The 170,694-nt window shown below is 61.2% G+C and carries 182 protein-coding genes and 2 tRNA genes (1 of these 184 cut by a window edge); 97 read left to right on the forward strand and 87 right to left on the reverse strand.

Annotated elements, in window-relative coordinates:
• From ASD83_RS18490 to ASD83_RS18500, 3 genes are all read left to right on the forward strand, one after another.
• Positions 1 to 588, forward strand: the 3' end of a protein-coding gene (locus ASD83_RS18490) for a lipopolysaccharide biosynthesis protein (RefSeq protein WP_082561341.1). Its footprint begins 768 nt before the window's first position; 588 of the gene's 1,356 nt are visible here — the last part of the coding sequence; its start codon lies beyond the left edge, outside the window; its stop codon occupies positions 586 to 588.
• A 97-nt stretch (positions 589 to 685) separates the two neighbouring features.
• Positions 686 to 2,092, forward strand: coding sequence for a 3-isopropylmalate dehydratase large subunit (leuC, locus tag ASD83_RS18495; protein WP_056313731.1), 1,407 nt, complete (start codon positions 686 to 688; stop codon positions 2,090 to 2,092).
• Positions 2,083 to 2,514: a metallopeptidase family protein gene (locus ASD83_RS18500; RefSeq protein WP_056313733.1), complete on the forward strand. Its 432-nt coding sequence runs from the start codon at positions 2,083 to 2,085 to the stop codon at positions 2,512 to 2,514. The genes leuC and ASD83_RS18500 overlap by 10 nt, the downstream gene beginning before the upstream one ends.
• Before the next feature lie 38 nt (positions 2,515 to 2,552).
• Here the strand turns inward: ASD83_RS18500 and ASD83_RS18505 are convergent, their stop codons facing one another.
• The 4 genes from ASD83_RS18505 to dapF form a co-directional block, all read right to left on the reverse strand.
• Positions 2,553 to 3,182, reverse strand: a complete 630-nt coding sequence (locus ASD83_RS18505) for a septation protein A (RefSeq protein WP_056313735.1) — start codon at positions 3,180 to 3,182, stop codon at positions 2,553 to 2,555.
• 84 nt (positions 3,183 to 3,266) lie between these two features.
• Positions 3,267 to 4,460, reverse strand: a complete 1,194-nt coding sequence (ftsY, locus tag ASD83_RS18510) for a signal recognition particle-docking protein FtsY (RefSeq protein ID WP_056313737.1) — start codon at positions 4,458 to 4,460, stop codon at positions 3,267 to 3,269.
• A 152-nt stretch (positions 4,461 to 4,612) separates the two neighbouring features.
• Entirely contained in the window at positions 4,613 to 5,875 is a 1,263-nt protein-coding gene (gene mtaB, locus ASD83_RS18515) for a tRNA (N(6)-L-threonylcarbamoyladenosine(37)-C(2))-methylthiotransferase MtaB (RefSeq protein ID WP_056313739.1), read from the reverse strand.
• Complete coding sequence (gene dapF / locus ASD83_RS18520; RefSeq protein WP_056313741.1) at positions 5,875 to 6,753, reverse strand: diaminopimelate epimerase; 879 nt, start codon at positions 6,751 to 6,753, stop codon at positions 5,875 to 5,877. The genes mtaB and dapF overlap by 1 nt, the downstream gene beginning before the upstream one ends.
• A 282-nt stretch (positions 6,754 to 7,035) precedes the next feature.
• Here dapF and ffh point away from each other — a divergent pair, with 282 nt between their 5' ends.
• From ffh to ASD83_RS18535, 3 genes are all read left to right on the forward strand, one after another.
• Positions 7,036 to 8,619: a signal recognition particle protein gene (gene ffh / locus ASD83_RS18525; RefSeq protein WP_056313742.1), complete on the forward strand. Its 1,584-nt coding sequence runs from the start codon at positions 7,036 to 7,038 to the stop codon at positions 8,617 to 8,619.
• Between the two features lie 34 nt (positions 8,620 to 8,653).
• Positions 8,654 to 9,016, forward strand: coding sequence for a 30S ribosomal protein S16 (gene rpsP, locus ASD83_RS18530; protein ID WP_056313743.1), 363 nt, complete (start codon positions 8,654 to 8,656; stop codon positions 9,014 to 9,016).
• Positions 9,017 to 9,142: 126 nt separating this feature from the next.
• Positions 9,143 to 9,520: a VOC family protein gene (locus ASD83_RS18535; protein WP_056313746.1), complete on the forward strand. Its 378-nt coding sequence runs from the start codon at positions 9,143 to 9,145 to the stop codon at positions 9,518 to 9,520.
• Between the two features lie 4 nt (positions 9,521 to 9,524).
• Here the strand turns inward: ASD83_RS18535 and leuB are convergent, their stop codons facing one another.
• From leuB to leuD, 3 genes are all read right to left on the reverse strand, one after another.
• On the reverse strand, positions 9,525 to 10,625 hold the full coding sequence (gene leuB / locus ASD83_RS18540) for a 3-isopropylmalate dehydrogenase (RefSeq protein ID WP_056313747.1): 1,101 nt from the start codon (positions 10,623 to 10,625) through the stop codon (positions 9,525 to 9,527).
• A gap of 140 nt (positions 10,626 to 10,765) precedes the next feature.
• Positions 10,766 to 11,161: a RidA family protein gene (locus ASD83_RS18545; RefSeq protein ID WP_056313749.1), complete on the reverse strand. Its 396-nt coding sequence runs from the start codon at positions 11,159 to 11,161 to the stop codon at positions 10,766 to 10,768.
• 72 nt (positions 11,162 to 11,233) lie between these two features.
• Positions 11,234 to 11,839 (reverse strand): 3-isopropylmalate dehydratase small subunit, encoded by a 606-nt coding sequence (leuD, locus tag ASD83_RS18550; protein WP_056313751.1) that lies wholly within the window; start codon positions 11,837 to 11,839, stop codon positions 11,234 to 11,236.
• Between the two features lie 179 nt (positions 11,840 to 12,018).
• Here leuD and ASD83_RS18555 point away from each other — a divergent pair, with 179 nt between their 5' ends.
• Positions 12,019 to 13,059, forward strand: coding sequence for a PAS domain-containing protein (locus ASD83_RS18555; protein ID WP_056313753.1), 1,041 nt, complete (start codon positions 12,019 to 12,021; stop codon positions 13,057 to 13,059).
• Here the strand turns inward: ASD83_RS18555 and ASD83_RS18560 are convergent.
• On the reverse strand, positions 13,056 to 13,832 hold the full coding sequence (locus ASD83_RS18560) for a FadR/GntR family transcriptional regulator (protein WP_082561343.1): 777 nt from the start codon (positions 13,830 to 13,832) through the stop codon (positions 13,056 to 13,058). The genes ASD83_RS18555 and ASD83_RS18560 overlap by 4 nt on opposite strands.
• A 150-nt stretch (positions 13,833 to 13,982) precedes the next feature.
• On the opposite strand from ASD83_RS18560, the gene ASD83_RS18565 reads away from it, so the two are divergent.
• A complete protein-coding gene (locus ASD83_RS18565) occupies positions 13,983 to 15,374 on the forward strand; it encodes a M20/M25/M40 family metallo-hydrolase (protein ID WP_056314063.1) in 1,392 nt (463 codons plus the stop codon).
• Between the two features lie 41 nt (positions 15,375 to 15,415).
• On the opposite strand, the gene ASD83_RS18570 is transcribed toward ASD83_RS18565, so the two are convergent.
• Genes ASD83_RS18570 through deoD form a run of 3 tightly spaced genes read right to left on the reverse strand, consistent with a single transcriptional unit; the run spans position 15,416 to position 17,135 of the window.
• Positions 15,416 to 15,778, reverse strand: a complete 363-nt coding sequence (locus ASD83_RS18570; RefSeq protein ID WP_056313755.1) for a DUF1304 domain-containing protein — start codon at positions 15,776 to 15,778, stop codon at positions 15,416 to 15,418.
• 26 nt (positions 15,779 to 15,804) lie between these two features.
• Positions 15,805 to 16,428, reverse strand: a complete 624-nt coding sequence (locus ASD83_RS18575) for a hypothetical protein (protein WP_056313757.1) — start codon at positions 16,426 to 16,428, stop codon at positions 15,805 to 15,807.
• Complete coding sequence (gene deoD, locus ASD83_RS18580) at positions 16,425 to 17,135, reverse strand: purine-nucleoside phosphorylase (protein ID WP_056313759.1); 711 nt, start codon at positions 17,133 to 17,135, stop codon at positions 16,425 to 16,427. Before deoD ends, ASD83_RS18575 begins: the two co-directional genes overlap by 4 nt.
• Before the next feature lie 128 nt (positions 17,136 to 17,263).
• On the opposite strand from deoD, the gene ASD83_RS18585 reads away from it, so the two are divergent.
• Genes ASD83_RS18585 through ASD83_RS18595 form a run of 3 tightly spaced genes read left to right on the forward strand, consistent with a single transcriptional unit; the run spans position 17,264 to position 19,050 of the window.
• A complete protein-coding gene (locus ASD83_RS18585) occupies positions 17,264 to 17,749 on the forward strand; it encodes an SRPBCC family protein (RefSeq protein WP_056313760.1) in 486 nt (161 codons plus the stop codon).
• Positions 17,750 to 17,806: 57 nt separating this feature from the next.
• Positions 17,807 to 18,760, forward strand: a complete 954-nt coding sequence (gene argC / locus ASD83_RS18590; protein ID WP_056313762.1) for an N-acetyl-gamma-glutamyl-phosphate reductase — start codon at positions 17,807 to 17,809, stop codon at positions 18,758 to 18,760.
• A gap of 2 nt (positions 18,761 to 18,762) precedes the next feature.
• Complete coding sequence (locus ASD83_RS18595; protein ID WP_056313763.1) at positions 18,763 to 19,050, forward strand: GNAT family N-acetyltransferase; 288 nt, start codon at positions 18,763 to 18,765, stop codon at positions 19,048 to 19,050.
• On the opposite strand, the gene ASD83_RS18600 is transcribed toward ASD83_RS18595, so the two are convergent.
• The 3 genes from ASD83_RS18600 to ASD83_RS18610 form a co-directional block, all read right to left on the reverse strand.
• Positions 19,047 to 19,724, reverse strand: coding sequence for a YoaK family protein (locus tag ASD83_RS18600; protein WP_056313766.1), 678 nt, complete (start codon positions 19,722 to 19,724; stop codon positions 19,047 to 19,049). The genes ASD83_RS18595 and ASD83_RS18600 overlap by 4 nt on opposite strands.
• 64 nt (positions 19,725 to 19,788) lie before the next feature.
• A tRNA-Ala gene (locus ASD83_RS18605) sits at positions 19,789 to 19,864 on the reverse strand.
• 75 nt (positions 19,865 to 19,939) lie between these two features.
• Positions 19,940 to 20,953, reverse strand: a complete 1,014-nt coding sequence (locus ASD83_RS18610) for an SDR family oxidoreductase (protein WP_056313768.1) — start codon at positions 20,951 to 20,953, stop codon at positions 19,940 to 19,942.
• 65 nt (positions 20,954 to 21,018) lie between these two features.
• Between ASD83_RS18610 and ASD83_RS18615 the strand changes: the two genes are divergently transcribed.
• A complete protein-coding gene (locus ASD83_RS18615; protein WP_056313770.1) occupies positions 21,019 to 21,588 on the forward strand; it encodes a TetR/AcrR family transcriptional regulator in 570 nt (189 codons plus the stop codon).
• Here the strand turns inward: ASD83_RS18615 and ASD83_RS18620 are convergent.
• Complete coding sequence (locus tag ASD83_RS18620; RefSeq protein ID WP_056313771.1) at positions 21,585 to 22,586, reverse strand: Gfo/Idh/MocA family protein; 1,002 nt, start codon at positions 22,584 to 22,586, stop codon at positions 21,585 to 21,587. The genes ASD83_RS18615 and ASD83_RS18620 overlap by 4 nt on opposite strands.
• 184 nt (positions 22,587 to 22,770) lie before the next feature.
• On the opposite strand from ASD83_RS18620, the gene ASD83_RS18625 reads away from it, so the two are divergent.
• The 3 genes from ASD83_RS18625 to ASD83_RS18635 all read left to right on the forward strand — a co-directional run bounded on the left by ASD83_RS18625 (position 22,771) and on the right by ASD83_RS18635 (position 25,283).
• Positions 22,771 to 24,111, forward strand: coding sequence for a hypothetical protein (locus ASD83_RS18625; RefSeq protein WP_056313773.1), 1,341 nt, complete (start codon positions 22,771 to 22,773; stop codon positions 24,109 to 24,111).
• Positions 24,108 to 24,917 (forward strand): hypothetical protein, encoded by an 810-nt coding sequence (locus tag ASD83_RS18630; protein WP_244489236.1) that lies wholly within the window; start codon positions 24,108 to 24,110, stop codon positions 24,915 to 24,917. The genes ASD83_RS18625 and ASD83_RS18630 overlap by 4 nt, the downstream gene beginning before the upstream one ends.
• An 87-nt stretch (positions 24,918 to 25,004) precedes the next feature.
• Entirely contained in the window at positions 25,005 to 25,283 is a 279-nt protein-coding gene (locus ASD83_RS18635) for a hypothetical protein (protein ID WP_156386047.1), read from the forward strand.
• Positions 25,284 to 25,303: 20 nt separating this feature from the next.
• Here the strand turns inward: ASD83_RS18635 and ASD83_RS18640 are convergent, their stop codons facing one another.
• Both ASD83_RS18640 and ASD83_RS18645 read right to left on the reverse strand, forming a co-directional pair.
• Positions 25,304 to 26,506 carry a sensor domain-containing diguanylate cyclase gene (locus tag ASD83_RS18640; RefSeq protein WP_056313776.1) on the reverse strand — a complete coding sequence of 401 codons (1,203 nt, stop codon included), beginning with the start codon at positions 26,504 to 26,506 and terminating at the stop codon, positions 25,304 to 25,306.
• Positions 26,507 to 26,590: 84 nt separating this feature from the next.
• On the reverse strand, positions 26,591 to 27,604 hold the full coding sequence (locus tag ASD83_RS18645; protein WP_056313778.1) for an LLM class flavin-dependent oxidoreductase: 1,014 nt from the start codon (positions 27,602 to 27,604) through the stop codon (positions 26,591 to 26,593).
• A gap of 109 nt (positions 27,605 to 27,713) precedes the next feature.
• On the opposite strand from ASD83_RS18645, the gene ASD83_RS18650 reads away from it, so the two are divergent.
• Positions 27,714 to 28,301: an acyloxyacyl hydrolase gene (locus ASD83_RS18650; protein ID WP_156386048.1), complete on the forward strand. Its 588-nt coding sequence runs from the start codon at positions 27,714 to 27,716 to the stop codon at positions 28,299 to 28,301.
• 47 nt (positions 28,302 to 28,348) lie between these two features.
• Positions 28,349 to 28,915 carry an acyloxyacyl hydrolase gene (locus tag ASD83_RS18655; protein WP_056313781.1) on the forward strand — a complete coding sequence of 189 codons (567 nt, stop codon included), beginning with the start codon at positions 28,349 to 28,351 and terminating at the stop codon, positions 28,913 to 28,915.
• 140 nt (positions 28,916 to 29,055) lie between these two features.
• Here the strand turns inward: ASD83_RS18655 and ASD83_RS18660 are convergent, their stop codons facing one another.
• Positions 29,056 to 30,246, reverse strand: coding sequence for an NAD(P)/FAD-dependent oxidoreductase (locus ASD83_RS18660; RefSeq protein ID WP_056313783.1), 1,191 nt, complete (start codon positions 30,244 to 30,246; stop codon positions 29,056 to 29,058).
• Positions 30,247 to 30,573: 327 nt separating this feature from the next.
• On the opposite strand from ASD83_RS18660, the gene ASD83_RS18665 reads away from it, so the two are divergent.
• Together ASD83_RS18665 and ASD83_RS18670 are read left to right on the forward strand one after the other, a co-directional pair.
• Positions 30,574 to 31,614: an aspartate-semialdehyde dehydrogenase gene (locus ASD83_RS18665; RefSeq protein ID WP_056313785.1), complete on the forward strand. Its 1,041-nt coding sequence runs from the start codon at positions 30,574 to 30,576 to the stop codon at positions 31,612 to 31,614.
• A gap of 182 nt (positions 31,615 to 31,796) precedes the next feature.
• The gene (locus ASD83_RS18670) at positions 31,797 to 32,678 is read left to right on the forward strand and encodes an EamA family transporter (RefSeq protein WP_056313787.1); all 882 of its coding nucleotides are present in this window, start codon (positions 31,797 to 31,799) and stop codon (positions 32,676 to 32,678) included.
• A 6-nt stretch (positions 32,679 to 32,684) separates the two neighbouring features.
• On the opposite strand, the gene ASD83_RS18675 is transcribed toward ASD83_RS18670, so the two are convergent.
• The 3 genes from ASD83_RS18675 to ASD83_RS18685 form a co-directional block, all read right to left on the reverse strand.
• Positions 32,685 to 33,005 carry a hypothetical protein gene (locus ASD83_RS18675; RefSeq protein ID WP_056313789.1) on the reverse strand — a complete coding sequence of 107 codons (321 nt, stop codon included), beginning with the start codon at positions 33,003 to 33,005 and terminating at the stop codon, positions 32,685 to 32,687.
• Between the two features lie 104 nt (positions 33,006 to 33,109).
• Positions 33,110 to 33,358, reverse strand: a complete 249-nt coding sequence (locus tag ASD83_RS18680; RefSeq protein ID WP_056313791.1) for a hypothetical protein — start codon at positions 33,356 to 33,358, stop codon at positions 33,110 to 33,112.
• 388 nt (positions 33,359 to 33,746) lie between these two features.
• A complete protein-coding gene (locus tag ASD83_RS18685) occupies positions 33,747 to 34,385 on the reverse strand; it encodes a carbonic anhydrase (RefSeq protein ID WP_056313793.1) in 639 nt (212 codons plus the stop codon).
• Positions 34,386 to 34,457: 72 nt separating this feature from the next.
• On the opposite strand from ASD83_RS18685, the gene ASD83_RS18690 reads away from it, so the two are divergent.
• The gene (locus tag ASD83_RS18690) at positions 34,458 to 34,664 is read left to right on the forward strand and encodes a DUF1737 domain-containing protein (protein ID WP_056313795.1); all 207 of its coding nucleotides are present in this window, start codon (positions 34,458 to 34,460) and stop codon (positions 34,662 to 34,664) included.
• A gap of 36 nt (positions 34,665 to 34,700) precedes the next feature.
• Here the strand turns inward: ASD83_RS18690 and ASD83_RS18695 are convergent, their stop codons facing one another.
• From ASD83_RS18695 to ccmA, 9 genes are all read right to left on the reverse strand, one after another.
• Complete coding sequence (locus ASD83_RS18695; protein WP_056313797.1) at positions 34,701 to 35,207, reverse strand: hypothetical protein; 507 nt, start codon at positions 35,205 to 35,207, stop codon at positions 34,701 to 34,703.
• Between the two features lie 39 nt (positions 35,208 to 35,246).
• On the reverse strand, positions 35,247 to 35,837 hold the full coding sequence (locus tag ASD83_RS18700) for an NUDIX domain-containing protein (RefSeq protein WP_056313799.1): 591 nt from the start codon (positions 35,835 to 35,837) through the stop codon (positions 35,247 to 35,249).
• 70 nt (positions 35,838 to 35,907) lie between these two features.
• Positions 35,908 to 36,519 carry a LysE/ArgO family amino acid transporter gene (locus tag ASD83_RS18705; RefSeq protein ID WP_056313801.1) on the reverse strand — a complete coding sequence of 204 codons (612 nt, stop codon included), beginning with the start codon at positions 36,517 to 36,519 and terminating at the stop codon, positions 35,908 to 35,910.
• An 82-nt stretch (positions 36,520 to 36,601) separates the two neighbouring features.
• Entirely contained in the window at positions 36,602 to 37,060 is a 459-nt protein-coding gene (locus ASD83_RS18710) for an SRPBCC domain-containing protein (RefSeq protein ID WP_056313803.1), read from the reverse strand.
• A gap of 30 nt (positions 37,061 to 37,090) precedes the next feature.
• A complete protein-coding gene (locus tag ASD83_RS18715; RefSeq protein ID WP_056313805.1) occupies positions 37,091 to 37,624 on the reverse strand; it encodes a DsbE family thiol:disulfide interchange protein in 534 nt (177 codons plus the stop codon).
• The gene (ccmD, locus tag ASD83_RS20800; protein WP_082561344.1) at positions 37,621 to 37,785 is read right to left on the reverse strand and encodes a heme exporter protein CcmD; all 165 of its coding nucleotides are present in this window, start codon (positions 37,783 to 37,785) and stop codon (positions 37,621 to 37,623) included. The genes ASD83_RS18715 and ccmD overlap by 4 nt, the downstream gene beginning before the upstream one ends.
• Complete coding sequence (locus ASD83_RS18720; protein ID WP_056313807.1) at positions 37,785 to 38,543, reverse strand: heme ABC transporter permease; 759 nt, start codon at positions 38,541 to 38,543, stop codon at positions 37,785 to 37,787. The genes ccmD and ASD83_RS18720 overlap by 1 nt, the downstream gene beginning before the upstream one ends.
• A gap of 77 nt (positions 38,544 to 38,620) precedes the next feature.
• Positions 38,621 to 39,286, reverse strand: coding sequence for a heme exporter protein CcmB (gene ccmB / locus ASD83_RS18725; protein ID WP_056313809.1), 666 nt, complete (start codon positions 39,284 to 39,286; stop codon positions 38,621 to 38,623).
• Positions 39,283 to 39,909 (reverse strand): heme ABC exporter ATP-binding protein CcmA, encoded by a 627-nt coding sequence (gene ccmA, locus ASD83_RS18730; RefSeq protein WP_056313811.1) that lies wholly within the window; start codon positions 39,907 to 39,909, stop codon positions 39,283 to 39,285. The genes ccmB and ccmA overlap by 4 nt, the downstream gene beginning before the upstream one ends.
• A 157-nt stretch (positions 39,910 to 40,066) precedes the next feature.
• On the opposite strand from ccmA, the gene acnA reads away from it, so the two are divergent.
• From acnA to ASD83_RS18750, 4 genes are all read left to right on the forward strand, one after another.
• The gene (gene acnA / locus ASD83_RS18735; protein WP_056313813.1) at positions 40,067 to 42,820 is read left to right on the forward strand and encodes an aconitate hydratase AcnA; all 2,754 of its coding nucleotides are present in this window, start codon (positions 40,067 to 40,069) and stop codon (positions 42,818 to 42,820) included.
• 135 nt (positions 42,821 to 42,955) lie between these two features.
• Complete coding sequence (locus tag ASD83_RS18740) at positions 42,956 to 43,690, forward strand: DUF1223 domain-containing protein (protein ID WP_056313815.1); 735 nt, start codon at positions 42,956 to 42,958, stop codon at positions 43,688 to 43,690.
• Positions 43,691 to 43,955: 265 nt separating this feature from the next.
• On the forward strand, positions 43,956 to 44,342 hold the full coding sequence (locus ASD83_RS18745) for a DUF2794 domain-containing protein (protein ID WP_156386049.1): 387 nt from the start codon (positions 43,956 to 43,958) through the stop codon (positions 44,340 to 44,342).
• On the forward strand, positions 44,339 to 44,812 hold the full coding sequence (locus ASD83_RS18750) for a GNAT family N-acetyltransferase (protein ID WP_056313819.1): 474 nt from the start codon (positions 44,339 to 44,341) through the stop codon (positions 44,810 to 44,812). Before ASD83_RS18745 ends, ASD83_RS18750 begins: the two co-directional genes overlap by 4 nt.
• A 10-nt stretch (positions 44,813 to 44,822) precedes the next feature.
• Here ASD83_RS18750 and ASD83_RS18755 read toward each other — a convergent pair whose 3' ends face one another.
• Together ASD83_RS18755 and ASD83_RS18760 are read right to left on the reverse strand one after the other, a co-directional pair.
• Positions 44,823 to 45,320, reverse strand: coding sequence for a GNAT family N-acetyltransferase (locus ASD83_RS18755; RefSeq protein WP_056313821.1), 498 nt, complete (start codon positions 45,318 to 45,320; stop codon positions 44,823 to 44,825).
• Between the two features lie 98 nt (positions 45,321 to 45,418).
• Positions 45,419 to 46,144, reverse strand: a complete 726-nt coding sequence (locus ASD83_RS18760; protein WP_056313822.1) for a Bax inhibitor-1/YccA family protein — start codon at positions 46,142 to 46,144, stop codon at positions 45,419 to 45,421.
• A gap of 203 nt (positions 46,145 to 46,347) precedes the next feature.
• Between ASD83_RS18760 and thpR the strand changes: the two genes are divergently transcribed.
• The 5 genes from thpR (at position 46,348) to ASD83_RS18785 (ending at position 50,338) form a co-directional block, all read left to right on the forward strand.
• Positions 46,348 to 46,887: an RNA 2',3'-cyclic phosphodiesterase gene (gene thpR / locus ASD83_RS18765; RefSeq protein ID WP_056313825.1), complete on the forward strand. Its 540-nt coding sequence runs from the start codon at positions 46,348 to 46,350 to the stop codon at positions 46,885 to 46,887.
• 217 nt (positions 46,888 to 47,104) lie between these two features.
• Entirely contained in the window at positions 47,105 to 47,626 is a 522-nt protein-coding gene (locus ASD83_RS18770; RefSeq protein WP_056313826.1) for an invasion associated locus B family protein, read from the forward strand.
• Between the two features lie 88 nt (positions 47,627 to 47,714).
• Positions 47,715 to 48,215 carry an invasion associated locus B family protein gene (locus tag ASD83_RS18775; protein ID WP_056313828.1) on the forward strand — a complete coding sequence of 167 codons (501 nt, stop codon included), beginning with the start codon at positions 47,715 to 47,717 and terminating at the stop codon, positions 48,213 to 48,215.
• A gap of 516 nt (positions 48,216 to 48,731) precedes the next feature.
• Positions 48,732 to 49,940: a 23S rRNA (adenine(2503)-C(2))-methyltransferase RlmN gene (gene rlmN / locus ASD83_RS18780; protein WP_156386050.1), complete on the forward strand. Its 1,209-nt coding sequence runs from the start codon at positions 48,732 to 48,734 to the stop codon at positions 49,938 to 49,940.
• Positions 49,940 to 50,338 (forward strand): bleomycin resistance protein, encoded by a 399-nt coding sequence (locus tag ASD83_RS18785; RefSeq protein WP_056313830.1) that lies wholly within the window; start codon positions 49,940 to 49,942, stop codon positions 50,336 to 50,338. Before rlmN ends, ASD83_RS18785 begins: the two co-directional genes overlap by 1 nt.
• Before the next feature lie 12 nt (positions 50,339 to 50,350).
• On the opposite strand, the gene ASD83_RS18790 is transcribed toward ASD83_RS18785, so the two are convergent.
• The 3 genes from ASD83_RS18790 to ASD83_RS18800 form a co-directional block, all read right to left on the reverse strand.
• Entirely contained in the window at positions 50,351 to 51,199 is an 849-nt protein-coding gene (locus tag ASD83_RS18790; protein WP_056313833.1) for a 23S rRNA (adenine(2030)-N(6))-methyltransferase RlmJ, read from the reverse strand.
• Positions 51,199 to 51,846 (reverse strand): LysE family translocator, encoded by a 648-nt coding sequence (locus tag ASD83_RS18795; RefSeq protein ID WP_056313835.1) that lies wholly within the window; start codon positions 51,844 to 51,846, stop codon positions 51,199 to 51,201. The genes ASD83_RS18790 and ASD83_RS18795 overlap by 1 nt, the downstream gene beginning before the upstream one ends.
• A 69-nt stretch (positions 51,847 to 51,915) precedes the next feature.
• Positions 51,916 to 52,383 (reverse strand): Lrp/AsnC family transcriptional regulator, encoded by a 468-nt coding sequence (locus ASD83_RS18800; protein WP_056313837.1) that lies wholly within the window; start codon positions 52,381 to 52,383, stop codon positions 51,916 to 51,918.
• Between the two features lie 125 nt (positions 52,384 to 52,508).
• Between ASD83_RS18800 and ASD83_RS18805 the strand changes: the two genes are divergently transcribed.
• From ASD83_RS18805 to ASD83_RS18815, 3 genes are all read left to right on the forward strand, one after another.
• Positions 52,509 to 53,732, forward strand: coding sequence for an argininosuccinate synthase (locus tag ASD83_RS18805; RefSeq protein ID WP_056314066.1), 1,224 nt, complete (start codon positions 52,509 to 52,511; stop codon positions 53,730 to 53,732).
• Positions 53,732 to 54,376 (forward strand): chloramphenicol phosphotransferase CPT family protein, encoded by a 645-nt coding sequence (locus ASD83_RS18810; RefSeq protein WP_082561347.1) that lies wholly within the window; start codon positions 53,732 to 53,734, stop codon positions 54,374 to 54,376. The genes ASD83_RS18805 and ASD83_RS18810 overlap by 1 nt, the downstream gene beginning before the upstream one ends.
• 66 nt (positions 54,377 to 54,442) lie before the next feature.
• Positions 54,443 to 56,554, forward strand: a complete 2,112-nt coding sequence (locus ASD83_RS18815; RefSeq protein ID WP_162249195.1) for an EAL domain-containing protein — start codon at positions 54,443 to 54,445, stop codon at positions 56,552 to 56,554.
• A 359-nt stretch (positions 56,555 to 56,913) separates the two neighbouring features.
• Here ASD83_RS18815 and ASD83_RS18820 read toward each other — a convergent pair whose 3' ends face one another.
• From ASD83_RS18820 to typA, 6 genes are all read right to left on the reverse strand, one after another.
• On the reverse strand, positions 56,914 to 57,186 hold the full coding sequence (locus ASD83_RS18820; RefSeq protein WP_056313841.1) for a DUF3892 domain-containing protein: 273 nt from the start codon (positions 57,184 to 57,186) through the stop codon (positions 56,914 to 56,916).
• Positions 57,187 to 57,674: 488 nt separating this feature from the next.
• Positions 57,675 to 59,816, reverse strand: coding sequence for a sodium-translocating pyrophosphatase (locus tag ASD83_RS18825; RefSeq protein ID WP_056313843.1), 2,142 nt, complete (start codon positions 59,814 to 59,816; stop codon positions 57,675 to 57,677).
• Positions 59,817 to 59,996: 180 nt separating this feature from the next.
• Positions 59,997 to 60,311, reverse strand: coding sequence for a DUF167 family protein (locus tag ASD83_RS18830; protein ID WP_274532590.1), 315 nt, complete (start codon positions 60,309 to 60,311; stop codon positions 59,997 to 59,999).
• Positions 60,298 to 60,600 carry a YggT family protein gene (locus tag ASD83_RS18835; RefSeq protein WP_056313846.1) on the reverse strand — a complete coding sequence of 101 codons (303 nt, stop codon included), beginning with the start codon at positions 60,598 to 60,600 and terminating at the stop codon, positions 60,298 to 60,300. Before ASD83_RS18835 ends, ASD83_RS18830 begins: the two co-directional genes overlap by 14 nt.
• Positions 60,601 to 60,893: 293 nt before the next feature.
• Positions 60,894 to 61,502: a DedA family protein gene (locus ASD83_RS18840; protein WP_056313848.1), complete on the reverse strand. Its 609-nt coding sequence runs from the start codon at positions 61,500 to 61,502 to the stop codon at positions 60,894 to 60,896.
• 86 nt (positions 61,503 to 61,588) lie between these two features.
• On the reverse strand, positions 61,589 to 63,403 hold the full coding sequence (gene typA, locus ASD83_RS18845) for a translational GTPase TypA (RefSeq protein WP_056314067.1): 1,815 nt from the start codon (positions 63,401 to 63,403) through the stop codon (positions 61,589 to 61,591).
• Positions 63,404 to 63,711: 308 nt separating this feature from the next.
• On the opposite strand from typA, the gene ASD83_RS21075 reads away from it, so the two are divergent.
• Complete coding sequence (locus tag ASD83_RS21075; protein ID WP_156386051.1) at positions 63,712 to 64,680, forward strand: hypothetical protein; 969 nt, start codon at positions 63,712 to 63,714, stop codon at positions 64,678 to 64,680.
• Between the two features lie 95 nt (positions 64,681 to 64,775).
• On the opposite strand, the gene ASD83_RS18850 is transcribed toward ASD83_RS21075, so the two are convergent.
• The 4 genes from ASD83_RS18850 to ASD83_RS18865 all read right to left on the reverse strand — a co-directional run bounded on the left by ASD83_RS18850 (position 64,776) and on the right by ASD83_RS18865 (position 67,410).
• Entirely contained in the window at positions 64,776 to 65,213 is a 438-nt protein-coding gene (locus ASD83_RS18850; RefSeq protein ID WP_056313850.1) for a MarR family winged helix-turn-helix transcriptional regulator, read from the reverse strand.
• Between the two features lie 61 nt (positions 65,214 to 65,274).
• Positions 65,275 to 66,147: a heme-dependent oxidative N-demethylase family protein gene (locus ASD83_RS18855; RefSeq protein WP_056313852.1), complete on the reverse strand. Its 873-nt coding sequence runs from the start codon at positions 66,145 to 66,147 to the stop codon at positions 65,275 to 65,277.
• Positions 66,148 to 66,287: 140 nt separating this feature from the next.
• The gene (ppa, locus tag ASD83_RS18860) at positions 66,288 to 66,821 is read right to left on the reverse strand and encodes an inorganic diphosphatase (protein WP_056313854.1); all 534 of its coding nucleotides are present in this window, start codon (positions 66,819 to 66,821) and stop codon (positions 66,288 to 66,290) included.
• 139 nt (positions 66,822 to 66,960) lie between these two features.
• A complete protein-coding gene (locus tag ASD83_RS18865) occupies positions 66,961 to 67,410 on the reverse strand; it encodes a universal stress protein (RefSeq protein ID WP_056313856.1) in 450 nt (149 codons plus the stop codon).
• A gap of 108 nt (positions 67,411 to 67,518) precedes the next feature.
• On the opposite strand from ASD83_RS18865, the gene ASD83_RS18870 reads away from it, so the two are divergent.
• On the forward strand, positions 67,519 to 68,070 hold the full coding sequence (locus tag ASD83_RS18870; protein WP_056313858.1) for a hypothetical protein: 552 nt from the start codon (positions 67,519 to 67,521) through the stop codon (positions 68,068 to 68,070).
• Positions 68,071 to 68,095: 25 nt separating this feature from the next.
• On the opposite strand, the gene ASD83_RS18875 is transcribed toward ASD83_RS18870, so the two are convergent.
• The gene (locus ASD83_RS18875) at positions 68,096 to 68,545 is read right to left on the reverse strand and encodes a TerB family tellurite resistance protein (RefSeq protein ID WP_056313861.1); all 450 of its coding nucleotides are present in this window, start codon (positions 68,543 to 68,545) and stop codon (positions 68,096 to 68,098) included.
• A gap of 240 nt (positions 68,546 to 68,785) precedes the next feature.
• Here ASD83_RS18875 and ASD83_RS18880 point away from each other — a divergent pair, with 240 nt between their 5' ends.
• From ASD83_RS18880 to ASD83_RS18890, 3 genes are read left to right on the forward strand one after another with little or no spacing between them, the layout of a single operon-like run.
• Positions 68,786 to 69,589 carry an ImuA family protein gene (locus ASD83_RS18880; protein ID WP_056313863.1) on the forward strand — a complete coding sequence of 268 codons (804 nt, stop codon included), beginning with the start codon at positions 68,786 to 68,788 and terminating at the stop codon, positions 69,587 to 69,589.
• Positions 69,477 to 71,120: a Y-family DNA polymerase gene (locus ASD83_RS18885; RefSeq protein WP_082561349.1), complete on the forward strand. Its 1,644-nt coding sequence runs from the start codon at positions 69,477 to 69,479 to the stop codon at positions 71,118 to 71,120. Before ASD83_RS18880 ends, ASD83_RS18885 begins: the two co-directional genes overlap by 113 nt.
• Positions 71,117 to 74,578 carry an error-prone DNA polymerase gene (locus ASD83_RS18890; RefSeq protein WP_056313867.1) on the forward strand — a complete coding sequence of 1,154 codons (3,462 nt, stop codon included), beginning with the start codon at positions 71,117 to 71,119 and terminating at the stop codon, positions 74,576 to 74,578. Before ASD83_RS18885 ends, ASD83_RS18890 begins: the two co-directional genes overlap by 4 nt.
• Positions 74,579 to 74,608: 30 nt before the next feature.
• Here ASD83_RS18890 and ASD83_RS18895 read toward each other — a convergent pair whose 3' ends face one another.
• The gene (locus tag ASD83_RS18895) at positions 74,609 to 74,896 is read right to left on the reverse strand and encodes a 4a-hydroxytetrahydrobiopterin dehydratase (protein ID WP_056314068.1); all 288 of its coding nucleotides are present in this window, start codon (positions 74,894 to 74,896) and stop codon (positions 74,609 to 74,611) included.
• 260 nt (positions 74,897 to 75,156) lie between these two features.
• Here ASD83_RS18895 and ASD83_RS18900 point away from each other — a divergent pair, with 260 nt between their 5' ends.
• Together ASD83_RS18900 and ASD83_RS18905 are read left to right on the forward strand one after the other, a co-directional pair.
• Complete coding sequence (locus ASD83_RS18900) at positions 75,157 to 77,463, forward strand: putative bifunctional diguanylate cyclase/phosphodiesterase (RefSeq protein ID WP_056313869.1); 2,307 nt, start codon at positions 75,157 to 75,159, stop codon at positions 77,461 to 77,463.
• A 124-nt stretch (positions 77,464 to 77,587) separates the two neighbouring features.
• On the forward strand, positions 77,588 to 78,367 hold the full coding sequence (locus ASD83_RS18905; protein WP_056313871.1) for an N-acyl amino acid synthase FeeM domain-containing protein: 780 nt from the start codon (positions 77,588 to 77,590) through the stop codon (positions 78,365 to 78,367).
• 13 nt (positions 78,368 to 78,380) lie between these two features.
• Here ASD83_RS18905 and ASD83_RS18910 read toward each other — a convergent pair.
• From ASD83_RS18910 to hemC, 5 genes are all read right to left on the reverse strand, one after another.
• Positions 78,381 to 78,456: transfer RNA gene (locus tag ASD83_RS18910), tRNA-Thr, on the reverse strand.
• A 36-nt stretch (positions 78,457 to 78,492) separates the two neighbouring features.
• Positions 78,493 to 79,878 carry a heme biosynthesis protein HemY gene (locus tag ASD83_RS18915; RefSeq protein WP_056313872.1) on the reverse strand — a complete coding sequence of 462 codons (1,386 nt, stop codon included), beginning with the start codon at positions 79,876 to 79,878 and terminating at the stop codon, positions 78,493 to 78,495.
• On the reverse strand, positions 79,875 to 81,128 hold the full coding sequence (locus ASD83_RS18920; protein ID WP_056313875.1) for a COG4223 family protein: 1,254 nt from the start codon (positions 81,126 to 81,128) through the stop codon (positions 79,875 to 79,877). Before ASD83_RS18920 ends, ASD83_RS18915 begins: the two co-directional genes overlap by 4 nt.
• 24 nt (positions 81,129 to 81,152) lie before the next feature.
• Positions 81,153 to 81,884 carry a uroporphyrinogen-III synthase gene (locus tag ASD83_RS18925; RefSeq protein ID WP_156386052.1) on the reverse strand — a complete coding sequence of 244 codons (732 nt, stop codon included), beginning with the start codon at positions 81,882 to 81,884 and terminating at the stop codon, positions 81,153 to 81,155.
• Between the two features lie 5 nt (positions 81,885 to 81,889).
• A complete protein-coding gene (gene hemC, locus ASD83_RS18930) occupies positions 81,890 to 82,828 on the reverse strand; it encodes a hydroxymethylbilane synthase (RefSeq protein WP_056313879.1) in 939 nt (312 codons plus the stop codon).
• Positions 82,829 to 82,927: 99 nt separating this feature from the next.
• Between hemC and tsaD the strand changes: the two genes are divergently transcribed.
• The 4 genes from tsaD to ASD83_RS18950 are packed head-to-tail and all read left to right on the forward strand — an operon-like array spanning position 82,928 to position 85,698.
• Positions 82,928 to 83,986 (forward strand): tRNA (adenosine(37)-N6)-threonylcarbamoyltransferase complex transferase subunit TsaD, encoded by a 1,059-nt coding sequence (gene tsaD / locus ASD83_RS18935; RefSeq protein ID WP_056314069.1) that lies wholly within the window; start codon positions 82,928 to 82,930, stop codon positions 83,984 to 83,986.
• Complete coding sequence (locus tag ASD83_RS18940) at positions 83,976 to 84,962, forward strand: NAD(P)H-dependent glycerol-3-phosphate dehydrogenase (RefSeq protein WP_056313881.1); 987 nt, start codon at positions 83,976 to 83,978, stop codon at positions 84,960 to 84,962. Before tsaD ends, ASD83_RS18940 begins: the two co-directional genes overlap by 11 nt.
• A gap of 2 nt (positions 84,963 to 84,964) precedes the next feature.
• Positions 84,965 to 85,258 (forward strand): YciI family protein, encoded by a 294-nt coding sequence (locus ASD83_RS18945; protein ID WP_056313884.1) that lies wholly within the window; start codon positions 84,965 to 84,967, stop codon positions 85,256 to 85,258.
• Positions 85,259 to 85,263: 5 nt separating this feature from the next.
• Entirely contained in the window at positions 85,264 to 85,698 is a 435-nt protein-coding gene (locus ASD83_RS18950; RefSeq protein ID WP_056313886.1) for an EVE domain-containing protein, read from the forward strand.
• 130 nt (positions 85,699 to 85,828) lie between these two features.
• On the opposite strand, the gene ASD83_RS18955 is transcribed toward ASD83_RS18950, so the two are convergent.
• Positions 85,829 to 86,128 (reverse strand): hypothetical protein, encoded by a 300-nt coding sequence (locus ASD83_RS18955; RefSeq protein WP_056313888.1) that lies wholly within the window; start codon positions 86,126 to 86,128, stop codon positions 85,829 to 85,831.
• Between the two features lie 119 nt (positions 86,129 to 86,247).
• Here ASD83_RS18955 and rimM point away from each other — a divergent pair, with 119 nt between their 5' ends.
• The 4 genes from rimM to ASD83_RS18975 all read left to right on the forward strand — a co-directional run bounded on the left by rimM (position 86,248) and on the right by ASD83_RS18975 (position 89,399).
• On the forward strand, positions 86,248 to 86,784 hold the full coding sequence (gene rimM / locus ASD83_RS18960) for a ribosome maturation factor RimM (RefSeq protein WP_056313890.1): 537 nt from the start codon (positions 86,248 to 86,250) through the stop codon (positions 86,782 to 86,784).
• Positions 86,784 to 87,470, forward strand: coding sequence for a tRNA (guanosine(37)-N1)-methyltransferase TrmD (gene trmD, locus ASD83_RS18965; RefSeq protein WP_200946536.1), 687 nt, complete (start codon positions 86,784 to 86,786; stop codon positions 87,468 to 87,470). Before rimM ends, trmD begins: the two co-directional genes overlap by 1 nt.
• Positions 87,471 to 87,757: 287 nt before the next feature.
• Positions 87,758 to 88,309, forward strand: a complete 552-nt coding sequence (rplS, locus tag ASD83_RS18970) for a 50S ribosomal protein L19 (protein ID WP_056313894.1) — start codon at positions 87,758 to 87,760, stop codon at positions 88,307 to 88,309.
• A gap of 277 nt (positions 88,310 to 88,586) precedes the next feature.
• Complete coding sequence (locus ASD83_RS18975; RefSeq protein ID WP_056313896.1) at positions 88,587 to 89,399, forward strand: exodeoxyribonuclease III; 813 nt, start codon at positions 88,587 to 88,589, stop codon at positions 89,397 to 89,399.
• Between the two features lie 117 nt (positions 89,400 to 89,516).
• On the opposite strand, the gene ASD83_RS18980 is transcribed toward ASD83_RS18975, so the two are convergent.
• From ASD83_RS18980 to ASD83_RS18990, 3 genes are all read right to left on the reverse strand, one after another.
• A complete protein-coding gene (locus tag ASD83_RS18980) occupies positions 89,517 to 89,969 on the reverse strand; it encodes a Crp/Fnr family transcriptional regulator (RefSeq protein WP_056313898.1) in 453 nt (150 codons plus the stop codon).
• 113 nt (positions 89,970 to 90,082) lie between these two features.
• A complete protein-coding gene (locus ASD83_RS18985; protein WP_056313901.1) occupies positions 90,083 to 90,766 on the reverse strand; it encodes a response regulator transcription factor in 684 nt (227 codons plus the stop codon).
• A gap of 134 nt (positions 90,767 to 90,900) precedes the next feature.
• On the reverse strand, positions 90,901 to 91,578 hold the full coding sequence (locus ASD83_RS18990) for a YggS family pyridoxal phosphate-dependent enzyme (RefSeq protein WP_056313903.1): 678 nt from the start codon (positions 91,576 to 91,578) through the stop codon (positions 90,901 to 90,903).
• A gap of 140 nt (positions 91,579 to 91,718) precedes the next feature.
• Between ASD83_RS18990 and leuS the strand changes: the two genes are divergently transcribed.
• The 3 genes from leuS to holA are packed head-to-tail and all read left to right on the forward strand — an operon-like array spanning position 91,719 to position 95,843.
• Positions 91,719 to 94,331 carry a leucine--tRNA ligase gene (gene leuS / locus ASD83_RS18995; RefSeq protein WP_056313905.1) on the forward strand — a complete coding sequence of 871 codons (2,613 nt, stop codon included), beginning with the start codon at positions 91,719 to 91,721 and terminating at the stop codon, positions 94,329 to 94,331.
• On the forward strand, positions 94,318 to 94,824 hold the full coding sequence (gene lptE / locus ASD83_RS19000; protein WP_082561351.1) for an LPS assembly lipoprotein LptE: 507 nt from the start codon (positions 94,318 to 94,320) through the stop codon (positions 94,822 to 94,824). Before leuS ends, lptE begins: the two co-directional genes overlap by 14 nt.
• Positions 94,821 to 95,843, forward strand: coding sequence for a DNA polymerase III subunit delta (gene holA, locus ASD83_RS19005; RefSeq protein WP_056313908.1), 1,023 nt, complete (start codon positions 94,821 to 94,823; stop codon positions 95,841 to 95,843). The genes lptE and holA overlap by 4 nt, the downstream gene beginning before the upstream one ends.
• A gap of 164 nt (positions 95,844 to 96,007) precedes the next feature.
• Here the strand turns inward: holA and ASD83_RS19010 are convergent, their stop codons facing one another.
• The 8 genes from ASD83_RS19010 to hemE form a co-directional block, all read right to left on the reverse strand.
• The gene (locus tag ASD83_RS19010; RefSeq protein ID WP_056313910.1) at positions 96,008 to 96,883 is read right to left on the reverse strand and encodes a ParB/RepB/Spo0J family partition protein; all 876 of its coding nucleotides are present in this window, start codon (positions 96,881 to 96,883) and stop codon (positions 96,008 to 96,010) included.
• Positions 96,884 to 96,893: 10 nt separating this feature from the next.
• The gene (locus ASD83_RS19015; protein ID WP_082561352.1) at positions 96,894 to 97,694 is read right to left on the reverse strand and encodes a ParA family protein; all 801 of its coding nucleotides are present in this window, start codon (positions 97,692 to 97,694) and stop codon (positions 96,894 to 96,896) included.
• Between the two features lie 22 nt (positions 97,695 to 97,716).
• Positions 97,717 to 98,364: a 16S rRNA (guanine(527)-N(7))-methyltransferase RsmG gene (rsmG, locus tag ASD83_RS19020; RefSeq protein ID WP_056313914.1), complete on the reverse strand. Its 648-nt coding sequence runs from the start codon at positions 98,362 to 98,364 to the stop codon at positions 97,717 to 97,719.
• Complete coding sequence (gene mnmG, locus ASD83_RS19025; protein ID WP_056313915.1) at positions 98,364 to 100,226, reverse strand: tRNA uridine-5-carboxymethylaminomethyl(34) synthesis enzyme MnmG; 1,863 nt, start codon at positions 100,224 to 100,226, stop codon at positions 98,364 to 98,366. Before mnmG ends, rsmG begins: the two co-directional genes overlap by 1 nt.
• Positions 100,227 to 100,404: 178 nt before the next feature.
• On the reverse strand, positions 100,405 to 101,697 hold the full coding sequence (mnmE, locus tag ASD83_RS19030; protein WP_056313917.1) for a tRNA uridine-5-carboxymethylaminomethyl(34) synthesis GTPase MnmE: 1,293 nt from the start codon (positions 101,695 to 101,697) through the stop codon (positions 100,405 to 100,407).
• An 11-nt stretch (positions 101,698 to 101,708) separates the two neighbouring features.
• Positions 101,709 to 102,974: a transcription termination factor Rho gene (gene rho / locus ASD83_RS19035; protein ID WP_056313918.1), complete on the reverse strand. Its 1,266-nt coding sequence runs from the start codon at positions 102,972 to 102,974 to the stop codon at positions 101,709 to 101,711.
• Between the two features lie 288 nt (positions 102,975 to 103,262).
• Entirely contained in the window at positions 103,263 to 103,688 is a 426-nt protein-coding gene (gene hemJ, locus ASD83_RS19040; RefSeq protein WP_056313920.1) for a protoporphyrinogen oxidase HemJ, read from the reverse strand.
• Positions 103,689 to 103,696: 8 nt separating this feature from the next.
• Positions 103,697 to 104,722 carry a uroporphyrinogen decarboxylase gene (gene hemE / locus ASD83_RS19045; protein ID WP_056313922.1) on the reverse strand — a complete coding sequence of 342 codons (1,026 nt, stop codon included), beginning with the start codon at positions 104,720 to 104,722 and terminating at the stop codon, positions 103,697 to 103,699.
• A 447-nt stretch (positions 104,723 to 105,169) separates the two neighbouring features.
• On the opposite strand from hemE, the gene ASD83_RS19050 reads away from it, so the two are divergent.
• Genes ASD83_RS19050 through dnaQ form a run of 4 tightly spaced genes read left to right on the forward strand, consistent with a single transcriptional unit; the run spans position 105,170 to position 107,914 of the window.
• Positions 105,170 to 105,772: a Maf family protein gene (locus tag ASD83_RS19050; protein ID WP_056313923.1), complete on the forward strand. Its 603-nt coding sequence runs from the start codon at positions 105,170 to 105,172 to the stop codon at positions 105,770 to 105,772.
• Entirely contained in the window at positions 105,769 to 106,608 is an 840-nt protein-coding gene (locus ASD83_RS19055) for a shikimate dehydrogenase (RefSeq protein ID WP_056313925.1), read from the forward strand. Before ASD83_RS19050 ends, ASD83_RS19055 begins: the two co-directional genes overlap by 4 nt.
• Before the next feature lie 2 nt (positions 106,609 to 106,610).
• Positions 106,611 to 107,207, forward strand: coding sequence for a dephospho-CoA kinase (gene coaE / locus ASD83_RS19060; RefSeq protein WP_056313926.1), 597 nt, complete (start codon positions 106,611 to 106,613; stop codon positions 107,205 to 107,207).
• Positions 107,207 to 107,914 (forward strand): DNA polymerase III subunit epsilon, encoded by a 708-nt coding sequence (dnaQ, locus tag ASD83_RS19065; RefSeq protein ID WP_056314070.1) that lies wholly within the window; start codon positions 107,207 to 107,209, stop codon positions 107,912 to 107,914. Before coaE ends, dnaQ begins: the two co-directional genes overlap by 1 nt.
• Before the next feature lie 211 nt (positions 107,915 to 108,125).
• On the opposite strand, the gene secB is transcribed toward dnaQ, so the two are convergent.
• Positions 108,126 to 108,644, reverse strand: coding sequence for a protein-export chaperone SecB (gene secB, locus ASD83_RS19070; protein ID WP_056313928.1), 519 nt, complete (start codon positions 108,642 to 108,644; stop codon positions 108,126 to 108,128).
• Between the two features lie 90 nt (positions 108,645 to 108,734).
• Positions 108,735 to 109,202, reverse strand: a complete 468-nt coding sequence (locus ASD83_RS19075; protein WP_056313931.1) for an FxsA family protein — start codon at positions 109,200 to 109,202, stop codon at positions 108,735 to 108,737.
• A 128-nt stretch (positions 109,203 to 109,330) separates the two neighbouring features.
• Between ASD83_RS19075 and ASD83_RS19080 the strand changes: the two genes are divergently transcribed.
• The 3 genes from ASD83_RS19080 to ASD83_RS19090 are packed head-to-tail and all read left to right on the forward strand — an operon-like array spanning position 109,331 to position 111,023.
• Positions 109,331 to 110,056: a Tim44/TimA family putative adaptor protein gene (locus ASD83_RS19080; protein WP_056313933.1), complete on the forward strand. Its 726-nt coding sequence runs from the start codon at positions 109,331 to 109,333 to the stop codon at positions 110,054 to 110,056.
• A 20-nt stretch (positions 110,057 to 110,076) separates the two neighbouring features.
• Positions 110,077 to 110,658, forward strand: a complete 582-nt coding sequence (locus tag ASD83_RS19085; RefSeq protein WP_056313935.1) for a Smr/MutS family protein — start codon at positions 110,077 to 110,079, stop codon at positions 110,656 to 110,658.
• Complete coding sequence (locus tag ASD83_RS19090) at positions 110,655 to 111,023, forward strand: helix-turn-helix domain-containing protein (protein ID WP_056313937.1); 369 nt, start codon at positions 110,655 to 110,657, stop codon at positions 111,021 to 111,023. Before ASD83_RS19085 ends, ASD83_RS19090 begins: the two co-directional genes overlap by 4 nt.
• A gap of 429 nt (positions 111,024 to 111,452) precedes the next feature.
• Here the strand turns inward: ASD83_RS19090 and hslU are convergent, their stop codons facing one another.
• From hslU to hslV, 3 genes are read right to left on the reverse strand one after another with little or no spacing between them, the layout of a single operon-like run.
• Positions 111,453 to 112,763: an ATP-dependent protease ATPase subunit HslU gene (hslU, locus tag ASD83_RS19095; RefSeq protein WP_056313939.1), complete on the reverse strand. Its 1,311-nt coding sequence runs from the start codon at positions 112,761 to 112,763 to the stop codon at positions 111,453 to 111,455.
• The gene (locus ASD83_RS19100; protein WP_056313941.1) at positions 112,756 to 113,280 is read right to left on the reverse strand and encodes a GNAT family N-acetyltransferase; all 525 of its coding nucleotides are present in this window, start codon (positions 113,278 to 113,280) and stop codon (positions 112,756 to 112,758) included. The genes hslU and ASD83_RS19100 overlap by 8 nt, the downstream gene beginning before the upstream one ends.
• Positions 113,281 to 113,282: 2 nt before the next feature.
• Positions 113,283 to 113,837, reverse strand: a complete 555-nt coding sequence (gene hslV / locus ASD83_RS19105) for an ATP-dependent protease subunit HslV (RefSeq protein WP_056313943.1) — start codon at positions 113,835 to 113,837, stop codon at positions 113,283 to 113,285.
• Between the two features lie 143 nt (positions 113,838 to 113,980).
• On the opposite strand from hslV, the gene hisB reads away from it, so the two are divergent.
• From hisB to coaA, 8 genes are all read left to right on the forward strand, one after another.
• The gene (hisB, locus tag ASD83_RS19110; RefSeq protein ID WP_056313945.1) at positions 113,981 to 114,568 is read left to right on the forward strand and encodes an imidazoleglycerol-phosphate dehydratase HisB; all 588 of its coding nucleotides are present in this window, start codon (positions 113,981 to 113,983) and stop codon (positions 114,566 to 114,568) included.
• A gap of 190 nt (positions 114,569 to 114,758) precedes the next feature.
• Entirely contained in the window at positions 114,759 to 115,115 is a 357-nt protein-coding gene (locus ASD83_RS19115; RefSeq protein ID WP_156386053.1) for a hypothetical protein, read from the forward strand.
• The gene (gene hisH, locus ASD83_RS19120) at positions 115,112 to 115,765 is read left to right on the forward strand and encodes an imidazole glycerol phosphate synthase subunit HisH (protein WP_056313949.1); all 654 of its coding nucleotides are present in this window, start codon (positions 115,112 to 115,114) and stop codon (positions 115,763 to 115,765) included. Before ASD83_RS19115 ends, hisH begins: the two co-directional genes overlap by 4 nt.
• A gap of 145 nt (positions 115,766 to 115,910) precedes the next feature.
• Complete coding sequence (gene hisA, locus ASD83_RS19125) at positions 115,911 to 116,642, forward strand: 1-(5-phosphoribosyl)-5-[(5-phosphoribosylamino)methylideneamino]imidazole-4-carboxamide isomerase (RefSeq protein ID WP_056313951.1); 732 nt, start codon at positions 115,911 to 115,913, stop codon at positions 116,640 to 116,642.
• Positions 116,639 to 116,968 (forward strand): hypothetical protein, encoded by a 330-nt coding sequence (locus tag ASD83_RS19130; RefSeq protein WP_056313952.1) that lies wholly within the window; start codon positions 116,639 to 116,641, stop codon positions 116,966 to 116,968. The genes hisA and ASD83_RS19130 overlap by 4 nt, the downstream gene beginning before the upstream one ends.
• A complete protein-coding gene (hisF, locus tag ASD83_RS19135) occupies positions 116,965 to 117,765 on the forward strand; it encodes an imidazole glycerol phosphate synthase subunit HisF (protein ID WP_056313955.1) in 801 nt (266 codons plus the stop codon). Before ASD83_RS19130 ends, hisF begins: the two co-directional genes overlap by 4 nt.
• A gap of 120 nt (positions 117,766 to 117,885) precedes the next feature.
• Entirely contained in the window at positions 117,886 to 118,203 is a 318-nt protein-coding gene (locus tag ASD83_RS19140) for a phosphoribosyl-ATP diphosphatase (RefSeq protein WP_056313956.1), read from the forward strand.
• Complete coding sequence (gene coaA / locus ASD83_RS19145; protein WP_056313957.1) at positions 118,203 to 119,156, forward strand: type I pantothenate kinase; 954 nt, start codon at positions 118,203 to 118,205, stop codon at positions 119,154 to 119,156. Before ASD83_RS19140 ends, coaA begins: the two co-directional genes overlap by 1 nt.
• Before the next feature lie 167 nt (positions 119,157 to 119,323).
• Here the strand turns inward: coaA and ASD83_RS19150 are convergent, their stop codons facing one another.
• The gene (locus ASD83_RS19150; protein ID WP_056313959.1) at positions 119,324 to 119,674 is read right to left on the reverse strand and encodes a VOC family protein; all 351 of its coding nucleotides are present in this window, start codon (positions 119,672 to 119,674) and stop codon (positions 119,324 to 119,326) included.
• Between the two features lie 146 nt (positions 119,675 to 119,820).
• On the opposite strand from ASD83_RS19150, the gene dapB reads away from it, so the two are divergent.
• Both dapB and ASD83_RS19160 read left to right on the forward strand, forming a co-directional pair.
• Complete coding sequence (dapB, locus tag ASD83_RS19155) at positions 119,821 to 120,633, forward strand: 4-hydroxy-tetrahydrodipicolinate reductase (protein WP_056313962.1); 813 nt, start codon at positions 119,821 to 119,823, stop codon at positions 120,631 to 120,633.
• A gap of 16 nt (positions 120,634 to 120,649) precedes the next feature.
• Positions 120,650 to 121,264: a 2,3-bisphosphoglycerate-dependent phosphoglycerate mutase gene (locus ASD83_RS19160; RefSeq protein WP_056313964.1), complete on the forward strand. Its 615-nt coding sequence runs from the start codon at positions 120,650 to 120,652 to the stop codon at positions 121,262 to 121,264.
• Between the two features lie 51 nt (positions 121,265 to 121,315).
• Here ASD83_RS19160 and ASD83_RS19165 read toward each other — a convergent pair whose 3' ends face one another.
• Complete coding sequence (locus ASD83_RS19165; protein WP_056313966.1) at positions 121,316 to 122,185, reverse strand: methylated-DNA--[protein]-cysteine S-methyltransferase; 870 nt, start codon at positions 122,183 to 122,185, stop codon at positions 121,316 to 121,318.
• Between the two features lie 122 nt (positions 122,186 to 122,307).
• Positions 122,308 to 122,787 (reverse strand): DUF2244 domain-containing protein, encoded by a 480-nt coding sequence (locus ASD83_RS21400; protein WP_056313968.1) that lies wholly within the window; start codon positions 122,785 to 122,787, stop codon positions 122,308 to 122,310.
• 51 nt (positions 122,788 to 122,838) lie between these two features.
• Here ASD83_RS21400 and nth point away from each other — a divergent pair, with 51 nt between their 5' ends.
• Positions 122,839 to 123,513 (forward strand): endonuclease III, encoded by a 675-nt coding sequence (gene nth, locus ASD83_RS21405; protein ID WP_056313970.1) that lies wholly within the window; start codon positions 122,839 to 122,841, stop codon positions 123,511 to 123,513.
• Here nth and ASD83_RS19180 read toward each other — a convergent pair.
• Positions 123,510 to 123,962, reverse strand: coding sequence for a DUF2214 family protein (locus tag ASD83_RS19180; protein WP_056313972.1), 453 nt, complete (start codon positions 123,960 to 123,962; stop codon positions 123,510 to 123,512). The genes nth and ASD83_RS19180 overlap by 4 nt on opposite strands.
• Positions 123,963 to 124,019: 57 nt before the next feature.
• Here ASD83_RS19180 and ASD83_RS19185 point away from each other — a divergent pair, with 57 nt between their 5' ends.
• Both ASD83_RS19185 and ASD83_RS19190 read left to right on the forward strand, forming a co-directional pair.
• The gene (locus tag ASD83_RS19185) at positions 124,020 to 124,580 is read left to right on the forward strand and encodes a TetR/AcrR family transcriptional regulator (RefSeq protein ID WP_056313974.1); all 561 of its coding nucleotides are present in this window, start codon (positions 124,020 to 124,022) and stop codon (positions 124,578 to 124,580) included.
• Positions 124,581 to 124,780: 200 nt separating this feature from the next.
• The gene (locus ASD83_RS19190) at positions 124,781 to 125,782 is read left to right on the forward strand and encodes an adenosine kinase (RefSeq protein ID WP_056313976.1); all 1,002 of its coding nucleotides are present in this window, start codon (positions 124,781 to 124,783) and stop codon (positions 125,780 to 125,782) included.
• A gap of 150 nt (positions 125,783 to 125,932) precedes the next feature.
• Here ASD83_RS19190 and ASD83_RS19195 read toward each other — a convergent pair whose 3' ends face one another.
• Positions 125,933 to 126,700 carry a TIM barrel protein gene (locus ASD83_RS19195; RefSeq protein ID WP_056313978.1) on the reverse strand — a complete coding sequence of 256 codons (768 nt, stop codon included), beginning with the start codon at positions 126,698 to 126,700 and terminating at the stop codon, positions 125,933 to 125,935.
• Positions 126,700 to 127,401, reverse strand: a complete 702-nt coding sequence (pyrF, locus tag ASD83_RS19200) for an orotidine-5'-phosphate decarboxylase (protein WP_056313980.1) — start codon at positions 127,399 to 127,401, stop codon at positions 126,700 to 126,702. The genes ASD83_RS19195 and pyrF overlap by 1 nt, the downstream gene beginning before the upstream one ends.
• A 154-nt stretch (positions 127,402 to 127,555) precedes the next feature.
• Between pyrF and ASD83_RS19205 the strand changes: the two genes are divergently transcribed.
• Positions 127,556 to 127,990, forward strand: a complete 435-nt coding sequence (locus ASD83_RS19205) for a MarR family winged helix-turn-helix transcriptional regulator (RefSeq protein ID WP_056313983.1) — start codon at positions 127,556 to 127,558, stop codon at positions 127,988 to 127,990.
• On the opposite strand, the gene ASD83_RS19210 is transcribed toward ASD83_RS19205, so the two are convergent.
• Together ASD83_RS19210 and ASD83_RS19215 are read right to left on the reverse strand one after the other, a co-directional pair.
• On the reverse strand, positions 127,987 to 128,592 hold the full coding sequence (locus tag ASD83_RS19210) for a histidine phosphatase family protein (protein ID WP_056313984.1): 606 nt from the start codon (positions 128,590 to 128,592) through the stop codon (positions 127,987 to 127,989). The two genes, ASD83_RS19205 and ASD83_RS19210, sit on opposite strands and share 4 nt — an antisense overlap.
• Positions 128,593 to 128,594: 2 nt before the next feature.
• Complete coding sequence (locus ASD83_RS19215; RefSeq protein ID WP_056313986.1) at positions 128,595 to 129,140, reverse strand: NADPH-dependent FMN reductase; 546 nt, start codon at positions 129,138 to 129,140, stop codon at positions 128,595 to 128,597.
• 123 nt (positions 129,141 to 129,263) lie between these two features.
• On the opposite strand from ASD83_RS19215, the gene ASD83_RS19220 reads away from it, so the two are divergent.
• Entirely contained in the window at positions 129,264 to 129,668 is a 405-nt protein-coding gene (locus ASD83_RS19220; protein WP_056313988.1) for a VOC family protein, read from the forward strand.
• Positions 129,669 to 129,906: 238 nt separating this feature from the next.
• Here ASD83_RS19220 and dnaJ read toward each other — a convergent pair whose 3' ends face one another.
• The 3 genes from dnaJ to ASD83_RS19235 all read right to left on the reverse strand — a co-directional run bounded on the left by dnaJ (position 129,907) and on the right by ASD83_RS19235 (position 133,913).
• Positions 129,907 to 131,043, reverse strand: coding sequence for a molecular chaperone DnaJ (dnaJ, locus tag ASD83_RS19225; RefSeq protein WP_056313989.1), 1,137 nt, complete (start codon positions 131,041 to 131,043; stop codon positions 129,907 to 129,909).
• A gap of 394 nt (positions 131,044 to 131,437) precedes the next feature.
• On the reverse strand, positions 131,438 to 133,345 hold the full coding sequence (dnaK, locus tag ASD83_RS19230; protein ID WP_056313991.1) for a molecular chaperone DnaK: 1,908 nt from the start codon (positions 133,343 to 133,345) through the stop codon (positions 131,438 to 131,440).
• 235 nt (positions 133,346 to 133,580) lie between these two features.
• The gene (locus tag ASD83_RS19235) at positions 133,581 to 133,913 is read right to left on the reverse strand and encodes a hypothetical protein (RefSeq protein ID WP_056313992.1); all 333 of its coding nucleotides are present in this window, start codon (positions 133,911 to 133,913) and stop codon (positions 133,581 to 133,583) included.
• A 178-nt stretch (positions 133,914 to 134,091) separates the two neighbouring features.
• Here ASD83_RS19235 and pabB point away from each other — a divergent pair, with 178 nt between their 5' ends.
• Together pabB and pncA are read left to right on the forward strand one after the other, a co-directional pair.
• Positions 134,092 to 135,855 (forward strand): aminodeoxychorismate synthase component I, encoded by a 1,764-nt coding sequence (gene pabB / locus ASD83_RS19240; RefSeq protein ID WP_056313995.1) that lies wholly within the window; start codon positions 134,092 to 134,094, stop codon positions 135,853 to 135,855.
• Positions 135,855 to 136,490, forward strand: a complete 636-nt coding sequence (gene pncA / locus ASD83_RS19245; RefSeq protein ID WP_056313996.1) for a bifunctional nicotinamidase/pyrazinamidase — start codon at positions 135,855 to 135,857, stop codon at positions 136,488 to 136,490. The genes pabB and pncA overlap by 1 nt, the downstream gene beginning before the upstream one ends.
• Positions 136,491 to 136,719: 229 nt before the next feature.
• Here pncA and grpE read toward each other — a convergent pair whose 3' ends face one another.
• Positions 136,720 to 137,304: a nucleotide exchange factor GrpE gene (grpE, locus tag ASD83_RS19250; protein ID WP_200946538.1), complete on the reverse strand. Its 585-nt coding sequence runs from the start codon at positions 137,302 to 137,304 to the stop codon at positions 136,720 to 136,722.
• A gap of 77 nt (positions 137,305 to 137,381) precedes the next feature.
• Positions 137,382 to 138,461 (reverse strand): heat-inducible transcriptional repressor HrcA, encoded by a 1,080-nt coding sequence (hrcA, locus tag ASD83_RS19255; RefSeq protein ID WP_056313998.1) that lies wholly within the window; start codon positions 138,459 to 138,461, stop codon positions 137,382 to 137,384.
• A gap of 140 nt (positions 138,462 to 138,601) precedes the next feature.
• On the opposite strand from hrcA, the gene rph reads away from it, so the two are divergent.
• The 3 genes from rph (at position 138,602) to hemW (ending at position 141,485) form a co-directional block, all read left to right on the forward strand.
• Positions 138,602 to 139,318 carry a ribonuclease PH gene (rph, locus tag ASD83_RS19260; RefSeq protein ID WP_056314000.1) on the forward strand — a complete coding sequence of 239 codons (717 nt, stop codon included), beginning with the start codon at positions 138,602 to 138,604 and terminating at the stop codon, positions 139,316 to 139,318.
• A gap of 202 nt (positions 139,319 to 139,520) precedes the next feature.
• Positions 139,521 to 140,165, forward strand: a complete 645-nt coding sequence (gene rdgB / locus ASD83_RS19270; protein ID WP_056314003.1) for an RdgB/HAM1 family non-canonical purine NTP pyrophosphatase — start codon at positions 139,521 to 139,523, stop codon at positions 140,163 to 140,165.
• 165 nt (positions 140,166 to 140,330) lie between these two features.
• Positions 140,331 to 141,485: a radical SAM family heme chaperone HemW gene (hemW, locus tag ASD83_RS19275; protein WP_056314005.1), complete on the forward strand. Its 1,155-nt coding sequence runs from the start codon at positions 140,331 to 140,333 to the stop codon at positions 141,483 to 141,485.
• Positions 141,486 to 141,792: 307 nt separating this feature from the next.
• On the opposite strand, the gene ASD83_RS19280 is transcribed toward hemW, so the two are convergent.
• Positions 141,793 to 143,031 carry a penicillin-binding protein activator gene (locus tag ASD83_RS19280; RefSeq protein ID WP_156386054.1) on the reverse strand — a complete coding sequence of 413 codons (1,239 nt, stop codon included), beginning with the start codon at positions 143,029 to 143,031 and terminating at the stop codon, positions 141,793 to 141,795.
• Between the two features lie 86 nt (positions 143,032 to 143,117).
• Between ASD83_RS19280 and rsmI the strand changes: the two genes are divergently transcribed.
• From rsmI to ASD83_RS19300, 4 genes are all read left to right on the forward strand, one after another.
• Positions 143,118 to 144,002, forward strand: coding sequence for a 16S rRNA (cytidine(1402)-2'-O)-methyltransferase (rsmI, locus tag ASD83_RS19285; RefSeq protein WP_056314009.1), 885 nt, complete (start codon positions 143,118 to 143,120; stop codon positions 144,000 to 144,002).
• Entirely contained in the window at positions 143,971 to 144,357 is a 387-nt protein-coding gene (locus ASD83_RS19290) for a YraN family protein (protein ID WP_056314011.1), read from the forward strand. The genes rsmI and ASD83_RS19290 overlap by 32 nt, the downstream gene beginning before the upstream one ends.
• A 42-nt stretch (positions 144,358 to 144,399) precedes the next feature.
• Positions 144,400 to 145,344 carry a glutathione synthase gene (gene gshB, locus ASD83_RS19295; RefSeq protein WP_056314013.1) on the forward strand — a complete coding sequence of 315 codons (945 nt, stop codon included), beginning with the start codon at positions 144,400 to 144,402 and terminating at the stop codon, positions 145,342 to 145,344.
• A gap of 63 nt (positions 145,345 to 145,407) precedes the next feature.
• Entirely contained in the window at positions 145,408 to 146,040 is a 633-nt protein-coding gene (locus ASD83_RS19300; RefSeq protein WP_056314072.1) for a MarC family protein, read from the forward strand.
• Position 146,041: 1 nt separating this feature from the next.
• On the opposite strand, the gene ASD83_RS19305 is transcribed toward ASD83_RS19300, so the two are convergent.
• Complete coding sequence (locus ASD83_RS19305) at positions 146,042 to 146,884, reverse strand: GH25 family lysozyme (RefSeq protein ID WP_056314014.1); 843 nt, start codon at positions 146,882 to 146,884, stop codon at positions 146,042 to 146,044.
• A 179-nt stretch (positions 146,885 to 147,063) separates the two neighbouring features.
• Between ASD83_RS19305 and ASD83_RS19310 the strand changes: the two genes are divergently transcribed.
• From ASD83_RS19310 to ASD83_RS19320, 3 genes are read left to right on the forward strand one after another with little or no spacing between them, the layout of a single operon-like run.
• Positions 147,064 to 148,590: a YifB family Mg chelatase-like AAA ATPase gene (locus tag ASD83_RS19310; protein WP_056314016.1), complete on the forward strand. Its 1,527-nt coding sequence runs from the start codon at positions 147,064 to 147,066 to the stop codon at positions 148,588 to 148,590.
• A gap of 21 nt (positions 148,591 to 148,611) precedes the next feature.
• Positions 148,612 to 149,064 (forward strand): NUDIX domain-containing protein, encoded by a 453-nt coding sequence (locus tag ASD83_RS19315; protein WP_056314018.1) that lies wholly within the window; start codon positions 148,612 to 148,614, stop codon positions 149,062 to 149,064.
• 8 nt (positions 149,065 to 149,072) lie between these two features.
• Positions 149,073 to 149,726 carry a DUF1294 domain-containing protein gene (locus tag ASD83_RS19320; RefSeq protein WP_056314020.1) on the forward strand — a complete coding sequence of 218 codons (654 nt, stop codon included), beginning with the start codon at positions 149,073 to 149,075 and terminating at the stop codon, positions 149,724 to 149,726.
• A 33-nt stretch (positions 149,727 to 149,759) separates the two neighbouring features.
• Here ASD83_RS19320 and ASD83_RS19325 read toward each other — a convergent pair whose 3' ends face one another.
• Together ASD83_RS19325 and ASD83_RS19330 are read right to left on the reverse strand one after the other, a co-directional pair.
• Positions 149,760 to 150,467 (reverse strand): helix-turn-helix transcriptional regulator, encoded by a 708-nt coding sequence (locus tag ASD83_RS19325; protein WP_056314022.1) that lies wholly within the window; start codon positions 150,465 to 150,467, stop codon positions 149,760 to 149,762.
• Positions 150,468 to 150,633: 166 nt separating this feature from the next.
• Entirely contained in the window at positions 150,634 to 151,644 is a 1,011-nt protein-coding gene (locus tag ASD83_RS19330) for an aldose epimerase family protein (RefSeq protein ID WP_056314024.1), read from the reverse strand.
• 133 nt (positions 151,645 to 151,777) lie between these two features.
• Here ASD83_RS19330 and ASD83_RS19335 point away from each other — a divergent pair, with 133 nt between their 5' ends.
• The 12 genes from ASD83_RS19335 (at position 151,778) to ASD83_RS19390 (ending at position 169,305) form a co-directional block, all read left to right on the forward strand.
• A complete protein-coding gene (locus ASD83_RS19335; RefSeq protein ID WP_162249196.1) occupies positions 151,778 to 152,821 on the forward strand; it encodes a LacI family DNA-binding transcriptional regulator in 1,044 nt (347 codons plus the stop codon).
• Positions 152,822 to 152,986: 165 nt separating this feature from the next.
• Entirely contained in the window at positions 152,987 to 154,450 is a 1,464-nt protein-coding gene (gene xylB / locus ASD83_RS19340; RefSeq protein ID WP_056314028.1) for a xylulokinase, read from the forward strand.
• Positions 154,447 to 155,754 (forward strand): xylose isomerase, encoded by a 1,308-nt coding sequence (xylA, locus tag ASD83_RS19345; protein WP_056314030.1) that lies wholly within the window; start codon positions 154,447 to 154,449, stop codon positions 155,752 to 155,754. Before xylB ends, xylA begins: the two co-directional genes overlap by 4 nt.
• Positions 155,754 to 156,197: a GNAT family N-acetyltransferase gene (locus ASD83_RS19350; protein ID WP_056314033.1), complete on the forward strand. Its 444-nt coding sequence runs from the start codon at positions 155,754 to 155,756 to the stop codon at positions 156,195 to 156,197. Before xylA ends, ASD83_RS19350 begins: the two co-directional genes overlap by 1 nt.
• 9 nt (positions 156,198 to 156,206) lie before the next feature.
• Entirely contained in the window at positions 156,207 to 157,838 is a 1,632-nt protein-coding gene (locus ASD83_RS19355; RefSeq protein ID WP_056314034.1) for a glycoside hydrolase family 43 protein, read from the forward strand.
• Between the two features lie 497 nt (positions 157,839 to 158,335).
• Positions 158,336 to 159,607 (forward strand): O-acetylhomoserine aminocarboxypropyltransferase/cysteine synthase family protein, encoded by a 1,272-nt coding sequence (locus tag ASD83_RS19360; protein WP_056314035.1) that lies wholly within the window; start codon positions 158,336 to 158,338, stop codon positions 159,605 to 159,607.
• 138 nt (positions 159,608 to 159,745) lie between these two features.
• Positions 159,746 to 160,570 (forward strand): DUF2189 domain-containing protein, encoded by an 825-nt coding sequence (locus tag ASD83_RS19365; protein ID WP_056314036.1) that lies wholly within the window; start codon positions 159,746 to 159,748, stop codon positions 160,568 to 160,570.
• Positions 160,571 to 160,660: 90 nt separating this feature from the next.
• Complete coding sequence (mutS, locus tag ASD83_RS19370; protein ID WP_056314037.1) at positions 160,661 to 163,375, forward strand: DNA mismatch repair protein MutS; 2,715 nt, start codon at positions 160,661 to 160,663, stop codon at positions 163,373 to 163,375.
• A complete protein-coding gene (locus ASD83_RS19375) occupies positions 163,356 to 166,151 on the forward strand; it encodes a [protein-PII] uridylyltransferase (RefSeq protein WP_056314038.1) in 2,796 nt (931 codons plus the stop codon). Before mutS ends, ASD83_RS19375 begins: the two co-directional genes overlap by 20 nt.
• A 9-nt stretch (positions 166,152 to 166,160) precedes the next feature.
• Positions 166,161 to 167,723 (forward strand): murein biosynthesis integral membrane protein MurJ, encoded by a 1,563-nt coding sequence (murJ, locus tag ASD83_RS19380; RefSeq protein ID WP_056314039.1) that lies wholly within the window; start codon positions 166,161 to 166,163, stop codon positions 167,721 to 167,723.
• A 66-nt stretch (positions 167,724 to 167,789) separates the two neighbouring features.
• Positions 167,790 to 168,821, forward strand: coding sequence for a tryptophan--tRNA ligase (gene trpS / locus ASD83_RS19385; protein ID WP_056314040.1), 1,032 nt, complete (start codon positions 167,790 to 167,792; stop codon positions 168,819 to 168,821).
• 13 nt (positions 168,822 to 168,834) lie between these two features.
• A complete protein-coding gene (locus ASD83_RS19390; RefSeq protein WP_056314041.1) occupies positions 168,835 to 169,305 on the forward strand; it encodes a universal stress protein in 471 nt (156 codons plus the stop codon).
• Between the two features lie 135 nt (positions 169,306 to 169,440).
• Here ASD83_RS19390 and ASD83_RS19395 read toward each other — a convergent pair whose 3' ends face one another.
• Positions 169,441 to 169,737: a DUF3817 domain-containing protein gene (locus tag ASD83_RS19395; RefSeq protein ID WP_056314042.1), complete on the reverse strand. Its 297-nt coding sequence runs from the start codon at positions 169,735 to 169,737 to the stop codon at positions 169,441 to 169,443.
• Positions 169,738 to 169,857: 120 nt separating this feature from the next.
• Here ASD83_RS19395 and ASD83_RS19400 point away from each other — a divergent pair, with 120 nt between their 5' ends.
• Positions 169,858 to 170,424 carry a NifU family protein gene (locus ASD83_RS19400; protein ID WP_056314043.1) on the forward strand — a complete coding sequence of 189 codons (567 nt, stop codon included), beginning with the start codon at positions 169,858 to 169,860 and terminating at the stop codon, positions 170,422 to 170,424.
• Positions 170,425 to 170,694: the final 270 nt, after the last annotated feature.

Genomic DNA, 170,694 nt, shown 5'->3' on the forward strand with positions numbered 1-170,694 from the left:
CTTGTCGGCCTCATGCTCGATCTCGAAAGCTCCGGTCTCTATTTCAACGCCTTCCGGACCGCCGGCCTGATGACGCTCTTCACCTTCGCCATCGAATTGGTGATCGCCCCGATGGTGGCCGAACACTATCATTCCGGCGCGATGCGAAAAGCGCAGGCCATTACCGCTCTTTGCGCCTGGGCCGGCTTTGTCTTTTCTCTCGTGATCTTCGCCCTCTTCCTGTTCTTTGGCGAATTCATCCTTTCTCTCTTTGGTCCGGCCTATGCCGAGGGCACGCTGGTCCTGCTGCTGCTCGCCTTTGGCCTCCTGTTCGATGCTGTCACCGGCCCATCAAAGATCGTCATGATGATGACGGGCCACGAACGCGCCTATGTCGGCATTTTTGGCACCATCATGGGTGCCGGCTTTCTGGTGCAAATTGCCGTGATCCCGATCTGGGGCATAGTAGGCGCTGCAGCGGTCAACATGGGCTCGCGCATTCTGGCGCAAATCGCCATCGCGCTTTGGTGCCGCTATCGCATCGGGCTCGACACGAGCCTTCTCGGCGCGCTCGCCGTGCAGCGCCTGAAAGATGCCCCGGCCAGCTAAACCGTACCCATGAGTACGGTTCTTCTTGACCCAAAACCCTCTCTGGGCTTAGAACCAATCCAAACTTCCATTCTTGCCCCTCGGAACGACACGAAGAATGACCAAGGCCCGCACGCTTTACGACAAGATCTGGGACGACCATCTGGTTCAGAACAATCCGGACGGCACGAGCCTGCTCTATATCGACCGTCACCTCGTCCACGAAGTGACGAGCCCCCAGGCATTCGAAGGCCTGCGCCTCAACGGCCGCAAGGTGCGCCACCCCGAGCGCACGCTGGCCGTGGTCGATCACAACGTGCCCACGACCGATCGTTCCCTGCCGAACCCGGATCCGGAAAGCGCCATCCAGATCGAGACGCTTGCCGAAAATACCCGTGATTTCGGCATCGAATATTATGACCCCTTCGACAAGCGGCAGGGTGTCGTCCACATCGTCGGTCCCGAACAGGGTTTTACCCTGCCGGGCATGACCATCGTTTGCGGCGATTCTCATACGTCTACCCACGGCGCTTTCGGCGCGCTTGCGCACGGCATCGGCACGTCTGAAGTCGAACACGTGCTGGCGACCCAGACGCTGATCCAGCAAAAAGCCAAAAACATGCTGGTGCGTGTCGATGGCCAGTTGCCGCCCGGCGTCACCGCCAAGGACATCATTCTCGCCATCATCGGCGAAATCGGTACCGCCGGTGGCAATGGCCACGTGATCGAGTTTGCCGGCGAAGCCATCCGCGCGCTCTCGATGGAAGGCCGCATGACGGTCTGCAACATGACCATCGAAGGCGGCGCCCGCGCTGGCCTGATCGCCCCCGATGAAACGACCTTCGCCTATGTGAAGGACCGTCCCCGCGCGCCAAAGGGCGAAGCCTTCGATATGGCCGTCGATTATTGGAAGACGCTCTATACCGACGAAGGCGCGCACTACGACAAGATCGTCGTGCTCGACGCCGCAAAGCTGCCGCCCATCGTCTCCTGGGGCTCTTCGCCCGAAGACGTCATCTCGGTTCAGGGCGCTGTGCCCAACCCCGATGACATCACCGACGAGAACAAGCGCGCCTCAAAGTGGCGAGCCCTCGACTATATGGGCCTGAAGCCCGGCACCCCGATCACCGAGATCAAGCTCGATCGCGTCTTTGTCGGCTCGTGCACCAATGGCCGCATCGAGGATTTGCGCGCCGCAGCTGCCGTTATCGGTGGCCGCAAGGTCGCCAGCCACGTCTCGGCCATGATCGTGCCGGGCTCGGGTCTCGTCAAGGAACAGGCCGAGGCCGAAGGCCTCGACGTGATCTTCAAGGATGCCGGCTTTGAATGGCGCGAGCCGGGCTGCTCCATGTGCCTTGCCATGAACCCGGACAAGCTAAAACCCGAAGAACGCTGCGCGTCGACCTCGAACCGCAATTTTGAAGGTCGCCAGGGCTTTAAGGGCCGCACCCACCTCGTTTCCCCCGCCATGGCTGCCGCGGCTGCCATTGCCGGCCACTTCGTCGATATCCGCGAGTGGAAGTAAAAAGCACCGATTGGTCGGGGCTTTATGCCCCGACCCTCGATGATTTCGAGGCCTTGGCCAGCAACGCGCTCGCCAACCTCCCCGAGCCCTTCAAGTCGCTCGCCGCTGACGTCACCTGTTCGGTGGCCGAGTTCGCCGAAGACGACATTCTCGAACACTTCAAGATGGAAAGCCCGTTCGAGCTGATGGGCCTTTTCACCGGCATCGGCCTCACCGAAGACGGCGCCGTGCCCCAGACCGGGCAGATGCCGAACACGGTTTTTCTCTACCGCCGCGCCATTCTCGATTATTGGGCCGAGAACGACGACAACACGCTCGGCGAGGTCGTCACCCACGTGCTGATCCACGAGCTGGGCCACCACTTTGGCTTTTCCGACGACGACATGGAAGAGATCGAAGCCCGCGCCGACGCCGAAGACTGACCATACAAAAATCCCCGCTTTCGCGGGGATTGGCGTTCTCAGCTCTCGACCACGATATTGGGCGGAGAAGGCGGTTCATTGGGCGGCGCATATTTGCTGAGCAGCGGAAGCTGGCTCAACGAGAACAGCACCGTCAGCGGCATCACGCCCCAGACCTTGAAGGAAATCCACACCTCGGTGGAGAAATTGCGCCACAAGATTTCGTTGATGACGGCGAGGACGAAGAAGAAAAGGCCCCAGTTCAGCGTCAGGCGCCACCAGCCTTCCGGCCGCAGCTTATAGACTTCGCCGAAGACATATTTGAGCAGCGACTGTCCGAACAGCAGTCCGCCGAGCAGCACCGAGCCGAACAGCACATTGGTGATGGTCGGTTTGATCTTGATGAATGTGTCGTCCTGCAGCCAGAGAGTGAGACCGCCAAAGACCACCACCACGGCGCCAGTGACCAGCGGCATGATGGCAACCTTTTTCAGGACCAGCCAGGACACCAACAGCGACACCACCATGGCGCCCATGAACCAGGCGGTAGCGACGAAAATATCGGCGCGCGCATTGGCGATGAAAAACACCACCAGCGGCCCCAGTTCCAGGGCCATTTTGGTAATTTGCGGGCGCAGTTCGTCCCAGCTGACGTCTGCTTCGGCTTTGTCGGTCATTGAACGTTCCATGGCGTATCCTGCCAATGTGATGGCATGAGCCACCTGATGCAAGCCGAATAGCCGGTAAGAGTGGTTAGATTTTGTCCGGGACCACTACTCCTCGCCGGCAATCACCCGCGCAAAGTCCCTGGCTTCAAACGGTTCGAGATCGTCGACACCCTCGCCGACGCCGATGAAATGCACCGGCAGCCCGAATTTCTTGGCGATGGCGACCAGAATACCGCCGCGCGCCGTGCCGTCGAGCTTGGTCATGACAAGACCCGTCACCCCGGCGCGCTGGCCGAAGATTTCGACCTGTTTCAGCGCATTCTGACCGGTCGTCGCGTCGAGAGTGAGGAGCGTCGCATGCGGGGCATCGGGCTCCACCTTCTTGATGACGCGAATGACTTTTTCGAGCTCGTTCATCAGCTCGTCGCGGTTCTGCAACCGCCCCGCAGTGTCGATAATAAGGACATCGCGGCCCTCTGCCTTGGCTTGGGTAACCGCATCAAAGGCAAGACCCGATGCGTCGGCGCCGGCGGGTTTGGTGATCACCGGCGCGCCGGTGCGCTGCCCCCAGATCTGCAACTGCTCGATTGCGGCAGCGCGGAATGTATCGCCAGCGGCCAGCATCACGGACTTGCCTTCGGCTGCGAACTTTTGGGCTAGCTTGCCGATAGTGGTGGTCTTGCCCGAGCCATTGACGCCGATCATCAGGATCACGAACGGTTTTTTTGTCGTATCGACGCTCAGCGGCCGGGCCACGGGACCGAGTACCTTTTCGACTTCCGAGGCGAGCACGGACCGCACGTCGCTATCCGAAATCTCGCGATCGAAACGATCGCGGCGCAGGGTTTCGGTGATGGCCATGGCCGTCTCGAGCCCGAGATCGGCCTGGATAAGCACATCTTCGAGTTCATCGAGCGTCGTTGCGTCGAGCTTGCGCTTAGTGAAGACCGAGGTGATCGAGGTCGTGAGATTGTCCGAAGAGCGTTTTAGCCCCGTCGTCAGGCGCGAAAACCAGCTCTGGCGCTGCGCCGGAACAGGGGTGGCGACGGGCGGCGCAACAAACTGGTCTTCCACCGCCTCGATATAGTCCGGTGTCGTCTCCGGCGGCCCGGGAAGGGGCGGCACATCGACGGGCTCGGGCTGCGGCACTGGCTCCGGAACAGGTTCAGGCGTCGGCGCAACGGGTTCGGGCACACCAACCGGGGTTTCCGGCTGCGTCTCGGGCGGGGCCGGTTGTATTGGCGCGGGCTGATCGCCGCCAAAGAGGCGCTGGAAAAAGCCGGGTTTCTTTTCGGTCATTGTCTGCCCTCAACGTCGTGGCACGCCCTCGTGGTTCGAGGCTCGCAAAATGCTCGCACCTCACCATGAGGGCTACTTAAACTCGTTGCCCCAATAGCCCTCATGGAGAGGCAGGAGCGTAGCGACCCTCGAACCACGAGGGCGAGTCACGATCAAGCGGCAATACGCAGCTTTTCACCCACGAGCCCATCGGGCCCGCGACTGGTGATCTCTACCGCAATCAGCTCCCCCGGCTCCACACCGGCAACGCTGACCGGCACGAATTGTTCGGTGCGCCCGAGCCCGCCGCGTTCCATCAGCACATTTTCGATGCGACCAAGGCGCGTGTCGCAGAGCGCCGCAAACTGCTTCTCGCCCTCGACGCGCAAGAGGCTTGCGCGCGCTCGTGCAACGCCCTTGCTCACCTGTGGCATGCGCGCGGCGGGTGTGCCGGGACGAGGCGAATAAGGGAAGGCGTGAATATAAGTAATCCCCGCTTCGCCAATAAAGCGCAGCGTGTTTTCGAACATGGCATCGGTTTCGGTCGGAAAACCGGCAATGATATCGGCGCCAAAAACCATATTTGGCCTGATGCTGCGCAGCTTTTCGATCACGCCCAGCGCATCGTCGCGCAGATGTCGGCGTTTCATGCGCTTGAGGATGAGATCGTCGCCCGATTGCAGCGACAGATGCAGATGCGGCATCAGCCGCGGATCGGAGACGGCATCATAAAGCGCCGCGTCAGCCTCGATCGAGTCGATCGAAGAAATGCGCAGGCGCGGCAGATCCGGCACGTGTTTCAGGATCGTCTGGGTAAGAAGGCCCAGCGTCGGAGCGCCGGGCAGGTCGGGACCATAGGAGGTGATATCCACCCCGGTGAGAACAACCTCGCGATAGCCATTGGCCACGAGCTTCTTGATCTGCTCGACCACGAGGCCCATCGGCACCGAGCGCGACGGCCCCCGGCCAAACGGAATGATGCAAAAAGTGCAGCGATGGTCGCAGCCATTTTGCACCTGCACGAAGGCCCGCGTATGGGCGTCCATGCCTTCGATCAGATGCCCCGCGGTTTCCCGCACGCTCATGATATCGTTGACCTGCACCTTGTCATTGAGCGGCACGCCAAAGGTCATCGGAAGATAACTTTCGGCCTTCAGCTTGTCGGCATTGCCAATGACGAGATCGACTTCTTCCATATCGCCAAAGCTGCGCGCTTCCGTCTGCGCGGCGCAGCCGGTGACGATGATGCGGCTTTGCGGATTGTCGCGCCGGGCCTTGCGCACGGCTTTTCGCGCTTGGGTGACAGCTTCTTGCGTCACCGCGCAGGTATTGATGATGATGGCATCCTCGAGCCCGGCCTTTTCGGCCTCGGCCTTCATTACTTCGCCTTCATAGGCGTTGAGACGGCAGCCGAAAGTGAGGGTACGAACCGCCATCAGGCCGCCTCGCTGCGCGTCCAGGCGCCACTTGCCGGGTCAAACTCGCCGCGCCATTCAAATTCAGCCGGGCCGGTCAGGGTGACATGATCATCCGGCAGCCATTCGACCACGAGATCACCACCGGGGACAGTAATGGTCGCCTTGCGCGCCGAGCGGCGGGTGCGGGCGGCATTGACGAGCGCCGCACAGGCCGCAGTGCCACAGGCCTTGGTGAGGCCGGCACCACGTTCCCAGGTCCGCAAGATGATGTGATCCGGCGCCATAACATTGGCGATGGAAATATTGGCGCGCTCGGGAAACAAGGGATGGTTCTCGAGCAGCGGCCCAAAGCGATCGAGCGCATAGGACCACACATCGTCCTTCACCCAGAATGTCGCATGCGGATTGCCCATCGAGGCAACCGATGGCGAATGCAGCACCGGCGCGTCGATGGGCCCGATCTGCAATTCCACGGCGCGCGTATCGGCAAATTCCTCATTGAGCGGAATTTCGTACCAGGCGAACTTCGGCGTCCCCATATCGACGGTGATCAAGCCGTCTTCGGCCTCTTCGCCAAACAAAATCCCGGCGACGGTTTCAAAGGTAAACCGCTGGCGGCCCTGCTCGACGCTGAGCGCCTGCACCACGCAACGCATGCCATTGCCGCAGGCCTGGGCGCGCGAACCGTCGGAATTGATGATTTCGATATAGTTGACCGTCCCCGGCGTGCGGGAATCATGGATAGCCATGATCTGGTCGAACTTGGTTTCGGCCCGCGCATTGATGGCAATCGCCGCCTCAGGCGTGACGCGATCAGTGCGGCCGCGCATGTCGGCCACGATGATCTGGTTGCCCAGCCCGTTCATCTTGAGAAAGGGTGCGTTGCTCAAAGCCATTCGCCTGTTCCAAAGTCTGTGCCCTATATGGCGGATCGGCCGGCAAATTGCCAGTGGCGGGGCTCTCAGGGTCCCTCTTCCTTGACTCCCACCTAAAATCTGCTTAAACGCGACCCGTTCATCAGGCTTTTGCTCCTGACCAGCCGACCGGGACCCCAATAGGGTGTCACGATCCCGGAGGCCAACATCCGCCAGCGCGTTGCGCCCGCGGGTGGGTTTTGCGTTTGGCCTTTTGGTACTTATCTCTCCGGGGATCGTCTCCGCGAGCGAAAAGGAAATAGTATGTTCGAGAGCCTCTCAGACCGGCTTGGCAAAATTTTCGATGGTCTTCGTGGACGCGGCGCGCTGAACGCAGCCGATGTCGATGCGGCCATGCGCGAAATCCGCCGGGCACTGATCGAGGCCGACGTTTCGCTCGAAGTCGTCCGCGCCTTTGTCGAACAGGTCCGCGAGCGTGCCGTCGGCGCCGAAGTGACCCGTTCGATCACGCCGGGCCAGCAGGTCGTCAAGATCGTCAATGACGAGCTTGTTTCGGTCCTGGGCTCCGATGCCGTCACCATCGATCTCAATGCACCTTCGCCCGTCACCCTCCTCATGGTCGGCCTCCAGGGTTCTGGTAAGACGACGACCACGGCAAAGATCGCCAAGCGCCTCAAGGACAAACAGAAGAAGAAGGTTCTTCTCGCATCCCTCGATACCCGCCGCCCCGCTGCCATGGAGCAGTTGCGCGTTCTCGGCGAACAGGTCGGCGTTGATACATTGCCGATCGTTGCAACCGAAACGCCGGTCGAGATCGCCCGCCGCGCCGAGCGCGAAGGCCGTCTCGGTGGCTATGACGTTCTTATTCTCGATACCGCCGGCCGCACCCATATCGATGAAGAGCTGATGGTCGAAACGGTCTCCATCAAGGAGATCGCCACACCCCACGAAATTCTGCTCGTCGTCGATGCGCTGACCGGCCAGGACGCGATCAACGTCGCGCGTTCGTTCGACGCCCGCCTTGATATCACCGGCATCGTGATGACCCGCGTCGATGGCGATGGCCGCGGTGGCGCGGCGCTCTCGATGCGCGCGGCCACCGGCAAGCCGATCAAACTGATCGGCGTCGGCGAAAAGATGGATGCGCTCGAGGACTTCCATCCCTCGCGCATTGCCGACCGCATTCTGGGCATGGGCGACATCGTTTCGCTGGTCGAAAAGGCCGCCGAGCACGTCACCGCCGAAGACGCCCAGAAAATGGCGGCCAAGCTCAAGAAGGGCTCCTTCGACCTCGACGACCTGCGCGCTCAGCTCCAGCAGATGAAGAAGATGGGCGGCATGGGTGGCCTGATGGGCATGTTGCCCGGCGCAGGCCAGATGAAAAAAGCCATGGCCGGCGCCAATATCGACGAGAAGGTTTTTGACCGCCAGATCGCCATCATCAATTCGATGACGAAAAAAGAGCGGGCCAATCCTGACCTGCTCAATGCCTCGCGCCGCAAGCGCATCGCGACCGGTGCCGGCGTCGAAGTCTCGGAAATCAACAAGCTGTCCAAGCAGCACCGCCAGATGGCGGACATGATGAAGAAGGTGTCTAAGGGCGGCATGGGATCGCTGGCCGGCATGTTCGGCGGCAAGATGGGCGGCATGCTTGGTGGCATGCCCGATCTTTCCAAGATGGACCCAAAACAGCTCGAGCAGATGGCCCGCCAGGCCGGCATCAATCCCGATCAGCTCAAGGGCCTGCCCTCGGCTGACCTGCCGATGACGGACAAGCTGCCCACCGACGTTAACAAGCTTCTCAAATCCGCTGGCGGTCCGGGTCTTCCCGGCCTTGGCGGCGCTCCCCGTTTCCCTGGCCTTCCGGGCCTGGGCAAAAAGAAATAACCCGCAATTTTAACGACAGCCTAGGAACTCAAAAATGGCACTGAAAATCCGTCTCGCCCGTGGTGGCACCAAGAAGCGTCCTTTCTACCAGATCGTCGTTGCCGACGCCCGCTCGCCGCGCGATGGCCGCTTCATCGAAAAGCTGGGGACCTTCAACCCGCTGCTCGACAAGACGGCTGAAAACCGCGTCGTCCTCAACACCGAGCGCGCCCAGCATTGGCTGTCGCACGGCGCACAGCCGACCGACCGCGTGCTGCGTTTCCTCGACGCCGCCGGCCTTGTGAAGCGCGAAGCCCGCAACAACCCCAACAAGGGCGTCCCCGGCGAAAAGGCCAAGGAACGCGCTGAAGAAAAGGCCGCCAAGGCCGCAGCATCGGCCGAAGGCGCCGCAGAATAATTTTTGGGATCTTTGGTCCAGCGAATGCGAAAGCCCCGGTGGAGACACCGGGGCTTTTTTATCCTGTCAGGTTCTGGCAGCACGGGCGCCTATCGCTTGGGCTCTTCAACTCCCAAGGAAAGTGCCATGAGATTTGCTTCCGTCCGGGTCGTCACCAATGACGTCGAAACCCTGAAGGCGTTCTATTCAAAGCTGACCGGTATTGCGCCGACCGACCTGGCTCCCGGCTTTTCCGAGATTCGGCTGGAAGGCTGTACGCTGGCAATTTCGAGCACGCAGATCATCGACAAGGTCAATGGCGGCGCAATCGTACCCGGCTCGAACCGTTCTTCAATGATCGAGCTTGAAGTTGACGACGTTGAGGCGGTCAAGGTTCGGATGGAAGCGGCCGAACTTGGCGCAATCATACAGCAGCCGACGACGATGCCGTGGGGCAACGTCTCGATGCTGCTGCGCGATCCCGATGGGGCCGTGGTGAATATCTTCTCCCGGCCCAAGCGCTGATTGGTTACGCCTTGAGCTTCGCCAAAATCGCCGCGCCCATTTCTTCAGTGCCAACCGTCTTGCGGTTGTCCTGAGCAATGTCGGCGCAGCGCAGGCCATCGGCGAGCACCGCGGCGATCGCGCCCTCGACCTTGTCGGCCAATTCGATCATGCCAAACGAGTAACGCAACGCCATGGCGTGCGAGGCAATCATGGCGATGGGGTTGGCAATGCCTTTACCGGCAATGTCGGGGGCCGAGCCATGGACGGGCTCATACATGGCCTTGCGCTTGCCGGTAACGGCATCTGGGGCGCCGAGCGCAGCCGATGGCAGCATGCCGAGCGAGCCGGTCAACATGGCGGCCACATCAGACAGGATATCGCCAAAAAGGTTGTCGGTGACGATCACGTCGAACTGTTTTGGATTGCGCACCAGCTGCATGGCGCAGTTGTCCGCCAGGATATGGTTGAAGGCGACGTCGGCATAATCTTTGGCGACAGTGCGGACCACTTCGTCCCAGAGCACGCCGGATTTCATGACGTTCTTCTTGTCGGCCGAGTGAATCTTGTTTCCGCGCGTACGCGCAAGATCGAAGGCGACGCGGGCAATGCGGTCGATTTCATAGGTCTCATAAACCTGAGTATCGACGCCGCGCTTCTGACCATTGCCAAGATCGGTGATTTCCTTGGGCTCGCCGAAATAGACGCCGCCGGTCAGTTCACGCACGATCAGGATATCGAGGCCCTCGACCAGTTCGCGCTTGAGTGCGGACGCATCGGCGAGGGCAGGATAGCAGATGGCGGGACGTAGGTTCGCGAAAAGCCCGAGATCCTTGCGGAGGCGCAGAAGCGCCGCTTCCGGGCGCTTGTCATAGGGAACATTGTCCCACTTGGGACCGCCCACGGCGCCGAAGATCACCGCATCGGCCTTGAGCGCTTTGGCCATGTCGTCTTCGGAAATGGCTTCGCCATGCGCGTCATAGGCACAGCCACCGGCAAGACCGGTATCGGTCGAGAAGTCCGTCAGGCCCTCGGCATTGGACCAGGCGATGATCTTTTCGACCTCGACCATGATCTCGGTGCCGATGCCGTCGCCGGGCAGAAGAAAGAGGGAATGGGTGGCCATGTGGGGAAAACTCCTCGCCGTACTGGTGGGTACACCTTGGTCCGGCACATAGCTTTATTTTGGCTTTTGGTGCAAGGCCGCCCCAAACAAAAACAGCGCTTCCGGGCGGAAGCGCTGCCAAATGATAACAGTGTGCTAGCTTAAGCGTGACTTGTTGCAGCGCCGATGCGGGCGGTCACTTCGATCTCGATCTTCATGCCCTCTTCGATCATCGCGACGATCAGCATGGAAGCGGCCGGGCGGATATCCTTGAACACCGGGCCGACGGCAGCAACGACCTCGTCGACATAAGAACGATCGCCCAGATAATAAACGACGCGAACCGTGTCCTCGATGGACGAGCCAGCTTCCTTGAGCGCTTTGTCGATAGTGGCCAGCGCGTTCTTGGCCTGATCGCCCACGCTCTCGGGCATTTTCATGACCGAATAATCATAGCCCGTCGTGCCCGAGACATAGACCGTGTCCTCGTGGCGCACGGCGCGGGAATAGCCAAAGGTCGCTTCAAAGGGCGAACCGGTAGAGACGCGTTGAACCATTTTTATTCCTTAGAGTGTTTTCAGGAAAGCGGGTGCCACTTTTCCGGTTCGAAAACACGGCCAAACCAGGATCTAGAGCCAGGGGCGCTCATTGGCCATCTTGCCCTCGAAGGACGAAATGGCCGGATCGGATTTCAGCGTGCCGGCGATATCGTCGAGGCCTTCTAGCAGGATGTGCTTGCGGGCCGGGTCGATATCGAAATGCAGTGTGCCGCCGTCGGGACCCTTGATGGTCTGGGCTTCGAGATCGACGGTCAGCGTAGCGTTCGAGCCGCGATCGGCGTCATCGAGCAGGAGTTTCAGCTGTTCGGCCGAAACGACGAGCGGCAGGATGCCGTTCTTGAAGCAATTATTGTAGAAAATATCGGCAAAGCTGGTCGAGATCACGCAGCGAATGCCGAAATCGGCCAGCGCCCAGGGGGCGTGTTCGCGCGATGAACCGCAACCAAAATTATCGCCGGCGATGACGATCTTGGCCTGGCGGTAGGCCGGCTTATTGAGGACGAATTCGGGATTTTCCGAGCCGTCTTCATTGTAGCGCATTTCCGAAAACAGCGCGCTGCCGAGGCCGGTCCGCTTGATAGTCTTCAGATATTGCTTGGGGATGATCATGTCGGTGTCGATATTGATGATCGGCAACGGCGCCGCGACACCCGTCAATGTGGTGAATTTTTCCATCGGAAAACCTCGCTTTGCCACGGGTCTTGGGCCAAACCGGGGTCCGGGTCAAGTCGGCTCATGGCGAAAGCGTTCGGCGCTTGACCTTGGGGGCTTCGTTTGTCTACTCCTGACGCCCTGAACGGTCTTACCTTCAACTTGCGCTCGGGGGGCGGGTGATGCAGGGACCAGTGCCTCCAGTGCCTGAACTTGGCCAGACGACATCCTATCAGCCGACCTCGCGCCAGCTTTTGCGGGCCCTCGAAACCATAACTGGCGTCGGCTTTTTCACGCTGTCTTTCGCGGACGGCAAGGTGCGGCCATCCGATGGGATGCATGTGCTGGCGGGAACGCTTGAGCAAGTCGGCCAGCCGATCGGCATCGAATTCATCGAGGCGCGCACCCATCCCGACGATCGCGCCAGCCTCGTCGAGAGTTTTCACATGCTGATGCGCGATACCCTGCCGACCCAGCGTGACCTGCGTATCCTGCGCGAGGACGGCACGGTGCGGCGTCTCGAAATGCGCTTCGAGCGCATGGTGGACGATAATCGGCGCCCGGTGGGTTGGATCATCTGCGTTCTTGATCGCAGCGAAGAAGAAAGCCTCAGGAAGAATCTCGAATTGATGCACCGGCGGCTGCGTGCGGTGCTGGATCAGCTCGACGTCGATATCGCCTGGTTCAGCTCTCTCGACGGCATCCGGATCGAGCGGGTCAAACAGTCCGCAAGCCTTGGCACGCCCGCGACACCGCTCTTCACGATCGAAAGCTGGTTCGACGCCGTTCATCCCGATGATCGGGCCCAGGTGCTGGAAAACCTGGAACGCGGCGAAGCCAATGTCACCGAGGTGCGCGTGCGGTTGGCGACCGGCCAATATATGCCACTGCGCTCGGTGCGCCAGCCGGTGCGCGACGAACGAGGCGAACCGGTCGAATGGCTGGGCCTGACAACGGTGGTGCAACCCGGTCGTGGCGGGCTCGAAGCCGACGACGCCGCCAGCGAGGAATTGCTCAACGGCCCGCTGCTGCGCGCCGCGCGCAATCTGTTGGGCTGGACCATTCCCGTGCTTGCCGATCAATCAGGCGTTTCCGCTTCGACCATCATGCGGATCGAGGAGGCGACGGCCGCGGTGATCGAAGTCGCCCGACGGCGCACTGCTGAACGGCTGACCCGGGCCCTCACCCAGGGTGGCGTGATCTTTCACCGCACGCTGACGGGAAAACTCGCCATTTCGCTCTAGGGATTTGATTCGAGGTTTTCCATGCGGCCGGCGGCGCGGGCAAAGCCTTCGGCAATGGCAATGCGCATCGCCTCGCGCGCGCGCTGCGAACTCTTGTCGAGGATGGCCTGGGCGATGGCGCGATGTACGGCAACGGTCTGCTCGAGGGCCTCGGGCTCGTTGACCGGCGAAGAGATGGTGAAGGCCGCCGTCAGCGCCATTTCCACCAGCGCACTGATGGAGGCCATGAAGGGATTGCCGGAAGCATCGGCGACCGCCTTGTGGAATTCGAGATCATGCCGGGCAAACTCTTCCGGCGTGCGCGCCGCTGCCATGCGGTCCACCGCCGCCAGGAGCAGCCCCGCCTGATCGTCCGTGCGCCGCTCGGCGGCAAGTGCGGCCGCTTCGATTTCGATGCCGATCCGCACTTCCGCGAGGCTCTGCAGGAAGCTAACCTCCGGCCCCAGCTCGAAATGCCAGGCCAAGACGTCGGCATCGAAGAGATTCCAGCGATTGCGCGGCAGAACGCGGGTGCCGATGCGGGCCCGCGCTTCGATCAACCCCTTGGCCGCCAACGTTTTCAATGCCTCTCGCAGCACCGTGCGCGACACGCGGAACCGATCGAGCAGTTCGGTATCGGGCGGCAGTATGGAGCCCTGAGCGTATTGGCCCGAGACGATGGCAAAGCCGAGATCCCAGAGCACGTCGGAATGGAGATTATGCGCCAGATTGCGACCTGACAGGGCGGCGATGAGGTCGCCGGAATGGCGCACTCGTCCGCCTGATCGATCCATGCTGGTTGGCTCCTTGCCCAATAGTCCGGGCGACCTAAGCACAGGTGAATAAGTATGACAATATTGGTGACCGGCCAAGGCTGGACAGAGCGGCCAACGCTCGCCATGTTGCGCCCAGCAATTTTCTTGAATTCGCCGCAGGATTTTACCATGACCGACCAAGCCCAGCTCGATGCCGTTCTCGCCCATGTGGATGCAGGCCTCGACCAAAGCCTTGATCGGCTGTTTCATCTCCTGCGTATCAAATCGATCTCGACTGACCCCGCTTTCGCCGCCGAATGCCAGAAGGCGGCCGATTGGCTGTCGGCGGAATTGAATGGCCTCGGCTTTGCCGCCAGCGCCCGCCCAACGCCGGGCCATCCGGTCGTCGTTGGCCACGGTCCCGATCAGGCTGGCCCCCATGTGCTGTTTTACGCGCACTATGACGTACAACCGGTCGATCCGCTGAACCTGTGGAATTCCGATCCCTTCGATCCGCAGATCAAGGAAGACGCTTCTGGCCGCAAGATCATCGTTGCGCGCGGCGCTTCGGACGACAAAGGCCAGATGCTGACCTTCATCGAAGCCTGTCGCGCCTATAAGGCGGTAACTGGCGGCCTGCCGGTGCGCGTGTCGCTGATGCTCGAAGGCGAGGAAGAATCCGGCGGCAAGAACCTGCCGCCCTTCATGCGCGACAATGCCGAAGAACTGAAAGCCGACATTGCGCTGGTCTGCGACACCGACATGTGGGACCGCCAGACACCCTCGATCACCACCATGTTGCGCGGCCTCGTTGCCGACGAAATCGTCGTCACCGCCGCCGACAAGGACCTGCATTCGGGCATGTTCGGCAATGCCGCGCGCAATCCCAACCAGGTGGTTGCCGAAATCATCGCCAGCCTCCGCGCCCCCGATGGCTCGGTGACGCTGCCCGGCTTTTATGACGACGTGGCGGAAATCTCCCCTGCGCTCAAGGCGCAGTGGCAGGGTCTGGGCTTTGATGAAAAGGCCTTCCTCGGCAGTGTCGATCTGTCGGTGCCAGCCGGCGAGCAGAGCCGTTCTGTCCTCGAAATGCTCTGGTCGCGCCCGACCTGCGAAATCAACGGCATGAGCGGCGGCTATACCGGCGACGGTTTTAAAACCGTCATTCCGGCCAAGGCGTCAGCAAAGATCTCGTTCCGCCTGGTCTCGGGCATGGACCCCAAAAAGATCCGCGCCGCCTTCCGCGCCCATGTCGAAAAAATGATCCCCGCCGACTGTTCGGTCGAATTCATCCCGCATGGCGGCTCGCCGGCCATCACGGTCCCGGCCGACGGCGAATTCTTGCACAAGGCCCTCTCAGGCCTCTCGGCCGAATGGGGCAAGCAGGCCGTCATTACCGGCTCGGGCGGCTCGATTCCGGTGGCTGGCGACTTCAAGACCATCCTCGGCCTCGACACGCTTCTCATCGGCTTTGCCCACGTGGACGACCAAATCCACAGCCCCAACGAGAAATACGACCTCGACAGTTTTCACCGCGGCATCCGCTCCTGGGTGCATGTACTGGCGGCTCTGGCGAAATAGCGTCGCCGCTCCAGTAGCCCTCACCCCTGAGGGCTACTGGCTCAGGACAAGACCAGCGCCAAAATCGCCAGCACCGCCGGCACGGTCTGAACTAACAAGATCTTCCGGCTGGCCGTCGCGGCACCATAAATCCCCGCCACGGCGACACAGGCGAGGAAGAACAGTTTTATCTGCCAGGCGAGTGCCGGATCGGGATGCACCAGGCCCCAGATCAGGCCCGCGGCGAGAAAGCCGTTATAGAGCCCCTGATTGCCGGCCAGCGTCTTGGTCTGCTCGGCAAATTCCGGCGTCAGCCCAAAAGCCTTCCGGCCGCGCGGACTGGTCCACCAGACCATTTCCAGCAGCACGATATAGATATGAATGAGGGCAACGAGCCCAGTCAGAATATTGGCAACGAGGAGCATGCTCGGCCCATCCCTTCAATGTCAGTTCAGCCGTTGAGCTTGGCCAGCAGCTTTTCCATCCGGTCGCGCTTCGACTTCTGCATCATACCGTCGAGCCGGCCGCGGACAATGGCAAGAAAACCCGGCTTCTGTTCGGGCGTAAGCACGCTGGCGGTTTCTTCGGCATAGGTCGGGAACTGGTTTGGCGCCGCATCCTTGAGCCGCTCGACCAGGATCGGCACGGCCTTTTCCGCATAGCCAGAGCGCGCAAGCTTGACGAGCAGCGAAGTGCAGCGGTCCTTGGCGATGACCGAGCCGCGGTCCGCCGCCTCGATCACCTTGGGCAATTCGGCCGCGATTTCATCGGCGCGAATTTCGGCCACAGCGTCGAGCGCCGTCATGGCGCCCCAAACCTGCCGATTGGTGCCGCTCCCTAGCGCATCGATAAAAGCAGGGCAATAAAGCCCGATCAGATCAGGGCTGCGCGCCCCGATCTCGTAAAGCACCTTCATCGCGTCATTACGCTGCCGCGCCGTGCCCGAACGCACCAGCTCGACCAGTTCGGCAATTTGCTGTTTGTCGCCGGAGGCAGTCAGTTCCTCGGCCAAAGCCACATTGGGCTCCTCGTCGCGCCGATCCAGCGCTCCGGCCAGCCGGTCGGCGACACTCACGCGTCCACCGCCACGTCGAGCGCCAGTTCGACCATGTCCTTGAGCGAGGTCTGGCGGGCATCGGCGTCGATTTCCTCATGGGTGATGAGGCAATCGGTCATGGTGCAGATGGTCAGCGCCCTGACGCCAAAGCGCGCCGCCAAAGTGTAGAGCGCCGCCGCTTCCATCTCGACGCCGATGACGCCATGGTCGGGCAGCTTGTCGTAACCGGCAAAGCCGTCGGCATGATAGAAAATGTCCGAGGACAGCATATTGCCGGCGTGGAATTTCAGGCCCTTGGCGTCGGCCTTGTCGGCCGCCGAGCGCAAAAGACCGAAATCGGCGATCGGCGCGAAATTGAAGGCCCCGAAGCGGCCCTTGACGATGGCGCTGTCGGTCGAGGCGCCTTGCGCCAGGATAACGTCACGTACCTTCACCTTGGCATTAAGTCCGCCACAGGTGCCGACGCGGATCAGCGTCTTGGCGCCATAAGTGTTGATCAACTCGTGCACATAGATCGAAAGCGAAGGCTGGCCCATGCCCGAAGCCTGCACGGAAATCAGCTTGCCCTTCCAGGTACCGGTATAGCCGAGGCAATTGCGCACCGAATTGACCAGTTTTGGATTGTCGAAAAACGTTTCGGCAATCCATTTGGCGCGCAGCGGGTCGCCCGGCAGCAGCACGGCCTCGGCATAGTCGCCTTCTTTTGCGTGATTATGCGGGGTCATGCCGGTCTCCTCTTTGCTCCGATAGAGCGAGCATTGCCACCCGCCGCCCGCCTTGACAATCCTTGCGCCACGGAACGGCCTTCCCCGCCCGCGCATTCTCTCCTGAAAGGAAAACAAGGAGGCTTCTCATGTCCGATAGAATCGAAGCCAAGGTCACGCATCGTTTTCGCGCCAGCCCCGAGCGGGTTTTTGACGCCTTCGTCGATCCCCAACTCGCCCGCCGCTGGCAGGCAGCCTGGCTGAAACGCTCCGGCCAGGCAGGCCGGCTGACCCGTTCGGAAATCGATCCCCGCGTCGGTGGCAGGTTCATCCTGGCCGATGAGCGCGAGGACGGCGAGGCGCGCCACTGGGGCACCTTTCTCGCGCTTGATCGCCCCACAAAGATTTCCTTTTCCTGGATCGTCGACGAGAGCGAAGAGGACGATCCCGGCCTCGTCAGCATGATCATCGAGCCCGAACCCAATGGGCCGGGCAGCGTCGTCACGCTCTACAACACCATGGACGCACAGTGGGAAGACTGGTTGGCCCAGACCGAAAAGGGCTGGATCGCCCTCCTTGGCGGCATAGAAGATGTCATAGAACGGCGCGATATTCCCCCGATGCTAAACGCTTGACGGCGCGGGGCATCAGCCCCATCTAGTCACCAGCAATTTTGCGCGGGAGCCAGGAACATGGTCGCGAAGATCTTTATCGACGGGGAAGCCGGAACCACGGGGCTGCAAATCCGCGAGCGCCTGGCCGGCCGTCGCGATCTCGAGGTCATTTCCATTGCGCAGGAAAAGCGCAAGGACCAGGACGAACGCAAGCGCCTGCTCAATGCCGCCGATATTGCTGTCCTTTGCTTGCCCGACGAGGCGGCCAAGGAAAGCGTGCGGCTGGTCGACAATGGCACGACCCGCATCATCGACGCGTCGACTGCGTTCCGGGTCGATCCAGATTGGGCCTACGGCTTTGCCGAGATGGACAGGGATCAGAGCGAAAAAATCGCCAATGCGCGCTTTGTCGCCAATCCCGGCTGCTGGCCGCAGGGCCTGATCGCGGGCCTGCGCCCGCTGATCGCCGCCGGCCTTATTCCGGCCGATCATCCGATCATCTATCACGGCATTTCCGGTTATTCCGGCGGCGGCCGCCAGATGATCGAGGACTATGTGGCCGAGGGCGCTGGGGCGAGCGAGTTCATGCCCTATGGCCTGACCTTCCAACACAAGCATGTGCCGGAAATGACCTTTTACACCGGCCTCAAGCGCGAGCCCCTGTTCGAGCCCGTCGTCGGCAATTTTGCGCAGGGGATGACCACGTCCCTGCCCCTCCAGCTTGAGACACTCGCCAAAGTCCCGACCGGCGCCGAAATTCATGCCGCCATCGCCGACCACTTTGCCGGCATCAAGGATAGCTTTGTGAAGGTGGCTCCATACGATCCAGCGCTGGGCAAGAGCCCGGCCCTCGATCCGCAGGTTCACAACGGCACAAATACGCTGACGCTCCATGTCTTTGCCAACGACGCTCGCGCCCAGGCCGCTATCGTCGCCGTCTATGACAATCTCGGTAAGGGCGCTTCGGGCGCCGCGGTGCAGAACCTCAACCTCATGCTCGGCGTCGCCGCGGCCGAGAGCCTGGCGGCCTGATCATGGCAGATTACAAGATCCAGCGGGAAGAAGGCCCCACCCGCGGCCGCTATGTCATTGACCTGGCGTCAGGCGCCGAAGCGGAAATGACCTATCGCCGCGAAGACGGCCGCATCATCATCGATCATACCGGTGTGCCCAAAGAATACGAAGGCCGCGGCATTGCCCTCGAACTGGTCAAGGCTTCCATCGCCGACGCGCGCGCCGAAGGGTTCAAAATCACCCCGGTCTGTCCCTATGTGGTGGTCCAGTTCCGCCGCCATCCGGAATGGACTGACCTGCTCGCCTAGTGAAAGGCCCGCATAAGGGCAATGGTGAGCAGCGCTAGCCCCATACCAACAAACATCCATCCGCCTATCGCGAGATAGGCGGCAACACCCAGAATGCCGCCAAAGATGAAGGCGGCCATTGTCATGCTGTAAAGCCTCAGCCGCGCCGTGGCCTCCGGGTCCTTTGACTGCGCCCCGATAAGGCCCGCCAGACCCAGACCGATATCCGTCGCCATCCCCGAAACATGAGTGGTGCGCACCCGTGCGTTGGAAATTCGCGTCGTCGCGGCATTCTGAATGCCCATGGCAAAACTCAGGCCGAGGACCAGCCCATGAGCGGGGAGAACCTGCAACAGATCGGCGCCACCCAGCACGAAGACGACGAGACCCTCGAGCACGATGCCGTAGGCATATTTGGCCCGGCTCTGCCGCGTTCCACCCCACTGAATGAGCAGACCCGAAACCATGGCGCCGAGGATAAAGGCCGAAAGAAACAGTGCGAAAATCCCGGCCAGCGACCAATCGCCAAGCGCCAGATGGTCGGAAAAGGACGAGGCATTGCCCGTCATATTGGCCGAGAAGAACCCCGCGGCCTGAAACCCGGCCGCATTGAGCGCGCCGGCCATCGCCGCAAACAACACGGCCATTTGCCCGTCGAGCCTGAACGTGCGCTTGTGGCCTTCGCTGATCAGCACCCCTGCCTCCGCCGGGCAAATCCCGCACTCGCCAAAGCTCTGATAGCATCGATTTGGAAAGAATTGGTGGAGCTGAGCGGGATCGAACCGCTGACCTCGTCATTGCGAACGACGCGCTCTCCCAACTGAGCTACAGCCCCGCACCAATGGTTGAGATATGGACATAAATCCGAGTTGGAGCAAGGGGGATATATGTGTCCCTGCTCCGCCGAGTGCTAGACCAGTTTGTGTTCAATAAGGCTCCGGCCCGTGGCGACCGCGGCCTCGGCGGAGGAGATGAGCGGGCGTCCCAGGCGCTCACTGCCGCGACGGCCATCGACGCGTTTGCGCGCCCCAAGTTCATGCATATTGTCCCGCACCTCACGATCGAAAAGTGCAACGGCACGCAACAGCCAATTGGGTAATTCCCGCGTCGGCACGCGACGGCTGGGAAAGGCCGGACGCAACATCACGCCCATTTCGGCCATGGAATAGGTGCCTTCCGAAGCAATGCAGCGCTGCCCGCCGGCCGTGGGATTGGTCATGGCATCGACCTGGAGCGCAGCGACGTCGCGCACATCGACCACCGACATGGCAAGTTTCGGCACGGCAGGCAGCCGGCCATCGAGCAGCCGCCGCACCAGCGTGGAGGACGTACCAGGGTCCTCATCGAGCAAAGGCCCAAAAATGCCGGCAGGATTGATGACGGCTAGGTCGTTGTGGCGGTCGGCGGCATCCATCAATGCCCAGGCTTCGCGTTCAGCAAGGGTTTTGGATTTGGGATAGGCGCCGGTCGTGGCGCTTTCGACATTGGTCCAGTCCGCCTCGGTCAGGACCCGCGAATAGTCCTCATGCCCATATTGGATAGCCGCGATGGAGGAGGTCAGCACGACGCGCTCGACCCCGGCGGCCAGCGCCGCCCTGATGGCGCGCCGCGTGCCTTCCACCGCCGGCCGGATCAGCTCATCGGGATCCTTGGGCGTTTCGAGCACGAAGGGCGAGGCGGTATGTTGCAGATAGCGTACGCCGGCCATCGCCTCGTCCCACCCGTTGTCGGCCAGGAGATCAAGCGCCACGAATTCGAGCCGGGTGACATCGGCACCGGCCATGGCGAGCGTCTCGCGGACCTTGGCCGCTTTGTCGAGGTTGCGTACGCTGCCGCGGACGGTGTAGCCAGAGTTGAGCAATTGCAGGGCGACATGGCCGCCGAGAAAACCGGAAATACCGGTGACGAGAACGAGATCGGTCATATCTGTCTCCAAGATCAGAATTGAACGATATGTACTAATATCGTTCAATAAGTTCAAGTGCGAGTATGAAATTGAGTGAAGTGGCAGCAGACCGGGCAGGAGAAAAGCGGCGACGTGTCGTCGAAGCGGCGCGCTACCTGATCCTGCGCCATGGGCTGCGCGGCACGACCATGGAGGCCATTGCCCGCGAAGCCGGCATGGCCAAGCCGACACTTTATGCGCAGTTTCCCGACAAGGATGCGGTCTTCGCCGCCATTGTCGATGGCCTCACCGAGGAGCTGGTCGAGGCCTTTCGACAGGGCATGACCGGGAAGGGCGACCTGGCTGACCGGGTAGGTTCGGCGCTGGCCCTGCAGTTCGCAGCACTCAACCGCGCGCTCGACGGCTCGCCCCATGCGACCGAACTGATGAGCGAGCATCGCCGCGCCGGCGAAAAATTCCGCGAAAAAGATCGCCTGGCGCATGACGAGTTGGCAGAGGCGCTCAAGACGGCCGGCATCGCCGAGGCCAGTATGCTGGCCGACCTCGTGATGGCGGCGTCCTATGGCATTGCACTCAAGGCCACCGACGAAAAGCAGATGATCGCGGCGATCAGGCTTTTGTGCCGCCGCGTCATCGCGCCGGAGCTGGGTTAGACCTTTTCCCAGGCGCCGGATTTTTCGCTGGCAAAGATCGCGTCGAGCACCTTCATTGAGGCGATCGCGTCTTCGACATCATAGGGCAGCGGCGCTTCGCCCAGCACGGCCCTGGCGAAAGCCTCGGCCTGCTCGGTATATTGATCGCATTCGCGCACGATTTCCCGCCGCGCCAGCGAGCCATCGAGCGGCGAGCCGGTATCGATCGTAATGGCGCTGCGCTCACCGGTCAGAGCATTGTAGGGAATGATGATCTCGAGCTTGCCCTTGGTCCCGAAAACCTGGACGCGCTGGTGGCGCACCAATTGGGTGGAGCAGGTAAAGGTCAGCCGCTTGCCCATGCCAAAATCCATCATCACGCTGGCGAGGCGATCGGTGCCGAAAGTGGGGTCGCGCTCGACCAGCGAAACGACGCGCTGCGGCTCGCTTTCGAACAGGAACCGGCCGCTGGTGATCGGATAGCAGCCGATATCCAGAATGCCGCCACCCCCGATATCGGCCTTGTTGCGCACATTGTCCGGATTGGCATTGAAATAGGAAAAGACCGCATCGATGGCCCGGACCTCGCCGAGTTCGCCCGAGCGGATGATGTCGCGGGCCCGCTGCCATTGGGGATGAAAGCGGATCATGAAGGCTTCCATGACGAGGCGCCCCGCCGGCACCTGACGCAGCTCTTCGGCTTCCTTTGCCGTGATGGCGATGGGTTTTTCGCACAGCACATGCTTTCCCGCCCGCGTCGCGGCAAGCGTCATCGGCACGTGCAGGTGGTTTGGCAAGGGATTGTAGATGACGTCGATCTCGGGATCGGCGAAGAGTTCTTCATAAGAGCCATAGGCTTTGGCGATGCCCAGTTCGTCGGCCGCCTGCCGCGCCTTGGAAAGATCGCGCGAGGCAATGGCCACCACTTCGCAATTTTCCGCCTGCTGGATGGCCGGCGTCACCTTGGACATGCCGATATTGGCGGTGGACAATATCCCCCAGCGCACTTTCTTCGTCATCTTTGCCTCCCTTGTCATACCGCGATTGGCCTAGCGCCCTCCCCCATCGTGCTGCAAGCGGAAAGCGCGGTCACGGCACTGTCATCGCCCGGCCATTAACCCCATAAAATACTGCCTCCTTCTTGCCGGGATCGCCGTGTTAACGTCCGCTTAATCGGCCTATCGGGCCACAGGGGGATCAGAGATGCAGCTCAAGCCCAACGCCTTCCGTCTCAACGAAACGGTCCGTGGGGTGGAAACCATGACCCGCTTCGCTCTCGCGGTGCTGGCGCTGGCCTCGGGCGTCTACACCTATCTCGGCGTGCGCGGCATTTTGGATGGCTCGGCCACCTTCGTTTTCTTTGCCGCCATCATCTATTCGGCGGCCGTTTCCGTCGCCATCTACGCCTTCTGGAGCTACATGCTCCGCTTCGTGCCGCTGGTCACCTCCGGGGTTCAGCGCATTGGCCTTTTCGTCACCATGGCCATTGGCTGCGCCATGATCATCGCCATGAGTTCCTGGCTCAACGCCGCGGCCCTCGCCGGGTCGGCCGCCACCGAACAACACATGGCCGTCACGCTTCAGGGCTATGCCGAAGACCTCGACCAGGCTCATGCCAATGCGCTGGCGGCACAGAGCCTCCTCCCCGACGTGCAGCGCGCCGCCGAACGTTTTTCCGGCCTTGCTGCCGACGAACGTGAATCAGGCGCCCTCACCGGCACTACCGGCTCGGGCAGCGTCGTCCAATTGCTCACCCAGATGGGTTCGCAGATGAACCAGCTGGCCTCAACCATTACCGGCAGCCGCGAAGAGGTGGCAGCCCTTTTCGAACAGGGTTCGGCGCGCCTTGCCACCATGCGCGAACTGGTCTCGACGCCCGGCCAGATCGAGCCCCGCGCCGATGCCTTCCAGAGCGAGGCCGTGCAGCTTTCGGCCGTCATCGCCTCGCTGCAGCAGACCGGCGTTGCCGCCTCGGTCAAGCGCGCCGCGGCCGATCTTTCCGCCGGCTTCATCGCCCCGGTGGCCGATGGCCGCTCGGCCGATCTCGCCAATCGGCAGGACCAGGTTATGGAAACCGTCCGCACGTCCGTTGCGGCGCAGTCGACCGCGCTCAGCGCCGCCGCCGACGAGATTCTGGCGACCCCGCCGGTCGAACAACGCCGCTATGTCCCCCTGTCGAGCGCCGAAGCCGTCATCCGCTACTGGCAGGATTTCATTCCATCCTGGGCCGGCGCCATTTCCATCGACCTTCTGCCCGTCGTACTCGTTCTGGTGCTGATGATCGTCAACGACGCCATGCGAAAAGATTCATCCTCCCTCGAAGAAGCGGAGAATATTACCGCCGCAGAAATGCTGCGGGCCCTGGCGCTTTATCGCCGCATGGAGGCTGCGGGCGTTGATGTTGCAACCGGCCAGCCGCGACCAGAGCCGCAAGCGCCGGCCGAAGACCTGCCCGCCGCCGCCGAATTGCCAGCCGACGATGGCACGGTAACCCCGATCGAAGCCGCCCAGCGCAAACGCACCGACGGACCCCGGCCGGCATGAAGACAGAGGCGAACGACCGCGCACCTTCGGTAAGCCCCGGCATCATCGCCCGGCTCGCAGCCGTGGACGATGGCAATATCATCCGCGCCGCCTTCTTTGCCCTGCTGATCGGCACGGCGAGCGTGCTCTATGTCGATTTTCGCGAACTGGCCCTCAGTGAACCGGCAGCGCTGGCGCCAACTTTGATGCCGATCCTGCCCCCGGCAGACCCGGCAAACGGGGTTGAAGGGCGGCCCATGCCGCACATCACCTCATCGCCGGAAACCCTCGATAACCCACTTTCCATCGCGCTCGAAAGCGGGGGCGATCTCAGGCTGACCGGCACTATCGATCCCGGCGCCGCCCTACGGTTCAGGACGGAGATTGAACAACGCGGCGAATACGTGAAGACTGTAGTTCTTGATTCGCCCGGAGGATCAGTGATGGACGCGCTGGAGATCGGCGCCCTCATCCAGGAAAAAGGCCTCGCGACCAAAGTCGCCGCCGGAAACCTCTGTGCCTCATCCTGCCCTATTATTTTCGCCTCTGGTACCGAGCGCATCGCCAGCGCTGATGCGGCCATTGGCGCGCATCAGATCTATGCGGCTTCGCTTGGCGAAGCCGCACGTGATGCTTTTGCCGTTGCCGGGGTCGCTATGGCCGATGCGCAATCGACCACGGCAGAGATCACGCGGCATCTGACGAAAAGCGGCGTCGATCCGGCCCTTTGGCTGCATGCGCTCGATACGCCGCCCGACCGGCTCTATTATTTTTCGAGAGAGGAGATGCAGCGTCTAAAGCTTGTCACGCAATTCATCGAGAATTGAACGCCTGCCAGGAACCGGTGGAGGACCGGTGCCGTTAGGCGGGTAAGGGCCAAAAGTGCCCAAAAAACCTCGTGGAGGAGGCTAAAAATGTACGCAACGCATACTTTGACGCGACACAGCGACATTCAGAGCTGGGTCACCGATCGCAAGGGCATTCCTGCCGTTGCCCGTATTCGCAATCGCTTCGGTGAGGAAAAATCGAAACTCCTGCTGCGTTTCGTCCGCAGCCAGGGCGGCGCAATCGATGACGGCATGAGCCCATGTTCCTGGACTGCCTGGTTTGCCGAACTCGACCGCCAGCAATTGGCGCTGAAGGTAACGCAAGCCGGAGAGTGCGAACTCGTGCCCCGCGCCACTCTTAACTAGGCTGGCGCGACATCGACGCATTAGGCCCGGGCCTGTTGCTCGGGCCCATCCCGTAAAATTCCGACGGTCGTGACCGGCGCCACGCAAACCCGGTCGCGCCCCTTGGATTTCGCGTCATAAAGAGCCGTGTCGGCGCGCCGCAACAGGTCGGCAAGGCTTTCGCCGGGCTCCAAAACGGCGATCCCGAACGACGATGTCATCTGTCGCTCCATGCCCCGCTCTTCGCCCGAGAGCTCGCGAAGCCGCCGCCTTGCTGTTTCTGCGGCGCCCCGGGCGACGCCAAGATCGGCACCAGGCAAAAGCACGGCGAATTCTTCTCCGCCCAGCCGCCCGATAACGGCGCGAAGATCAAAGCTTTCCCTCAGCACCCGGCCGAAAGCGGCGATGGCGCGATCCCCCGCTGCATGACCAAAACTGTCATTGATGGCTTTGAAATGGTCGAGATCGGCGACGATCATCGCCGCCGGCGCCCCGGCACGCACGGCCAGCAACCGGGCCTTTTCGGCTCGATCTTCAAAACCTCGGCGATTGAGCAGGCCCGATAGCGGGTCGGTTTCCGAGCGCGCCGTCATATCGGCCATCATGTCGCGCACGATGATCAGCAGAATAAGAAGCCCATTGGAGATCAGCAGCACCGCCGCGGTACTCTGGGAAATCGCCGCATAATTGCTGGAAAGATAGCCCTGCGGCGATCCTCCCGAACCGATCAGCAAAGCGATGAAGGGCTTGGACAGGTAGTTTAGCGTCACAAGCACCATCAGGCCGACCAGCGCCATATCGAGCGCACGATTGGACTTTCGCGACAGGACCAGAACGGCGCCGAGGAACTGCAGCACCGCATAGGGCGCCTGATAGAGCATGGCGCGAACAAAGGAATCGCGCGGCATGTCGAGAATGGCGACATTGACGGCCAGCGAGGCGACGACAATCAGCCCAAGAATGCGCCAGGGCGGCCTGATGCCATAGTGCCGGGCGATACCCACATTGGAAAGAGCGAGCGCAAAGAGAAAGGCGGCGAAGATGGAAACGCTGACCGGCCGTGCATCGACCTGATGGGGCAGCATGAATTCGAAGACGCCGTTCAGAATGCCGGTCGCATAGGCCAGCGCCAGCCAGCGCGCGCCGATGGCGTCACGATAGTAAGCGGCAACAATGCCGAAGGCGGTGGCGAACAACCCCGCGATAAAGAGGTTGATGGCCAGCACGAAGCCTGCTGCGCTCATAAGGAATTCCGGCACGATGGGACTTATCCAATCGTGCCGTTGTTTTCGGTAAAAGATCGTTAAGTTTGCCCCGAAAATCCAGCCTTAGCGAGGCGTAACCCCAAGCGCCCCGGCCAGCAGCGCGAAGGAGCGCCGGCGCAGCGCATAGGAATGGATGGTCGTGGTGATCATCACCTCGTCGGCCCCCGCCTCGCGCGCTTTCTGCGTGATTTCTTCGGCCATCCGCTCGGCGCTGCCCACCATCCAGAGCGCGCCCTGGTGCGAAATCACCTGTTGCTGCTGCGGTGTCAGGGTTTTGGCGCGCTCCAGCGCTTCCTCCGGCGGCGTCAGCCGGCGTTGCTCGCCGGTCACGAACAGGGCCCAGTTCACCGCTTGTGACGTGGCAAGGAATTCTGCTTCTTCCTCGGTTGGCGCAGCGATCACCGAAAGACAGAGAATGGTCCGCGGCTCGGGAAAATCCGCCGAGGGCACAAAGGCAGCGCGATAGGCCGCAAAGGCCGGCGCTGCGGGCGTATGGGAGAAATGAGCCGCAAAGGCATAGCCAAAGCCGATCTGTCCCGCCGCCTCGGCGCTGGCGCCCGAGGAACCGAGCAACCATTTGGGCGGCAGATGAACGCCGCCCGGCGAAACCGGCACGCGCGAAAAGGGATGGTCCGCGGGGAAATTTTCCTCATCGAACGCCATCAGTTCGGCGAGATAGTTGGAAAATTCCTCCCCGCCACCCGAGCGCAGCGCGCGCATGGCATAGCCATCGCCCCCCGGCGCCCGGCCAAGGCCGAGATCGATGCGGCCCGGATAGAGCGCTTCGAGCGTTCGATAGGCCTCGGCAATCCGGAGCGGGGCATGATTGAGCAACATGACGCCGCCGGAGCCGACGCGAATGCCCTTTGTCGCCGCCGCGGCACTGCCGATAAGGATTTCCGGCACCGAGGAGGCGATGGAGGGCATGCCGTGGTGTTCGGCATACCAGAGCCTTTCATAGCCCAAATCGTCGGCCGCCTGTGCCAGTTTTACCGTCTCCGCCATGGCCTCTTCAGTCGAACTGCCTTGAGCGATCGGGGCAAGATCCTGTAGGGAAAGCTTGAAACTGGCGGTCATGGAAAACTCCAAAATGTTGCCCCGCTTATATCGGTACTTGCCGATGGATTTCCAGAGGCTTACGCAAAGCGCCCCTTTGTGCTAGCTTGGAGTGAATGGGGGACCTGCTGTGCGGCGTGCTATTCTACTGACTATCCTATTGGGTGCCTGTGGCACCGGGACTGCGAACGCGCAGAATCTGCTCGATCCGCATCCGCTGGCAGGCGTCGTTGATGAATTGCGTTTTGGTCTCCACGCCTACAATGTGCACGGCGCCATGCTGCCGTTTCTCGTCAATGAGTGGCAGATCACGGAAGTCAGAAGTGTTAGCTTCGACGTGCTTTTCGTCTCCCCCGACATCGATGCGTTCCGCTGGATCGGGTCGCCCCGGCCCGAGATCGGCACCACCATCAATCTCGGCGGCAAGGAAAATCTCCTTCATGCCGGCCTTACCTGGCAATTGCCCGTTTTCGATACGCCGATCTACCTCGAAGGCACGTTTGGCGCTGCCATTCACGACGGCGCGCTGACAGGCGCACCCGCTCCGACGAAGAACTTTGGCTGCCGCATCAATTTCTACGAGCGTTTTGGCATCGGTGCCCATCTCTCGGACAATGTGACGGCCACCGTTACTTATGAGCACACATCCAATAACAACTATTGCGAGGCCAATGATGGCCTCTCGAACTTCGGCGTTCGGCTGGGCTGGAAGTTCTAACACTTTCGTGCACATAGTATCCCCGGACCTTGGGGAATACTTTCTCTATGAAGATCTACAAGCACACGAGTGTCGCAATAGCGGCGTTTCTGATGATGTCGATCCCTGCCTTCGCGCAGACTTTTGGCATTTCAGAAATTCGTGGCGGAATTTTTTCCCATAGCGTCGATGAGCCTGAGACCTTTTTGGGCATGTTCGGCGTAGAGCGCGTCCACGACGTCAATGTTGAGCTGCTGTTCGACGCGCCCGGTTTGAGCGAATGGGTCACGCTTGGTGACCTGCGCCCCCATATTGGCGCCACGCTCAATATGGGCGGGCTGGAACACATGGTCTATGCCGGTGTGAGCTGGACCGTTCCCGTCTTCGATAGCCCTGTCTTTGCTGAAGCAAGCTTCGGCGGCGCCGTTCACAATGGCAATACGACGGGCGGCGTTGCAATGCCCGCCCGTAGCCTCGGCTGCTCTGTTCTCTTCCGGGAATCCGCCAGTGTCGGCCTTCAGCTCACGCCCAATGCCTCGATCATGGCCACGGTCGAGCACGCCTCCAATGCCAATCTCTGCCACGACAACCGCGGCCTCACCAATATGGGCATCCGCGTCGGCTGGACGTTCTAGGGTGTGTGCGGATTCATGTCAGGGCGAGGCGAAAATGGTGATTTTCGAGAGCCGGAGCGGAGCGTACGTTTGGGTACGTGAGCACCGGAAGCGCAGAAGATTGCCGTTTGCAGCCCGGCATCACTGAATCCCCACACGCCCTAGGCAGACTGCCCGGCCGACCAGCCCGAGGCCCAGGCCCATTGGAAATTATAGCCGCCGAGCCAGCCGGTCACGTCAACCGCTTCGCCCACGAAGTATAGGCCTGGCACCGTCCGCGCCATCATTGTCTTTGCGTCGAGCCCGGTCGTATCGATACCGCCGAGCGTCACTTCCGCCGTACGATAGCCTTCCGACCCCACCGGCTTTAACGTCCAGCGGCTGACCTGATCGGCCACCGGCTGTAGCTTCTTGTCGGAAAAATCGCCGATCATGCCGGGCTGGTTGATCAGATCGCCGACCAGCTGCGCCAGGCGCTTAGGCAGGTGCCCCGCCAGCACCGTCTGAATATGGTTGCGCGGCTGCTCTTTTCGGGCCTGCTGCAAAAGGGACAGCGCATCCTCGCCTGGGAGCAGATCGATGGAAATGCTGTCGCCTTCGCGCCAATAGGACGAGATTTGCAGGATCGCCGGACCCGACAGACCGCGATGGGTAAAAAGCAGCGCCTCGCGAAATTTCGTCTTGCCATGACTGACAATGGCATCGGTCGAAACCCCCGCCAGCGGCTTCAACACTTCCAGCGCGCCTTCCTCGAACGTCAGGGGCACAAGGGCCGGGCGCGTATCGGTCACCGCGAGCCCGAATTGCTTGGCGAGAGAATAGGCAAAGCCGGTCGCCCCCATTTTGGGGATCGACTTGCCGCCCGTCGCAACGATCAGGCTTTCGGTCGTGACATAGCCGTCGCCGACCAAAACCTTGAAACCGTCATCGATCTTTTCAACCGAGCCCACCGAGCGACCCGTCCAGATAGCAGCGCCGGCCTGCCGCAACTCGTCGATCAACATGGCAACGATCTGCGTCGCCGGCCCATCGCAAAACAGCTGCCCCAGCGTTTTTTCGTGGAAGGCAATGCCGCGCTTCTTCACCCGTTCGATGAACATGTCGGGGGTGAAGCGCGACAGCGCCGAAAGCGCAAAGCGCGGATTGCTGCTCAAAAACCGCTCGCGCCCCAGCACATGCGTCGCATTGATATTGGTAAAGTTGCAGCGTCCACCGCCGGAAATGCGGATTTTTTCGCCCGGGTCTCTGGCATGGTCCACGACCAATACCCGACGCCCCCGGCGCCCGGCTTCAATGCCCGCCATGAGCCCGGCTGCGCCGGCACCCAGAATGATGATGTCAAAGTCGGTCATTTTGGCCTCGCGCCGTTCGTTGCCTTCCCGTATCGCCCCCGCTCCTCCGGCGCCACTCCAAATTCATTGACTCTTTCCTATTTGAGAGTATGAGAAGTCCTGCTTTTCCTCTGAGAGCATCGATTTTCATGCGCAGCTTCGGCCACATTGCCGTTCTCATGCCCACCCGGCTACCGGCCGGGGGCATCGCTGCCATGGCCAAAACCACCAAAACCGCCTGACGCTTTTCCCCGGGTCCCCTCCCGCCGGGGAGAGGCTCAAAGCACTGACCGCGATGGCAAGATCATCGCGCGGGGGCGGAAAAGGTAAAGGGACCGGAGTTCCAAAATGGGTTATCGCGTCGCTGTCGTCGGGGCTACAGGCAATGTGGGCCGCGAAGTTCTCAATATTCTCGCCGAGCGTAATTTTCCGGCCGACGAGGTTTTTGCCCTCGCCTCGTCCCGCTCGATCGGCAGGGAAATTTCCTACGGCGACAAGGTCCTCAAGGCCAAGGACCTGCAGCATTTCGATTTTTCCACTGTCGACTTCGCCATCATGTCGGCCGGCGGCGCTATTTCCAAGGACTGGGCCCAGCGCATTGCCGCGGCCGGCGCCATCGTCATCGATAACTCGTCCTATTGGCGCTACCATTCTGACGTCCCGCTGATCGTGCCCGAAGTGAACGGCCACGTGCTCGACCGCTGGCTTAACGATGCCAAGCGCAACAACATCATCGCCAACCCCAATTGCTCGACGGCCCAGCTCGTTGTGGCGTTAAAGCCCCTCCACGATGCGGCAACCATCAAGCGCGTCGTCGTTTCGACCTATCAGTCGGTCTCGGGCGCGGGCAAGGAAGGCGTCGACGAGCTCTGGAACCAGACCAAGGGCATTTTCGTCAACGATTCTCCTACCCCCAGCAAGTTCCCCAAGCAGATCGCCTTCAACGTCATCCCGCACATCGATGTGTTCATGGAAGACGGCTACACCAAGGAAGAGTGGAAGGTTTTGGCCGAAACCAAGAAGATCCTCGATCCCAAGATCAAGGTCACCTGCACCGCCGTGCGCGTGCCGGTCTTCGTAGGCCATTCGGAAGCCGTCAACCTCGAATTCGAAAAGCCCATCACGGCTGACGAAGCCCGCGATATTCTGCGCGAAGCCCCAGGCATTTCCGTCCTCGACAAGCGCGAAGCCGGTGGCTACGCGACCCCGATCGAATCCGTCGGCGAATACGACACCTTTGTCAGCCGCATCCGCGAAGATGTCACCGTCGAGAATGGCCTCGCCATGTGGGTGGTCTCGGACAATCTGCGCAAGGGGGCCGCGCTCAACACCATCCAGATCGCCGAAACGCTGATCGAAAAGGGCCTGAAGCCCCGCGCTCTGGCTTGAGGGATTAACCCCCACCCATCCTCCCCCTGAGAGGGGGAGGAGCCGTTCAGGGGCTCACTGCCTCACAACAAACTCGATATGTCCCTCCCCCTACCAGGGGGAGGCCAGGTGGGTTCGGCAAGCAACCCGCTTGAGCCAGTTGCGCAAGACGCGTACAACACTACCGTACCGGTAGTTACTCCATGCCCATCCGCCACATTCTTCTCGCCCTTCTGGTCGTTGCCATCTGGGGCTTTAATTTCGTCGTCATCAAATTGAGCGTCGAGGCCCTGCCGCCCATTCTGGCGGCTGCCTTGCGCTTTTCCGCGGCGGCTTTCCCGGCGATTCTCTTTGTTCGACCGCCCAAAGCGCCGGCCTGGATCGTCATCGCCTTCGGCCTCTCTTTCGGCTTTGCGCTCTATGCCTTCCTCAATCTCTCGATTGCCTGGGGCATGCCGGCAGGCCTCTCCTCACTGGTGCTGCAGACCCAGGCCTTCTTTACCATGGCCATGGCCTTCGTGCTGCTCGGCGAGCGGCCGAGCAGGTTTCAGGTTATCGGTGCGGGGATTGCCTTTGTCGGCATCGGCGTCATCGCTCTGGAGCGCATCGAAGGCGCCGGCTTCGTGCCGCTGCTGCTGGTTCTCTTGGCAGCGCTCTCCTGGGGCCTTGCCAATGTGCTCACGAAAAAAGCCGGCAAGGTCAATGCCATTGCCTTCACGGTCTGGGGTTCGTTCGCCGCGCCACTGCCGCTTTTCGCCCTCTCCTTCATGACCGAAGGCGGGGACGCGATCCTTGCAGCTCTCGGGGGCTTTGGCTGGTCCGACGCGGCGCTGATCGCTTTCCTCGCCTATCCCGCAACCTTGCTGGGCGGCGGCATCTGGAGTTGGCTGCTGGGGCGCCATCCGGCCTCGGTCGTTGCCCCATTCACCCTCTTGGTCCCGATCACCGGGCTCTTGTCGGGCTATCTGGTGCTGGGCGAGACCATCACCGGAATGGAAATTCTGGGCGGCCTGCTGGTGATCGCCGGTCTCGTCGTCACCTTGCGAAAATCGAAATCAGTCGAGCCGGCGATTCGGCTCGACTGATCTGGCTTATTGCACCAGCGCTTCGGGCGCCGTAGGCGCAGGCACATCTGCCGGCACGTCGAGCGGGGCGGGAACAGCCTCCGCCGGAGCCGGTACGCTGGCCGGCTGCAGCGCATTAAGCTGTTCCGGCGTCAGTCCACCGGCGCCCTCGACATCGGCGGCGGCAAACTCCTCTGGCGTCAGATCGGGCCAGACGACCTGCAATTCCTCATAGCTGAGGCGGCCGTCGGCGTTTACGTCGACATCGGCAAAAGTCAGGGGCGTCTGTGCCATGGCGGGGGCGGCGAAAAGGCTGGCGGCCACAAGGCCGAGGGCGAGCTTGCGCATGGAGAAAATCCTAAGGTCAGGAAAGGGGCGACACTGTCGCAAAATGAGGACGCCACCCCGTAAGGGCCGGGATGGCGTGCTGCCCGAAAACGGGCGAAAGGTTTTTAGCTGGCCGGGACGGCGGCCGCCGCAACCAGAGCATCATATTCTTCGGCGCTAAGTTCGCCATTGCCGTCGGTATCAGCGGCGGTGAAGGCTTCCTGGGTCAGGTCGGGCCAGGCGACCTGCGCTTCGACCAGGGAAACGCCGCCATTGGCATCGGTATCGACCGAGGCGAAGTCGGTGGCAGCCTGCGCCATGGCAGCGCCGGAAAGGCCAAGAAGGATAAGGGAGGACAGAACGATCTTCTTCATGGTGTTGCTCCATGTTTTCGGGAACGTGCGATGGAAGATCTGTCTTCCATCGACGGGCAGCTCTCCTGCGGCCCATGACCAAAGACTGGCGGCGCAATGTGTCTGTCGACCGACCACACAAAGGCGTGAACGGACAGATGTCGGGGCTATTTGCAGGCAGCCCAAATTAGCCCGCAAATTGGGAATTTCAGGACAAGGCCCGAAAAATTCAAAGATGACTTAAGGTCTTCACGCGTTGCCGGGCAAAACAACTGATCACGATTTCAGCACGACAAGATCAACTTGAGGGCAGAAAAGCGGCCATTGCTCACGCCCAAGTGATCGGGCACCCGGCAACAATGCCGGCCACCCGCTTTCCGGGTGGCTCAAAGATCAGGAAAGGACCGGCTCAAAGCTCTGGCCGGATAAAATCCCCGCTCTCGTCCATGATCCACAATTCGCCGGTCGAAATATCGAACCATGCGCCGTGCACCGCGATTTTCCCTTCGGCTTCAAGATCGGCCACATAGGGAAAGGTCCGCAGGTTGCGGATGGAGTTGCGGATCGAGATCCGCTCCATCGCCGTCTGCCGTTCGGTGGAGGTGAGGAGGCTGTTCGGGCCAAGCTGGCTGGGCAAGTCGCCGAGCATGGCCATCCACTTGCCGATAAAGTCGCCATCATCGAGCGGCTTCAGGTCGGGGTCGAGCACCGCCTTGATCCCCCCGCAGCGGCCATGGCCCATCACCACGATATTGGCAATGTTGAGCGCCTTGACGGCAAATTCGATAGCGGCCGAAGTACCGTGCTGGCCACCATCGGGCTGATAGGTCGGCACCAGATTGGCGACGTTTCGCAGCACGAACATTTCGCCGGGCCCGGAATCGAAGATCATCTCGGGCGCCGCGCGGCTATCGCAACAGGCAATGATCATGGTGGTCGGCTTTTGGCCGGCCGAAGCGAGATCGCGAATGCGTTCCTTCTCGCGGGCGTAGCGTCCGGCCAGGAAATTGGCGTGGCCGTCGAGCAGGTCTTTCGGAAAGCTGTGCATGCCATCTCGATTAGCGCTAAGAGGCAAGAGAATCAATCTCGGCGCTCGGCTCGCGCCGCAATGGGGGTATGCATGCTCATCTACCGGTTTCTTACAGGCGAAGATGACTCGCTGTTCTGCCACAAGGTCACCAAGGCGCTTTCCGAAGGCTGGCAGTTGCATGGCAGCCCCACCTATGTCTTCGATGCGGTCAGTAAGAAGATGCGCTGCGGCCAGGCCGTGACCCGCGTCGCGAGGGACCAGCCCTACGATCCGGAAAAAAAGCTCGTCGATTTTTGATGGTCGCGGGGCCGGTCGCTGCCGGCCCCGGACGTTTCAGAGGCGCCGCGCCACGAAGGTCGCATTGGGTGCGCCCGGCACGGTCGGGCGATAGGTGCAGCGGAGCGAACCGACCTGCGGATGGTCCGGCACCAGCACGCGTCCATTGTTCTGCGTCTGGTTCTTGAAGATTTCCGAGAGGATCAGATCGATCAGCCCCCGCGGTCGGCAGGTGATGGTGGCTGCCGCCCAGGCCATCCCGCCCGAGCAGCTCTGGCGCCTGAGATCGATCGTCACGTCCCGCCCCGAAGCCCGCCAGTCGAGCCGGCCCTCGCAGCGAACGCCCTGTCCGCGCACCGAATAATTGCCGCGCCGTTCAAGGCAAAAGGTCAGCCGGTTGGCCCCATAGAGATTGCGATCGGCCTGATAGCATCCGGCGACCACCGCGCTCCCGCCCGGCGCATCGGGCACCAGCACCCGCGTCGAGGCGTCCTGTGCGAGGGCGCCGCCCGTCAGGAGCAGAAACAGCCCCACGATCCATCCCGCCAAAGACTTCGACATCATAGTCGTCTCCTCCTGCGTCCCGCATGAGGATAGAGCGTTTCAGGCTTTGCGGTCTATCGTCATTTCTCCCAAGCGCAGATGCTGGAGCAGAATGACGGTTTTGCCATCAACGATCCCACCATCGCGGCAGGCCACAATGGCATCGTCAAGCCCCATTTCCACCACTTCAAGCTCCTCGCCCTCTTCGAGGAGACCACCGCCAACATGACGATAGGTGCTCTCGTCATAGTGGCCGGCAAACAGACTAACCTTTTCCTGCACGGAACCGGGCGACATATAGACGTCGCCGACATGAACCACCTCGCGCGGTTCGTGCCCGGTTTCCTCCAAGGCCTCGCGGCGCGCACAGGTTTCGGGATCGTCGCCATCGAGCAGGCCCGCGCAGACTTCGAGCAGAAAGGCCGCATCGCCATTGGCCATCGCCGGATAGCGAAACTGACGCACCAGCAGGACGGTACGCTTCGCGGGGTTGAACAAGACCATGGCCGCAGCATTGCCATGGTCGTAATTCTCGCGGGAAAGCCGCTGCACCGTGCCATCGTCGCGACGGTAGTCCAGCGCGACCCGCGTCAGCGTGCCCCAGTCATCGGAGAGAATTTCCGTGCCGATAACAGTAACTTTCTCGTCCATGATGCTTCCCGTTGGCGTTCGGCCGGACGCTCGCGCATTTTCCCCGATTCTGGAACCTCGTGCATGAACGTCAGCCACCCAGCACCAGCTTGAGCGCAATGGCCCACATGACCATGGCGATGATCGCTTCGAGGATGCGCCAGGCAAAGGGCTTGGCAAAGATGGGCCGCAAAAAAGCGGCGCCATAGCCAAGGGCAAAGAAAAACGCAAAGGACCCCATAATAGCGCCCGCGGCGAAATGCACCTCACGGCCGGCAAACTGGGTCGAGATCGTCCCGAGCAGCACGACCGTATCGAGATAGACATGCGGATTGAGCCAGGTGATGGCAAGACACGCCAAGAGGGTCGGCATCAGGGGTTTTGCCAACCCCGCCTCTTCAGCCGCAAGAGCGCTTCGGGATTTCAGAGCGGAATAAAGGCTCCGCGCCCCATACCAGAAAAGAAAAGCCGCGCCCCCAAACCGCATCACCGGATCGAGCCAGGGCAGCAGAGCGGCAATCCGCCCAAAGCTCGTCACGCCCAAAACGATCAGCGCTGCGTCAGACGCCGCGCAGACCAAACAGACGGCAAGAACGTGCTCGCCCTTGAGCACCTGGCGCAGCACAAAGGCATTTTGCGCACCGATCGCGACAATGAGGCTGAGGCCAATAGAAAGGCCCGCGATGAAAACCGGAATATCCATGCCCCTCGCGCTAACCGACCCGGCCCGATTAGGCAATCCGTCCAATATTGCAACCGCTCAATCCTATGGCGCCATAGAACCGCTAACCCTCAACGAATTTTGCCAGATTTTCCAGTGAGGACGCCAATCCCTCGGCGTGATCCCTAGCATCGATACCGCTCGGCACATTCTCGGCGCGAATCATCACCTCGGTACCTTCCGGGACCGACCGCAGGATCCAGTTCATCACCATAGTCCCGGCAAAGGCGGGATCGTCGGAGACGAAATCCACCGCCTGCGAGATCAGCGCGCCCGGAACCAGATCGAGAAACCGGGCCACCACGTCATCGGAATTTCCGCCGGTCTTGCCGGCAATGGCGGGATCATCGTAGCGCAACACCATGCGATAGTGTCCACCGGGACGCAGATCGAATTCCCGCATCTCCCCTGTCATACCTGCGGGCGGCAGCCAGACGACCATGGCTTCGGGCCACGTCATGGCGGCATAAACCGCCTCAGGCGTTGCATCCACAATGCGGCTGGCGCTGTCAGTTCGGCTCATGGTCGTCCCTCCTCGCGGAAACAGTGTGCGCTAGAGCCGTGCCTTTTCCAAGGCGGGGAGCAATTCCCTTTCGATCGTCTCCGCCGTCAGCGGGCCGACATGCTTGAAGGTGATCGTCCCCTTGCCATCGACGACAAAAGTTTCCGGCACGCCATAGACGCCCCAATCGATCGAAACCCGCCGGTCGCGATCGGCTCCTATGGCGTCATAGGGATTGCCCAGTTCGGCCAGAAAAGCGCGGGCATTCTCCGGCGCATCGGAATGGTTGATGCCAAAGAGGCGAACCCTGGTTTCCGCCTTGAGCGCTTCGAGCAGCGGATGTTCGTCCCGGCACGGAATGCACCAGGAGGCAAAGACATTGACCACGGTCGGCTCGCCCTTGAGCGAGGCCGTATCGAAGCCGGGCACATCCATGCCCTCGACCGGCGGCAGCGAGAACTCCGGTGCCGGCTTATCGATAAGAACCGAGCGCACCAGGTTTGGATCGCGATTGATAGAGCTGGCAAAAACCGCAATCAGCCCAACGAGCAGCAGCAAGGGCGCAGCAAAGAGCAGTTTCTTCATTGAGCAGAACCGTTCGAGCGCTGGTTGTCCCCCAGCTCTTCGAGCCGGCGCTTCGTCTGGCGTGCGGCCAAGACCGTCCAGCCGATCAGCGCGGCAAGGCCGAGAAAGACGCCGGCATAAGCGGAAATGATGAACTCGGCATGCGCACCCAGGGCGATCATTATGCCTCTCCCCGAGCGGCGCGACGCTCAAGCGTCGTGATGCGGCGGCGGCGCACTTCGGTATGCATGGCGGCCAGCTGCAGCGTGATGAACAAAAAGGTGAAGGCAAAAAACATGACAAAGAGCGGCGTCAGGATTTCGCCGGGCATGGTCGGACCGTCAGCGCGAAAGACGCTAGCGGGCTGGTGTAGCGTCGACCACCAATCGACCGAAAACTTGATGATCGGAATGTTGACCGCACCAACGAGCGTGAAGATGGCGACGACGCGGGCCGCGCGTAACTGATCGTCAAAAGCGCGCCAGAGCGCGACGATCCCGAGATAGATGAAAAGGAGAACCAGGGTGGACGTCATCCGCCCGTCCCATTCCCAAAAAGTGCCCCAGGTGGGACGGCCCCAGAGCGAGCCGGTGAAAAGCGCCATGGCGGTAAAGGCAGCCCCCAGCGGCGCCGCAGCCTTCATTGACACATCGGCCATCGGGTGGCGCCAGACCAGCGTGCCGAGCGCAGAAACCGCCATGGTGGCGTAGACGAACTGGCTGAGCCAGGCCGTCGGCACATGCACATACATGATGCGCACCGTGTCACCCATGTACTTTTCCGGCGGCGAGGAAAAGAAACCGTACCAGAGGCCCGCCGCGAACAGCACGCCCGTGAGCAATGCCAGGGGCAGGATGAGCGGTCGCGTCAGGGCGACGAACTGGCCAGGGTGGGACAGCCGGTTCCACCAGGTCATTTTTGGCGTGGTGTCGATGGTCATGCTTCGACGGGGCTTTCGGAACGCATGGTGTCTCAGCGCTTTCTGGCAAAAATGGCAATCATTTTTGCCAGAAACGCTTAGTCTTCCCCCCAGTCTACCGCAAGCGCCGCCGCGAAGGGAGACAGCACCACGACCATGAGACTGAGTGCCGCAAGGAGCAGCGCCGCGGCCTGTGCCTGATCGGGTCCACCGCTGGCGGAAATGGCGCCAACCCCGAAGATCAGGACTGGCACGGAGAGCGGCGCAATCAGGATGGGCGCCAAAAGCCCGCCGCGCCGCGTCGCCACGGTTATCGCCGCGCCAATCGCCCCAAACCCGGCAAGGGCCGGCGTGCCGAGCAATAGAGACAGCACCATGCGCCAAAAGGTTTCGCCATCCATGGCAAGCAGCAAAGCCAGCACGGGTGACGCAAGGATCAGCGGCAGAGCCGAGGTCAGCCAATGGGCAATCACTTTTGCGCCAACCACGGCCGAAAGCGGCAGATCGGCCAGACGATAGAGCGCCAGCGTGCCGTCGGCCCGGTCCGGACCAAAAAGCTTTTCAAGGCCCAGCAACATGGCGAGGAAAGCCGCGATCCAGACAATGCCGGGCGCGATGCGGGCCAGCAGCACCTTGTCCGGCCCCACCGCAAACGGCACGATCGCGCCGACGATGACAAAGAACAGAACAAGGGTGAGAACCTCGCCACCACCGCGCAGGCTCAGGCGAATTTCGCGGGTGAGCACGGAGATAAAGCCGCTCATGCGCGGCGCTCCAGCGCAAAGACGGCAAGGCCTTCAAGCGCAATGGCATCGTGGCTGGCGATAACGGCAATACCCCCTTGGGCAAGATGGTCGCCGATCAGGCCGGCGAGGAGCTGTTGACCATCCGCATCGAGCGCGGATGTCGGTTCATCAAGCAGCCAGACCGGCCTGGCCGAAACAAGAAGGCGCGCCAGCGCCAATCGCCGCTGCTGACCGGCCGATAGATAGGCGGCATCGAGTTTTGCCTGACGGGCAAGCCCAACCCGCTCAAGTGCTTCTGTGGCTGACAATGCGGGATTCCCATTGATCCCGCGCCAGAAGTCGAGCGTTTCGACCGCCGTCAGCCGGGGCCGGATGGCGTTGCGATGCCCACAATAATGATAGGCCGGCCCAAAATCCGCGTCATGCCCCTCAAGCGCAACCGAGCCCTGAAGCGGGGTGAGAAGCCCCGCAAGGGTGAGAAGGAGAGTCGATTTGCCGACGCCATTGGGGCCGCGCAGCATCAGTCCGCCACCCGCGGGGACACAAAGGGCAATATCGCTGGCCAGCACGGTCTCGCCCCGACCGACGCCCAGCGCGAAAGTCTTGAGGCAGAGCGAAGAATGGACGTGCCGTTCAGTCATGGCCCCATCTCGTATTGAAGCAACCACAAGACTGGCAAGCGCTTTTCTGATTGACTATATCCCATTGAGATTAGAGTCATTCCAGGAAACGCGGCTAAAACCGGCGGCCCCCATTGCACTCCGGTATGCAGCGTGTAGCAGCAAAGGGCGGAGCAAAGTGGCCTCACGAGATAGCTTCAAATCCAAGTCGACCCTGACGGTCGGCGGCAAGACCTACACCTATTATTCCATCGCCGAAGCGGAAAAGAACGGCCTGGCGGGTGTGTCGAAACTGCCCGGCTCGATGAAGGTCGTGCTCGAAAACCTGCTGCGCTTCGAAGATGATCGCACGGTCACCAAAGCCGATATTCTGGCGGTCGCCGAATGGCTCACGACGCGCACCTCGGAACACGAAATCTCTTATCGCCCGGCCCGCGTCCTGATGCAGGATTTCACCGGCGTTCCCGCCGTCGTCGATCTCGCCGCCATGCGCGATGCCACCGCCAAACTCGGCGCCAATCCACAAAAGATCAACCCGCTGGTGCCCGTCGATCTCGTTATCGATCACTCGGTGATGGTGGACTCCTTCGGCACCCCCCTCGCCTTCGCACAGAATGTCGAGCTTGAATATGAGCGCAATGGCGAGCGCTACGAATTCCTGCGCTGGGGCCAGTCCGCCTTCGACAACTTTCGCGTTGTGCCGCCCGGTACGGGTATCTGTCACCAGGTGAACCTTGAATATCTGGCCCAGACCGTCTGGACCAAGACCGAGGATGGCGAAACCATCGCCTATCCCGATACGCTGGTCGGTACCGACTCGCACACCACCATGGTCAACGGCCTCGCCGTGCTCGGCTGGGGCGTCGGCGGCATCGAAGCAGAAGCGGCCATGCTCGGCCAGCCGATCACCATGCTGATCCCCGAAGTCGTCGGCTTCAAGCTGGTTGGGAAAATCAACGAAGGCATTACCGCCACCGATCTCGTGCTGACGGTCACCGAAATGCTGCGGAGACAGGGCGTGGTCGGAAAGTTCGTCGAATTTTTTGGGCCCGGCCTCGACTATCTCAGCCTCGAAGATCAGGCGACCATCGCCAATATGGCACCCGAATATGGCGCCACCTGCGGCTATTTCCCGGTCGACGCCGATACCCTCAAATTCCTCTCGACCACCGGCCGCGACCCCGATCGCGTGGCGCTGGTCGAAGCCTATTCCAAGGCCCAGGGCATGTTCCGCACCACGGACACGCCGGACCCCACTTTTACGTCCACGCTCGAACTCGACCTCTCGACGGTGGTTCCCTCTTTGTCGGGTCCAAAACGCCCGCAGGATCGCGTTGCGCTCAAGGACGTCACCCGCTCCTTTGACGCTGCGCTGCCCGAACTCTCCGGCGGACGCATCGAGCGCACGCGCCTTCCCGAGGACAAGCAGGAAAGCCGCTATGTCGATGAAGGCGCCAATGGCGTTCATGACATCCCCGAAGAAGCCGCCTTCCCGGTCAAGGGTGCGGATTATCGCATCACCGACGGCTCGGTGGTGATTGCCGCCATTACTTCGTGCACCAATACCTCCAATCCCTCGGTTCTGGTGGCCGCCGGTCTCGTTGCCCGCAAGGCGCGCGCACTTGGCCTCAACTCAAAGCCCTGGGTCAAAACCTCGCTGGCCCCCGGCTCGCAGGTGGTCACCGATTATCTCACCGCCGCTGGCCTCCAGGCCGATCTCGACGCCATCGGCTTTAACCTTGTCGGCTATGGCTGCACCACCTGCATCGGCAATTCCGGTCCCCTGCCCCAGGCGATTTCCGACACCATCAACGAGAACAAACTCGTTGCCGCCTCAGTCCTCTCGGGCAATCGCAACTTTGAAGGCCGCGTGAACCCCGACGTGCGGGCAAACTACCTCGCCTCCCCGCCGCTGGTCGTCGCCTATGCGCTTCTCGGGACGCTCAACGTGGACATCACCACCGAGCCACTCGGCACCAGCACGGACGGAAAACCGGTCTATTTGAAGGACATCTGGCCGACCAATCACGAGATCGCCGAGATCGTGCGCCAGCACGTCAATGCCGACATGTTCCGCAAGCGCTATTCCGACGTGTTCAAGGGCGACGACCACTGGCAGGCGATATCGGTCGAAGGCGGCGAGACTTATGGCTGGAACGGCACGTCCACCTATGTGCAAAACCCGCCCTATTTCGAAGACCTCACAATCGAACCCAAGCCGGTCACCGACGTCGTTTCGGCCCGCGTCCTGGCGCTTTTCCTTGACTCCATCACCACCGACCACATTTCTCCGGCCGGTTCGTTCAAGTCCGGCACGCCCGCCGGCAAATATCTGATGGATCATCAAGTCGCCCCGAAGGACTTCAACTCCTACGGCGCCCGCCGCGGCAATCATGAAGTGATGATGCGCGGCACCTTCGCCAATATCCGCATCAAGAACATGATGCTCGACGGCGTCGAAGGCGGTTTTACCAAGGGTCCCGACGGCTCGCAGATGGCGATCTACGATGCCGCCATGGCCTATCAGGCGCAAAACACCCCGCTGGTGATCTTTGCCGGCAAGGAATATGGCACCGGCTCCTCACGCGACTGGGCCGCCAAGGGCACGAACTTGCTCGGCGTGAAAGCCGTCATCGCCCAGAGTTTTGAGCGTATTCACCGCTCCAACCTCGTCGGCATGGGCGTCATTCCGCTGCAGTTCAAGGACGACGAAAGCTGGCAGACCCTCGGCCTTGATGGCACCGAAACCGTCGATATATCAGGCGTTGAACAGATCGAACCGCGCGCCACGGTCACCGTAAAAATCACCCGCGCCGATGGCTCGGTGCTCAATATCGAAACCCGCTGCCGCATCGATACCGCCAACGAACTCGACTATTTTAAAAACGGCGGCATCCTGCACTACGTGCTGCGCAGCCTCGTCGCCGCATAGGCGCGCTAGGGATGAATCTAGAGACGGCGGCGACTGGCCGCCGTTTTCGTTTCTGCTGAACGAAGGGCCCAAAGGCGAATTCTCACCCTCTTTTGACTAGGCAGGGGGTATAAGGCCAGCCTACAACCTTGCTCCATGATCAGACTTCTCCCCGGCCTGCTCCTCGGCCTTGCAGCCAATTTCGTCATTGCCGGCCCCTCTTGGGCGCAAGACCTGCACATAAAACCCAAGGCCGTGGTGGAATTGTTCACGAGCCAGGGCTGTGCGTCCTGCCCGCCGGCCGATGCGCTGCTGACCGCGCTTGCCGAACGTGACGATGTGGTCGCCCTCGCCTTTCACGTCGATTATTGGGACTATGTGGGTTGGAAGGATACCTTCGCGCAGGAGGCCTATTCCGACCGGCAGCGCGCCTATGCCAAGGGCTGGGGGTCCTCGCGCATCTATACCCCGCAAATCGTCATCAATGGCGCCAAGGCGGTGGTCGGTTCGCGCCGCAATGAGGTGCAACAGGCCCTCGACCGCGCCAGTCTGCCGCTCGCCATGGACCTGACGCTCAATGGCGACATGCTGAAAATTTCCCTGCCCCCCAAGCCCGATCTTTCCGACGCCGTGGTCTGGCTCGTGACCTATATGGAGCGCGCCGACGTCAAGATCGACAGCGGCGAGAATGCCGGAAAGTCCATGGTCTATACCCAGGTGGTGACCGGACGGCAGGTATTGGGCATGTGGGAGAGCAAGACCGGCGCCGAGCTTAAATTACCGCTCGGCGAAGTGCTGGGCGCGGCCAATACGGGCATCGCCATCGTCGTGCAACAGGAGCGCGGCGGCCTGCCGGGCGCCATTCTTGCTGCCGGCGCCTACGAGCCCTGACAAAGAAAAACGCCTGCTCCGGGGGCTTGGAGCAGGCGTGACTGACTTTGGAGGTCAGAAAAGGAGACTGGCAACCGGACGTCATGGTTGGGGGCTCGGTCGGTCCGATTGCCAGCCGCTGGAGGCAATGGTCAGAAGATGCCGGTCCAATGGGGCGTCTTAAGGGACGAATCGTGGCCGAATTGGGATTTTTTCTTTTCTTGCCAAGCCATCGGAATATGCCGATCATGACTGTCCGATGACATGAATCTCCCTGGAGAAACGCGTGCAGGGTCGTCAGCCAAATGAGTCTCTGGCCAATCTTTCGCTGGTGCATGTGGGCGAACCGCAAAACCAGCCGGCCCGCCCCGTTCAGCCCATCGTTGCTTTCGACCGCCGCGAACTGATGCTGATTCTCTCCGTCTATGGCCGCAAGGTCGGGCAGGGCGAATGGCGCGACTACGCCATGGATTTTCTGAAAGACCGGGCGCTGTTTTCAATCTATGCCCGGGTTTCCGAACGCCCGCTTTTCGTCGTCGAGAAAAATCCAAAACTACGCGCCAGGCAGGGCCAATACCTGATCACCAACCAGCAGGGCCGCATTTTGAAGCGCGGCCACGACCTCTCCCAGGTCCTGCGCGTGCTCGATCCCGATCTTGCCGTAGTGGGATGAGCATCTCGGTTCGGCGGGCGGAGCCGGGCGACATTCCCGCCATGAGCCGCATACTCATCGCCTCCATCATCGAACTCTGCGCTGCCGACCATGGCGATGATCCCGCCACGATCGCTGCATGGACGCGCAACAAATCACCCGATGGCCTGGCCGTCATGCTGGCCAATCCCGGTCTGCTGATGTTCGTCGCCGAAGATGCGGGCGCGATCGGCGCCGTGGGCGCGCTGACGCGAACCGGCGAAATCGCGCTCAACTATGTAGCGCCGGACATGCGGTTTCTTGGGCTCAGCAAGGCGCTGCTGGCCCGGCTTGAGGCCGAACTGGCCGCTCTTGGCTTTGCCGAAGGACGGCTCGAAGCGACCGCGACGGCCCGCCGGTTCTACGAACGTACCGGCTGGCTTGCCGATGGCCCGCAAGCGGCCGGGCGTAAGGTCAACGGCTATCCGATGAGAAAGGTGCTGGCAGGCTGAAACCGCCGCCTCACAGCGCCTTCTGCAAATGCACGATATCGTGCCAGCGGTCGAATTTGAGGCCCACGGACTTATAATAGCCCACGTGCTCGAAACCGAACTTTTCATGGATGGCGATGGAATTGGCCGTGTCCGCCGTGATCACCGCCAGCATCTGTTTAAAGCCGTGCGCCTTGGCCTCCGCCAGCAATTCGGTCAGCAGCGCCTTCCCGAGCCCCTTCCCGGTCTCGGTGGGGTCGAGATAGATGGAATCTTCGCAGGTGAAGCGATAGGCCGCGCGGGGGCGGTAAAAGCTCGCATAGGCATAGCCCAGCACTTTGCCCTCTCGTTCGGCAATGATCACCGGGTGGCCGAGTTTTAAAAGCCCCGCATATTTCTCCGCGATGCCCTCTTCGCCCGGCGCTTCGGTATCGAAGGTGATGGCGGTGTGCTCGACATAATGGCGATAGATTCTGGTGATCGCTGGAATATCGGACCAGGCAAACGGGCGAAGGGAAAAATCGGACATGGCGGCTTACAAAACAAAAGGACCGCAGCCTTTGTAAGCTGCGGTCCAAATATCAGTCCAACCAAATTCCTTGATTCTGCGATCAAGGAAGCTGCTGATTACTCGCGATTGCCGAAGAGGCGGAGGAGCATCATGAAGAGGTTGATGAAGTCGAGGTAGAGCGAGAGGGCACCCATGATGGCGTTCTTGGCCATCACGTCGGCGCCATAGGCGTCCGAATAGCTTTCCTTGATCTTCTGCGTGTCATAGGCGGTCAGGCCCGTAAAGATCAGCACGCCGACGACCGAGATGATGAAATCCATCATCGAGGACTGCATGAAGATATTCACGATCGAGGCGATGATGATGCCGATCAGGCCCATCATCAGGAAGTTGCCCATGCCGGTCAGGTCACGCTTGGTGGTGTAGCCATAAAGGCTCATCGCGCCAAAGGTAGCGGCGGTGATGAAGAACACTTTTGCGATCGAAGCGCCGGTATAGACGAGGAAGATCGAGGACAGCGACAGGCCCATGACGGCCGCGAAGGCCCAGAAGACGCCCTGCGCCGCGGTCACCGACAGCTTGTTGATGCCAAAGCTGAGCACCAGCACGAAAGCCAGCGGAGAGAGCATGATCACCCAGGCGAGCGGGCTGCCATAGAGCAGCTCGGCATTGGCCTGGCTCGACATGGCCCATTGGCTGGTGAAGTAAGCCACGACGCCGGTGACGACGAGGCCGAGGCCCATATAATTGTAGACGCGCAGCATATAGCTGCGAAGGCCCTCATCGATGGCCGCGGCCGAGCCGGCCCGCGCACCGAGGGTCTGACGGTCATATTCAGCCATTCTAATTCCCTTTCCCTTGGAAAATCGCGGTCGATATCACCGCCGGGGGCAATTGGCTTTTGCCACTTGAGTGCAAATATGGATTCGCAACCGTTGATTTACAAGGCGAAACGGCACGCTGCGACATCTGTGACTGGCCAGATGACTCGATTGTGCTACTCTTCCGTTCAGAGATTGCGTCGCTCCTGCCTGGGAGAACTGCCATGCCCCGGCTTTTTACCGGCCTCGAAATCCCTTCGGACGTGGGTTTTGCCCTGTCCTTGAAGCGCGGTGGCCTCAGTGGTGCGCGCTGGATCGATCCCGAAAATTATCACATTACCCTCAGATTCATTGGCGATGTCGATAATCCGACCGCCAATGACGTCGTGGACAATCTCGACTACCTCAGCCAAAGCCTGCGCTTTCCGATCCGGCTGACCCATCTCGGCACCTTTGGTGGCGACAAGCCCCGCGCCCTTTATGCCGGCGTCGAGCCGAGCGAAGCGCTCAATCGCCTACAATCGGCCCATGAGCGCATGCTGCAACGCGCCGGGCTGCCGCCCGATGGGCGCAAATTCGTGCCCCATGTCAGCCTCGCCCGCTTGCGCGGCACCGCCCCCGAAGATGTGGCCCGCTTTATCGCCGAAGCCGGGCGCTTTGAACCCCTGAGCTTCTCCGTGCCGCGCTTCGCGCTCTTTTCGAGCCGGGATTCGGTGGGGGGCGGTCCCTATGTGGTGGAAGAAACGTATCCGCTCGCCGCGTGATATGTGTCTCCTCACGCAAGCGTTAGCCTCAATTTAACCGTTCGGGTTCAAAGCGGGTCGTGTGCCGCACACCTGCCAAATTGCCGCCGCCTTTGCCGAGCATTTGAGGCAAAAGCGGTGCATGAATGCCCCGCTTGACAGCTTGGTAACCATGTTTGCGGCATGCTGGGCGGACGCATCCCCCGCGAACTGGCAGCGAAAAGAGGAAAAATTGGCAATGAAGACAAAGACCGGTGGGCTCGTTTTTGGACTCGCGGTAACTGCCCTGGTGACTTTTGCAGCGGCCGCCCAGGCGCAGCAAGCCACGGAACTGGGCTCGTTCAACGCCTGGAGCGCCTGGCAGGCAACCGATGCCAGCGGCCAGATCTGCTACATTTCGGCCACCCCGACGAAGTCGGAGCCCGCGGGCGCCAATCGCGACCCGATCCACTTCATGATCATCCATCGCAAGGGCCTCGGCACCAAGAACGAGGTGCAGACCCTGATCGGCTATCCGTTCAACGCCACCGCCGCCAATGCCAGCGCCTCGGTCGATGGAAAGTCCTATCCCATGGTTACCGAAGGCTCGGCCGCCTGGCTCGCCTCGACCGGCGATGAAGCGGGCTTTGTTTCCGCCTTCAAGGCCGGCAGCCAATTGCTGATCCAGGGGACGTCGCAGCGCGGCACCGTGACCACCGATACCTATTCGCTCTCGGGCGCCACCGCCGCGATGAACGCCATCGACGCCGCCTGCAAGTGATTTGGGCTTTGCCCGCTCTTTCCTTTAGACCATAAAGGGCGCCGGGCTTCGGCCCGCTGCCCGTTTCAATGCTGTGAGCCTCCCGTCCATGACCCTTGGAAACAAGTCCGCTCTCGCCCTGGCCATTGTTCTTGCCACCGCGTTGCCGGCGCTGGCGCAGTCGGCGCGCGTGCTGGGGGATTTCAGGGACTGGTCGAGCTATGCCGCCGACGATGGCTCAGGCACCATCTGCTTTGCCATGACCAAGCCCAAGAGCTCTGACCCCGCCGCCGAGAGCCAAGCCTATCTCTACATCACCAATCGCCCCGGCGAGGACGTGGTGGGTGAGATCAATATCGTGGCCGGCTACACGTTCCAGACCGGTTCGGTCGCCACCGTCAGCGTCGGCGGCCAGAATTTTGCGCTCTTTACCCAGGGCGACGCGGCCTGGCTTGACGATTCCGGACAGTCCGCCGCCCTCGCGGCCGCCATCCGCGCCGGCTCTGCGCTGACCGTCCAGGGCACCAATGCCGCCGGCACCCAGGTGATCCAGAACTATTCGCTTTCAGGCGCCACCGCCGCGCAGCAGGCCATCGGCGCCGAGTGCTGATCGGCTAGCGACCCGCAGACGCACTTATCCAACTTATCCCCGCCCCCTCCACCCCGTTATAGAATTCAAAAACTCCCCGCACGGGACGGAGTCGAGACGGACGGCTGCGGGGATGCTGAGCGCACGGGACCGTTCCCGTGTGGGTTCGGGGGCTGGTCCCACGCGACGAGCGATCAAGTGGCGCTATAAGTCCTGTCCAAAAAACTTCGAACTGTGCCGCAGGCAAAATCGCTCCAGTGGAGCGATTTTAAGAGAGAAGGCCATGTGAGCTATGCTCACATGGCGGGCCCCGAGGCGGTTTCGTCTCACTTAACTAAAATCTCAGGGGCGAAAGCGCCTCGGGGTCCGTTCCACTTGCAAAAAACCTGACGCGGCGACGCGGGTAGGGCAAAGTGCTGGGCACCGCGTCCTGCGCCAATCGCAGACCCGCCTCCCGCGGGCGTGACTTTGTGTTTTCAGTGCCCATATGCTATTGGCCGCGGACTTCCCGCATTACCGTTCCGTTTTAGAGCCGCCATGAGCATTGCGCTGAACCTCGACCATTCGACCGCCATCCGCCCGCAAGCGGCGGCAAGGCCGTCGCTGATCGGCCTCTCCAAGGCGCAACTCGCCGAAGCGCTCGTCACCCATGACGTGGTGGGCGAAAAGGAAGGCCGCATGCGCTCGAGCCAGCTCTGGAACTGGCTCTATGTGAACGGGGTCACCGATTTCGACCGCATGACCAATGTGGCAAAGCCAGTGCGCCAAAAACTGGCCGATACATTTATTCTCGATCGCCCGGAAATCGTCACCGAGCAGGTTTCGGTCGATGGCACGCGAAAGTGGCTGTTCCGCTTCCGCGATCCGCAAAACCCGAACTTTCCGGCCGTCGAGGTCGAAACCGTCTACATCCCCGAATCCGATCGCGGAACACTTTGTGTCTCTTCCCAAGTGGGCTGCACGCTGACGTGCTCGTTCTGCCATACGGGCACGCAAAAGCTGGTGCGCAACCTGACGGCGGGTGAAATTCTGGGCCAGATCCTCATGGCCCGCGAACGCCTCGGCGATTTTCCCGGCGGTTCGCGCCCCGACGATGGCGGCCTCGTGCCCGGTGGCGAAAGCCGCGCCATCACCAATATCGTGATGATGGGTATGGGCGAGCCGCTCTACAATTACGACAATGTCAAAAGCGCCCTGCTGATTGCCTCGGCCGGCGACGGCATGTCGATCTCCAAGCGCCGCATCACGCTCTCAACCTCCGGCGTCGTGCCCTATATCGAGCCGACCGGCCGCGAGATCGACGTTATGCTGGCCATTTCCCTCCACGCCGTGCGCGACGATCTGCGCGACGTGCTGGTGCCGATCAACAAGAAGTGGCCGCTGAAAGACCTGCTCGAAGCCTGCCGCAATTATCCCGGCCTCTCCAACTCGCGCCGCATCACCTTCGAATACGTGATGCTCGACGGCATTAACGACAGCGACGCCGAAGCCAAGGAACTGGTGCGCCTCCTCGCCGGCATTCCGGCCAAGATCAACCTGATCCCCTTCAACCCCTGGCCGGGCTCAAACTACGGCACTTCGCCCTCAAGCCGCATCGAGCGCTTCGCCGACATCGTCAACCGCGCCGGCTACGCCAGCCCCGTCCGCACCCCCCGCGGCCGCGACATTTTTGCAGCGTGCGGCCAGCTCAAGAGCGAAAGCGAACGGCTAAGCAAGAAGGACCGCGACGCGCTGGCGGGTGTGTGATGCAGCCGCTGGTTCCCGAACTTGCCGTTTCCAATATTGCCGCAAGTCGCCGCTTCTATTGCGACATCATCGGGTTTTCCGTCCTTTATGACCGCCCCGAAGAGGGCTTTGCCTATCTTCACCTCGGGCAAGCCGAACTGATGCTGGACCAGATCGGGATGGGGCGGGACTGGGTGACGGCTCCGCTCGTTGCGCCACTTGGACGTGGTGTGAATTTCCAGATTGCGGTTGAAGGTTTGGACGCGGTCCTCGATCGCCTTGCGACCGTGTCTCTTCCTCTGTTCGTTCCGGTCGAGACGAAAACCTACGGCACTGCTTCTGACGCGATCACCCAACGCCAATTTTGCGTTCAGGACCCGGACGGCTATCTGTTACGGCTTTTCGAACAACAAGCGTGACCGAAGGGACGGCTACTCCCCCGCCACCCAATCAATCGTCCAACGCCCCCTACCCTCGTCGCCTAACACCTCGGCGAGCACGGGCATCAGGACCCGCATCTCCTCTTCGAGGACGAAGGGCGGATTGATGACGATCATGCCGGTGCCATGCAGACGCGGCGGCTCCGAAGGCTGACGGATGGTCAGCTCAAGCTTCAGGATTTTGGGAATACCTGATGCCTGCAGCATGGCGACGAACTTATCCACGTCCTCCGCATCCTTGATAGGATACCACAGGGCATAGAGCCCAGTAGGCCAACGCTTATGAGCTTTGATCAGGTTCTGCGCCATGCGCTCGAATTCGTTCCGCTCTTCGAAGGGCGGATCGATAAGCACGAGGCCGCGCTTTTCCTTAGGCGGCAAATGCGTGCCGAGAGCTTGCCAACCATCGACATGAGTAACGCGGACCTGAAAATCGCCGGCAAAGTTTTCGCGCAGGGCCTCAACGTCGACCGGGTGCAGTTCGAGCGCCATCAGGCGATCCTGCTGCCGCAGCATTTGGCGCGTGATCAGCGGCGAGCCGGGATAGAAACGCAGCTCGCCATCGGGATTCTGCGCCCAGACAGCGTCGAGGTACGGCGCGAGGAGAGCCTGTGCGGACTTGGGCAAATCGCGCTCGACCAGACGGCCGATGCCCTCCACCCACTCGCCGGTCTTTTCCGCCGCGGCGCCCTTGAGATCATAAAGCCCGACGCCGGCATGCGTGTCGATGACCCGAAACGGCGCATCCTTTCGCATCAGGTAAGCCAGAAGGCGCATAAGAATGGTGTGCTTGACCACATCGGCAAAATTGCCGGCGTGAAAGACGTGACGATAGTTCATCAGTGCCGCGCCTGTGCCGTGAGGATGGTGGCAGCGAAGGCGGTGAAGATCGCTGCAAAGCTCCAATTGAGGATGCGCTCGACCCATTTGCTGCGCTTGAATGCGGCGGCCAGCCAATCGGCCGCGAGCACGGTGACGAGCCCGAGGGGAATCGACAGCAGCACGAATTCGAAGCCCAGAAAGAAGAGTTTTGAGGTCGCGCCCGGATCGTGCGCATCGACGAATTGGGGAAGGAAGGTCACGAAGAACAAAACAACCTTGGGATTGAGCAGGTTGATGCCGAGCCCGGTCATAAAACTCTGTCGCACGGTCGGTGGCTTCTTCGCCGCCTCGGCGATCCGAAGGCCGCCACCATGCACGATGGCCTGATAGGCGAGCCACAGGAGATAAAGCGCCCCGACGATCTTGAGGGCCCAAAAGAGCGGCGGAGCCGCAATGATCAGCACCGAAATCCCAAAAGCCACGAGCGTCGTATGCACCAGAATGCCCGCCATTGCTCCGAACATGGCCGCGACGCCATGAGCGCGGCCATAGTTGATGGCGCGGCTCAGTTGCAGCGCCATATCGGGTCCCGGCGTGATGGCCAGGATAATGGTCGCCAGCGCGAAGGCCAGGATGATGGGCAGATCAGGGATGAAGGCGGACATTGAGTGTTTGGCCTTGAAACGGCGGAGCGTTGAACCGGTATGGCACTATGCGCGTGCACTGAACAGACTTCAGCCCAGTGGCAACTCAAAACTGCGCTTGATCGTCTCCATCGGCACATCGGTCTTGACGCTCTGCACGCTGGGAATACGCATGAGATGGTCCGATTGAAAGCGCCAATAGGCGTGGAGGTCGGTGGTCACGATGCGCATGATCGCATCGCATTCGCCCGTGGTCAGATAGCACTCCGCCACTTCGGGGTATTTTTGCACTGTTTCGGCGAACTGGTTCGTTGTCTCAGCATCTTGGGTCTTGAACCATATACGGGCAAAAACCGTCAATCCCAGGCCCAGTTTCTGGCCGTTGAGCACCGCGACATATTGATCGATGACGCCATTTTCTTCGAGCAGTTTCACCCGGCGCAAACATGGCGACGGAGAGAGCCCAACTTCATTGGCCAATTCCACATTGGACATGCGGCCATTGCGCTGCAATGCTCTCAAAATGCGGCGGTCGATAGCGTCGAACATTTCTGGCATTTTTGGCGACCCTGCGCAGAGAAATTGGCACAATCTGCCATAAAATGACAAATATGTGCGATGATCGCAAGATCATTGCGCTCATTCCAGCCTATCCTGTCAGCATAAAATCTTGGGACGACATCATGGCGAATGAAATCAAGAAGGTCGTGCTGGCCTATTCGGGCGGGCTCGACACCTCCATCATCCTCAAATGGCTGCAAGAGACCTATAATTGCGAGGTGGTGACCTTCACCGCCGACCTCGGTCAGGGCGAAGAGCTTGAGCCGGCGCGCAAAAAGGCCGAGATGTTCGGCATCAAAGACATCCGCATCGAGGACCTGCGCGAAGAATTCGTGCGTGACTTCGTCTTCCCCATGTTCCGCGCCAATACCGTCTATGAAGGCCAGTACCTGCTCGGCACCTCGATCGCCCGCCCGCTGATCGCCAAGCGCCTCGTCGAAATCGCCCAGGAAACCGGCGCCGACGCCATTTCCCATGGCGCCACCGGCAAGGGCAATGACCAGGTCCGCTTCGAATTGACCGCCAATGCGCTCGACCCTTCCATCAAGGTCATCGCCCCCTGGCGCGAGTGGGATCTCCGCAGCCGCACCCAGCTCCTCGAATATGCCGAGCGTAACCAGATTCCGATCGCCAAGGACAAGCGGGGTGAAGCGCCGTTTTCGGTTGACGCCAACCTCCTCCACACCTCGTCCGAAGGCATGGTCCTGGAAGATCCCGCCGTGCCGGCTCCCGACTATGTCGCCCAGCGCACCGTGGACCCCGAAAAGGCCCCAAACGAGCCCGAAATCATCACCATCGGCTACGAAAAGGGCGACCCGGTTTCGATCAACGGGGTCAAGCTTAGCCCAGCAGCGCTTCTCACCAAGCTCAACGAGCTCGGCGGCAAGCACGGCGTCGGCCGTCTCGATCTCGTTGAAAACCGCTTCGTCGGCATGAAATCGCGCGGCCTCTACGAAACGCCCGGCGGCTCTATCCTCCTCGTCGCCCACCGGGGCATCGAATCGATCACCCTTGACCGCGGCGAAGCTCACCTCAAGGATGAGCTGATGCCAAAGTATGCCGAGCTGATCTACAACGGCTTCTGGTTCTCGCCCGAACGCGAAATGCTGCAGGCGCTGATCGACAAGAGCCAGGAATATGTCTCCGGCGAAGTCACCGTCAAACTCTACAAGGGCTCGGCATCAGTCATCGCCCGGTCTTCGGCCAATTCGCTCTATTCGATGGACCTCGTCACTTTCGAAGAAGGCGCCGTGGCCTATGACCACAAGGACGCCGAGGGCTTTATCCGCCTCAACGGCCTACGCCTCAAAACCTGGGCTGCTCGCAACAAGAAGGCGAACGGCTGATGGCTCCTGACGACGCACCGCGCATTGGGCGCGTCGTCATTCTCAATGGCGCGCCGCGCTCGGGCAAATCCAGTCTTGCCCGAGCCATTCAGGAAAGCGTGCCCGGCACCTGGCTCAATACCGGTGTCGATAGTTTTATGGCGACCTTGCCACCCAAGCTTATGCCAGGCATCGGCCTTCGCCCCGGCGGCGAGCGGCCCGATCTGGAACCGGCCGTTGCAGCGCTCTATGATCTCCTATTCGCAACCATCCGCCTTCAGGCCGAAGCCGGTTTCGACGTCGTGGCCGATCTCGGCCTGCACGCGGACTATTCTGTTCCTCTGGGCGTTCTCGAACGGGCGGCGGCCATTCTTGGCCCATTGAAGCCCTTGTTCGTCGGCGTGGACTGCGACCTCGATGAGATCATGCACCGCCGCAATGCCGACCCACAGGGCGGCTTTTACGCCACCGGAGAGACGGCACCACCGCCGGTGCTGCGCTGGCAGGACGCGGTGCATCGCGGCAAGACCTATGATCTGCGCCTCGACATGGGGCGGCTTAGCCCCGAAGCCGGCGCGCGGCAGGTTGCCGACCTCCTTGCCAATCCCCCGCTCCAGCCCATTCTGGCGATCCTGGGCCCGAATTCATTCGCGTCATCGATTTAAGCCTGCGTTAAGCCCATGCCTTTAGCTTCACCAAAGCGTCATGAAGGCAATGACACTGAGGGGATGATGGGGGATTTGGACGCTGGCACGACCGACGTCGCTGATGCGCTGCTGCTCGATGCGGCGCTGGAAAACATCCCCTATGGTTTTTGTGTCTGGTCGCCGCAATTCCGGCTGGTCATGTGGAACAAGAACTATCGCGAGTTCTATGGCTTTTCCGAAGACGCAATAAAGAAGGGCATGACGCTCGAGGAGGTGGTTCACCTCTCCCACAAGCTTGGCAATCACCCCGGCCAGAGCCCCGATGCCTTCTACGAGGCCTATACGAGCGACCTGCTTTCCAATCGCGGCGGCATGCGCACCAAGAGCCAGGAAGTGGTCTATGGCGGCCGCATCGTCGAAACCGCCCATGTCTACTCGGAAAAACTCGGCTGGGTGGTGACGCATGAAGACGTCACCGACGAAATCCAGATGTCCGAGACGGTGCAGAAGCGCAAGCTCGAGCTGGAGCGCCAGAATATCCGGCTTGATGCGGCCGTGAATAACATTTCCATCGGCCTTTGCATGATGGACGCCAAGGGGCGTCTCGTCATCTGCAACGAGCCCTATGCGCGCATCTATAATCTGCCCGAAAATTTCGTACGGCCCGGCGCGCAGCTCGAAGACATTCTGGGGCATCTGTTCGACGAGGGCATGAGCGCCGGCGGCGCGCGCGAAGACTATATTCTCTGGCGCCGCGACGTCATTGCCAAGCGCGAATATGGCAAGAACATCCACGAGCTCAATGGCCGCATCATCCTGATGCAGCACCATCCGATGAAGGATGGCGGCTGGGTATCGACGCATGAGGACATTACCGAGCAGCGGCAGAACGAGGCGCGTATCCACCATCTTGCCCGCCACGATGCGCTGACCGACCTGCCCAACCGCGCCGAATTCCTCGAGGAAATGGCGCGCACCGAGGCCGGTTTGAAGCGCGGTGAAATGGCCGCCGTACTCTATATCGACCTCGACCATTTCAAGGCCGTCAACGACACGCTCGGCCATGCCGTGGGCGACGAGGTTATCAAACAGGCCGCCGTGCGCCTTTGGGGCACGACGCGGGAAAGCGATCTGCTCGCCCGGCTTGGCGGCGACGAATTCGCGCTGCTGCTGCGCCCGATCGAGAGCGCCGATGCCGCCGCCCGCATTGCCGACCGCATCATCAAGGCCATGGGCGCACCCATGAACATTAGAGGTCAGCAGATCGAAATCGGCGCCAGCGTCGGCATCGCTGTCGGACCCGGCGATGGCCTGACCACCGATACACTGGTCAAGAATGCCGACCTGGCGCTCTATAAGGCCAAAAGCGAAGGCCGCTCGACCTACCATTTTTTCGAAACCGGCATGGATGCCGAACTGCAGCACCGGCGCCTGATCGAGGCGGGCCTGCGCCTGGCGCTGAACCGCAACGAATTCCGCCTGATGTACCAGCCCCTGCTTGGCCTGGCGGAAAACCGGGTGACCTGCGTCGAAGCCCTGCTGCGCTGGGATTTTGAGGGCCGCACCGTATCACCGGCCGAATTCGTGCCCGTGGCCGAGGATACCGGGCTGATCTCTGCCATCGGCCAATGGGTGCTCAACGAGGCCTGCGCCACGGCGGCGAACTGGCCCAAAACCGTGCGCATCGCCGTCAATCTTTCGCCGGTGCAATTCCGCCAGCGCGACCTTGTCGCCCAGGTGCGCCGGGCACTCAGCAATGCGCGGCTCGATCCGAGCCGGCTCGAACTCGAAATCACCGAAAGCCTGCTGCTGGCCGAAAGCGAATCGACCCTCAAGGCGCTCCACGAACTGCGCGCCATGGGCGTGCGCATTTCCATGGACGATTTCGGTACCGGCTATTCCTCGCTTTCCTATCTGCGCAGTTTTCCCTTCGACAAGATCAAGATCGACCGCTCCTTCATTCGCGATCTGGCGAGCCGGGCCGATAGCCAGGCGATTATCCGCGCCGTGATTGGGCTCGGACAGTCGCTCGGCATGTCCACCACCGTGGAGGGGGTCGAAACCGAAGAGCAGCTCTCGCTGGTGCGCGCCCAGGGCGTTTCCGAGGTCCAGGGCTTTTTGTTCTCTCCTCCCATTTCAGACACGGCGCTGGCCGATCTGCTCGACGCCGAGATTGCCCTCGCCAAAGCCTCCTGAGCCGTATGCGCGGCACTGCGGGCCAGCGTAGCCGCCAATAGCAAACACCCCTGCCCTGCCCGCGTTACCGCGTCAGGTTTTTGCAGGTGGAACGGACCCCGAGGCGCTTTCGCCCCTGAGTATTTTAATTAGTGAGACGAAACCGCCTCGGGCGCTGATTTTTTGGACAGGACTTTTAGCGGCACTGGATCGCTCGTCGCATGCGGCCAGCCCCCGAACCCACACGGGAACGGTCCCGTGCGCTCAGCATCCCCGCAGCCGTCCGTCTCGACTCCGTCCCGTGCGGGGAATTTTTGGATCTTACAACGGGATGGAGGGGGCGGGGATAAGTAGCTGGGCCGAGGCCCAGCTAGAATGGTCTAGGTGCAGCTTGGAAGAGCCAGAAGATTGTTAGGCTCCAATCCATCCGCAGTAGTTTTCAGGTATTTCTTACCGTTACGGACGGCCACGATAATCCAAACTGACTCGCTTTTGGCGACAGTCCAGAATTGGTGGGTGCCACTCTCGATGTGATGAATCGCATCGTCCAGCTTCAATTTCCAGCCGCCCCCGGCGGTTCCACCAATGCTATCGATCCGACGATCACGATCCTGACCATCGGGGATTATGCACGTCACTTGGAAGTCAGACATAATAGCTCCAATATAAGAGCCAGACGGTTGACGACTGAACGCAAAAGGGAGACGTTCAGGTGTACTCGAACTCCCGTTCTGGCGGGTTTCGTACTAGGGCGACGGACGGCAATCCGTCGCCCTTTTCATTCGTCCCCTGATTCTCCTCGCAGCACAAGAACCGGCAAATTTTAGCGGGGATATCCACTGTGAACTTTGTGAATAGTGGGAATAATAGGGACATCAGAATAGACAAACTGACTTGTACGAATGGCAAAGGCCCGAGATATCTCCCGGGCCTTCTTCATTTCTGTTTTCATTAGCGTCTTCTCACCATCGATTGTCACCCCAGACTTGATCCGGGGCCCATCTCCAAAACCTCGAGATGGGTCCCGGCCTTCGCCGGGATGACAGTTGGTGGGTGGGCGAGCGACTTTGGTTAAATCCGATATACAAAAGGCCCGGGATTACTCCCGGGCCTTCTTAAATTCAGTCCAGACTATGTCTGGTTAGCCCATATGCGCCAGCACCGCCAACAGCAGCAGTGCTACGATATTGGTGATCTTGATCATTGGATTGACGGCCGGGCCGGCCGTGTCCTTGTAGGGGTCGCCGACGGTGTCGCCGGTGACGGAGGCTTTGTGGGCGTCTGAACCCTTAAAATGTTTGACGCCGTGGGAGTCGGTAAAACCGTCCTCAAAACTCTTTTTCGCGTTGTCCCAGGCACCGCCGCCGGCGGTCATGGAGATGGCGACGAAGAGGCCCGTCACGATCACACCCATCAGCATGGCGCCGAGGGCGGAGAAACCGGCGGCGGGGCCGGCGATCCAGTTGATGAGGACGAAGACGAGGATCGGGCTGAGGACTGGCAGCAAGGAAGGAACAATCATTTCCTTGATCGCGGCTTTGGTCAGCATGTCGACGGCGCGGCCATAGTCGGGCTTGTCGGTGCCGGCCATGATGCCCGGCTTTTCCTTGAACTGGCGGCGCACTTCCACGACGACCGACTGGGCGGCGCGGCCCACCGCAGTCATGGACATGCCGCCGAAGAGGAACGGAAGCAGACCACCAAAGAGGAGGCCAACGACGACATAGGGATCGGCCAGCGAGAAGGTGAGCGCGCCCATGCCGGCAAAGATGGCGGGCGCATCAGGCAGGGCCGAAAAATAGATCAGGTCCTGCGTATAGGCGGCAAAGAGCACGAGCGCTCCGAGGCCGGCCGAACCGATGGCATAGCCCTTGGTGACGGCCTTGGTGGTATTGCCCACCGCGTCGAGCGCGTCCGTATTGTGGCGCACTTCCTTGTCGAGACCGGCCATTTCCGCAATGCCGCCGGCATTGTCGGTGACCGGGCCAAAGGCGTCGAGCGCCACGATGATACCGGCCAGCGCCAGCATGGTTGCCACCGCAAAAGCGATGCCGAAAAGGCCGGCCAGCGAATAGGTGACGATGATGCCGGCAACGATGACCAGAGCCGGCAAGGCGGTCGATTCGAGCGACACCGCAAGGCCCTGGATGACATTGGTGCCGTGGCCGGTGACCGAGGCTTCGGCGATGGAATTGACCGGGCGGCGATTGGTGCCGGTATAATATTCGGTGATGACGATGATCAGACCCGTAATGACGAGGCCGACGACGCCGCACCAGAAGAGGCTCCAGGGCGTAAACACCTTGTCTGATGTTTCGATCGCAAGGTTCATGTCGCCAAAAAGCAGCCAGAGGACTGGCAGGAGAGCGACCAGGGACAAAAGGCCCGAGGCGATGACGCCTTTGTAGAGCGCGCCCATGATGTTGTTGTCGGACCCGAGCTTTACGAAATAGGTGCCGATGATGGAGGTGATGACGCAGGCCCCGCCTATGGCGAGGGGCAGCACCATGCCAGTCAGTTTGAGCGCTTCGGGCAGGATGATCGCCGCCAGCACCATGGTGGCGACAATGGTGACCACATAGGTTTCAAAAAGGTCCGCAGCCATGCCGGCGCAATCGCCGACATTGTCGCCCACATTGTCGGCGATAGTCGCGGGATTGCGCGGATCGTCTTCGGGAATGCCGGCTTCGACCTTGCCCACCATATCGCCGCCGACGTCAGCACCCTTGGTAAAGATGCCGCCGCCGAGACGGGCGAAGATGGAAATCAGCGAGGCGCCGAAGCTGAGAGCCACGAGCGAATCTATGACGACGCGGCTCGTCGGCGCATTGCCCATGCCGGTAAGGATGATGAAATAAAGGGTGACGCCAAGGAGGCCGAGGCCGGCGACCAGCATGCCTGTGACGGCGCCGGATTTGAAGGCGAGGTCGAGCCCTTTGGCGAGCGAGGAAATGGCCGCCTGGGCAACGCGCACATTGGCGCGGACCGAGACGTTCATGCCGATAAAGCCGGCTGCGCCCGAGAGCACGGCGCCGATCAGGAAGCCGATTGCTGCATGTGGCCCGAGCAACAACCAGGCGGCAATGAGGATGACCACGCCGACAATGGCAATGGTGGTATATTGGCGTTTGAGATAGGCCGAAGCGCCTTCGCGTACGGCGGCGGAAATTTCCTGCATACGGGCAGAACCAGCGTCAGCCTTTAAGAGGCCCTGCGTGGTGACGATGCCATAAACAACAGCCAAACCGCCGCAGGCGACGATCAGCCAAAGTGCCAGATCCATAAACACGTTCCTCGAATGAAAAGATTCGAGATCCGCCCCGGCCGTGGCCAGCTCTTTTAGGGTGCAAAGCCCCCTCTGTCCGGTCCGCAACCGCCCTCCGGCGGACCTCCTCCCAACGCAGAGATTACCGGGATTGTTTCGTTAAGCAATTGGAAAGTGTGACGGTTTGTCGCGGACGATTTAAGCCAGGGCCTTGAGGCGCGCCTCTACGTCCGCAGAGGCCGCCGAGATGAGCACGGTTTTCATTCGAGCGGTGTCGCCGCTGACGAGACTTATCGAGGATTTGGGAACGCCGAGGGGTTTGGCGAGGAGCGCGATAACCGCGGCGTTGGCCTTGCCCTTGTCGGGCACGGCGCTGACGCGAATGCGGAGGACGGTGGAGCCATCGTCGCGGCTTTCGGCACCATCGATAGCGTCGCGCCCCGCATTTGGAGTGACGCGGAGGAACATAAGCAGTCCCTCCGGCGTCGGGCGGAAGAAGCTAGACGCCGGCACGTATGACGGCGGGATAGATATAGTAGCCGATGATCGACTGGATGAAGAAGATGATCAGAAAGGCAACGAGCGGGGACAGGTCGAGGCCCGAGAAATTGGGCAGCACGCGCCTCAAGGGACGCAGCACCGGTTCGGTCAGCTGATTGAGCACGCGCCAGACCGCTTCGACGAACTGATTGCGGGTATTGATCACGTTGAACGAGATCAGCCAGCTCATGATGATCATGATGAGCAGCACCCACCAGTAGAGCTGGAGCAGGATGAGAATGATGTCGAGAACGGCGCGCATGGGCGTCTCCGCGAGAAAAGGTGTCATTTATCTAGTGGGTTAGGACTAGAGCGGCAAGACCGGGCACCAGAAAAGCCGGAGCCCCGCACCGGGCAAGCGATACGGGGCCCAAATGACTGACATCCGGTATGCAGTACAAGGGTCCGGACAGGTTTTCTATTGCACGAAGCGTGCCAAGTGTGCGGTCCCCGCAAAACCGGGGGCAAAGATTAAGCACTTGTTACGATTGATCTTTTTGAAGGATCTGCGCCTCGCAAAATGCGAAGCGCGTTGCAAAATGCGAGGCAAATAGATCAGGCCTTGACGCTGCTCGGCTTCCAGGTGGCGACCTTGAGGAGGTAAAGCACGACGACGAGGCCGAGGACGACGTAGCTCAAGGGATCGAGCACCACTTCGATCATCTCGTAATGCTCATGGAGGAGATAGCCGGCCATGGTGAGAAAGGTATTCCAGATCAGCGCGCCCGAGGTCGAGGCGAGAAGGAATACCGGCAGGCTCATGCGCGACAGGCCCGCAGGAATGGAAATCAGCGTGCGGATCAAGGGGATCAACCGGCCGAAGAGCACGATGACCGGGCCGAAGCGGGTAAACCATTTCACTGCAATGTCGATCTCGTCGGCATTGAAGGCCATCACCCGGCCGAACCTGTCAGCCAGGTAGCGCACGCGGGAAAGGCCAAAAATCCGGCCGGCATAATACCAGGGCAGCATGCCGACGACGGCGCCCACAGTGGCGGCCGCGAGCACGCCAAAAAGGTTGAGATCGCCATTGGCGGCGGCAAAGCCGGCAAAGGGAATAATCAGTTCCGAGGGTATGGGCGGAAAGATCGATTCAGCCAGCATGACGAGGAAAATCCCCAGATATCCGAGTTCGGAAATGGTCTGGATAATCCAATCGGTCATGCGGCAATCTCCTTGTTGGTGGTCGGGTAGCCGACGTGCAGGGCAAAAAAAGGGCCCCGACGTTTCCGTGGGGCCCTTTTGTTTTATCAGGCCGACTTGGCGGCGCGGCTCATGCGCTTGCGATCGTTGGGATCGAGCCAGATCTTCCTGAGGCGGATCGATTTGGGGGTCACTTCGACATATTCGTCTTCGGCGATATAGCCGAGGCTCTGTTCGAGGGTCAGCTTCTTCGGGGTCGTCAGGCGCACCGCTTCGTCCTTGGAGGTCGTGCGGATATTGGTGAGCTGCTTGCCCTTGAGCGCGTTCACTTCAAGGTCGTTCTCGCGGGAGTGCTCGCCTACGATCATGCCTTCATAGATGTCGACGCCGGCGTCGATCATGATCGGGCCGCGGTCTTCGAGGTTCCAGAGCGCGAAGGCGACCGACTGGCCGGTGCCGTTCGAGATCAGGACGCCGGTGCGACGGCCGGGCAGTTCGCCCTTATAGGGCACGAAGGAGTGGAACAGGCGGTTGAAGATAGCCGTGCCACGGGTGTCCGAGAGCAGCTCGGGCTGGTAGCCGATCAGCGAACGGGTGGGGACCAGCAGCTGAATGCGGGTACGGCCGACGCCGGACGGACGCATGTCGGTCAGTTCGCCCTTCCGCTCGGTGAGCTTCTGCACCACGGTGCCGGTGAACTCGTCATCGACGTCGATGATGACTTCTTCGATCGGCTCGTGACGGACACCATCCACGTCCTGCATCAGGACTTTTGGGCGACCGATGGTCAGCTCAAAGCCTTCGCGACGCATGTTTTCGATGAGAACGGCGAGCTGAAGTTCGCCGCGGCCGGCAACGTCATAGGAATCGTTGTCGTCGCCGGGGGTGACGCGGATCGCGACATTGCCTTCAGCTTCGCGCATCAGGCGTTCGCGGATGACGCGGGACTGCACCTTGTCGCCTTCGCGGCCGGCCAGCGGGCCGTCATTGATGCGGAAGGTCACCGACAGGGTCGGGGGATCGATCGGCTTGGCAGAGATGGGCTTGGTCACCGAAGTGGCGCAAAGCGTGTCGGCGACCGTGGACGTGACGAGACCGGCAATGGCGACGATGTCGCCGGCTTCACCGATATCGACCGGCGTACGTTCAAGGCCGCGGAACGCCAGAACCTTGGAAACACGGCCCTTTTCGACTTCCTTGCCTTCACGGTTGAGCGTGTGGATGGGGTCGTTGGCCTTGACGGTGCCTGAGGTGATGCGGCCGGTCAGGATGCGGCCGAGGAACGGGTTGCGTTCGATGGTCGTGACCAGCATGCGGAACGCGCCTTCTTCAACGCTTGGCTGCGGCACATGTTCGATGACCTTGTCGAGCAGCGGTCCCAAGCTTTCCTTTGGACCTTCCGGCTCCAATGCCATCCAGCCCTGCTTGGCCGAACCATAAAGCACCGGGAAGTCGAGCTGCTCGGGCGTTGCGTCGAGGGCGATGAACAGGTCAAAGATTTCTTCGAGCACTTCGAGGTGGCGCTCGTCGGATTTGTCGATCTTGTTAATGGCAACGATCGGGCGCAGGCCCTGGGCCAGCGCCTTGCCGAGGACGAACTTGGTCTGCGGCATCGGGCCTTCAGCGGCGTCGACGAGGATGACCACGCCATCGACCATGGAGAGGATGCGCTCGACTTCGCCACCAAAATCGGCGTGGCCGGGGGTGTCGACGATATTGATGCGGGTGTCCTTCCAGAGGAGGGAGGTCACCTTGGCCAGAATGGTGATACCGCGCTCGCGCTCGATATCATTGCTGTCCATGGCGCGTTCTTCAACGCGCTCGTTTTCGCGAAATGAGCCCGACTGCTTGAGCAGGACGTCGATCAGGGTGGTTTTACCGTGGTCAACGTGGGCGATGATGGCAATATTGCGCAGGGACATGGGCACCGGGGCGTTGGGCATGGTCCAGCGGCGCGAAAAGCAAACGGCCAAATCATGCGGAAAACAGGAAACGCCAGCTGCATTGACGGCAAACTGGCGCTTTTCGGTGCGGCTATTATAGAAAAACAGCGCTCTTAACAAGCGCCGCCAATGCAGGGCGGGTTTGCGCGGTCAAGAATGGTGTCGCGAAGGGAGTTGATTGGGGCTGACTGCTTTCAAGTCAGTTGGGCTAAATGCCAGAGATCGCATGTCCAAAAAATGTGCTGCTAAGATAAACACTAACAGTGATTCAGTCGCAGCGGGCCCAAATGGCAAAGAAGCAGAATTCAAGAGAGCATCATTGGTGGCCAGTGGGCTTGCAGAAGCACTGGACCGATCGAACCGGCAATATCTCTTGGGTTAATCCAAGTGGCATGGTGACCAAAAAGAAATCCGAAAATCGCAAGGTTGCCAAGAAGGCGCACGGTCACACCGTGTTACTCAATGGCCCTTGGACAACAAACTTCGAAGATGATTTCGAATCCGCCGACAACAGTGTGCATCAAGTGATTACCAGTCTTGATCTGATGCCGGCGCGAGGGAGTAGGAGCATTAAAGAATTCATCTCGCTTATGGGCTTGCTACGAAAACGAGATCGCACGCTTAGTGACATGTGCAGCTTCTACGAAATAAAGCGGGATGATCTGTTGTCACTAGCACGGCTTATTATGTCGCTGCTCATTCGTCTCCCGGCGCGCCGACACAAATATGAGCATGTACCAGAATGGTTCGATCTGCCTCCTGATGAAAATATCGGAAAAATGAATATACGGCAATTCTATAGGATTGCGCGTGACTCCTTGGAACGCGATAGTAATTCGAACCTATTTTTTATTCTAATTCGTTCCCCGTGGAAGGAATTTCTTCATGGCGATGGCGTTCTTGACTGGATGACCGATAATTTGGTTGGGTTAAGAATACGGGGGCGAGCTCTAGTCCCACTTACTCCGAAACTTTGTGTGTATATGTGTACCCCATCTAGACGCTCTGGCCTTCACAACTGCGCCTCTTTCTTAGCGGCTCCTTGGATTGTAGAAGCGATCAATGAGATCACGCAGGTTTATTCCAAAGATCATCTGTTCTTTAGATCAAAGAAGCCACCTCGCCTTACCGAAAATTTCAGTCGCGGAGAGTTTCTTTCCCATGAAAAGCAACGAGACAGCCTCATAGCGCTTCTGGACGAAATTGCGGAAGGTGGAAAACGGAGTTCTTCAACGGCATTGTTTCAGCCACATTAGGCCTAAGACTTGCACCAGATGGTAGCGTGGACCAGCGAGCCAAGTAGCCCAATGCGGTGTGTGATTGTAGCGTCGAAATTGAGATAGAAACCCGCCTACCCCACTCTACCAGTCTGTACCTCCAGCACCGATACCACGCGCCCCAAGAGCTCCAGAAACTGGCCGCGCTCGGAAGTCGTAAATTGTTCGAGCAGCAATTCATTGAGCGCGTCGAGGGCGCGCTCGACATCGGCAATGCGATCATAACCCGCCGGTGTCAGCACGATCAGCGCGCTGCGGCCGTCGTCGGGATTGCGTTTTCGCGTGACAAGACCATCGCGCTCCATGCGCTGGATGGTGGCCGTCATGGTCGGTTGTTCGACGGAAGCTGCCTCGGCAAGACCTTTTGGGGTATGCGCACCGCCGGACGAAAGGGCAAGTAGCACCGGCACATAGGCAGGATTGAGCCCGATGGGCCCCAGCATGGTTTCCGTCTCGCGCGCCAGAAGACGGGCGGCCCAGTTCAGTTGATCGGCAACGGTGATTTCGCGCATATACTGAGCCTACTCAGGATTTTTCCCATTTAGGCGCGGCAGACTGATTTGGGCAAGCGTTTCACATTATGCCGGCGAGACGGGAGAGAACGCGGTCGCGATCGCGGGTGAGCCCCTTATAGCCGAGTTGTTCCGGGGTCAGGGCCAGAAGCTGGGCATGCAGGCTTGCGGCCAAAATTCTGGCATCGGAAAAACCGGCAAAAGTATCGAGATCGACCAGCGAAATGCGGATGGTGAAGGCAACCGCCCCGGTTTGCGGCAGTTTTCTGAGGGTTTGCCGCTCGATGCGCAGGTTTACCGGATCGGCCCTGTCGCCTGTGCCAAAACGCGGCGTGTCTGGCCCCGAAACATCGGGGTGAAAGAGGCGCTGGTCGCCATAGAGCGACCAGTTCCAGCGGATGAGCGGGGTTTCGGGCCGCATTGCATCGAACATGCGGGCCATGAGCTGGGCCGGGCGGGTTGTAGGGCCAAAGCCGGGCACCGGTTCATGAATGGCGTCGAGCACTTTTCCAATTTTTTCGGACAGTACCCAGGAGGACGGAAAGCTGAGGCTCGCCGCCGTGAGGCGCCAGCCAGCTTCCGCGCGGGAAAGGATAAGAAGATCGTCCTGCACGAATTTTGCGGCCTGCAGGAGCGGAATGCCGGCCAGCGGCACGAGATCACCCGTGGGAACGACCAGCAGGCTCTCGTCCCGCCTTTGCCAAAGGTGCGGAAAACGGGACGGCAGATAATCGGCAAGCAGGGCCAGCAACTCCGTCTGGGCGGGTCGGCTATCCGGCAGTTCGGCAAAAATCTCGGGGAGATGGGATTGGCGGAGCCGCGCCTTTTCTGCCAGCTGCGCTGCCATACCCGCATCCGGATCGAGCCAATCAGCCGGATCGAGCGGCTTTGTGGCAATCTGGAAGAGTCTGACATCGAAGGCGGGAAGCGGCATCCCGCCATGAAAGCCATGACCTCAAGAGTTAGCAAGCACTATCACATCCACCGGCTGTCATCGAGAATGGGGTGGCGTCAGCGAAACCAAAAGCCCAAAAGAAAAAGGGCGGAGTAGAACCCCGCCCAATCTTCAAAAACTTACTTCTCGTTCTTGGCGCGCTCGATCGATTCGAGGATCACCCGACGGGCATCGGCCAGATTGCCGACCCGGTCGATCTTGGCCCATTTGCCGGGCTCGAGATCCTTGTAGTGCGTGAAAAAGTGCTTCACGCGCTCAAGCTGGATTGCCGGAAAATCCTCGATGTCTTTGATGTTGTCATACATCGGGGTCAGCTTGCTGACCGGCACGGCGATGATCTTTTCATCCTGGCCGCCATCGTCTTCCATGAACAGCACGCCGACGGGACGCGAGCGCACCACGGCGCCGGGCACCAGCGGGCGGGAATTCATCACGATCACGTCGAGCGGATCGCCATCGCCGCACAGGGTATGCGGCACAAAGCCGTAATTTCCGGGATAGCGCATCGGCGTATAAAGGAAGCGATCGACGAAGAGCGCGCCGCTATCCTTGTCGATTTCATACTTGATCGGCTCGCCACCAAGGGGGACTTCGATGATGACATTGAGGTCGTCTGGCGGGTTCTTGCCGGTCGGAATGGCGTCGATGTTCATTTGGGCGGGTCCGTTGCGTCAGGGAGGGGCGGAACGGAGGGGTTCTGCCGCAGAACCCCGGCCAAAGGCAAGCCGTAAATCGGCGAGGCGCCGAAGCCATTCGCCGCAGGACGAAGAGCTTCGGCCAGAATGCAAAAGCCTATTTGACGATAAGAACCGGCACGCTGGAGCGCGCCAGCACTTCGGACGCCTGGCTGCCGAGCAACAGCCGGCCAAGGCCGCGGCGGCCGTGGGAGCCCATGATGATCGTATCGACGCCACGCTCTTTCGCAGCCTCGAGAATGGCATCGGCCGGGCGATGGCGCGGCACATGCAGGGTTTCGGCAGCAATGCCGGCCCCTTCGAGTTTCTGCCGGGCAGCATCGAGCAGTTTTTTTGCCTGGGCCGCATAATCGTCTTCGAGCTGGGCAATGATCGGACCCGCATCGAAAGTACCGAAACCGCCGGCGCCGATGCCGGTTGCCACCGGATCGGTCGAGGTCAGCACGAGGATTTTCGAGCCATGGACCCTGGCGAGTTCGACGCCGGCGGCCACGGCCTTGTCGCCCAGTTCCGATCCATCGGTGGCAATAAGCAGGGATTTGAACATGCTCTTCTCCTTGTTATCAGCACAATAACCCGATCATTGTGTCCGGCAATTGATCTCGATCATTGCGGCAGCAATGGTCTCGATCATCTCGCGGCGAGGAGGCCGATCATGTTGCAGCGTGTTTTTCTGGTTCTGGCCGTGACGTGCGCCACTCCGGCCATGGCTCTGGCGGGCTTTACCAGCGCCTATACCGACCTCGATATCGACCAGTGCCTGGTGCTCGAAGCCGACGATTTTGGCGCCAGTTGGGCCTGCCCGGGCTATAAGGGGTTTCCGGTGATGGTGCAGGAGGGCGACCTGAGGTTTTCCGTCAGCTACGGGTTTGAGCCAAAGAAGAATTCGGCCGGTTTCCAGACCCTGCCACCCTTCAATAATCTCGGCTCAAAACTCGAATGGCGCCTCTCGAACGCAAAGGGCTACTTTTTCCCGGTGGCCACCATCGTGCGCTATCACACCGCCGACCCTGAAACCGGCGAGAACAACGGCCAGGTGCTGGTGGTGAGCCAGATCAAGGACGGCAATTCCTGCCACATCGCCTATGTCGATGCGCTGGCCAACAAGGACGCCAACGACCTCGCCCGCGCAGCTGCCGACAAGGCAGGCAATTTCGATTGCGCCACGGACGAGCCCGAAGTGATCGGAAAATTTACCGCCTACTGAGCCTGATCATTTTCCGGGAAATGATCTAGGCCTCGGCTTCGTCGCTTTTGCCGCGGATCTGGTTGCGCAAGACGGTGCGGTCGCGGCTCGAGACGCCGATCAGTTCGGCAATGCGCCAGACCATATTGTCTTCAAGCTCGTGATTCTGCCGGTCGGCATAGACCACCGTCCACATCATGCGGATGATTTCGATGCGATCTTCCATCGGCAGCTGGGTGATGCCGGTGGTGAACCGGTAAAAATCCACCGCCTCGGCATCGCGCTCGGCGGCCTGCTTGATCAGGCGATCAACGCTTTGCTCATCGAGATCGTAGTGATCCATCAGCGCGCCACGAATGGTTTTGCGCTCCTCGTCCTTCATCGTGCCATCGACCGCGGCCAGGTGCACGAGAAGCGCTGCCACCGACAGCTTTGGATCATTGCTGTTCGTCGCCGTCTCGGTTTTTTGAAACAGACGGGTCAGGGCCTCGAACATGGCTTTCAGCCTCGTGGACGGGGTGAAGGAACGGGTTTTGCAAGTGAGCCGGGAGGCCGCAGGCAAAGACTGGGGCAGAAGGGCTTTTTGCTCAATGGGTGCCGGTTGATCTCACGCGGTCTTGACCGCGCCTGATGCAGCCCGGCCACACCCTCTTTTGGGAGGACACGAAAAGAGACTCGACTCCCGGCGGATTCGGAGTCAACATGTTCTCGTTATGTTCTAATAGGCAGTTTCATCATGTCAGCCCCGGATCGCCAACAGCGCCTCGCCGCGCTGCGGGACACCATTGCCGATATCGAGCGCAAGCCGGCACTGGCGGAGGCGGCCAATCGCCCGCGGAGTGAACCCGGCGCCTTTCCCGCGCTGCCTTCGGGTCTGGTGCAGGAAGTCTATGCCAACGGAGCCCGCGACAGCGGCGCAAGCCTTGCCTTTGCCCTGACCCAGGCGAAAAGCCTGCTCACGACGCGGCGCTCGACGATCTATTACGTGCAACTTGCCCATGAGGGAAAACACCTTGGCCTGCCCTATGGACCGGGCCTGAGCTGGTTTGGAATCAATCCTGAAAAACTGGTGATCGTGCGGGTCGCCGACATGACCGAATTTTTATGGGCGACCGAAGAAGCAACGGCCTGCCGGGCGGTCGCGGCCATCATCGCCGAGGTGCGGGGCGCTTCGAAACTGCTCAATTTCACCGCCAGCCGGCGGCTGAGCCTGCGCGCCAGCGCCAATCGCGTTTCGCTCTTCATGCTGCGCTACGGGACCCGCCGGGAAAGCAGCGCCGGGCACCTGCGCTGGCAGATCATGCCGCAGCGAAGCGGCCGCCATGCCTTTGACGACCGCGCCCCGGGCAAGGCGCGCTGGCGCCTGAAACTCGAACGCGGCCGGATCGCCGGCAATCAAATGGACTGGATGTTGGAGGCGCGGAAAAATGGCTTTGCAATCTTCTCCCAGCCAGCTGGCCTTGGCCAATCCCAGGCACAAACGCCGGTTCTTGGCGCTCCACCTGCCCTATTGGCCCACCGACTATCTCAAGCGAGCTGAGCCGGCGCTAAAAAACCAGCCGCTGGCGCTTTATGAGCGCATCAAGGGCGGGTTGCGCCTGGCAGCGCTCGACCCCGAAGGCCTGCAGAATGGGTTGCGCCTGGGCCAGAACCTCGCCGATGCGCGCGCCATTTGGCCCCAGCTAACGGTACGGGAAATCGACCGGCCGAGACTGGAAGCCGCCTTTGGCGATTTTGCCGATTGGCACTCCAATGCCAGCCCCCTCGTCTCGGTGATGACCGATGTGAGCCGCTTTGGCGATCTCGTGCTCGACATTACCGGGGTTTCACACCTTTTCGAGGGCGAAGCGAGGATGTTGAGCAAGCTCATCATCCGCCTGCGTGCGCTGGGCTACAGGGTTTCAGGCGCCATTGCCCCGACCATCGGCGCCGCCTGGGCGATCAGCCATTTTGCCCGGAGTCAGGTGGTCGGGGACGATAATCTTGTAACCCTCCTCGATGCCCTGCCCGTCGCAGCACTGCGGCTCGAAGAAGCACAGCTTCTTACCCTCACCCAGATGGGCCTCAAAACCGTGGGGCAGTTAAGACAATACCCGCGAAAACCGCTGCAGGCCCGTTTCGGCGCCAGCCTGCTCATTCGGCTCGACCAGGCCTTTGGCGAGATCGAGGAGCGGATGACGCCGCGCCTGCCGCTGGTGGAGTATTTTGCCGAGCGGCGGTTTGCCGATCCCATCAGCCTCATGGATGACGTGCTGCGCACAGTGCATGACCTGGCGGTCAAATTGAAAGAGACCCTCGAAGCCCAAGGTCTTGGCGCACAGGCCTTTCACCTCTTTCTCTATCGGGTCGATCACAAGGTGATGACCCTTTCGCTCAATGCTGGACGGGTAACGCGCGACCCCGATCATATCGCCGACCTCTTCCATCACCGCTCCCAGCGCCTGGAGGCGGAATATGATCCTGGTTTCGGCATCGACATGGTGCGGCTGGCGGCCAGCAGCACCGATCGGCTCGATGCGGTGCAGACCGGCGCCTTTTCCATCGAAGAGGGGACTGAAGACATCGACCGCCTCAATGACCGGCTAACGAGCCGGCTCGGCCCGCTCGCCGTTTTGCGCACGGAACTGGTCGCGAGCCGCCTGCCGGAGCGGGCGGCGCGACTGGTCCCGGTCCAATCAGGCGCGGCAGTGCCTGCCATCGCAGCCCCGGTCCTGCAACGCCCGCTAAAACTGCTCCCCGCGCCCGAGGCCGTCGCCATCATGGCCGAAGTGCCCCATGGCCTGCCCGCCTCCATGGTCTGGCGCGGCGAAACCTATCGCCTGGTGCGTGGCCAGGGGCCGGAACGCTTGGGCGGGGAATGGTGGCGAAAAGGGGAGCGGCTGAAACTGGTCGAACCCGATCCTAAAAAACCGAAACCCTATGAACCCGCCCTGCCCCAGTTCAATCCCGACGCCGGCACACGGGATTACTATGTCGTCGAAGATCAGCACGGCAGCCGCTTTTGGGTGTTTCGGCAGGGGCTTTATGGGTCGAAAAATCCCACCTGGTACCTGCATGGGTTTTTCCCATGAACGCCCTCGCCGCCCCGCCCAAAACGGTTATTACGCCCGAGCAGCCGTTTTACAGCGAGCTCATCACCACCAGCAATTTTTCCTTCCTGCGCTCGGGTTCGCATCCGGAAGAAATGGTCGCAGGCGCCATGCATCTGGGCATGACCGCACTCGGGCTTTGCGACCGCAACACATTTGCCGGCGTGGTGCGCGGCTATGTGACGGCGCGGGACAATAAGGCACTCAGTCCCCACTTTCGCTATCTCGTCGGCGTGCGGCTGGCCTTTGCCGATGGCACACCCGATATCGTCGCCTATCCCAGTGACCGGGTGTCCTATGGACGGCTCTGCAAGCTTCTGACTATCGGCAATCATCGCGGTGAAAAGGGTAATCCAACGCTCTTTTTTGACGACCTTTTTGGCCCCCCCAATGCCACTTCAGAGGGGGAGCAAGGGCCCAGCGAAGATTTTTCCCAAGGCCAACTTTTCATCCTCCTTCCCGATGAGGGCGATTGGGCGCTTACCGAAAAGACGCTCGATTGCCTGAGCCGGCAGGCGCCGGGCCGCGTCTGGGTCGCCGGCACGCCGCGCTTTGATGGACAGGATCGCGCCCGGCTCAACCGGGTGGAGGCCACAGCCAAGCGGCACCAGGCTTTCATGATCGCCAGCAATGACGCTCAATATCACGAGCCCGACCGCAGCATGCTGCTTGATGTCGTCACCTGCATCCGCGAGCATGTTACCCTCGAAGAAGCCGGCTTTCGCCTCACCGCCAATGCCGAGCGCCACCTCAAAAGTCCGCGCGAAATGGCCGAGCTTTTTTCAGAGCATCCGGACGCAATCGCCCAAACGCAAAAATTCATCGCCCGGATCCACTTTGCACTCAGCCAGCTCGAATACAATTATCCCGAGGAAACCGTCGGCAATGGCGAGACCGCTCAGCAGACCCTGGAGCGACTAACTTGGGCTGGAGCCGAAAAGCGTTTTCCTAAAGGCCTTAGCAACGAACTCAAGAAGACGCTTTGGGGCGAGCTCTGCCTTATCGCCTACAAGGGCTATGCGGCTTACTTTCTGACTGTGCACGACATCGTTCAGTTCGCCCGTTACGAAAAAGGCATTCTTTGCCAGGGGCGGGGCTCTGCTGCCAATTCGACTGTCTGCTATTGCCTCGAAATCACCGAGGTTGACCCCCGAAAGGCCACGCTGGTCTTTGGCCGTTTCATCTCCACCGAGCGCGACGAGCCGCCCGATATCGACGTCGATTTCGAGCACGAGCGGCGCGAGGAGGTGATGCAATATGTCTATAAAAAATACGGTGGCCAGCGGACCGGCCTGACGGCCAATGTCATCTCCTACCGCTCGAAAAGTGCCATTCGCGAAACCGCAAAGGTGTTTGGCATTTCCGACGACACCATTGCCGCCTTCAACCAGCTCCATTGGGGCTGGGGTTCGTCGCTGGATCTAAAGAACGTGAGCAATATCGGGCTCAATCCCGATGATCCCACGCTGGCGCAAATGTTCGAGGTCGTAAAAGTGCTGCGCGGCTTTCCGCGGCATCTTTCCCAGCATGTCGGCGGCTTCGTCATCACCCGCGACAGCCTTGAAAGCCTGGTGCCGATCAGCAAATCGGCCATGGAGAGCCGCACCATCATCGAATGGAACAAGGACGATATCGACGCCCTCAAAATCCTGAAGGTCGATATTTTGGCACTGGGCATGCTGACCTGCCTGCAGCGCGCTTTTGGTCTGATGAAGGAGCATTACCAGCATGCGGTGACGCTGAACGAGTTGCAGAATGAAGGGTTCAGTGACGAGGAAAACGGAACAGAGATCGCCAAGCCGGTCTATGAGATGACCCACCGCGCAGACACGATCGGGGTTTTTCAGATCGAAAGCCGGGCGCAAATGTCCATGCTGCCGCGACTGAAACCGTCTCGTTTTTATGATCTCGTGATCGAAGTCGCCATCGTTCGGCCAGGCCCCATCCAAGGAGGCATGGTGCATCCCTATCTAAAACGGCGCGAAGGCATCGAGCCATGGACGGCCGATCCCAACGATCCACTGGATCAGGTTTTGAAAGAAACCCTCGGCATTCCGCTCTTTCAAGAGCAGGCTATGCAAATGGCCATTATCGGTGCTGGTTTTACGCCGGGCGAGGCCGATCAGCTTCGCCGCGCCATGGCCGCCTGGCGGCGCACCGGGAAAATCGAAGTTTTCAAGGAACGCTTCATCACCGGGATGATGAACAATAAGCGCAAGCAATATAGCAAAGAGTTCGCCGAGCGCTGCTTCTCCCAGATCGAAGGCTTTGCCGAATATGGGTTTCCGGAAAGCCATGCCGCGAGTTTTGCGCTCCTCGTTTATGCCTCGTGCTGGCTCAAATGCCATTATCCCGATGTGTTCGCCTGTGCGCTCCTCAATTCCCAACCCATGGGCTTTTATGCGCCGAGCCAATTGGTGCGGGACGCCAGCGAGCACGGCGTCGAAATCCGGCCGCCCGACATCAATGTTTCCAACCATGATTCCAGCCTCGAGCAGGATAGCTGGGAGGTCGGCAAGCATGTGTGGCCACGCCATGCGGTCATGACAAAGGACATATGGACCAAAAAAGCTCTGCGGCTGGGGCTGCGGCAGATCGAGGGTCTGGCAAAAAAGGACATCGAGCGGATCGTCGAAGCGCGCGCTGAGGGACGTTTTACCTCCATTCGCGATCTCTGGCTGCGCACCGGCGTACCGATTGCCAGCCTCGAAAAACTCGCTCGCGCCGATGCTTTTTCCAGTTTCGCGCTGAACCGCCGCGAGGCGCTCTGGGCTGTAAAGGGATTGATCGGCACGCATGGCGCCGAAACCCTGCCGCTATTCGCTATCGAGCCGCCGAGGGAAACGCCCGTTGAAGAACCCGCCGGCCTTCCCCTCATGGCGCCGGGCGAGGAGGTTATCCACGACTACGCGACCCTGTCCCTGTCCTTAAAGGGTCACCCAGTGCAATTCCTGCGGCCCATGCTGATGGAGCGTGGCACGACGCGGGCTCAAAATCTCGAAACCGTGACGCCGGGCCACCGCATCGAGGTCGCGGGGCTCGTCCTCGTGCGGCAGCGGCCGGGCACGGCGAGCGGGGTTATCTTCGTGACGCTCGAGGACGAAACCGGGGTCGCCAATATCGTCGTCTGGCCAAAGCTGTTTGAAAACGACGCCATGCGAAAGACGCTGCTTTCGAGCCGCATGCTGGCCGTGCGGGGGCAATTGCAGCGCGAGGGCATTGTCACCCACATCATCGCCGAGGACATGACCGACCTGACCCCGCACCTGCTCGACCTCTCCCATGGCAAGGATTTTGGCGACAGGATCGTGGCCCGGGCCGACGAGGGAAAGTCCGGCCCGCCGGGCAGCCAGAGCCGCGACCGCAATGCCGTTCGCGAAGTGGAAATGGCCCGCCGCCGGGCCTATGGCGCCATGCCGAAAGGCCGGAATTTCCACTGATATGTCCCGGTTTCTGGCAAAGAGAGGCGATCAGAGAAGGGCGCTGATCTTTTCGGCCAGATCGATATCCTTCTGCGTCAACCCACCCGCGTCATGGGTCGAAAGCACGATTTCGACCTTGTTGTAGCTATTGGACCAGTCAGGATGATGGTCCGCCTTGTCGGCGAGCAGGGCCACGCGGCTCATGAATCCAAATGCCTCGGAAAAATCCTTGAACTTGAAGGATCCCCGCAGCTGTTTCTCGCCGTCCTCGATCGTCCAGCCGGTCAGTTTGCTGCGCGCTGCAGCGATTTCCGCGGGCTTGAGCCTGTCTGCCATTTCGGCCTCCTCAACTTGATGGAACCACATTAAGCAAGGGTTCACCTTGGCAACGGGAAAGCGGCGACGAAGTTCATCTTACCCTCAACATTCAAGACCGTCTTAACCGGACCTGCGTTGAATTCGAGCATCAACCAGAAACGGCCACGCCAAGAATGGGCGGCCACATGCCACGAGCGTGGCGAATAGACCCAAACTGCCACTGACTGAAGTCGGGGCGGCGGATCACCCCCACGGATCCGTATTCCAGCAGGACCGGCATGTTTCAAGCCGCCCATAAATTACTGCCGCCCATCGACTACGTGTCGATGATCCGCTCGCTTTACGCAGACCGGTTGTCGATGTTGCTGGGCGCCTATGGTTCGGCGCTGGCCGCTTCCGTGGCAGCGCTCGAAGCGCGCGCGCCGGTGCTTGGCTGCATCGCCGTCATGTTCATCGTCGTCGGCTTTTTGCGCCATCTCGATATGAGGGCTTTCAGCGATGTGGTGCTCGGCGACGAGGATGTCGAAGCCGCGCTCTATTGGGAGGGACGGGCGACCCTGGGCGCCGCCGCCATCGCGCTACTTTATGGGGTCTGGTGCCTGATCAGCTTTTGGGTCGTCGACGATGCCTTTGCCGAACTGACCGCCGCCAGCGTTTCGGTTTCCGTATTGGTCGGCGTCTCGCAGCGCAATTTCGCCATCGACAAGCTGATGACCATTCAGGTCCTGCTCATCGCCGTGCCCCTGTGCCTGGGGCTGCTGCTGGTGGGCAATATCTACTATGCCCTTCTTACCCTGCTGCTCTTGCCCTTCTTCCTGTCGCTGCGCAAGATCGCGGGCAATGCGCGAAACGTGCTGCTGCGCGCCGTGCATGGCCGCACCAAGGCCTCGGCCCTTGCCGGTCAGCTCGATGCTGCCCTCGACACCATGGCGCATGGTCTCCTCATGCTCGACCGCAACCACCTGATCGAGGTGGCCAACGACACCGCGCTTTTGGCTTTTGGCATCGACAATCCGGCCGACTGGATCGGACGGCCGCTCTATGAACTCTTCGAACATGCCCTTGCCACCGGCGCCGTGCCGCAGGCCGCCGCCCGGCGCATCGAGGTGCTGATCGACACCCGATCGAGCGGCAAGGTGCTGATCGCCAATGCCGAGGGGCGCTATTTCGAAGCCTCGATTTCCTCGCGCGAAGCCAAATCCGTGCTGCTGTTCGAAGACGTTTCCGAGCGCATCGCCACCGAGGAGCGCATCAGCTATATGGCGCGCTATGACGCGCTGACGGGCCTGCCCAACCGCGCCTATTTCGCCGAACTGGTCGAAAAGGCGCTCGACGCGAGGCTCGATACGTTCGAAGCGGACCATGCGGCGCTGCTGATCCTCGATATCGACGATTTCAAGCATATCAACGACACGCTCGGTCATCTCGCCGGCGATCAATTGCTGCACGAACTTGGGCGCCGTCTGCCCCACGCCCTGCCTGAAAAGGCCATTGTCGGGCACCTAGGCGGGGATGAGTTCATCGCCTTCTACGTCTCGTCCGGCGGGCCCGACGGTATCGAAGCGGACGCCGAGCGCCTGCTCACGAGCCTCCACCAGACCTATCAATTGCCCAGTCGCTGCCTCGACATCGATGTCAGCATCGGCCTCGTTTCGTCCTCGGAACGCCATAACGATTTCGAGCAATTGATGATCAAGGCCGATCTGGCGCTCAACGGAGCCAAAGCGGACGGCAAGAACCGCATCATGACGTTCCATGCCCGCATGGATACCGAATATCAGCTCCGCCAGCAGCTCAAGCTCGACCTCAAGACCGCCATTGCCGAAGGCAAATTGCACCTGGCCTATCAGCCCGTCGTCGACCCGCGCGAAAATCGCATTGTCGGTTGCGAGGCCCTGGCGCGCTGGGATCACGAGACCTATGGCCCGATCCCGCCGGCAACCTTCATCCCCATCGCCGAAGAAACCGGCATGATCACCGACCTGACGCGTTTCGTGCTCGCCAAGGCGACACGCGATTGCCACACCTGGCCAGGAAATACCCACGTCGCGGTCAATATTTCGGCGCGCGATTTCGGCTCCGCCGATGTCGAGGACATGGTCAGCCGCGCGCTTCTCGAAAGCGGCCTCCCCGCTGGACGGCTTGAGATCGAAGTGACCGAAACCACGGTCATCGAGGAACGCGATGCCGCCGCCGCCGCGCTCCTCAAGCTCGTCAAGCAAGGGGTCGGCGTGGCGCTCGACGATTTCGGTACCGGCTATTCATCGCTGAGCTATCTCAGCGCCCTGCCCTTCACCAAACTCAAGATCGATCGCTCCTTTCTCACCGGCATCGAAACGGACGAACACGCGCTCAAGCTGCTCGCCAATGTCGTGCAGATCGGCAAGGATCTCGGCCTTCTCACCACGATCGAGGGCGTCGAAACCGAGGTTCAGCTCAATTTCGTCATCAACCATACGCGGGCCGATCTCATCCAGGGTTACCTGTTCGGCGCCCCGGTGAGCTTTGAGGCAATCTCGCGCCTGCTTGAACAGCAGCATTCCCAGCAAAACCCGGTATCGCTGCGCCTTGTTTCATCGACCTGAGGCCGGTCTCGCGCTTTAGTGGGGCAAAGCCGGCAAATTAACCACGTCGGCAATGTCAACTTTTATCAAGGTTAATAGATCGTTAACGTCCCACCGAGGCAATTGAAAGCGGGCGGCAATCAGCATGGCGATCGACAAGGACAGCGCGGCCGCGGTCCGCGCCGGAGAACCCTCGCGCTTTTCGGGAGCCCTTATCGATGTGCTCGACGACGTGAGCTATGCGCGGGTCGATGCCAGCGTCATCGATGACCCGATCTACAAATTGCGCTACCGCGCCTATGTGCGTGAGGGGTTCATGGATCACAATGCGGAGGAAATCTGCATTGACGATCTCGATGAAACGCCCAATGCCATGAGTTTCGGCATCTATATCAAGGGCGAACTGGTCAGTTCCATTCGCCTCCATCACCTGACAGCGGACCATCGCCGCTCGCCCAGTATGAAAGTGTGTCCGGACATCCTGACGCCGATGGTGGATGCGGGAAGGACCTTCATCGACCCGAGCCGTTTTACCGCGGATCGCGAGGCATCGCTGGCCTATCCCGCCCTGCCTTTCCTGACGCTGCGCGTTGCCGCCATGGCCTCGGTACACTTCAACGCCGACCTGTGCCTCGCTCTCGTGCGTCCCGAACATGGGCCCTTCTACAAGCGCGTCTTCGGCTCGGAAATCATGAGCGAAGCAAGAAGCTATCCGGGCCTCCATTTCCCGGTCGCCCTTTTCGGCGCGCCGGTTGAAAACATCCGCACCCGCGTCGCCCAGCGCTTTCCGTTCTTTTTGTCGACCAGCCACGAGCGCGAACAGCTCTTCACCCAGACGATCAAGCAGGGCACGCATCTGCGCATCCGCGCCTCGGCCCGCCACGCCTACGAAAGCGCGCGCGCCGAAATGGCGGAACCGTTCTGAGTGGAAAAGGAAATGGTGCCGCTTAGGTGACTCGAACACCTGACCCCATCATTACGAATGATGTGCTCTACCAACTGAGCTAAAGCGGCGCCGGGCGGGCCATGGCCCGAACGGATGGCGGTCTTTTACTGGTGGTTTTCCGCCGGCGCAAGAGGCAAGACCGGGGCAGGCTTGGGGAAATTCTCCGCGCCTTCACCCGAGGCCACCGACAGCGGCAGAGGCCGCGCATTGCTGGTCACAGGCACTTTCCACTCAAAAGCATCGAGCTTGCCGGTGACTGGAGAGATCGGCTCCCACTCGGCGCTCACCAGCCCATCGGCCGTCCAGGCCGGATCGCGCGTTGCCCGGAGGCCGCGGGCCAGCCATTCGCGCGCCTTGCCCTGATCGCCGCTTTCCCCTGCTTCGATTTCGGCCATGAGGCTGGCAACGCCCTCGGTGAGATCCGGCCCGGCATAGGGCAGCAGCACGTCGCGGGCGAGCGGCCAATCATAGGCATCCACCGCGGCACGGGCGAGCGCCATGGCAGCCGCGCGGTGTTCGGGCGGCGTATCGACAATCTCGCGCATGCGCTTCAACCGTTCGACCGCCGAGGCGCCGGGCTGGGCGTGACCATAGAGCGCGGCGATATCGGGATGACCGGTCGCGCGCCAGATGCGCCGGAGGAGGCTCATCGCCTTGCGGCTCTCGCCTTGATTGATATGGACGCGCGCCGCGATCAGTGCCGCCGGCACGAAATCGGGCAGCAGCTTGAGCGCCGTCAGCGCATGTTCTAGCGCCGCCAGCGGCTGGCTGGTTTCCGCGTCGCGCGCCCGGGCGGTCTCGATGACCGCCTGACGGCGACGCTTTTTGGCCCGGCCTTCGCGGCCCGGCGGCACTTCGGCATTGACCATGGCCACGGCCTCGGCCCAATGGCCACGCTGCACCAGATCGTCAAAAACGGCTTCCGCCGCCCAGCCACTATCGGGCGCCAGACTCAGTGCCTTGCGCGCAAACGTCAGCGCCGCTTCCGGCCGTTGCTGGGTTCGCGCCTGGTCATAAAGCCCGGTCAGGGCGGCCAAGGCGGTCTTGTCGCTGGCGATCAACGCCCGATAGTGCTCGCGCGCTGCCGGCATGTCGCCCACAGCCAGATCGGCCCGCGCCTCCAGCAATTTTGCCGCGCTGTTTTCAGGAAGGCGCGCCTGCGCTTCACGCGCAAGAAGTCGCGCCCGCGCCGGGTCGCCCGATTGGAGGGCAATAACGGCATCGGAGAGGGCTTCGACCCCCTGCTCGCGGCGGCGCAGGGCACGACGCCGTGCCATGGCCCGCGGCGCCCCAAAAATGCGGCGCGCAACGGCCCAGACGAGAATGATAAGCGCTGCCGCAAGCAGCAACAGCACCACGGCCGTGCCCAGGCGCGGCTGCATGCGATAGCCGGCCAGTTCCAGCGTCAGCGTGCCCGGCAGGGCCATGAGCCAGGCAGCCAGCGCTGCGACGACAAGAGAACCGATGATCCAGAGAGCAAGGCGGATCATGCGCCATTCCCCCCCGCCAGCGCCGCCTGACGAAGCGAGGCGAGGAAGGACTGAGCCGCCGCCTGCTGACTTATTTCTTCGGCCACCGCACCCGTGGCCGTCCGCATGGACGGCGGCAGGGCATCGAGTTCGGTCTTGGCCGCGATGAAATCGCCGCGCCCGATGGCGCCTTCGAGCCGGGCGACCACGGCCTCCGGCCCATCGCCTTCCACCGCCTCGGTCGGGCGCAGGGCAATGATGCCGCGGAACCAGTCGGACGTTGCTTCCTGCCAGCCCGCATTGGCGCCAACCGGCCGGCCGGCCAAAATATCGGGCAGGACAGCGTTGAAATCGCGCGCGATGAGATCGGGCCGCTTGAGCCCCGTCATGGCACTAGCGAGCACGGGCTCGGGGACGCTGAGATTGGGCAGCGCCTGCCGCAGCGCCGCCACTTCCGCGTCATAAGCGGCGCCGGTGGCAAAAGCCGTTTCAAATCCGGAAACGATGAGCGGCAGGCGCACCTGCCCCGCTTCGATCGCGGTGCCTTCAGAAAAATCCGTTTCGAGCGTCGCGACCTTGGCCGAAACACCGGCAAGGTCGGTCTGCGTCTGGGACGAAGCCTGGCGCAAGGCCGCCAGTTCGGCTTCGAGGGCCGCAATGGCAGCGGCATTTTTGCTGGCGGTTTCGCTCACGGCCTGCGGGGCCGCCGTCAATTCATCGACCCGGGCGCTCAAAGCCGCGAGGTCGCCTGAGATCTGGCTGGACGATGCCGCATCCTCGGCCGGAGCGGGGACGCCCGGATTGGTTTCAAGGCCAGCAACCCGCGCCGTCAGCCGCGCCAATTCACCCTGCAGGGTGGAGGTGACGGTTTCAAGCTCCGGCACGGCCGTTGCAAAGGTGGCGATACGCGGATCGGCCGGCTGCGCCACCGGAGCGACCGCGGGCCAGTAGCCAAGCAGTGCCAGCCCATAAGCAGCACCGAGACCTACGACCCCGCCAACAAGACCGGCGAGCCACGCGGCACCAGCCCCCGATTCAGCGGAAGAAACCGGCGGCGCGATCGGTTTTGATTCGGGCTTCGTCGTCGCCGCACTTGCCGAAGTGGTCTTGGCCGGGTCGGGCTTGGCCTCTGGTTGAGGTTTAGCCGCCGCGGGCTTAATCGATTCGGCCGGGCGCGCCGTGCCTTCGAGCACGGGTGGCTTTACCGCGCCGGACTTGCCGGCGGGGCTGGTTGGGGTTGCGGCGCTTGTCTTGTCCTTGGGATCAGCCATGTGCGCTCCTTCTGCCTTGCCCGATCATGACCCAGATTGCTCGCGGGCAAAAGCCAGCGTCAGGGACATCATCGCTTCTTCATCCGGCCGGTCGGCCAGATGCACGCGGGTAAAATGCTTTTCAACGAGCGGCTGCGCGACATTTTCCGACAGGCAGAACACCGCCAGATCGCGCTTTTTTGCCGCGCTGAGTCTTTCGCCCACCAGCGTGCAAAAAATCTCGGCCGTTCGCCTCGAATAGACCAGCACCGCATCAAGACCGCCAGTTTCGAGCGCGGTGAGCGTGCGGTCCGGAAAATGCGATTCGGCGACCATGTCATAGACCGTCGCCGTCACCACCATGATCCCATGGGGGGCCAGTGCCTGGGCCAGGTCGCCGCTAAGATGCCGCCCGGCCGGATAAAGCACCGGCCCTTCGAGACGCGCCAGCGCCAGCATCGTCGTCAGCCGCTCGAACGTACCGCCGGCGCTGAACACTTCGGCAAAACCAAGTTCGCGCGCCTCGTGCGCCGTCCGATCGCCAACCGCATAGACCGGCAGATGCATGAGATCGGCGAGCATACCCTTGTCTTCTAGCGCTCGCAGGGCATTGGCGCTGGTCACGGCCAGGGCCGCAAAGCCGGACACAGCCGGCAGATGAAAATCGAGCGCGGCCCGCCTCAGCAATGGGGCCGCCACCGCGTCAATGCCGAGCGCTGCCAGCCGATCGATACTGGCCTGGGCATCCGGCTCCGGACGAGTAACGAGCACGCGCATGATTTTTATGCCATCCACTGCTTGAGCCAGTCGGGCCCGGCCTGATCGAGCAGAGCTCTCCCGACCTTTTCGCCCAAAACCTGCGGATCCCCGCCGCTCGCCTCGGCGCGGAACGTGGTCTGCCCATCAAGGCTGAGGATTTCGCCCTTGAGGCTCAGCGCGCCGCCCTGCCCCGCGGTAAAAGCCCCCACCGGCGTGCGGCAGGACCCATCGAGCACGGCCAGCATCGCCCGCTCGGCTGCGATCCGCGCATGGGTCTGCGCGTGATCAAGCGGCGCCGCAATATCGAGAAACCGCCCGTCGCCGCTGCGCACGGCAAGTCCGATTGCCCCCTGGGCCGGTGCCGGCATGAAATTGTCCGGGTCCAAAATAGAGGTCGCCCGATGGGACTCGCCCAGCCGGTTTAGTCCCGCCACGGCCAAGAGGGTCGCGTCCGCCACCCCATCGGCCAGCTTTTGCAGCCGCGTATGCACATTGCCGCGAAACGGCACGATGCTGAGATCGGGCCGCAGGCGCAGGGCCTGAGCCGCGCGGCGAATAGACGAGGTGCCGAATTTTGCCCCCTGCGGAAGTTGGTCTATCCCCGCGGCGTTGAGGGACAAAAAAGCATCGCGCACATCTTCGCGTTCGAGAAAGGCGGCAAGCGCCATCCCATCGGGCAGGCCCGTCGCCACATCCTTGCTCGAATGCACCCCGATATCGACCCGGCCGGAAAGCAACGCCTCGTCGATCTCCTTGGTGAAAACCCCTTTGCCGCCAATGGTCGACAGCGACACGTTTGCATCCTGGCTGCGATCGCCGCCGGTCGAAAACACTTCGATGTGAATGTCCTCTTCAGCCACGCCATGTGCCGTGGAAAGCAGGCTGCGCACCAGTTTCGCCTGGGCCAGCGCCAGCGGGCTACCGCGCGTTCCGATCCGGGCGAAGGGGGCTGGCGATTGCATTATGGCTCTGTCCTAGTGTAGCGAAAACCGTCAAGGGCGCCTCGCGCCGCTTCACCCTTGGGAGTAGACCAGTTCGTCGTGACCGGGCAAGCGCAAGCCATCATTCTGGGTATCGAGACAAGCTGCGATGAAACCGCGGCCTCCGTGGTGGTGCGGGATCAATCCGGCCATGGGACCATTCGTTCCAATGTCGTGCGCAGCCAGCTCGACGAGCATGCCGCCTTTGGCGGCGTGGTGCCCGAACTCGCCGCCCGCGCTCATGTCGAATGGCTCGATCACATCATTGCGCAGGCCATGGACGAAGCCGGCATCGCCCTGAGTGATATCGACGCGGTTGCCGCAACGGCCGGGCCCGGACTGATCGGCGGCGTGCTTGTGGGCCTCACCACCGCCAAGGCTCTTGCCGCCTCGCTCGATAAACCCCTGATTGCCATAAACCACCTCGAAGGCCATGCGCTGACGGCGCGGCTGACCAATGGCGTAAAATTTCCCTATCTGATGCTGCTGGTTTCCGGCGGTCATAGCCAGTTCGTTCTGGTGCGCGGCGTTGGCGACTATGAACGCTGGGGCGGCACCATCGACGATGCCCTTGGCGAAGCCTTTGATAAGGTAGCAAAACTTCTTTCGCTGGGTCATCCCGGCGGCCCCGCCGTTGAGCGCATCGCGCAACAGGGCGACCCCAAGCGTTTCAAGTTCCCAAAACCTCTCCTCCGCGAAGAGCGTCTCGACTTTTCCTTCTCCGGCCTGAAGACCGCCGTGCGTCTTCAAGCCGAGGCGCTGGCGCCACTGAGCGATCAGGACGTCGCCGATATCGCCGCCAGTTTTCAGGACACCGTGGCCTTCATCGTCGGTTTTCGCGCCCGCCAGGCCCTCGAAAAATTCGCGACCCAGTTTTCCGGCGAACCGATTCGCCTCGTCGTCGCCGGCGGCGTCGCCGCCAATCGCCGCATTGCCGAAGCGCTGCAGGCGCCCTGCACCGAACTTGGCGCCGATCTCATCGTCCCGCCCATTGCGCTTTGCACCGACAATGGCGCCATGATCGCCTGGGCCGGTGCCGAACGCTTTGCCCTTGAGGACACCGATAGCCTTGCCATTGCCGCCCGCCCGCGCTGGCCGCTGCAGGACGAAGACATGAAGGTGAAAAGCCATGGCGCTTGAAACGGTCGCGGTTTTGGGCGGCGGCGCCTGGGGCACGGCTCTGGCGCAAGCCGCCGCCATGGCCGGACGCAGTGTTACGCTGGTGCTCCGCAACCAGGCCCAGGCCGACGCGCTCAACGCCACGCATATCAATGAGGCCGCTCTGCCCGGCCAGACGCTGCTCCCGTCCATCACCGCCAGCATCGAATCCATATCAGCCGATATTTTTATCCTCGCCGTGCCCGCGCAAGCAACGCGAACACTGCTTACATCGCTTGATCCCAACCTCTTGGCCGGCAAACCCGTCGTGCTCTCCGCCAAAGGCCTCGAAACCGGTACCCTCGCCCGCCAGAGCGAAATTTTGGCCGATATGGCACCTGATGCCATCGGCTACGTCCTCTCCGGCCCGAGCTTTGCCGGCGATGTCGCTGCCGGCCGGCCCACCGCCGTCACCCTTGCAGGCGACGATGCCAGTGCCACCTCCGATCTTGCCACCGCGCTCGCCGGCCCCAGTTTTCGCCCCTATGCGGCCGATGACCGTATTGGCGTCGAAATCGCCGGGGCGCTCAAAAATGTCTATGCCCTCGCCTGTGGCGCCGTCGAAGGCGCCAGCCTTGGCGCCTCAGCCCGCTCGGCCCTGATCGCGCGCGGCTATGCCGAAATGGCGCGCATGGTCCATGCCCTTGGCGGCTCGGCTCATACCCTGACCGGCCTTGCCGGCCTCGGCGATCTCACATTGACCTGCACCTCGGTGCAGTCGCGAAACTACCAGTTCGGCATGGCGCTCGGCGCCGGTCGCAAGACATCAGATATTCTGGCCGGTGGCGCCAAACTGGCCGAAGGCGTTGCGACCGCTCCGGTGGCCGCCGCCCTCGCCGGCAGTCTCGATGTCGACGCCCCGCTCATCCATGCCGTCGACGCCTTCGTTGCCGGCCGCGCCGATATCGCCACCATCGTTGCGGGTCTGATGTCCCGTCCGCTCAAGAGAGAACACTGAAAATGCTCTATGCCATGATCGCCAAGGACGCACCCGGCGCCCTCCAGACCCGCCTCGATACCCGGCCCGTGCATCTCGAACACCTCAATTCCCTCGGCAAGAAGCTGGTTTTCGCTGGCGCCCTGCTCGATGCCGACGAAAAGCCTGAAGGTTCTATCGTCGTCTTCGAGGCAGAAAATCTCGTCGAAGCCGAAGCCCTGGCCGCTGCCGATCCCTTCGTGCCGGCCGGGGTTTTCGCCAGCTATGAAGTAAAACGCTGGCGCGTGGCCATCAACAACACATCGGCGGAGTTCTAAAACCCATGGCCTACTGGCTGATGAAATCCGAGCCCGATGTTTTTTCCTTCGATGATCTCGTTGCCAAGACCGGCCGCGGCGAAGTCGAAGAGTGGCATGGCGTGCGCAATTACGCAGCGCGCAACAACATGAAGGCGATGGCCATCGGCGACGAGGCCTTCTTCTACCACTCCAATATCGGCAAGGAGATCGTCGGCATCATGAAGGTGGTGGCATCAGCCCATCCCGATTCGACCGGCGAGCTCAACGCCAAGGGCGAAGTGGTCTGGGAATGCGTCGATGTGCAGTCGGTAAAGCCGTTTCCCCGCCCCGTCACACTTGCCGAAATCAAGGCGACCGAGGCCCTGGCCGAAGTCGAGCTCGTAAAATATTCGCGGCTATCGGTGTCGAAAGTCAGCGAAGCCGAATGGAAATTGCTGTGTCAGATGGGTGGGCTTTAGCGCAACGATTCACGTGAAACGCTGATATCAAACCACGATGTCATCCCCGCGAAAGCGGGGATCGCTGTTTCCGGCAACGGCGAAAGGATTCCCGCTTTCGCGGGAATAACGCCGTGGATAGGTGGGCCACCTAATCCCGCGGCACGAAAGTGAACTCCGCCTCGTTTCCGCCCGAGGGATCATCGGTCACCTCGATCGCGAGCCCACCCTTTTCGAGCGCCACGAACCATTCTTCCCAGCTTACCAGCTGAAAGCCGTCGATCCGGTCCGGCCCCTCATTGCCTTCGGCATTGAGCGCATCCTGCCCAAAGGTGATCTGCAGTACCGTCCGGATACCGGTGCCATCAGGCACGTCCATCAGCACGGGATTGCCGGCGCGGGCCTCCACCCATTCGCGAATGGCCTGGCGGTCGGTAAGGATTTTGGACATGACGCTTCTCCATGGAACACTTGGCAGAAGAAAGCCCCAATGAGGCGCAAGGTTCCGCCGTTTGCGTGAGCGTGCAACCCTGCTAAGGGTGCGCTATCCGAAGGACTAGGGGACTAGCAATGGCCGCGCCAGAGAACCGTATTCTGATGGGCAAGATCGGCGCCGCCCATGGCATCAAGGGCGAAGTCCGCATCACCGCCTTTACCGGCGATCCCGAAGCCATCGCGAGCTATGGCCCGCTCGATACCGACCGTGCCGGCCTCACCATCACCATCGAAACGGCGCGCCTCAGCAAGAACGTGCTCGTCGCGCGGCTAAAAGGCATTCGCGACCGCAACGCGGCTGAGCTTCTCAACGGCGTTTCGCTCTTTGTCGATCGCGCCCGCCTGCCCGATCCGGACGACGAGGATGATTTCTATCACGCCGACCTCATCGGCCTCGACGCGCGGCTCGATACCGGGGTCAGCATTGGCGAAGTGTCGGCCCTCCTCAACTTTGGCGCGGGCGACCTTCTCGAAGTGCGCGATCCGCGCTCGGGCGACACCTTTCTTTATCCCTTCACCAAAACGGTTGTGCCGACCGTGCGCATTGCCGATGGTTTTCTGGTGATCGCCCCACCGGTCGATGCCGATCCGGGCGAGGAAGAGCCGGACTGATGTTTTCTGCCGATATCATCACCCTTTTCCCCGATCTCTTCCCCGGGCCGCTTGGCGCCTCCGTCCTCGGCCGCGGCATGGCCGATGGTCTCTGGACCCTCCGCGCCACCCATCTGCGCGATTTTGCGACCGACAAGCACCGCACCGTCGATGACACCCCCTCGGGTGGCGGCGCCGGCATGGTGCTGAAGCCCGATATTTTGGCGAGGGCTATCGACACCATTGCGCCCGAAAACGACCCGCGCCCGCGCATCCTCATGTCCCCGCGCGGAAAACCGCTCACCCAGGCCCGCGCCCACGAACTTGCCACCGGCCCCGGCGCCATCATCGTTTGCGGCCGTTTCGAAGGCGTCGATCAGCGCGTCATCGACTCGCGAAACCTCGAAGAAATCTCCATAGGTGACTATGTACTCGCCGGTGGCGAAGTCGCCGCCATGGTGCTGCTCGAAGCGGTCGTGCGTCTGATCCCCGGCGTTCTCGGTGCCCTAGACAGCCGCGACGAGGAGAGTTTCGAAAACGGTCTCCTCGAATATCCGCACTATACCCGGCCCCAGACTTTTGAGGGCATGGATATTCCCGCGGTGCTCACCTCCGGCGACCACGCCAAAATCGCGAAATGGCGACAGGCGCAGTCCCTGGCCCTGACCAGGGCCCGCCGGCCGGATTTGTTGAAAGACAGAAAATAGAAGACCTCATGGTGAGGTGCGAAGCGGAGCGAAGCCTCGAAGCACGAGGTCGGGCACGCTGAAGCTGGCATGCCACGCCCTCGCCCTTCGAGGCCGCTCCGCGGCGCCTCAGGATGAGGGCTACTTTGGCCAAAACACTGGACTCTCCGCCCGTTTTCTCCTATGAGCCGCCCATTCGTGCGCTTCGGGATCGGACCCGGCCGCGCGACAAGACCAAAAAGACTACCTCCGTCACAACAAAGACCGGGTGACCTAGTCACCCCTAGAAAAGATCAGAACGGATCAAAATGAGCAGCATTATCGAACAGCTCAATGCCGAGCAGGTTGCCCTGCAGGCTGCCAAGCGCCAGCTTCCTGATTTCACCCATGGCGATACCGTCAAGGTGTGGGTCAAGATTCGCGAAGGCGACAAGGAACGTCTCCAGGCCTATGAAGGCGTCGTGATCGCCCGCTCCGGCGGCGGCATCACCGAGAGCTTCACCGTGCGCAAGATTTCGTACGGCGAAGGCGTGGAACGCGTTTTCCCGCTTTACTCGCCCAACATCGCTTCGGTCGAAGTGATCAAGCGCGGTAAGGTCCGTCGCGCCAAGCTTTACTACCTGCGCGATCGTCGCGGTAAGTCGGCTCGTATTTTCGAATCGACCAACGCCCGTACCCGCAAGATCGAAGCCGGCGAACGCGAAGCTGCTATTGCCGCACGCGAAGCCCGCGAAGCCGAAAAGATCGCTGCTGCCGAAGCCTTTGCCGCCGAACAGGCAGCCAAGGACGCGGAAGCCGCAGCCGCTGCTGCAGCCGCCGCACAGGCAGCATCAGCTGAAGGCGAAGCCAAGAGCGAATAAGCTCTTAGCGCAGCTTGAACGATTAGAGCCCGGCCGCAAGGCCGGGTTTTTTCATTCCCGTGGAATGATCGAGCGTTTGGCACTATCTCATCACCACCACTGTTCCTTCACCTCCCCCTTGATGGGGGAGGTTGGGAGGGGGTGGGGCCGCACGCACCGCCCCCCTGACATCTCCCGTCAGCAGTCAGCCCGGCCGCGCCATTTCCGGCTTTACCCCACCGCGCGCCTTGGCCATAAGAATGCCTCGGCCCCAAAGCCCAAAAATGCGGATCTCCCCATGACCCTTTCCGTCGTCACCTGGAACATCAATTCGGTTCGCCTGCGCCTCGAAATGGTGCTCGACTTTCTGCGCCAGTATCAGCCCGACGTTCTGATGCTGCAGGAGATCAAGTGCACCAATGACCAGTTTCCGCGGAACGCCTTCATCGAGAACGGCTATCCGCACATGGCCGTGCATGGGCAAAAGGGCTATCACGGCGTCGCCATCGTCTCAAAATTTCCGCTGACCGATGTGTCGAGCCGCGTCTTCTGCGAAATCCCCGAATCGCGCCACGTCTCGGCGCTGGTCGACATGGGCCATGGCCCGTTCACGCTGCACAATTTCTATATTCCCGCCGGCGGCGACGAGCCCGATCCCGAGATCAATCCCAAATTCAAGCACAAGCTGGGGTTTCTCTCCGAACTGAAGACCTGGTTCAACGAACCCGTCTTCCAGCGCGGCCATCTGATCGCTGGGGATTTCAACATCGCCCCGCACGAAAACGACGTCTGGAGCCACAAGCAGCTCCTGAAAATCGTCAGCCACACGCCGGTCGAAACCGAAGCGCTCAATGGTCTCCTCACCGGCGGCCACGGCTGGGTCGATATCGTGCGCAAGCACGTGCCCTATGACCAAAAGCTCTATTCATGGTGGAGCTATCGCAGCGCCGACTGGAACGCCGCCGACAAGGGCCGTCGCCTCGACCACATCTGGTCCACCGCCGACGTCGCCGAGAGTTCCATCGGCGCCGAAATCATCCGCCCCGCCCGCGGCTGGACCGAAAAACCGTCCGACCACGTGCCGGTGATTGCACGGTTTGCGAGGCCCTGAGGCTTTCACACCCTCGACGTCATTCCCGCGAAAGCGGGAATCCCAGTTTTTTGGCACCCCAAACAGAAATCCCCGCTTTCGCGGGGATGACATCGAGTATGTTTGAGTAAACGCAGACTACTTCGACTTCATCTTGCGCCGGAGCGGGTCGAGCGCGCCGAGATATCCGGTCAGCTCGCGCTCGATCCGCTGCGCCGCTTTCTGAGCCAGCTCAGGATATTGCCGGATAAGCTTGAGAAACGCCGAGCGTGGCACGAAAAGCAGTTCGCAATCGGTCACGGCGGTGATGGTCACCGGCCGTGGCTTGTCGAGAATCAGTGCCATGGCGGAAACGACGCTGCCGGGTTCCGACAGTGCATAAGGCTTTCCAGCCTCGACACCCTCATTACGCGCCTTGATCGTGCCTTCGATGAGCACATAGGCGCCCTCGGGCACCGTTCCGGCCTTGTAGATGATTTCGTCGGCTTCGACATGACGGCGATCGCTGGCAAAGCCCAGCATGCGCCGCTGCTCGTCATCGCACATCATGAAGAAATCGGCTCGCCCCAGAACGGCGGCCGCATCGTCCATTCTCATCAGCCACTGACCCGAATGCGCCCCGCCCGCCGAAAAGTGTCCGGCGGGTCAACGCATCTGTCTATAGGGCAGTTTTTCCACTTTATGAACACCCTTGACGGGCTTGCTCATGGAACGAGGCGATATCCCCCGTCTTCCGTCACCAGAAGCCGCGCATTGGAGGGGTCGCGCTCGATCTTTTGGCGCAGACGATAGATGTGCGTTTCAAGCGTATGGGTGGTGACGCGGTTATTGTACCCCCAGACCTCCTTGAGCAGCACATCGCGTGTGATGGTCTTCGGCCCCTGCCGGTAAAGGTACTTCAGAATGGATGTTTCCTTGTCCGTCAGCCGCACCTTGATGCCGTCATTGCTCTCGAGCATCTTCGCTGCCGGCTGAAAACTATATTGGCCAATGGTGAAAACGGCGCCCTCGCTCTGGTCATGCTGACGCAGCGCGGCATTGATGCGCGCCAGGAGCACCGGAAAGCGGAAGGGCTTGGTCAGATAGTCGTTGGCCCCCGAATCGAGTCCCTTGACCTCGTCGGCCTCGGTATCGTGCCCGGTCAGCATCAGCACCGGGCTCGTAAAACCCTCCTGGCGCATCAGCTTGACCGCATCGCGCCCATCCATGTCGGGCAGACCCACATCGAGAATAGTCAATTCGACATTGTTTTCGCGCAGGACTTTCAGCGCATCATTGGCGGTGCCGGCTTCGACAATGTCGAATTCCGGCTGGCTCTTGAGCTGCTCGACCAGGGTTTCGCGAAGATCCGCATCGTCGTCCACAACAAGGATGCGTCGCTTATTCATTGCAATCTCCGGTCTTTTACATCAGGCGGACCAAGATCACATCATTGCGACCTGTTCTGGGCTCGCCAATCACATCGACGTTATTCGGCTCAAAGAAACGCTGCACCCCCGGAAAAAGTTGCAGCACTCCGAGCTTAGCCCCGTCCGCCAAATAGCGCCGAGCCGACCCGCACATGGGTCGCGCCCATGGCAATCGCGGTTTCAAAATCCCCGCTCATGCCCATGGAAAGGTTTGCGACGCCGGCTTGACGCGCCAGCGTCGCCAGATGCGCAAAATAGGGCGCGGGTGGTTGCCCATCGGGCGGAATGCACATGAGGCCCACGATATCGAGCCCATGCACCTCCCGGCAGCGCCGCACGAAGTCCACGGCCTCGTCCACCGGGACCCCGGCCTTTTGCTCCTCGCCGCCAATATTGACCTGCACGAAACATGGCAGGCGCTTTTGAGCGCGCGCCATTTCTTCGGCCAACACCGCCGCGAGTTTTTCCCGATCGACCGTCTCGATGACATCGAACAGCGCCACCGCTTCGCGCGCCTTATTGGTCTGCAGCGGCCCAATCAGGTGCAGCACAACTTCGGAAAAATCCTCCCGCAGCCCCGGCCATTTTTCCTTGGCCTCCTGCACGCGGTTCTCGCCGAAAACCCGCTGCCCTGCCGCGAGAAACGACCTTATCGCCTCGGCGTCAAAAGTCTTCGACACCGCAATGAGTTCGACCTTTTCAGGCGGCGCGCCGAATCGCTGGCGTGCCTTTTCCATGCGGGTTCTGATATCGGCGAGCGCAACATTGGCGCTGTTGGCGCGATCGGTCATGAGAAGGCCCCGTTTCTGTTGACCTTGAGGGGGATTTCTGGTGATGGTCCGGTAGCCAAAATCCCCGAAAAGCGCAAGCTGGCCCGGCCCTTGCAGGTCAAGTCTGTGCATCCGGCAAGAAAATTTTCAAGGACGAGCAAGTGAGCGGCGAACGCTACAATCCGCGCGAAAGCGAACCGAAATGGCAGAAGATCTGGGACGATGCGAAGAGCTTCGTCACCGCCAATGACGATCCGCGCGAGCCCTACTATGTCCTTGAAATGTTCCCCTATCCCTCGGGGCGCATTCATATGGGCCACGTGCGCAACTATTCCATGGGCGACGTGGTGGCGCGCTATTATCGTGCTAGGGGCCGCAATGTGCTGCACCCCATGGGCTGGGACGCTTTTGGCCTGCCGGCCGAAAACGCCGCCATCGAGCGCAAGACCCATCCCGGCACCTGGACCTATCAGAACATCGAGGCGATGAAGGCCCAGCTCAAGTCGATGGGTCTTTCCATCGACTGGACGCGCGAATTCGCCACCTGCTCGCCCGAATATTACCAGCACCAGCAAGCGCTCTTCATCGATATGCTGGAAGCGGGTCTGATTACGCGGAAAAATTCCAAGGTCAACTGGGACCCTGTCGATATGACCGTGCTCGCCAATGAGCAGGTCATCGATGGCAAGGGCTGGCGCTCCGGCGCCGTCGTGGAACAGCGCGAGCTGACCCAGTGGTTCTTCAAGATTTCCGACTTTGCAGAAGACCTGCTCGAAGCGCTCGACACCCTGACCGAATGGCCGGAAAAAGTGCGCACCATGCAGCGCAACTGGATCGGCAAGTCCGAAGGCCTGCGCCTCTTGTTCGAATTGGCCCCGAGCGACAAAACCGATGCATCAAGCATCGAGGTCTTTACGACGCGCCCAGACACGATCTTCGGCGCCTCCTTCGTTGGTCTTTCGCCCGACCACCCTCTTACAACTGCTTTGGCTGCCAACAATCCTGCCCTCGTCGATTTCGTCGCCGAGTGCCATAGCCATGGCACGGCCACGGAAACGCTGGAAAAGGCCGAAAAGCAGGGCTTTGATACGGGTCTGCGGGTAAAGCACCCGGTCATTCCGGGCGCCACGCTGCCGGTCTATGTCGCCAATTTCATCCTGATGGACTACGGCACCGGCGCCATTTTCGGCTGCCCGGCCCACGACCAGCGCGACCTCGATCTCGCCCGCAAGTATGGCCTCAGCGTCATCCCCGTCGTGCTGCCGCACGGTGCCGACCCGGAAACCTTCGAAATCGGCACTGAAGCCTATGTTGACGCCGGCAACATCTTCAATTCGGGTTTCCTCGACGGTCTGTCCATCGACGACGCCAAGAAGAAGATCGCCGAGCATTTTGATGCCCGCACCGTCGATGGCAAGCCGCAGGGCAAGGTGGAAGTGAACTATCGCCTGCGCGATTGGGGCATTTCGCGCCAGCGCTATTGGGGTTGCCCGATCCCGGTTATCCATTGCGAAGTCTGCGGCACTATCCCCGTGCCCAAGAAAGACCTGCCGGTTCGCCTGCCCGATGATGTCACCTTCGACAAGCCGGGCAATGCCCTCGACCACCACCCGACCTGGAAGCACGTCCACTGCCCGCAATGCGGCGCCTCAGCCCGTCGCGAAACCGACACCATGGACACTTTTGTGGATTCGTCGTGGTATTTCGCCCGTTTTACCGCGCCGCAGGCCGAAACGCCGACCGTGCCCTCCGTGGCCAATCGCTGGCTACCGGTTGACCAATATATCGGCGGCGTCGAGCACGCGATCTTGCACCTGCTCTATTCGCGCTTCTTCACCCGCGCCATGAAGGCGACGGGCCATGTCGATATCAGTGAGCCCTTCAAAGGCCTCTTCACCCAGGGCATGGTGACGCACGAGACCTATAAGTCGGAAACCGGCGAATGGGTGAACCCGACCGAGATCGTCATTGAGACTTCTGGCGACACCCGTACCGCCCGCGACCTCAGAACCAATGCGCCCGTTGCCATCGGCTCGGTCGAAAAGATGAGCAAATCCAAGAAGAACGTCGTCGATCCCGACGAAATCGTCGGCACCTACGGCGCCGATACCGCTCGCTGGTTCATGCTCTCGGATTCCCCGCCGGAACGCGACGTACAATGGACCGAGGCCGGCGTCGAAGGCGCCAGCCGCTTCCAGCAGCGCGTCTGGCGTCTCGTCAACGAATCGATCGAAATTTCGAAACAGTCTTTGGAGACTGTTTCCAAAAACGACAATACTGACGCTTTGGCGCTGCGCCGCATCATCCATCGCTCGGTTCACGGCATTGCCCAAGACATCGAAGGCCTGCGCTTCAACCGCGCCGTGGCCCAGATCTATGAACTGACCAATGCCCTCACCAAGGCGCTGGGCAGCAATCTGGGCCCGGCACAGCGCGCAGCCATTGCCGAAGGCGTCGAAAAGCTAACAATCCTCCTCAGCCCGATGATGCCGCACCTGGCCGAAACCTGCTGGGAAGTGCTCGGAAAGCCCGGTCTTGTCGCCGACGCCAGCTGGCCGGATGTCGATCCTGCGCTGCTCGTTGACGATGAGGTGACCCTTCCGATCCAGATCAACGGCAAGCGCCGCGCCGAAATCACGGTGCCCAAGGGCACTCCGGCCGCCGAAGTCGAACGTCTGGTCTTGTCACTCGACGAAGTTATCCGCATTCTGGAAGGCAAGACCCCGAAGAAAATAGTCGTGGTCCAGGACAGGATCGTCAATGTCGTTGTCTAGGCTCAAGCCTTTCGCCCTGATCGTTCCCCTTGCCCTGGCTTCGGCCGGGCTGGGGGCCTGCTCGTTCCAGCCGGTCTATTCGGGCAAGCTCGCCGAGAACCCGCAATTGCAGCTTGCCTATGCCGCCCCCAAAACGCGGCTGGAGCAGATCGTCTACCAGGAACTGTCCTTCCGCCTCGGCAAGACCACATCGCCCACTGCCCCCCTTGTGAGCGTTACCGTGTCTGCCAGCGATGCCGAGCCCTATCTCAGCGCCACGGCCAACCCCAACAAGCCCCGCGAAATGACCGTCTCAGCGACGCTCACCCTTACGCCACGTGATGGCGTCGATACCAAGCCGATCACCATTACGCGCACGGCGAAGGCCCAACACACGCGCAGCGGGCAGGTCCTGGCCGACGAAGCCGCCATTATCGAGGCCCAGGAGCGTGCCGCGCGTTCCGTGGCTGAATCGCTGCGCCTGGCCGTGCTGGCGGCCCTTGCCAAGGGATGACCGCACTCAAAGCCCATGAGGTCGCGCGTTTTCTGGCGCGTCCCGACCTCACCGAAGGCATTTTTTTGGCTTATGGCCCCGATGGTGGCCTCGTCCGCGAAACCGCGCAGCGCCTGATTCGCTATTTTAGCGGCGACGACCCCGGCGCCGCCGATGTTTTCATTTTCGACGGCCCCGAACTCGATGCCGAACCGGGTCGCCTGATCACCGAGGCCCGCAGCACCTCGCTTTTCGGCGGCAAGCGCATCATTCGGGTGCGCAATGCCAGCAAAAGCCTCGTCATGCCGCTGACCGAGTTGCGCGACGACCCTGGCGGCACCGCCATCGTGCTCGAAGCCGGCAATCTCGCCCCCCGCGACGCCCTGCGCGCTTTGGTGGAAGCCGCCAAACTCGGCCGCGCCCTGCCCTGCTATCCGGACAGCGACGAAACCCTCACCAACCTGATGCGCGAAACCTTTAATCAGGCCGGCATTCGCGTCGATTCCGACGTCGTCCCCACCCTGCGCGAGATTCTGGGCAATGATCGGGAAATCACGCGCCGGGAGCTCGAAAAGCTGACCCTTTTCGCCGCCGGCACGAAATCCCTGACCCGCGAAGACGTTCTAACGCTTTGCGCGGACAACGGCGCCCTGGCCATCGACGCCATTCTCGACGCGACGGGCGGCGGTCACGCGGAAAAACTCGAACTGGCGCTCAACCGGGCCCTCACCTCGTCCATCAACCCCCAGCAATTGCTGGCCATGCTGACCAATCATTTCGCCAGCCTGCGCCGCTGGCGCGTGGATGTTGATTCTGGCAAATCCCCGCGTGCGGTGCTCGACAACGTAAAGCCAAAGCCGCATTTTTCGCGCATAGGCCAGCTCGAACAGCAGCTCCGCCTCTGGACCGACCCCGCCCTCGCCCAAGCCTCCGAACGCCTGCTACAGGCCACCAGCGACAGCCGCCGCAAACCCGCTCTAGCGACCGCCATTCTGCACCGCACCACCCTCGCCCTCTGCATGATGGCCGCAACGCACTGATTTTATTGGTGTTTCACGTGGATCGTTCGGGCCGCGCTACCCAGTAGTCCTCGTTCTGAGGCGCGAAGCGTAGCGTAGCCTCGAAGGACGAGGACGTGGCACAGACCCTAAAACAAAAAACCCCACTCTCGCGGGGTTTCTAAAAATTCAGAATTCTGAGCGACTTAATTATGCTGGCCGGTCAGTTTCAGGCACAGCGCATCCAACTGCTCCAGCGTCTTGTAGCGGATTTCCACCCGCCCTCCGCGCTCCGAATGGCTCAGCGCCACCGATAGTCCCAAAACATCCGACAAACGGCGTTCCAATGCCACGGTATCCGCATCGCGCACCGGCTCGCTTACCGGCATTTTCCGCGCCGGCGCCTCGCGCTGCTGGCTCAAAGCCTCCGCTTCGCGTACCGACAGCCCCTTATCGACAATCTGCCGCGCCAGACCCGACGGATCATCGACCGTGATCAGCGTACGCGCATGCCCGGCCGTCAATGTGCCACTGGACACCATACCGCGCACATCTTCCGGCAATTTCAGCAGGCGCAGCGTATTGGCTACATGCGACCGGCTCTTGCCGATCACCTGTGCCAGGTCCTGCTGCGTATAATCGAATTGTTCGATCAGCTGGCCATAACCCATGGCTTCTTCCAGCGCATTGAGATCGGCACGCTGCACGTTTTCGATGATGGCGAGCTCAAGCGCTTCCTTGTCATCGACCTCGCGGACGATAACCGGAACGTCATGCAAACCGGCCTTCTGCGCCGCGCGCCAACGCCGTTCGCCGGCAATCAGCTCGAAAATATTCGGATCATCCGTCGGCCGCACCAAGAGCGGCGACATCACACCCTTTTCGCGAATCGAGTTGGTCAACTCTTCCAGCTGATCGGGATCAAAAGTCCGCCGCGGATTGGCGCGGTTGGCGATGATGAAATCGACCGGCAGACGCTTGCCGCCCGATCCGGTGTCGGTCACACGCGCCGCTTCCAAAGAAGCCATATCGCCGATCAGCGCTGCCAGACCCCGGCCAAGTCGTGTGGGTTTGTCGTTCATCTCGGGGCTCCTAAGCTGCGACCAGCCGCCGCTCGCGGCGGATGACTTCGGTGGCGAGGCGCAAATAGGCCTGGCTGCCCGCGCATTTCAAATCATAAAGCAAAGCCGGCTTGCCATAGGACGGCGCTTCCGACAGCCGCACATTGCGCGGGATGACCGTATCATAGACCAGATCGCCCATTTCGCTCCGCACGTCCGCCAAAACCTGCTCCGACAGATTATTGCGCTTGTCGAACATGGTCATCACCACGCCCTGGATCGACAGGCGCGGATTAAGCGTCGATCGAATCTGCTCGATGGTCTGCAAAAGCTGGCTAAGGCCTTCCAGCGCAAAGAATTCACATTGCAGCGGCACCAGCACGGCATCGGCCGCGACCAGTGAATTGACCGTAAGCAGGTTCAACGACGGCGGACAGTCGATGAGAATATAGCTGACCGGCTGATCATTGATTCGCAGGTCCGACAGCTGTTTAAAGGCATCGCGCAGCTTGAAGGCGCGATCCGCCTGCCCCGCAATCGTCAGTTCGACACCGAGCAGGTCCATGGTCGATGGAATAATCGCAACATTCGGCACGCTCGTCATAATCGCCGCCTGCGCCACGCTGGCTTCGCCCACCAGGACGTCATAGGACGATACTTCGCGATTATCGCGCGAAATGCCCAGACCCGTCGAGGCATTGCCCTGCGGGTCGAGATCGACAATCAGCACACGCTCGCCAATGGCGGCCAGCGCCGTTGCCAGATTGATCGCAGTGGTCGTCTTGCCGACGCCACCCTTCTGATTTGCCAGGGTCAGGATACGGGGTGCCAAGAGCAGGCCTCCAGTTGTGCCGCTAAGACACTGATTTTCTTTTGAGATTCGTGATCGTCAGGATCACGCCACCCGGATCAGTGTCACTCTTGTTTACTACCACGTCATAGTGCCAATGCGCACTCGAATCGTTAAGTTCATCAACATGTTCCCGCCCTTTATGGAGGATCGCCCTTGTTTTCCTTACGAAAAATGGCTCCATCCAATCGCAAAGAAGGGGCAAGGCAGTGAGAGCGCGGGAAGTGATCACGTCCGGTTCTGGTGTTTCACGTGAATCAATTTCATCACTACGACGTCCGATAACCGTCACATTGAGATTCAACTCTCGCGCCACCGTCCGCAAAAAGCTGACCTTCCGCGCCGTCGGCTCGACCAGCACGAAATGACGGTCAAGGCCTTTGCTCGCGATCGCCAAAGGCAAAGCTGGAAAGCCGCCGCCACTACCCAGGTCCATAAACACGCGGTCTCTCTCGGTTAGCAGCGGTAATACCTGCAGGCTGTCTGCAAAGTGCCGCTCCCAAACAGAGCCCAACGTTTCACGTGAAACAAGATTCTGCACCGCCTGCCATTTCTTCAGCAGCGCAGCATAGGATTCCAGGTCGCGACCCACCGCGTCTATCGGTCGGCCAAAGTGCTTCGCATAAGGCGCGATTGCCTCAACCCCCCCCATCAACCGGCTTTCCGCAGATCGTCGCGGCGAATGACTGCCAGCAATAGCGTGATAGCGGCGGGGGTCATCCCATCCATGGCTTGCGCCTGGGCAATGGTCTGCGGCCTGAACTGCGTCAATTTCTGCCGAAGTTCAATCGAGAGCCCCGGAATCCCTTGATAATCGAGTTCATCCGGGATTTGCCGCTGTTCATCGCGCCGCATGCTTTCAATATCGGCCTGCTGCCGATCAAGATAGACGGCGTATTGCGCATCGATGCCAAGCTGCTCGCGCACGGCTTCCGGGATTTCGGCCAAGTCCGGCCACAGCTTCACAACGTCATCCCAACCAAGGTCCGGATAGGACAAAATCTCGAACGCAGAGCGGCGCTTGCCATCCTCGTTGATGGGGATACCAGCCTTGCGCGCCTCGCTTGGCGAAGCCATCGCGGCATGAAGCCGCTTTCGACCATCGGTGAGAGCAACCAGCTTTGCCGAGAACAGCTCGCGCCGCTCTTCGCCCACCAAGCCCCTCTCGACGCCCTGTGGCGTCAGTCGCTGATCGGCATTATCCGCCCGCAAATGCAGCCGGAATTCAGCGCGCGAGGTGAACATCCGATAGGGTTCCGAAACGCCACGCGTGACCAGATCATCGATCATCACACCAAGATAGCTTTCGGTGCGCGACAGAGTCATCGGCTCCTGCCCGCTCGCTGCCAGGGCGGCATTAGCGCCGGCCAGTAAACCCTGAGCGCCCGCCTCCTCGTATCCGGTCGTGCCATTAATCTGCCCCGCCAGATATAGCCCCGGCTGGCGCTTCACTTCCAGCGTCGGCCGCAGTTCGCGCGGATCCACATAGTCGTATTCAATCGCATAGCCCGGCCGGATGATTTTTACGTTTTCAAGGCCCGGCATGGAGCGCAAAAACGCGTCCTGCACGTCCTCCGGCAGCGATGTGGAGAGACCGTTGGGATAGACCGTCTGCTCCTCAAGTCCTTCAGGCTCAAGAAAAATCTGGTGGCTATCACGATCGGCAAAGCGAACGACCTTGTCCTCAATGGAGGGGCAATAGCGCGGCCCACGCGATTGAATGCGCCCGGAATACATCGCCGAACGATGGAGATTATCCTGGATGATCCTATGCGTTTCCGCCGTTGTCCGCGTGATATGGCAGGACACCTGCTGGGTGGTGATCGCTTTGGTCAGCGCCGAGAATGCTTCCGGCGGATTGTCCCCTGGCTGCTCTTCCAGCACCGCGTAATTGATGGAATGCTTGTCGAGGCGCGCCGGGGTACCCGTCTTCAGACGCCCCAGTTGCAGACCAAGATTTTCAAGTCGCGTCGATAGACCCAGTACGGGCTTTTCGCCAACCCGCCCGGCTGGTACCGTCTCCTCGCCGCGGTGAATGAGCCCGCGCAGGAAGGTGCCCGTCGTCAGCACCACCGCCCTGGTGGAAAAGTGCCGTCCATCGAGCAGCACGACCCCGGAGATAGCACCATCCGTTACAACGAGATCGTCCACCTCTCCCTCGATGACATCGAGGTTCGCCTGCGCCAAAACGGCGGCCTGCATGGCATTGCGATAGAGTTTTCTGTCCGCCTGAGCCCGTGGTCCCCGCACAGCTGGGCCCTTTCGGCGATTGAGCACACGGAACTGGATGCCGGCTTCATCGGCAACGCGACCCATCAATCCATCAAGCGCATCGATCTCGCGCACGAGATGGCCTTTGCCCAAGCCACCAATCGCCGGATTGCAGCTCATTTCGCCGATCGTGGCGAAGCGATGCGTAATGAGCGCCGTAGGCACACCGAGCCGTGCGGAAGCCGCCGCGGCCTCACAGCCGGCGTGACCACCCCCAACGATGATGACAGCATAGTCAGTCATGGAAATTTCCCTGAACGGCATTTTTGGCACGCGCTAGGTTCGCGCGGCGCAAAGCGTACCTTCAATGATGTTTGTAGGGTTCATACAGCGTCTTGCGGCCTAAGAAAACCACTAGCTGTGTTTCACGTGAATCACGGGTGGTGTTCCGGACCACCAGAAACCCAATGTTTCACGTGAATCATTTGCCGATGCAAAAGCTGGAAAAGAGCCGATCGAGCACCTGTTCCGCATCCACCCGGCCAATCATGCGCTCAAGCGCGAGCGAGGCGTGTCTCAGAGCCTCGGCCGCCAGTTCCCAATTGCTGAGATAGACCTGGGCCTCATTGATGGCCCCAATGGTCTGATTTAGCCCGAGTCGATCCCGCTCGTGACTGATGAGAGAGGGTTCACCACCGGACAGCGTCTCACCGACAGCGCGGAGACGCTCGATCAGCCCCTCTATCCCTGCCCCGGTTGTGGTTGAGATTTGCAGGTCTTGACCCCCAACGGGGGACAGATCCGATTTTGTGGCAACCCTGATCACATGAGCCTGAGTCTGCGGCTGAAGCGCCGCTTCGGTGTCGGGTGCTTCAAGCCAAAGCAGGATATCGGCGCCCTGAATGGCGCGTTCCGCCCGCCGAATACCCTCGGCTTCCGCGCGGCTATCGGTGTCGCGAAGACCGGCAAGATCAAGGAGAATAAACAGCTGACCGCCAATATCGAGCGGCACTTCGCGCACGTCGCGCGTCGTCCCGGCCTCGTCGGAAACAATAGCGATATCAGATTTAGATAGGGCGTTGATCAGGCTCGATTTCCCGGCATTAGGCGCCCCAGCCAGCGCCACCCGAACCCCTTCGCGCACGATGCGGCCGCTGTTTATGCTGGCCAAAGCGCCCTCAAGCGAGGTTTTCAGGTCGGCTAGTTCGGTAGAAAATCCTGCAGGCAGTTCGTCGGCGACATCGCCTTCATCGGAAAAATCGAGCCGCGCTTCGATCTCCGCCCGGAGGTCGAGCAGCACATTGCGCCAGGTTTCAACCTTTTTCGTCAATCTTCCGTCGTAGCGGGCCAAGGCCTGTTGCCGCTGCTTTTCGGTTTCCGCAATAAGAAGATCGCCAAGGCCTTCGACGGCAATCAGATCGAGTTTGCCATTTTCAAAGGCTCGTCGGGTAAACTCCCCCGGTCCGGCGAGACGAATGCCAAAACCAAGTAGGCTACGAAGGATTGCCTTGACCCCCGCAGGTGACCCGTGGACGTGAAATTCCGCGCAGTCTTCACCGGTAAAACTGGCAGGCCCGGGGAACCAGGCGACAAGGCCCTGGTCGAGCTGGGTATCGGCGCCAATCCGCCGCAACGCCATGGTCCGGGGCGCGGGCAAAGGCCCCGCCAAGGACAAGAACGCCTCCCGGGCTTTTGGGCCCGAAAGGCGGATAACCGCAACGCCGGAGGGAAGAGCGCCCGAAGAGAGCGCCATGATCGTATCGCCGGCGAGCATTTGTTGTTCGATCAGGTGTTCATCGAATCGAAGAAATCCGAATTGGTCTTGGTCTGGCGGACCTTGTCCATGAGGAATTCCATCGCGTCGATCGTGCCCATCGGATTAAGAATACGACGCAGCACATACATCTTCTTGAGAATGTCGGGTTCAATAAGAAGCTCTTCCTTGCGCGTGCCCGACTTGGTGATGTCGAGCGCGGGGAAGATGCGCTTGTCGGCAACCTTGCGATCAAGGATGATTTCCGAGTTACCGGTGCCCTTGAATTCTTCAAAGATCACTTCGTCCATGCGCGAACCGGTATCGATCAGCGCCGTCGAAATGATCGTCAGCGAACCACCGTCTTCGATGTTACGCGCCGCACCAAAGAAGCGTTTTGGCCGCTGCAAGGCATTGGCATCGACACCGCCCGTAAGAACCTTGCCCGAGCTTGGAACAACCGTGTTGTAGGCGCGGCCGAGACGCGTGATGGAATCAAGGAGAATGACGACGTCGCGCTTGTGCTCGACGAGGCGCTTGGCCTTTTCGATCACCATTTCGGCGACCTGAACGTGGCGCGATGCCGGTTCGTCAAAGGTGGATGAAATGACTTCGCCACGCACAGAGCGCTGCATGTCCGTCACTTCTTCGGGACGTTCGTCAATAAGAAGAACAATGAGGTAGCATTCCGGATGATTGGTGGCGATGGATTGTGCAATATTTTGCAACAATACCGTCTTACCAGTACGCGGAGGAGCAACAATAAGAGCGCGCTGACCCTTGCCGAGCGGCGCCACGAGATCGAGAAGCCGGGCCGAACGATCCTTCAAAGTCGGATCGGGCATCTCCATGCGGAGCCGTTCTTCGGGATAGAGCGGGGTGAGATTGTCGAAATTGACCTTGTGGCGAATGGCCTCTGGGTCTTCAAAATTGATCGTGCTGACTTTAAGCAGCGCAAAATAGCGCTCGCCTTCCTTGGGAGAGCGAATTTCGCCCTCGACCGTGTCGCCCGTACGAAGGCCGAAGCGGCGAATCTGGCTGGGGCTGACATAGATATCGTCGGGGCCCGGAAGGTAGTTTGCGTCAGGAGAGCGGAGGAAGCCAAAGCCATCTGGCAGGACCTCGACCACGCCCTCACCGACGATGTCGATGTCCTGCGAAGCCAATTCCTTGAGAATGGCGAACATCAACTCCTGCTTGCGCATGGTCGAAGCATTCTCGACTTCGAGTTCTTCGGCGAACGCCAGCAATTCGGCCGGGGATTTGGCCTTCAGCTCACTGAGCTTGATATTCTGCATGGATGCGATGGACCCTTGGGGTAAATCGTAGAGGAGGGATTGTATTTTTGGGGAATGCACCGCGCAGCGCCGGAATCGGCCGCGCCTGAGGAAGGATGCTTGATGGCCTCATTTAGCGCGATCATTGCGCCGTTTCAAGATGGAACAGGAACGCAATGACGATTTCGCCGGATTCACGTGAAACTTCGAGGCGTTCCGCAAAGCGGATGAAAGGCTCCGGTGGAGCCTTTCAAGCTGAGAAGGCCATGAGCGCTATGCGCGAATGGCCCAGCCCACGATAGCCCCACCCTAAAACGGCTTCACAATCACCATGATGACAATGCCGATCATCAGCACCGTCGGCACTTCATTGATGATCCGAAAGTACTTTTGCTCTTTGACATTCTCGTCACGGGCAAAGCGTTTCTGGTGCCCTGCCAGAATGCCGTGCACGCCGCTCATCCCAAGCACCATGGCCGCCTTGGCCCAGGGCCAGCCCGAACCCCAATCGACGCCGCCGAGATGGAGCACGGTCAGCCCAAAAATCCAGGTCGCGATCATCGCAGGGTTGATGATCCCCTTGAGAAGCCGCCGCTCCATAATTTTAAAGGTTTCGGACTGCACCGAGCCGATTTCAGCCTTGGTGTGATAAACGAAAAGCCGCGGCAGATAGAGCATGCCGGCCATCCAGGCGATGACCGAAATGACATGCAGCGCCTTCACCCATTCATACATTTTTGCAACTAGCCCTTTTTCACCAGCTCGACGAGCCGCTCAACGTGTTCGATCGGGGTTTCGGGCACAATGCCGTGGCCGAGATTGAAAATATGCGGGCGCTTCGCAAACGCCGCCTTGATCTCGATCACTTGGCTTTCCATCGCCTTGCCACCGATCACCAGTCGCAGCGGATCGAGATTACCCTGCACCGGCAGGTTTTTTGGCAAAAATTCATCAGCGAAGGAAAGCGGCGTCGCATAGTCGAGACCCAGCGCATTGACGCCGGTTTTTTCGGCATAGCGCCGCAAATTCCCGGCCGCGCCGCGTGGAAACCCGATGACAGGCGCATTGGGCACTTTTGCACGTACACCTTCGACAATGCGGCGATTGGGTGAAATTACCTGCGTTTCAAAAGCCGCATCGTCGAGATTGAGCGCCCAGCTTTCAAAAAGCTGCACCACATCGGCACCCGCCTGCAGCTGCGCCACCAGATAATCGACGCTGGTCTCAACCAGCACATCCATCAGTTTGGCAAAGGCTTCGGGATGTTCGAGGGCAAAGCGTCGCGCCACCCATTGGTCGGGCGAACCCTGACCATTGATCATATAGGTCGCAACCGTCCAGGGAGAGCCACAGAACCCAATCAGCGTCTTTTCAGGAGCCAGTGCCGCTCGCAGCCGGCGCACGGTCTCCAGCACGGGCGCCAGATGATCCAAAGCCCCGCCGCGCTCAAGTCGATCTACATCTTTTGCCGCTAAGGGCTCGAGCCTTGGTCCTTCGCCCACTTCGAAGCGCACTTTTTGCCCGAGGGCATCGGGGATGACCAGAATGTCGGAGAAGAGGATCGCGGCATCGAGATCGAACCGGCGAAGCGGCTGCAGCGTCACTTCCGTCGCCAGGTCTGGATTATAGCATAGGTCCAGAAAACTGCCGGCCTTGGCCCGGAGCGCGCGATATTCCGGGAGGTAGCGTCCGGCCTGTCGCATGATCCACATGGGCGGGGTGTCCTGGCGTTCTCCCAGCACTGTCGCGAGCAATCTTTTCTTGGTCACCGAGCTTACCCTTTCGTCCCCTTCGAAAACCCAAAAGAGACTCTTAGTCTTCCTATCTTCTTCTTTATGGCGGTGTTTATCCGCAATTCATGGCGCTCCACAATCTGGGCGCGCGGCGGCACTTGCGCGCAGCTCAACGTTAACGCTCTGTTAACATCTGTGGCACGCACTGCTGGCCTTGCCCGTTAACGGAGTTTAAGAAGGCCTTAACAGGGCCTTTCCCGAGTCAACGATTCGCTTTTGCCTGTGGACGAGGGGTGTGAAAAGCTCCTTCCCCGATTTCAACTTATCCCCATAGATTCCCCCAGGCTCCCTCCGACACCCTCGGAAAGGAATTGTTAACTTTTTATCGAATAGGTCGAACAAGTTTCGCCTCTTGGCAAAGTTACGAGTCTTTCCCCCAGTTCGGCCTTGAGCTGGGGATGACAGTGTGGAAAAACTGGTTCCATGCTGATCCTCGCCTCCTCCAGTCCGACCCGTAAAGCCTTGATGGAAAAGGCCTCTTTTTCCTTTTCCGTTATCCCGGCCGATGTGGATGAACGCGCCCTCGAAGCGCAGGCTTTGGGGAGTGGTGCTGATGGGCGTGATCTCGCCGGCCTTCTCGCCAGGGCCAAGGCCGAAGCGGTCTCAAAACTGCACCCTGACGCCTATGTGATCGGCGCCGATCAAACTTTGGCTCTGGGCACCGAATTGCTCCACAAGCCTTCCTCAAGGGAAGATGCCGCGCGCCAGCTCGACCATCTCGCCGGCAAGACCCACCGGCTCCATGCCGCCGTCGCTCTGGTACGGAATGGCGAATTGCTCTGGTCCGATATCGAAACTGCCGAATTGACCATGCGCCAGTTTTCTCCCGAGGAACGCGACCTGGTGCTCGATCTTGAAGGCGCCGCCGCGCTAACCGCCGTCGGCGGCTATCGTCTCGAAGGTCCGTCCATTCGGCTCTTCGAGACCATTCAGGGCGATTATTTCACGATTCTCGGCCTGCCGCTCTTGCCCCTCGTCGGCGCCTTGCGCGATATCGCTCCGGAGCTGCTTTCCCTCGGGGCCTGATCAACGTGACCACTAAAGCATTCGTCATCGGCCACCCCATCGCCCATTCGCGCTCGCCGCTCATTCATGGTACCTGGCTCGCCGAACACGGCATTGACGGTTCCTACGAAGCCATCGATGTGGCGCCCGCCGATCTCCCGGCCTTCTTCGAGCGCCTGCGATCCGGGGAATTTGCCGGCGGCAATGTCACCATCCCGCATAAGGAAGCGGTTTTCGCGCTTTGCGACAGCGTTGACGATCTCGCCAGAACCATCGGCGCGGTGAACACGCTCGTTGTCCGCAATGGACGGGTACACGGCTACAATACCGACTATCTCGGTTTTCTCGGCAATCTCGATGCCGCGGCACCCGGCTGGTCGGATGGTCCGCGCGATGCGCTGGTCATTGGCGCCGGTGGCGCCGCCCGCGCCATTCTCGTCGCCCTGCGCGAACGCAATGGCGGACAGGTGCATGTGCTCAATCGCACGCTGGCCAATGCGGAGGCGCTGGTCGAAGAAATCCATGGGCCCTTCGAGGCCCACGGCTTTGACGCCTTCGCCGCCCTTGCGTCCAAAATCGGCATCGTCGTAAACACCAGCTCCATCGGCATGCATGGCAGCCGCTTCGACTGGCTCGACATGAGCCTGCTGCCAAAAACGACGCTCGTTACCGATATCGTCTATACCCCGCTTATTACCCCTCTCCTCGCCGACGCGGAGGCTCATGATCTGAAAATCGTCGATGGTCTGGGCATGCTGCTGCATCAGGCCGTGCCCGGATTTGCCGATTGGTTCGGCGTACGGCCGCACGTGACACCGGCCCTCCGCGCCCGCATCGAAGCGACATTGGGTCATTGACCATGTGGCGGATCGGGGTGACGGGATCGATCGCTACCGGAAAATCAACCTTGCTTGCTGCCTTCGAAAAAGTCGGCGTTCCGACCTTCTCCGCCGACGCCGCTGTCGCCGCGCTCTATGAAGGCGAAGCCGTCGGCCCGGTAGAAGCGCTCTTTCCCGGCGTCAAAAAAGACCAAAAAATCGATCGGCAGGAATTGGCTCGGCGCCTCGCCTTGGATCCGCAAAATTTCAAAAAACTGGAAGCGGTCGTGCATCCGCTGGTCCGGCAAAAGATCGCCCAATTCATGGATAGCGCCGAAGCTGCGGGCCATATCGCCGCGGTAGTGGAAGTGCCCCTGCTCTTCGAGAGCGGCTATGACTATGGCTTTGACGCCATTGCCGTGACCTTCGTCGACCCAAAAATCCAAAATGAACGGATCATGGCCCGGCCCGGCATGACCGTGGAAAAGCGCGACACCTTGCTTGCCCGGCAGATGCCGCAGGATGAAAAGAAGAAGCGCGCGACTTATCTCTTCGACACAGCGCTTCCGCGCGACCAAATCGACGCCAAAGTCGCCGCTTTGATCGCCGACCTCAAGGCCAAGGGACCAAAAACATGATCCGGGAAATCGTCCTCGATACTGAAACGACCGGGCTTTCCCATGCCGAGGGCGACCGGCTTGTCGAAATCGGCTGCGTCGAACTGATCAACCACATTCCCTCGGGCAAGAATTTTCACGTCTATATCAACCCCCAGCGGAACATGCCCGAAGAGGCGTTTCGCGTGCATGGGCTGAGCGAGGAATTTCTGTCCGACAAGCCGCTTTTCGCGTCGCTGGCCGAAGAATTTCGCACCTTTGTCGATGGCGCGCGGCTCATCATTCACAACGCCCCCTTCGATATGGGCTTTTTGAATGCCGAGCTTGTCCGGGCCGGCCTCCGCACGCTCGACAATGAAGTCATCGATACCGTCATGCTGGCGCGCAAAAAGCACCCGGGCGCCCGCGTCAGCCTCGACGCGCTCTGCAAGCACTATGGCATCGACAATTCCCGCCGCACGCTCCACGGCGCTCTGCTCGACAGCGAGATCCTTGCCGAGGTCTATCTCGAGCTTATCGGCGGCAAGCAGGTGAGCCTGGCGCTGATGGCCGAAGTCGAAAGCGATGGCAGTGACGCTTTGGCAACCCGCATCGCCGCCCTGCCCCGCCCGACACCCCTGCCCTCGCGCATTTCGCTTGCCGAAGCAGAAGCCCACGAAGCCTTTGTCGGCAAAATGGGTGAAACGGCGATCTGGGCCCAATATGCCGAGGTCGAGGCGGCCGAATAACGCTCGGGGCTGCCAGTAGCCCTCATGGTGAGGTGGACGGCGTAGCCGACCCTCGAACCACAAGGGCGTGCCTCCGACGCTCGCGCCACATCCTCGTGGTTCGAGGCTTTGCTGCGCAAAGCACCTCACCATGAGGATTACCGATACTTCCGAAAATACAAAAAACCCCAGCTCACGCCGGGGTTCTTCAAATCCAAAAATCGCGAAAAAATCAGTTCGGCAGATCGGTTGCTGGCGCGGCAGCGGCGCCGCCTTCCTGCTGCTTGGCCGCAAGCGCGGCAAGGTTCTGGCGGTAGATCGCCATGAAGTCGACCGGCTCCATCATCAGCGGCGGGAAGCCGCCCTGCTGGGTGACATTGGCCAGCACCTGGCGGGCAAACGGGAAGATCAGGCGCGGGCACTCAACCATGAGAAGGCCGCTGAGCTGGGCTTCGGGAATGCTCTTGAGGCGGAAGACGCCGCCATAGACCAGTTCCACGTTGAACAGCAGCGTTTCCTCGCGATTGGCCTTGGCCTTGAGGTTCAATTCGACCGCATAGAGGTCGTCGGCCTGCTTCTTGACGCCAACCGAGATCGAGACATTGAACGCCGGATTGCCGCCGCCTGCCATGATCGAGCCGGGCGCGCCGGGGTTTTCGAAGGAAAGGTCGCGCACATATTGACCCACAAGGTTCATGCTGGGCGCGGTGCCGGGCTGGGTCGCTGCTGCGCCTTCGTTTTCTTCGGCCATCTTTGGTTCCCTTATATTCCGGTTGGAACAATCCTGCGGGTGGCTAGCATCTTTGCCCGATTGGGACAAGCAAAGAGGCTTTTTGCAGCGCTATTTGCGCTGCCAGTCATCCCCATCGAGGTCGATCGTTCCGGGCCCTTTGAGATTGGGCGGGGTGGGATCCGCGCCATGACGATAGCTCGCCGTAGTCTCGACCACTCTCACATTGCGCGTCAGCGTCTTGTAGAGCCAGGCGCGCACCGGCGGCAAAAGCAGCAGCACGGCGATGAAGTCGCCGAGAAACCCCGGAATGATCAGCAACACCGCCGCCACCGCCAGCAACATGCCGTCGAACAAGGTCTGCCCCGGCAGCGTGCCGGTGCTCATATTGGTCCGCATGCGGTTGAGGACGCCGAGGCCCTGTTGACGCAATACGAAACCGCCGACAACAACGGCAAGGATGACGAGACCCAGCGTGGGCAAGACGCCGATGGCGCGGCCGACGAGGATGAACAGGGCAATTTCGATAAGCGGCAGGGCCAGAAGAAGAAGGGGAATGAAGCGGAGCAACCGGGTCATCCTTTGTTTGTGAAGGGCGCGGCAAATCGCGCTACCTTGTGTGAACTGGTTTTGAGCTAAAGCTTTCCCTATATATAGGAACGACAAAAGCGCTCGGCGAGCGCCCAACTACTCAGGTGCACCGATTCATGGACGATTTTCTCGATCTGCCTACTCTCATCGCCATCGTGGTCGCGGTTTTCGTGCTCTTCCGCCTCCGCTCGGTCCTGGGAACGCGGACCGGCACTGAGCGCCCGCCCGTCGATCGCTCCCGTTCGACGCAGACCGAGAAGAAAGCCGCCAACGCCGACGAAACGGTCGTGCCGATCCGTCCTCGAGCCGCCGATGCGCCTGATCTCGACGATGAACGCCGCGCCCGCAAGACCGAAGCCGAGATCGAACAGGCCGCTGCCGGCAATGCCGATCTCGCTACCGGCCTTCGCGCCGTTGTCGAAGCCGACCCGACTTTTACCCCCAAATCCTTCCTCGAAGGCGCCAAGCAAGCCTATGAGATGATCGTCACCGGCTTTGCCGAAGGCGACCGCCAGACCCTCAAAAACCTCCTCGACAAGGATGTTTATGACAGCTTTGCCCGCGCCCTGACCGAGCGTGAGGCCGCCGGCCACAAGAACGAGTTTACTTTTGTCGGCCTGCCCAAGGTCGCCATCGTCAATGCCGAATATGACAAGAAAAACATCCTGATCACGGTGGATTTCCACGCCGAGGTCGTTTCGGCCATTCGCGACAAGGACGGTAACCTCGTCGAAGGCAATGCCGATCAGGTGCAGACCATCGCTGATGAGTGGACCTTTGCGCGCAATCCAAAATCGCGCGATCCCAATTGGAAGGTCATCACCACGAGCCAGCTCGACTAAATCCTTCGGCAGGCCCTTCCATGTCCAAGCGCGACGCCAGGCGCCTGCCGCACGATTTTCATCTCTGGACCACCGTGTCCGAGACAGTCGAACCCCTGCGCCGCAAGGGCCTTTTAAAACTCGGCCATGGCACCCTGCCCATTCCCGAGCCCGAACCGGCCCCGGCCATCAAAGCGCCGCCGAGGATGGGCAAACCAAAACAGCCCTTCCTCGCGCCCTATCAAGCGCCGATCCAGCCGGCAAAAGTGGTCGAAAAGTCAGTCGATCCGGCCATCCACAAAAAGGTTCGCCGCGGCCGTATCGAAATCGATGGCACGATCGATCTTCACGGCATGACCCAGTTTGAAGCCCGCGAAACCCTCCGCCGCTATATCGGCGCCCGCGCTGCCCGCGGCGATCGCACCCTGCTGGTGATCACCGGCAAGGGCACGAAAACCGAAAACGACTATGTTTCGGCTATGACCGAGCGCGGTATCTTGCGCACCATGCTGCCCATCTGGCTTTCCGAGCCGGGCCTCTCGCACCTGATATCCGGCTGGAGCCTTGCCGCCCGCGGCCATGGTGGGGAGGGCGCCTGGTATGTGCGTCTGCGTCGCCCATGACCCCGCTTGGTGCCAAATTCCGGGCCCTGCGCGAAGCCCGCGGTATTTCGCTCAAAGAAATGGCAGCGGCTTTGAACGTCTCGAGTGCCTATCTCTCAGCCCTCGAACACGGCCGCCGCGGCCAGCCCACGAGTTTTCTGCTCCACCGCATCATCGCCTTCTTCAACGTCATCTGGGACGAAGCCGAAGAACTGCAGCGCCTCGCGGAAATTTCCGATCCCAAAGTCACCATCGACACCGGCGGCCTCACCCCCGAAGCCACCGAATTCACCAATCGCCTGCGCGACAATATCGACCGGCTGGAGCCGGACGATCTCAAATTCCTGCGCGATGAACTGGTGAAGCGCGCGGGGAAGAAGCGGTAGACCACCGGCCCCAACCGAATTCGCTATAGCGAATTCGGTGACCCCTCACCCCTTGAGGGAGAGGGACAGACCAACTTTGCGTTCAGCAAATTGGTCGGGGTGAGGGGTTTTGAGCCGGCCCGAAGGGCAAATTTGCTCCAGTGGAGCAAATTTAGGCGAGAAAGCCATTTGAGCTATGCTCAAATGGCCGGGCCTCCGCAGAGGAGCTTGCATAGACCGCAAGAATACCCCTCATCCCGACCGAAATTCGCAAATACAAATTCGGTGACCCTTCGGGCACCTTCTCCCGCAAGGGGAGAAGGCAGATCAGAGGCCCCCCCACCCACGATGTCATTCCCGCGAAGGCGGGAATCCCCGTTTCGGCCCCACAAAAAGAGATCCCCGCTTTCGCGGGGATGACGTCGTGTTTGTCGATGGTGCTTTCGCGCCCTACAGCACGAACTTGCTCAGATCCGTATCCTTGGCCAGCTCGCCAACTCTGTCGCGCACAAAAGCCGCGTCGATCTCGATCGCCTGCCCGGCTCTATCCGGCGCATCGAAGGAAATCTCTTCGACCAGCCGTTCCATCACCGTCTGCAACCGCCGCGCGCCGATATTCTCGACGCTGTCATTGACCTTCACTGCCGCATCGGCAATCGCTTCAATGGCATCCGTCGTAAAACTCAGCGTGACCCCTTCGGTCCCCATCAGCGCCACATATTGGCGAACGAGACTCGCCTCGGTGTCGTTGAGGATGCGAATGAAGTCTTCGCGGGTAAGCGCCTTCAGTTCGACCCGGATCGGCAGGCGACCCTGCAATTCGGGCAGCAAGTCCGAAGGCTTGCTCACATGGAACGCGCCCGAAGCGATGAACAAGATATGGTCGGTCTTCACCGGCCCATACTTCGTCGCAACTGTCGTGCCTTCGATCAGCGGCAGCAGGTCCCGCTGTACGCCTTCGCGCGATGGCCCACCGGAAACGCCACCTTCGCGGGCCGCCACCTTATCGATCTCGTCGATGAAGACGATGCCGTGGTTTTCGACGAGCTCGATGGCTTCGGTCTTGAGCTGTTCCTGGTCGAGCAACTTGTCCGCCTCTTCGGCGATCAGCGGCTCATAGGCGTCCTTCACCTTGACCTTGCGCTTGACCCCGCGCCCGCCCATCGCCTGCTTGAACATGTCGGAAAGGTTGATCATGCCGATGCCGCCATTGGGCATGCCCGGCATTTCGAACCCGCCCGTGTTGGGCGCGGGCTGCATTTCGATCTCGATTTCCTTGTCGTCGAGTTCGTTTTTCCGCAGCTTGGCCCGGAACGAGTCGCGCGTCGATGGTGTCGCCGATGTCCCGACCAGTGCATCGAGCACCCGCTCTTCGGCATTGTGATGGGCCTGCGCCTGCACATCGCGCCGGCGATTGTCACGCAGGACGGTGATCCCCGCCTCAACGAGGTCGCGAACAATCTGCTCAACGTCGCGGCCGACATAGCCGACCTCGGTAAACTTGGTCGCTTCCACCTTCACGAACGGCGCCTGCGCCAATCGAGCCAGCCGTCGCGAAATCTCGGTCTTGCCGACGCCGGTCGGCCCGATCATCAGGATATTCTTGGGCGTCACTTCGCGCCGCAGCTCGGGAGGAAGCTGCTGCCGGCGCCAGCGATTGCGCAGCGCCACGGCCACGGCGCGCTTGGCGTCATGCTGGCCGACGATATTGCGGTCCAGCTCCGAGACGATTTCGCGCGGCGAAAAATTGGTTTCACTCATTGCTTGTCTTTCCTGGTGCCTCATCGAGATAGCGCACCATCAAATGATCGCCATAAAACCGTCCGCCCCAGAAGTAGGCACGGGGGTCGCTGGCATAAATATGAAAGCCGGTCTTTTCATAGAACCGGATGGCGGCGGGGTTTTCGTCCCATACGCCCAGATGGACCTGCATCACCCGGCCCTTGGCATAGGTGAGGATGGTTTCAACCAATGACACTGCGCAGCCACTGCCACGTAGCGCTGGTCGGACATACATCTGGATCAGCCAACCCCGATGCTTGTCCTTGTCGCCGGCTTCCTGAAAGAAGCCGGCCAGGCCAACAAGCTGCCCGTCCTCGGCAAAGGCGCCGAACAGCGACAGTTTTTCCAGCGTCTCGCGCCAGAAGGCATCGGGTTTGCCGACAGCACTGTCATAAGTGCTGGCATAGGCTTCAGGATGATCGCGAAGGCTATCGAGCCTTACGGCCCGGTATGCCGCCATATCATCCTTGGTCAGCCGCCGAATGGAGAAGGTCACGGTTAGAGCTCGATGGTTTCAAGTGTGACATTGCCATTGGTATAGACGCAGATTTCCTCCGCGATCTTCATGGCCCGGCGCGCGATATCTTCGGCATCAAGCTCAGTCGCCTGATGGAGGGCCAAAGCCGCTGAATGCGCATAATTGCCGCCCGAGCCAATGGCGATCACGCCATGGTCCGGCGTCAACACGTCGCCCGTGCCCGTAAGAACCAGCGTGTCGGTCTTGTCCGCCACGATCATCATGGCTTCCAATTTCCGCAGATACCGGTCCGTCCGCCAATCTTTTGCCAATTCAACGGCGGCGCGCATCAGCTGGTCCGGATACTGTTCCAGCTTGCCTTCGAGCCGCTCAAACAGGGTAAAAGCGTCGGCGGTCGAACCGGCAAAGCCGCCGATCACCTTGCCACCGGCAAGCCGGCGCACTTTCTTGGCGGTATGCTTCATTACCGTCGGGCCCATGGAAACCTGGCCGTCGCCAGCGACGACAACCTTGTTGCCCTTGCGCACGGAAACGATGGTCGTCCCGTGCCACCCGGGAAATGCACTGTCACTCATTTGGGAAAATACTCCGAACTGTTGAGTGATATTTAGGAGCCTCGGCCCGGTTTGCAACCGTCGCCCATGGCTCCGCCTGCAACGCTATCTTTATGCATTAATGCATATCTGCTAGTGAGCCCCGATCCTCGGAGACATTTGCAATGCGCACCGCCACCATCGCCCGCAAGACCAACGAGACCGAGATATCAGTCTCGATCAATCTCGACGGCACCGGCGCGCACAAAATGGCAACCGGCGTCGGCTTCTTCGACCACATGCTCGACCAGCTCTCGCGCCACTCGCTCATCGACATGGATGTCTCCTGCACGGGCGACCTCCACATCGATTTCCACCACACGGTGGAAGATGTCGGCATTGCGCTAGGCCAGGCCATCCAGGCAGCCATCGGCGACAAGAAGGGCATCCGCCGCTATGCCTCCTGCGACCTGCCCATGGACGGCACGCTCACCCGCGCCGCCCTCGACGTCTCCGGCCGCCCTTTCCTCGTCTTCAAGGCCGAGTTCACCAAAGACAAGATCGGCGACATCGACACCGAACTTTTCCGCGAGTTCTTCCAGGCCTTCGCCATGAATGCCGGCATCACGCTGCACGTGGAAAATTTCTACTTCGACAACAACCACCATCTGGCCGAGTCGATGTTCAAGGCTGTCGCCCGCGCCCTCCGCGATGCTCTCGAAATCGACCCCCGCCAGGCCGATCGCGTCCCGAGCACCAAGGGCACGCTCTAAGCGTCGGTCTCGGGCAACCCCCTTCCCCAGTAGCCCTCATGGTGAGGTGCGGAGCGTAAGCGAAGCCTCGAACCACGAGGGCGTGGCACCCAAGTGTCGGCGCTCTCACCATGAGGCCTCTTGGGATGCCGCCCTTCCCCCATCGTGCATTTTGCACTAAGTGGACCTCATTCCGTCCTGGGAGTTCCCCGTGACCCTCTTCGCCCTCTATCGTTCCGTCGATGATCCGACCGCCCTGCCCGTGGCTGTCTCCGAGCGCTTTTCCTGGTTCTCGGCCCTCTTGCCGCCTGTCCATGCGCTGCTTCATCGACACTGGGATCTCTTGGGCCTTTTCGTCCTCGGCCTTGCCGCGCTGATTTTTGGCGCGCGCTATCTCGGTCCCGACGCCACAATCTGGCTCTATATTCTCCTCGCCATTGCCTGCGGCTTTGCCGCGCCGGGCGCCGAGCGTCGAGCGCTGAAACGCCGCGGCCTTGCCTCGCTTGGCCACCGCGTTGCCGCCGATGCCGACCTCGCCCGTCTCGCCGTTATGGAATCCCGTCCATGAGCACTGTTGCCATTATCGACTATGGCGCGGGCAATCTGCGCTCCGCCGCCAATGCCTTCGAGCGTGTCGCCGCCGCACTGACGAATGGGCCTGAAATCATCGTCACCGCCGACCCCGAACAGGTCCGCCGCGCCGATCGCATCATGCTCCCCGGCGTCGGCGCCTTCGCCGATTGCAAAGCCGGTCTAGATGCCGTCGCCGGTATGACGGCAGTTCTCGAAGAGCGCGTCATCCGCGGCACCACGCCCTTCCTCGGCGTCTGCGTCGGCATGCAGCTGCTTGCCAGCGAAGGCCGCGAGAAGGTGATCACGGCAGGTCTCGGCTGGATCCCCGGCGCCGTCGAAAAGATCAAGCCGGCCGATCCAAATTTGAAGATTCCGCACATGGGGTGGAACACCATATCGGTGACCAAACCCCACGCCCTGCTTGCCGGTATCCCCACCGGTCCGGATGGGCTGCACGCCTATTTCGTACACTCCTACCACTTCCTCCCCGATGACCCGGCGCACCTTCTCGCCACCACCGACTATGGCGGCGTGGTGACCGCCTGCATCGGCCGCGACAATATTTTCGGGACGCAATTCCATCCCGAGAAATCGCAGGCTCTTGGATTGAAGCTGATCGAGAATTTCCTCCGGTGGTCGCCGTGAGCACCCCCTTCCCAGCCTCCCCCACAAGGGGGGAGGTGCTGTCCTGTGCCACGGGCACATCCTTGCCTCACACACCATCCCTTCACCTCCCCCTTGATGGGGGAGGCCGGGAGGGGGTGGGGCCACGCGCTCGGAGCCCGAAGCCATGATCCTCTTCCCCGCCATCGACCTAAAAGACGGCCAGTGCGTCCGCCTCAAACTCGGCGACATGAATCAGGCGACCGTTTTCAACGACGACCCCGCCGCCCAGGCAAAGAGCTTCGAAGACCAGGGTTTTGAATATCTGCACGTCGTCGATCTCAACGGCGCCTTTGCCGGCGAGAGCGTCAATGGCGCCGCTGTCGAGCAGATTTTGAAGACCGTAAAATTCCCCGTCCAGCTCGGCGGCGGCATTCGCACGCTCGACCATATCGAAGCCTGGCTCGATAAGGGCCTCGCCCGTGTCATCCTCGGCACTGTCGCGGTGCGCGATCCCGAGCTCGTCAAAGAAGCCGCCAAAAAATGGCCCGGCCAGGTCGCCGTCGGCACCGACGCCAAGGGCGGCATGGTGGCGGTGGAAGGCTGGGCCGAAACCTCCGAGCTGTCGATCGCGGAACTCGCCAAGCGTTTCGAAGGCGCCGGCGTCGCCGCCATCATCTATACCGATATCGACCGCGACGGCATCCTCGCCGGCATCAATTGGGACTCGACCCTCGAGCTCGCCCGCTCGACTTCCATTCCGGTCATCGCCTCTGGCGGCCTCGCTTCGATGGACGACATCGAGCGCATGACCCGCCCCGAATACCAAGTGCTCGAAGGCGCCATTTCCGGTCGCGCGCTTTACGATGGAAGAATTGATTCACGTGAAGCACTGGCAAAATTGAGGGCTGCGGCGTGAGCGAAACCCGGCCTGCCAAATTTCCCTGGTGGGCCTATTGGCTCTTTCTCGCCGTCATCGCGCTCTTTGCCTTTGCGCCGGTGCTCTCCGTTCTCGCCGCCACCTTCATTGCCGACAGCAATGGCTGTTACGTCAACGAGGGAGGCGTTAATCCCTGCATGATCGGCGGCGCCGACTGGGGACCGACGCTCTATACGCTTTTCGTTCTGGGCTGGTTCATGCTGGCGACGATCCCGCTCGGCGGCGCTGCCTTTTTCGTCTGGCTCGCCAGCCTCATCATTCACCGCATCGCCTGGGGGCAGATGCAGAAGGGCAAACGCTCATGACCCTGAAAACCCGCATCATTCCCTGCCTCGATGTAGCCGGCGGCCGCGTCGTAAAAGGTGTCAACTTCGTCGACCTCATCGATGCCGGCGACCCCGTCGAGGCTGCCATGGCCTATGACGCCGCCGGCGCCGACGAATTGACCTTCCTCGACATCACCGCCAGCCACGAAGGCCGCGACACCATCTTTGACGTCGTCGCCCGCACCGCCGAACGCTGCTTCATGCCCGTCACCGTCGGCGGCGGCGTGCGCTCGATCGAAGATATTCGAAAACTGCTTCTCGCCGGCGCCGATAAGGTGGCGATCAATTCCGCCGCCGTCAGCGATCCCGATTTCATCGCCCGCGCGGCGGATAAATTTGGCAATCAGTGCATCGTCGTTTCCGTCGATGCCAAGCAGCGGCTCGACGCAAAAGTCGGCGGCGACAATCGCTCCGAATGGGAAATTTTCACCCATGGTGGCCGCAAACCGACCGGGCTCGATGCCGTGGAATTTGCCGCCAAAATGGTCGAGCGCGGCGCCGGCGAACTGCTTGTGACCTCCATGGACCGCGACGGCACCAAGTCCGGCTTTGACCTGAAACTCACCCGCGCCATTGCCGATTCGGTTGAGGTCCCCGTCATCGCCTCGGGCGGCGTCGGTAAACTGCAGGACCTCGTCGATGGCGTCATCGAGGGCCACGCCAGCGCGGTGCTTGCCGCCTCGATCTTCCACTTCGGCACTTTTACGATTCCCGAAGCCAAGCGCTATATGGTGGATCATGGCATCCAGATGCGCATGGATGCAGCTGCGGCTTGAGCCTAAAAACCGGAAGCCACCACTGAATGTCACCCCGGTGCAGGCCGGGGCCCATCCTGAGATCTCAAGATGGATCCCGGCTCAGTGCCGGGATGACAAGCGGTGGTTGGGGAGACAAGAATGACCCTTGAAGAACTCGAAGCCCGCATCGCCATTCGCGCTGCCGCCTCCCCCGAGGAGAGCTACACCGCAAAACTGATTTCGCGCGGCATGAACAAGACCGCGCAGAAATTGGGCGAGGAAGCGACCGAAGCCGTCATCGCCGCCGTCACCGGCGACCGGGCAGAACTGGTCAAGGAATCGGCCGACGTGCTTTTCCATCTGCTGGTGGTTCTGAAATCCGCTGGTGTGCCCCTCGGCGAAGTCCTGGCCGAACTTGATGCGCGCACCGCTCAGTCCGGCCTTGCCGAAAAAGCCTCCCGATCGGACAATAAATAATGGCGTCCCGTTCTTCCGCGCTCAATCCCTATCACCACTTCACCAAGGCCGAATGGAGCAAGCTGCGCGACGGTCAGCCGATGACGCTCGACCAGAGCGATATCGATCGCCTGCGCGGCCTCACCGATCCGATTTCATTGGAAGAGGCCGAAGAGGTTTATCTGCCGATCTCGCGGCTCCTCTCCTATTACGTCGAGGCCATCCAGGGCCTCCACAATGTGCAGTCGCGCTTCCTCGAAACGCCGCATGGCTTGAAAGTCCCCTTCATCATCGGCGTCGCCGGCTCGGTGGCGGTGGGCAAATCGACCACCGCCCGTATCCTCCAAACCCTGCTCTCGCGCTGGCCGTCGACGCCCCGCGTCGATCTCGTCACCACCGACGGGTTTTTGTATCCCAATGCCGTGCTGACCGAAAAAGGCCTGATGGAGCGCAAGGGTTTTCCCGAAAGCTACGACCGCTCCCGCTTCGTCAATTTCCTGGCCGATATCAAATCGGGCAAGGCCAATGTCAAAGTCCCGGTCTATTCTCACCTCGTCTATGACGTCGTGGCGGGCACGGAGATCACCGTCGATCGCCCCGATATTCTCATCGTCGAGGGCCTCAACATTCTTCAGCCCGGCGAATTGCCCAAGACCGGCCGGCCGATTGTCTTTGCTTCGGATTTCATCGATTTCTCGGTCTATATCGACGCCGACAATGACGACCTCGAAGAGTGGTTCATGCAGCGCTTTTTCCGCCTGCGCGAAACCGCCTTCAAGGACCCCACCTCCTTCTTCCGCCGCTTCGCCGAAATGAGCGAAGAAGAAGCCGGCACATTCGGCCGCCAGGTGTGGCGCTCCATCAACCTGCGCAACCTCGTCGACAATGTGCTGCCCACCCGCGGCCGCGCGGACTTGATTCTCAAAAAGGGTAGAGATCATCTGATCGAGAACGTGAGCCTGCGCCGGGTTTGACAGCTCGCCCCCAGTAGCCCTCATGGTGAGGTGCTTTGCGGAGCAAAGCCTCGAACCACGAGGGCGTGTCGCAGAGACCTCCACTCGCTCGACCTCGCCCTTCGAGGCTACGCTTCGCTACGCGCCTCAGGATGAGGTCTTCGGGGCGATGGGCCGACCAGAGAGACCTAATACGTCCCCTGCTGCGGCTGGCTCAGGACAATCAGGTTTCCGTCCGGATCCCGCAGTTTCGCTGTGCTGAAAAAATGGCCGATCGCCTTGGCCACCGGCTTGATCCCGAACATTTCGAGCCGCCCCAGCTCGTCGGCGATATCATCGACGATCAGGGTGAGAACACTCGCCCCGGCCCGATCGGCATCGGTTGCCACATGCACCCAGCCGCCCCCCGGCAGCTTCCATTCGGCGACATCGGCCATGGGCCGCGCATCGGCCTTCCGGCCGAACAGATACTCGTACCAGACGAGAGATTCCGAGAGGCTTTCGACGGCAATGCCGGCCAGCGCATTAGTGATGGTCATTGCGGGTCCGTTTTTTCGCTTTGAGGCTCAGCCTAGAGACTCCGGCCGATTGTGTCGATTGCGAAGCAATCGCCAATCGCCGCATGGAGTTGGCGGCTGGTCGTGGCACTGATATAGGCGTTCACGACTATATTTGGAGACGAGGCATGACCGAGCTCAGAACCATTGTCGCCGGTGCCGGCGGCCGCATGGGATCAGCCAATATCAGAGCAGTGGCAGCGAGCGCCGGTCTCAAACTCGTCGGCGCAGTCGATCGCCCCGGCGCGTCCTCGATCGGCAAGGATGCCGGCACGCTTGCGGGCATCGACGCCCTCGGTGTCACCGTCACCGACAATGTTACCGCGCTACTCGATCAGGCCGACGTCATCATCGACTTCACAGCGCCCGCCTCCAGCGTCGCCCTCGCAAAGCTTGCCGCGACCAGGGGCCTCGTCCATCTCATCGGCACCACCGGTTGCTCGGAAGCCGACGACGCTGAAATCGCCGCCGCTGGGGCCGCCGGCGCGCGCATCGTCAAGTCAGGCAATTTTTCCCCCGGCATGGTGGCGCTCGCCGTCCTCGTCGAGAAGGCGGCCCAGGCCCTTCCCGACTACGATGTCGAAGTGCTTGAGATGCACCACAACCTCAAAGTCGACGCCCCCTCTGGCACAGCTCTTCTGCTCGGCGAAGCCGCAGCCAGGGGCCGCAATATTTCCTTGAAAGACCATTCCGTCCGGGTCCGCGATGGCCATACCGGCCCGCGTGAATTCGGCACTATCGGCTTTGCCACCCTCCGCGGTGGCAATGTCATCGGCGACCACATGGTCATCCTCGCCGGCCCCTCCGAGCGCATCGAGCTTAACCACCGCGCGCAAGACCGCACCATCTATGCCAATGGCGCCGTCCGCGCCGCCCTCTGGGCCGTCCATCAGCCAAGAGGTCTCTACACCATGGCCGACGTCCTCGGCCTCAACGACTAGTTCTTAAGGATAAAAAATGTCCGGTACACTGATCCTGGTCCGTCATGGCCAGAGCGAATGGAACCTCAAAAATCTCTTCACCGGTTGGCGCAATCCCAACCTGACCGAGCAGGGTGAAGGCGAAGCGCGCGCGACGGGGCGGGCGCTCAAGGCGCAAAAATTCGCGCCGGACCTCTTTTACACCTCGGCCCTGCGCCGCGCCCAGCACACGCTCGACCTCATTCTCGAAGAGATGGGCATTCTCAATGTGACGATCACCCGCAATGTCGCGCTTAACGAACGCGACTATGGCGATCTCTCGGGCCTCAACAAGGACGATGCCCGCGCCAAATGGGGCGAAGAGCAGGTGCTCATCTGGCGCCGCTCTTTCGACGTTCCCCCGCCGGGCGGCGAAAGCCTCAAGGACACCGCGGCCCGCACCCTGCCCTATTACGAAGCCGAAATCCTGCCGCAGCTGAAAGCGGGCAAGACCGTCCTCGTCGCCGCCCACGGCAATTCGCTCCGTGCCCTGGTCATGGCCATCGAAGGTCTTACGCCAGACGAAATCCTGGCCCGCGAAATCGCTACGGGCGAACCGACGGTCTACAAGATCGGCCCCGACGGGAAGCTGGTCGAGCGGTTGAAGCTCTGATTTCTGATTGTAGGATTCACGTGAAACGCGGCCCTCGGGCCGCGTTTTTCTTTAGTGCGCCGCCGAAATCACTCCGGCCTCCCAGCCCAGAATCGCCCGCTTGCGCGGCACGCCCCAGTGATAGCCCGTCAGCGCACCCGAAGTGCCGACCACGCGGTGGCAGGGCACCACGAAACTGATCGGGTTTTTGCCAACCGCCGCACCCACCGCCCGCGAGGCCGTCGGCCGCCCGATATGATTGGCGACGCTGGAATAGGTGACCGCCTTCCCGCATGGAATCTTGAGAAGCGTCTCCCAGACCTTGACCTCAAAATCGGTGCCGATAAGCACCACCCGCACCGGATGGTCCGGCGACCAGCGGCCCGGTTCGAACACCTGCGCCACCATGGGGGCAATCCGCGCATCGTTCCGGGTAAACCGCGCCTTGGGCCAGCGATTGGCGAGATCGGCAAAAGCCTCTTCGACGCTCATATCCGCATCGGCAAAGCCCAGTCCGGACATGCCATATTCGGTCGCCGTCACCACCGCGAGCCCGAAAGGCGAAGGCGCCGCGCCCCAGAACATGTCGATGCCCTCGCCCCCGGCGCGAAACACGCCCGGCGGCATGGCTTCATAGGTCACGAAGAGATCGTGCAAGCGCGAGGTGGAAGACAGCCCCACTTCATAGGTCGTATCGAGCACGCTCGCCTTGTCGCGCAGCAGCGATTTGGCATGGTCGAGCGCCACCGCCTGGGCAAAGCTTTTGGGCGAAAGCCCGCACCAGCGCCGGAAGAGATCGGTCAGCTGCCGCTCGGTCAGTCCGAGCGCGCGAGCAAATTTGCCGAGATCGGTCGCATCCGGACCGTTCTCGCTGAGATAGCGAATGGCCGCGCGAATGGTGTCGTAGTCGCTGGCCGGGGCGATATGGGCAAGCTGGTTCATGGCCGTATCTTTCAATTGAGCTTTTGCCCTTTTTAGGCCCGGCGGAAAGCGCGCGCGACCCGGTTTTGACGCTGAGGCAAGTCTTGCGAAAGTGGTCCGGATTGCCGGAGACAGGCCAAAATTCAGCCCTGGCGCGCCTTGCGCAGCGCCTGTCCAAAGGCCCGGGCAAAACTCGCCTTGTCATTGATCGCAAGGAAAGCCGCGATTTCGATGCGCTCGGCCCCCTGGTTGAGATGAACGGCCATGGTGCGCTCGTCCTCGTCCCGCGTCAGCACCAGCCGTACCGTCTTGGGGTCGAGCCGGCGCATCTGCCGCTCCTGGCCGGGACCGGCGGTGACGAGTTCGATCTGGTCGGGCCAGACGGTGATTTGCTCGATGAGGCGCGCTCGCCGCGCCTGCCGCACCGAAAAGGCGGTCAGCGCCCCCCCGGCAATGGCAAAGCCGAGAATGCCGGGCAGCAGAAATTCCGGCACGGCGACAAGGAAGGGCAGGCCCAAAAGCCCGGCCGCGGCAAGGCCGATCCAGCCGCCGGCAGCGCGCAGCGATCTGTCCGGCCGCAGGGTGGCCGAAAACAGAGGACTGGTCGTTGTGCTGGTTTGCATTGGCATGATCGACTCGCCCTGAAATATTGGCAGAGATTCGGGGTCGAGAGAATGCCAAGTCCTAAAAAAGTGAAAAAGCTGAACCGGGCGCAGGCCGAGGCCATTTTCGAGCGCTTTCATGAGATCGAGCCCGAGCCCAAGGGCGAACTCGATTATATCAACGCCTATACCCTGCTGGTTGCCGTGGTGCTGTCCGCCCAGGCGACCGATGCGGGCGTCAACAAGGCAACCAAGCGCCTCTTCGAACTGGCCCCCTCGCCCGCCGCCATGGTGGCGCTGGGCGTCGACGAGATCACCGAACTCGTCAAGACCATCGGCCTTTATCGCGGCAAGGCCAGGAACGTTTTTGCTTTAAGCCAGATCCTCCTCGACCAATATGGCGGCGAGGTCCCCGACAATCGCGAAGCGCTCGAAGCCCTGCCCGGGGTCGGCCGCAAGACCGCCAATGTGGTCCTCAATATCTGGTTCAAGCAGCCGACCATTGCCGTGGATACGCATCTCTTCCGCGTCGGCAATCGCACCGGCCTCGCCCCCGGCAAGACCCCGCTGGCGGTGGAACAGGCGCTGCAAAAGCAGATCCCCGAACGGTTCATGCTCCACGCCCACCACTGGCTGATTCTCCACGGCCGCTACATTTGCAAAGCCAGAAAGCCCGAATGCTGGCGCTGCCCGATCAGCGAATGGTGTCTGTTCGAACCAAAGACCCCGCTGCCGAGGGCGGCCTAGCTCCCATAGCCCCGCGCCATGGCCGCCGCGAAGAGCGGGATCAGTACCAGCACCCCCGCCTGCAGATGCACGAACCGGCGGCTCCTCCCGATCTCGCCAACCGGCACCACATAATCGGCAACCCCCGCCCCGGCCTTCGCCCAACGCCTGATCGCCATAGTCGGCTGGATCGTCAGCAGCCCCAAGACCAGAAAGGCCGCCATCTTCCCCCAAAAGGCGTGGTTGCCGAGATAATAGCCGGGATCGACACCGCCCAGCCAAACCCGCAAAATCCCGACGACGATGACGAGCCCGGCCACAGCCCCATAGGCCGCATCCAGCCGCGCCAATTGCCCGAGCCTCGTCCCGCCCAACCCCGGCCGCAACAGCGCAAACTCGGCCGCAAAAATCCCCACCAGCGAAAACACCGCCAGGTGGTGCGCGCAAGCCAATATCAGAGACCAATCCATTGCCCTGTCCTCGACCAGGTGTTAACGGTGCTCACATCTATTCCTTTCATGTAAACAATGTCAACATCAGTAAACGCGCCCTATCACCACGGTAACCTGCGCCAAGCCCTCCTCGAAGCCGCGCTGATCATTTTGGAAAAAGACGGCGAAGCCGGTCTTGGCCTCCGCGATCTGGCGCGCGCCGTCGGCGTCTCGGCGGCCGCGCCCTATCGCCATTTTGATTCGCGTGCTGCCCTTCTCGAAGCGCTCGCCGTCACCGGCTTCCAGCGTTTCTCAGCCGCCATGGAAGCCGTGGCCTCAAGCGATCCGGCCGACCCCATGGCCGCCATGGGCAAGACCTATGTCCTCTTTGCCCTCAGCAACGCCAATCTCTTCCGCCTGATGTTCTCGCCCCAGCTCAAGAAAGACGGCCGCCCCGGCCTCCGCATGGCTGCCGATGCCGCCTTCGATACATTGCGCCACCTCGTCGGCGGCGACATGCAGACCGGCCGCATAAAAGCCCTCGCCGCCTGGGCCAAAGTCCACGGCCTGTCCATTCTCCTCCTCGATGGTCAAATCGCGCTCAGAGCCGGCGAAGATACCGAAGCGCTGATCGCGGAGATCATTGGGAGTTTGTAGCGGGTTTCTCGGGCTCCACGGGCTCCCCAACTCCACGGTGTCATCCCCGCGAAAGCGGGGATCTCTGTTTCGCGCAGGGGATTCCCGCTTTCGCGGGAATGACGCCGTGCATGAGAGAAGGCCCAAAAATCCCAAAACATTGCCCCCGCCCCCCGCCTGCGCTAAACCCTCTCCGATTTTCCTCATCCCGGACTGCCCGCATGACCCAGACCCGCTTCGACGTGCTGACGATCGGTAATGCCATTGTCGACATCATCGCTCCGGTTGAGCCCGGCTTCATCGAGCGCGAAGGCATGAAGGAGGGGATCATGCACCTGATCGATACCGATCGCGCCGAGGACCTCTATTCAAAGATGCCTCTTACGCGGCAGCAGATTTCCGGTGGCTCCGCTGCCAATACCGCCGCCGGCGTCGCCTCGCTCGGCGGCCGCGCCGCCTTTGTGGGAAAAGTGGCAGACGACCCCTTGGGCGATGTTTTTGAAAGCGACCTCGACGCCATCGGCGTTTACTACAACACCTCGCGCCTCAAGAACGGCGCGCTGACGGCCCGCTCGATGATCTTCCTTTCGGAAGCCGAGCGCACCATGAACACCTATCTCGGCGCCTGCCACCAGCTCACCGAAGCCGATATCCGCCCCGACGAAATCGGCGGCGCCGCCATCACCTATATGGAAGGTTTTTTGTGGGACCCGGTGGAAGCCAAAAAGGCCTTCGTCCTCGCCGCCCACTATGCCCACAAGCATGAGCGCGCGGCCGCCTTCACCCTGTCGGACCCATTCTGCGTCGACCGTTACCGCGCCGAATTTTTGGATCTCATTCGTTCCAAAACGATCGACTACGTTTTCGCCAACGTCCACGAGCTGAAATCGCTCTATGAAACCGACGATCTCGGTGAAGCCGTCCGCGCCATCGCCCAGGACGCCGAATTGGCCGCCATCACCATGGGCGCCGAGGGTGCTATGGCGGTATACAATGGCGAAGTCGTCTCCGTGCCCGCCTTCCCCATCGACGAAGTGGTCGACGCCACCGGCGCCGGCGACCTTTTCGCCTCGGGCTTCCTCCTCGGCATGGCCCGCGGTCAAAACCTCGAATCCGCCCTCAAGACCGGCTGTCTCGCCGCCTCGGAAGTCATTTCCCACATCGGCGCCAGGCCGCAGTTGGACTTGCAGGATTTGAGCCGGGAACATGGGTTGGCGGGCTAACAATCCGCCATAGCCCCGCGCGCCCAGTAACCCTCATGGTGAGGTGCTTTGCGTCAGCAAAGCCTCGAACCACGAGGGTGTGCCTCGATGCCTTGGTTTCACGCCCTCGTGGTTCGAGGGGCGGCTGCGCCGCCCACCTCACCATGAGGACTACTGCGGGAGGCTCGCCCGCATCTGCGCCAGCGCCGCATCCGTCCCCGCCGTCGGCCGGAACTCCAGCCCGACAAAGCCATCATAGCCCTGCCCCTGCAGCCACTTCAGTGGCCGCGTCAAATCGAGCCCCCCGCTCCCCGGCTGGTTGCGTCCCGGATGATCGGCCACATGCACATGCACAATGTGTTTTGCGCGTGTCCCGACAACCTCTTCGGGCACCTCGCCCATCACCATGGAATGATAGAGATCATAGGTGATCCCGATCTCGGGCCGATCCACCGCATCCATGATATCGAGCGCCTCAACGGTGCTCGTGAGATAATACCCCGGATGATCAACGCGATCATTGAGCGGCTCAAGCCCCAGCTTTACGCCGGACCCCCGCAACACCTCGGCCGAACGCTGCATGGCAATGGTAAGATCTTCATGCTGCCGCGCCCGCTCGATCCCGGCCAGCAGCGGCCCCGACTGGCAAATGAGAACATCCGCCCCAAGCCGCAGCGCCACATCCCGGCTCTTTTCTAGCCCCAAAAGAAACCGGTCATGATCCCCTTCGCGCGTCAGCTCGGCAAACGGCTCGGCCACGATCCCCGCAAGCTTGACGCTAGTCTCCCCAAGAACCCGCTCCATGGCATCGAGGTCCTTATTCGACCACCGCCAGAATTCCACCGCCTCAAAACCCGCCGCCTTGGCAAGGCGCACGCGCTCCACCGGATCAGGTGTCTCCGGCACGAACAGCATTTCGATACAGGCCGAATAGCGCATTACGCCAGCCTCGTTCCGCTGCCTGCCATCTCCGCAAGAACCGCCCGCGCCGCCGCTGCCGGATCGGGCGCGTCGATGATCGGTCGCGCCACCACCAGATGGCTCGCGCCGACAGCGAGCGCCTCGGCCGGCGTCATCACGCGCTTCTGGTCACCCAAAGCCGCGCCTGCCGGACGAATGCCCGGCGTCACAATCGCCATTTTTGGCCCTAAAATAGTCCGCGCCATTTCCGCCTCATGGGAGGAGGCAACGATCCCGCCGATCCCGGCTTCCTTGGCCTGCTGCGCGCGTAGCGCCACCAGTCCCGCCGCATCGCGCTCATAGCCAGCGTCTTTCACATCGGCATCGTCCATGGAAGTGAGCACCGTCACCCCCAGCACACAGAGGTCCGACCCCGCCGCCGCCTTGGCCGCCGCCCGCATGCATTTGGGATAGGCATGGACCGTCAGCATCGCGGCGCCGGTCGCAGCAATCGCCGCCACGCCCTTTTCAACCGTATTGTCGATGTCGAGCAGTTTGAGGTCAAAGAACACCTTCTTGCCCGCCGCAATGAGATCCTTGCCGAGCGCAAAACCATCGGCGCCATAAAAGCACTGGTAGCCGATCTTGTAATATTCGACCGTATCGCCCAGCGCAGTGACGATTTCCTCGGCGCGGGCGCGGGACGAAACATCGAGCCCCACGATCAAATGGCCGGCCATGGCAAAATCCCTTCTGTCGCTGATTTGGGTTGGGGTCGCATATCGCAGGCCCCGGGGCAAGACCAAATCGCGGCTCCTATGCCGGCATAGTACCTTGCGGCAAGAATCCTATGCCGCCATAAGACGCCGGATTCATTTGCCTTCAGAAAGAAAAATGCAGCAGCAGGCCCTTTCCACCCTGGTCGCCTGGATGCGGCTCGATTCCGCCATCGCCGCCTTCCATCTCGACCTCAAGCAGCGCCACGGCATTACTGGCCTGCAGCTCGCCGTGCTCCACACGCTGGCCGAGCGCCCCCACATGGCCCTTGCAGCCCTCAGAAAAGGCCTCGACATGCACGCGGCCACATTGGGTCAATCGATCGACGAACTCCGCCGTCTCGACCTCTGCGTCGTCCGCACCGATCCGCGCGATCGCCGCGCCCGCCTGGTCGCCATTACGCAAAAGGGTCTCGACCTCGTAAGCGCCGTTCCGCTCGCCGGCCCCAATCGCCTGCGCCAGCTCGAAACCGATCCGGCCCGCCTCGATCGTTTGACCGAAGCCCTGGCCGACGCCCTCGAGCTTTTTGCCCTCAGCGACAAAAAAGCCTAGCGCCACCACGCGTCCGGCAGGTCTTCCATCGCCATCCATTCGCTGTGCAGCACCGTGCCCGCCACATCGAACACAAAAGCATTGCCGCCGCCGCGGTGGCCATGCCGGCTCTGGTCCTCGCTGCGCGCAATTCTTCGCCCGCCGAGATGGCACTTTAGCAATGTCCCCACTGCCCCATGCCCGCAAAAAATCGCTGAAGTATCTGGCGGCACGCTTTTGAGCGCGGCAAGCACGGTCTCGACGATCCGCCCCTGCGCATCCACCGCCCGCTCCCAGCCATCAACGCTCGTGTCCGGCTCGCCAAAGAACCGGTCCGCCGCCGCTTCGAACAGTTCTGGCGGCAAAAAGCCGGTAGAACTGCGATCGTTCTCGCCCATCAGGTGATCCGCCAGTACCGGCGTTCCCGCCTGCGCCGCAACAATCTCGGCCAGCTCCAGCGCCTTGGCCTCCCGGCTCGAAAACACGAAAGTGCCCGCCGGAACGATCCGGCGGGCCGCAAACGCCTCCGCTCTCTGCCGCCCCTCTTCGGACAGCCCCCAGAGTGGGGTCGGCACTTCCGGATCGATCCGCACCTGCGGATGGCTGAGATAAAGTGCCTTCATTTCTACCCCCGCGAAAAATGCGTCAGTTCATGCACCATCTGCTCGACCTTGCGGATGATCGCCGGCTCGACCGGATTACCAGCCGCATCCAGCGCCTCTTCCGCCGGCCCCACGCCGAGCAGCGTCGGCACCACCAGCGCCCCCACCTTGGATAGAGAATCGCGCAGGTGGCTGAGGCTCCAGATGGTCCCATATTTGCCCGAGCTGATCCCGCCGATACCGAATACGGCATGGCGGAACGGGCTCGGCTTTTGCCGGCTGAGCCAGGTGATGGTGTTGACGATCAGCGGCGACACCCCGCCATTATATTCGGGCGTGGCGATGAAGACGATGTCGTGGCTCCGCCACATCTCGGCCAGCTTTACCGCCGCCTCGGGCACCGAATCCGCCTCAAGGTCTTCATTGAAGATCGGCATGGGAAAATCACCGAGATCAATCTCGGTGACCTCGACCCCCGCCGCGCTGAGCGCCCGGCCCATATGCCGCTGAAGGACACGATTGTAAGAGCCCTTGCGAATGGACCCCGAAAGGGTGAGCGCCGTCTTCATGTTGTCTCCAAAATTATATTGGTTGTCGAAAATGGCTTGGCTCGTCCGTCGAAGGCAAGAAGATTGACTCGAACAAGGCAATCTCTCATTACTTAAGAAAATACCTAACCATTGGAGCGAACCATGAACCCGATGATTTTCGTCAACCTCCCCATCGCCGACCTCCCCGCCTCCATGGCCTATTACAAGGCGCTGGGTTTCAGCCACAATCCCCAGTTCACCGACGAAACTGCCGCCTGCATCGTCATCTCCGAGACGATTTTCGTGATGGTCCTCACCCACGAAAAGTTCAAGGAATTTTCCCCGCTGCCGATCCCCGACGCCAAAGCGGGCGCGCAGGCGCTTTACGCTCTCTCCCGCGACAGCCGCGAGGCCGTGGATGCCATCGCCGATGCTGGCCTCAAGGCCGGCGGCAAGGAATTCCGCCCCGCCCAAGATATGGGCTTCATGTATTCCCGCGCCGTCGCCGACATCGATGGCCACGTCTGGGAATATGTCTGGATGGATATGTCCGGCATGCCCCAGTAGCCCTCATGGTGAGGTGCGCAGCGTAGCGCAGCCTCGAACCACGAGGGCGTGGCACGACGCCTCCACTCGCCCGCCCCCGTGGTTCGAGGCTTTGCCAAAGCAAAGCACCTCACCATGAGGGCTCAAGGACCAAAACAAAAATCCCCGCTCGCGCGGGGATTTATCACCAGCCATTCGAGCATAGCTCTCATGGCTTTGAGGCCTAAAATCGCCCCACAGGGGCGATTTCCTTACGGCCTCAAGCCTCGAACATCTTCTTCAATTTGTCGAAAAACCCACCCGATTCCGGGCTCGTGTCCTTGGTCTCGAGTTCCGCAAATTCCTCCAGCAGTTCGCGCTGACGCTTGGAAAGATTTTGCGGCGTCTCGATATCGAGCTGCACATAGAGATCGCCGACATCCTTCGAACGCAAGACCGGCATGCCCTTGCCTTTGAGGCGCACGCGCTGCCCCGGTTGCGTGCCGGTCGGTACCTTCACCTTGGCCCGCGCGCTATCGAGCGTCGGCACTTCGAATTCCCCGCCCAAAGCCGCCGTAGTCATGGAAATCGGCACGCGCGCATAAAGGTCCGCACCATCGCGCTGGAACAGGTCATGCGGCCTGATCGAGATGAAAATATAAAGATCGCCCGGCGGGCCGCCCCGCACCCCGGCCTCGCCCTCATTGGCAAGGCGAATGCGCGTCCCGTCCTCAATCCCCTTGGGAATATCGACGGACAGTTTGCGGTTTTCCTGCCGGCGCCCCTGGCCGCCGCAATCGGTGCAGGGCTGGTCCATCATCTGGCCGCGGCCCTGGCAGACCGGGCACGTGCGTTCGATGGTGAAAAAGCCCTGGGCAGCACGCACCTTGCCATGGCCATTGCACTGCCGGCAGGTATGGGTGCCGGTCCCCGGCTTGGCGCCCGACCCTTCGCAGGTGTCGCAACCGACGAGCGTCGGTACGTCGATTTCGACGGTGCGGCCTTCAAAACTCTCTTCGAGCGCGATTTCAAGATTATAGCGCAGGTCCGAGCCGCGCAGTTTTGACGCCCCACCGCCGCCACCGCGACGGCCGCCGCCGCCCATGAAGTCGCCAAAAATGTCTTCAAAGATATCGGACATGGACGAGGTGAATTCGGGCCCAAAGCCGCCCCCGGCGCGCCCGCCGCCCTGTTCGAAGGCCGCATGGCCAAACCGGTCATAGGCGGCGCGCTTCTGGCCGTCCTTGAGCGTATCGTAGGCCTCGTTGATTTCCTTGAACTTGTTCTCGGCCTCGGCATTGCCGGGATTGCGGTCCGGGTGGAACTGCATGGCGAGTTTGCGATAGGCGCTTTTCAGAGCCGCCTCGTCGGCGCCCTTCTGGCAGCCGAGCACTTCGTAAAAATCGCGTTTGGCCAAAAATCTTCTCCGAAACAGCCGGTCGCGCCTGAGATCGCGCCCCGCTTAAAGTCTGTCATTCCGTCCCTAGATGGCAATCGACCCCACAACCCGCAAGGGGTCTGGGGCCGGCAAGGGACGGAGCCGTGTTAAAAGTGCTTTAGCAAGAGAGTGCCGAAGGGGCAACTTTGCTGACACAACTTCCGTGATTCACGTGGAACACCCCCTCACCCGTCTCGCCCTGCGGGCGATCCACCTTCTCCCCGAGGGGGCGAGGAACAAGAGGCGATCGCCGATCTATTCTTCTCCCCATCGGGGAGAAGGTGGCGCGCAGCGCCGGATGAAGGGGATCGCTCAAGCAAACAAAAAGGGCCCGGTGTCGCCACCGAGCCCCAATTCAAAAGACTGACAAAAATTACTTCTTGTCGTCGTCCCTGACCTCTTCGAAGTCGGCGTCGACGACATCGTCTTCGTCGTCCTCATCGCGGGTGCCATTGGCCTTGGCTTCGGCTTCCGCCTGGCTGGCCTTGTACATGGCTTCGCCAAGCTTCATCGAAGCCTCGGCCAGCGCCGAGGTCTTTTCCTTGATCGCTTCGGCGTCGTCGCCATCGATGACCGTCTTGAGGTCGGCAATCGCGCTTTCGATGGCGCCCTTGTCCTCGGCCGAAACCTTGTCGCCATAGTCCTTCAGCGACTTTTCGGTCGAGTGAACCAGCGATTCGGCCTGGTTCCTGGCTTCCACCGCTTCGCGCTTGCGCTTGTCGGCGTCGGCATTGGCTTCGGCGTCCTTGACCATCTTTTCGATGTCGGCGTCGCTGAGACCACCCGAGGCCTGGATGCGGATCTGCTGCTCCTTGCCGGTGCCCTTGTCCTTGGCGGACACGTTCACGAGGCCGTTGGCGTCGATGTCGAAGGTGACTTCGATCTGCGGCACGCCGCGCGGTGCGGGCGGAATGCCGGCAAGGTCGAAATTACCCAAGAGCTTGTTGTCGGCCGCCATTTCGCGTTCGCCCTGGAAGACCCGGATTGTCACTGCCGACTGATTGTCTTCAGCGGTCGAGAAGGTCTGGCTCTTCTTGGTCGGAATGGTCGTGTTACGATCGATGAGGCGCGTAAAGACGCCACCAAGGGTTTCGATGCCGAGGCTAAGCGGGGTCACGTCGAGCAGCAGCACGTCCTTGACGTCGCCCTGCAGGACGCCGCCCTGGATCGCCGCGCCGAGCGCCACGACTTCATCGGGGTTAACGCCCTTGTGGGGTTCCTTGCCGAACAGCTGCTTGACCGCTTCCTGGACCTTGGGCATACGGCTCATGCCGCCAACGAGAACGACTTCGTCGATCTGGCTTGCGGAAATGCCGGCATCCTTCATGGCCTGCTTGCACGGCTCGATGGTGCGCTGGATCAGGTCGTCGACCAGCGATTCGAGCTTTGAACGCGAAAGCTTCAGCGTCAGGTGTTTTGGGCCCGAAGCATCTGCCGTAATAAAGGGCAGGTTGATTTCGGTCTGGGTCGAAGAAGAAAGTTCGATCTTGGCCTTTTCCGCAGCTTCCTTGAGGCGCTGCAGAGCGAGCTTGTCATTGCGCAGGTCGATGCCCTGCTCTTTCTTGAATTCGTCGGCGAGATAATCGACGAGGCGCATGTCAAAGTCTTCGCCACCGAGGAAGGTGTCGCCATTGGTCGACTTCACTTCGAAGACGCCATCGCCGATTTCGAGGATCGACACGTCAAAGGTACCGCCGCCAAGGTCATAGACCGCGATGGTGCCCGAATTCTTCTTGTCGAGACCGTAGGCCAGCGCTGCTGCCGTCGGCTCGTTGATGATGCGCAGAACTTCAAGGCCGGCAATCTTGCCCGCATCCTTGGTGGCCTGGCGCTGGGAATCGTTGAAGTAAGCCGGAACGGTGATCACGGCCTGAGTGACGGTCTCGCCGAGATAGGCTTCGGCGGTTTCCTTCATCTTCTGGAGGATCATCGCCGAGACCTGGCTCGGCGAGAACTTGTCGCCCGAGGCTTCAACCCATGCGTCGCCATTGTCGGCGGACACGATCTTGAAGGGGACGAGGTTCTTGTCCTTGGCCACGACCTTGTCATCATAACGACGGCCGATCAGGCGTTTTACCGCAAACAGCGTGCCTTCGGGGTTGGTCACAGCCTGGCGCTTGGCCGGCTGGCCAACGAGGCGCTCGCCATCCTTGGAGAAAGCGACCATGGACGGGGTCGTCCGTGCGCCTTCGGCATTTTCGATAACTTTGGGATTGCTGCCGTCCATGACGGCGACGCAGCTATTGGTTGTACCGAGGTCGATACCAATGACTTTTGCCATAAAACTAGCCTCTCTTTATAGCGAACCATCTAGCGAGACCCTTTTTGCAAAGCAGCCTCTGTGCCCCAAAGGGGCCTGGTCCCTCGTAGGTTGATTTGCCCCTGTTCGGGGCCTCGGGGCGTATATAGGGGGGTGCGCTTTGGGCTTCAAGCGTGGGCAGGCCCAGAAAAGCCCCGAAATGTCTTTGCCGGAAAGAAAAGGCGCCGCCCGGCAGGCCAGGCAGCGCCGTCTCCGGTCAGTCGGTGATCGTGTAGGAACCGAGTTCGCAGATATCGATTGCCGGCTCGATCAGTTCCGCGCCGCTATCCATCACGAATTTGAAGTCATAGACGCACTCTTCCGAGCCATCGCCAATGGTCACGGTGCCATTATAGCCCGATTCCAGCGTGCCCGTGTCCCCGAGCAGGTCATGGCCCCAGTTATTGTCATTGCTGGGGGAGGTATAAAAATAATGCAGCGCCTGCGAGCTCTCGTTGATCAGCGTGAACTCGACAGTCTGCGCCGCGGCCGGCGCGATGCCAGCCACAAGCGCCAGGGCGGCAAGCGCGCCCAGCAGTTCGGTCTTCATTTGGAATTGCCCTCAACCGGTCGCACATCGCGCCCGGACGGCCATTATCTGCCACGCCGCAATTTTTCCGCCAAGAGGCGTTCCTCCAGTCTCGGCGTCATTCCCGCGAAAGCGGGAATCCCTGTTCATGGCGCGATCTGCGCTTCCGAAGAATTGGTGCGGCGTATAGAACCCTGCCATGTTCACGCCCGGCACCGTGCTCCTGCACGACAATCTCAATCCCGATGGCCAGAGCCACCTTTTTGCTGATCCCAAAGAGGTGCTGCGTGCCTATGACGCGCCGTCCGCCCGCGCCGCCCTCAAGCGCATTGCCGAGGCCGGAAAAGATGGCCTCTGGGCCGCCGGCTATTTTGCCTATGAGCTGGGCTTTCTGTTCGAAGAGCGTTTGGCAAAACACCTGCCCCAGCCAGGCAAGACACCCCTCCTCTGGTTCGGCCTCTACGACGGCCCAAAACCCTTCGCTGGTCTCCCCGAGGCGCCGGATGGCACCGCCCAAAACCTGGCGCCCACGATAAGCTTTGCCGATTACGCCTCTGCCTTCGATACCGTAAAAAACTACATCGCGGCCGGCGACACCTATCAGGTCAACCTCACCTTCAAGGCGAGCTTCACGCTTTCCGGCGATCCCCTCGGCCTCTATCGTCGCCTCGCCCAGGCTCAAAGAACCGCTTATGGCGCCTATATCAATGCCGGCGATCATTTTGTTCTGTCCCGATCCCCCGAACTCTTTATCGCAGGCACCGGCGACACCCTGTCCGCCCGCCCGATGAAGGGCACCATGCCCCGCGCGCCTCTGGCATCACAGGATGCCGCCGACCGCAAAACCCTTGCCCATGACGAAAAGAACCGTGCCGAAAACCTGATGATCGTCGATCTCCTGCGCAACGATCTCGGCCGCATCGCCGAAATCGGCTCGGTAAAGGTGACCGACCTCTTCACGGTGGAAACCTATTCCACCCTCCACACCATGACCTCGGGTATCACGGCAAAGCGCCGCCCCGAGGTCACCATGCTGGACATATTGGAAAACCTCTTCCCCTGCGGATCGATCACCGGCGCCCCAAAACTGCGCGCCATGGAGATCATCCACGAGGTCGAGGCAAAACCCCGCGGCCTCTATACCGGCTCCATCGGCTATATAGCCCCCAATGGAGACTTTGCCTTCAACGTCGCCATCCGCACCGCCATCATCGATTCGGCGGGCAATGGCAGTATCGGCATAGGCGGCGGCATCGTCGCCGATAGCGAAGCAAAGTCCGAATACGACGAGGCCCTTTTAAAACTCCGCTTCCTCAGCGATCCCGCCCCGCCAGTCACCCTGATCGAAACCATGAAATGGTCGCCCACCGAAGGTTTCGTCCTCCTCGGCCGCCACCTCGCCCGGCTTCTGTCATCTGCCGCCTATTTCGGCCTTCCCGCCGACGCAGCCGAAGCCACGACGCGCCTCCTTTCCGAAAGCCAAACCTGGACCGCCCCCATGCGCGTCCGCCTCACCCTTTCGGAAACGGGTATCGAGGTGACCGCCGTCCCCCTGCCGCCGAACCCCGAAAAATTCCGCTTCATCATCGCCGCGGAAACCCTTGATTCGCGGTCGGTCTGGCTCGCCCACAAAACCACCAACCGCGCTTTTTACGATTCTCCCCGGATCAAGGCGCATGATGAGCACGGCGTCGACGAAGTCCTCTTCCTCAACGAGCGCGGGGAATTGACCGAAGGCTCGATCACCAACATTTTCATCGAGCGCGATGGAAAACTTCTCACCCCCGCCCTGTCCTCCGGCCTCCTCCCCGGCACCCTCCGCGCCGAACTCATCGAAACCGGCAAGGCGCAAGAAACCATTCTCACGCTTGCCGATCTGCACTCCGCCGATGCAATCTTCCTCGGCAATTCCGTGCGCGGCCTCATCCGCGCCGAGCTTTTACAACCGGAGAGAGCCGCCTGATGACCATAAATATCGGCCCCGAAGACGTGCTCGTCGTCGTCGATGTGCAATATGACTTCCTGCCCGGCGGCAATCTGGCCGTATCGGGCGGCGACGAAATCGTGCCTCTGATCAATGCGCTCGCCAAAAAGTTCAAAAACGTCGTCTTCACCCAGGACTGGCACCCGGCAGACCACGTTTCCTTTGCGAGCCAACACGCCGGCAAGGCGCCTTACGAAACCGTCGAACTCGACTACGGCACGCAAGTCCTCTGGCCCGACCACTGCGTCTGGGCCACTCGTGGCGCTGAACTCTCTTCCGATTTGGACATCCCTCACGGCCAACTTGTCATCCGCAAGGGCTACAACCGCGCGATCGATTCCTATTCCGGCTTCCAGGAAGCCGACCGCGAAACCCTGACCGGCCTTGCCGGCTATCTCAACGAACGCGAAGCCGGCCGCCTCTTCATCGTGGGTCTCGCCACCGATTTCTGCGTCGCCTGGACCGCCCTCGACGGCGCCGCCGCCGGCTTTGACGTCACCGTCATCGAAGACGCCACCCGCGCTATCGATTCGAACGGTTCATTGGAAAAAGCTTGGGAAGATATGAAGGAAGCCGGCGTCGAGCGCATCATGAGCCGCGAGATACTAGGCTAGGGCGCGGCCCAACGGGCCGACCCAGCAGCCCGTCCTCTAAGCCCTCATGGTGAGGTGCCCCGGGCTTGACCCGGGGCCTCGAACCACGAGGGCGTGGCACGGGGCCTCCACTCGCTCAACCTCGCCCGTCGAGGCTTTGCTCCGCAAAGCGCCTCAGGATGAGGTTTTTTGGACAAACAAAAAGGGCGCCCCAAAAGACGCCCCTTCCAAAATCCAAAAACCCAAAAAATCAGACGTTCTTATCCACGCCCTCGGCCGGCGCCCCAGCCCCGCCGCCCTTGGCGACACCCACCATGGCGGGCCGCAACACGCGATCGCCAATGGCAAAACCCTCTTGCACCACCTGCACAACCGTCCCTTCCGGCACGCTCGGGTTCGGCACTTCAAACATGGCCTGATGCTTGTTCGGATCAAACTTCTGCCCCGCCGCCTCGATCGGCTTGACGCCATGCTTGCCGAGAAGGCGCTGCATTTCGCGCTCGGCCAGTTCCAGCCCTTCAATGAGGCTCTTGAGCGCACCTTCTGCGCTCGCCCGCGTTTCCTCGGGGATCACCAGCAGCGCGCGGCTCAGCGCATCGGTGGCGCTCAGCATGTCGCGCGCAAAGCCGGCAATGGCATAGGAGCGCGTGTCGGCAACATCGCGCTCGGTGCGCTTCCTGAGATTTTCCATCTCGGCATGCGTGCGCAGCACACGGTCCTTCAGCTCGGCATTTTCCGCGAGCAGGGCCTCGACAGGATCGACCTCCGGCGTTTCGGTGGCCGGAATTTCGGTCTCCGGCGTTTCGCCCTGGGCGGCGTTCTCGTCGCTCATCATGTCTCCGTGGACCTCAGTAATAAAAGTTTCGCCCCGCATATCGGCCAAGGCGGCGTCTTTTTCAATAGTTGAACGCTTCAGCCGCGTTTGCGTGCCATCAGCCTTGTGAGCACATTGGCGGTATAATCCACCACCGGCACGATGCGCGCATAGTTGAGCCGCGTCGGCCCGATCACCCCAAGCACGCCGACAACCTTGTCATTGGCATCCTTATAGGGCGAGAGAATCACCGAAGACCCGGACAGGGAAAACAGCTTGTTTTCCGAGCCGATGAAAATCCGCACCCCCTGCGCCTTTTCCGCATCGCCGAGCAGCTCCAGCAATCCGTCTTTGCTTTCGAGCTCATCGAACAGTTGGCGCATGCGCTCCAGTTCATCGCTCGCCATCGTGTCGTTGAGCAGGTTCGCCCGCCCCCGCACGATCACGCGCGGCGCCGCTGCCGGACTATCCTGCACCAGCGTTGCAATCCCGTCGTCGACAAGTTTTTGCGTCAATTCGTCAAGCTCGGCCCGCTGCTCCAAACGCCGCTCGTCCAGTGCCTTGCGCGCCTCCGCCAGCGTTCGCCCCACAACATAGTTGGCTAAATAATTGCTGGCCTGCTGCAGCGCCGAAACCGTAAAACCCGGCGGCAGATCGAGAATGCGGTTCTCCACCTGCCCATCGTCGCCCACCAGCACTGCCATGGCGCGTGAATTGTCGAGCCGCACGAATTCCACATGCCGCAGTACCATGTCGGCCTTGGTGGCGATCACCAGCCCCGCGCCCTGGCTCAAGCCAGAGAGCAGCGAACTCGCTTCAGTGAGCAGATCATCCACCTGCCGCCTGCCTGCCGGCCCCTCGATATGCTGGGCAATGCTGCGCTTCTCGCTTTCATTGACCGCACCGACTTCGAGCATGGAATCGACGAAAAACCGCAGCCCCTGCTGCGTCGGCTGGCGACCGGCCGAGGTATGCGGCGCCGCAATCAGGCCGAGATCCTCGAGATCCGCCATCACATTGCGCACCGAGGCTGGAGAGAGTTCGGTCTGCAAAAGCCGCGAAAGATCGCGCGACCCCACCGGCAGGCCGGTGTCGAGATAGCGTTCCACCAGCCGCCGGAAGATGTCCTGGCTGCGATCATTCAGAACATTGAGGAAATCGTCGGGTGGACGGACCATGGGTCGCTTTGATTCAAATGATCGGCTTTAACCTTGCTCCCTCATTTAAGCGTTCAGTGCAAGGCCACCAAGCTCTGGAGCGCTTGTTCGGAAGGGCGAGGAAGGTTAAGAGGCGGTAAACAGCAAAAGAGACGAGCCTTATGCGGCCTTCCGGACGCGCCCCCAATCAGATGCGGGCTGTCACCATCGAGCGCAATGTCGCCATGAAAGCCGAAGGCTCCTGCCTCGTCGCTTTCGGCAATACAAAAGTGCTGGTCACTGCGTCAGTTGAAACCAGCCTTCCCGGCTGGCTGCGCGGCAAGGGCCAGGGCTGGGTCACCGCCGAATATGGCATGCTCCCCCGCGCCACCAATACCCGCACCCGCCGCGAAGCCACCGCCGGAAAACAGTCCGGCCGCACGCAGGAAATTCAGCGCCTCATCGGCCGCTCGCTCCGTGCTGTGGTCGATCTGACCGCGCTCGGCGAATCCCAGATCACGCTCGATTGCGACGTGCTCGAAGCCGATGGCGGCACCCGCACCGCCTCGATCACCGGCGCCTATATCGCGCTGGCCGATGCCATAAAATGGCTCGAAGAGCGCAAATTGACCAAGGGCCCAGTGCTCAAAGATAGCGTCGCCGCCGTCTCCTGCGGCATCTATCGCGGCACCCCCCTCCTCGATCTCGACTATCTCGAAGACGTGGAAGCCGAAACCGACGCCAATTTCGTCATGACCGGCAGCGGCAAATTCGTCGAAATCCAGGGCACCGCCGAAGGCGCCCCGTTTGACCGCACCGAGCTCGAAGCGCTGATGACCCTGGCCGGCCAGGGCATTGCCGAATTGACCGACCTGCAGAAGGCCGCGCTTTCCGCATGATTTTCTCGATTTTCAAGAAGCCCTCCTCTGGCCCTTCTGGCCAACTTCCCCCCAAGAGGGAGAAGAACGGTTCGGCATTCGCCTCTATTCCTCTCCCCCTCGGGGAGAGGGTGGATCGCGCAAAGCGCGAGACGGGTGAGGGTGCTTTCCAGGCCGGCACTTGCGCCATCTGGAACGACATCCAACGCGCGCTGGAGTCCAAATGACCACGATTCCAAAACTCCGCCGTGGTGATCGCCTCGTTCTCGCCACCCACAACGCGGGAAAGCTGAAAGAATTCCAGGAGCTTTTCGCCCCCTTCGGCCTTGAGCTCGTCTCTGCCGGCGAGCTCGGCCTGCCCGAACCCGAAGAAAACGGCACCACTTTTGCGGAAAACGCCCGCACCAAAGCCCATGCCTCGGCCAAGGCAGCAAACATGCTCGCCCTCTCCGACGATAGCGGGCTTTGTGTCGATGCGCTCGATGGCCAGCCCGGCGTCTACACCGCCGATTGGGCCGGCGTGCCGCGCGATTTCAATTTCGCCATGCAGCGCGTTGAAAACGAGCTGCAGGCCAAAGGCGCCACCACGCCCGAAAAACGCCAGGCCTCGTTTAACGCCACCCTCTGCCTCGCCCATCCCGATGGCCGCGACATGCTGTTCGTCGGCAAGTGCGATGGCACCCTGATCTGGCCGCCCCGCGGCAGCGTGGGCCATGGCTACGACCCCATGTTCCAGCCCGAAGGTCACGAGCAGACCTTTGGCGAAATGGCCGCCGAAGCCAAACACGCTTGGGCCCCAGGTCAGCAGGGCCTCTCCCACCGCGCCCGCGCCTTTGCCCAATTCGTGGAGAACCAGATTGAAGGCTGAGGGCTTCGCCGCTTCATCGCTGCACCCCCCAACCAACCTCCCCCTCCTAGGGGGAGGAGCAGTCCCGGTTTTGCTCTCAATCTCCGCCAAAAACACCGCCGCGACCCCTCCCCCTTCCAGGGGGAGGTTGGGTGGGGGTTCTTCGTCCAGCCACAGGTGCCCCGCATGAGCAATCCCAACGACCTGTTCGGCGTCTACGTGCATTGGCCGTTCTGCGCCTCCAAATGCCCCTATTGCGATTTCAATTCGCACGTCCATCGCGGCCCCTTCGATGAAGACGCCTATGTGGACGGCTACAAGAAAGAGATCGCCCACATGGCGAGCCTTTCGCCGGGCCGCCTCGTGCAATCGATCTTTTTTGGCGGTGGCACGCCCTCGCTGATGTCGCCAAAGGCCGTCGGCACCATTCTCGACACCATCGCCAGCCATTGGCAGATCGACAGCAACGCCGAAATCACCCTCGAAGCCAACCCGACCTCGGTCGAAGTCGACCGTTTCCGGGGTTTCCGCACTGCCGGCATCAATCGCGTCTCGCTCGGCGTCCAGTCGCTGCGTCCCGGCCCCCTGGCCGAACTCGGCCGCCGCCATACCGTCGAAGAAGCCGTCGCCGCCGTCCGCATCGCCCAGTCCGTCTTTGAGCGGTCCAGTTTCGATCTCATCTACGCCCGCCCCAAGCAAACGCTTGAGGATTGGGAGGACGAATTGAAAGAAGCCATCTGGCTCGCCCGCGGGCACTTGAGCCTCTACCAGCTCACCATCGAGCAGGGCACGCGCTACTTTGATCTCTTCAATGCCGGCAAGCTGCAAATGCCGAACGAAGATCTCGGCGCCGATTTTTATGAGCTCACGCAGGAATTGACCGCCGCCGCTGGCATGCCGGCCTATGAAATTTCCAATCACGCCGTTCCCGGCCAGGAAAGCCGCCACAACATGCTCTATTGGCGCTATGGCGAATATGCCGGCATCGGCCCCGGCGCCCATGGGCGCCTCTTGCTCAATCACCAGCGCCACGCCACCGCCACCGAAAAAATGCCCTTCGACTGGCTCAAACTCGTCAACGAGTTCGGCCACGGCATGACCACCGACGACGTCCTCACCTGGGAAGAACAGGGCGACGAATACCTCGTCATGGGCCTGCGTCTGAAAGAAGGCATTTCCCCCAGCCGCTTCATGTCCATTTCCGGCCGCACCATCGCCGAAAAACAGATCGAAGCGCTCAAGGGCTATGGTTTTGTCGAAACCCTCCCCAACGGCAATATCCGCGTCACCGAGAAGGGCTTTCCGGTGCTCGACGCCGTGGTGGCGGATCTGGCGGCTTAAAGAGGCCTCCCCTCACCCGTCTCTCCCTTCGGGCGATCCACCCTCTCCCCAATGGGGAAAGGAACAAGACGCAAGCACGGATCTATCCTTCTCCCCATCGGGGAGAAGGGGCACGGTGCCTCCCAGTGCGCCGGACCACCCCTCGCCCCTTGAGGGAGAGGGACAGCAACTTTTGCGTTCAGCAAAATTGCAGGGTGAGGGGTTTCGAGGCGTCCCGCAGGGCAAATCATGCCGGTGGCATGATTTGAGCCGAGAAAGCCATTTGAGCTAAGCTCAAATGGCCGGGCCTCCGCAGAGGAACGAGCAGTCAGAGCTTCGCCCCATCCACCGTGGTCGCCCCACCAGACCCAACCTTCTTCACCACCAGCGCATATTCCGCGCGGCCATTCCCCAAAAACCTGAACGCCCCGTCCCGGCCATTGAACCCCGAAGCGCTGGTGAGCAGCGCTGGGTTATAGGGCGGGCTCGCCATCGACAGCGTGTTCACATTGGCCAGAATCGTCGCCGTATAGGCAATCGTCGCCAGCGGAGGCGGCCGCGAACCGAACCTGGCCTGATAATCCCCGGCAATCGCGTTGAACCCGGCCTCATCAACCGCCGGATAAATCGCCCCCGCCAGCCCCGGCGTCGCATTGATCGTGGCATCCCCTGCCCAATCCGCCGACCCGACAATCTGCACCGCCTCCCCCGTCACCCCGGAACCAGCCAGCGCCGCAGCAAATGCCGGCGCACTCGCCCGCTCGGGAATGAAAAACGCATCGATCATGCCTCGGTCGATCTGTTGCTTGGCCTGCGCCACGATCTGCGCCGCCTCACCCGGTCCAGAAAATGTGTAAACATCAGGCGCTCCAAACCCTGCCGCAACAGCCTGCTGCCGAAACGCCGTCGCCAGCGCCTCGCCATAAGGCGTCGCCGGAAAGGCCCCGGCCAACCCGCGCCGCCCCTGCGCCTTCACGTAAGTAAGGGCGCGCTTCATCTCCATGTCCGGCAACACGGATAGGAGATACACCCCCTGCCCGGCCGTACTTGGATTGTTCGAAAACCCGATCAGCGGCACCCCGGCGCCCCGCGCCACATTGGCCACGGCCGCCACCTGATCACCCCTAAGCGGCCCCAGAATCAGTTTCGCCCCACCCGCCACCGCCGCATTGGCGGCGTTGATGGCCCCAGCCGGACTATCCCCGGTATCGCGCAGCGTGATCGTGATATTTTCGGCTATGTTTGGATTGGCTTCGATGAAGGCAACCGCCAGCTTCGAAGCATTGGCGAGCGATGTTCCCACCGCCGCGAGGGACTGATCCCCCGAAAGCGGCAACAGCAGCGCCACCGACACGGGCCCGCGCCCAAACACCTCGCCACCCGATTGCGGCATCGGCGTCAGCGTCCCGCCGCTATTCCCGCCCCTGACATTTGCGGCCGGCTCTCCCCAGCCCAAAGTGCGCGACCCGATCTGAAAACTGCCGGGCGCGCAGGACGCCAGAACCACACCCAGCGTGAGCGCCAAGGCGCCGCGCCGCCATTTGGCACTTGTGTGACCTAAAGCCATGAAAGAGGTCCGAGATGCTCACAGTCTGTTAACAAACTCCCCCCATTTCGTTAAGCAAGTCTCAACCCCGAGGAGCTTCCGGCGCGATGGACAAAAATACGGAATATTTCATTGCCGGCTCGCCCTTTAGCGCCCCGCCACTTGCCGCCGGCCTCTATGTCGTCTCGACCCCCATCGGCAACCTGCGCGACATCACTGTCCGCGCCCTAGAAACCCTCGCCGCGGCCAGCATTGTCCTTTGCGAAGATACCAGAACCTCCGCAAAACTCCTCGACCACTACGGCATCCGCGGAAAACGCCAGGCATTACATGAACATAACGAGCGCGCCCGCGCCGAGGAAATCGTCTCCCGCATCGCCGCGGGCGAAGCCATCGCCCTGATTTCCGACGCCGGCACCCCCCTTCTTTCCGATCCCGGCTTCCCCCTCATTCGCGCCCTGGCCGAAGCCAACCTCCCCGTCTTCCCCATCCCCGGCGCCTCCGCTTTGCTCTCGGCTCTCGTCGTCGCCGGCCTCCCCACAGACGCCTTCGCCTTTCACGGCTTCCTCCCCAACAAAGCCGGCGCTCGCGCTAATGCCTTGGCAAAGCTGGTGGATTCACGTGAAACACTGGTCTTCTACGAATCCCCCCGCCGCCTCGACGACACGCTCGCCGCCATGGCCGAGGTTTTCGGTGATCGCCAGGCCGCCGTTTCCCTCGAACTCACCAAGCGCTTCGAACGCACTTTTCGCGGGTCGCTTTCCGAACTCGCCGAAAAGTTCGGTAGCGAAGAAACCAAAGGCGAAGCCGTCATCGTCGTTGCCGGCGCCGCCGAACCCAGCGCCCCCGCCGCCGAAGACTGGCAGGCAGCTCTCTCGGAGGCCATGGCCGATCAACCCATGCGCAGCGCCGTCGATGAAATCGCCGCGCGCTATGGCCTGAAACGCAAAGAGGTCTACGATGCCGCGCTCGCCCTCAAGGCCCAGCAATAAAAGGCAAATTGCTGAGCGCGGTGGCCAGCGCGGCGAAGCGCTGGCAGCGCTTTTCCTGCAGGCAAAATTCTACCGCATCCGCCACCGCCGCTATAAAACCCCCATCGGTGAAATCGACCTCGTCGTCGAACGCAACGGCACCATCGCCTTCATCGAGGTCAAAACCCGCGCCCATCACAGCCTCGAGGCTGACGCTCTCGAAGCGGTAAACACATCGCGCATCGTCCGCGCCGCGGAGCATTGGCTTGCGCGCCACCCGCGTGAAGCGGAAAAGACCTGCCGCTTCGATGTGATTTTCCTTGCACCTGGTCGCTGGCCGCGCCATCTCATCAACGCGTTCGATGCTGACGGCTGACGCTTTCCCGCGTCATCCTCAAACACTCTGAAAAGGGCCAAAATGTCGCTCAAAGTCGCCGTCCAGATGGACCACGTTTCCACCATCAATCCGCGCGGCGATTCGACCTTCGCCATGATGCTAGAGGCCCAGGCCCGCGGCCATGAACTGCTCCATTATACCGCCAATACCCTGTCGCTGCGCGATAACGTCGTCACCGCACTGGTCCAGCCGATCACGGTGAAAGACGCCGAAAAGGGCGAACACTTTAGCCTTGGCGAAGCCAGGCGCCAGGATCTCTCGACCCAGGATGTCATCCTGATGCGTCAGGATCCGCCCTTTGATATGAATTACATCACCATCACGCATATCCTCGAGCGTCTGCACCCCAAGACGCTGGTGGTGAACCCGCCCGCCGCCGTGCGCAATGCGCCGGAAAAAATCCTCGTGACCGATTTCCCCGAATTGATGCCGCCGACGCTGGTGACGCGCGACCGGGCTGAAATCCACGCCTTCCGCCGGGAACACGGCAATATCATCGTCAAGCCGCTCTACGGCAATGGCGGCGCCGGCGTCTTCTTCATCCAGGAAGGCGACCACAATCTCAATTCGCTGATTGAACTGTTCGAGCAGAACTATCCCGAGCCGTTCATGATCCAAAAGTACCTTCCGGATGTGCGCAAGGGCGACAAGCGCATCATCATCATCGACGGCGAACCCATTGCCGGCCTCAATCGCATCCCGGCCGAAGGCGAAGCCCGCTCCAACATGCATGTCGGGGGCCGCCCGGAACTCTCCCCGCTCACCGAGCGCGAAAAACAAATCTGCGCTGCGATTGCACCTGCTCTCAAAGAGCGCGACATGATTTTCGTCGGCATCGACGTCATCGGCGACTACCTCACCGAGATCAACGTCACCTCCCCCACTGGCATTCGCGAAATCAAGCGCTTCGGCGGCCCCGACATCGCCGTCCTCATCTGGGACGCCATCGAAAAGCGCCGCGTCTAGGCAAACCTTGGCGACACCCCGCAAATCCCGTAAGTGTCAGCTTTGGGTTTTGCGGGGGCGTTCGTGGATACTTCGGCTTTTCTCGTCGCCTTCGCGACGCTTTTTGCGACCGTTGGCGTCGCCGACATCGCCTTCATCTTCGCCGCGCTCACCAAGGATAATACCCCCGCTCAGCGTCGCACCTTTGCGACCCGCGGCGTTATCATCGCGCTGCTGATCCTGTTGTTCTTTGCCTTCCTCGGCAATGCCATCCTCGATGTCTTCGGCATCACCATTCCGGCCCTGCGTACCGCGGGCGGCGTGCTGCTCCTTTTGATCGCCATCGACATGGTCTTTGCCCGCCATTCGGGCGGCACCGGCACGACCGACGAGGAAGAAAGCGAAGCGCGCCACGCTCAGGATATTTCGGTCTTTCCGCTCGCCATGCCGCTGCTGGCCGGCCCCGGTGCCATCAGCGCCGTTATCCTGCTCACGACCGGCGCGCGTACCGATGCCGAATTCTGGCTGGTGATCGCGGCCATCGTGGTCATTTTGGCGCTGGCCTGGCTGACGCTCCTCGTCGCCATCCCGATCCAGCGCCTCCTCGGCCTTACCGGTCTTTCGGTCGTGTCCCGCGTCGTCGGCATTCTGCTCGCCGCGCTGGCCGTGCAGTTCGTCTTCGACGGCATCAAGGCGTCGGGCCTGTTGGGCGGCTAACCTATTTGGCGAACTGACAGCGTCCCGTGGCCGACAGCGCGGCAATCGCACGCGGATCGCAACCGGTGGAGAGGAACATCAGCCAGTCATTGGTCGAGCCGTAAAAGACGTTCCGGTCCACTTCGCCACGCACCCCCGGCACCACGCCTGTTTGAGTATACTGCCAAAAAGTCCAAGGCCGGTTTTCGTAGCGTTCATGCGGCTCTGCGGCGGTCGAGCGCAGCCAGAACGTGTTGGGAAAATACTCGCCCGAAAGAACATCGCGGTGGAAATTCATGTCGGTATAGATGATCGGCAGCTTGCCGGTATGGCGCTCCATCACTTCGAGCATCAGCCGGATTTTTTCGAGCGCATCCGCCCTGTTCGGCTTCACCTTGCAGCTCGAATGATTGTTCCATTCGAGGTCGAGTACCGGCGGCAGGGCGCTGGGATCGGCCGGCACGTTTTGCACGAACCAGTTGGCCTGTTCCGAGGCCAGCGAGCACCAGGTCATGAAATGATAGGCCCCGCGCGGCATGCCGGCATCCCTGGCGCGCTCCCAGTTCACGCGGAAATTGGGGTCGACATAATCTTTGCCTTCGGTCGCTTTCATGAAGACGAAATGGGTGCCCGCCGCCCGCGCCTTGGCGAAATCCACATTTTCCTGATAGCGCGCCACGTCAATGCCCTGCACCGGCATGGTCCGCGCCCGATCGACTGCCTTGTGCGGACGATTGTCGCCCGGAATGGCACCATAAAGCCCGCCGCCGGTGGCGCAGGCCGCCAGGGCCGTCACCGCCAGGCCCATCACGGCATTGCGCAACAGGGTGGAAAAAGCGGCGGGCAAACGGAAGGCGCGGGCCATCAATACACTCGGAACACAAAGACAAACTGAGCCTTTGATTCAACATGGCGCGGTTAATGGATGTTTAGGGTAACCAATGTGGCAGCATGCATGGTTAATAGACCATTCTTTGTTCGCTCTCCGTTCTTGACTCGGCTCTTCCTTCTGTTAGCGTTGAGAGGGGTTTGGGGGCATTCCACATGGTGACGCGCGTCGCGACGGTGGCGTTCCAGGGCATCGAGGCTGTGCCGGTCGATGTGCAGGTGCAAATTGCGCCGGGCCATCCCAAATTCCTGCTTGTCGGCCTGCCCGACAAAGCGGTTAAGGAATCGAGCGAGCGCGTCCGCGCCGCCCTCGTCGCCTCAGGCCTCGGCCTCCCGCCAAAACGCATCACCATCAATCTTGCCCCTGCCGATCTCCCGAAAGAAGGCAGTCACTATGATCTGCCGATTGCCCTTGGCCTGATGGCCGCCATGGGCGCCATTCCCCAAGATGCGATCGATCGCTATCTTGTGCTGGGCGAATTGGGTCTTGATGGACGCCTCGCCCATGTCGGCGGCGTGCTCCCCGCCGCCATTGCCGCCGCCTCGCGCGATCTCGGCATCATCTGCCCCACCGCCTCCGGCCCCGAAGCCGCCTGGGCCGGCGACGAAATCGACATTGTCGCCGCCGATAGTCTCCTCGCCCTCGTCAATCATCTCGTCGGCCGGCAATTGCAGGCGCGGCCAAAACCCGCCCGGCAATTGATCGATGCCTCCGCCCTGCCCGATCTTGCCGATGTCCGCGGCCAGACCATTGCCCGCCGCGCTTTGGAAGTCGCTGCCGCTGGTGGTCACAATCTCCTCTTCGTCGGCCCTCCCGGCGCCGGAAAATCCATGCTGGCGGCCCGCCTGCCCTCGATTCTTCCCCCGCTCAGTGCCCGCGAATTGCTCGATGTGTCGATGATCCAGTCGATCGCGGGCGAGCTGGCCGGTGGCGCCCTCTCTGATCGCCGCCCGTTTCGCGCGCCGCACCATTCCGCTTCCATGGCGGCTTTGGTCGGCGGTGGCCTCAAAGTGCGGCCGGGCGAAGCGACCCTGGCGCATAATGGCGTGCTCTTCCTCGACGAACTCCCCGAATTTGGTCCCAGCGTCCTCGACAGTCTCCGCCAACCGCTCGAAAGCGGGGAGACCGTAATCGCCCGCGCCAATGCCAGGGTGACATATCCCAGCCGCTTCCAGCTCATCGCCGCCATGAACCCCTGCAAATGCGGCATGGCGGGCACCCCGGGCCATATCTGCAAGCGCGGCAATGCCTGCGCCGCCGATTATCAGGCCCGCGTCTCCGGCCCCTTCCTCGATCGCATCGATATTCGCATCGATGTGCCTGCCGTTTCCGCCAGTGACATGATTGGCGCCGCCGGCTCAGCCGAACCCTCGTCCGCAGTGGCCCAACGCGTTGCCGCCGCCCGCGAACGCCAGCGCCAGCGTTATGAGGCAGCCGGTGTGCCCGATATCCTCACCAATGCGTCAGCCGGCGCCACCCTGATCGAAAAACTGGTGCAGCCCGACCGGGAGAGCCAGACCCTGCTCCTGCAGGCCGCCGAGCGTTTCAATCTCTCGGCCCGCGCCTATCACCGGGTCCTCAAAGTCGCCCGCACGCTTGCCGATCTCGCCGGCGTCGATAAGGTGGCCCGGCCCCATATCGCCGAGGCCCTGAGCTACCGCCTCAATTTCGGCGCCGCCTGATTTTCGGAGTCTTTTGTTCCCATGCAGCACCGCATCTCCGCCGGCGTCCTCGCCTTGCGCGACCAAAAAATCCTGCTCGTGCGCCATTTTCGTCCGGGCGTGCACGATTTCTGGGCCGGGCCCGGCGGCGGGGCCGAGCGGGCCGAAGAGCTCTGGCAAACAGCCGAGCGCGAAGCCTTTGAGGAAACCGGCCTGCGCGTCACGGCGCGCTCCATGGCCTATATCGATGAACTGGTCGACGATTGGGGCCGCATCGTCAAATTCTGGTTCTTGGCCGATTATGTCTCGGGCGAAATCGACGTCTCAGCCAACCCCGCGGAAGGCGAAAGCATCACCGAGGCCGGCTGGTTCTCGCGCGAAAACCTGCCGCAAGACCATGTTTTTCCAGAAATTTTGCGCGACCGCTTCTGGGACGATCTGAAGACGGGATTTTCCAGTCCGGTAAAACTCCCCCTACGCCAATCGATCTTTTAGGAAAAAAAATGGTGCGGCGCGGCGAGCTGGTGCAGTGGAATGACAGTCGTGGCTTCGGTTTTATCCTCGGCGATGATGGTGAGCGCTACTTCGTCCACATCTCCAATATCAGCCGTATCGCCACGCGACCGCGCACCGGCGATCTGGTCACTTTTGCGCTGAAAAAGGGGGTGGATGGACGGCTGCAAGCCCGCTCGGTTGCCATTCTCGGGGCCAATCCCAAGCCCACGCTGGCGCAGATGCGGCGCGGCGCCGAGTTGCACACCCGTTCAACCTGGCGGTTGCCATTCGCGGGATTTCTGGCTTTTCTGATCGTGCTCGGCGCCGCGCTTGGTCATTTGCCCTGGTTCCTTGCCGGCCTCTATGCCGCCGTCGGCATCGTGTCTTTCGCAGCCTATGGTAGTGACAAGCGATCGGCCGAAAGCGGGCAATGGCGCATCAGCGAAGTGACCTTGTTAGGCGTGGACCTTTGTTTTGGTGTTCTGGGCGGCTTGATCGGCCAGGAGATTTTCCGGCACAAGACGCGCAAGGACGGCTACGTCCTCACCACAATGCTCATTGCCGGCGTGCATTTGCTCTGGATTGCCGGCTTTGCTCTCGGTCTTATCCGGGCCGGCGACCTGGCGGGCTTGTTCGCTAAACTGACCAGCCCCCTCCGCTAGACAAGGCTCGGTGTTTCACGTGAATCCGTCCGGTTACGCCTCGCCCTCGTGATACCGGCGATCGCGCACCCAACTGTCTCGCCATTCGCGCTCCAGCGCCGCTCGCCGCTTGCCATAGCGATCTTCGGTGATGACCAGATTGACGATCCGGTCCGTCCGAAAATTGCGAAAATCCTGCCGCAGCAGGCACCAGGCGGCAATGGTCTGCTTGCCCTCGTAAAAGGCGAGGCCCACCGGCCAGAGGGTCCGAGAAGTCGCCCGCCCCTGCTCGTCTTCATAGTCGATGGTGACCGCTCGCTCCTGGCGCATGGCGAGGCGAATGTCGCCCAGCACCGGAATGGGCTTGCGCCCGCCCCAAATAGCCACCGGCCAGAGCGCGGTATCGCTGATCCTGTCACGAAGGTCTTCCGGCGACGCAGTGGCGATTTTCGCCAGTGCATTGCGCGCCGCCGCGCCCAATCCATCGTCGGGCTGCGTCTCTACCCAGCGCGCGCCCAGCACCAGCGCCTCTAGCTCCTCGGGCGAAAACATCAGCGGCGGCAGGAAAAAGCCGGGTTTCAGCATATAGCCGATTCCCGCCTCGCCATCGATCGGCGCGCCGAGCCCGATAAGGGTCTGAATATCGCGATAAAGCGTGCGCACCGAAACGCCCTGCTCCTCGGCCAGGGCCGCAGCGGTGATCGGCCGGCGATGGCGCCTTAGGGCATCCATAATGGCAAAAAGCCGTTCGGTCTTGTCCATGCATTGCCCTCCCGCAAAGGCGAATCTGGTTGCCAGATTCTTATCCCTAAATCCATGCCTAAACATGAATTTTGTTCATGTTTTGATCTTATTTTTGACAATGAAAAAGGCCGCATGATCCTGTCCCGATCACGCGGCCCAAAAATGTCAGGCCAAGTCAGCAGGTTCAGGCGATTTCGATATCGCACCAATGGCTATAGGGGCGTTCGGGCGTGTGGATGATATTGGGGAAGTGCGGATTGTGCAGCGCGTCCGCAAAATTCTGGTCTTCGAGGCAGAAGCCGGCATGCTTGCCGTAGCGCTTGCCATTGAGCCCCGGCACCGGAATATCGGTCCAGACGCTATTGTAGACTTGCACGCCCGGTCGGTCCGACCAAATTTTCAGCGTCAGATCCTTAGCGGGCGAAACAACCGTAGCAATGGAATCGGAATGCTTGCGGCCAGTGTCGAGCGCCATGCCGATGTCATAATCGACCGGCGCGCCATTGGCGTCGCGCATGGTGCGCGGCTGGCGAAGATCGTATTGTGTGCCGCGCGAGGGTAGAATGGCGCCGGTCGGCGCCAGATCGTCGCCGAGCAGCGTATAGGCGCTCGAATTGACCTGGATCGTGTGGTCGAGCACGTTGTCGCTGGTGCCCAGATTAAAATACTGGTGCTGCACAAGGCTGATCGGCGTCGCCCGGTCGGTCGTGGCTGTCAGTTCCAGCCGAAGCTTGTTTCCATGCAGGCTGTAAGTGGCGGCAAAATTGACATTGCCCGGAAAACCCATGGCGCCATCGGGCGAGAAATGGGTGAAGCGCACGGCATTGTTGGCGCTGTCGGCCTGGCCGGACCAGACCTGACGGCCCAGCCCCTCTTCGCCGCCATGCAGCTGCAATTCGCCGGCATTGGGCGGCAGCTTGTAGGTCACGCCATCGATCTCGAAGCTGGCGCCCTTGATCCGGTTGGCGACGCGTCCGGCAAGCGAGCCGAAATGCGGGCTGTGTAGGGGATAGGCGTCAAAATTATCAAAGCCGAGCACGACGCTGCGCTCGCCCCCGGCAACCGGCACGCGCCAATCGCGCACGGCCACGCCATAGCCGATGATATCGACGCTGACGCCGGTATCGCTGACCAGCCTGAACTGATCGACGCGCTTGCCGCCATGCTCGCCAAAGGTCGAAACGTCGATGCCCATAGACAATCCCCTCAACTCTGTCGGGGCGGAGCTTTAACGCTATTTGCCCATGCGGGGCAACGGCGCTCTTGACCTTTTGGGGCGCTCCGCAAACTGTGCGACGGAACAAGAAGAAACCGCGGCGGGGGATAGTGTGAGTGATGAAGCGGCCCGGCGGCGGGTAACGGTGCATGATGTGGCGCGCGCAGCCGGCGTGTCTCTGGCGACGGTCGATCGCGTTCTCAATGGGCGCCCCGGCGTGCGTTCGGCTACCGCCGAAAAGGTCGAAGAGGCGATCAAGACGCTGGGTTTCTCGCGTGATCTCAATGCCTCGCTGATGGCCCGCTCCCGCGATCTCAGCGTGGTTTTCTTCATCCCCGATGGCTCCAACGAGTTCATGGACGCTCTGGCCGAGGCCGTCTCCCGCCGCGCCGGCCCGGCTTTGTCCGATCGCATGCATTTGAGCACCCAGCGCATCCGCGCCCTCGATACCGGCGCGCTCGCTGCTGGTCTCGATGCGCTCGATCCCCGAAGCTGCGACTGCGCCGTGATAGTCACCTCCGAAGAGCCCGATATTCTGGCCGCCGTCGAAGCGGCCACCCGCCGCGGCATTGCCGTTATGACCCTGGTTTCGGATCTTCCCGGCTCCAATCGCCGCCATTTCATCGGCATCGACAATGTCGCCGCCGGCCGCACTGCCGCCTCCCTCCTCGGCCGTTTCTTGCCTCAGGGCGGCACCGTCGCCGTCATCGCCGGCTCCCTGCATCTGCGCGATCACCTCGAACGCCTCGAAGGTTTTCGTCAGATTCTATCCGCTGACTTTTCCACCATCGACCTCCTCGGCCCGTTCGAAGGTCATGACGAGCGCCAGGAAACCGAGGCCCTCGTTGCAAACCTGCTGGCCGAAAACCCAAAACTTTCCGGCATTTACAATCTCGGCGCCGGCAATGCCGGCCTCGTTTCCGCCCTCAAAATTTCTGGCCGCGCCGGCAATCTCCGCGTTATCGCCCACGAATTGACCGCCCCCACCCGCGAGGGCCTGCGTAACGGGGCCGTGGATGTGGTGCTGGACCAGAACCCGGATGGCGAAATCCGCGAGGCTATCGCGGCCGCTCGCGCCCTCGCTTTGGGTACCAGCCGCACTGTCGCCACCGACCCCATTGAAATTGGCATTTTCCTGCGCGACAATCTCAGGTAAGTGAGGGGCGACCCGGAGGGGGAAAACGATCCAGTGGATCGTTTTTAAGCAACGAACGCCCTGAGCCATGCGAAGGGCTAGCCAATTCCAAAGAGGGCGGGCCCGGAAACACGGGCAGGAGGACGATCCGTTGATGAGCTTTCCCAATATTGAGGTACGTGCCTCATGACCTATCTCGGCATTGATATCGGCACATCAGGCGTAAAAGCGCTGCTCATCGACGAGCACGGCCGCGCCCTCGGCGAGGCCTCCGCGCCCGCCGTCGAGCCGGTGCGCCCCCATCCCGGCTGGTCCGAGCAAAACCCGACCGATTGGTGGACGGCAACGCTCGCCGCCGTGGACAAGCTGAAAACTTCGCACCCGGCCGAACTGAGTGCGGTCCGCGGCATTGGCCTCTCAGGCCACATGCATGGCGCAACGCTGCTGGGCAAAAACGACGAAGTACTGCGCCCCTGCATCCTCTGGAACGATGGCCGCTCCGCCGCCGAATGTCTCGAAATGGAAGCCGCGCTCCCAACCCTGCGCCAGCTGTCGGGCAATATCGCCATGCCCGGTTTTACGGCGCCCAAAATCGCCTGGGTCCGCAAGCACGAGCCGGCGATCTACGACAAAATCGCCAAAGTCCTGCTGCCCAAGGCTTACGTCCGGCTGCTGCTCACCGGCGAACACGTCGAGGACATGTCCGACGCCGCCGGCACGCTCTGGCTCGATGTCGCCAAACGCGACTGGTCCGACGATCTCCTCGCCGTCACCGGCCTCACCCGCGATCACATGCCGCGCCTCGTTGAAGGCTCCGCGCCATCGGCGCAGCTCAAGCGCGAATTCGCGCAGCGCTGGGGCATGGATGGCGCCGTCATCGTTGCCGGTGGCGCCGGCGACAACGCCGCCGCCGCCTGCGGTATTGGCGCTATTCGTCCCGGCGAGGGTTTTGTCTCCCTCGGCACCTCGGGCGTGCTCTTCGTCTCCAACGAGCGCTTCAGCCCCAATACGGCAGGCGCCGTCCACGCTTTCTGCCACGCCATCCCGGACACCTGGCACCAGATGGGCGTCATCCTCTCGGCCACCGATTCGCTGAATTGGCTGAGCCGCATCACCGGCAAAAAGCAGGCCGAGCTTTCCCAAGAAGCCGAAGCCCAATTTACCGGCCCGGGCGAAGCGATCTTCCTGCCCTATCTCTCGGGTGAGCGCACGCCGCACAACAATGCCGGCGCCCGCGGCTCCTTCACCGGTCTCTCCCAGTCGACCGACACCGCCCAGATGGCCCAGGCCGTCATGGAGGGCGTCACCTTCGCCATGCGCGATTGCCAGCGCGTTCTCGCCGATGCCGGCACCAAGATCGACCGCCTGCTCGCCGTCGGCGGCGGCTCGAAATCGGCGCTGTGGCTCAAAATGCTGGCGACCAATCTCGACATGGAAATCGCCCTCCCCGAAGACGGCGATTTCGGTGGCGCGCTCGGCGCCGCCCGTCTCGGCCTCTGCGCCGCCGAGGGTGCAAAGCCCGCCGACGTCATGGCCATGCCGCCGATAAAAACCACCATCGCGCCCGACAAAACCCTGTCGGCCGCCTATTCCGACCAATATGCGCGATACCGCGCGCTCTATCCCGCCATCGAGGAGGCACGTCAGTGACTGATTTTTTCAAGGGCATCAGCCAGGTTAAATACGAAGGGCCGAACAGCAAGAACGCCCTCGCCTATCGCCACTACAACAAGGACGAGATCGTCGCCGGCAAGCGGATGGAAGACCATATCCGTCCCGCCGTCGCCTATTGGCACACCTTTGCCCAGGAAGGCGGCGACCCCTTTGGCGGCCGGACCTTTGATCGTCCCTGGTTCGACAAGGGTCTTGAAGGCGCCAAGCTCAAGGCCGACGTAGCCTTTGAATTCCTGAACCTGCTCGATGTCCCCTTCTTTGCCTTCCACGACGCCGATATCGCCCCCGAAGGCGCAACGCTCGCCGAAAGCAACAAGAACGTCCGCGTCATCGGCGATATCTTTGCCAAAAAGATGCAGGAGACCGGCAAGAAACTCCTCTGGGGGACGGCCAATCTCTTCTCCAACCGCCGCTATATGGCTGGTGCCGCGACCAATCCCGATCCCGCGATCTTCGCCTATGCCGCCGGCCAGGTGCAGAACGTGCTCGAACTGACCCACGAACTGGGCGGCGAAAACTATGTGCTCTGGGGCGGCCGCGAAGGCTATGAAACCCTCCTCAACACCAAGATCGGCCAGGAACAGGACCAGATGGCCCGCTTCCTGACGCTGGTCATCGAGCATGCCGACAAGATCGGCTTCAAGGGCCAGATCCTGATCGAACCCAAGCCGCAAGAACCCTCCAAGCACCAATACGACTACGATGTCGCCACCGTTTATGGCTTCTTGCAGAAGTACGGCCTCGAAAAGCGGGTGAAGTGCAATATCGAGGTCGGCCACGCCTTCCTCGCCGGTCACTCCTTCGAGCACGAACTCGCCGTCGCTTCTTCGCTCGGCATGCTCGGCTCGGTCGATGCCAATCGCAACGATCTGCAATCGGGCTGGGATACCGACCATTTCCCCAATAATGCCGGCGAAATGGCCCTGGCCTTCTATTATATCCTCAAGCAGGGGGGCCTCGGCCAGGGCGGCTTCAATTTTGACGCAAAGGTGCGTCGCCAGTCGCTCGATCCGGCCGATCTGCTCCATGGTCACGTCGGCGGCCTCGATACCCTCGCGCGCGGTCTCAAGGGCGCAGCCGCGCTCATCGAAGACGGCGAATTCGACAAGCTGCTCGATGATCGCTATGCCGGGTGGGACAATGGCCTTGGCAAGGACATCCTCGGCGGCAAGCTGAGCCTGGCTGATATCGCCGCCAAGGTTCACGCCGAAGGCATCAACCCGCAGCCGCGCTCTGGCCGCCAGGAATATCTCGAAAACCTGGTCAACCGGTTCGTCTGATGATCCGGCTGATCGAGCCCACCGACCGGGAAGCGTGGACACAATTGTGGAAGGCCTATCTGGCCTTCTACGAAACCGTCCTCCCCGACGAGGTCTATGCCTCGACCTGGTCGCGCCTGCTCGATCCCAATGAACCCACCTGGGGCGCTTTTGCGCTCCAGGATGGCGTGCCGGTTGGGCTGGTGCACTGGATTTTCCACCGCCACAACTGGACCATCGCCGATACTTGCTACCTACAAGACCTCTTCGTCGCGCCTGAGGGCCGCGGCACGGGCCTTGGCAGCGCGCTGATCGATCACGTGGCCGCGGACGCCACGGCCAAGGGCAGTTCGCGCCTCTATTGGCTCACCCACGAATCCAATGCTACGGCGCGCGCCCTCTACGACAAGGTCGCGCAGCGCTCAGGCTTCATTCAATACCGGCGGAACCTGCCGGCTTCCTAGGATTTTGCGATGCCGCAACTGACAAATCCCATCCTCCCCGGCTTCAATCCCGACCCCTCCATTCTCCGCGTCGGCGACGATTACTATATCGCCACCTCGACCTTCGAGTGGTTCCCCGGCGTGCAGATCCATCACTCGAAGGATCTCGCCAATTGGGACCTTCTCACCCGCCCGCTGACCCGCAAAAGCCAGCTCGACATGCGCGGCGATCCCGACAGCTGCGGCGTCTGGGCCCCCTGTCTGACGCATGACGGCGAAAAGTTCTGGCTCGTCTATACCGATGTCAAAAGGAAGGACGGCTCCTTCAAGGACGCGCACAATTACATCGTCTGGGCCGAGAAGATCGAAGGCCCCTGGTCCGACCCGATCTATGTCAATTCCTCAGGCTTTGACCCCTCCTTGTTCCATGATGACGACGGCAAGAAGTGGTTCGTCAACATGCTCTGGGACCACCGCACCCGCCCGCTCAAATTCGCCGGCATTGCCCTCCAGGAATTTGACCCCAAAGCCGGAAAACTGGTCGGTCCGGTAAAAAACATCTACAAGGGCACCGACCTGAAACTGGTCGAAGGCCCGCATCTCTATAAGCGAAACGGTTGGTATTACCTGCTCACCGCCGAAGGCGGCACGGCCTATGACCATGCCTGCACCTTTGCCCGCTCGCGAAACCTCGACGGCCCCTACGAAACCCATCCCGACAAGCACATTCTGACCTCCAAGGACGCCCCGCTCGCGGCCCTCCAGCGCGCCGGCCATGGCGATATCGTCGAAACGCCGGATGGAAAAACCTATCTCGTGCATCTCACAGGCCGCCCCACCACTCAGGAGCGCCGCTGCGTCCTCGGCCGCGAAACGGCCATCCAGGAAGCTTTTTGGGGCGAAGATGACTGGCTCTATGTGAAAAACGGCCCCGTCCCCTCGCTCCACGTCGAAGTGCCCGGCACTCGTGACGAAGCCAAATATTGGGCCGAACAGCGCTACACCTTTGAAAACGGCATGCCGCTCGATTTCCAGTGGCTCCGCACACCCGAGACCGAGCGGATTTTCTCGACCGAAACCGGAAAACTCCGTTTGTTCGGCCGCGAATCCATCGGCTCCTGGTTCGAACAGGCCTTGGTCGCCCGCCGCCAGCAGCATTTTTCCTATGACGCGGAAACCGTGGTCGATTTCAAAACCACCGACGAGCGCACCATGGCGGGGCTGACAGCCTATTACAGCCGCTACAATTTTTTCTATCTCGCGGTAACCGCCCACTCCGACGGCCAGCGCGAACTCCTGCTCATGACCTCGGAAATGAGCTGGCCCGACGGCAATATGCGCTTCCCTTCTGAGCCGGTGCAGATCCCGAATGAAGGCAAGATCAAACTCGCCCTCACCATTCGCGGCAAGAAGCTGCAATTCTTCTACGCTCTTGAAGGTGAGGAATTGCGGCCCATCGGCCCGGTGCTCGACGCCTCGATCCTCTCGGACGAATGCGGTGGCCATCAAGCCCATGGCAGCTTTACGGGCGCCTTCGTCGGCGTCGCCGCCCACGACCTCAACGGCACCGCCGGCCCCGCCACCTTCGACTATTTTGTCTATCGCCCCCAGCACGATCCTTCGGATCGCTACGAGGTGGATAGCCTTCTCGGCAAGGCGTAGTAACTGTTAGGCGCGCGGTTCGTCACCTCTCCCCCCAAAGGGAGAGGTGACGGCCCCCCAATCTATCCAATCTTATCCCCGCCCCCAATTATGCCTTCATAATACCCCCATCCAACCTCGCGCGGACGGTCTGCAGACGACAGTGGCGAGGGGGCCCGGCAGGGGATCGTCTCCCATGCACGTTCGGGGCTGGCCCGCTTGCGACGAGCGATCAAAAGCCGCCGATAGTTCCATGCGAAAAAAGAGCACTCCGGAGCGGTATCCGCTTCACTTACTAAAACACATCGAGGCGAATGCCGCTCCGGGGTCCGTCCAACACCAAAGAGAATCCCGCAGCAAAAGCTGGCGGGAGCACAGTGCTATGGCGTCATAGAACGCTTGCCCCCAAACCTTTCCAAAAATTCTCAAACCAATAGAACGGCTTATCCCAGCCGCGACTTGTTTTTTCGTTGGCCGGCGCCGACTCTGGCCCCGCGTGGACCAAGAGGAGCAACCACATGAAATTAGAATCGATCGCCCTGCATCACGGGTATGAATCCGAGGCCACCACCAAGGCTGCAGCCGTGCCGCTCTACCAGACGACATCCTATACCTTCGACAATACCCAGCACGGCGCCGATCTCTTCGATCTGAAAGTTGCGGGCAATATTTATACCCGCATCATGAACCCCACGACCGCCGTGCTCGAAGCGCGCGTTGCCGAGCTTGAAGGCGGCATTGCCGGCCTCGCCCTTGCCTCGGGCATGGCGGCGATCACCTACGCCATCCAGACCATCGCCGGCGTCGGCGACAATATCGTCTCCATCGCCCAGCTTTATGGCGGCACCTACAATCTCTTCGTCCATTCCTTCCCGCGTCAGGGCATCGAAGCCCGCCTCGTCGCCCATGACGATTACGACGGCTTTGAAAAGGCCATCGACGACAAGACCAAGGCCGTCTTCCTTGAATCCATCGGCAACCCGGCCGGCAATGTCGTCGACATCGAGAGGATTGCCGAAATCGCTCATCGCCATGGCATCCCGGTCATCGTCGACAATACCGTGGCGACCCCGTACCTGACCCGCCCCTTCGATTTCGGTGCCGATATCGTCGTTCATTCGCTAACGAAGTATATCGGCGGCCATGGTACCTCCATCGGCGGCATCATCGTCGATAGCGGCAAATTCGACTGGAAGGCCAATGCCAAGCGCTTCCCGGTCCTCAACGAGCCCGATCCATCCTATCACGGCGTCGTCTATACCGAGGCGCTGGGGCCGGCGGCCTATATCGGCCGCGCCCGCGTCGTGCCGCTGCGCAATACCGGCGCGGCGATTTCCCCGTTCAACGCCTTCCAGATTCTACAGGGCCTCGAAACCCTCGGCCTCCGCATCGAACGCCACTCGGAAAATGCCCTCAAGGTTGCGAACTATTTGAAGAGCCATCCCAAGGTGGAATGGGTCAATTATGCCGGCCTGCCGGACAGTCCCTACAATGCGGTGGCCAAGAAGATCTCGAAAGGCTCCGGCTCGGGCATCCTGTCCTTCGGGATTCAAGGCGGCAAGGAAGCGGGCGGCCGCTTCATCGACGCGCTCGAAATGATCCTGCGCCTCGTCAATATCGGCGATGCAAAGTCTCTCGCCTGCCATCCTGCCTCGACCACCCATCGCCAGCTCTCGCCCGAAGAACTGAAAAAGGCCGGCGTCTCGGAAGACCTCGTGCGCATCTCGGTCGGCATCGAGCATATCGACGACATCATCGCCGATATCGAACAGGCCCTCGCCAAGGCGTGATCACAATTTTCCGGCGTGGGGCGACAAGCTTCCGCGCCGGGCGTAGGCTTTATTCGTTAGCGGTCGCAGGGTCTGCGTCTCGCGCCGGTTATGCGCAATTCGCGTCTCTGCGGCTTCCTTGCACGAGGAGGTAATGCCATGGCCCATATGCACGTCATGACCGGCGCCGGCGACAAGCTGGATATGCCCGTCATCCAATCCATCACTCTTGCCGATCTGATGCTGGCCCTCCGGCGCGGTGCCGAGGACTTTTGGGCCAAGCCCAGCCACTATGTCGTGCTGATGCTGATCTATCCCATCATCGGCATCGTCCTCACCGTCTGGATGAACGGCTTTTATACTTGGCCCCTGCTCTATCCGCTGATCGGCGGCTTTGCCTTGATCGGCCCGGTCGCCGCCCTGCCGCTCTACGAAATCTCCCGGCGGCGCGAAATGGGCGAAGACCCGTCCTGGCGCGATGCCGTCAACGTCATCCGCTCCCCCGCCATCGGCAGCATTCTTGCCATCGGCGCCATGCTCTTCGTGCTCTTCACCCTCTGGCTCACCAGCGCCCAGGCCCTCTATGAAAGTCTCTTCGGCTCCGCGCCCCCGCAAAGCTTTCAGGGTCTCTTCACCCAGGTCTTTGCCGAACCCGGCGGCATGACGCTGGCGATCATTGGCACAGCCATCGGCGCCTGTTTCGCGCTCGTCGTGCTTTGCACCTCCGTCGTCGCCTTCCCGCTGCTGCTCGATCGCGATGTCGGCGCCTATGTGGCGGTCGAAACCTCGTTCCGGGCCGTCATGCGCAATCTTATCCCCATGCTCGCCTGGGGTATTATCGTCGGGGTGTCGGTCTTTGTTGGAGCTCTTACCTTGTTTGTGGGTCTCGCGGTCATCCTGCCCATTCTCGGCCATGCCACCTGGCATCTTTATCGGCGCACGGTGGCCTCTGCCTCGATGATCCGTGACATGCCGCACGCATAAACAGTTCTGCAAACCCAAAGCGAAGGAGTTGGCTTCTTAACCTCAAGGTCCTAATCTCGGTCTTTCCCTTGCCCCGAATTAGCCGAGCTCATGGACCAAACCCCTTTCGAGGCCCAGAACAGCGCCGCCACGGCGGTGCTGACGCCGATGATGGCGCAGTATTTCGAGATCAAGGCGGTCAATCCGGGCTATCTGCTGTTCTATCGCATGGGCGATTTTTACGAGCTCTTCTTCGAAGACGCCGAAATCGCCAGCGCCGCTCTGGGCATCGTTCTCACCAAGCGCGGCAAGCACCTGGGCGAAGATATCGGCATGTGTGGTGTGCCCATCCATGCGGCGAACGATTATCTCAACAAGCTGATCCGGCTAGGCCATCGCGTCGCTATCTGCGAGCAGATCGAAGACCCGGCCGAAGCCAAGAAGCGCGGCTCCAAATCGGTCGTCAAACGTGACGTCGTTCGCCTAGTCACCCCGGGCACCCTGACCGAGGATGATCACCTCGACGCCCGCTCGGCCAACTATCTAGCCGCCCTCGCCATGGTGCGCCACGGCGAAACCGATTTCGCCCTGGCCTGGGCCGACATCTCCACTGGCGAAACCTTCGTCGCCGACCTGCCCGTCGACCGCCTCGCCGACGAATTGGCCCGCATCGCCCCGGCCGAACTTTTGCTCACCGATGCCACGCGGCAGCTACTTGTCGAAAAACATCTCTTCGCCCCGGCATGGACCGCCATCGCTTCCTCGATCGCCCCCGAAGCCGCCGATAGCGAAACCGCCCTCCAACTCCTGCGCCGCACTTTTCCGGCCGATCTTTTCGATCCCACCGCCCTCTCCCGCGCCGGCCGCTCCGCCATGGGCGCCCTCGTCGCCTATGTCGACCAGAGCCAGAAGGGCCGCACCGCCCCGCTCCGTGCCCCGATCCTGCAAGCGAGCGACGCGGTTCTCGCCATCGACGCCGCCACCCGCTCGAGCCTTGAAATCCTCCAGACCCAGCGCGGCCAGGCCAAAGGCTCGCTCCGCCAATCGATCGACCTGACGGTGACCGCCCCTGGCGCCCGTCTCCTCGCCAGCCGCCTCGCCGCGCCCCTCCGCGATGCCCGCGCCATCAACGACCGCCTCGATGCCGTCGAACGCCTCGTCGGCGATCCTCTGCTCCGCGCTCGCCTCCGCGCCGATCTCAAATCCGCTCCCGATCTGGCCCGCGCCCTCTCCCGCCTCTCGCTCGAACGCGGCGGTCCACGCGATCTGGCTGCTATCGGCCGGGCGGTTGCCGCAGCGCTGGAACTCGCCGCCGATCTCGGCAGTCAACCAGACCTGCCAAATGTCCTGTCGCACCTGACAAAAACCCTGGGCGCTGCTCCGCTTGCCTTGGCCTCCGAACTCGGCCTCGCGCTCGACGATGAACTGCCACTCTTTTCCCGCGACGGCGGCTTTGTCCGCGCTGCCTACGATGGCAAGCTCGACGAGGAACGCGCGCTCGGCTCCGAAACCCGCGCCGTCGTCGCCGCCTTGCAGGCTCGCCTGATGGACGAGACCGATGTCCGGTCCCTCAAAATCAAGCACAATGGCGTCCTCGGCTACTTCGTCGAAGTCCCGGCCAGCCATGGCCAAAAACTGCTGGAGTCGCCGCATCGGGAAATCTTCATCCATCGCCAGACGCTGGCCAACGCCATGCGTTTTACGACGACGGAACTCGCCGAACTCGAAGGTCGCATCGCCAAGGCGCACGAATCAGCGCTCGAAATCGAACTGCGCATCTTCACCCAACTGCGCGAGGACGTGCTTGCTCGCACCGGCGAATTGCAGGGTCTCGCCGACGCTCTGGCCGAACTCGACGTGTCAGCCGCTCTCGCCGAAGTGTCCGCCACCCGCTTTTATTGTCGCCCCCAGGTCGATGACAGCCTTGCTTTCGCCATTGTCGGCGGGCGCCATCCGGTCGTGGAACAAATGGTGCGGGCCGAAGGCCAGAGTTTTGTGGCCAATGACGCCGATCTCTCAGGCAGTGATGATGTCGGCGGCGGCAAACTCTGGCTGGTCACCGGCCCCAATATGGGCGGTAAATCGACCTTCCTCCGCCAGAACGCCCTCATCGCCATTCTCGCGCAGATGGGCTGTTTCGTGCCGGCCGAAAGTGCCCATATCGGCGTCGTCGACCGTCTCTTCTCCCGCGTCGGTGCATCAGACGACATCGCCCATGGCCGCTCGACCTTCATGGTCGAAATGGTCGAAACCGCGGCCATCCTCAATCGCGCCACGCGCCACTCGCTGGTCGTGCTCGACGAAATCGGCCGCGGCACCGCGACTTTCGATGGTCTCTCCATTGCCTGGGCGTCGGTGGAAGCCCTTCACGAAACCACCGGCTGCCGCGCGCTTTTTGCGACCCATTTCCACGAACTGACCAGCCTTGCCAAAACCCTCAGCCGCGTCGCCAATGTGACGATGAAGGTGCGCGAATGGGAAGGCGAAGTCGTCTTCCTCCACGAAGTCGGACCCGGTGCTGCCGATCGCTCCTATGGCATTCAGGTGGCCCGGCTTGCCGGTCTTCCCGATCCGGTCATCAACCGCGCCAAACAGGTGCTTGATGTGCTCGAACAACGCTCGGCCGGCACCGCCTCTTCCAGCCAGAAAGCCAGCGTGCTAGACGATTTGCCGCTCTTTGCCCATCAGCCTGCCCCGGCAGTAAAGAGCAAGGATCCCATTCACGAAGCGCTCGATGCCGTCCGCCCCGACGATATGACGCCCAAACAAGCCATCGAAGCGCTCTACGAATTGAAGAAATTACGCGATGACGCTCGTCGACGCTGAAGCCAAGCCGCGCAAAGCGCATTTCGCCCTCAAGACCGCGGACACCCTTCTCGTCGAACTCGACGCGCTGGTGGGCGACCAACCCGCCAAATCCCCGGCGGCCCGCACTGCCGTCCTTGCCCATATGCGCCACACGCTGGCCGAGGCGAGGATAGATGCCGAGGCCGAACTGCTCGCCACCAACAAAGGCACGCGTTGCGCGCAAAACCTTTGTTCGGCCGAAGACGAGATCATCACCGCCGTCTATCTTTTCGCGACCACCCGCGTTTACCCGGTGGACAATCCCTCCGGCGCCGAGGCCATCGCGCTCTCGGCCGTTGGCGGCTATGGCCGCGGCACGCTGGCGCCGGGCTCCGACATCGATCTCCTCTTCATCCTGCCCTATAAGCAGACCCCCTGGGGCGAGCAGGTCACCGAATATATCCTCTATATGCTCTGGGACCTCGGTCAGAAGGTCGGCCACGCCGTCCGCTCGGTCGATGAATGTATCCGCATGGCCCGCGCCGACATGACCGTGCGCACCGCAACGCTCGAAGCGCGCTTTCTTACCGGCGACAAGTCGCTGTTCGACAACCTCGTAAAACGCTTTGAAACCGAGATCATGCCCAAGACGGGCCCGGAATTCATTGCTGCAAAGATGGCCGAGCGCGATGAGCGGCACCGGCAGATGGGCAATACCCGCTATGTCGTCGAGCCCAATATCAAGGACGGCAAGGGCGGGCTGCGCGATCTCAACACGCTGTTCTGGATCGGCAAATATTTTTATCAGGTGAAAACCAGCCACGAACTGGTCGCCAAGGGCGTTCTTACGGATGCCGAATATCGCCTGTTTCAGCGCGCCGAGGATTTTCTCTGGGCCGTCCGCTGCCACCTCCATTTCGTCACCCATCGTGCCGAAGAGAAGCTGACTTTTGACGTGCAGCCCGACCTCGCCCGCCGCATGGGTTATGCCGAGCGTATCGGTATGCTCGGTGTCGAGCGCTTCATGAAGCGCTATTTCCTCGTCGCCAAGGATGTGGGCGATTTGACCCGCATCATCTGCGCCAGCCTCGAATTCCGCCATGCCAAGGATATGGATCTGGTTGGCCGGGTGCTGGCGCCCTTCCGTGCCGGCAAGACCAAGATCAAGGGCGAAACCGATTTCGTCATCGACACCGGCCGCCTCAATGTCGCGACCCCGGATGCCTTCGAAAGGGATCCGGTCAATCTGATAAAAATGTTCATGGTGGCCGGACGCGAGGAGCTGCTGTTCCACCCCGACGCCATCAAGCATATCCGCGACAGCCTCAGCCTTATCGACAACAAGCTCAGGAACGATCCCAAGGCCAATAGCTATTTCCTGACCATTCTGACGAGCCCGCTCTATGTCGAGCGGATCCTGCGCCAGATGAACGAGAGCGGCGTGCTCGGCAAATTCGTGCCCGATTTCGGCAAGATCGTCGCACTGATGCAGTTCAACATGTATCACCACTATACGGTGGACGAGCACCTGATCCGCGCCGTCGGCTGCATGGCCGACATCGCCAATGGCGGGCTGCGTCAGGAACTGCCGCTGACGCACGAATTGCTGCCGCAGCTCAATGACACGCGGCTGCTCTATGTCGCCCTCTTTCTCCACGATATCGCCAAGGGCCGGCCCGAAGATCATTCCATTGCCGGCGCGCGTCTCGCCAAAAAGCTCTGTCCGCGCTTCGGCCTCAATGCCGCCGAGACCGACACCGTCGCCTGGCTGATCGAATATCACCTCCTCATGAGTGAAATCGCCCAGGCTCGCGATATTCAGGACCCTGAAACGGCAAAGGCCTTTGCCGATGTGGTGCAATCGCCGCAGCGCCTGGCCCTGCTGATGATCCTCACCGCCTGCGATATCCGCGCCGTGGGTCCCGGCACCTGGACCGGCTGGAAAGGCTCCCTCCTCCGCGCGCTCTACTACGCGACCGAGCCGCTGCTGTCCGGCGGGCATAGCCAGGTCAGCCAATCCGACCGCGTGCAGGCCGCGAAGGATGCTTTGGGCGAAGCGCTGGTCAAATGGGAACCGGCCGAGGTGGAGACCTATGCCGCGCGTCACTACGACCATTATTGGCTGCGCGCCGAGCCCGAATTGCAGATCGAACACGCCCGCATGATCCGCCAGGCCGACGAGGCCAATCAGCCCTTCGCCGGTTCGATCCGCGTAAAGGCTTTTGAGGGCATTACCGAGGTCAGCTTCTATACACCCGACCACCCGCGCCTGCTCTCGCTGATCGCCGGCGCCTGCACCATGCAGGATGCCTCCATTATCGGAGCCCAGATTTTTTCGACCCGCGACGGCCGCGCCATCGACACTTTCAGGCTGCGTCGCTCCTTCACCTCGGACGAGGATGAAAAGGTCCGTGCCACTCGTATTATCGACACGGTCAAGCAGCTCCTGCAGGGCAAGCGCACTGTGCTGATCGATTTGGGCAAGGAATCGCGCCACAACAAGCGGCTGAAGCCCTTTGCTCTCCCGGCCCAGGTTTCGGTCTCCAATGCCATCTCGGAAAAGTTTACCGTCATCGAGGTTTCCGGCCTCGACCGCATCGGTCTTCTCTATGCGTTGACCCGCGAAATCTCTGATCTCAATTTGACCATCGGTTCCGCCCATATCGGCACCTATGGCGAAAAGGCCGTTGACGTTTTTTACGTCACAGACCTGACGGGCCAGAAGATTCACGTGAAACAGCGGCAGCGCAAAATCTATGGCGCGCTGATGGATGTGTTTGAACGCCCCGAGGAGAAGAAGGCGGCGAATGGCTGATCTGCCTCTTTGAGCCTCTTCCGCAATTTCTTCTCGGTCGGCGCCTGGACGCTGGTCAGCCGGGTCTTTGGGCTTGTCCGTGATGCGCTGATGGCTGCCGTTCTGGGCGTCGGCCCGGCGGCCGACGCGTTCAACGCCGCCTTCCGCTTCCCCAATCTCTTCCGCCGGCTCTTTGCCGAGGGCGCCTTCAATACCGCTTTCGTGCCGATGTTCTCGGGCGCACTGGAGCAGCAGGGCGATGACGGCGCTAAACTGCTCGCCTCCAAGATCATGAGCTGGCTCGTCGCCATGCTGGTCGTGGTGACCATCGTGGTCGAAATCTTCATGCCGCAGATCATGATCGCTTTCGTCCCCGGCTTCGTGGACGATAGCCAAAAATTCGATCTGACCGTCATGCTGACGCGGATCATGTTCCCCTATCTCGCCTGCATGTCGCTGATGGCTGCCTATGGGGCCATTCTCAATTCGCTGGGCCGCTTTTTTGCAGCCGCCTTTGCCCCGGTGCTGCTCAATATCGTCAATATCGCCGCGCTGGTTCCGCTGGCCACCTTCTGGCTGCAGGAGCCGGAAAGCGCCACGTTCTGGGTCGCCATCGCCACCATGCTCGGCGGCATTGCCCAGCTCTGGCTCGTTTGGGTAGCGATCGAACGCACTGGCTTCCGGCCCGATTTCCGCCTGCCCCGCTTCGATCCGGAAGTGCGGCGTTTCTGGGTGTTGGCCATCCCGGCCATCCTCACCGGCGGCATTACCCAGATCAATATTTTCGTCGGCACCATCATTGCGTCGGGCGCCGACAGCGCCATTTCCATCCTCTCCTATGCCGACCGGCTCTACCAATTGCCGCTCGGCATTATCGGCATCGCCATCGGCACGGTGCTGCTGCCTGAGCTCAGCCGGCACCTCAAGGGCGGTCGCAAGGCCGATGCACTGGCGAGCCAGGAACAGTCCCTGTTCATCGCCATGCTGCTCACCATGCCGGCCGCCGCGGCCCTCATCGGCATGGCCGAGCCGATCGTGCGTCTGCTGTTCGAGCGCGGTGCGTTCGATGCTTTGGCGACGAAGCAAACAGCCGAAGCGCTGGTCGCCTTCTCCACGGGCCTCCCTGCCTATGTGCTGATCCGCGTCCTGCAGCCGGGATTTTTCGCTCGTGAAGACACGGTCACGCCGACCATTTTTGCCGGTATCAGTGTCGCTGCCAATATCGGCATTTCGCTTTGGCTGTTCCCAAGCATGCTTCATGTCGGCATTGCCATTGCGACGGCCGTCTCGTCCTGGATCAATGTCGTGCTGCTGGCCGCCACGCTCGCCCTACGCGGGCATTTTTCCCTGCCGCGCAGCCAATGGTGGGGCCATATCATGATCGTCTTGATCAGCGCCGCCATGGGCCTGAGCCTGATGTTGCTGGCCGATCACGGCGCGCACCACATCGCTGCCGGCGCGCCGCTCTGGCGGCAGGCTTTGGTGGTCGGCGCGCTCATTGCCTATGGCGTCATCTTCTATTTTACCCTGATCCACGTCAGCGGCACGCAGCGCCTTGGAACGCTGCTGCGGCGTCTGCGCCGCTCCCGCTGATGGTTTCCAATCGGCTCGGCTCCGTATAGAACGGGGCCATCTGCCTATCATCCGCTCCTGGGACCCATGGCCTTTTCTCCTCGCGTTTTTTCCGGCATCCAGCCTTCCGGCGATCTGCATCTGGGCAATTATCTCGGCGCCATCCGCCGTTTCGTGCCCCTTCAGGACACGCATGAGACCCTCTATTGTGTGGTCGATATGCATGCGATCACCGTCTGGCAGGAGCCCAATGCCCTGCGCCGCGCTACGCGCGAAGTCGCTGCCGCTTTCATTGCTGCGGGCGTCGATCCCAAGCGCTCGATCGTCTTTAACCAGAGCCAGGTCATGCAGCATGCCGAGCTGGCCTGGGTGTTCAACTGCGTGGCCCGCATCGGCTGGATGAACCGCATGACGCAGTTCAAGGACAAGGCCGGCAAGAATTCCGAGAACGTTTCGCTTGGTCTGCTCGCCTATCCCTCGCTGATGGCTGCCGACATTCTGCTCTATAAGGCGACCGCCGTGCCGGTGGGCGACGATCAGAAGCAGCATCTGGAACTGACGCGCGACATCGCGGCAAAGTTCAACAATGACTATGCCGCCTCGATCGCCGAACAGGGTCTCGATCCCGATTTCTTCCCGATCACCGAGCCGCTGATCGCGGGCCCGGCGACGCGCATCATGTCCCTCCGCGATGGGACCAAGAAAATGAGCAAGTCGGATCCCTCCGACCAGTCGCGCATTTCTCTCCTCGATGATGCCGACGCCATTTCCAAGAAGATCAAGAAGGCGACGACCGACCCGGCCGAATTGCCGCTTGAGGTCGCGGACCTCAAGGAACGTCCGGAGGCCGATAACCTCGTTGGCATTTATGCCGCGCTCTCCGACAAGACCAAGGCCGAAGTTCTGGCGGAGTTCGGGGGCCATGGCTGGGGCAAGTTCAAGCCGGCTCTGGCTGATCTGGCCGTGGCCCAGCTCGCGCCGATGGCCGGGGAAATGCGCCGCCTGATCGACGATCCCACCACCATTGACGGCATTCTGCGCGACGGCGGTGAGCGGGCTGCGGCCTTGGCCGAAAAGACCATGCACGACGTTCGCCGCATCGTCGGTTTCATCCGCTAGTTCGGAGGCGCCTTTGTACGATACTGAATACAAACGTAAATTCCTTGTCGTCATCGATGAGACGGAAGAATGCGACCGCGCTTTGACCTTTGCCGCCTTTCGCACCAAGCGAACCGGCGGCACGGTCGTGCTCGTCACCGTGATCCCCAAGCCTGAATTCATCGGTATGGGCGTCGAAGACGTGTTGCGGGCCGAAGCGGTCGAGGAAGCCGAACGCAATCTCGACGAGCGTCTCGCCCGCATCAAGGAAATCGGCGATGTGCGGGCCGAATCGGTCATTCGCGAGGGCAATGGACCCGAACAGATCGAACAACTGATCGACAAGGACCACGGCATCGCCATTCTGGTGCTGGCGGCGTCCAAATCGACCGAGGGCCCCGGCCCGCTCGTCACCCACTTCGCGGCCCGCGCCAATGCCTTGCCGATCCCGCTGACCATCGTGCCCGGCCGGATGAGCGACGAAGAGATTATCGCGATCTGTTAGCGCCCCTTCGGGGCAAATCGCTCCGGTGGAGCGATTTGAGCTTAACAGGCCCGAAGAGCTACGCTCGCAGGGCGAGGTATCAGGCACGCCCTCGCCCTTCGAGGCTACGCTACGCTTCGCGCCTCAGGATGAGGTCTACTGGGAAGCCTCGGCCAGCTGCCTGCGCTTCAGGAACGGATCGTTGAGAAACGTCCCCAACGGAATAAACGCCGCCAGCGTCGTGCGCATCCACTCAAACCCCGAAAATCCCCTCCCCGGCAGGCAGATCGTCATTGCCAGAATATAGGCGATGAAGGCGACCCCGTGGATAAGTCCGATGGGCGGGACGAGATCGGGATAGCCGAACCAGTATTTGGCCGGCATGGCGAGACCGAACAGCAGGAGGGTTGTAATGCCTTCGGCGACGCCGATATATCTGAATAGAGCGATCATGATATGGTGCTAGCGCATACCAGCCATAGCGCGCCACGCGACAAAGCAGCGCAAATTGGGCTTGCGGCGATCCGCTCACTAATTTAGAAGCGTTCTAAGTCTACTCCACGGAGAGAGTTTATGTTCATCCAGACCGAAGCCACGCCCAATCCGGCGACGCTCAAATTCCTGCCCGGTCGCGATGTGCTGGTCGGCGAGCCGCGCGATTTCCGCAATGTCGATGCCGCCGAAGCCTCTCCGCTGGCCGCCAGCCTCTTTGGCATTTCCGGGGTCACCGGCGTTTTCCTCGGCTCCGATTTCATCTCGGTGACCAAGGATGACACCAACTGGGCCCATATCAAGCCGGCCATTCTCGGCGTGATCATGGATCACTTCCTCTCCGGTAAGCCGGTCATCGCCGAAGGTGGTGAAGTCGATACCGATTTTGCCGCCGGCGAAGAATTCTTCGAAGAAGAAGACAAGGAAATGGTCGAAGTCATCAAGGAACTGCTGGCGACGCGCGTGCGTCCCGCAGTGGCCATGGATGGCGGCGACATCATCTTCCGCGGTTTCAAGGAAGGCACCGTCTTCCTCCACATGCAGGGCGCCTGCTCGGGCTGCCCTTCTTCGACCGCGACCCTCAAGAGCGGTATCGAAAATCTCCTCCGTCACTTCGTGCCGGGCGTGGAATCGGTTCAGCAGGTCTGAACCCGGTTTCACCCGCACCCAAAAGTTAAGCAGCAAGCCAGGGGCCTCGATGAGCGATCATCGGGGCTTCTGACTTTTTGGAGTGTAGTGGGGTTTTGGGGGCCGGGGATTATTATTTGATTCACGACCACTAGGCCGTTTCACTGTGAGGCTGACTCTGGGGATTCCAGTTTTTGGTGAGTTGTGATTCAAGATTGATGCTGGATTGGAGGCCAGCATCGATGGCGGCACCTCTTTCGACTGATCTTCGTGAACGTGTTGTGGCTGCGG

It is taken from the genome of Devosia sp. Root685 (assembly GCF_001427875.1).
Lineage (GTDB): Bacteria > Pseudomonadota > Alphaproteobacteria > Rhizobiales > Devosiaceae > Devosia.

Excerpts from the sequence above, each read along its gene's own strand:
- ASD83_RS19205 (WP_056313983.1), top strand. The coding sequence starts at position 127,556 with ATGCAGCAGCAGGCCCTTTCCACCCTGGTCGCCTGGATGCGGCTCGAT.
- ASD83_RS19235 (WP_056313992.1), bottom strand. The coding sequence starts at position 133,913 with ATGAAGACCGAACTGCTGGGCGCGCTTGCCGCCCTGGCGCTTGTGGCT.
- ASD83_RS19165 (WP_056313966.1), bottom strand. The coding sequence starts at position 122,185 with ATGAACCAGCTTGCCCATATCGCCCCGGCCAGCGACTACGACACCATT.
- hisF (WP_056313955.1), top strand. The coding sequence starts at position 116,965 with ATGACCCTGAAAACCCGCATCATTCCCTGCCTCGATGTAGCCGGCGGC.
- ASD83_RS19215 (WP_056313986.1), bottom strand. The coding sequence starts at position 129,140 with ATGAAGACGGCGCTCACCCTTTCGGGGTCCATTCGCAAGGGCTCTTAC.
- ASD83_RS19325 (WP_056314022.1), bottom strand. The coding sequence starts at position 150,467 with ATGGACAAGACCGAACGGCTTTTTGCCATTATGGATGCCCTAAGGCGC.
- ASD83_RS18950 (WP_056313886.1), top strand. The coding sequence starts at position 85,264 with ATGGCCTACTGGCTGATGAAATCCGAGCCCGATGTTTTTTCCTTCGAT.
- ccmA (WP_056313811.1), bottom strand. The coding sequence starts at position 39,909 with ATGACTGAACGGCACGTCCATTCTTCGCTCTGCCTCAAGACTTTCGCG.
- ASD83_RS18705 (WP_056313801.1), bottom strand. The coding sequence starts at position 36,519 with ATGGATATTCCGGTTTTCATCGCGGGCCTTTCTATTGGCCTCAGCCTC.
- ASD83_RS18635 (WP_156386047.1), top strand. The coding sequence starts at position 25,005 with ATGTACGCAACGCATACTTTGACGCGACACAGCGACATTCAGAGCTGG.
- ASD83_RS19090 (WP_056313937.1), top strand. The coding sequence starts at position 110,655 with ATGACCCCGCTTGGTGCCAAATTCCGGGCCCTGCGCGAAGCCCGCGGT.
- ASD83_RS18840 (WP_056313848.1), bottom strand. The coding sequence starts at position 61,502 with ATGACCGATTGGATTATCCAGACCATTTCCGAACTCGGATATCTGGGG.
- ASD83_RS18505 (WP_056313735.1), bottom strand. The coding sequence starts at position 3,182 with ATGGAACGTTCAATGACCGACAAAGCCGAAGCAGACGTCAGCTGGGAC.
- ASD83_RS18535 (WP_056313746.1), top strand. The coding sequence starts at position 9,143 with ATGAGATTTGCTTCCGTCCGGGTCGTCACCAATGACGTCGAAACCCTG.
- ASD83_RS19330 (WP_056314024.1), bottom strand. The coding sequence starts at position 151,644 with ATGGGCATCGACGTTTCGACCTTTGGCGAGCATGGCGGCAAGCGCGTC.
- hisB (WP_056313945.1), top strand. The coding sequence starts at position 113,981 with ATGCGCACCGCCACCATCGCCCGCAAGACCAACGAGACCGAGATATCA.
- pyrF (WP_056313980.1), bottom strand. The coding sequence starts at position 127,401 with ATGGCCGGCCATTTGATCGTGGGGCTCGATGTTTCGTCCCGCGCCCGC.
- ASD83_RS18975 (WP_056313896.1), top strand. The coding sequence starts at position 88,587 with ATGACCCTTTCCGTCGTCACCTGGAACATCAATTCGGTTCGCCTGCGC.
- ccmD (WP_082561344.1), bottom strand. The coding sequence starts at position 37,785 with ATGATCGCCCTGGGTGCGCATGCCGAGTTCATCATTTCCGCTTATGCC.
- ASD83_RS19010 (WP_056313910.1), bottom strand. The coding sequence starts at position 96,883 with ATGAACGACAAACCCACACGACTTGGCCGGGGTCTGGCAGCGCTGATC.
- ASD83_RS18770 (WP_056313826.1), top strand. The coding sequence starts at position 47,105 with ATGAAGACAAAGACCGGTGGGCTCGTTTTTGGACTCGCGGTAACTGCC.
- hslV (WP_056313943.1), bottom strand. The coding sequence starts at position 113,837 with ATGAGTGACAGTGCATTTCCCGGGTGGCACGGGACGACCATCGTTTCC.
- ASD83_RS18835 (WP_056313846.1), bottom strand. The coding sequence starts at position 60,600 with ATGCGCGCCGTTCTCGACATCATTCTCATCCTGCTCCAGCTCTACTGG.
- ASD83_RS19365 (WP_056314036.1), top strand. The coding sequence starts at position 159,746 with ATGGCCCATATGCACGTCATGACCGGCGCCGGCGACAAGCTGGATATG.
- ASD83_RS18875 (WP_056313861.1), bottom strand. The coding sequence starts at position 68,545 with ATGTTCGAGGCCCTGACCCGTCTGTTTCAAAAAACCGAGACGGCGACG.
- trmD (WP_200946536.1), top strand. The coding sequence starts at position 86,784 with ATGTTTTCTGCCGATATCATCACCCTTTTCCCCGATCTCTTCCCCGGG.
- grpE (WP_200946538.1), bottom strand. The coding sequence starts at position 137,304 with ATGATGAGCGACGAGAACGCCGCCCAGGGCGAAACGCCGGAGACCGAA.
- ASD83_RS18750 (WP_056313819.1), top strand. The coding sequence starts at position 44,339 with ATGAGCATCTCGGTTCGGCGGGCGGAGCCGGGCGACATTCCCGCCATG.
- ASD83_RS18805 (WP_056314066.1), top strand. The coding sequence starts at position 52,509 with ATGGCGAATGAAATCAAGAAGGTCGTGCTGGCCTATTCGGGCGGGCTC.
- hisH (WP_056313949.1), top strand. The coding sequence starts at position 115,112 with ATGAGCACTGTTGCCATTATCGACTATGGCGCGGGCAATCTGCGCTCC.
- ccmB (WP_056313809.1), bottom strand. The coding sequence starts at position 39,286 with ATGAGCGGCTTTATCTCCGTGCTCACCCGCGAAATTCGCCTGAGCCTG.
- ffh (WP_056313742.1), top strand. The coding sequence starts at position 7,036 with ATGTTCGAGAGCCTCTCAGACCGGCTTGGCAAAATTTTCGATGGTCTT.
- ASD83_RS18925 (WP_156386052.1), bottom strand. The coding sequence starts at position 81,884 with ATGCGCGTGCTCGTTACTCGTCCGGAGCCGGATGCCCAGGCCAGTATC.
- ASD83_RS18615 (WP_056313770.1), top strand. The coding sequence starts at position 21,019 with ATGAAATTGAGTGAAGTGGCAGCAGACCGGGCAGGAGAAAAGCGGCGA.
- ASD83_RS18895 (WP_056314068.1), bottom strand. The coding sequence starts at position 74,896 with ATGGCAGACAGGCTCAAGCCCGCGGAAATCGCTGCAGCGCGCAGCAAA.
- dnaK (WP_056313991.1), bottom strand. The coding sequence starts at position 133,345 with ATGGCAAAAGTCATTGGTATCGACCTCGGTACAACCAATAGCTGCGTC.
- ASD83_RS19320 (WP_056314020.1), top strand. The coding sequence starts at position 149,073 with ATGGTGCGGCGCGGCGAGCTGGTGCAGTGGAATGACAGTCGTGGCTTC.
- leuB (WP_056313747.1), bottom strand. The coding sequence starts at position 10,625 with ATGGCCACCCATTCCCTCTTTCTTCTGCCCGGCGACGGCATCGGCACC.
- ASD83_RS19075 (WP_056313931.1), bottom strand. The coding sequence starts at position 109,202 with ATGACCCGGTTGCTCCGCTTCATTCCCCTTCTTCTTCTGGCCCTGCCG.
- ASD83_RS18710 (WP_056313803.1), bottom strand. The coding sequence starts at position 37,060 with ATGAGCCGAACTGACAGCGCCAGCCGCATTGTGGATGCAACGCCTGAG.
- ASD83_RS18985 (WP_056313901.1), bottom strand. The coding sequence starts at position 90,766 with ATGAATAAGCGACGCATCCTTGTTGTGGACGACGATGCGGATCTTCGC.
- ASD83_RS18645 (WP_056313778.1), bottom strand. The coding sequence starts at position 27,604 with ATGACCGCCAGTTTCAAGCTTTCCCTACAGGATCTTGCCCCGATCGCT.
- ftsY (WP_056313737.1), bottom strand. The coding sequence starts at position 4,460 with ATGACCGAAAAGAAACCCGGCTTTTTCCAGCGCCTCTTTGGCGGCGAT.
- leuC (WP_056313731.1), top strand. The coding sequence starts at position 686 with ATGACCAAGGCCCGCACGCTTTACGACAAGATCTGGGACGACCATCTG.
- rplS (WP_056313894.1), top strand. The coding sequence starts at position 87,758 with ATGAGCAGCATTATCGAACAGCTCAATGCCGAGCAGGTTGCCCTGCAG.
- ASD83_RS19305 (WP_056314014.1), bottom strand. The coding sequence starts at position 146,884 with ATGGCCCGCGCCTTCCGTTTGCCCGCCGCTTTTTCCACCCTGTTGCGC.
- ASD83_RS18740 (WP_056313815.1), top strand. The coding sequence starts at position 42,956 with ATGATCAGACTTCTCCCCGGCCTGCTCCTCGGCCTTGCAGCCAATTTC.
- rdgB (WP_056314003.1), top strand. The coding sequence starts at position 139,521 with ATGACCACGATTCCAAAACTCCGCCGTGGTGATCGCCTCGTTCTCGCC.
- ASD83_RS18660 (WP_056313783.1), bottom strand. The coding sequence starts at position 30,246 with ATGACCGACTTTGACATCATCATTCTGGGTGCCGGCGCAGCCGGGCTC.
- ASD83_RS18980 (WP_056313898.1), bottom strand. The coding sequence starts at position 89,969 with ATGGACGATGCGGCCGCCGTTCTGGGGCGAGCCGATTTCTTCATGATG.
- rho (WP_056313918.1), bottom strand. The coding sequence starts at position 102,974 with ATGCAGAATATCAAGCTCAGTGAGCTGAAGGCCAAATCCCCGGCCGAA.
- thpR (WP_056313825.1), top strand. The coding sequence starts at position 46,348 with ATGCCCCGGCTTTTTACCGGCCTCGAAATCCCTTCGGACGTGGGTTTT.
- ASD83_RS18810 (WP_082561347.1), top strand. The coding sequence starts at position 53,732 with ATGGCTCCTGACGACGCACCGCGCATTGGGCGCGTCGTCATTCTCAAT.
- hemW (WP_056314005.1), top strand. The coding sequence starts at position 140,331 with ATGAGCAATCCCAACGACCTGTTCGGCGTCTACGTGCATTGGCCGTTC.
- ASD83_RS19375 (WP_056314038.1), top strand. The coding sequence starts at position 163,356 with ATGACGCTCGTCGACGCTGAAGCCAAGCCGCGCAAAGCGCATTTCGCC.
- ASD83_RS18700 (WP_056313799.1), bottom strand. The coding sequence starts at position 35,837 with ATGGACGAGAAAGTTACTGTTATCGGCACGGAAATTCTCTCCGATGAC.
- ASD83_RS19195 (WP_056313978.1), bottom strand. The coding sequence starts at position 126,700 with ATGCGCTATTCGGCCTGTATCGAAATGCTGTTCGTGCCGGAGACACCT.
- ASD83_RS18955 (WP_056313888.1), bottom strand. The coding sequence starts at position 86,128 with ATGTCCAAAATCCTTACCGACCGCCAGGCCATTCGCGAATGGGTGGAG.
- hemC (WP_056313879.1), bottom strand. The coding sequence starts at position 82,828 with ATGCAATCGCCAGCCCCCTTCGCCCGGATCGGAACGCGCGGTAGCCCG.
- ASD83_RS18800 (WP_056313837.1), bottom strand. The coding sequence starts at position 52,383 with ATGCCAGAAATGTTCGACGCTATCGACCGCCGCATTTTGAGAGCATTG.
- ASD83_RS19150 (WP_056313959.1), bottom strand. The coding sequence starts at position 119,674 with ATGACCATCACTAATGCGCTGGCCGGCATTGCCGTCGAAAGCCTCTCG.
- ASD83_RS18940 (WP_056313881.1), top strand. The coding sequence starts at position 83,976 with ATGGCGCTTGAAACGGTCGCGGTTTTGGGCGGCGGCGCCTGGGGCACG.
- ASD83_RS18720 (WP_056313807.1), bottom strand. The coding sequence starts at position 38,543 with ATGACCATCGACACCACGCCAAAAATGACCTGGTGGAACCGGCTGTCC.
- ASD83_RS18565 (WP_056314063.1), top strand. The coding sequence starts at position 13,983 with ATGACCGACCAAGCCCAGCTCGATGCCGTTCTCGCCCATGTGGATGCA.
- mnmE (WP_056313917.1), bottom strand. The coding sequence starts at position 101,697 with ATGCTCGCCGGCGATACGATCATGGCGCTCTCTTCGGGCGCTCTTCCC.
- ASD83_RS18900 (WP_056313869.1), top strand. The coding sequence starts at position 75,157 with ATGTTTCAAGCCGCCCATAAATTACTGCCGCCCATCGACTACGTGTCG.
- ASD83_RS18570 (WP_056313755.1), bottom strand. The coding sequence starts at position 15,778 with ATGCTCCTCGTTGCCAATATTCTGACTGGGCTCGTTGCCCTCATTCAT.
- ASD83_RS18990 (WP_056313903.1), bottom strand. The coding sequence starts at position 91,578 with ATGACCGATCGCGCCAACAGCGCCAATGTTGCGCTCGCCGATATCAGA.
- ASD83_RS18795 (WP_056313835.1), bottom strand. The coding sequence starts at position 51,846 with ATGTCCGCCTTCATCCCTGATCTGCCCATCATCCTGGCCTTCGCGCTG.
- gshB (WP_056314013.1), top strand. The coding sequence starts at position 144,400 with ATGTCGCTCAAAGTCGCCGTCCAGATGGACCACGTTTCCACCATCAAT.
- ASD83_RS18775 (WP_056313828.1), top strand. The coding sequence starts at position 47,715 with ATGACCCTTGGAAACAAGTCCGCTCTCGCCCTGGCCATTGTTCTTGCC.
- ASD83_RS18825 (WP_056313843.1), bottom strand. The coding sequence starts at position 59,816 with ATGGATCTGGCACTTTGGCTGATCGTCGCCTGCGGCGGTTTGGCTGTT.
- deoD (WP_056313759.1), bottom strand. The coding sequence starts at position 17,135 with ATGACCCCGCATAATCACGCAAAAGAAGGCGACTATGCCGAGGCCGTG.
- ASD83_RS18545 (WP_056313749.1), bottom strand. The coding sequence starts at position 11,161 with ATGGTTCAACGCGTCTCTACCGGTTCGCCCTTTGAAGCGACCTTTGGC.
- ASD83_RS18695 (WP_056313797.1), bottom strand. The coding sequence starts at position 35,207 with ATGATGTCGAAGTCTTTGGCGGGATGGATCGTGGGGCTGTTTCTGCTC.
- ASD83_RS18675 (WP_056313789.1), bottom strand. The coding sequence starts at position 33,005 with ATGCGCAAGCTCGCCCTCGGCCTTGTGGCCGCCAGCCTTTTCGCCGCC.
- ASD83_RS18690 (WP_056313795.1), top strand. The coding sequence starts at position 34,458 with ATGCTCATCTACCGGTTTCTTACAGGCGAAGATGACTCGCTGTTCTGC.
- ASD83_RS19140 (WP_056313956.1), top strand. The coding sequence starts at position 117,886 with ATGACCCTTGAAGAACTCGAAGCCCGCATCGCCATTCGCGCTGCCGCC.
- ASD83_RS18640 (WP_056313776.1), bottom strand. The coding sequence starts at position 26,506 with ATGAGCGCAGCAGGCTTCGTGCTGGCCATCAACCTCTTTATCGCGGGG.
- ASD83_RS18790 (WP_056313833.1), bottom strand. The coding sequence starts at position 51,199 with ATGAACTATCGTCACGTCTTTCACGCCGGCAATTTTGCCGATGTGGTC.
- ASD83_RS18945 (WP_056313884.1), top strand. The coding sequence starts at position 84,965 with ATGCTCTATGCCATGATCGCCAAGGACGCACCCGGCGCCCTCCAGACC.
- ASD83_RS18890 (WP_056313867.1), top strand. The coding sequence starts at position 71,117 with ATGAACGCCCTCGCCGCCCCGCCCAAAACGGTTATTACGCCCGAGCAG.
- ASD83_RS18855 (WP_056313852.1), bottom strand. The coding sequence starts at position 66,147 with ATGCCGCTTCCCGCCTTCGATGTCAGACTCTTCCAGATTGCCACAAAG.
- ASD83_RS18610 (WP_056313768.1), bottom strand. The coding sequence starts at position 20,953 with ATGACCGATCTCGTTCTCGTCACCGGTATTTCCGGTTTTCTCGGCGGC.
- ASD83_RS18680 (WP_056313791.1), bottom strand. The coding sequence starts at position 33,358 with ATGAAGAAGATCGTTCTGTCCTCCCTTATCCTTCTTGGCCTTTCCGGC.
- ASD83_RS18820 (WP_056313841.1), bottom strand. The coding sequence starts at position 57,186 with ATGTCTGACTTCCAAGTGACGTGCATAATCCCCGATGGTCAGGATCGT.
- ASD83_RS19355 (WP_056314034.1), top strand. The coding sequence starts at position 156,207 with ATGCCGCAACTGACAAATCCCATCCTCCCCGGCTTCAATCCCGACCCC.
- ASD83_RS18915 (WP_056313872.1), bottom strand. The coding sequence starts at position 79,878 with ATGATCCGCCTTGCTCTCTGGATCATCGGTTCTCTTGTCGTCGCAGCG.
- ASD83_RS19185 (WP_056313974.1), top strand. The coding sequence starts at position 124,020 with ATGTCAACATCAGTAAACGCGCCCTATCACCACGGTAACCTGCGCCAA.
- ASD83_RS18665 (WP_056313785.1), top strand. The coding sequence starts at position 30,574 with ATGGGTTATCGCGTCGCTGTCGTCGGGGCTACAGGCAATGTGGGCCGC.
- hisA (WP_056313951.1), top strand. The coding sequence starts at position 115,911 with ATGATCCTCTTCCCCGCCATCGACCTAAAAGACGGCCAGTGCGTCCGC.
- coaA (WP_056313957.1), top strand. The coding sequence starts at position 118,203 with ATGGCGTCCCGTTCTTCCGCGCTCAATCCCTATCACCACTTCACCAAG.
- ASD83_RS19310 (WP_056314016.1), top strand. The coding sequence starts at position 147,064 with ATGGTGACGCGCGTCGCGACGGTGGCGTTCCAGGGCATCGAGGCTGTG.
- dapB (WP_056313962.1), top strand. The coding sequence starts at position 119,821 with ATGACCGAGCTCAGAACCATTGTCGCCGGTGCCGGCGGCCGCATGGGA.
- ASD83_RS19315 (WP_056314018.1), top strand. The coding sequence starts at position 148,612 with ATGCAGCACCGCATCTCCGCCGGCGTCCTCGCCTTGCGCGACCAAAAA.
- ASD83_RS18815 (WP_162249195.1), top strand. The coding sequence starts at position 54,443 with ATGGGGGATTTGGACGCTGGCACGACCGACGTCGCTGATGCGCTGCTG.
- ASD83_RS18755 (WP_056313821.1), bottom strand. The coding sequence starts at position 45,320 with ATGTCCGATTTTTCCCTTCGCCCGTTTGCCTGGTCCGATATTCCAGCG.
- ASD83_RS18760 (WP_056313822.1), bottom strand. The coding sequence starts at position 46,144 with ATGGCTGAATATGACCGTCAGACCCTCGGTGCGCGGGCCGGCTCGGCC.
- mnmG (WP_056313915.1), bottom strand. The coding sequence starts at position 100,226 with ATGACTGACTATGCTGTCATCATCGTTGGGGGTGGTCACGCCGGCTGT.
- ASD83_RS18630 (WP_244489236.1), top strand. The coding sequence starts at position 24,108 with ATGAAGACAGAGGCGAACGACCGCGCACCTTCGGTAAGCCCCGGCATC.
- hslU (WP_056313939.1), bottom strand. The coding sequence starts at position 112,763 with ATGAGTGAAACCAATTTTTCGCCGCGCGAAATCGTCTCGGAGCTGGAC.
- rpsP (WP_056313743.1), top strand. The coding sequence starts at position 8,654 with ATGGCACTGAAAATCCGTCTCGCCCGTGGTGGCACCAAGAAGCGTCCT.
- ASD83_RS18685 (WP_056313793.1), bottom strand. The coding sequence starts at position 34,385 with ATGCACAGCTTTCCGAAAGACCTGCTCGACGGCCACGCCAATTTCCTG.
- ASD83_RS19400 (WP_056314043.1), top strand. The coding sequence starts at position 169,858 with ATGTTCATCCAGACCGAAGCCACGCCCAATCCGGCGACGCTCAAATTC.
- ASD83_RS18870 (WP_056313858.1), top strand. The coding sequence starts at position 67,519 with ATGTTGCAGCGTGTTTTTCTGGTTCTGGCCGTGACGTGCGCCACTCCG.
- argC (WP_056313762.1), top strand. The coding sequence starts at position 17,807 with ATGGTCGCGAAGATCTTTATCGACGGGGAAGCCGGAACCACGGGGCTG.
- ASD83_RS18905 (WP_056313871.1), top strand. The coding sequence starts at position 77,588 with ATGGCGATCGACAAGGACAGCGCGGCCGCGGTCCGCGCCGGAGAACCC.
- nth (WP_056313970.1), top strand. The coding sequence starts at position 122,839 with ATGCCAAGTCCTAAAAAAGTGAAAAAGCTGAACCGGGCGCAGGCCGAG.
- pncA (WP_056313996.1), top strand. The coding sequence starts at position 135,855 with ATGACCATAAATATCGGCCCCGAAGACGTGCTCGTCGTCGTCGATGTG.
- dapF (WP_056313741.1), bottom strand. The coding sequence starts at position 6,753 with ATGGCTTTGAGCAACGCACCCTTTCTCAAGATGAACGGGCTGGGCAAC.
- ASD83_RS18785 (WP_056313830.1), top strand. The coding sequence starts at position 49,940 with ATGCAGCCGCTGGTTCCCGAACTTGCCGTTTCCAATATTGCCGCAAGT.
- holA (WP_056313908.1), top strand. The coding sequence starts at position 94,821 with ATGACCGCACTCAAAGCCCATGAGGTCGCGCGTTTTCTGGCGCGTCCC.
- ASD83_RS18620 (WP_056313771.1), bottom strand. The coding sequence starts at position 22,586 with ATGACGAAGAAAGTGCGCTGGGGGATATTGTCCACCGCCAATATCGGC.
- ASD83_RS21400 (WP_056313968.1), bottom strand. The coding sequence starts at position 122,787 with ATGCAAACCAGCACAACGACCAGTCCTCTGTTTTCGGCCACCCTGCGG.
- ASD83_RS18850 (WP_056313850.1), bottom strand. The coding sequence starts at position 65,213 with ATGCGCGAAATCACCGTTGCCGATCAACTGAACTGGGCCGCCCGTCTT.
- lptE (WP_082561351.1), top strand. The coding sequence starts at position 94,318 with ATGTCGTTGTCTAGGCTCAAGCCTTTCGCCCTGATCGTTCCCCTTGCC.
- ASD83_RS19360 (WP_056314035.1), top strand. The coding sequence starts at position 158,336 with ATGAAATTAGAATCGATCGCCCTGCATCACGGGTATGAATCCGAGGCC.
- ASD83_RS19085 (WP_056313935.1), top strand. The coding sequence starts at position 110,077 with ATGTCCAAGCGCGACGCCAGGCGCCTGCCGCACGATTTTCATCTCTGG.
- ASD83_RS21075 (WP_156386051.1), top strand. The coding sequence starts at position 63,712 with ATGGCAAAGAAGCAGAATTCAAGAGAGCATCATTGGTGGCCAGTGGGC.
- secB (WP_056313928.1), bottom strand. The coding sequence starts at position 108,644 with ATGGCCGAAGAAAACGAAGGCGCAGCAGCGACCCAGCCCGGCACCGCG.
- ASD83_RS19180 (WP_056313972.1), bottom strand. The coding sequence starts at position 123,962 with ATGGATTGGTCTCTGATATTGGCTTGCGCGCACCACCTGGCGGTGTTT.
- ASD83_RS19050 (WP_056313923.1), top strand. The coding sequence starts at position 105,170 with ATGCTGATCCTCGCCTCCTCCAGTCCGACCCGTAAAGCCTTGATGGAA.
- rsmG (WP_056313914.1), bottom strand. The coding sequence starts at position 98,364 with ATGGGGGGGGTTGAGGCAATCGCGCCTTATGCGAAGCACTTTGGCCGA.
- ASD83_RS18670 (WP_056313787.1), top strand. The coding sequence starts at position 31,797 with ATGCCCATCCGCCACATTCTTCTCGCCCTTCTGGTCGTTGCCATCTGG.
- rimM (WP_056313890.1), top strand. The coding sequence starts at position 86,248 with ATGGCCGCGCCAGAGAACCGTATTCTGATGGGCAAGATCGGCGCCGCC.
- rsmI (WP_056314009.1), top strand. The coding sequence starts at position 143,118 with ATGGACAAAAATACGGAATATTTCATTGCCGGCTCGCCCTTTAGCGCC.
- pabB (WP_056313995.1), top strand. The coding sequence starts at position 134,092 with ATGTTCACGCCCGGCACCGTGCTCCTGCACGACAATCTCAATCCCGAT.
- mutS (WP_056314037.1), top strand. The coding sequence starts at position 160,661 with ATGGACCAAACCCCTTTCGAGGCCCAGAACAGCGCCGCCACGGCGGTG.
- ppa (WP_056313854.1), bottom strand. The coding sequence starts at position 66,821 with ATGAACATCGACGCCATTCCGACCGGCAAGAACCCGCCAGACGACCTC.
- ASD83_RS18920 (WP_056313875.1), bottom strand. The coding sequence starts at position 81,128 with ATGGCTGATCCCAAGGACAAGACAAGCGCCGCAACCCCAACCAGCCCC.
- ASD83_RS19395 (WP_056314042.1), bottom strand. The coding sequence starts at position 169,737 with ATGATCGCTCTATTCAGATATATCGGCGTCGCCGAAGGCATTACAACC.
- xylB (WP_056314028.1), top strand. The coding sequence starts at position 152,987 with ATGACCTATCTCGGCATTGATATCGGCACATCAGGCGTAAAAGCGCTG.
- ASD83_RS18560 (WP_082561343.1), bottom strand. The coding sequence starts at position 13,832 with ATGGATCGATCAGGCGGACGAGTGCGCCATTCCGGCGACCTCATCGCC.
- rph (WP_056314000.1), top strand. The coding sequence starts at position 138,602 with ATGCGGCCTTCCGGACGCGCCCCCAATCAGATGCGGGCTGTCACCATC.
- hrcA (WP_056313998.1), bottom strand. The coding sequence starts at position 138,461 with ATGGTCCGTCCACCCGACGATTTCCTCAATGTTCTGAATGATCGCAGC.
- ASD83_RS19210 (WP_056313984.1), bottom strand. The coding sequence starts at position 128,592 with ATGAAGGCACTTTATCTCAGCCATCCGCAGGTGCGGATCGATCCGGAA.
- ASD83_RS18865 (WP_056313856.1), bottom strand. The coding sequence starts at position 67,410 with ATGTTCAAATCCCTGCTTATTGCCACCGATGGATCGGAACTGGGCGAC.
- ASD83_RS18715 (WP_056313805.1), bottom strand. The coding sequence starts at position 37,624 with ATGAAGAAACTGCTCTTTGCTGCGCCCTTGCTGCTGCTCGTTGGGCTG.
- ASD83_RS18585 (WP_056313760.1), top strand. The coding sequence starts at position 17,264 with ATGTCCGATAGAATCGAAGCCAAGGTCACGCATCGTTTTCGCGCCAGC.
- ASD83_RS19280 (WP_156386054.1), bottom strand. The coding sequence starts at position 143,031 with ATGGCTTTAGGTCACACAAGTGCCAAATGGCGGCGCGGCGCCTTGGCG.
- ASD83_RS18880 (WP_056313863.1), top strand. The coding sequence starts at position 68,786 with ATGTCAGCCCCGGATCGCCAACAGCGCCTCGCCGCGCTGCGGGACACC.
- mtaB (WP_056313739.1), bottom strand. The coding sequence starts at position 5,875 with ATGGCGGTTCGTACCCTCACTTTCGGCTGCCGTCTCAACGCCTATGAA.
- ASD83_RS19160 (WP_056313964.1), top strand. The coding sequence starts at position 120,650 with ATGTCCGGTACACTGATCCTGGTCCGTCATGGCCAGAGCGAATGGAAC.
- coaE (WP_056313926.1), top strand. The coding sequence starts at position 106,611 with ATGTGGCGGATCGGGGTGACGGGATCGATCGCTACCGGAAAATCAACC.
- ASD83_RS18885 (WP_082561349.1), top strand. The coding sequence starts at position 69,477 with ATGGCTTTGCAATCTTCTCCCAGCCAGCTGGCCTTGGCCAATCCCAGG.
- trpS (WP_056314040.1), top strand. The coding sequence starts at position 167,790 with ATGGCCTTTTCTCCTCGCGTTTTTTCCGGCATCCAGCCTTCCGGCGAT.
- ASD83_RS18595 (WP_056313763.1), top strand. The coding sequence starts at position 18,763 with ATGGCAGATTACAAGATCCAGCGGGAAGAAGGCCCCACCCGCGGCCGC.
- ASD83_RS18655 (WP_056313781.1), top strand. The coding sequence starts at position 28,349 with ATGAAGATCTACAAGCACACGAGTGTCGCAATAGCGGCGTTTCTGATG.
- ASD83_RS19080 (WP_056313933.1), top strand. The coding sequence starts at position 109,331 with ATGGACGATTTTCTCGATCTGCCTACTCTCATCGCCATCGTGGTCGCG.
- typA (WP_056314067.1), bottom strand. The coding sequence starts at position 63,403 with ATGTCCCTGCGCAATATTGCCATCATCGCCCACGTTGACCACGGTAAA.
- leuD (WP_056313751.1), bottom strand. The coding sequence starts at position 11,839 with ATGGAAAAATTCACCACATTGACGGGTGTCGCGGCGCCGTTGCCGATC.
- ASD83_RS18625 (WP_056313773.1), top strand. The coding sequence starts at position 22,771 with ATGCAGCTCAAGCCCAACGCCTTCCGTCTCAACGAAACGGTCCGTGGG.
- ASD83_RS19350 (WP_056314033.1), top strand. The coding sequence starts at position 155,754 with ATGATCCGGCTGATCGAGCCCACCGACCGGGAAGCGTGGACACAATTG.
- hemJ (WP_056313920.1), bottom strand. The coding sequence starts at position 103,688 with ATGTATGAATGGGTGAAGGCGCTGCATGTCATTTCGGTCATCGCCTGG.
- ASD83_RS19220 (WP_056313988.1), top strand. The coding sequence starts at position 129,264 with ATGAACCCGATGATTTTCGTCAACCTCCCCATCGCCGACCTCCCCGCC.
- ASD83_RS19190 (WP_056313976.1), top strand. The coding sequence starts at position 124,781 with ATGACCCAGACCCGCTTCGACGTGCTGACGATCGGTAATGCCATTGTC.
- rlmN (WP_156386050.1), top strand. The coding sequence starts at position 48,732 with ATGAGCATTGCGCTGAACCTCGACCATTCGACCGCCATCCGCCCGCAA.
- ASD83_RS19290 (WP_056314011.1), top strand. The coding sequence starts at position 143,971 with ATGCCGCGCTCGCCCTCAAGGCCCAGCAATAAAAGGCAAATTGCTGAG.